The sequence below is a fragment of the Parviterribacter multiflagellatus genome (assembly GCF_056863265.1).
The window spans coordinates 1-224,827 of sequence record NZ_JBXPIZ010000003.1 but is presented as its reverse complement, the minus strand read 5'-3'; the positions used below and the strand labels follow the sequence as shown (position 1 = coordinate 224,827).

196 protein-coding genes and 3 pseudogenes (1 of these 199 cut by a window edge) are annotated in these 224,827 nt (G+C 75.7%); 87 read left to right on the top strand and 112 right to left on the bottom strand.

The genetic code is table 11. The annotated features are described in order from the left end of the window. From AC1UE5_RS07875 to dinB, 6 genes are all read left to right on the top strand, one after another. Positions 1-833: the 3' portion of a calcium-binding protein gene (locus AC1UE5_RS07875; RefSeq protein WP_482921876.1), read on the top strand. 607 nt of this gene lie to the left of the window's left edge; only the last 833 of its 1,440 coding nucleotides appear in the window; its start codon lies off the left edge, out of view; its stop codon occupies positions 831-833. A gap of 78 nt (positions 834-911) precedes the next feature. Beyond that, on the top strand, positions 912-1,118 hold the full coding sequence (locus tag AC1UE5_RS07870; protein WP_482921874.1) for a hypothetical protein: 207 nt from the start codon (positions 912-914) through the stop codon (positions 1,116-1,118). A gap of 98 nt (positions 1,119-1,216) precedes the next feature. Beyond that, positions 1,217-1,438 (top strand): hypothetical protein, encoded by a 222-nt coding sequence (locus AC1UE5_RS07865; RefSeq protein WP_482921872.1) that lies wholly within the window; start codon positions 1,217-1,219, stop codon positions 1,436-1,438. Between the two features lie 164 nt (positions 1,439-1,602). Beyond that, complete coding sequence (locus AC1UE5_RS07860; RefSeq protein ID WP_482921870.1) at positions 1,603-4,371, top strand: coiled-coil domain-containing protein; 2,769 nt, start codon at positions 1,603-1,605, stop codon at positions 4,369-4,371. Positions 4,372-4,575: 204 nt separating this feature from the next. Beyond that, positions 4,576-5,022 (top strand): hypothetical protein, encoded by a 447-nt coding sequence (locus AC1UE5_RS07855; RefSeq protein WP_482921868.1) that lies wholly within the window; start codon positions 4,576-4,578, stop codon positions 5,020-5,022. Positions 5,023-5,061: 39 nt separating this feature from the next. Continuing rightward, positions 5,062-6,153 carry a DNA polymerase IV gene (gene dinB / locus AC1UE5_RS07850; protein WP_482921866.1) on the top strand — a complete coding sequence of 364 codons (1,092 nt, stop codon included), beginning with the start codon at positions 5,062-5,064 and terminating at the stop codon, positions 6,151-6,153. Here the strand turns inward: dinB and AC1UE5_RS07845 are convergent. The 6 genes from AC1UE5_RS07845 to AC1UE5_RS07820 form a co-directional block, all read right to left on the bottom strand. After that, positions 6,095-6,538, bottom strand: coding sequence for a YkvA family protein (locus AC1UE5_RS07845; RefSeq protein ID WP_482921864.1), 444 nt, complete (start codon positions 6,536-6,538; stop codon positions 6,095-6,097). The two genes, dinB and AC1UE5_RS07845, sit on opposite strands and share 59 nt — an antisense overlap. Then, positions 6,535-7,110 (bottom strand): isochorismatase family protein, encoded by a 576-nt coding sequence (locus tag AC1UE5_RS07840; protein WP_482921862.1) that lies wholly within the window; start codon positions 7,108-7,110, stop codon positions 6,535-6,537. Before AC1UE5_RS07840 ends, AC1UE5_RS07845 begins: the two co-directional genes overlap by 4 nt. Continuing rightward, on the bottom strand, positions 7,110-8,540 hold the full coding sequence (locus AC1UE5_RS07835) for a fenitrothion hydrolase (RefSeq protein ID WP_482921860.1): 1,431 nt from the start codon (positions 8,538-8,540) through the stop codon (positions 7,110-7,112). The genes AC1UE5_RS07840 and AC1UE5_RS07835 overlap by 1 nt, the downstream gene beginning before the upstream one ends. 81 nt (positions 8,541-8,621) lie before the next feature. Further along, a complete protein-coding gene (locus AC1UE5_RS07830; RefSeq protein WP_482921858.1) occupies positions 8,622-9,221 on the bottom strand; it encodes a hypothetical protein in 600 nt (199 codons plus the stop codon). A gap of 13 nt (positions 9,222-9,234) precedes the next feature. Then, entirely contained in the window at positions 9,235-10,386 is a 1,152-nt protein-coding gene (locus AC1UE5_RS07825) for an MFS transporter (RefSeq protein WP_482922431.1), read from the bottom strand. Between the two features lie 124 nt (positions 10,387-10,510). Then, positions 10,511-11,809, bottom strand: a complete 1,299-nt coding sequence (locus AC1UE5_RS07820; protein WP_482921856.1) for a sensor domain-containing diguanylate cyclase — start codon at positions 11,807-11,809, stop codon at positions 10,511-10,513. A gap of 99 nt (positions 11,810-11,908) precedes the next feature. Between AC1UE5_RS07820 and AC1UE5_RS07815 the strand changes: the two genes are divergently transcribed. Further along, positions 11,909-13,225, top strand: a complete 1,317-nt coding sequence (locus tag AC1UE5_RS07815) for a TetR/AcrR family transcriptional regulator (RefSeq protein WP_482921854.1) — start codon at positions 11,909-11,911, stop codon at positions 13,223-13,225. Here the strand turns inward: AC1UE5_RS07815 and AC1UE5_RS07810 are convergent. The 8 genes from AC1UE5_RS07810 to AC1UE5_RS07775 all read right to left on the bottom strand — a co-directional run bounded on the left by AC1UE5_RS07810 (position 13,222) and on the right by AC1UE5_RS07775 (position 22,115). Continuing rightward, positions 13,222-15,090, bottom strand: coding sequence for a hypothetical protein (locus AC1UE5_RS07810; RefSeq protein ID WP_482921852.1), 1,869 nt, complete (start codon positions 15,088-15,090; stop codon positions 13,222-13,224). The genes AC1UE5_RS07815 and AC1UE5_RS07810 overlap by 4 nt on opposite strands. Continuing rightward, on the bottom strand, positions 15,090-15,995 hold the full coding sequence (locus AC1UE5_RS07805; RefSeq protein ID WP_482921850.1) for a short-chain dehydrogenase/reductase: 906 nt from the start codon (positions 15,993-15,995) through the stop codon (positions 15,090-15,092). The genes AC1UE5_RS07810 and AC1UE5_RS07805 overlap by 1 nt, the downstream gene beginning before the upstream one ends. A gap of 172 nt (positions 15,996-16,167) precedes the next feature. Continuing rightward, entirely contained in the window at positions 16,168-17,115 is a 948-nt protein-coding gene (locus AC1UE5_RS07800; protein WP_482921848.1) for a Crp/Fnr family transcriptional regulator, read from the bottom strand. Positions 17,116-17,231: 116 nt separating this feature from the next. Beyond that, on the bottom strand, positions 17,232-17,585 hold the full coding sequence (locus tag AC1UE5_RS07795) for a Na-translocating system protein MpsC family protein (RefSeq protein WP_482921846.1): 354 nt from the start codon (positions 17,583-17,585) through the stop codon (positions 17,232-17,234). Between the two features lie 59 nt (positions 17,586-17,644). Beyond that, positions 17,645-18,982 carry an MFS transporter gene (locus AC1UE5_RS07790; protein WP_482921844.1) on the bottom strand — a complete coding sequence of 446 codons (1,338 nt, stop codon included), beginning with the start codon at positions 18,980-18,982 and terminating at the stop codon, positions 17,645-17,647. 80 nt (positions 18,983-19,062) lie between these two features. Next, positions 19,063-20,106 carry an anthranilate phosphoribosyltransferase gene (locus AC1UE5_RS07785; protein WP_482921842.1) on the bottom strand — a complete coding sequence of 348 codons (1,044 nt, stop codon included), beginning with the start codon at positions 20,104-20,106 and terminating at the stop codon, positions 19,063-19,065. Further along, a complete protein-coding gene (locus AC1UE5_RS07780) occupies positions 20,103-20,807 on the bottom strand; it encodes a winged helix-turn-helix transcriptional regulator (RefSeq protein WP_482921840.1) in 705 nt (234 codons plus the stop codon). Before AC1UE5_RS07780 ends, AC1UE5_RS07785 begins: the two co-directional genes overlap by 4 nt. Positions 20,808-20,813: 6 nt before the next feature. After that, on the bottom strand, positions 20,814-22,115 hold the full coding sequence (locus AC1UE5_RS07775; RefSeq protein ID WP_482921838.1) for a glutamine synthetase family protein: 1,302 nt from the start codon (positions 22,113-22,115) through the stop codon (positions 20,814-20,816). Positions 22,116-22,260: 145 nt separating this feature from the next. Between AC1UE5_RS07775 and AC1UE5_RS07770 the strand changes: the two genes are divergently transcribed. Genes AC1UE5_RS07770 through nirD form a run of 3 tightly spaced genes read left to right on the top strand, consistent with a single transcriptional unit; the run spans position 22,261 to position 28,609 of the window. After that, on the top strand, positions 22,261-25,842 hold the full coding sequence (locus AC1UE5_RS07770) for a molybdopterin-dependent oxidoreductase (protein WP_482921836.1): 3,582 nt from the start codon (positions 22,261-22,263) through the stop codon (positions 25,840-25,842). Continuing rightward, a complete protein-coding gene (gene nirB / locus AC1UE5_RS07765) occupies positions 25,839-28,265 on the top strand; it encodes a nitrite reductase large subunit NirB (RefSeq protein ID WP_482921834.1) in 2,427 nt (808 codons plus the stop codon). The genes AC1UE5_RS07770 and nirB overlap by 4 nt, the downstream gene beginning before the upstream one ends. Beyond that, on the top strand, positions 28,262-28,609 hold the full coding sequence (nirD, locus tag AC1UE5_RS07760; protein WP_482921832.1) for a nitrite reductase small subunit NirD: 348 nt from the start codon (positions 28,262-28,264) through the stop codon (positions 28,607-28,609). The genes nirB and nirD overlap by 4 nt, the downstream gene beginning before the upstream one ends. On the opposite strand, the gene AC1UE5_RS07755 is transcribed toward nirD, so the two are convergent. Next, positions 28,606-29,040 carry a cupin domain-containing protein gene (locus tag AC1UE5_RS07755; RefSeq protein ID WP_482921830.1) on the bottom strand — a complete coding sequence of 145 codons (435 nt, stop codon included), beginning with the start codon at positions 29,038-29,040 and terminating at the stop codon, positions 28,606-28,608. The genes nirD and AC1UE5_RS07755 overlap by 4 nt on opposite strands. Before the next feature lie 52 nt (positions 29,041-29,092). On the opposite strand from AC1UE5_RS07755, the gene AC1UE5_RS07750 reads away from it, so the two are divergent. Genes AC1UE5_RS07750 through AC1UE5_RS07740 form a run of 3 tightly spaced genes read left to right on the top strand, consistent with a single transcriptional unit; the run spans position 29,093 to position 32,153 of the window. Beyond that, complete coding sequence (locus AC1UE5_RS07750) at positions 29,093-29,593, top strand: RNA polymerase sigma factor (protein ID WP_482921828.1); 501 nt, start codon at positions 29,093-29,095, stop codon at positions 29,591-29,593. After that, positions 29,590-30,303 carry a hypothetical protein gene (locus tag AC1UE5_RS07745; protein ID WP_482921826.1) on the top strand — a complete coding sequence of 238 codons (714 nt, stop codon included), beginning with the start codon at positions 29,590-29,592 and terminating at the stop codon, positions 30,301-30,303. Before AC1UE5_RS07750 ends, AC1UE5_RS07745 begins: the two co-directional genes overlap by 4 nt. Then, a complete protein-coding gene (locus tag AC1UE5_RS07740; RefSeq protein ID WP_482921824.1) occupies positions 30,300-32,153 on the top strand; it encodes a hypothetical protein in 1,854 nt (617 codons plus the stop codon). The genes AC1UE5_RS07745 and AC1UE5_RS07740 overlap by 4 nt, the downstream gene beginning before the upstream one ends. A gap of 28 nt (positions 32,154-32,181) precedes the next feature. Here the strand turns inward: AC1UE5_RS07740 and AC1UE5_RS07735 are convergent, their stop codons facing one another. The 3 genes from AC1UE5_RS07735 to AC1UE5_RS07725 form a co-directional block, all read right to left on the bottom strand. Beyond that, positions 32,182-33,174, bottom strand: a complete 993-nt coding sequence (locus AC1UE5_RS07735) for an HD domain-containing phosphohydrolase (RefSeq protein WP_482921822.1) — start codon at positions 33,172-33,174, stop codon at positions 32,182-32,184. A 76-nt stretch (positions 33,175-33,250) separates the two neighbouring features. Further along, positions 33,251-33,598: an ArsR/SmtB family transcription factor gene (locus tag AC1UE5_RS07730; RefSeq protein ID WP_482921820.1), complete on the bottom strand. Its 348-nt coding sequence runs from the start codon at positions 33,596-33,598 to the stop codon at positions 33,251-33,253. Between the two features lie 31 nt (positions 33,599-33,629). After that, positions 33,630-35,768, bottom strand: coding sequence for an MMPL family transporter (locus tag AC1UE5_RS07725; RefSeq protein ID WP_482921818.1), 2,139 nt, complete (start codon positions 35,766-35,768; stop codon positions 33,630-33,632). 77 nt (positions 35,769-35,845) lie between these two features. Between AC1UE5_RS07725 and AC1UE5_RS07720 the strand changes: the two genes are divergently transcribed. From AC1UE5_RS07720 to AC1UE5_RS07690, 7 genes are all read left to right on the top strand, one after another. Continuing rightward, a complete protein-coding gene (locus AC1UE5_RS07720) occupies positions 35,846-36,199 on the top strand; it encodes a YidH family protein (protein ID WP_482921816.1) in 354 nt (117 codons plus the stop codon). Next, positions 36,183-36,449 carry a DUF202 domain-containing protein gene (locus AC1UE5_RS07715; protein WP_482921814.1) on the top strand — a complete coding sequence of 89 codons (267 nt, stop codon included), beginning with the start codon at positions 36,183-36,185 and terminating at the stop codon, positions 36,447-36,449. Before AC1UE5_RS07720 ends, AC1UE5_RS07715 begins: the two co-directional genes overlap by 17 nt. 64 nt (positions 36,450-36,513) lie before the next feature. After that, a complete protein-coding gene (locus tag AC1UE5_RS07710; RefSeq protein ID WP_482921812.1) occupies positions 36,514-37,425 on the top strand; it encodes a glycine betaine ABC transporter substrate-binding protein in 912 nt (303 codons plus the stop codon). After that, a complete protein-coding gene (locus AC1UE5_RS07705; RefSeq protein ID WP_482921810.1) occupies positions 37,422-38,780 on the top strand; it encodes a S8 family peptidase in 1,359 nt (452 codons plus the stop codon). The genes AC1UE5_RS07710 and AC1UE5_RS07705 overlap by 4 nt, the downstream gene beginning before the upstream one ends. Further along, positions 38,777-39,610: a substrate-binding domain-containing protein gene (locus tag AC1UE5_RS07700; RefSeq protein WP_482921808.1), complete on the top strand. Its 834-nt coding sequence runs from the start codon at positions 38,777-38,779 to the stop codon at positions 39,608-39,610. Before AC1UE5_RS07705 ends, AC1UE5_RS07700 begins: the two co-directional genes overlap by 4 nt. A gap of 85 nt (positions 39,611-39,695) precedes the next feature. Beyond that, positions 39,696-40,181 (top strand): DUF1269 domain-containing protein, encoded by a 486-nt coding sequence (locus tag AC1UE5_RS07695; RefSeq protein WP_482921806.1) that lies wholly within the window; start codon positions 39,696-39,698, stop codon positions 40,179-40,181. Between the two features lie 161 nt (positions 40,182-40,342). Then, entirely contained in the window at positions 40,343-41,050 is a 708-nt protein-coding gene (locus AC1UE5_RS07690; protein ID WP_482921804.1) for a ZIP family metal transporter, read from the top strand. On the opposite strand, the gene AC1UE5_RS07685 is transcribed toward AC1UE5_RS07690, so the two are convergent. Next, on the bottom strand, positions 40,938-41,423 hold the full coding sequence (locus AC1UE5_RS07685) for an STAS domain-containing protein (protein WP_482922429.1): 486 nt from the start codon (positions 41,421-41,423) through the stop codon (positions 40,938-40,940). The genes AC1UE5_RS07690 and AC1UE5_RS07685 overlap by 113 nt on opposite strands. A gap of 129 nt (positions 41,424-41,552) precedes the next feature. Next, positions 41,553-42,547 (bottom strand): annotated as a pseudogene (locus AC1UE5_RS07680) (SulP family inorganic anion transporter); the annotation flags it as partial. A gap of 170 nt (positions 42,548-42,717) precedes the next feature. Between AC1UE5_RS07680 and AC1UE5_RS07675 the strand changes: the two are divergent. Genes AC1UE5_RS07675 through AC1UE5_RS07655 form a run of 5 tightly spaced genes read left to right on the top strand, consistent with a single transcriptional unit; the run spans position 42,718 to position 49,196 of the window. Beyond that, positions 42,718-43,146, top strand: a complete 429-nt coding sequence (locus AC1UE5_RS07675; protein WP_482921802.1) for a DUF7144 family membrane protein — start codon at positions 42,718-42,720, stop codon at positions 43,144-43,146. A gap of 35 nt (positions 43,147-43,181) precedes the next feature. Continuing rightward, positions 43,182-43,841 carry a GAP family protein gene (locus AC1UE5_RS07670; protein ID WP_482921800.1) on the top strand — a complete coding sequence of 220 codons (660 nt, stop codon included), beginning with the start codon at positions 43,182-43,184 and terminating at the stop codon, positions 43,839-43,841. Positions 43,842-43,898: 57 nt separating this feature from the next. After that, positions 43,899-46,220, top strand: a complete 2,322-nt coding sequence (locus AC1UE5_RS07665; RefSeq protein ID WP_482921798.1) for an arylsulfatase — start codon at positions 43,899-43,901, stop codon at positions 46,218-46,220. Then, positions 46,220-46,672, top strand: a complete 453-nt coding sequence (locus AC1UE5_RS07660) for a hypothetical protein (protein WP_482921796.1) — start codon at positions 46,220-46,222, stop codon at positions 46,670-46,672. The genes AC1UE5_RS07665 and AC1UE5_RS07660 overlap by 1 nt, the downstream gene beginning before the upstream one ends. Continuing rightward, positions 46,665-49,196: a hypothetical protein gene (locus AC1UE5_RS07655; protein ID WP_482921794.1), complete on the top strand. Its 2,532-nt coding sequence runs from the start codon at positions 46,665-46,667 to the stop codon at positions 49,194-49,196. Before AC1UE5_RS07660 ends, AC1UE5_RS07655 begins: the two co-directional genes overlap by 8 nt. Before the next feature lie 5 nt (positions 49,197-49,201). Here AC1UE5_RS07655 and AC1UE5_RS07650 read toward each other — a convergent pair whose 3' ends face one another. After that, positions 49,202-50,188, bottom strand: a complete 987-nt coding sequence (locus tag AC1UE5_RS07650; protein WP_482921792.1) for a DUF389 domain-containing protein — start codon at positions 50,186-50,188, stop codon at positions 49,202-49,204. Between the two features lie 114 nt (positions 50,189-50,302). Here AC1UE5_RS07650 and AC1UE5_RS07645 point away from each other — a divergent pair, with 114 nt between their 5' ends. Then, a complete protein-coding gene (locus tag AC1UE5_RS07645) occupies positions 50,303-52,654 on the top strand; it encodes a sulfatase-like hydrolase/transferase (RefSeq protein ID WP_482921790.1) in 2,352 nt (783 codons plus the stop codon). Here the strand turns inward: AC1UE5_RS07645 and AC1UE5_RS07640 are convergent. The 5 genes from AC1UE5_RS07640 to AC1UE5_RS07620 are packed head-to-tail and all read right to left on the bottom strand — an operon-like array spanning position 52,651 to position 58,731. Continuing rightward, positions 52,651-53,523 carry a formylglycine-generating enzyme family protein gene (locus AC1UE5_RS07640; protein ID WP_482922427.1) on the bottom strand — a complete coding sequence of 291 codons (873 nt, stop codon included), beginning with the start codon at positions 53,521-53,523 and terminating at the stop codon, positions 52,651-52,653. The two genes, AC1UE5_RS07645 and AC1UE5_RS07640, sit on opposite strands and share 4 nt — an antisense overlap. Positions 53,524-53,528: 5 nt before the next feature. Beyond that, the gene (locus tag AC1UE5_RS07635) at positions 53,529-55,262 is read right to left on the bottom strand and encodes a SulP family inorganic anion transporter (RefSeq protein WP_482921788.1); all 1,734 of its coding nucleotides are present in this window, start codon (positions 55,260-55,262) and stop codon (positions 53,529-53,531) included. Continuing rightward, positions 55,259-55,936, bottom strand: a complete 678-nt coding sequence (locus AC1UE5_RS07630; protein ID WP_482921786.1) for a GAP family protein — start codon at positions 55,934-55,936, stop codon at positions 55,259-55,261. The genes AC1UE5_RS07635 and AC1UE5_RS07630 overlap by 4 nt, the downstream gene beginning before the upstream one ends. A 36-nt stretch (positions 55,937-55,972) precedes the next feature. Next, complete coding sequence (locus AC1UE5_RS07625) at positions 55,973-57,748, bottom strand: SulP family inorganic anion transporter (protein ID WP_482921784.1); 1,776 nt, start codon at positions 57,746-57,748, stop codon at positions 55,973-55,975. Between the two features lie 56 nt (positions 57,749-57,804). Further along, on the bottom strand, positions 57,805-58,731 hold the full coding sequence (locus AC1UE5_RS07620; RefSeq protein WP_482921782.1) for a DUF5996 family protein: 927 nt from the start codon (positions 58,729-58,731) through the stop codon (positions 57,805-57,807). A 131-nt stretch (positions 58,732-58,862) separates the two neighbouring features. On the opposite strand from AC1UE5_RS07620, the pseudogene AC1UE5_RS07615 reads away from it, so the two are divergent. Then, positions 58,863-59,858 (top strand): annotated as a pseudogene (locus tag AC1UE5_RS07615) (GGDEF domain-containing protein); the annotation flags it as partial. A gap of 17 nt (positions 59,859-59,875) precedes the next feature. On the opposite strand, the gene AC1UE5_RS07610 reads toward AC1UE5_RS07615, so the two are convergent. The 6 genes from AC1UE5_RS07610 to AC1UE5_RS07585 form a co-directional block, all read right to left on the bottom strand. Next, positions 59,876-60,097 (bottom strand): DUF8691 family protein, encoded by a 222-nt coding sequence (locus AC1UE5_RS07610; protein ID WP_482921780.1) that lies wholly within the window; start codon positions 60,095-60,097, stop codon positions 59,876-59,878. Between the two features lie 61 nt (positions 60,098-60,158). Next, entirely contained in the window at positions 60,159-62,660 is a 2,502-nt protein-coding gene (locus tag AC1UE5_RS07605; protein ID WP_482921778.1) for a winged helix-turn-helix domain-containing protein, read from the bottom strand. A 64-nt stretch (positions 62,661-62,724) separates the two neighbouring features. Continuing rightward, complete coding sequence (locus tag AC1UE5_RS07600) at positions 62,725-64,998, bottom strand: winged helix-turn-helix domain-containing protein (protein ID WP_482921776.1); 2,274 nt, start codon at positions 64,996-64,998, stop codon at positions 62,725-62,727. A gap of 85 nt (positions 64,999-65,083) precedes the next feature. Continuing rightward, a complete protein-coding gene (locus tag AC1UE5_RS07595) occupies positions 65,084-65,968 on the bottom strand; it encodes a PrsW family intramembrane metalloprotease (protein ID WP_482921774.1) in 885 nt (294 codons plus the stop codon). A gap of 32 nt (positions 65,969-66,000) precedes the next feature. Further along, complete coding sequence (locus AC1UE5_RS07590; RefSeq protein ID WP_482921772.1) at positions 66,001-66,813, bottom strand: YhjD/YihY/BrkB family envelope integrity protein; 813 nt, start codon at positions 66,811-66,813, stop codon at positions 66,001-66,003. Continuing rightward, positions 66,768-67,862, bottom strand: a complete 1,095-nt coding sequence (locus AC1UE5_RS07585) for a hypothetical protein (RefSeq protein WP_482921770.1) — start codon at positions 67,860-67,862, stop codon at positions 66,768-66,770. Before AC1UE5_RS07585 ends, AC1UE5_RS07590 begins: the two co-directional genes overlap by 46 nt. A gap of 113 nt (positions 67,863-67,975) precedes the next feature. Between AC1UE5_RS07585 and AC1UE5_RS07580 the strand changes: the two genes are divergently transcribed. Then, positions 67,976-69,385: a cytochrome P450 gene (locus tag AC1UE5_RS07580; RefSeq protein WP_482921768.1), complete on the top strand. Its 1,410-nt coding sequence runs from the start codon at positions 67,976-67,978 to the stop codon at positions 69,383-69,385. A 63-nt stretch (positions 69,386-69,448) separates the two neighbouring features. Continuing rightward, positions 69,449-69,817, top strand: coding sequence for a hypothetical protein (locus AC1UE5_RS07575; RefSeq protein WP_482921766.1), 369 nt, complete (start codon positions 69,449-69,451; stop codon positions 69,815-69,817). On the opposite strand, the gene AC1UE5_RS07570 is transcribed toward AC1UE5_RS07575, so the two are convergent. Both AC1UE5_RS07570 and AC1UE5_RS07565 read right to left on the bottom strand, forming a co-directional pair. Beyond that, positions 69,805-70,059 (bottom strand): DUF2630 family protein, encoded by a 255-nt coding sequence (locus AC1UE5_RS07570; protein WP_482921764.1) that lies wholly within the window; start codon positions 70,057-70,059, stop codon positions 69,805-69,807. The genes AC1UE5_RS07575 and AC1UE5_RS07570 overlap by 13 nt on opposite strands. 11 nt (positions 70,060-70,070) lie before the next feature. Next, positions 70,071-72,764 (bottom strand): ATP-binding protein, encoded by a 2,694-nt coding sequence (locus AC1UE5_RS07565; protein WP_482921762.1) that lies wholly within the window; start codon positions 72,762-72,764, stop codon positions 70,071-70,073. A gap of 130 nt (positions 72,765-72,894) precedes the next feature. Here AC1UE5_RS07565 and AC1UE5_RS07560 point away from each other — a divergent pair, with 130 nt between their 5' ends. Together AC1UE5_RS07560 and AC1UE5_RS07555 are read left to right on the top strand one after the other, a co-directional pair. Beyond that, positions 72,895-73,251: a response regulator gene (locus tag AC1UE5_RS07560; protein ID WP_482921760.1), complete on the top strand. Its 357-nt coding sequence runs from the start codon at positions 72,895-72,897 to the stop codon at positions 73,249-73,251. 26 nt (positions 73,252-73,277) lie between these two features. Continuing rightward, a complete protein-coding gene (locus tag AC1UE5_RS07555) occupies positions 73,278-73,940 on the top strand; it encodes a response regulator transcription factor (protein WP_482921758.1) in 663 nt (220 codons plus the stop codon). On the opposite strand, the gene AC1UE5_RS07550 is transcribed toward AC1UE5_RS07555, so the two are convergent. Further along, entirely contained in the window at positions 73,873-75,033 is a 1,161-nt protein-coding gene (locus tag AC1UE5_RS07550) for an ATP-binding protein (protein ID WP_482921756.1), read from the bottom strand. The two genes, AC1UE5_RS07555 and AC1UE5_RS07550, sit on opposite strands and share 68 nt — an antisense overlap. 52 nt (positions 75,034-75,085) lie before the next feature. Here AC1UE5_RS07550 and AC1UE5_RS07545 point away from each other — a divergent pair, with 52 nt between their 5' ends. The 5 genes from AC1UE5_RS07545 to AC1UE5_RS07525 all read left to right on the top strand — a co-directional run bounded on the left by AC1UE5_RS07545 (position 75,086) and on the right by AC1UE5_RS07525 (position 78,334). After that, positions 75,086-75,664, top strand: coding sequence for a TetR/AcrR family transcriptional regulator (locus tag AC1UE5_RS07545; protein WP_482921754.1), 579 nt, complete (start codon positions 75,086-75,088; stop codon positions 75,662-75,664). An 82-nt stretch (positions 75,665-75,746) separates the two neighbouring features. Further along, a complete protein-coding gene (locus AC1UE5_RS07540; RefSeq protein ID WP_482921752.1) occupies positions 75,747-76,223 on the top strand; it encodes a Dps family protein in 477 nt (158 codons plus the stop codon). Positions 76,224-76,226: 3 nt separating this feature from the next. Next, complete coding sequence (locus AC1UE5_RS07535; protein ID WP_482921750.1) at positions 76,227-77,069, top strand: sigma-70 family RNA polymerase sigma factor; 843 nt, start codon at positions 76,227-76,229, stop codon at positions 77,067-77,069. Positions 77,070-77,102: 33 nt separating this feature from the next. Beyond that, the gene (locus AC1UE5_RS07530; RefSeq protein WP_482921748.1) at positions 77,103-77,951 is read left to right on the top strand and encodes an alpha/beta fold hydrolase; all 849 of its coding nucleotides are present in this window, start codon (positions 77,103-77,105) and stop codon (positions 77,949-77,951) included. A 125-nt stretch (positions 77,952-78,076) separates the two neighbouring features. Further along, entirely contained in the window at positions 78,077-78,334 is a 258-nt protein-coding gene (locus tag AC1UE5_RS07525) for a helix-turn-helix domain-containing protein (RefSeq protein WP_482921746.1), read from the top strand. Here the strand turns inward: AC1UE5_RS07525 and AC1UE5_RS07520 are convergent, their stop codons facing one another. Next, positions 78,335-79,720 (bottom strand): NAD(P)/FAD-dependent oxidoreductase, encoded by a 1,386-nt coding sequence (locus AC1UE5_RS07520; RefSeq protein WP_482921744.1) that lies wholly within the window; start codon positions 79,718-79,720, stop codon positions 78,335-78,337. It abuts the gene before it with no gap. Between the two features lie 49 nt (positions 79,721-79,769). Beyond that, positions 79,770-81,008 carry an MFS transporter gene (locus AC1UE5_RS07515; RefSeq protein WP_482921742.1) on the bottom strand — a complete coding sequence of 413 codons (1,239 nt, stop codon included), beginning with the start codon at positions 81,006-81,008 and terminating at the stop codon, positions 79,770-79,772. Between the two features lie 179 nt (positions 81,009-81,187). Here AC1UE5_RS07515 and AC1UE5_RS07510 point away from each other — a divergent pair, with 179 nt between their 5' ends. Genes AC1UE5_RS07510 through AC1UE5_RS07465 form a run of 10 tightly spaced genes read left to right on the top strand, consistent with a single transcriptional unit; the run spans position 81,188 to position 93,565 of the window. Continuing rightward, the gene (locus tag AC1UE5_RS07510) at positions 81,188-82,903 is read left to right on the top strand and encodes a carbamoyltransferase family protein (protein ID WP_482921740.1); all 1,716 of its coding nucleotides are present in this window, start codon (positions 81,188-81,190) and stop codon (positions 82,901-82,903) included. Beyond that, entirely contained in the window at positions 82,900-84,426 is a 1,527-nt protein-coding gene (locus AC1UE5_RS07505; RefSeq protein ID WP_482921738.1) for an HAD-IIIA family hydrolase, read from the top strand. Before AC1UE5_RS07510 ends, AC1UE5_RS07505 begins: the two co-directional genes overlap by 4 nt. Next, positions 84,423-85,448, top strand: coding sequence for a glycosyltransferase family 9 protein (locus AC1UE5_RS07500; protein WP_482921736.1), 1,026 nt, complete (start codon positions 84,423-84,425; stop codon positions 85,446-85,448). Before AC1UE5_RS07505 ends, AC1UE5_RS07500 begins: the two co-directional genes overlap by 4 nt. Beyond that, positions 85,445-86,395 (top strand): glycosyltransferase, encoded by a 951-nt coding sequence (locus AC1UE5_RS07495; RefSeq protein WP_482921734.1) that lies wholly within the window; start codon positions 85,445-85,447, stop codon positions 86,393-86,395. Before AC1UE5_RS07500 ends, AC1UE5_RS07495 begins: the two co-directional genes overlap by 4 nt. Then, on the top strand, positions 86,392-88,236 hold the full coding sequence (locus AC1UE5_RS07490) for a glycosyltransferase (protein WP_482921732.1): 1,845 nt from the start codon (positions 86,392-86,394) through the stop codon (positions 88,234-88,236). The genes AC1UE5_RS07495 and AC1UE5_RS07490 overlap by 4 nt, the downstream gene beginning before the upstream one ends. Beyond that, positions 88,233-89,642, top strand: a complete 1,410-nt coding sequence (locus AC1UE5_RS07485) for a PfkB family carbohydrate kinase (protein ID WP_482921730.1) — start codon at positions 88,233-88,235, stop codon at positions 89,640-89,642. The genes AC1UE5_RS07490 and AC1UE5_RS07485 overlap by 4 nt, the downstream gene beginning before the upstream one ends. Further along, a complete protein-coding gene (locus tag AC1UE5_RS07480) occupies positions 89,632-90,324 on the top strand; it encodes an SDR family oxidoreductase (protein ID WP_482921728.1) in 693 nt (230 codons plus the stop codon). The genes AC1UE5_RS07485 and AC1UE5_RS07480 overlap by 11 nt, the downstream gene beginning before the upstream one ends. Beyond that, positions 90,321-91,271, top strand: coding sequence for a glycosyltransferase family 9 protein (locus AC1UE5_RS07475; RefSeq protein ID WP_482921726.1), 951 nt, complete (start codon positions 90,321-90,323; stop codon positions 91,269-91,271). The genes AC1UE5_RS07480 and AC1UE5_RS07475 overlap by 4 nt, the downstream gene beginning before the upstream one ends. Continuing rightward, positions 91,268-92,119: a glycosyltransferase family 2 protein gene (locus tag AC1UE5_RS07470; RefSeq protein WP_482921724.1), complete on the top strand. Its 852-nt coding sequence runs from the start codon at positions 91,268-91,270 to the stop codon at positions 92,117-92,119. Before AC1UE5_RS07475 ends, AC1UE5_RS07470 begins: the two co-directional genes overlap by 4 nt. Before the next feature lie 57 nt (positions 92,120-92,176). Further along, complete coding sequence (locus tag AC1UE5_RS07465; protein WP_482921722.1) at positions 92,177-93,565, top strand: FAD-dependent oxidoreductase; 1,389 nt, start codon at positions 92,177-92,179, stop codon at positions 93,563-93,565. Between the two features lie 128 nt (positions 93,566-93,693). Here AC1UE5_RS07465 and AC1UE5_RS07460 read toward each other — a convergent pair whose 3' ends face one another. The 3 genes from AC1UE5_RS07460 to AC1UE5_RS07450 form a co-directional block, all read right to left on the bottom strand. Beyond that, the gene (locus tag AC1UE5_RS07460) at positions 93,694-95,664 is read right to left on the bottom strand and encodes a hypothetical protein (protein WP_482921720.1); all 1,971 of its coding nucleotides are present in this window, start codon (positions 95,662-95,664) and stop codon (positions 93,694-93,696) included. Between the two features lie 155 nt (positions 95,665-95,819). Further along, entirely contained in the window at positions 95,820-97,055 is a 1,236-nt protein-coding gene (locus AC1UE5_RS07455; protein ID WP_482921718.1) for an RNA polymerase sigma factor, read from the bottom strand. Continuing rightward, a complete protein-coding gene (locus AC1UE5_RS07450; protein WP_482921716.1) occupies positions 97,052-97,309 on the bottom strand; it encodes an SH3 domain-containing protein in 258 nt (85 codons plus the stop codon). The genes AC1UE5_RS07455 and AC1UE5_RS07450 overlap by 4 nt, the downstream gene beginning before the upstream one ends. Positions 97,310-97,428: 119 nt before the next feature. Between AC1UE5_RS07450 and AC1UE5_RS07445 the strand changes: the two genes are divergently transcribed. Next, the gene (locus AC1UE5_RS07445; RefSeq protein ID WP_482921714.1) at positions 97,429-98,286 is read left to right on the top strand and encodes a hypothetical protein; all 858 of its coding nucleotides are present in this window, start codon (positions 97,429-97,431) and stop codon (positions 98,284-98,286) included. A gap of 3 nt (positions 98,287-98,289) precedes the next feature. Here AC1UE5_RS07445 and AC1UE5_RS07440 read toward each other — a convergent pair whose 3' ends face one another. The 6 genes from AC1UE5_RS07440 to AC1UE5_RS07415 are packed head-to-tail and all read right to left on the bottom strand — an operon-like array spanning position 98,290 to position 103,741. After that, the gene (locus AC1UE5_RS07440; protein WP_482921712.1) at positions 98,290-99,093 is read right to left on the bottom strand and encodes an ABC transporter permease; all 804 of its coding nucleotides are present in this window, start codon (positions 99,091-99,093) and stop codon (positions 98,290-98,292) included. Next, entirely contained in the window at positions 99,090-100,076 is a 987-nt protein-coding gene (locus tag AC1UE5_RS07435) for an ATP-binding cassette domain-containing protein (protein ID WP_482921710.1), read from the bottom strand. The genes AC1UE5_RS07440 and AC1UE5_RS07435 overlap by 4 nt, the downstream gene beginning before the upstream one ends. Beyond that, on the bottom strand, positions 100,069-100,926 hold the full coding sequence (locus tag AC1UE5_RS07430; protein ID WP_482921708.1) for a DUF4097 family beta strand repeat-containing protein: 858 nt from the start codon (positions 100,924-100,926) through the stop codon (positions 100,069-100,071). The genes AC1UE5_RS07435 and AC1UE5_RS07430 overlap by 8 nt, the downstream gene beginning before the upstream one ends. Positions 100,927-100,986: 60 nt before the next feature. Beyond that, positions 100,987-101,520, bottom strand: coding sequence for a hypothetical protein (locus AC1UE5_RS07425; protein ID WP_482921706.1), 534 nt, complete (start codon positions 101,518-101,520; stop codon positions 100,987-100,989). A gap of 48 nt (positions 101,521-101,568) precedes the next feature. After that, positions 101,569-102,531, bottom strand: coding sequence for a zinc-dependent alcohol dehydrogenase family protein (locus tag AC1UE5_RS07420; RefSeq protein ID WP_482921704.1), 963 nt, complete (start codon positions 102,529-102,531; stop codon positions 101,569-101,571). A 46-nt stretch (positions 102,532-102,577) separates the two neighbouring features. Continuing rightward, on the bottom strand, positions 102,578-103,741 hold the full coding sequence (locus AC1UE5_RS07415) for an acyl-CoA dehydrogenase family protein (RefSeq protein WP_482921702.1): 1,164 nt from the start codon (positions 103,739-103,741) through the stop codon (positions 102,578-102,580). Between the two features lie 89 nt (positions 103,742-103,830). Between AC1UE5_RS07415 and AC1UE5_RS07410 the strand changes: the two genes are divergently transcribed. After that, positions 103,831-105,699, top strand: coding sequence for a PAS domain S-box protein (locus tag AC1UE5_RS07410; RefSeq protein WP_482921700.1), 1,869 nt, complete (start codon positions 103,831-103,833; stop codon positions 105,697-105,699). On the opposite strand, the gene AC1UE5_RS07405 is transcribed toward AC1UE5_RS07410, so the two are convergent. The 3 genes from AC1UE5_RS07405 to AC1UE5_RS07395 all read right to left on the bottom strand — a co-directional run bounded on the left by AC1UE5_RS07405 (position 105,683) and on the right by AC1UE5_RS07395 (position 109,365). Continuing rightward, positions 105,683-106,876 (bottom strand): M28 family peptidase, encoded by a 1,194-nt coding sequence (locus tag AC1UE5_RS07405; protein WP_482921698.1) that lies wholly within the window; start codon positions 106,874-106,876, stop codon positions 105,683-105,685. The genes AC1UE5_RS07410 and AC1UE5_RS07405 overlap by 17 nt on opposite strands. A gap of 43 nt (positions 106,877-106,919) precedes the next feature. Further along, positions 106,920-107,732 carry a universal stress protein gene (locus AC1UE5_RS07400; protein WP_482921696.1) on the bottom strand — a complete coding sequence of 271 codons (813 nt, stop codon included), beginning with the start codon at positions 107,730-107,732 and terminating at the stop codon, positions 106,920-106,922. 202 nt (positions 107,733-107,934) lie between these two features. Continuing rightward, on the bottom strand, positions 107,935-109,365 hold the full coding sequence (locus tag AC1UE5_RS07395) for a TolB family protein (protein WP_482921694.1): 1,431 nt from the start codon (positions 109,363-109,365) through the stop codon (positions 107,935-107,937). Positions 109,366-109,463: 98 nt separating this feature from the next. Here AC1UE5_RS07395 and AC1UE5_RS07390 point away from each other — a divergent pair, with 98 nt between their 5' ends. Next, positions 109,464-110,243, top strand: coding sequence for a siderophore-interacting protein (locus AC1UE5_RS07390; RefSeq protein WP_482921692.1), 780 nt, complete (start codon positions 109,464-109,466; stop codon positions 110,241-110,243). 27 nt (positions 110,244-110,270) lie between these two features. Here AC1UE5_RS07390 and AC1UE5_RS07385 read toward each other — a convergent pair whose 3' ends face one another. The 3 genes from AC1UE5_RS07385 to AC1UE5_RS07375 are packed head-to-tail and all read right to left on the bottom strand — an operon-like array spanning position 110,271 to position 111,946. Further along, positions 110,271-111,032 (bottom strand): CYTH domain-containing protein, encoded by a 762-nt coding sequence (locus AC1UE5_RS07385; RefSeq protein WP_482921690.1) that lies wholly within the window; start codon positions 111,030-111,032, stop codon positions 110,271-110,273. An 8-nt stretch (positions 111,033-111,040) separates the two neighbouring features. Beyond that, entirely contained in the window at positions 111,041-111,439 is a 399-nt protein-coding gene (locus AC1UE5_RS07380; RefSeq protein ID WP_482921688.1) for a response regulator transcription factor, read from the bottom strand. A 9-nt stretch (positions 111,440-111,448) separates the two neighbouring features. Continuing rightward, positions 111,449-111,946 carry a DUF1269 domain-containing protein gene (locus tag AC1UE5_RS07375; protein ID WP_482921686.1) on the bottom strand — a complete coding sequence of 166 codons (498 nt, stop codon included), beginning with the start codon at positions 111,944-111,946 and terminating at the stop codon, positions 111,449-111,451. Between the two features lie 161 nt (positions 111,947-112,107). Between AC1UE5_RS07375 and AC1UE5_RS07370 the strand changes: the two genes are divergently transcribed. The 6 genes from AC1UE5_RS07370 to AC1UE5_RS07345 are packed head-to-tail and all read left to right on the top strand — an operon-like array spanning position 112,108 to position 117,616. Next, entirely contained in the window at positions 112,108-112,605 is a 498-nt protein-coding gene (locus AC1UE5_RS07370) for a hypothetical protein (RefSeq protein WP_482921684.1), read from the top strand. Continuing rightward, positions 112,602-113,120: an RDD family protein gene (locus tag AC1UE5_RS07365; protein ID WP_482921682.1), complete on the top strand. Its 519-nt coding sequence runs from the start codon at positions 112,602-112,604 to the stop codon at positions 113,118-113,120. The genes AC1UE5_RS07370 and AC1UE5_RS07365 overlap by 4 nt, the downstream gene beginning before the upstream one ends. 15 nt (positions 113,121-113,135) lie before the next feature. Further along, positions 113,136-113,390 carry a PLD nuclease N-terminal domain-containing protein gene (locus tag AC1UE5_RS07360; RefSeq protein WP_482921680.1) on the top strand — a complete coding sequence of 85 codons (255 nt, stop codon included), beginning with the start codon at positions 113,136-113,138 and terminating at the stop codon, positions 113,388-113,390. A 6-nt stretch (positions 113,391-113,396) separates the two neighbouring features. Then, positions 113,397-115,064, top strand: a complete 1,668-nt coding sequence (locus AC1UE5_RS07355; RefSeq protein WP_482921678.1) for an MFS transporter — start codon at positions 113,397-113,399, stop codon at positions 115,062-115,064. Between the two features lie 9 nt (positions 115,065-115,073). After that, positions 115,074-116,915: a histidine kinase gene (locus tag AC1UE5_RS07350; RefSeq protein ID WP_482921676.1), complete on the top strand. Its 1,842-nt coding sequence runs from the start codon at positions 115,074-115,076 to the stop codon at positions 116,913-116,915. Next, a complete protein-coding gene (locus tag AC1UE5_RS07345) occupies positions 116,912-117,616 on the top strand; it encodes a response regulator transcription factor (protein WP_482921674.1) in 705 nt (234 codons plus the stop codon). Before AC1UE5_RS07350 ends, AC1UE5_RS07345 begins: the two co-directional genes overlap by 4 nt. A 35-nt stretch (positions 117,617-117,651) precedes the next feature. Here the strand turns inward: AC1UE5_RS07345 and AC1UE5_RS07340 are convergent, their stop codons facing one another. Further along, positions 117,652-117,933, bottom strand: a complete 282-nt coding sequence (locus AC1UE5_RS07340; protein WP_482921672.1) for an SHOCT domain-containing protein — start codon at positions 117,931-117,933, stop codon at positions 117,652-117,654. A gap of 16 nt (positions 117,934-117,949) precedes the next feature. Then, positions 117,950-118,405 carry a DUF6325 family protein gene (locus AC1UE5_RS07335; protein ID WP_482921670.1) on the bottom strand — a complete coding sequence of 152 codons (456 nt, stop codon included), beginning with the start codon at positions 118,403-118,405 and terminating at the stop codon, positions 117,950-117,952. A gap of 184 nt (positions 118,406-118,589) precedes the next feature. Between AC1UE5_RS07335 and AC1UE5_RS07330 the strand changes: the two genes are divergently transcribed. Beyond that, positions 118,590-120,614 (top strand): winged helix-turn-helix domain-containing protein, encoded by a 2,025-nt coding sequence (locus AC1UE5_RS07330; RefSeq protein WP_482921668.1) that lies wholly within the window; start codon positions 118,590-118,592, stop codon positions 120,612-120,614. On the opposite strand, the gene AC1UE5_RS07325 is transcribed toward AC1UE5_RS07330, so the two are convergent. Together AC1UE5_RS07325 and AC1UE5_RS07320 are read right to left on the bottom strand one after the other, a co-directional pair. Continuing rightward, positions 120,567-121,091, bottom strand: a complete 525-nt coding sequence (locus AC1UE5_RS07325) for a hypothetical protein (RefSeq protein ID WP_482921666.1) — start codon at positions 121,089-121,091, stop codon at positions 120,567-120,569. The two genes, AC1UE5_RS07330 and AC1UE5_RS07325, sit on opposite strands and share 48 nt — an antisense overlap. A gap of 15 nt (positions 121,092-121,106) precedes the next feature. Continuing rightward, entirely contained in the window at positions 121,107-121,535 is a 429-nt protein-coding gene (locus tag AC1UE5_RS07320; RefSeq protein ID WP_482921664.1) for a DUF7144 family membrane protein, read from the bottom strand. A gap of 141 nt (positions 121,536-121,676) precedes the next feature. Between AC1UE5_RS07320 and AC1UE5_RS07315 the strand changes: the two genes are divergently transcribed. Further along, complete coding sequence (locus AC1UE5_RS07315) at positions 121,677-122,192, top strand: hypothetical protein (RefSeq protein ID WP_482921662.1); 516 nt, start codon at positions 121,677-121,679, stop codon at positions 122,190-122,192. 111 nt (positions 122,193-122,303) lie between these two features. Here AC1UE5_RS07315 and AC1UE5_RS07310 read toward each other — a convergent pair whose 3' ends face one another. Continuing rightward, complete coding sequence (locus AC1UE5_RS07310) at positions 122,304-124,424, bottom strand: MMPL family transporter (protein ID WP_482921660.1); 2,121 nt, start codon at positions 124,422-124,424, stop codon at positions 122,304-122,306. Between the two features lie 55 nt (positions 124,425-124,479). Then, the gene (locus tag AC1UE5_RS07305) at positions 124,480-125,514 is read right to left on the bottom strand and encodes a medium chain dehydrogenase/reductase family protein (protein ID WP_482921658.1); all 1,035 of its coding nucleotides are present in this window, start codon (positions 125,512-125,514) and stop codon (positions 124,480-124,482) included. 114 nt (positions 125,515-125,628) lie between these two features. Here AC1UE5_RS07305 and AC1UE5_RS07300 point away from each other — a divergent pair, with 114 nt between their 5' ends. From AC1UE5_RS07300 to AC1UE5_RS07290, 3 genes are all read left to right on the top strand, one after another. Then, complete coding sequence (locus AC1UE5_RS07300; protein WP_482921656.1) at positions 125,629-126,339, top strand: TetR/AcrR family transcriptional regulator; 711 nt, start codon at positions 125,629-125,631, stop codon at positions 126,337-126,339. A 1-nt stretch (position 126,340) separates the two neighbouring features. Then, complete coding sequence (locus tag AC1UE5_RS07295; RefSeq protein WP_482921654.1) at positions 126,341-127,102, top strand: VIT1/CCC1 transporter family protein; 762 nt, start codon at positions 126,341-126,343, stop codon at positions 127,100-127,102. A 96-nt stretch (positions 127,103-127,198) separates the two neighbouring features. Beyond that, the gene (locus AC1UE5_RS07290; protein ID WP_482921652.1) at positions 127,199-128,113 is read left to right on the top strand and encodes a universal stress protein; all 915 of its coding nucleotides are present in this window, start codon (positions 127,199-127,201) and stop codon (positions 128,111-128,113) included. A 49-nt stretch (positions 128,114-128,162) separates the two neighbouring features. Here AC1UE5_RS07290 and AC1UE5_RS07285 read toward each other — a convergent pair whose 3' ends face one another. Both AC1UE5_RS07285 and AC1UE5_RS07280 read right to left on the bottom strand, forming a co-directional pair. Beyond that, positions 128,163-129,533 (bottom strand): NAD-dependent succinate-semialdehyde dehydrogenase, encoded by a 1,371-nt coding sequence (locus AC1UE5_RS07285; protein ID WP_482921650.1) that lies wholly within the window; start codon positions 129,531-129,533, stop codon positions 128,163-128,165. A 111-nt stretch (positions 129,534-129,644) separates the two neighbouring features. Beyond that, positions 129,645-131,132 carry a gamma-glutamyltransferase gene (locus AC1UE5_RS07280; protein ID WP_482921648.1) on the bottom strand — a complete coding sequence of 496 codons (1,488 nt, stop codon included), beginning with the start codon at positions 131,130-131,132 and terminating at the stop codon, positions 129,645-129,647. Between the two features lie 130 nt (positions 131,133-131,262). Here AC1UE5_RS07280 and AC1UE5_RS07275 point away from each other — a divergent pair, with 130 nt between their 5' ends. Then, a complete protein-coding gene (locus AC1UE5_RS07275; RefSeq protein ID WP_482921646.1) occupies positions 131,263-131,811 on the top strand; it encodes a DUF1269 domain-containing protein in 549 nt (182 codons plus the stop codon). A gap of 8 nt (positions 131,812-131,819) precedes the next feature. Further along, positions 131,820-132,320, top strand: coding sequence for a hypothetical protein (locus AC1UE5_RS07270; protein ID WP_482921644.1), 501 nt, complete (start codon positions 131,820-131,822; stop codon positions 132,318-132,320). A 9-nt stretch (positions 132,321-132,329) separates the two neighbouring features. Here AC1UE5_RS07270 and AC1UE5_RS07265 read toward each other — a convergent pair whose 3' ends face one another. Continuing rightward, a complete protein-coding gene (locus tag AC1UE5_RS07265; RefSeq protein WP_482921642.1) occupies positions 132,330-133,613 on the bottom strand; it encodes an aminotransferase family protein in 1,284 nt (427 codons plus the stop codon). Positions 133,614-133,753: 140 nt separating this feature from the next. Here AC1UE5_RS07265 and AC1UE5_RS07260 point away from each other — a divergent pair, with 140 nt between their 5' ends. Further along, a complete protein-coding gene (locus AC1UE5_RS07260) occupies positions 133,754-135,802 on the top strand; it encodes a putative bifunctional diguanylate cyclase/phosphodiesterase (RefSeq protein WP_482921640.1) in 2,049 nt (682 codons plus the stop codon). Here the strand turns inward: AC1UE5_RS07260 and AC1UE5_RS07255 are convergent. Further along, the gene (locus AC1UE5_RS07255) at positions 135,727-136,155 is read right to left on the bottom strand and encodes a Na-translocating system protein MpsC family protein (RefSeq protein ID WP_482921638.1); all 429 of its coding nucleotides are present in this window, start codon (positions 136,153-136,155) and stop codon (positions 135,727-135,729) included. The genes AC1UE5_RS07260 and AC1UE5_RS07255 overlap by 76 nt on opposite strands. 298 nt (positions 136,156-136,453) lie before the next feature. Here AC1UE5_RS07255 and AC1UE5_RS07250 point away from each other — a divergent pair, with 298 nt between their 5' ends. The 14 genes from AC1UE5_RS07250 (at position 136,454) to AC1UE5_RS07185 (ending at position 150,766) form a co-directional block, all read left to right on the top strand. After that, on the top strand, positions 136,454-136,864 hold the full coding sequence (locus AC1UE5_RS07250) for an ATP-binding protein (protein ID WP_482921636.1): 411 nt from the start codon (positions 136,454-136,456) through the stop codon (positions 136,862-136,864). Between the two features lie 92 nt (positions 136,865-136,956). Beyond that, entirely contained in the window at positions 136,957-137,100 is a 144-nt protein-coding gene (locus AC1UE5_RS07245) for a hypothetical protein (RefSeq protein ID WP_482921634.1), read from the top strand. Continuing rightward, on the top strand, positions 137,097-137,762 hold the full coding sequence (locus tag AC1UE5_RS07240; RefSeq protein WP_482921632.1) for a hypothetical protein: 666 nt from the start codon (positions 137,097-137,099) through the stop codon (positions 137,760-137,762). The genes AC1UE5_RS07245 and AC1UE5_RS07240 overlap by 4 nt, the downstream gene beginning before the upstream one ends. A gap of 163 nt (positions 137,763-137,925) precedes the next feature. Continuing rightward, entirely contained in the window at positions 137,926-138,642 is a 717-nt protein-coding gene (locus AC1UE5_RS07235) for an MIP/aquaporin family protein (protein WP_482921630.1), read from the top strand. A 13-nt stretch (positions 138,643-138,655) separates the two neighbouring features. Next, complete coding sequence (gene dhaK, locus AC1UE5_RS07230; RefSeq protein WP_482921628.1) at positions 138,656-139,678, top strand: dihydroxyacetone kinase subunit DhaK; 1,023 nt, start codon at positions 138,656-138,658, stop codon at positions 139,676-139,678. Beyond that, entirely contained in the window at positions 139,675-140,322 is a 648-nt protein-coding gene (gene dhaL / locus AC1UE5_RS07225; protein WP_482921626.1) for a dihydroxyacetone kinase subunit DhaL, read from the top strand. The genes dhaK and dhaL overlap by 4 nt, the downstream gene beginning before the upstream one ends. An 18-nt stretch (positions 140,323-140,340) precedes the next feature. Beyond that, positions 140,341-141,846, top strand: a complete 1,506-nt coding sequence (glpK, locus tag AC1UE5_RS07220) for a glycerol kinase GlpK (protein ID WP_482921624.1) — start codon at positions 140,341-140,343, stop codon at positions 141,844-141,846. 71 nt (positions 141,847-141,917) lie between these two features. Beyond that, entirely contained in the window at positions 141,918-142,115 is a 198-nt protein-coding gene (locus AC1UE5_RS07215; RefSeq protein WP_482921622.1) for a hypothetical protein, read from the top strand. A gap of 49 nt (positions 142,116-142,164) precedes the next feature. Continuing rightward, a complete protein-coding gene (gene glpA, locus AC1UE5_RS07210) occupies positions 142,165-143,769 on the top strand; it encodes an anaerobic glycerol-3-phosphate dehydrogenase subunit GlpA (RefSeq protein ID WP_482921620.1) in 1,605 nt (534 codons plus the stop codon). Then, positions 143,766-145,061 carry an anaerobic glycerol-3-phosphate dehydrogenase subunit GlpB gene (glpB, locus tag AC1UE5_RS07205; RefSeq protein ID WP_482921618.1) on the top strand — a complete coding sequence of 432 codons (1,296 nt, stop codon included), beginning with the start codon at positions 143,766-143,768 and terminating at the stop codon, positions 145,059-145,061. Before glpA ends, glpB begins: the two co-directional genes overlap by 4 nt. A gap of 2 nt (positions 145,062-145,063) precedes the next feature. Continuing rightward, positions 145,064-146,317, top strand: a complete 1,254-nt coding sequence (locus tag AC1UE5_RS07200; protein WP_482921616.1) for an anaerobic glycerol-3-phosphate dehydrogenase subunit C — start codon at positions 145,064-145,066, stop codon at positions 146,315-146,317. A gap of 10 nt (positions 146,318-146,327) precedes the next feature. Continuing rightward, complete coding sequence (ptsP, locus tag AC1UE5_RS07195) at positions 146,328-148,841, top strand: phosphoenolpyruvate--protein phosphotransferase (RefSeq protein ID WP_482921614.1); 2,514 nt, start codon at positions 146,328-146,330, stop codon at positions 148,839-148,841. Continuing rightward, positions 148,838-149,476: a CDP-diacylglycerol--glycerol-3-phosphate 3-phosphatidyltransferase gene (gene pgsA, locus AC1UE5_RS07190; RefSeq protein WP_482921612.1), complete on the top strand. Its 639-nt coding sequence runs from the start codon at positions 148,838-148,840 to the stop codon at positions 149,474-149,476. Before ptsP ends, pgsA begins: the two co-directional genes overlap by 4 nt. Before the next feature lie 3 nt (positions 149,477-149,479). Beyond that, on the top strand, positions 149,480-150,766 hold the full coding sequence (locus AC1UE5_RS07185) for an NAD-dependent epimerase/dehydratase family protein (protein ID WP_482921610.1): 1,287 nt from the start codon (positions 149,480-149,482) through the stop codon (positions 150,764-150,766). A 47-nt stretch (positions 150,767-150,813) separates the two neighbouring features. Here the strand turns inward: AC1UE5_RS07185 and AC1UE5_RS07180 are convergent, their stop codons facing one another. Continuing rightward, entirely contained in the window at positions 150,814-153,504 is a 2,691-nt protein-coding gene (locus tag AC1UE5_RS07180; protein ID WP_482921608.1) for a beta-glucosidase H, read from the bottom strand. A 137-nt stretch (positions 153,505-153,641) separates the two neighbouring features. Next, on the bottom strand, positions 153,642-155,027 hold the full coding sequence (locus tag AC1UE5_RS07175; protein WP_482921606.1) for a rhodanese-like domain-containing protein: 1,386 nt from the start codon (positions 155,025-155,027) through the stop codon (positions 153,642-153,644). Positions 155,028-155,072: 45 nt separating this feature from the next. Between AC1UE5_RS07175 and AC1UE5_RS07170 the strand changes: the two genes are divergently transcribed. Beyond that, entirely contained in the window at positions 155,073-155,894 is an 822-nt protein-coding gene (locus AC1UE5_RS07170; protein ID WP_482921604.1) for a lytic transglycosylase domain-containing protein, read from the top strand. Here the strand turns inward: AC1UE5_RS07170 and AC1UE5_RS07165 are convergent. Beyond that, a complete protein-coding gene (locus tag AC1UE5_RS07165) occupies positions 155,891-156,736 on the bottom strand; it encodes an EamA family transporter (protein WP_482921602.1) in 846 nt (281 codons plus the stop codon). The genes AC1UE5_RS07170 and AC1UE5_RS07165 overlap by 4 nt on opposite strands. A gap of 56 nt (positions 156,737-156,792) precedes the next feature. On the opposite strand from AC1UE5_RS07165, the gene AC1UE5_RS07160 reads away from it, so the two are divergent. Then, positions 156,793-157,716, top strand: a complete 924-nt coding sequence (locus AC1UE5_RS07160; RefSeq protein ID WP_482921600.1) for an exodeoxyribonuclease III — start codon at positions 156,793-156,795, stop codon at positions 157,714-157,716. On the opposite strand, the gene ligD is transcribed toward AC1UE5_RS07160, so the two are convergent. The 8 genes from ligD to AC1UE5_RS07120 are packed head-to-tail and all read right to left on the bottom strand — an operon-like array spanning position 157,713 to position 168,411. Beyond that, on the bottom strand, positions 157,713-158,768 hold the full coding sequence (gene ligD, locus AC1UE5_RS07155; protein ID WP_482921598.1) for a non-homologous end-joining DNA ligase: 1,056 nt from the start codon (positions 158,766-158,768) through the stop codon (positions 157,713-157,715). The genes AC1UE5_RS07160 and ligD overlap by 4 nt on opposite strands. A 58-nt stretch (positions 158,769-158,826) precedes the next feature. Beyond that, positions 158,827-159,669 carry a MetQ/NlpA family ABC transporter substrate-binding protein gene (locus AC1UE5_RS07150; RefSeq protein ID WP_482921596.1) on the bottom strand — a complete coding sequence of 281 codons (843 nt, stop codon included), beginning with the start codon at positions 159,667-159,669 and terminating at the stop codon, positions 158,827-158,829. A gap of 23 nt (positions 159,670-159,692) precedes the next feature. Further along, positions 159,693-160,346: a methionine ABC transporter permease gene (locus AC1UE5_RS07145; protein ID WP_482921594.1), complete on the bottom strand. Its 654-nt coding sequence runs from the start codon at positions 160,344-160,346 to the stop codon at positions 159,693-159,695. Further along, positions 160,343-161,419 (bottom strand): methionine ABC transporter ATP-binding protein, encoded by a 1,077-nt coding sequence (locus AC1UE5_RS07140; protein WP_482921592.1) that lies wholly within the window; start codon positions 161,417-161,419, stop codon positions 160,343-160,345. The genes AC1UE5_RS07145 and AC1UE5_RS07140 overlap by 4 nt, the downstream gene beginning before the upstream one ends. Positions 161,420-161,479: 60 nt before the next feature. Then, the gene (locus tag AC1UE5_RS07135; RefSeq protein WP_482921590.1) at positions 161,480-162,571 is read right to left on the bottom strand and encodes a hypothetical protein; all 1,092 of its coding nucleotides are present in this window, start codon (positions 162,569-162,571) and stop codon (positions 161,480-161,482) included. Continuing rightward, positions 162,526-165,972 carry a thiol reductant ABC exporter subunit CydD gene (gene cydD / locus AC1UE5_RS07130; RefSeq protein ID WP_482921588.1) on the bottom strand — a complete coding sequence of 1,149 codons (3,447 nt, stop codon included), beginning with the start codon at positions 165,970-165,972 and terminating at the stop codon, positions 162,526-162,528. The genes AC1UE5_RS07135 and cydD overlap by 46 nt, the downstream gene beginning before the upstream one ends. Beyond that, a complete protein-coding gene (locus AC1UE5_RS07125; protein WP_482921586.1) occupies positions 165,969-166,982 on the bottom strand; it encodes a cytochrome d ubiquinol oxidase subunit II in 1,014 nt (337 codons plus the stop codon). Before AC1UE5_RS07125 ends, cydD begins: the two co-directional genes overlap by 4 nt. Before the next feature lies 1 nt (position 166,983). Beyond that, positions 166,984-168,411 carry a cytochrome ubiquinol oxidase subunit I gene (locus AC1UE5_RS07120; protein ID WP_482921584.1) on the bottom strand — a complete coding sequence of 476 codons (1,428 nt, stop codon included), beginning with the start codon at positions 168,409-168,411 and terminating at the stop codon, positions 166,984-166,986. 106 nt (positions 168,412-168,517) lie between these two features. Between AC1UE5_RS07120 and AC1UE5_RS07115 the strand changes: the two genes are divergently transcribed. Both AC1UE5_RS07115 and AC1UE5_RS07110 read left to right on the top strand, forming a co-directional pair. Further along, positions 168,518-169,669 carry a histidine kinase dimerization/phosphoacceptor domain -containing protein gene (locus AC1UE5_RS07115; protein ID WP_482921582.1) on the top strand — a complete coding sequence of 384 codons (1,152 nt, stop codon included), beginning with the start codon at positions 168,518-168,520 and terminating at the stop codon, positions 169,667-169,669. Continuing rightward, positions 169,650-170,243 (top strand): ANTAR domain-containing response regulator, encoded by a 594-nt coding sequence (locus AC1UE5_RS07110; RefSeq protein WP_482921580.1) that lies wholly within the window; start codon positions 169,650-169,652, stop codon positions 170,241-170,243. Before AC1UE5_RS07115 ends, AC1UE5_RS07110 begins: the two co-directional genes overlap by 20 nt. On the opposite strand, the gene AC1UE5_RS07105 is transcribed toward AC1UE5_RS07110, so the two are convergent. The 3 genes and pseudogenes from AC1UE5_RS07105 to AC1UE5_RS07095 all read right to left on the bottom strand — a co-directional run. After that, on the bottom strand, positions 170,222-170,779 hold the full coding sequence (locus AC1UE5_RS07105; RefSeq protein WP_482921578.1) for a hypothetical protein: 558 nt from the start codon (positions 170,777-170,779) through the stop codon (positions 170,222-170,224). The genes AC1UE5_RS07110 and AC1UE5_RS07105 overlap by 22 nt on opposite strands. 17 nt (positions 170,780-170,796) lie before the next feature. After that, positions 170,797-171,069: a trypsin-like serine protease gene (locus AC1UE5_RS07100; RefSeq protein WP_482921576.1), complete on the bottom strand. Its 273-nt coding sequence runs from the start codon at positions 171,067-171,069 to the stop codon at positions 170,797-170,799. Next, positions 171,066-171,506 (bottom strand): annotated as a pseudogene (locus AC1UE5_RS07095) (LysR substrate-binding domain-containing protein); the annotation flags it as partial. The pseudogene AC1UE5_RS07095 and the gene AC1UE5_RS07100, both read right to left, overlap by 4 nt. 124 nt (positions 171,507-171,630) lie before the next feature. Here AC1UE5_RS07095 and AC1UE5_RS07090 point away from each other — a divergent pair. Next, entirely contained in the window at positions 171,631-172,947 is a 1,317-nt protein-coding gene (locus AC1UE5_RS07090) for an FAD-binding oxidoreductase (RefSeq protein WP_482921574.1), read from the top strand. 16 nt (positions 172,948-172,963) lie between these two features. Here the strand turns inward: AC1UE5_RS07090 and AC1UE5_RS07085 are convergent, their stop codons facing one another. The 11 genes from AC1UE5_RS07085 to AC1UE5_RS07035 all read right to left on the bottom strand — a co-directional run bounded on the left by AC1UE5_RS07085 (position 172,964) and on the right by AC1UE5_RS07035 (position 184,330). After that, on the bottom strand, positions 172,964-173,698 hold the full coding sequence (locus tag AC1UE5_RS07085; RefSeq protein ID WP_482921572.1) for a creatininase family protein: 735 nt from the start codon (positions 173,696-173,698) through the stop codon (positions 172,964-172,966). After that, positions 173,695-174,336, bottom strand: coding sequence for a bifunctional 4-hydroxy-2-oxoglutarate aldolase/2-dehydro-3-deoxy-phosphogluconate aldolase (locus tag AC1UE5_RS07080; RefSeq protein ID WP_482921570.1), 642 nt, complete (start codon positions 174,334-174,336; stop codon positions 173,695-173,697). The genes AC1UE5_RS07085 and AC1UE5_RS07080 overlap by 4 nt, the downstream gene beginning before the upstream one ends. After that, on the bottom strand, positions 174,333-175,457 hold the full coding sequence (locus AC1UE5_RS07075) for a Gfo/Idh/MocA family protein (protein WP_482921569.1): 1,125 nt from the start codon (positions 175,455-175,457) through the stop codon (positions 174,333-174,335). Before AC1UE5_RS07075 ends, AC1UE5_RS07080 begins: the two co-directional genes overlap by 4 nt. Further along, positions 175,457-176,404, bottom strand: a complete 948-nt coding sequence (locus AC1UE5_RS07070) for a phosphotriesterase family protein (RefSeq protein WP_482921568.1) — start codon at positions 176,402-176,404, stop codon at positions 175,457-175,459. The genes AC1UE5_RS07075 and AC1UE5_RS07070 overlap by 1 nt, the downstream gene beginning before the upstream one ends. Next, complete coding sequence (locus tag AC1UE5_RS07065; RefSeq protein WP_482921567.1) at positions 176,401-177,882, bottom strand: xylulokinase; 1,482 nt, start codon at positions 177,880-177,882, stop codon at positions 176,401-176,403. The genes AC1UE5_RS07070 and AC1UE5_RS07065 overlap by 4 nt, the downstream gene beginning before the upstream one ends. Next, positions 177,879-178,709 carry a GntR family transcriptional regulator gene (locus AC1UE5_RS07060; RefSeq protein WP_482921566.1) on the bottom strand — a complete coding sequence of 277 codons (831 nt, stop codon included), beginning with the start codon at positions 178,707-178,709 and terminating at the stop codon, positions 177,879-177,881. Before AC1UE5_RS07060 ends, AC1UE5_RS07065 begins: the two co-directional genes overlap by 4 nt. Beyond that, entirely contained in the window at positions 178,709-179,695 is a 987-nt protein-coding gene (locus AC1UE5_RS07055; RefSeq protein ID WP_482921565.1) for an ABC transporter permease, read from the bottom strand. Before AC1UE5_RS07055 ends, AC1UE5_RS07060 begins: the two co-directional genes overlap by 1 nt. Continuing rightward, positions 179,692-180,699, bottom strand: coding sequence for an ABC transporter permease (locus tag AC1UE5_RS07050; RefSeq protein WP_482921564.1), 1,008 nt, complete (start codon positions 180,697-180,699; stop codon positions 179,692-179,694). The genes AC1UE5_RS07055 and AC1UE5_RS07050 overlap by 4 nt, the downstream gene beginning before the upstream one ends. Continuing rightward, positions 180,696-182,201, bottom strand: a complete 1,506-nt coding sequence (locus tag AC1UE5_RS07045; protein WP_482921563.1) for a sugar ABC transporter ATP-binding protein — start codon at positions 182,199-182,201, stop codon at positions 180,696-180,698. Before AC1UE5_RS07045 ends, AC1UE5_RS07050 begins: the two co-directional genes overlap by 4 nt. Positions 182,202-182,205: 4 nt before the next feature. Then, positions 182,206-183,276 (bottom strand): ABC transporter substrate-binding protein, encoded by a 1,071-nt coding sequence (locus tag AC1UE5_RS07040; protein WP_482921562.1) that lies wholly within the window; start codon positions 183,274-183,276, stop codon positions 182,206-182,208. Positions 183,277-183,415: 139 nt separating this feature from the next. Next, a complete protein-coding gene (locus tag AC1UE5_RS07035) occupies positions 183,416-184,330 on the bottom strand; it encodes a LysR family transcriptional regulator (RefSeq protein ID WP_482921561.1) in 915 nt (304 codons plus the stop codon). 99 nt (positions 184,331-184,429) lie between these two features. Between AC1UE5_RS07035 and AC1UE5_RS07030 the strand changes: the two genes are divergently transcribed. Beyond that, positions 184,430-185,548 (top strand): histone deacetylase-like amidohydrolase, encoded by a 1,119-nt coding sequence (locus AC1UE5_RS07030; protein WP_482921560.1) that lies wholly within the window; start codon positions 184,430-184,432, stop codon positions 185,546-185,548. Between the two features lie 41 nt (positions 185,549-185,589). Here the strand turns inward: AC1UE5_RS07030 and AC1UE5_RS07025 are convergent, their stop codons facing one another. From AC1UE5_RS07025 to AC1UE5_RS06965, 13 genes are all read right to left on the bottom strand, one after another. Continuing rightward, complete coding sequence (locus AC1UE5_RS07025; RefSeq protein ID WP_482921559.1) at positions 185,590-187,437, bottom strand: amidohydrolase; 1,848 nt, start codon at positions 187,435-187,437, stop codon at positions 185,590-185,592. A gap of 96 nt (positions 187,438-187,533) precedes the next feature. Then, on the bottom strand, positions 187,534-188,553 hold the full coding sequence (locus tag AC1UE5_RS07020; RefSeq protein WP_482921558.1) for a helix-turn-helix transcriptional regulator: 1,020 nt from the start codon (positions 188,551-188,553) through the stop codon (positions 187,534-187,536). A gap of 1 nt (position 188,554) precedes the next feature. Then, positions 188,555-190,102, bottom strand: coding sequence for an APC family permease (locus tag AC1UE5_RS07015; protein ID WP_482921557.1), 1,548 nt, complete (start codon positions 190,100-190,102; stop codon positions 188,555-188,557). Continuing rightward, the gene (locus tag AC1UE5_RS07010; protein WP_482921556.1) at positions 190,062-191,378 is read right to left on the bottom strand and encodes an ArgE/DapE family deacylase; all 1,317 of its coding nucleotides are present in this window, start codon (positions 191,376-191,378) and stop codon (positions 190,062-190,064) included. Before AC1UE5_RS07010 ends, AC1UE5_RS07015 begins: the two co-directional genes overlap by 41 nt. Next, the gene (locus tag AC1UE5_RS07005) at positions 191,375-192,844 is read right to left on the bottom strand and encodes an aldehyde dehydrogenase (RefSeq protein ID WP_482921555.1); all 1,470 of its coding nucleotides are present in this window, start codon (positions 192,842-192,844) and stop codon (positions 191,375-191,377) included. Before AC1UE5_RS07005 ends, AC1UE5_RS07010 begins: the two co-directional genes overlap by 4 nt. Next, positions 192,841-193,641 (bottom strand): acetoacetate decarboxylase family protein, encoded by an 801-nt coding sequence (locus tag AC1UE5_RS07000; protein WP_482921554.1) that lies wholly within the window; start codon positions 193,639-193,641, stop codon positions 192,841-192,843. The genes AC1UE5_RS07005 and AC1UE5_RS07000 overlap by 4 nt, the downstream gene beginning before the upstream one ends. An 18-nt stretch (positions 193,642-193,659) precedes the next feature. Further along, the gene (locus AC1UE5_RS06995; protein ID WP_482921553.1) at positions 193,660-194,595 is read right to left on the bottom strand and encodes a VOC family protein; all 936 of its coding nucleotides are present in this window, start codon (positions 194,593-194,595) and stop codon (positions 193,660-193,662) included. Further along, positions 194,592-195,818 (bottom strand): cytochrome P450, encoded by a 1,227-nt coding sequence (locus AC1UE5_RS06990; protein WP_482921552.1) that lies wholly within the window; start codon positions 195,816-195,818, stop codon positions 194,592-194,594. Before AC1UE5_RS06990 ends, AC1UE5_RS06995 begins: the two co-directional genes overlap by 4 nt. A gap of 17 nt (positions 195,819-195,835) precedes the next feature. Continuing rightward, entirely contained in the window at positions 195,836-197,176 is a 1,341-nt protein-coding gene (locus tag AC1UE5_RS06985) for a glutamine synthetase family protein (RefSeq protein WP_482921551.1), read from the bottom strand. Further along, a complete protein-coding gene (locus AC1UE5_RS06980; RefSeq protein ID WP_482921550.1) occupies positions 197,176-197,886 on the bottom strand; it encodes a type 1 glutamine amidotransferase in 711 nt (236 codons plus the stop codon). Before AC1UE5_RS06980 ends, AC1UE5_RS06985 begins: the two co-directional genes overlap by 1 nt. After that, positions 197,883-199,139, bottom strand: coding sequence for an NAD(P)/FAD-dependent oxidoreductase (locus tag AC1UE5_RS06975; protein ID WP_482921549.1), 1,257 nt, complete (start codon positions 199,137-199,139; stop codon positions 197,883-197,885). Before AC1UE5_RS06975 ends, AC1UE5_RS06980 begins: the two co-directional genes overlap by 4 nt. A gap of 3 nt (positions 199,140-199,142) precedes the next feature. After that, the gene (locus AC1UE5_RS06970; RefSeq protein WP_482922425.1) at positions 199,143-199,331 is read right to left on the bottom strand and encodes a ferredoxin; all 189 of its coding nucleotides are present in this window, start codon (positions 199,329-199,331) and stop codon (positions 199,143-199,145) included. Between the two features lie 5 nt (positions 199,332-199,336). Next, positions 199,337-200,200 (bottom strand): fumarylacetoacetate hydrolase family protein, encoded by an 864-nt coding sequence (locus AC1UE5_RS06965; protein WP_482921548.1) that lies wholly within the window; start codon positions 200,198-200,200, stop codon positions 199,337-199,339. Between the two features lie 53 nt (positions 200,201-200,253). Here AC1UE5_RS06965 and AC1UE5_RS06960 point away from each other — a divergent pair, with 53 nt between their 5' ends. Further along, the gene (locus AC1UE5_RS06960) at positions 200,254-200,946 is read left to right on the top strand and encodes a GntR family transcriptional regulator (RefSeq protein WP_482921547.1); all 693 of its coding nucleotides are present in this window, start codon (positions 200,254-200,256) and stop codon (positions 200,944-200,946) included. 119 nt (positions 200,947-201,065) lie between these two features. Here the strand turns inward: AC1UE5_RS06960 and AC1UE5_RS06955 are convergent, their stop codons facing one another. From AC1UE5_RS06955 to AC1UE5_RS06945, 3 genes are all read right to left on the bottom strand, one after another. Continuing rightward, positions 201,066-202,676: a peptidase associated/transthyretin-like domain-containing protein gene (locus AC1UE5_RS06955; protein WP_482921546.1), complete on the bottom strand. Its 1,611-nt coding sequence runs from the start codon at positions 202,674-202,676 to the stop codon at positions 201,066-201,068. Further along, positions 202,673-204,280: a hypothetical protein gene (locus tag AC1UE5_RS06950; RefSeq protein WP_482921544.1), complete on the bottom strand. Its 1,608-nt coding sequence runs from the start codon at positions 204,278-204,280 to the stop codon at positions 202,673-202,675. Before AC1UE5_RS06950 ends, AC1UE5_RS06955 begins: the two co-directional genes overlap by 4 nt. Positions 204,281-204,365: 85 nt before the next feature. Further along, positions 204,366-207,245 carry a helix-turn-helix transcriptional regulator gene (locus AC1UE5_RS06945; RefSeq protein WP_482921542.1) on the bottom strand — a complete coding sequence of 960 codons (2,880 nt, stop codon included), beginning with the start codon at positions 207,243-207,245 and terminating at the stop codon, positions 204,366-204,368. A 138-nt stretch (positions 207,246-207,383) separates the two neighbouring features. Here AC1UE5_RS06945 and AC1UE5_RS06940 point away from each other — a divergent pair, with 138 nt between their 5' ends. Beyond that, on the top strand, positions 207,384-208,376 hold the full coding sequence (locus AC1UE5_RS06940) for a LysR family transcriptional regulator (RefSeq protein ID WP_482921540.1): 993 nt from the start codon (positions 207,384-207,386) through the stop codon (positions 208,374-208,376). Positions 208,377-208,465: 89 nt separating this feature from the next. Next, entirely contained in the window at positions 208,466-209,425 is a 960-nt protein-coding gene (locus AC1UE5_RS06935) for a LysR family transcriptional regulator (protein WP_482921538.1), read from the top strand. A gap of 9 nt (positions 209,426-209,434) precedes the next feature. On the opposite strand, the gene AC1UE5_RS06930 is transcribed toward AC1UE5_RS06935, so the two are convergent. From AC1UE5_RS06930 to AC1UE5_RS06890, 9 genes are read right to left on the bottom strand one after another with little or no spacing between them, the layout of a single operon-like run. Continuing rightward, entirely contained in the window at positions 209,435-210,211 is a 777-nt protein-coding gene (locus AC1UE5_RS06930; protein WP_482921536.1) for a CpaE/TadZ family protein, read from the bottom strand. Positions 210,212-210,219: 8 nt separating this feature from the next. Beyond that, complete coding sequence (locus AC1UE5_RS06925; RefSeq protein WP_482921534.1) at positions 210,220-210,777, bottom strand: hypothetical protein; 558 nt, start codon at positions 210,775-210,777, stop codon at positions 210,220-210,222. After that, positions 210,759-211,352, bottom strand: a complete 594-nt coding sequence (locus AC1UE5_RS06920) for a hypothetical protein (RefSeq protein WP_482921532.1) — start codon at positions 211,350-211,352, stop codon at positions 210,759-210,761. Before AC1UE5_RS06920 ends, AC1UE5_RS06925 begins: the two co-directional genes overlap by 19 nt. Next, positions 211,331-212,548: a peptidoglycan DD-metalloendopeptidase family protein gene (locus tag AC1UE5_RS06915; RefSeq protein WP_482921530.1), complete on the bottom strand. Its 1,218-nt coding sequence runs from the start codon at positions 212,546-212,548 to the stop codon at positions 211,331-211,333. Before AC1UE5_RS06915 ends, AC1UE5_RS06920 begins: the two co-directional genes overlap by 22 nt. Positions 212,549-212,554: 6 nt before the next feature. Continuing rightward, positions 212,555-215,269, bottom strand: a complete 2,715-nt coding sequence (locus tag AC1UE5_RS06910) for a VirB4 family type IV secretion system protein (RefSeq protein WP_482921528.1) — start codon at positions 215,267-215,269, stop codon at positions 212,555-212,557. After that, positions 215,260-215,643: a hypothetical protein gene (locus AC1UE5_RS06905; RefSeq protein ID WP_482921526.1), complete on the bottom strand. Its 384-nt coding sequence runs from the start codon at positions 215,641-215,643 to the stop codon at positions 215,260-215,262. The genes AC1UE5_RS06910 and AC1UE5_RS06905 overlap by 10 nt, the downstream gene beginning before the upstream one ends. Continuing rightward, a complete protein-coding gene (locus AC1UE5_RS06900) occupies positions 215,640-217,349 on the bottom strand; it encodes a hypothetical protein (protein ID WP_482921524.1) in 1,710 nt (569 codons plus the stop codon). Before AC1UE5_RS06900 ends, AC1UE5_RS06905 begins: the two co-directional genes overlap by 4 nt. Positions 217,350-217,351: 2 nt before the next feature. Continuing rightward, complete coding sequence (locus AC1UE5_RS06895) at positions 217,352-217,690, bottom strand: hypothetical protein (RefSeq protein WP_482921522.1); 339 nt, start codon at positions 217,688-217,690, stop codon at positions 217,352-217,354. After that, positions 217,666-219,594 (bottom strand): hypothetical protein, encoded by a 1,929-nt coding sequence (locus AC1UE5_RS06890; RefSeq protein ID WP_482921520.1) that lies wholly within the window; start codon positions 219,592-219,594, stop codon positions 217,666-217,668. The genes AC1UE5_RS06895 and AC1UE5_RS06890 overlap by 25 nt, the downstream gene beginning before the upstream one ends. A gap of 113 nt (positions 219,595-219,707) precedes the next feature. Here AC1UE5_RS06890 and AC1UE5_RS06885 point away from each other — a divergent pair, with 113 nt between their 5' ends. Continuing rightward, a complete protein-coding gene (locus AC1UE5_RS06885) occupies positions 219,708-223,523 on the top strand; it encodes a hypothetical protein (RefSeq protein WP_482921518.1) in 3,816 nt (1,271 codons plus the stop codon). Positions 223,524-224,827: the final 1,304 nt, after the last annotated feature.

The window sequence follows — 224,827 nt, the reverse complement described above, 5'->3', positions numbered from 1 at the left end:
AGGCCAACGACGGCGTCCCGGGCGAGGGCGACGACGTGCGCGTGGAGAACCTGACCGTCCAGGGCGGCGGCGCGACGTTCGTGGGCGACGACGGCCCGAACGTGCTCGGCACCGAGATCGGGACGGGCGGCAACCGCTTCGAGGGCCGCGGCGGCAACGACGTGCTGGGCGGCGGCCAGGGCCCCGACGAGCTGCTCGGCGGCGACGGCGACGACAAGCTGACGGGCGAGGACGGCGACGACCTGCTCGACGGCGGCGCGGGGCGGGACACGTTCATCGGCGACCGGCAGAACTTCGCGCACCTGGAGGGCGTGGGGAACGACACGATCCGCGCGCGCGACGGCGTGGCGGACTCGATCAACTGCGGGCCGGGCGGCGACGTGGCGGAGGTCGACCAGCTCGACGTGCTGCCGACCGACGCCTTCAGCGCCTGCGAGTCGGTCGACCGGGGCGCCGTCGGCGCTGGCGGGCCGGCGGTGGCGCCGGGCCGCGCACCGGGTGGCGGCGACGGGAGCGCGAAGCCGGTCAAGCCCGCGCCGCGCGGCCTCGGTCTCTCGGTCCGCCGCAGCGGCTCGTCGAAGGTCGTCGCCCGCGGCAGGCTGACCCTCCCGGCGGGCGTGGCGAAGTCGGCCTGCCGCGGCGCGAAGGTGACGCTGCGCGTGCTGCGCGGCAAGAAGGTCGTCGGCCGCGCCACGGCGTCCGTGTCCCGCTCCTGCACGTACCACGCGACGGTCAGGCTCCGCCGCGGCGGGCGCGGGAGGCTCTCGGTCGTCGCGTCGTACGGCGGCAGCGCCCGGCTCGGGTCGGCGCGGCAGACGGTCGTGGTGCGCTAGCGCCAGCACCCCGGACGAGCGTTGGATGGGCAGGCGATCCTGCTGCAGCTCCGGGCCGGCTCGGCCGACCGGACGAGCATGGATCGCCTCGTCCGCCTCTCCGCTCCCGCGCGCTGCTCCGCGTGCGGTGAGGAGCTGGCCGCTGGCGCCAGCGCGTGGCGGGTCGACGCGACGGGCGGCGCCTGGTGCCGCCCGTGCCGCGAGGACCCGTCGGGCCGCCGGCCGGTCGCCGTCCGCCCGGTCCAGCGGTCGCCCATCGCGGCGGCCGGCCGGCGCCTGCGCTGATCCGCGCGCTGTCCTGCGCACTTCCGCGCGTCTTCCTGCGCTGAATCGGCGCAGTTCACGTGCAGAGACGGCACAGGTCGTCGCGCAGGATCCGGTCCATGCCCCATCGCATCGACCACGCCACCGCCGAGCGCCAGTTCCGCGCGCTGCTCGAACGCCACGACCTGCCCCAGCCCGACGAGGTCGCGCACTGGCGCGACGCGCTCGTGCTCGGGTGGTGGGACACGAAAGCGGTCGTCGTGATCGACCTGGAGGAGGTCGACGAGCACCTCGCGATCGCCGACCGCGAGCAGGCCGCCGGCTACCTCGCGACCGCCTAGCCAGCACCGTGGACGCATGTTGCAGGCACGCCACCTTGCATCAGTCGGCACGAACCGGTTATAGGTCCCTAGAGCCCACCCGGGGAGGCTGTCTCCGGGGGCTCTCGAACTTCCGCGTGACGGCCCGGCTCCGTGCCGCCACGCCCGGAGAGGACGAGGTGAGCATGGCGCGTGAGCAGGGCGGCGAGCCCGAGACCGAGATCCGCGAGGACGAGGCCGTCGAGCTGACGGCAGAGGCGGAGCCGGACGCGGTCGCCCCTGAGGCGCCCGAGGAGCCGGACGTCGAGCGGCGGCTGGCGGACCTGCGCGACAGCCTGGCCGCGGCCCGCACCGACAGCGAGCACGAGCGGACGCAGCGTGCGCGGTTGGAGGAGCGCCTGGCGGCGGTCACCACCGAGCGCGACGACCAGATCGCGCGCATCGCCGCGACCGAGCAGGAGCTGGCCCGTGCGCGGGCGTCGATCGACCGGTTCGAGGCGGAGCTGGACGCGGCGCGCGCCGCGGTCGACACGCTGCGGGCCGACGAGCAGGCGTCCGGCCGCGCACGGGAGGAGCTGCGATCGCAGCTCGACGCCGCGCACGCCGAGACGGTCGCCGCGGTCCAGGAGGGCGACCGCGCGAGGGCGGAGGTCCAGCGGCTGCAGGGCTCGCTCGACGCGGAGGTCGCGCGGTACGCCGAGCTGCAGGCCGTGCTCAACGAGGAGCGCGAGCGGCGGCGGGCGGGCGACGCGCGCATCGCGGCGCTCGAGCAGGAGGTCGCCGCGGCGGCCGAGGCGCGCACCGCCGGCGACCACGAGCGGGAGGAGCTGCGCGTGCAGGCCGAGCGCCAGCTCTCTGAGGCGCGGCTGGAGACCGAGCGCGAGAGCCAGGCGCGCGCGGCAGCCGAGCACGCGGCCGAGCAGGCCGGCGGTGAGGTCACGCGGCTGCGCGCGGCGCTGGAGGCCGAGGGGGAGCGGGCAGCGGAGCTGCAGACCGCGATCGACGCCGCGCACGAGCGGCGCGGCGAGCTGGAGAGCCGCGTCTCCGAGCTCGACCACGACGTGGCCCTGGCCGTCCAGCGGGCCGAGGCGGGCGACGAGGCGGCCGAGGCGCTGCGCGAGCGCATCTCCGTGCTGGAGGAGCAGCTCCAGGCGGTGACCGAGGCGCGCGTCGCGGGCGACCGCGAGCGCGAGGAGCTGCGGGTCGAGGCGCAGCAGCAGATCGTGGAGTCGCGGCGCGAGCTCGAGCGCGAGCTGCGGGCCCGGATGGAGGCCCAGCAGGCGGCCGACGGCGCCCGGGCGGAGGCCGACCTGCGGCGGCGCGACCTGGCCATCGCCGACGACCGCATCAGCGAGCTGGAGCGGGCGACCGCCGACGCGGCGGCCGAGCTCGACAAGCTCCACGCGGCGCTGACCGCACGCGAGCAGGAGCTGGCCGCCGCCCAGGCGGCGGTGAGCGGGCTGCAGCGCGACGTCCAGGCCGCGCGTTCGCGGGCGGCGGAGCTGGAGCTCGCGTCGACCGAGCAGGCGGCCGAGCACGCGGCCCAGCGCGAGGAGCTGGAGGCGCGGCTGGCGGCGCAGCGCGAGGACCTCGAGGCGCGGATGAAGGCCGAGCGGGCGGAGCTGCACACGCGGCTCGTCTCGCAGCGCGAGGAGGCCGAGCGGCTGCTCGCGTCCGAGCGGGAGCGCAGCACGCGCGAGCGCGACGACCTGGCCGCGACGCTGGAGGCCGAGCGCGTCGAGCACGCGTCGGCCGTCGAGGCGCTGCGCGCGAGCCACGCGGAGGCGTTCGCGTCCGAGCGCGCCGAGCACGGCCGGACGCTGGAGGCCGAGCGCGCCCAGCACGCGGCGGCGCTGGAGAGCGCGCGCGAGCAGCACGCGCGCGGCCGCGCGGTGGAGATCGAGCAGCGGCGGCGGGCGGTCGACGCGGCGAAGGCCGAGCGCGAGGAGCTGGTCGTGCGGCTGCGCGCCGAGCGGGAGGCGGCGGTGGCGGCGCTCCGGGCGGAGCACGCCACCGCGCTGGAGCACATCCGCGCCGACCACGAGCGGGCGCTCGAGCAGGTGGCGGCCGCCGGCGGCGCGGCGCTCGACCGGGCCCAGCAGCCGTACGAGGCCGCGGTGGCGGAGGCGCGCGAGCAGGTCGCGGCGGCCGAGCGCGAGGCGCGCGCGGCGGTCGCGCGCGTCGAGGAGCAGCTCGCGGCGGTGACGTCGAACCTGGAGGCCGAGCGGGTCCGGCGCGCCGAGGCCGAGGCCGAGCAGCGGCGGCTGGCGGCGCTCGACGCGCGGCGGACCGACGACCTGGCGGCCATTAGCCGCCGGATGATGGAGGCGTTCGAGCAGCAGATGCGGCGGGTGCTGGAGGCCGAGCGCGAGGCGCGCGCGGCCGAGCAGCGCCGGCTCGCCGAGCTGCAGGAGCAGGTCGACGAGCGCAACGCGGAGATCGCGGCGGGCGAGGCGCGGCTCGCGGACGTCAAGCGGCTGCTCGCCGAGGTCCGCGTCGAGAGCGAGGACGAGCGGCAGCGGCGCGAGGCGCTGGGGGCGCGGTTCCGCGCGCTGCTGACCGAGACGCGCGGCTCGCTGCCGTCCGGCGCCGCCGGCGCGGACGTCGACCTGGAGGACGAGCCGGTCGCGGTCGCGCAGGCGGAGGAGGACGAGCCCGCCGCGCGCGGCGGCGCCGACGATGACGACGACACGGCGGGCGGCAGCCCGGTCGCGGCCGAGGCGGACGCCGACGCCGGCACGGAGGCCGGCGCCGAGGTCCACGCGGAGGCCGACGACGAGGACGCCGCGATGGCCGACGCGGTGCACGAGCCGGACGCCGAGGTCGTCTACTTCGCCGACGACGACGCCGACGACGAGGCGGCCGCGGAGGCCACCGCCCCCGGCCGCGCGGGCAAGCGCCGCTTCCGCCGCCGCTCCAACGGCGGTCACCCCACCGCGCCCCGCACCACCTGACGACCGCATGCCCGGTCGCTCACCCGCCCCGTCCGGGGGCGGGTGAGCGAGGGGCGATGTGACAGGTCCGAGAACCGGTGCATGGCCGCACGCGGCTCGGGGGAAGACGCAGGCGGAGCGCGCGGCCGTCGGGGCGTCGGCCGCGCGCCTCCCTTACCTCAGAGGTCGTAGATCGTCGGCCGGGCGTGCGGAACAGTCCGGTGCATGAGCCAGATCACCACCGCCGCCGTCGCCACCGACGGCCCCGCCACCCGCTCCACCGTCGCCGCCCCGCGCCGCTCGCTGCTCCGCGTCGCGCTGAAGCTCGACGCGCTCGTCACCGGTGCGAACGGCGCCGCGTACCTCGCGCTCGCCGGGCCGCTGGGCGACCTGCTCGGCCACTCCCCCGCGCTGCTCCGCGGCCTGGGCGCGTTCCTCGTGGTCTTCGCCGCCGCGGTGTGGGCGACCGGCGCCCGCGAGCGGATCTCCCGCCCGGCCGTCCTCGCGATCGTCGCCGGCAACGCGGTGTGGGCGGTCGGCTCGATCGTCGCCGCGATCGCCGGCTGGGGCACGCCGGAGACCGTCGGGACGGTGTGGACGGTGCTCCAGGCGATCACCGTCGCGGCGTTCGCCGAGCTGCAGCTCACGGGCCTGCGGCGCGCCGCGAAGTGAGCCTCGTTGCCGCCGGTGCTCATGCGAACATGTGTTCGCATGAGCGCCGCGACCACGATCCTCCACGCGGACGTCGACGCGTTCTTCGCATCGGTCGCCCAACGAAACGATCCGGCGCTCCGCGGCAAGCCGGTGGTCGTCGGGTCGTGGGTCGTGATGGCGGCCTCGTACGAGGCGCGCGCGTACGGCGTGCGCGGCGGGATGAGCGCGTCGCGGGCGCGCCGCCTGTGCCCGCAGATGGTCACCGTCGAGCCGTCGTTCCCCGCCTACGTCGATGCCAGCAAGGCCGTCTTCGAGGTCTTCCGGCGGCTCACGCCCGCCGTCGAGCCGGGGTCGATGGAGGAGGCGTTCCTCGACCTGCGCGGCGCGCGCCCGGGCGCGCCGCCGCCGGACGAGGCGGCGGCCGAGCTGCGCCGCGTCGTACGGGAGGAGGCCGGGCTGCCGCTGTCGGTCGGCGTCGCCCGGACAAAGATCCTCGCCAAGCTCGCGAGCCGGGCGGCCAAGCCCGACGGGCTGCGGATCGTGGAGCCCGAGGACGAGCTCGCGTTCCTCCACCCGCTGGCCGTCGACAAGCTGTGGGGCGTCGGGCCGTCGACCGCGGCGAAGCTCCGCGAGTACGGGCTCGAGACGGTCGGCCAGGTCGCGCAGCTCGAGGAGGAGCAGCTCGTGCACATCCTCGGCCGGGCGGCCGGCCGGTACGTCTGCGCGGTCGCCCGCAACCGCGATCCCCGGCCGGTGCGGGCCCGGCGGGGCCGGCGGTCGTACGGCGCGCAGCGGGCGCTCGGCCGCGCCCGGGCGCGCGACGCGGCGGCGCTGGACGAGGCGATCGCCGGGCTGGTCGAGAAGCTCGTGCGGCGGATGGGCCGCCACGGCCGCGGCGGGCGGACGGTCGTGCTGCGGCTGCGGTTCGGCGACTACACGCGGGCGACGCGGTCGCGCACGCTCGCGCGCGTGACGGCGGAGCCGGAGGAGCTGCTCGCGGCGGCGCGGCTCCTGCTGGCGGCGGCGATGCCGGCGATCGAGCAGCGCGGCATCACGCTCGTGGGCCTGACGGTGACGAACCTCGCGACGGTCACCGGCGCCGAGCAGCTCGCCCTGCCGCTGGGCGACGACGACGAGGCTTCGGCGTGACGAGCCGCACCAGCCGGTCGCGCGTCTCGGCGGGCCCGGGCCAGTGCTCGGCGACCAGGTCGGGGCCCGCCGCGCGGAGCACCGCCCGGAGCACGAGCACCACCACGAGGACGTCGTCCAGCTGCCCGGCGACCGGGACGACGTCCGGCACGAGGTCGAACGGGAGCGCGAGGTACGCGACCACCGCCGCGAGCAGCAGCTTGTGGCGCCGCGGCACGCGCGGGTCGCCGAGCAGCCGCCGCAGCAGCACGACGCAGTCGGGCACGACCCGCACGAACGCCCGCGCCTCCCCCTTGCGCCCCGCCGCGACCAGCCAGAGGACGAAGCCGCCGTAGAGCAAGAGCGCCACCGCGGCCGCGACCGCCAGCCACGCCCACGCGCTCATGGGAGGGGCGCGCCGGGCCCGAGGAGGTCGGCGGTGGCGACGACGGTGGCGAACTCGCCGTGGAGGTTCGTCGCAGTCGCGCGGGCGAGCTCCTCCGCGCGCATGACCGTCCCGTCCGGGCCGGCGCGGTCGAACGTGTGCGTGGCGTCGAGGGCGAAGAGCACCGTGTGACCGAGGTTGCCCCCGACGCGCGCGGTCGTCTCGCAGCAGTGGTTCGTCGTGATGCCGCAGACCACCAGGCCGTCGAGCTCCCGCGCGCGCAGCCACGCGTCGAGGTCCGGCGTGCCGTGGAAGGACGAGTTCACCGACTTCGTGACGAGCAGGTCCGGCTCCCCCGCCACCACGTCCTTGAACGCGTTGCCGGGGGCGTCCGGGCGGAGCGTGGAGCCGGGCTCGACCGAGTCGTGCCGGACGAAGACGACCGGCCGCGCGGCGGCACGCCACGCCGCGATCAGCGCGGCGACGTTCGCCTCGCACGCCGGGTTGTCGCGGCGGCCCCACGCCGGGTCGTCGAACGCGCGCTGCACGTCGACGACCACGAGCGCGAGCCGGTCGAGGTCCGGAAGCTCCATCACGCTCCCGACAACAGCCAGAGGGCGAGCGTGGTGAACCCGACCATCACGCCGAGCAGCCAGTACTGCGAGCGCACCGCCTTGCGCGGGGTCGAGAACGCGACGAGCGCCCGGTCGTGCGCGAGGATCAGGCCCGCGACGTGGCCCGCCACGACGAAGAGCACCTGCAGGTACCAGATCGTCGTCGCGGACACGAAGTCGTAGTTGATCACCCAGTCGCCCGTCCCGAACAGGTCGTCGCCGCGGCCGAGCGGGTCGGACGCGATGAAGCCCATCGCCTGCCCCTCGAAGAGCAGGAAGCTGACGTAGTGCGCGCCGACGTAGGCGACCGCGATCGGCACCAGCGTGTGCGCGAACGAGCGCGCGTACTCGGTCACCGAGCGAGACGGGTCGATGTCCTGCGCGCCCTTGATGCCGGCGAGGTAGAAGCCGCCGACGAACAGGACGCAGAGGGTCATCGAGAGCGCCTTCACGAGCGTGGACGGGTCGTCGCCTGCGATGTCCGCGTAGATGGTCCCGGCGCCGAACCCGTCGAACGTCACGACGCCGATCATCACCGCGAGGAGCGCGACCGAGCCCGGCCCGGCGCTCCACTGCGGCAAACCGGAGAGGAACGGGCGCAGCGCGAGCCGCCCCTCCGGCGTGCGGCCGACCGGTGACATCCGCGCCAGCAGGCTGAAGTAAACGCCGAACCCCTCGCCGCGCGCGCACCACGCCTCGACGCCGTAGAGCGCCATCCCGACGAAGGTGAACGCGGTGTAGATCACGGTCGCGGTCGCGGTGACGCTCGGGTCGCTCCCGTTCTCGTTCACGAGCTCCATCCACCCGAAGAGGAAGAGCCCGAGCGCGGCGGGCCAGTAGCCGAGCCGCTCCGGGTAGGCCAGCGGCTCCGGGCCGCCCGGTATGACGCGCCCGACGACCCACCCGACGGCGCGGCCGATCGCCCGCCACGGGTTGAACGCGCGGAAGACGTCGCCGAACAGGACCGTCAGAGGCACGAGTCCGACCCAGAAGATCACGTACACGAGGCGCGGCGCGAAGTTCACCGCGACGACCTGCGAGCCCTCGTACCCGGCGTAGATCACCAGCGCGAGGAGGCCGACGCCGATCGCGCCGCAGACGATCTCGACCACGCGCGACGACAGCACGGCGGAGAGGCCGCGCGGGAACGGGCGGAAGCGCTCGTGCTGCAGGCGCGCCCGCGGCCACAGCGTCGCGAGCGCGACGAACGAGACGACGAGCACCGCGACCGCCGCCCACACGAACAGCCACTCGGGCACGGGGAGGTCGTCGCGGCCGCTGAGGGCGTGCGCCGAGGCGGGCGCGGGCGCGGCGAGCGCGGCGGCGGCGAACGCGCCGAGGGCCAGCGGGACCGCGGCGCGGCGCGCGGCGGTACGGGACGGCGGGGGCAGGACGGATCGGCAGGACAACGGAAGCGGGCTCCTCGCGGGCACGGACGATGACGGACGGCGCGCGGGAAGGGCTCCGCGCGCTCGGATGGCGGTGGTGCGTCAGGCGGTCGCGAGGAGCGGCGGGCCGCGCGGGCGGCGGCGCGCGGCGGGCGCGGCGGGACGGTGCGGCCCGGGCGGGAAGGCGGCGGAGACGGGCGCGGCGGGGCAGGCCGGCGGACGGACGACCGCGCGCAGGCGGACGCGCTCGCCGGCGCGGCCGACGAGGCGGACGGTCCACGCGAGCACGGTCCCGAGCACCATGGCGAGCGGCGCGGCGACCCAGCCGCCGTTCCCCACGACGCCCTCCAGCCCGGCGGGATGGCCCGGGTTGAGCGCACCCTCGATCAGCTCCTGGCCGGTGAAGATCGCCAGCAGCGCCACGGCGAACGCGGCGGCGAGCGCCCGGCGGCGCAGGCGGATCTCGCACGCACCCGCCCCGCCGCCGCCGCGCGCGACGGTCGCGACGACCTGGCCGACCGCGAAGGCGAGGAGGACGCCGAGCGCCGGCTCGAGGAAGGCGAGGTAGCCGTGGCCGGTCGCGTGGAGCGCGCCGCCGGCCTGCTCCCCGTAGGCGAGCAGGTACCGCAGCTGGTGCACGCCGAACGCCCCCGCCGAGAGCAGCGCGCCGAACCGGACGACCAGGGAGAGCCGCTGGGGCATGCGGCGACGCACACTAGTCGTCCGCCACGCCCGAGGGCGTGAGCGAACGCACCGTCGCGGCCGGCGACCGACGCGCGAGCAGCAGCGCGATCACGCCGTAGAGCGCGGCGAGCGCGACGAACAGCGCGGCGTGGCTCGCGCCCGCGGACGCGCCGAGCGCGTACGCGGCGAAGACGCCGATGGTGAGGAGCTCGGTCGCGAGGCCGGCGAACGACGTGACGGTGGAGCGCGCGGCGCCGTCGATCGCGTCCTGCAGGCGGGCGTCGACGACCACGGTCAGCGCCTGGAACGCGAGGAACGCCAGCGCGAGGAGGGCGAACCCGGCGACGGTGCCCGACGCCGCGCCCACCGCGAGAGCGACCGCGCCGGCGAGCAGCAGCGCCGCCTGCCGCCGGTCGGACCAACCGACCACGCGGCCGGCGAGCAGGCCGCCCGCGGTGAGGCCGAGGTAGACGGCGAGGAAGAGCAGCGGGACGTCGGCGGCGGGCGCGCCGAGCTCGACCGCGAGCAGCGGCACGTACTCGTCGAGCGCGCCCCAGACCGCGGTGACGAGCGGGACGAGGACGACCGCGCGGCGCACGTGCGGGTGGACGCGCAGCTCGCGCACGCCGGCGCGGAGGATCGCGCGCGGGGAGACGTCGGCCGCGGCGGCGAGGTCGGTCGTGTGGGCGGAGCGGTGCTCCGGCAGGGTCGTGGCGATCACGGCGCAGGCGAGGCAGGCCAGCACGCTCGCCGCGCCGACCGCGCCGTAGCCGCCGAGCGCGAAGACCGGCGCGGCGAGACCGATCGCGAGCGTCGCGGCGACCGTCTCGCACGCCGCGACGCGGCCGCTGACGCGCGCGTAGCGGCCGGCCGCGCCGAGCCGCTCCAGCTCCTCGTACGCGAGCGCCTCGAACGCGCCCGAGCGCAGCGCGCCCTGCGCGCCCCACAGCACGAACCCGAGCGCGAACGCCCAGAACGACGGGACGAGCACCCACAGGCCGAAGCCTGCGCCCGCGAGCAGCGGCGCGACGACGAGCAGCGCGCGCCGCGAGATCGCGTCCGCCCACACGCCCGACGGCACCTCGAGCACCACGTTCGTCGCCGACCAGATCGCGAGCAGCGCCGAGATCTCCGCGGTCGACAGGCCCGCGTCCGCGAACAGCAGCGCGTAGACCGGGTACAGCAGGATCAGCTCGCCCGCGAGCGCGTACGCGCACAGGCGGAGCGTCAGAGCGTCAGCGCTGGATCAACGAGGAGGGCGGAACATCGGACGGGGATGCTGCCCGATCGCCCGGACTCGCGCAACCTCAGGCCGCGACGACGGTGCCGTCGCGGCCCGCCGCCTTGGCCGCGTACAGCGCGCGGTCGGCGCGCAGCATCACCGCGCGCGTCGTCTCGTCGCGGTGGATCGCCGCGACGCCCGCGGACGCGGTGACGCGGACCGGCCAGTCGCCGTCCGCGACCGCGCGCACCGCCGCGACCAGCTCCTCCCCGATGCGCTGCGCGTCGGCCGCGCCCGCCCCGTCGAGCAGCACCGCGAACTCGTCGCCGCCGAGCCGCGCGACCACGTCGCTCGTGCGCAGCCCGCGCTGGATCGCGCGCCCCGCCTCGACGAGGAAGCGATCGCCCTCCGCGTGGCCGGCGCGGTCGTTGAGCGCCTTGAAGCGGTCGAGGTCGAGCATCACGATCGCGCCCCGGCGCTCCTGGTCGACCGTCCGCTCCAGCGCGTCGTCGAACGAGCGCCGGTTCGGCAGGCCGGTGAGCGCGTCGCGCTCGGCGAGGTCGCGTAGCCGCCGCTCCAGCTCGCGCTGCTGCGTGACGTCCTGGACCTGGCTGACGAAGTGCAGCGGCTTGCCGTCCGGGCCGCGGACGAGCGACACCGAGAGCGACACCCAGATCTCGCGCCCGGACGCGTGGATGTAGCGCTTGTCGAGCTCGTACGCCGAGATCTCGCCGGCCAGGCACTGGCGCACGAGCTCGAGGTCGCCCGCGAGGTCGTCGGGGTGCGTCAGCTCCTGGAACGACGCGCGGACCAGCTCGTCGCGGCGCCGCCCGACCAGCGCGCAGAACGCGAGGTTCACCTTCAGCAGCCGGCCGTCGAGCCCGACGACGGCCATGCCGATCGGCGCGCCGTCGAAGGCGGTGGAGAACAGCCGCGTCGCCTGGTCGAGCCGCGCGGACGCCTCGCGCTCGGCGGTCACGTCGGAGAAGCTCATGATCACGTCGTACGGCGGCGGCCCCTCGGGCTCGAGCGCGCGCGTGCTGATGCGCAGCCAGCGCAGCGCGCCGTCGGGCTGGTGGAACCCGAGCACCGTGCCGCGGACGTCGCGGCCGGTCCGGCGCGTGACCTCGGCGGGCACGTCCTCCTCGGCGACCGGCCGGTGGCGCACGTCGACGGCGCCCCAGCGCACGTCGACGAGGTCGCAGCGGGCCACGCCCGGGTGGAGGTCGCCGACGATGGCCCGCGCGGCGGAGTTCGCGTACACGTACTCGCCGTCGGCCTGGATGGCGCAGATCGCCTCCGGCACGAGCTCGAGCGTCGCGTCGGGACTCGCGCCGGCGTGGCGGAGCCAGGAGTCCGTCGCGGGTGTCAGCGTGCGCTCCATCACGCGATCCCTCGGCGTTTGAACACATCGGCTTGATGAACATCGTTAACTTTGGCGCGTTGGCGCTCATCCAACGCCGTCTGCGAGGCTTCGAGGCGGATGTCGACCCGTTCTCCCCGCACTCCGCGGCGCCCGGCCGCGGAGCGGCGCCAGCAGCTGCTCGACGCGGCGCTCGAGGTGCTGGCGGAGGAGGGGTTCGACGCGATCACGGTCGAGGCGATCGCGCGCCGCGCGGGCCTGACGCGACCGGTCGTCTACGACCAGTTCGGCGACCTCGACGGGCTGCTGCTCGCGCTGGTCGACCGCGAGGAGGCGGCCGCGCTCGCGCCGCTGCTCGCGATCGTCGGCGACGCCCCCGCCGACGACGTCTCCCCGGACGCGTTCCTCGTCGAGGCGGTCCGCCGGTTCCTCGCCGCGGTGCAGGCGGCGCCGACGACGTGGCGGCTCGTGCTCATGCCGCGCGACGGCGGCTCCCCCGACCTGCGCGCGCGGGTCCAGCGCAGCCGCCGGATGGTCACCGGCCGCGTCGCGGCGCTGCTGACGTGGGGGATCGAGCGGCGCGGCGGCCCGGACGGGCTCGACGTCGAGGTGCTCGCGCGGCTGCTCGTCGCGGCCGGCGAGGACGCGGCGCGGCTCGTGATCGCGCACCCCGAGACGTACACGCCGGAGCGGCTGGCGGAGGCGGCGCGGGCGCTCGTCGCGCTGGTGCCGCCGCACGCGGTCCTGCCGCCCGCGGCGCAGGCGGCGACGGCACAGGGGCCGGTCGCGGCGCGCGAGGCGCCGGCGGAGGCGCCCGCCCCGGACCCGGCCCGGCGCCGCGTGCCCATGGCCGAGCGCCGTCAGCAGCTCCTCGACCACGCCCTCGCGCTGCTCGCCGAGGAGGGGTTCGACGCGCTGACCGTCGAGGCGATCGCCCGCCGCGCGGACGTCTCGCGCGTGATCGTCTACCGCGCCTACGCGAACCTCCAGGTGCTGCTCCTGGCGCTGCTCGAGCGCGAGAACCGCCGCATCCGGACGCAGCTCGAGGAACTCGTCCCGCAGGACCCCGGCGACCGCACCCCGCGCGAGCTGCTCGACGAGGCGCTGACCGGGTTCCTCGCCGTGGTCACCGGCGACCCGCAGACGTGGCGCGTCGCGCTCCAGCGCCCCGAGAGCGCGCCCAAGGCGCTCCAGCTCATCGTCGCCCGCCGCCGCGCGGACCTGGCGAGCCGCCTGCGCCCGCTCGTCGCGTGGGGCGCCCGGCAGCTCGACGCGCCCGCGGGGACGCTCGACGCCGAGCTCCTCTCCCGCCTGCTGCTGACGGCGGGCGAGGAGCTCGGGCGGATCGCATTGACCGAGCCCGAGCTGCCCCCGGCACGCCTGGTCGACAGCGTGACCCGCGTGCTCGCCGCGCTCCCCTGGCGCGACGCGGCCTAGCCGCGCGCCCCCGCGAGCGGCCGCAGCACGCGGTCGGGGCCCTTGACGAGCCGCCCCCGCGGTGGGTTGACGGTCGGCGCCTGCCCGGCCATCCGGCCGAGGCGGACGCACACGAACCCGAGGAACGCGAGGATCACGAGGTTGAGGCTGAGCACGAGGATCGTCGCCGGCTTCCACGCCCACATCGGCGCGTCCTCCTTGCGCTCGAGCTGCATCAGCCTCGTGTCCGGGACCATCTCCCGCGCGACCTGCGGGCGCTGCGGGTAGCCCGCGAAGTCGATCGCCGGGTCGGCCGGGAAGCGGACCGGGACCGACAGCATCGTGCGGCCGCTGTGGACGCGGACCATCGTCTTCCAGCGGCCGTCGAGCGGCACCGGCTCGGTCGTCCGCCACGTGCCGTCGGCGGCGCGCTCCAGGTGGTTGGCGTAGCGCCCGCCGCCCTGCCAGCCCATCGCGTAGACCCACTGCGCGTCGTCGGTCACCGACGGGTCGGAGAACCGGACGGCGAGGTCGCCGACCTGCTGCGGCTCGTCGTGGTTCGGCGTCGCGCCATGGCGGACGTCGGTGATCGTCATCGTCGCGGTGACCTGCTTCTCCTCGGTCGTCGCGGCGTTGAACGCGAGCCCGATCACGGTGACCGACGCGAGCGCCATCGCGATCTTCGGCGTGGCGGTCTTCGCGAGCGTGCCGGTGAGCGCCTGCGCCATCAGCGCGCCGATCGTGCCGCCCGCGACGCCCGCCGCGAGCGCGACCGGGATCGCCTCGGGCAGGAGCGTGCTCTCCCACGGCAGCGGCATCGCGACGTGCGACCACGCGTACTCGGCCGCGAAGCCGACCGTTCCGACCACCGCGCCGGCCAGCGCGCCGAAGCGGAGCGGGTCGCGCGGATCGCGGCGGACCGCGAGCGCCTCGATCAGCAGCGCCTCGGCGACGAAGAGCGGCGTCGACGGCATCGTCACGCCGAGCGGGCCGCCGATGCTCAGGCTCATGAACGCCTGGACGGGGAGCCACCAGGCGAGCGCGAAGAGCGCGCCGCCGCGACCGGCGAGGACGCGCGCGAGGACGAGCGCCTGCGCGGCGCCGAAGGTCAGCAGCAGCGGCTGCCAGATCTGGCGGTACTGCGGGACGCCCCAGTTGAACTCGTGCGTCGCGGCGGCCCACAGGTAGAGGCAGACCGCGGCGAGCAGCGCGGGGAGCGGGCGGCGGAGGAGGCCGCGGCCGCGGAACGGGTCGCGCCCGGACGCCCGCGCGCCCTCCACCAGCAGGAGCACGCCGCCCACGCCGGCGGTCAGCGTGCCACCGATGATCATCGTGTGGGTCGGGCCCCAGAGCGTCACGTCCTGGCCGAAGATGCGGTGCCACAGGTCGTCGAGCGGGAAGGCGAGCATCCCGAACGACGCGCCCGCGAGCAGCAGCACGCCGGCCGCGGGCACCGGCCCGAAGCCGGGGACGCGGAGCGCTACGGAGGAGGTCTTGCGCGGGTCGTCCGGCGCGAGGCCGATCGCGAGCACGCCCATGAGGAACGCGCCGAACAGGCCGAGCAGGAGCGGGTAGTGCGCGGCCGTGCCGAGCGGCCCCTCGTCGCGGCCGACGTCGATGTGCAGGCCGATGTCCCACGTCGCGCCGAGGATCGTGATCGTCGCGCAGACGACCGCGCCGGCGCCGGGGAGCGCCGACCAGCCGGGCAGGCCGATCGTGCGCTCGGTGGCCGCCTCGAACCGGCGCAGCGCGTGGGCGCGGCCGCGGCGGTAGTTGAAGATCGTCGCGATGACGAGCAGCGCGACGACGGACGTGCCGACGCCGACGATCGCCAGCTCCCCCATCGGGGCGCCGCCGCCGGACTCCGCGAGGACGGTGGTGGGCATCACGCGACCTCGGCGGGCTCGCGGTCCTCGGCGCGGCGGGCGACGCCGAGCAGCGGGTCCTGCGCGGCGAGGCTGCCGGTCGCCGGGTCGGCCTGCGCGATCGCCGCCGCGGTGCGCTTGTCGGCCATCGCGCGCTGCTCGAACAGCGGCTGGATGAGCCCGCGCAGCGCGAGCGCGCCGCCGACGTACTTCGGCGCCCACACGCGCGCCTTGCGCTTGAGCACGGCCTGCTCGATCGCCGTGCCCGCGTGGCCGACGGGGACGGTCTCGCGGACGAACTTCGGCATGAGCCGCTCCATCGTCTTCGTCGACTCGTGCTCGAACGACGCGCGCACGAGGTCGGTCTCGATGAAGCCGAAGTACGCGCAGCCGACGCGCGTGCCGCTCGGGCGCAGCTCCTGCCGCAGCGCGTTGGTGAGGGCCTCGGTCCCGGCCTTCGACGCGGCGTAGGCGCCCATCAGCGGCGCGTGCGACGCGGCGGCCAGCGAGGCGACGTTGAGCAGGTAGCCCTTGCGCGGGACGACGTACGGCGCGGCCGCCCGGACGGTGTGGAGGACGCCGTGGAGGTTCACCTGGAGCTCGCGCTCGAGCTGCTCGATCGGCGCGGTGGTGAGCGCCCCGACGAAGTGCAGCCCGGCGTTGGCGACGGCGACGTCGAGGTGGCCGAACCGCTCGACGGTCGCGCGGGTCGCCCGCTCCAGCGCGTCCGGGTCGGTCACGTCCGCCTCGAACGCGGCGGCGCGGTCCTCACCCAGCTTCGCGGCCAGCGCCTCGAGCCGCTCGGGCTCCAGCCCCACCAGCGCGACGTTCGCGCCGCGCGCGTGCAGCCGCTCGGCGGCGTCGGCGCCGATGCCACGCGCCGCGCCGGTGATCAGCACGGTCCGTCCCTCGATCTCCCAGCTCATGCCGGCGATGTTACAGACGCGTAGCTACGTCCGCGTTACAAGCTGTCGGCCCTCCCCGCAGGAGAGGCCCATCGCGCTGCCCTGGCCGACGCCGATGCAGATGGTCGCGAGGGCGTAGGTGGCGGGACGGGCGGCGCTGGAGCGCGCCGCCGCGTGGCCACACCGCGCGCCGTCAGCGGTGCTGCAGGGGTTCGCCGCCGAGCTCGGCGGCTGAGGGCCGCATCGTCTGCGCCCGCAGGCGCTGCGCCCTCGCGAGGCCGCGCGCCTCCGCGGCGCGCCCTCGCGCCTCCGCGGCCCGGCGACGCGCGTCCTCGGCCGCCACGGCGTCCGCGGCGTGCCGCGGGACCACGCCGAGCGACGCGGTGACGAACCGGTCCGGTGCCGACGCGGTGGCCGCCAGCTCCTGGCTCTCGGGCGCCAGCAGCCAGCCGTCGTCGTGCCGCTCGACGACGCCGCGCTCGGCGAGCTCGGTGAGCGCGAGCGTCACCGTCGGGCGCTGGGCGCCGACGAGCGAGCCGATCGCCCCGTGCGTGAGCGTCAGGGGCACGAGCACCCCCTCGTGCGTGACCCGGCCCCATCGCTCCGCCAGCAGCCAGAGGAAGGCGACGATCCGCGTGTCCACGCGCGGGAGCTGGCTGATCGACTGGTGCACGAGCGCGCGGTCGGCCCAGGTCGCGGCCCGCTCGACCATCCGCGCGGTGAGCCACGGCCACCGGCGCGCGGCGGCGAGGAAGCGCTCGTCGAGCACCACGAGCCGCGTCGTCGCCGCCACGCGGCAGACGCACGCGGCGGACGCCCCGCTCGGCTCCCCCGGGGCGAGCGGCAGCACGTCGCCTGGCCCGATCAGCTGCGTGGTGACCCGCCCGCCGAGCAGCGACTCGCGGGCGATCATGCCGTCCAGGACCAGGCCGGCGAACGGGCCCATCGCGCGCGCGGCGAGCAGCGCGGCCGGATCCCACATGCCCGGGGACAGCAGGGCGATCGGCGTGACCGTCAGCCGGGTCGCCTCGGCCAGCTCGTCGGGCGGGATGCCGCGGCCGAGATCCGGGTCGGCCTCCAGCAGCCGCACGCCCACGCGGGCAGGGCTGGCAGGCACGTCGATGGGTGCGGTCGCGGTCACGGGCGTTTCCTCCAGAAGGACGTGTCTGGGGAGTCACCCAGCGCCCGTTCAGGATCGCCGCTGCCTCACCGTTCGACACGATCGAGAGCGCGCAGTGACACGCCGATGACCGTCAGTCAGAGGATACTGCTCTCGTCCAGCACGAAGACCTCGAGGATGATGTCCGGGTCGAACATGACCTGCGACTGGTAGTTGGCGACCTTGCGCCCGGTGACCTGCTCGACGGTCGCGGTGAGTAGGTCGGCCATCTCGTTCTCGTAGACCTGGCGGAAGTGCCGCACGACCTCGTGGTGCCCGCGATCGATCAGCGTCCGCTCGGCGGTCGTCATCCCACCGCGCATGACGACGAAGAGCAGGTCGTCGACGAGGTACGACTTCGCGCGCGTCGGGCCCTTGCCGAACTGCTCCTTCTGCACCCGGACGACCTCGTCCGAGAGCCGCGAGAGCATCGTGGCCTCGTGCTCGCTCACCCCACTCCCCGTACCCGCGCGCCGTCACGTCACACGTGGGGCGCGCGGGACGCAGCAGGTCAGGCCTCCGCGAGCGCGGCGCGCGGCGTCGCCGCCGCGGGCGCCGGCGTGGGCGCGTTCTCGACGCCCGAGCGCAGGTAGACGATCACCGTGATCGACAGGCAGACCACGTAGTAGGCGAGGAAGCCGTACAGCGCCAGCTCCGGCCCGCCCGTCGCGCCGATCGACTCCTTGAACGCCTGCGGGATGAAGAACGAGCCGTAGGCCGCGACCGCGCTCGAGAAGCCGAGCACCGCCGCCGTCTCGCGCAGCGCCCGCGGCCGGTCGTCCGGGTACATCGCGGCGAACACCTTCGGGACGATGCGGAACACCGAGCCGTTCGCCATGCCGGCCAGGACGAACAGCACCAGGAAGCAGCCGAGGAAGAACGCGAACGAGCCCGCGTTGAGCGCCGCGATCAGGCCGGGGACGACGAGCGACATGCCCGCGAACACCGCGACCGTGACCCGCGCCCCGCCGACGCGGTCCGCCAGCCAGCCGCCGAACGGCCGCGAGATCGAGCCGACGAGCGGCCCGAGGAACGCGTAAGTGAGCGGGTCGTAGCCCGGGAACTCGCCCTTGATCAGCAGCGGCATCGCGGCGCTGTAGCCGATGAAGGAGCCGAACGCGCCGATGTAGAGCATCGTCAGCAGCCACGTCTGGCGGTGCTTCACCACGACGGCCTGGTCGGCGAACGTCGACTTGAGCCCCGCGAGGTTGTCCATGTACCGCCACGCGCCGTACGCGGCGAGCAGGATGAACGGCATGTAGACCAGGCCCGCGTACTCGAGGTGGAGCGCCGCGCCGCCGCCGATGACGATCACGACCGGCACCATCTTCTGCGCGACCGCGACGCCGATGTTGCCGCCGGCCGCGTTGAGCCCGAGCGCCGCGCCCTTCTTGGACTGCGGGTAGAAGTACGAGATGTTCGCCATCGACGACGCGAAGTTGCCGCCGCCCAGGCCCGCCGTCGCCGCCGCGAGCAGCAGCGCCCAGTAGGGCGTCGTCGGGTCGGTGACCATCCAGGCCAGCAGCGCGGTCGGGATGAGGAGGAGCAGGGCGCTCACGATCGTCCAGTTGCGGCCACCGAAGCGGGCAGGGGCGAACGTGTACGGGAAGCGCATCGTCGCGCCGACGAGGCCCGGGATCGACACGAGCCAGAAGAGCTGGCTGGTCGAGAGCGAGAAACCGACGTCGTTGAGCTTGACCGCGACGACCGACCACAGCTGCCAGATCGAGAAGCCGAGGAACTCGGCGAAGATCGACCAGCTCAGGTTGCGGCGTGCGACCTGCTTGCCGCCCGACTCCCAGAAGTCCGTGTCGTCCGGTTCCCAGTGGGTGATCGTCGCTGAAGGCATGTCCGGATCCTCCGCACGCGCCGTCTCCGCACCGTGTCGCTTCTGTTTCGGCTGTGTCACGGGCCCCGACGGGCTGTGTTTCAGCCGAGCAGCGCGTCCAGCGTCGCGGTGGCCCGGCCGTCGTCGAGCACGCCCGCGGCCGAGCGCAGGGCCGCGGCGGGCTCCGGCGCGACGCCCGACGCGATCAGGCGGACGGCGGCGGACAGGATCACGGCCTGGCGGGCGGCGCCGTCGTCCTCCCCCGCGAGCACCGCGCGGGTCAGCTCGGCGGTCGCGACCGGGTCGCAGTCGCCGCGCAGGACGAGGCCGAGCTGCTCGGGCAGCTCCAGCGGCCCGCCGCGCAGCGCCGTCGCGGTCGGGCGGCCGGGCCGCAGGATGTCCGAGCCCTCGATGCCGCGCATCGCGATCGCCTCCTCGGCGCCCAGCCGGTCGAGCGCGCCGAGCAGCTTGCCCGCGTAGCCGCCGTGCGTGTGCCCGACGACGAACCGCTTCGCGCCGAACCAGTCGACGAGCTTCTCGGCGCTGTGGATCGGGCCGCGCAGGCCGACCTCGTCGCGCACCGCGGCCAGCGCCTCCCACCCCGGGAGCGCCTCGCCGACGTGCACGACGCTCACCCCCGCGCGCGCGAGCATCGCCGCGGACTCCTCGACCGCCGGCCGCAGCGGGCCGCCGAGCGCGTGGAGGACGTCGACCGCGGTCACGCCGTGCTTGGGACCGAGCCGGATGCCGCACGCGGTGACGACCGACGCGCCCGCGGCCGCGGCGCAGATCGACGCGGCGAGGCCCAGCGGCGGCGCGTCCGCGATCCCGTCGAACGCGCCCGCGGAGACGACGAGGTGCGCCGCCCGGGACGGCGGCGCGGGCAGCTCCACGGCGCGGTCGCGCAGCGCGGCGCCGACGCCCGCCAGCTCCTCGGCCGCCTCGCCCTTCACGCGCAGCCCGATGAGGAACGCGCCCGCCTGCGCGGGTGTGACCTCGCCGTCGAGCAGCGCGCCCGTCGCCTCGCGCGCCTCCTCGAAGGTGAGGTCGCGCGAGCCCCGCGGCCCGGTGGCGACCGCCTTGATGACCGTGCGGAAGCCCGTGTAGCCGGCCTTCCCGCGGGTCGGGGGCGTGCTGGTGGTCATGCGTCCTCCCTCCGTGATGCGTCGAAGCGGTAGCCCACGCTCCGCACCGTCGTGATGCGCGCGGCGTGCTCGGCGCCGAGCTTGGCCCGCACGCGCCGCACGTGGACGTCGACCGTCCGCGCGCCGCCGTAGTAGTCGAAGCCCCACACCCGGCTGAGCAGCGCCTCGCGCGAGAACACGCGGCCCGGGTGGGTGACGAGGAACTTGAGGAGCTCGTACTCCTGGTACGTGAAGTCGACGGGCCGGCCGCCGATCGACACCTGGTACGTCGCGAGGTTGACCTCGAGCGTCCCCACGCGCACGACGTCGTCGTCGGGGACCCCGCGCACGCGCCGCCGCGCGCGGGCGATGCGGGCCCGAAGCTCCGCCGGACGGAGCGGGAGCACGATCAGCTCGTGGCCCTCGTGGACGGTGGCGCCCGAGTCGAGCTCATCGTCGTCCACGGCGACCACGAGCGGCACGTCCCCCAGGTCCTCGTCGCCCTCCAGGCGCGCGCACACGTCCGGATCGCCCAGCACGAGCGCCACGTCCGGCGGGCGCGCCGGGCCGCCGCCGTCGCCCTCGGGCCGCAGCGTCCCGTTCGCCGCGACCTTGCGCGGCGCGAAGCCCAGCTCGGCGAGGATGCGCGAGGCCTCGCGGGCGGCCTGCTCCGAGGCCGGCCCCGCGCTCTGCGGCTCGATGTAGATCCAGGCCTCGCCCATGCGCGTCTACAGCAGCCGGAGGTACCGCCGGTGCTCCCAGGGGCTGATCGAGCCGTGGTAGTGGTCCCACTCCAGGCGCTTGTTGCGGACGACGAGGTCGACGAGCCGGTCGCCGAGCGTGTCGCGGGCCAGCTCGGACGCCTCGAACAGGTCGGTGGCGCGCCGCAGGTCGAGCGGCAGCTCGGGCGTCTCGTCCTCGTCGTCCTCGGGCGGCAGCTGGTAGCCGCGCTCGATGCCGCGCAGGCCTGCCGCCAGCACCAGCGCGATCGTCAGGTACGGGTTGGCGCCCGGGTCGGGGGAGCGCAGCTCGATCCGCGTCGCCGTCTCCCGCTCGGGCCGCGTGGCCGGGACGCGGACGAGCCCTTCGCCGCCGGCGCGGGTCCACTGCACGCGGGTGGGTGCCTCGAACCCGTGCGCGAGCCGCTTGTACGAGTTCACCCACTGGTTGGTGAGGAGCGTCAGCTCGGGCGCGTGCGCGAGGACGCCCGCGAGGAACTGGCTGCCACGTTCGGAGAGCGGGCGGTCGCCGCCGGGGTGGTGGAGCAGGTTGCGGTCCCCGTCGAAGAGCGACAGGTGCAGGTGCATCCCGCTGCCCGCGTGACCCTCGAGCGGCTTGGGCATGAACGTGGCGAAGAGGTTCGACTCCGCCGCGACCTCCTTCACCGCCAGCCGGAAGGTCGTGATCGCGTCGGCCATCGAGAGCGCGTCGGTGTGCGCGAGCTGGATCTCGTGCTGCGACGGGCCGACCTCGTGGTGCGACGCCTTCACGGGGATGCCGAGCTGCTCGAGGTGGTCGATCGTGCGGCGGCGGAAGTCGCTGCCCTCGTCGAGCGGCGTGAGGTCGAAGTAGCCGCCGTGGTCGAGCGGGACGGGCGGGGAGTCGGGGGTGCGGGTCGTGTCCTCCGGGAACAGGAAGAACTCGATCTCCGCGCCGACCTGCGCCGTCCAGCCGAGGTCGGCGACCGCGGCGAGGACGCGCTGGAGGGCGGTTCTGCTGTCGGCCGCGAAGGGCTGCCCCTGCGGCTCGCGGATGGTGCAGAACATCCGCCCGGTCGGGACGTCGCGCCACGGCAGCAGCGCGAAGCTCGTCGCGTCGGGGAAGGCGATCACGTCGCGCTCGCGGACGCGCGCGTCGGCCTCCAGCGCGGAGCCGTCGATGCCCACGCCGTCGTTGAGCGCGGCGTCGACCTCGGAGGCCGGGATGGCGAGTGACTTCAGGACGCCGAGGCAGTCGACGAACCACAACCGGACGAACCGGACGCCGCGCTCCTCGACGGTGCGCAGCACGTATGCGTCATGCGGACCCATGAGTAGGTCACGACGCTAGGTGCGGGAGGGCGATCCATCATTCGCCCCGGGGTCGGAACTGATTCGCCCCGGTGTCGAGCGCCGTTCATCAGCTCGAAACAGTTCCGTCGATCTCGGGAAACCGCGCCCGGCCAGAGTCTCCGCCGTGGCCGCCGAGCAGCTGACCCTGTGCCCCTACTGCGGGACCGGCTGCGGGCTGTCCGTGACCGTGTCCGAGGGCCGCGTCGCCACCGTGCGCGGGGACGCCCGCCATCCGGTCAACCGCGGGCGGACGTGCCGCAAGCCGACGGAGCTGGGAAGCGCCGTCCACGCGGCGGACCGCGCGGTCACGCCGCTCCTGCGCACCTCGCGGTCGCTCCCGTTCGAGGCGGTGTCGTGGGACCGCGCGCTCGGCGACGTGGCCGCGCGACTGCGCGCGATCATCGACGAGTCCGGCCCCGACGCCGTCGCGTTCTACATCTCCGGCCAGCTGCTGACCGAGGACTACTACGCCGTCAACAAGCTGGCGAAGGGCTTCCTGGGGACGAACAACGTCGACTCCAACTCGCGCCTGTGCATGTCGAGCGCGGTCGCGGGCTACACGGGCGCGTTCGGGAGCGACGGGCCGCCGCCGGCGTACGCGGACCTCGAGCACGCCGACTGCCTGCTCCTTCTCGGCTCCAACACCGCGGCCTGCCACCCGATCGTGTGGAGCCGCATCCGCGACCGGCAGGCGGCGGGCGCGCGGGTGATCGTCGTCGACCCGCGGCGGACCCCGACCGCCGCCGCGGCCGACCTCCACCTGCCAGTTCGGCCGGGTACCGACCTGCCGCTGCTCAACGCGATGCTGTGGGTGCTGGAGCGCGATGGGCTGATCGACGAGGCGTTCGTCGAGCGGCACACGAGCGGGTTCGCCTCGGCCATGGAGGTCGCGCGCGAGTGGCCGGTGGAGCGGGCCGCGGAGGTCTGCGGCGTGCCGGCGGCGGACATCGAGCGCGCGGCCGAGCTGTTCGGCGCCGCGGGCGCCGCGATGACGCTGTGGTCGATGGGCGCGAACCAGTCGACCGTCGGGACGCTCAAGAACCGCGCGCTCATCAACCTCTGCCTGGCGACCGGCAACCTCGGCCGCCCGGGCGCGGGGCCGCTGTCGCTGACGGGGCAGCCGAACGCGATGGGCGGCCGCGAGGTCGGCGGGCTCGCGCATCTGCTCCCCGGCTACCGCAAGGTCGTCGACGCCGAGGACCGCGCGGCGATGGAGGCGCACTGGGGCCTGCCGGCGGGGACGCTGCGCGACACGCCCGGCTACACCGCCACCGAGATGGTCGACGCGCTGCTCGACGGGCGCGTGCGCGCGGTGCTGGTCGCGGCGACGAACCCGATCGTCTCGCTCCCCGACGGCGCGCGGGTGCGGGAGGCGTTCGAGCGCGCAGAGCTCGTCGTGGTGCAGGACGCGCACCACCCCACCGAGACGAGCGCGCTGGCGCACGCGGTGCTTCCGGCGGCGGCGTGGCCGGAGAAGGAGGGCTCGATGACGTCGTCGGAGCGGCGCGTCGGGCTCGTCCGCAAGCTGCTCCAGCCGCCGGGCGAGGCCCGGCCGGACTGGGAGATCTACGCCGGCCTGGCGCGCGCGCTGGGCTTCGGCGACGCGTTCGCGTGGGGCTCCGCTGCGGAGGTCTACGACGAGTGGGCCCGGTGCACGGCCGGCAGGCCGTGCGACGTCACCGGGCTGTCCCATGAGCGACTGCGGCGCGAGGGGTCGGTCCAGTGGCCGGCTCCCGCGTCGCCGTTCGACGGCTTCGCCGAACCGGGCCCGCCCGCGCCCGTGCGCCTCTACACCGACCTTCGTCCGCCGACGCCGGATCGGCGCTCGCAGTTCGCGCCGACCCCGCACGCCGACGTCGCCGACCCGCCCGACGCCGACCACCCGCTCCTCCTGACCACGGGCCGCCTGGCGGACCAGTGGCACACGATGTCGCGGACCGGCAAGTCGCGCGCGCTGCGGGCTGCGGCAGGCGTTCCCACGGTGACCGTGCACCCCGAGGACGCGGCGGCGGCGGGGCTCCGGGCGGGCGACCAGGTCGTGCTGCGCTCGCGGTGCGGCGAGGTGCGGGTCGAGGCCGTCGTGGAGGACTCGGTGCCGCGCGGGGTCGCGTTCACCCCCTTCCACTTCGGCGCGCTGCACGCGCCGCCCGGCGCGGGCCAGACCAACGCCCTCGCCCACGCCTCGGTCGACCCGGTCTCGAAGCAGCCGGAGTTGAAGGCGATCGCGGTCTCCGTGCAGCGAACGACGAGTTCGACTCGGAATGCGGGTCGAAAGCGTCGTTCGTCGCGGCTGGTGGTCGTCGGAACCGGGATGGCGGGGCTCGCGACGGTCGAGGCGGTGCTCGAAAGGGATCCGGCGTGGCAGGTCACGATGCTCGGCGAGGAGCCCGGGCCGGTCTACAACCGCATCCTGCTCTCCAAGCTGCTGGCCGGCGAGTGCGGGCCGGGCGAGCTGGAGGTCAAGCCGCTGTCCTGGTACGCCGACCGCGGCGTCGACCTGCGCGGCGGCTCGCCCGCGACCGCGATCGACACCGCGCGCCGGGTGGTCACCGACGTGAGCGGCGCCGAGCACCAGTACGACGCGCTCGTGATCGCGACCGGCTCGCGGCCGTTCGTGCCGCCGATCGCGGGCTCGGAGCTCCCCCACGTCGGCGTCTTCCGCACCCGTGCGGACGTCGCGGCGCTGACCGGCACGCCGGTGGCCGGGCGCCGCGCGGTCGTGCTCGGCGGCGGTCTGCTGGGGCTCGAGGCCGCGGCCGGGCTGCAGGCGCGGGGCGCGCGGGTGACGGTGGTGGAGCCGGCGCCGCGCCTCATGGGCCGCCAGCTCGACGCGACGGCCGCGCGCATCCTCGCGCGGGCACTGCGCGGGCGCGGGATGATCGTCCACACCGGCGTGCTGCCCGAGACCATCGAGCCCGAGCGCGTGCGGCTGGCCGACGGCGAGGAGGTCGCCGCGGACCTCGTCGTCGTCGCGGCCGGCGTCCGGCCCGAGGTCGATCTGGCGCGGGGCGCGGGCCTGCCGGTCGAGCGCGGCATCGTCGTCGACGACACGCTCCGCGCGGGCGCCGCCGACGTCTTCGCGGTCGGCGAGTGCGCCGAGCACCGCGGCATGGTCTACGGCCTGTGGGCGCCGCTGGCCGAGCAGGCGCGGGTGGCGGGCGCGACGATCGCGGGCGACCCCGCGGCGTTCCGTCCTCAGACCGTCGCGACCGTCCTGAAGGTCGCCGGCATCGACGTCTACGCGGGCGGGATCGCGGACGCCGACGAGGACGCCGGCCAGGACGAGATCGTCACGCGCGACACGCGCACCGGCGTCTACCGCAAGCTCGTGCTCGACGGCGACCGGCTCGCAGGCGCGCTGCTGATCGGCGACGTGGGCGACGCGCGCCGCTGCACCGCGGCGCTCAAGTCGGGCGAGGCGGCCGACCCCGCGCTCCTCGCCGGTCCCTCCTCCTCCGACCCCGCCGCGCTCGACCCCGACGCGACGGTCTGCTCCTGCAACGCCGTGACGGCCGGGGAGATCGACCGCGCGATCACGGCGGGCGGCCTGACGACGCTCGCGCAGGTGGCCAACGCGACCCGCGCGTCGACCGGCTGCGGCGGGTGCTCGAACGAGGTCCGTGCGCTGATCGAAAGCCACCGTTCATCGGCCCGAAACACAACGGAACACGACGGGAAACCGGCCGCGGCCACGATGGCGCCATGACGGTTTCGGAGAACGGAAGCAGCGCCCGGGGCGTCGTCGTCGTCGGCGGCGGGATCGCGGGCCTGGCGGTCTGCGAGGCGCTGCGCGACCGCGACGCGCTCACGCCGATCACGCTCGTGTGCGGCGAGTCGCAGCTGCCCTACGACCGCGTCCGGCTCTCCGAGATCCTCGTCTCCGGCGCGTCGTGCGAGTCGCTCCAGCTGCGGCCGCAGGAGTGGTTCGACGACCACCACGTCACCGCGCTGCTCGGCCGCTGGGTCGAGGCGGTCGACGCCGACGCCCACACGGTCACGCTCGACGGCGGCGAGACGCTCCCCTACACGCAGCTCGTCCTCGCGACCGGCTCGAACGCGCTGATGCCGCCGCTGCCCGGCATCGACCTCGACCACGTCCACCCGTTCCGCGGCCCCGAGGACTGCGACAACATCCGCGAGGCGGCCGCACGCATCGGCGACGGCGGCCGCGCGGCGGTGATCGGCGGCGGCCTGCTCGGGCTGGAGGCCGCGCGCGGCATCGCGTCGCAGGGCTGCCCCGTGACGGTCGTCCACCTGATGGACCGGCTGATGGAGCGCCAGCTCGACGCGGGCTCGGCCGGGATGCTCCAGGACGCGCTGGGGATGGACGTCGAGCTCAACCGCTCCACGAGCGAGATCACCACCGGCGGCCTGGTCTTCGCCGACGGCGACACGCTCGACGCGCAGCTCGTCGTGGTCTCGATCGGCATCAAGAGCGAGACGACGCTCGGCCGCGCCGCGGGGTGCGAGGTCGGGCGCGGCATCGTCGTCGACGACGCGCTGCGCACGAGCCTCCCCGACGTCTTCGCGGTCGGCGAGTGCGCCGAGCACCGCGGCATCGTGTGGGGCCTCGTCGCGCCGATCCTCGAGCAGGCGCGCGCGTGCGCCGCGGCGATCGCGGGGGACCTGGAAGCCGCCTACCGCGGCTCCATCCCGGCGACGAAGCTCAAGGTCGCGGGCATCGACCTCTACACGGTCGGCGACGCCGAGGGCGACGCGCAGGCCGTCACCGCGGACGCGACCGCCGGCGTCTACCGCAAGCTCGTGCTGAAGGAGGGCCGCGCGGCCGGCGCGATCCTGCTCGGCGACCTGCGCGGCGCCGAGGCGCTGGCGGCGCTGGTCCGCAAGGGCGCCGACGTACCCGACCCGCTCGACGCGCTCGTCACCTCGCTGGAGGCCGGGCCGGCGGAGATGGCGGACGACACGCAGGTCTGCAACTGCAACGGCGTCTGCAAGGGCGACATCATGCGCGCCGTCACCGACGACGGGGCCAAGACGCCGCGCGAGGCGATGGCGATGACGCGCGCGGGCCTGGGCTGCGGCTCCTGCAAGCCGCTGGTGGTGGACATCGTCGCGCTGGCGGCCGGCGGCGAGGTCGTCGACGAGCCCGCCTACCTGTGCCCGTGCAAGAAGCAGACGCGCGAGCAGCTCGCGGCCGAGATCCGCGAGAACGGCTACGAGTCGGTCACCCAGGTGTCCGAGGCGTGCGGCACCGGCCGCGACTGCGGCGCGTGCAAGCCGGCGCTCGCCTACCTGGTCTCCGAGGTCAACGCGAACCGCCACCGCGAGGAGCGCCACGCCCGGTACATCAACGACCGCGTGCACGGCAACATCCAGAAGGACGGCACGTTCAGCGTCGTCCCGCGGATGGCCGGCGGCGTCACGACGCCCTCCGAGCTGCGCCGCATCGCGGACGTGGCGGAGAAGTACGAGATCCCGCTCGTGAAGGTGACCGGCGGCCAGCGGATCGACCTCCTCGGCGTCCGCAAGGAGGACCTGCCGAAGGTCTGGGAGGACCTCGGGATGCCGTCCGGCTACGCCTACGCCAAGGCGGTGCGCACGGTGAAGACGTGCGTCGGCGCGGACTTCTGCCGCTTCGGCCTGGCCGACTCGATGGGACTGGGCGTCGAGATGGAGAAGGCGTGGGAGGGCCTGCACACGCCCGCGAAGGTCAAGGGCGGCGTGTCGGGCTGCGCGCGCAACTGCGCCGAGGCGACGATCAAGGACATCGGCCTGGTGGCGGTCGGCGACGACAAGTGGCAGATCCGGATCGGCGGCGCGGCGGGCGGCAACGTCCGCGAGGCCGACGTCCTCTGCACGGTCGACTCGCGCCGCGAGGCGCTGCGCGTCTGCACGACGTTCCTCCAGCTGTACCGCGAGGAGGCGGACTACAAGGAGCGCACCTACGACTGGGTGCCGAAGGTCGGCCTCGACTACATCCGCGAGCGCGTCCTGGAGGACGAGGCGTCCGCGGAGGCGCTGCGCGAGCGGTTCCGTCTCGCGAAGGCCGCGACCGTCGACCCGTGGCTCGAGCGCGCCGAGCCGTACCACCCGAACCAGTTCACCGACCTCGACGGGGACGAGCCCGACCTCGCGCCCGTCGGACCGCCTGCCGGAGGCCACGCATGAACCTCACGTTCGCCTGCCACGTCGACGACGTCCCGCCCGGCGAGGGCCGCGCGGTGACGCTCGACGGCCGCCGCATCGCGGTCTTCCGCACCGCCGCCGGCTGGTTCGCGATCGACCACGCCTGCCCCCACGCGGGCGGCCCGCTCGCCGACGGCATCGCGGCGGACTGCTCGGTCATCTGCCCGCTGCACGAGCGGCGCTTCGCCCTGGACACCGGCGCGCCGATCGGCCACGACGGGCCGCCGGTCGCCGCACACCGGGTCGAGGTCCGCGAGGACGGGCGCGTGCTGGTCGAGCTCGCGCCCGTCCCTGTCGCGGAGCCCGCGGTGCCGGTCGCCGCTTAGCGCGTCTCCCGCTCCTGCTTGGCGTCGGGCGACGCCTCCCAGAAGACCTTGATGAGGTGCGAGTCGTCGTGCTCGATCTTGCGGGAGATCGCCCACAGCTCCACCGGCTCGTCGCCCTCGTTGCGGTGCGAGCGCGGGGTCTGCGGCGCGACGCGAGCGACCGAGCCGGCGCGCACGGTCTGGATGGTGTCGCCGAACCGCATCGTCAGCGTCCCGCGCGCGACGACGTAGAGCTCCTCGACGTCGTCGTGCGTGTGGCCGGTGCCCTGCTCGAAGTCCGAGTGGGGCGGGATGCGGATCAGCGTGATCGCGAGCTGCTCGCTGCCGAGCGCCGGCGTCAGGCGCCGGAACTCGCCCGGCACGGTGGTGTCGGCGTAGCTGTCCTCGACGTCGTCCGCGTGGACGACGGTGAAGTCGTCGTCGGGGGCCATCCGACGACGCTACCCGGTCACAGCATCCGCGCTCGCGTCACTACAGAGGTGGATGGACCTCGATGCCCTCTACCGGAGCGACGCGAAGGCGATGCTCACGTACTTCGTGCGCCGCACGTACGACGCGGAGCTCGCCGTCGACCTCGTGGCGGAGACGTTCGCGCGGGCGCTCGAGCAGCGCCACCGCTGCCACGGCGAGGCGCGCCCGTGGGTGTGGGGCATCGCGCGGGTCGTGCTGCTGGAGACGCTGCGCAAGGGGCGCACGGAGCTCAAGGCGCTGCGACGGGTCGGCATCGAGCCTGCCTCGCTGACCGAGGAGGAGCGGCGCCGCGTCGAGGACCTCAGCGAGCTGGAGGAGCTCCGCGGGCTGGTCGGCGAGGCGCTGACCCGGCTGGCGGAGGACCAGCGCGAGGCGGTCCGGCTGCGCGTGGTCGACGAGCTCGACTACCCGGACGTCGCCGCGCGGCTGGGCGTGAGCGAGCAGGCCGCGCGAGCGCGCGTGTCGCGCGGGCTGCGGGCGCTGGCTGCCGCGCTGGACGGAGCGGGCGCATGAGCGGCGGCGCGGACCGGACGCCCGACGAGCTGCTCGACGAGCTCGGCACGAAGCTGCGCGCGGCGCGGGTAGCGCTCGACGGGCACGGCGGTGGCGCGGCCGCGGCGGCGGCCCGGCGGCGGCGCGGGCTCCGGCGGCTGCTGCGGCTCTCCGTCGCGGTGGTCGCGGCGAGCGCGCTGGTCGGCACGACCGCGGTCGCCACGAACCAGATCTGGGCGCCGGCGCCCCCGGCTGCGCTCGACCACGGCGCCGACGCCGGGACGCCGGTGTGGGTCACCACGGCGGAGGGCGGCGCGCTGCGCGTCAGCGCCCGGCCGTGCGCCGGGGCAGCGTGGCCGGCGCTGTCCGTGCGCGTGCCGAGCGGCGGCGCAGGCCGCAGCTGCGACGCGGCGCGCCTGGCCGTGCCGCGGGTGGAGCGCCACCTCGACGCGGCCCGCGACCGGACGCTGCTCTACGCCGCCCTGCCCGCGACCGCCGCGCGGCTGGTCGTGCGGACGCGGGCGCTGGAGGGCGCCGCTGACCGCGCGGCGGCGGTGTCCGTCCCGGCCACGGCGGCGCCCGCCGAGGCGACCGAGCGCGCGGGGCTCCCGGACGGCCTGCGCTACGCGGTCGCGGCCGTCCCGGGCCTCCGCGACCTCGCGTCCGCCGAGGTGATCGACGCGGACGGCGCGCGGGTGCTGAGCTGCGGCGCGGACGGAGCGTGCCGGTGAGCCGCCGGGTCGTCCTCGTCGCGCTCGCGCTGCTGTGCGTGGGCGGCGGCGTCGGCGTCGCGCTGGCTCTCGCGGCGCCGGACGAGGAGACCACGCGCGTACGCACGACGACCGTGCCCGTCTTCGGCTTCACGCCCGTCTTCCGCATCCCGCGGTGCGTGCGGGTCGAGCGCGTCGAGCACGCCGAGCTCGCGCGCGGGCCCGCTCCCGTGGCGCTGACCGCGCGGCTCGGCCTGCTCCGCCGTCCCGCGACGCCGGCCGACGCGCTCGGCGACGACGCGCTCGCGCTGCTGCGCACACTGCCCTTGAGCGGCATCCACCTCGACGCGGCGCGCCACCTGCCGGACGCCCCCGGCAGCAAGGAGCGGTGGGCCATCCCGATCGCGGACACGCGGCCGTCGACGCGCCTGGACCGGCGCTGCCTGGCCGAGCTGGGCCCGAAGCGGCGCGCGTCGGTGCTCGAGCGCTACGCCCGGCTGCGCGCCCGGCCCGCCGACCCCGGCCTGCTCGTGCTCACCCGCGGCGGTGAGCAGTACTTCGGCATGGTCGCGCTCAGCCGCATCCTGCGGGGAGGCGGGTTCGCCGAGCGGCCGTGCCTCGGCCCGCGCGGCGAGCTCCTCGGCCTCGACGGGTTCATCCCGGACGGTGTGAGCGAGATCCACGCCGCGTTCGCCGGCGGGCGGCGCGTCGACGCGACCGTGCAGGACAACACGGCGCGGATCGTGCTCCCGCGCTCCGAGCGGGGCGCGCTGCGCGAGCTCGTCTACCTCGACCCGGGCGGGAAGGTCGAGCGGCACGTCGCCTTCCGCCGCGCCGGCGTGTACGCGGGCGTGTGCGGGCCGCGGCCGCAGATCGCCGCCGGCAGCCCGGTCGCGCCGGCGCCGGCGAGGTCGCCGCAGGGCGGCGTCGTCGAGCAGCGCACGGTCGAGGCGTTCATCATGGACGCGCCCGCGCTCCAGTCGGTCGTCCGCCCGCCGGTGCCTCGCGCGCGGTGCGTCGCCGTCGGCACGCCGCTCCCGCGCACGGCTCCCGCCGCGCCCGGCATCCGCCCCGACGGCGCGACGCAGCAGTGCGCCGTGCCCGGCCACGTGCGGGCCCAGACGTTCGTCGCGGGGCTGGCGCGGCGCGACGACGGCACGGTCGTGCTGAGCGGGTTCGCGGCGTCGCGCGTGCGGTGGATCCAGGTCAAGGGCATCTGGCCGCGGCTGACCTCGACCGCCCGCCCTGGCCCGAGCGGCGCGTTCTTCCTCGCGATCGGCCGCCCGCACCCCGACGGGCTCACCGTGGGCGTCCGGGCGGCGGTGCACGCGAACCCGACGATCTACACCCCCTGGCGCAAGCTGAGGCTCGCGCCCGGCCGGGCGCCCGGCCCGCACGTGATGCCGGAGAGCGTCAAGGCGTTCGGGGTCTTCGCGCGGCCGCGGACGCTGGCCGACGCGTTCCCCGTCCGGTTCGACGTCCTCGGCCGGCGGGGCGACCACGGCGCGCTCGCCGGGAAGGTCGACCTGCGCGGCGCCCGGCGCGTCGCGCGCAGCGACGTGTGGGTCGTCCCGGGCCGCCAGACCGTCTGCGTGATCGTGCGGCCGTCGCTGACCACCGCGTCGGTGTCGTGCGGGCCGGCCGCGGCCGCGGCGCGCGGGCAGCTGCGGCCGGCGTGGGGGAGCGAGGTTCTCGCCCACCTCCTGCCCGACGGCGTCACCGGCGTCGAGGCGGACTACCGCGGCCGCCGCGGCGGTCCGGTGCCCGTGCGCGACAACGTCGCCCTGATCCCGCGGCGCGGGGACGCCGACCCGGTCGCGCTGCGCTGGATCGCGGCCGACGGCACGCCGCAGCGCGCGACCTTCCGGTGACCGTCAGCCGCGCGCGGCGCGGCGGCGCTCAGGTCACCAGCGGGGCGAGGCAGCCGAGGATCGCGGGGTCGAAATGACGCCCGTCCTCCTCGTGCATCGTCTCCAGCGCCTCGTCGACCGACCAGGCGGGGCGGTAGACGCGGTCGCTGGTGAGCGCGTCGAAGACGTCCGCGACCGCGACGATGCGACCCGCGAGCGGGATGTCCTCGCCGCGCAGGCGGCGCGGGTAGCCGCTGCCGTCGAAGCGCTCGTGATGCGTCCACGCGATCGTCGCGGCGAGGTCGAGCAGGCGGCCGCCCGAGCCGGTCAGGAGCCGGTGGCCGAGCTCGGCGTGGCGCTCCATCTCGGCCCGCTCGACCGGCGTCAGCCGGCCCGGCTTGCGGAGGATCGCGTCGGCGATCCCGATCTTCCCCACGTCGTGCATCGGCGCCGCGAGCCGCAGCTGCTCGATCTCCGGCTCGGGCAGCCCGATCGCGCTCCCCAGCCGCGCGCTGAGGTCGCCGATCCGCTCGATGTGGCCGCCGGTCTCGTCGTCGCGCAGCTCCACCGCGCGCATGAGGCGCTTGATCGTCTCGCTCGTGCGCTCGCGGACGAGCAGCTCGAGGTGCTCCCGGTGGCGCCGGTTCTCCCGCTCCAGCGCCTGCCGGTGCAGCACGCCGCGGACGCTGATCACGAGCTCGTTCGGGCTGAACGGCTTGACGAGGTAGCCGTACGCGCCGTGCTCGACCGCGGCGTGCGCGACGTCCGGGTCGTCCGCGCCGCTCATCATCAGCACGGCGACGTCCGGATCCAGCGCGCGCAGCTCCCGCACGAGGTCGACGCCCGAGCCACCGGGCATCTGCACGTCGCACACCACCAGCGGCGGGCGCTCCGCCCGGAAGAGCGCGAGCGCCGCGGCCGGCCCGTCCGCGTCCGAGCACGCGTGACCGGCGCGCTCGAGGATGCGCCGGACGACCGCGCGCATCGGCTCGTCGTCGTCGACGACCAGCGCGGCGAGACGTGGGGATCCGGGCTCCGTCACCGTCAACCGGCCTCGATCATGGCACGAAGCTCGCACGGTCTACGCGCCGGGAACCGGAGCGCGGACGGATGACCGACTAGCCGAGGGCTTCGGCGAGCTCCGCCACCTGGCGGCGCAGCCCGCCGCAGACCAGGTCGCACAGCTCGAACACGATCGGGTCGACGATCTCGTAGTACGCCGACGTGCCGCGCTTGGTGCGCGAGACGATGCCCGCCTGCAGCAGGACGCCGAGGTGCTTGGAGACGTTCTGCTGCGACGCGCCGACCCGCTCCTGCAGCTCGCCGACCGGGAGCGGCCCGTCGCGGAGCTGCTCCAGCAGCCGGATGCGCATCGGCTCGCCCAGCACGCGGAAGCGCTGGGCGACGATCTCCACGACGGGGTCGGGGAGCGGGTGCAGGTCGTCGGCGGGCGACGCGGCGCTCACAGCTCCACTGTACCGCCGTCCGGTTGTGCTCTCACGCGTGGCCGAAGCGCACGTCCGGCAGCACGCGCGCGAGCAGCCGCGGCCGCCACCACGCCCGCTCCCCCAGCAGCCGCAGCAGCACCGGCACGAGCAGCAGGCGGACGAGGGCGGCGTCGAGCAGGACCGCCAGGCCGAGGACGAGCCCCATCTCCTTCGGCGGCAACGGGCCGCTGAGCGCGAACGTGAAGAACACCGCGACCATCACCGCGGCCGCCGCGAACACCACGCGGCCCGAGTGGGCGAGACCGCCCACCATCGCCGCCTTGGCGCCCTCGCCGCGGTCCCAGTGCTCCTTGGCGCTGGAGAGCAGGAAGACCGAGTAGTCCATCGAGATCGCGAAGACCATCGCGAAGAAGAACACCGGCGCCCACGCGTCGAGGAAGCCCTGCGACGTGAAGCCGAGCAGGCCGGAGAGGTGGCCGTCCTGGAAGATCAGCTTCGCCGCGCCGAACGCCGCGCCGGTCGCCAGCAGGTTGGTGAGCACCCCGAGCGCCGCGGCCACCGGGGCCTGCAGCGCCACGAGGAGGAGCAGGAAGCCCAGCGCGACCACGACCGCGATGACCAGGGCGGTGCGGCTGGAGAGCGCGCGCTCGAGGTCGTGGTTCTCGGCCGCCGCGCCGCCGACCTGCGTCGCGGCCGGCAGCGCGTCGCGCAGCCGCTCGATCGTCGCGCCGGTCGCGGGGTCGGACGGGTCGCTGCGCGGGATCGCGTGGAGGAGCACGCGGCCGCCCCCACCCGGGTGCGGCGGGAGGACCTGGGCGATGCCGGGGTCGCGCTGCGCGACGGCGGCGGCAGCCTGAGCCTCGTCGCGCGGGGCGACGAGCTGGAGCGGCCCGGTCGCGCCCGGCCCGAACGCCTGCTGGACCGCGGCGTAGCCCTGGCGCGAGCCGTCCTCCTCGGGCACGACCGCGATCGACGGCATGCCGGTGTCGAGGTGGAGCACGGGCACGGTCAGCGCGACGAGGACGGCCAGCGCCGCGAGGCCGTACGGGACCGGCCGGCGCCACAGCCGCTCGCCCCATGCCGCGAACCGCCGCGAACGGTGTTCGCCGGAGTGCGCCCACGGCAGCGCGAGGCGGTCGATCCGCGCGCCGAGCTTGGTCAGCACCGCGGGCAGCAGCGTCAGCGAGGCGGCGAGGACGAACGCGACCGCGACCATGATCCCGACCGCGACGGAGCGGAAGGCGGGGCTCGGGACGAGCAGCACGGCGCTGAGCGAGACGAGCACGGTCGCGCCGCTGAGCAGGACGGCCTTGCCGGCGGTGTCCATCGTCTGCGCGACCGCCTCGACCGGGGCGGACCCGCCGCGGCTCGCGAGCGCCGCGCGGAAGCGGTAGACGACGAACAGCGCGTAGTCGACGCCCAGCGCGAGCGCGAACATCAGCGCGAAGTTCATGGCCCAGATCGAGATGCCGGCGATCTTCGTGCCGAGGTAGATCGAGCCCATCGCCGCGACGAGGCCGGCGATCGTCAGCATCAGCGGCAGGCCGGCGGCGACGAGCGACCCGAACGCGATCACGAGGATCGCGAGCGTGACGGGCCACGACAGCAGCTCGGAGCGGAGCATCGCCTCCTTGTTGGCGGCGTTGAAGTCCGACCACATGCCCGCCGCGCCGGTGAGGTGGACGTCGACCCCGTGCCGCTCGCCGACGGCGGCCAGGCCGCCGGTGAGCTCGCCCGCGGCGCGGACCATCGCGTCGGCGTCGGCGGCCGCGCCCGCCTGCACGACGGCGGTGTGGCCGTCGCGCGCGATCGTCGTGCCGGGCCGCGGCGGGACGACGGCGCCGACCGCGTCGCTGCGCTCGAGCGTCCGCTGCACGTCCGCGAGCGCCGCCGCGAACGCGGGGTCGGCGGTCGTGCGCTGCGGGTCGTGGACGACGACCATCAGCCCGTAGCTGCCGAGGCCGCCGAAGTCCTCGTCGATCAGCGTGCGCGCGTCGACCGACTCCGAGCCCGTCGCCTCCCAGCCCGCACCGGACAGCGCGTGCTCAGCCTTCGGCGCAAGCGCCCCGAGCCCGACGCCGAGGACGAGCCAGACGAGCACGACCGCGCGGACGTGCGTCGCGGTCCAGCGGCCGAGCCGCCCCAGGGGGCCGAGACGGAGGTGGTTCGAGGCGGAGGCGGCAGGCATGCGGCCGACAGTAACACAACTGTGTAGTTGTACATCGGTGCATGGCAGGTTCGTGACGGGCGCGGTACCGTGCCCGCGTGGCGCCGACCGACGAAGGCGAGGAGCCCGATCCCCGGTTCACGCTCGCCAACGAGCGGACGTTCCTCGCCTGGAACCGGACGGCCCTGGCGCTGATCGGCGGCGGGGTCGCGATCGGGCAGCTGGTGGAGTTCGAGTCGACGGTCGCGCGCCTGGTGTGCGCGCTGACGCCGATGCTGCTCGGCGTCGCGCTGGCGGTGGCGAGCCTGCGCCGGCACGCGGCGGTGCAGCGGGCGATGCGGACGGGCGCGCCGCTGCCGCGCTCGGAGACGAACGTCGTGCTCGCGATCGGCGTCGCCGCGCTGGCCGTGATCGCGGCGACGGTGGTCATCGTCGATGCCGCCGCGGGCTGACGAGCTGCGCGACGCGCGCGAGCGCACCGCGTTCGCGTGGCAGCGCGCGGGCCTGGCGTACCTCATGTACGCCGGCCTCGCGCTCGCGCTCGCGGCGCACCGCGACGAGCTCGTCCTCGGCGCGATCGTCGCCGCGGCGCTGGCCGCGCTCGGCCTCCTCGTCGGCCGTCAGCAGCGCGTCGAGGTGACGCTCGCCGCGACGGTCGCCACCGCGGTGCTCGCGGCGCTGCTCGTCGTCAACGGCAGCTGACGGCAGCGCGGTCATCCGATGTGGGTGATGTGGGCGTCACCCGGAGCCGCGCGAGTGTGCGGGCATGCGGCGAGTGGTAGGGCTCGTGACGACGGCGACGCTGGTGGCAGGGACGGCGGGAGCGGCGACCGCGGTCGCGCAGGCGCCACCCGCGCAGGTGCGCCTGGCGGCGCCGGCCGACTGCCTGCGCAACCCGGGCTGCGGCGAGGGGCTGCGGCGCGTGTACCGGCTGGACGTCGGCGCCGCGTTCGTGTCGCTCGCGTCGGCCGACGCGGGGGTCACGGCGCTGGACGACGGCATCGCGGAGGTCGCGGTCGCGTTCACGTCCGACCCGCAGCTGTCCCGGCCGGACATCCGCGCGCTGCGCGACGACAAGGACATGCTCGGCAGCGACCACGTCGTGCCCGTCGTGCGGACGCGGGCCCTCGACCGGCTGAGCCGCCGGCGCGCCGCGGCGCTGCGCCGGCAGGTCAACGCGGTCAGCGAGCGGATCACGACGCTCGCGCTGCGCTCGCTCAACCAGCAGATCGCGGACGGGCGGCTGGCCGAGCCGGTCGGCGGCGAGTTCGTCGACCGCAACGGGCTCGGCGGCGCAGGAGCGGCGAGCGGGCGCGTGATCCGGGTCGGCTACCAGGGCTTCTCGGAGAACGCCGTGCTCGCCCACGTCTACGCGCAGGCGCTGCGCGCCGAGGGGTTCCGCACCCGCGTGCTCCCTGTCGGCGGGCTGCGCAACGCGGCGCTCGGCGCACTGGCGAACGGGCGGGTCGACCTCGTGCCCGAGTACGCGGGCTCGCTGCACCGGGCGCTCGGCGGCCAGGGCACGCTGCGCAGCGCGCTGCGCCGTCGCGGCCTGCGCCCGCTCGCCCAGGCGCCCGGCGAGAACCGAAACGTCTTCGTCGTCCGGCGCGACGTCGCCGCGCTGCTGAACGTCACCAAGCTCTCCGATCTCGGCCGCTACTGGCCGGCCGCGCCGTGAGGACCCGCGCATCGGCATCGCTCGTCCTCACCGCGGTCGTCGCGGCCGCGGCAGCCGCCCCGGCGTCCGGCCAGCGTGCGCCCCGCGACCCGCTGCTGGGCGAGCAGTGGGCGATGAGCCCGCAGGCGATCGCCGACCTCCCCGCCGCGTGGACGCGCTCGCAGGGCGCAGGCGTCGTCGTCGCGGTCATCGACACCGGCGCGAACCTCCAGCACGCCGACCTCGCGCCCAACATCTGGACGAACTTCCGCGAGACGCCGGGCAACCGCAAGGACGACGACGGCAACGGCTACATCGACGACGTCCACGGCGTCGACCTGATGGCCGGGCCCACCGACAACACGCCCGAGGACGGCCAGGGCCACGGCACGCACGTCGCGGGCATCATCGCCGGCGCGGCGAACAACCGGGGCATCGTCGGCGTCGCGTTCCGCGCGAAGCTGATGATCGTCAAGGTGATCGGCAACGACGGCTCGGGCAGGACGTCCGCGGTCGCCGAGGGCATCCGCTACGCGGCGGCCAACGGGGCGCGGATCATCAACCTCAGCCTCGGCGGCCCGAACGAGGACGCCGCGCTGGAGGCGGCGGTCGACGCGGCGGCCGCGGCCAACGCGCTCGTCGTCGCGGCGGCCGGCAACGACGGCACGAACAACGACGTCAAGCCGGTCTACCCGGCGGCGATCGCGGCGCCGAACGTCATCGCGGTCGCCGCGACGGCGCCGACGCAGGGCAGGGAGCTCGCGACGATCTCGAACTTCGGCCGCCACACGGTCTCGCTGGCCGCGCCAGGCGAGCAGATCGTGTCCGCGTCGCGCACCGGCCGCTACGAGGTCCGCACCGGCACGTCGATGGCGACGCCGTACGTCGCGGGCGTCGCCGCGCTCATGGCCAGCGTCCGGCGCGACCTGCCCGCCGAGCAGCTGCGGGCGCAGATCCTGCAGTCCGCGTCGCGCACGTCGCTGCCGGTGAGCGCCGGGTACCTCGACGCGGACGCCGCGGTGCGCAGCGTCGGCGCCGCCTCGACCTACGACCTCGGCCAGCGTCCCCAGCTGCAGGTTCTCGAGCCCACGGCGACCGCGAGCGAGCTGACGCTCCAGATCGCCGCCACCGGCGCCACCGACGCGATCGCGCGCTACCGCATCACGCTCCGCCAGCGGCGCCTCGCCGACGTCCGCCCCGGCGCGCTGCCGCTCAGCGTCCGCGTGCGAGCGAGCCGGGCCGCGGGCCGGAGCGTCCGCGTCAGCGCACTCGACCGCCGCGGCCGCACGCTGGCCACCGCGAGCGCGCGCGTCGCCCGCGCCGCGACGAGCAAGCCCGACACGAGCGCCGGCCCGCCGGTCGGCACGCAGCGATGAGCCGCCGCCACACCCTGCTCGGGGTGGCGATCCTCGTCGCCACGCTCGCCCCCGCGCTGCTGCCCGGGGACGCGACGGCGCAGCGCGCGCCGCGCGAGCAGACGCTGACGATGAGCGGCTCGTCGACGATGCTCCCGCTGGTCGCCGACCTCGTCTACTACTACCGGCGCTCGGTCGCGACGCCGCCGCGCGTGACGATCCGCGGCGGCGGCTCCCAGACCGGCGCGGACGACGCGCTGCGCGGGATCGTCGACGCGGGGATGGTGAGCCGTGACAAGCAGGACGACGACGGCGCCGAGCTGGTGTTCACGCCGGTCGCCTACAGCGGCATCTGCCTGGTGACCAACACCGCCAACCGGCTCCCGGGGCTGACGCGCGCCCAGGTCCAGGGGCTCGTCTCGTCCGCGCTGACCGACTGGAGCCAGCTGCCCGGCGCCGGCGTGCAGGGCCCGATCGCGGCGGCCGGTCTCGCGCTGGGGACCGGCGGGCGCACCACGTTCCTCTCCACGTTCGTCGACGGCCTGACCGACGTCACGTACGTCCCGCGCTCGTTCGCGACCGCCAGCGCGACCCGCAGCTTCCTCCTCGCCACGCCGACCGCGTGGGGCTACATCGACTTCGCGTTCGCGGGCGGCCTCCACGCGGTCCCCTACGAAGGCGTCCCGTGCACGCGCGCGACGATCGCGAGCGGCGCCTACCCGGGCCGTCGCCCGCTCCACCTCGCCACGCGCGGGCGGCCGCGCGGCGCGGTCGCGCAGTTCCTGCGTTGGATCCGCACGAGCCCGACCGCGCGGCAGGTCATCACGACCCGCTACGTCCCGGCGCGCTAGCGCCGTCCTTCACCCGCCGGAGGTGAGGGACGATCACCCTCGCGCCCGCGACGCTCGCCGCACATCCCGACCAGGAGGACCGGCCATGAGCGATCTCATCGCGATCGCGTACTCGGATCTGACCACCGCGCAGCGCGTCGCCGCGAACGTGGGCGAGCTGCAGAAGGCGCACGACATCGAGCTCGACGACCTGGTGGTCGTCGAACGCCGCGACGACGGCAAGATCAAGCTCCACCAGCCCTCGCTCGCCGGCGTGGGCGCGGCCAGCGGCGCGCTGTGGGGCGGCCTGATCGGCCTCATCTTCCTGGTCCCGCTGTTCGGCATGGCGATCGGCGCCGCGGCCGGGGCCGCGGGCGGCGCGCTGAGCGACTACGGCGTGGACGACAAGTTCATGAAGGAGCTGGGCGACGGCCTCGTCCCCGGCTCGGCCGCCGTCGTCGCGCTCGTCCGCAAGCTCCCGCCGGACCGCGTGCTGGAGAACCTCCGCGAGCAGGGCACGATCATCCGCACCTCGCTCGACAACGAGGCCGAGGAGCGCCTGGCGGGCGCGCTCGCCTCCGCCGGCCGCTGACCGCGCGGTTCGCGGCCGTGGACGCCGACGCGCCGGTCCAGCTCATCGTCTACCGCTTCCCACCGGAGGCGACGGACGAGGGTGCGGCGACCGGCGCGATCGAGCGCCGGCGCCCGAGGTCTGCGAGGAGGCGCGCGAAGAAGCCATAGCCTCCCGGGCGCATGCTCGGCGAGGCGGTCCTGTGGGGTGCGGTGGCGGCGTCGTCGCTCGTGGTCGGCGCGCTGCTGGGGCTCGCGCGCGTGTGGCCGGAGCGGGCGGTCGGGCTCGTGCTCGCGTTCGGCGCGGGCGCGCTGATCAGCGCGGTGAGCTTCGACCTCGCGCAGGAGGGCGCCGAGGCGGGCGACCCGGGCTACCTCGGGCTCGGCCTGGCCGCCGGCGCGCTGACGTACTTCACGCTCGACCGGGTGGTGGAGCGGCGGTTCGGCGGCGACGGCGGGAGCGCCGGCCCGGCGCTCGCGCTCGGCGCGTTCCTCGACGGCATCCCCGAGCAGGCCGTGCTGGGCATCGGCATCGCCGCCGGGCAGGGCGTCAGCGTCGGGCTGCTCGTCGCGATCTTCGTCTCCAACCTGCCCGAGGCGATCGGCTCGGCGAGCGCGATGCGCAAGGCGGGCGCGACGCCCGGCCGCGTGCGCGCGCTGTGGCTCGCGGTCGCGGTGGTGTGCACGGTCGCGACCGTCGCGGGCTACGCGCTCGCGGACGTCTCGTCGGGCAACCTCGTCGCGCTGATCGACGGGTTCGCGGCGGGCGCGCTGCTCGTCATGCTCGTGGACTCGATGGTCCCAGAGGCTCGGCGCCAGGGCGGCCTCGCGGCCGGCCTGGTGACGGTGCTCGGGTTCGCGCTCGCGGCGGCGCTGTCGGGGATCGCCTGAGCGCGTCGGCGACGGTCGGCTCCACCCGCATCCGCGCGGGCAGCCCGGCCCGCTCGAGCATCGCCGCCGCGGCCGGACGGGCGTTGGCGAGCCGCAGCTCGGTCTCGCGCCGGGCCAGCGCGCCGTGCAGCTCGGCCAGCGTGTCGAGCGTCTCGACGTCCAGGTCGCCGCAGCTGCCGAGGTCGAGCACGACGAGCGCGGGCCGGCGCTCCTCCACCTGCGCGACGATCCGGTCGCGGACGGACACGACGTTGGCGTACAGCAGCGGCGCCTCGCTGCGCACGACGAGCGCGTCGCCCTCGACGTGGCCCGAGAGCGTCGGGCGCGCGAGGCGCTTGATGACGTAGACGAGCGACAGCCCGGCGGCGAGCACGAGCCCTTCGAGCACGCCGAGGAGCAGCACGCCGGCCAGCGCGCAGCCAGCGAACGCCGCGGCGCTGCGGCGCAGGTACGCGATGCGGCGCAGGCCGCGCACGTCGAGGAACGTCGTGATCGCGACGATGACGATCGCCGCCAGCGCGGCCTGCGGCAGGTCGGTGAAGAGCGGCGACAGGAACGCGCCCGTGAGCAGCACGAGCGCGGCGGCGACGATCGACGCCAGCTGCGACCTGCCGCCCGCGCGATCGGCGGCCGCGGTCTGGCTCGCCCCGCCGGACTGCACGAACCCGGACGACAGGCCGGCGAGCAGGTTCGACGCGCCCAGCCCGACCAGGTCCCGGTTGGGGTCGGTGTCGTAGCCGTCGCGGGCGGCCAGGCCGCGCGCCACGCCGACGCCCTCGGTCGTGAGCAGCATGATCCCGAGCGCGGGCGCGACGAGGCTCGCGACGTCCGAGCCGTCGAAGGACGGCACCGCGAGGTCGGGGCGTCCGGGATCTCCCCCACGACCGCGACGCCGTGCGACGACAGGTCGAGCGCGGCGGAGACGCCGATCGCGAGCGCCAGCACGAGGAGCGTCACCGGGAACGCGGGCGCCAGCGCGCGGCCGGCGACCAGCAGCGCGACGCTCCCCGCACCGACCGCCATCGTCGCCCAGTGCACGTCGTCGAGCGCCCGCGCGAGGTCGGCGAGCTGCGCGAGCACGTCGCCGTCGCCGGGCTCGACGCCGAGCAGGCTCGGCGCCTGCGCGACCGCGATCGTGATGCCGAGCCCGAAGAGGAACCCGATCATCACCGGGCTGGAGACGAGGTCGGAGATCGCGCCGAGCCGCAGCCACCCGGCGAGCACGAGCACGACGGCGGTGACGAGCGCGAGCGCGGCCGACAGCTCCGCGAACCGCTGCGCGTCGCCGCTCGCCAGCGTGCCGACGGCCGCGGCGGACACGGCCGACGTCGCGGTCGTCGCGCTGACGACGAGCGAGCGCGAGGTGCCGATGAGCGCGTACGCGAGCATCGCGCCCGGCGCCGCCATGAGCCCCGCCTCCGGCGGCAGCCCGGCGATCTGCGCGTACGCGACGGCCTGCGGCGTGACGACGCTCCAGACGACCAGGCCGGCCAGCACGTCGGGCCCCAACCAGGCGCGCTGGTAGCCGCGGAGCCAGGCGGGGAGGACGCGCACGCCGCCACGATCCCCACGCGCCCGCCCCGCCGCAATCACCCTCGCGGGTGATCGGCGGTCGTCCGGTCCTGCGGGATCGTCGCCCGGTCGGAATCATCTGAGAGGAGCAGTTGATGGCTACGTACGACCGTCCGCCGACGGTTCCCCCCACGCCCCCGGAGGACGTCTCGGGGTGGGCCATCGGAGGCATCACCTTCGCGACCTGCATCCTCGGGATGCTCGGCGTGTTCCAGATCGTCGCCGGGCTCACCGCGATCTTCGACGACGAGTTCTTCGTCGTCACGGCGAACTACACGTTCGACCTCGACACGTCCGCGTGGGGCTGGGTGCACCTCGTCATCGGCATCGCGATGCTGGCGACCGCCGTCGGGCTCTTCTCGGGCTCGAGCTGGGCGGGCGTCGCGGCGGTGTGCTTCGCGACGCTGAGCGCGGTCGTGAACTTCTTCTTCATCCCGTACTACCCCTTCTGGTCGATCCTCGTGATCGCGCTGGACGTCTGGGTCATCTGGGCGATCACGCGCCCCGGGGCCCTGAAGGCCTGACCACCACGCAAGCCCGCCGCGGCGGACGAGCCGACGTGCTGCCCCAGCTCATCGCCGCGGCGGTGGTCGGAGCCCTCTCGCCCGCCGCGGCGCTCGCGGCGATCATGCTGCTCGGCTCGAACCGGCCGGTGGCGAACACGCTCGCGTGCCTCACCGGGTGGATCGTCGTGCTGGTGCTGATCGCGGCGCTCCTCCTCGCGATCCTCGGCGACAACGCCAGCACGTCGGGGACGTCGGCCAAGTCGGCGGTCGGGCTGGTCGTCGGCCTGCTGCTCCTCGGCGTCGCGCTGCGCACGTTCGTGTTCGCCGGAGCCCAGCACCCGGTCCTGCGGGAGCCTGGCTGGATGCGGCGGGTCGAGCACCTCAGCCCCGCCGGCGCGTTCGCTTTCGGGATGGTCCTCATCGCGGTCTCGCCGGCCGACGTCGCGGCGTACTTCAGCGCCGTGCAGGCGCTGCTCGGGTGGGAGGCCGCCGACGGCTCGCGCATCCTCGTGCTCGTCCTGCTCATCGCGGGGATCAGCAGCTGCATCGTGCTCCCGCTGCTCGTCTACCTGGCGCTCCCGCGCCGCGCGGACGCGGTCCTGGCCGCGGGCAAGGCGTGGATCGTCGCCCACCAGCGCGCGGTCAACGGCGGCTCGGCGGGCCTGTTCGGGCTGCTGCTGATCGGCAACGCGATCGCGTCGCTGCCGGGCTGACGGTTCACCCCGACCGGGTGACGGGGCATCACCCGAAGCGGACCTAGCGTCGCGGCAATGGCGAGACCGTTCGAAGGCACCATCGACCTCGACATCCGCGACTCGGTTCCTGACTGGACGCCGTACGTCGCCGAGAAGGCGCCCGAAGGCGCGCCGAACGTCCTGATCATCCTCTACGACGACACGGGCCTGGCCGCGTGGGAGCCGTTCGGCGGGCGCATCGAGATGCCGACGCTCAAGCGGCTCTCCGACAACGGCCTGCGGTACACGCAGTGGCACACGACGGCGCTGTGCGGACCCACACGCTCGTGCATCCTCACCGGCCGCAACCACCACCAGAACGGCTTCGCGACGATCGCCGAGAGCGCGACCGGCTTCCCCGGCAACAACACCCACATCCCGATGGAGAACGCGTTCTGCGCACAGGTGCTGCGGGACGCGGGCTGGAGCACGTTCTGGGTCGGCAAGAACCACAACGTGCCGGTCGACGAGTTCGACCAGGGCTCGACCAAGCGCAACTGGCCGCTCGCGCGCGGGTTCGACCGCTTCTACGGCTTCATCGGCGGCGAGACGAACCAGTGGTATCCCGACCTGGCCGAGGACAACCACTACATCGACCAGCCGTACCAGCCCGAGGCGGGCTACCACCTCTCCAAGGACCTGGCCGACAGGGCGATCGGGATGATCCGGGACAGCAAGCAGTCCCAACCTGACAAGCCCTGGTACATGTTCTACTGCCCCGGCGCGAACCACGCCCCGCACCACGCGCCGCCGGAGTGGATCGAGAAGTACCGCGGGAAGTTCGACGACGGCTACGAGGCGTACCGCGAGTGGGTGCTGGAGCGGATGATCGCGCAGGGCGTCCTGCCGGCCGGGACGGACCTGACCGAGCTCAACCCGATGACCGAGGGGACGACGTCGCCGAACGACGCCGTCCGCCCGTGGGAGACGCTGTCGGACGAGGAGAAGCGCCTGTTCTCGCGGATGGCCGAGGTCTACGCGGGGTTCTCCGAGTACACCGACCACGAGGTCGGGCGGGTGATCGACCACCTCGAGGAGACCGGCCAGCTCGACAACACGCTGATCTTCTACGCCGCGGACAACGGCGCGTCGGGCGAGGGCTCGCCGAACGGCTCGGTCAACGAGAACCGGTTCTTCAACAGCTGGCCGGACACCGCCGAGGAGAACCTCGCGATGCTCGACAAGCTGGGCTCGGCGGACACGTACAACCACTACCCGACCGGGTGGGCGGTGGCCTTCTCGACGCCGTTCCGGATGTTCAAGCGCTACTCGTACCAGGGCGGCGTGTGCGACCCGCTGGTGGTCCACTGGCCGAAGGGCATCCGCGCGCGCGGCGAGGTCCGCCACCAGTACCACCACGCGATCGACCTCGTGCCGACGATCCTCGAGGCCTGCGGCGTGCAGATGCCTGACACGGTGCTCGGCTACGAGCAGACGCCGCTGCCGGGCGCGTCGATGCTCTACTCGTTCGACGCGCCGGACGCGCCGACCGCGCGGGTGACGCAGTACTACGAGATGCTCGGGACGCGGGCGCTGTGGCACGAGGGATGGAAGGTCGTGGCCGAGCACGGGCCGATGCCGTCGAACATCGGCAACTTCGACCAGGACCGCTGGCAGCTCTTCCACACCGACGCCGACCGCGCGGAGGCGCACGACCTGGCGGCCGAGCACCCCGAGAAGGTCAAGGAGCTCGTCGACCTGTGGTTCGCGGAGGCCGGCAAGTACGACGTGCTGCCGCTGTGCGACCTCGGCATCCTCGACTACCTCAAGTACGAGTTCCAGGCGCCCGTGCCGCCGTCCGGGACGTACACGTACTTCCCGGGCACGGTCCCGGTGCCCGAGCGCAGCGCGGCGTCGACGCACGGGCGCTCGTTCAAGATCCTCGCCGACATCACGGTGGAGATGGGCGCGAAGGGCGTGATCGCCGCGCAGGGCTCGCGGTTCGGCGGCTACGCGCTGTTCGTCGAGGACGGCACGCTCCACTACGTCAACAACTTCATCGGCATCCCGCCCGAGCAGCACGTGAGCGCCGACGGCATCACGCCGGGGCGGCACGTGCTCGGGGTCGAGTTCGTCAAGGAGCGGACCGGCGACCGCGGCGAGTCGCACGGGACGATGCGGCTGTGGATCGACGAGGAGGTCGTCGCGGAGACCGCGATGCGGACCCAGAGCGGCCACTACTCGCTGTGCGGCGAGGGCCTGTGCATCGGGCGCGACGGCGGCGACGCCGTCTCGCAGCGGTACCGGGCGCAGACCGAGTTCGCCGGCGGGACGATCCACGAGGTCGTCTTCGACGTCGCCGACGACGCGTACATCGACCGCGAGCGGCACCTCGCCGCCGCCATGGCCCGCGACTGATGTCGACCTCGCCTCCGCCGCCCGGCGACCCGCCCGCGTCGGCCCCGCCGCCGCCGTCGAAGCACCGCCCGCGCGGGCTGGTCGCCCTGTGCGCGGTGCTCGCCGTCGCGGCCGTGGGCTGCTTCGTGTGGGCGCTGACGGCGAGCGCGGACGACGACGGCGACGGGGGGACGACGACGGTGGTGCAGACCGTGGAGAGCGCGCCGCCCGCAGCCGCGTCCACGGACGACGACGGCTCGACCGACGCGGCCATCGATGCGCTGCAGCAGGAGGTCGACACGCTCCAGCGGCAGCTCGACGAGGCGGTCGACGCACTCGGGCAGCAGGGCGAGGACGCCAAGGCCGAGGCGCAGGACAAGCTCGACGACCTGCGCTCGGACCTGGAGGGCCTCGCGTCCGACGTGCGCGAGCAGGTCGAGCCGGGCACGGCGACGACGCCGGACGGTGGCTGAGCGGCGGCGGCTCGGCGTGGTGGCGGGGACGGTGCTGGCGGGGCTCGCGGCCCTTCCCGGCGCCGCTCCCGCCGATGTGCTGTTCGACGAGAGCTTCCGCGGGCCGACGGCGAGCGAGCCCTTCGCGGTCCGCGGCTCGACCGGGTGGCGCCCCTGCCTGACGGCGTCGGTGGCGACCACCCAGGCGCCCATCCCCGGCTGCGCGGCCGGGAGCCCTTCGGTCGATCCCGGCGGCGACGCGCCCGGCACGGGCGCGCTGCGGCTCACCGACAACGGGACGCACCGCGCGGGATCGGTCATCCATACCGAGCCGCTGCCGCTCACCGCAGGCGTCCGGCTGACGTTCGACGCGTTCGCCTACCGCGGGCAGCGCGTGCCCGGGTTCGGCGCCGCCGACGGCATCGCGATCTTCCTCGCCGACGGGACCGAGGAGCACGCGCCCGGCGCGTTCGGGGGCAGCCTCGGCTACGCGCAGTCCAACGACGACTTCGACTCACCGGCGTCGGCGCCGGCCACGATCCCCGGCGTGCCCGGCGGCTACGTCGGGTTGGGCATCGACGAGTTCGGCAACTTCGCCAACGACCGCGAGGCGCGCGGGGCGGGGTGCGCCACGCGGGCCGACCGCAACCTGCACGCGCAGTCGCTGGCGGTGCGGGGTCCGGGGACGCCGGGCAGCGACTGGCTCGAGGGCTACTGCCTGCTGACGCCCGCGCTGTCGGTCGGCGCGCTCGACGCCCCGGACGCCGTGGACCGCGACGCGCCGGGCGTCGGGAACCGGTTCGCGCTCGAGGTCGACCCGCCGCGCCGGCCCGGCGCGCGCATCCGGCTGGCGGTCGACCTGGACCGCGACGGGACGGTCGACGGCCGGCTGGACGAGCCGCTGCCGCCCGACCCGCCGGAGACGTTCGTGTTCGGGCTCGCGTCGTCGACCGGCGACGGGACGAACATCCACGAGCTGCAGAACCTCCGCATCGAGAGCGTGCTGCCGCTGCCGCGCTGGACCCTCGCCAAGGCCCACGAGGGGGAGCTGGCGGCGGGCGCGCGCGGGACGTTCGTCCTCCGGGCCGGGGTGGCCACCGGCGGCGGGCCGGCGACGCTCCCGGTGCTGCTCGAGGACGCGCTGCCGCCGGGCGTGCGGGTGGCCGGCGAGCCGCGCGGCACGGGCTGGGCATGCGACGAGACGGTCGTCGGAACGCGCGCGGTGCGGTGCACGTACGCGATCGACGCGCCGGTGCCGGCGGGGACGGCGCTGCCGCCGGTGCAGATCCCGGTCGACGTCGCCCCGGACGCGCGTGGGGAGCTGGTGAACGTGGCGACGCTCGCCGGGGACGAGCTGCCCGAGCCGCTGCGGGCGGAGGACCCGTTCACCGTCTCGCGCGAGGCCGACCTGCGCGTGCGCAAGGTGACGCGTGACGGGACGAGCCACGCGATCGTGGTGTCGAACCGCGGGCCGGCGGACGCGGACGCCGTGACGCTCGTCGACGAGCCCGGGCCCGGGCTGTGGCTCGTGCGGGCGGAGCCGAGCGCGGGGCGGTGCACGGTCGCGCCGCGCCGGATGACGTGCACGCTCGGGACCCTGCGCGCGGGCGCGGCGGCGCAGGTCGTCGTGACCGCCGAGCCGGTGGCGGGCGCGCAGGAGCTGGCGAACACCGCGCGCGCGGAGAGCGAGACGCCGGACCCGCACCCGGCGGACAACGCGGACACCACGACGACGCCCGTGCCGGCCGTGACGGCCCCCTCGACGGAGCCCTCCCCGTCCGCGGCCGCGCGCATCGTGCTGACGAAGGCCGCGACGCCGACGGCGGTGCGCGTCGGGCGGGTGGTCGAGTACGTCGTCCGGGCGGAGAACCGCGGCGGCGCGGCAGCGCGGCGGGTGCTCCTCGTCGATGCGGCCTCGCTCCCCGCGCGCGTGCTGTCCGCGCGCCCGTCGGCGGGGACGTGCACGGTCCGCGACCGCCTGGTGCTGTGCCGTGTCGGCGACCTCGCGCCGGGCACCGCGGTCGAGGTCCGCGTGCGCGCGCGGGTGCTGCGGGCGGGGACGTCCGCGAACGTCGCGGCGGCGGTCGCGGAGGGTGCGCTCCCCGCGACGGCGCGCGCCAGGGTCCGCGTGCGCGGCGGGGCCGCCCTCCAGCTGCGGAAGTCCAGCGCGCGCCGCGTCTACGAGCTCGGCGAGGTCGTGCGCTTCCGCCTGCGGCTGCGCCACGCCGGCGACACCGCCGCCGAGGCCGTCCGGGTCTGCGACACGCTCCCCACTGAGCTGCGCCTCGTCCGCGCACCGGGCGCCGCGCGCAGCGGCCCGCGCCGCGTCTGCTGGGCGCTCCCCGGCCTCGGTCCGGGCGCCGAGCGCACGTTCACGCTCGACGCCCGCACCACGGCCGCGACGCCGCGCGCCCGCAACCGCGCCACGGCCGAGGCGGCCAACACCGGCCGGGTCTTCGCCGCCCGCGCGGTCGCAGTCGTCGATCCCTGCCCGCCGGCGGCGGCCGCCGCCGCGCCCCCGCCCCGCGCCCGCGCCGCCTGCTGACGCCGTCAGGGGACCGCGCCGACGTCCCGGCGGTCCCCCGCGACGCGGTTGACCCGGACGGGCGTGCCCGACGGGACCTCGCCGCGCAGCCGCTGCGGCAGCTCGGCGTCGCGGTCGGGCTCGCCGCGGCCCTCCACCACGACCACGAGCGTGTCGCCCTCGAACCGGACGCCCGCGACTCGCTCGCCGCCGTCGTGGGCCCAGGCGCGCGCCACGTCCGTCGCGCGCTGCGTCCACAGCGTCTGCTGCACCGTCCGCGCCGTCACCGCCGCGAGCGCCGCGACGACGATGACGCCGGTCACCGCGAGCACCGCGACGACGCGCCCGCGGCGCAGGTGCGGCACCGCCTCGCGCGTGCGGATCGCGCGCAGGCCGGCGAACACGGCGACGCCGACGACGACGATCGCCAGCACGTTCGTCGCGAACAGGAGGAACGCGCCGAGCGCGCCGTCCCAGTCGTCCTCGACCGCGGTGACGCCGACCACGGCCAGCGGCGGGACGAGCGAGATCGCGATGGCGACGCCGGGCAGGATGTCGCCGATGTCGCGCCGCGCGACGGCGAACGCGCCCGCGGCCCCCGTCGCGGTGGCGGCGAGCAGGTCGACGAGCGTCGGCGCGACCCGGCCGGTGATCTGGCTGTTGTCCCGCGGCTCGACCAGCACCGGCAGGAGCCACGCGAGCCCGGCCGCGAGCAGGACGACGACCACGATCGCGGCCGCCAGCACGCCCGCGGAGCGCAGCAGCGGCTGGGCCTCGGCCTCGGCGATCGCCACGGCGACGCCCTGGATCGGGGTCGCGAGCGGGGCGATGATCATCGCCCCGATCACCGTCGCGGTGGAGTCCCCGACGATCCCCGCCGTCGCGATCGTCGTCGCGAGCACCAGCAGGAGCCAGAAGCGCCCCCGCTTGAGCGCGACGTCGCCGGTGTGGAGGTAGACGGCGTCGCAGATCTCGTCGTGGGAGCGCAGGTCGCCGGCGAGCAGGTCACGCATGCGCGGGACCGTGCCCGCGCGCCGGGTGGTCGCGCCTCACCCCGCCGAGTGAGGGGCGCTCACCCTCGCCGCGGGCACCATCCGCCTGGCACACGAACGACGGGGAGCGTTGGCATGCCGCAGCCGCAGTGGAACGGGAAGGTCGCGACCGACATCCGCGACGCGCAGCCGGACTGGACGCCGTTCCTGCAGCCGCGCGCGCCCGCGGGGGCGCCGAACGTCCTGATGATCGTCTGGGACGACGTCGGGTACGGGGCGATGGACGTGTTCGGCGGGCCGATCGAGACGCCGGCGATGCGGCGGATCGCCGACAGCGGGCTGCGCTACTCGAACTTCCACACGACGGCGCTGTGCTCGCCGACGCGCTCGAGCCTGCTCAACGGCCGCAACGCGACCTCGAACAACATGGCGTGCATCACCGAGGCGTCGGCCGGCTTCCCCGGCTTCTCGGCGCGCATCCCGTTCGAGAACGGCACGATCGCCGAGGTCCTCAACGAGCGCGGCTGGAACACGTATGCGGTCGGCAAGTGGCATCTGACGCCGGGCGACGAGATCGACCTCTCGGCGTGGAAGGGCCGCTGGCCGCTCGGCCGCGGGTTCGAGCGGTTCTACGGGTTCCTCGGCGGCGAGACGAACCAGTGGTATCCGGACCTCGTCTACGACAACCACCCGATCGACCAGCCCGCCCAGCCGGAGGACGGCTACCACCTGTCCGCCGACCTGGCCGACCGCGCGATCGAGTTCGTCCGCGACGCGAAGGCCGTCGCCCCCGACAAGCCGTGGTTCATGTACTTCTGCCCGGGCGCCGGGCACGCGCCGCACCACGTCTTCCGCGAGTGGTCGGACCGGTACGAGGGGAGGTTCGACGAGGGATACGAGGCGATCCGCCCGGCGATCCTCGCCCGGCAGAAGGAGCTCGGGCTGCTGCCAGGCGACACCGAGCTGTCGCCGATCAACCCGCACGGCGAGCCGGACGCGACCGGGCCGGACGGGCAGCCGTGGCCCCAGCTCGACCACGTGCGGCCGTGGGACTCGCTGAACGACGACGAGCGGCGCCTGTTCGCGCGGATGGCCGAGGTCTACGCCGGGTTCCTCTCGTACACCGACGCGCAGATCGGCCGCCTGATCGACGACCTCGAGGCGTCCGGCCAGCTGGAGAACACGATCGTCGTCGTGGTGTCCGACAACGGCGCGAGCGGCGAGGGCGGGCCGAACGGCTCGTTCAACGAGAACAAGTTCTTCAACAACGTCCCGGACAGCGTCGAGGCGAACCTGGAGCGCCTGGACGAGCTCGGCGGCCCGCGCTCGTACAACCACTACTGCACGGGCTGGGCGTGGGCGTTCGACACGCCGTTCCCGTACTGGAAGCGGTTCGCCGGCTACGAGGGCGGCGTCGCCGACCCGCTCATCGTGTCGTGGCCCAAGGGCATCGCGGCGCGCGGCGAGGTGCGCGACCAGTACGTCCATGCGGTCGACGTCGTGCCGACGCTCTACGACCTGCTCGACATCGAGCCGCCCGACGTGCTGAAGGGCTTCACGCAGAGCCCGATCGAGGGCGAGAGCTTCGCCGCGTCGATCACCGACACGGCGGCGCCCGGGCGCGCGTCGCAGTTCTACTCGATGCTCGGGATGCGGGCGCTCTACCACGAGGGCTGGCTGGCGACGACGCTCCACCCGCCGCTGTCGGGGTGGAGCGACTTCGAGCGCGACCGGTGGGAGCTGTACGACCTGCGCACCGACCGCACGCAGCTGCGCGACCTCGCCGCGCAGGAGCCCGAGCGGCTGGAGGCGATGAAGGGCCTGTGGTTCTACAACGCGGGCGTCTACCACGGCCTGCCGCTCGACGACCGCAGCGCGCGCGAGATCCTCACCTCGCCGCGGCCGCAGCCGAGCGAGCCGCGCGACCGGTACGTCTACTACCCGGGCACGGCGGAGATCCCTGAGAGCGTCGCGGTCAACGTCCGGCGCCGCTCGTACACGATCGCCGCGGGCGTCCGGATCGACACGCCGGAGGCCGCGGGCGTGCTGTTCGCCCACGGCGGCACCGCCGGCGGCCACGCGCTCTACGTCCGGGAGGGCTGCCTGCACTACGTCTACAACTGGCTCGGCGAGCGGCTGCAGACCGTGAGCGCGCCGGATCCGCTCGCGGTCGGCGCCCACGTGCTGACGGCGGAGTTCACGAAGACGGGCGACGACCCCGACACGCAGAGCGCCGTGGGGACGCTGCGGCTCTACGTCGACACCGAGGAGGTCGCGTCGGAGGAGATCGTCACGCAGCCGGGCACCTTCTCGCTGACGGGCGACGGCCTGTGCATCGGGCGCGACAGCGGCTCCCCGGTCGACCCCGCCTACCGCGCGCCGTTCGCGTTCGCAGGCGGGGCGATCGAGCGCGTCGTGATCGACGTCAGCGGCGGGCACTACGTCGACCACGAGAAGGAGGTCCTGGCCTACCTCGCACGCGACTAGCCCGCGCGGACCACGCAGCGGAAGCCGATGTGGGTCGTGGAGGTGTCGACCGCCTCGCCCTGGCGGGCGGCGGGGCGGTAGCGCAGGCAGTAGTTCGGCGCGCACAGGTGCGAGCCGCCCTTGATGACCCGGCGGGGGATCGCGCCGGGCGCCGGGGGCGGCGCGCAGCACGGCTTGGGAGCCGGGTCGGCGTGGCGGCGGCGGAAGAGGTCGGCCGTCCACTCCCACACGTTGCCGGTCATGTCGTAGAGGCCGAACCCGTTGGGCGGGAACGCGCCGGCCGGCGACGTGCCCTCGTAGCCGTTCGCGCGCCGGTTGTCCCAGGGGAACTCGCCCTGCCAGTGGTTGGCCATCAGCCGGCCGCCGGGGCGCTCGTCGTCACCCCACGCGAACAGCGCACCGTCGAGCCCGCCGCGGGCCGCGCGCTCCCACTCGGCCTCGGTCGGCAGCGCCTTGCCGGCCCAGGTCGCGTACGCCGCCGCGTCCTCCCACGCCACCTGGGTGACCGGGTGGCGGTCGAGGCCGGCGACCGAGGAGCCCGGTCCGCGCGGCGTGCGCCACGTCGCGCCCGGGACGTACCGCCACCACGCGCGCACGTCGTCCAGGGACACCCTCCCGGGAGGCTTGACGAACACCAGCGACCCGGGGACCAGCAGGGCCGGATCGACGTCCGGGTACACCGACCGGTCGAGCGGGCGCTCGGCCACCGTGACGTAGCCCGTCTCCGCCACGAAGCGGCGGAACTGCCGGACGGTCACGGGGTGGCGGTCGATCCAGAACCCCTCCACCTCGACCTCGTGCACCGGCCGTTCCTCGGGGTAGAAGCGGTCGCTGCCCATCGCGAACCGCCCCGCGGGGATCCATGCCATGTCCTTCACCGGCCCGCCTCCTCCTCCGCGTGGGTGGATCGCGCCGCCGCAGGCGCGTCGTCGTCGCCGGCGACCGCCTCCACCGCGTCCTCGACGCTCGTGAAGCGGCGCGTGATGCGGGGGTCGGCCGCGGCGCGGCGCACGAGGTCGCGCACCTCGCCCACCTGCCGCGCCACGACGAGCCGCACGCCGCGGCGCTCGAGGTCGTCGGCCAGCTCGGTCAGGACCCCCGCGGCGGTCACGTCCACGAACGGCATCGTCTCGGCGTCGAGCACGATCGCGTGCACGTCCTCCCGCGCCGCGGCCCGTCGGATCCGCGCGCGGACCGCGTCGGCGTTGGCGAAGAAGAGCCCGCCGTCGACCCGCAGCACGACCACGCCCGGCACCTCGACGTTCTCCGGGTGGCGCGCGACGTCGCCCCACTGGCCGCTCGCGCCCGGCACGCGCCCGAGCTCCGCCACGTGCGGCCGCGACGCGCGGTAGAGGAGGAGCAGCAGCGACACGCCGATGCCGATGAAGAGCCCGGGCAGCGTGTCGAAGACGAGCACGCCGAGCATCGCCGCGACGGCCGCCACGAAGTCCGGCCGCGCCGCCACGCGCCCCGGCCCGGCCGCCGCGCGGAAGAGGCGCCGCAGCGCGTCCACGTCGACCAGCTCGACCACCGCCGCGATCACGATCGCCGCCAGCGTCGCCTCGGGCAGCTGCTCGAACAGCCCGGTCAGCAGCACCAGCGTCGCCACGGTCAGCGCCGCGACGACGAGCCCCGACACCTGCGTCTTCGCGCCCGCCCCGCCGTTCACCGCCGTCTTGGACAGCGACCCGTTCACCACCATCCCGCTGGCGAGCCCGGCGCCCACGTTCGCCGCGCCGAGGCCGACGAGCTCGCGGTTCGCGCTCACGTCGTAGTGCGCCTTCGCCGCGTACGTCTTCGCCGCGCCCAGGCCTTCCGCGAACCCGACGAGCATCACCGCGATCCCGCCCGCCGCCAGCGCGCCGTAGTCCGCCGCGTCGGCGTCCGGCAGCCCGACCGACGGGAGCCCGGACGCGATCGAGCCGACGATGTCGACGCCGTGCTCGTCGAGCGACAGGGCCGCGACCGCGCCGACCCCGAGCGCCACCGCCACGAGCGAGGCCGGCACCACCGGCGCGTACCGCTTGAGCAGCAGCACGACCGCGAGCGAGCCGGCGCCGACCCACAGCGTCGCGGCGTCGATCGCGTCGAGCTCGCCGACCAGGTCCCACGCCTTCTCGAAGAAGCTCCCGTCGCCGCCGTCCACCCCGAGCAGCTTCGGCACCTGGCCGATGATGATCGTGAGCGCCAGGCCGATGATGAAGCCCTTCAGCACCGGCTCTGAGATGAACGCGGCGAGGAACCCGAGCCGCGCCAGCCCCGCCAGCAGCGCGGCCGCGCCGGCGCACAGCGCGAGCACCGCCGTGAGCGCGGTGAAGTCGCCCCGTGTCGCGACGTCCGCGACGGTCGCCGCCGACAGCGCCGCGGTCGCCGACATCGGGCCGACGACGAGGTGGCGCGACGATCCGAACGCCGCGTAGAGCAGCAGCGCGGCCGGCGCCGCGTAGAGGCCGACGACCGGCGAGACGCCGGCGATCGACGCGTACGCGAGCGATTCGGGGACGAGCACCGCCCACACGGTCAGGCCGGCCACGACGTCGGAGCGCAGCCAGCCGCGCCGGTAGCCGCGCAGCGAGGGGAAGAGCAGGCCGCCGGGCACGCCGCTCATGCCGTCAGGGCCGCGATCCCGTCCCCCACGAGCTTCGCGCCGATGACCAGCACGAGCACCGCCATGATCGCCGCGTTGTTCGCGGCCATCCACCCCTTCAGGTCGGTGAGCACGTGGGTCGCGCGGTCGCCCATCGCGAAGAAGATCGCGACCGGCAGCCCCGGCCCGAGCGTCCCGAGCAGGACGAACACGCCGAGCGCGACCGCCGCGTCGCCGCCGGTCGCGCCGGTCTGCGCGATCGCCGCCGCGGCGCCGACGGTCAGCAGGAGGTTCTTCGGGTTCACGCCCGACAGCACGGCGCCCATCCCGGTCGCCTTGGCCGGCGTGAAGCGGTCGATCGTCGCCATCCACTTCGGCAGCTCCGCCTCCTCCCCGGCCTGCGGCCGGCCGCGCCACTGCCGCACCGCGATCAGCAGGAGCAGCACCCCGAGGACGATCTTCAGCCAGCTCGCCCACGTCGCCGGCCCGCCGTCGTCGTGCGCGTCGGCGCCGGTCGACGCGAGCAGGACGATCGTCCCCACCACCGTCAGCCCGGCGAGCCAGCCGACGAGGAACGCGGGCCCGTTCGTGCGGGCGCGCGGCGTTCCGAGCATCAGCACCACGGCGATGATCGGCACCGGGCTGAGCGCGACGCCGACGCCCAGCGACAGGACCTGCCCGATGGCCTCTCCCATGCGCAGCACGGTGTCCGGCGCGCGGGTGAGCGGGCATCACCTCGCGGGGTGAGGGACCGGTGACGGCGCGTCGCCGCGCGCCCGGCGCACCGCGTCGCGCACCGTGCCGTGCACGTGGTCCTCCCCCAGCGTGGCGAGCACGCCGCCGCGCGCGAGCTTGTCGAGCAGCCCCGCCTTGGCACGTGCCACCCGGACGTCCACGCCGGCGCCGCGGAGCGCCTGCACCAGCCGGTCGAGCGCGTCGAGCCCGGCCGTGTCGACGTGGGCGATCGCCTCCGCGTCCAGCACGAGCGCCCGCGGCTGCCCGGGCGCCGCCGCGAGCGCCTCGTGGACGCGGCCGCGGACGTAGCCGGCGTTGGCGAAGAAGAGCCGGTCGTCGAGCCGGTAGACGACGACGCCCGGCGTGACCGTCGCGTGCGGGTGCACGGCGACGTCCACGTACCGGCCCTGCCGCTCCGACCACCCGAGCACCGCGTCGTGCGGCCGCGCGCTGCGCCGGACGACGTCGAAGATCGCCAGCGCGACCGCGACGAGCACCGCCTCCAGCACGCCGACGACGATCACGCCGACCGCGGTGGTGAGCGCGAGCGCGGCCTCGACCCGGTCGGCCGTCCACAGCGCGCGCCACGCCGCCGGGTCGACCAGGCCGGCGGCCGCGACGACGATCGCGGCGCCGAGCACCGCGCTGGGGAGCTCGGCGATCGGGCCGGTGAGGACGAGCAGCACGACGAGCACCGCGACCGCCGCGACGAGCGCCGCGATCTGGCTCCGCCCGCCCATCGCGTCGTTGACCGCGGTCCGCGAGCCGCTCGCGCCGATCGGCATCCCCTGCGACAGGCCGGCCGCGGCGTTCGCCGCGCCCATCCCGAGCAGCTCCTGCCCGACGTCGACGTGCTCGGAGCGCGCGCCCGCGTACGAGCGCGCGGTGAGCACCTCGTCCGCGAACGCCACGAGGAAGATCCCGGCCGCGGCGGGCAGCAGCGCGAGGGCGTCGCCGGTGGAGACGTCGGGCAGGCCGAGCGCGGGGAGCCCGGCCTCGATGTCGCCGACCACGCGGACGCCGTGGGAGGCGAGGTCGAGCAGGTCGGAGAGCACGATGCCGGCGACGACGGCGACGAGCGCGGCCGGGATCGCGGGGCCGACGCGGCGGAGGACGAGGAGCAGCGCCACGGTCCCGGCGCCGAGCGCGAGCGTCGCCGCGTGCACGTCGCCGAGCTCCCGCGCGATCTCCTCCAGCTGGGGGATCGCGTTCGTCGCGTCGACGTCCAGCCCGAGGAGCTTGGGCAGCTGCGAGACGACGATGACGAGCGCGACCCCGTGGATGTAGCCCACGAGCACGGGGCGCGAGAAGTAGTCCGCGATCCACCCGATCCGCACGACGCGCGCAAGGACGAACAGCGCACCGACCGCGAGCGCGAGCAGCGCCGCGAGCGCGCCGGCCTCGGCGCTTCCCGCCTCCGCCCGCGGCAGCACCGCGGCGGCGACCAGCGCCGCGAGCGTCCCCTCCGGCCCCACGACGAGCGGCCGCGACGACCCCAGCAGCGCGTACCCGACCGCCGGCAGCAGCAGCGCGTACAGGCCGACGACCGGGCTGAGCCCCGCCAGCTCCGCGTACGCCATCCCCGACGGCACCGCCAGCGCCGCCACGGTGAGCCCCGCCGCCACGTCCCCGCGCGCGGCGCCCTTCCCGTATCCGCGCCCCGGCCGCACGTCCCGGCTGAGCGGCACCGCCCGCTCCAGCAGCGGCGCCTCCTCCCGCCCCCGGAACGCCTCCCCGCCCGCGTACGCCTCGCTCGCCGGCACGTCCCGCATGCGCGCCACGGTGCCCGGCGGGCGGGTGAGCGCCCCTCACCCGCGCGGGCGACCGGCTAGCGGATCGGGGGCGGGGTGCCGTGCGCGGAGGCGGGGAGCGCCGGGTCCCAGTCGCAGACCTCGCAGGCGTGGCGGAAGGCGGAGCGGACGAAGGCGAGCGCGGCCGCGTGAGGATCGCCGGTCGCGCGGGCGGCCTCGTGGTCGAGGAGGAACTCGCCGAGCGTGCCGTCCCAGCGGGCGGCGGCCGGCTCGAGCGTGCCCTCGGCGAAGCGGTCGGGCGCCGGGTGCGCGTAGGCGTAGAACGCGGGCTGCGGGTGGCGCGCGTCGCCGGGCCACCAGCCGACCGCGACCTCCTGCGAGTCCATCGCGTTGCGCATGATGAAGTCGTTCGACGGCGGCGCCGCGTGCTCGCCCGAGAAGAGGCTCACGGCGAGGTCGAACGAGCCCCACCACGCGTTGACCGGCGTCGACCGGCCGCGGTACGGCGCGCGGTACGCCGCCAGCACGAGCGCCGCGCGGGTCGCGGCGGCGAAGTACGGCCCGACCTGCGCCGGCTCGTACGTCGCGTGCTCGTCGTCCTCGTCGAGCGGCACCGTCCACGTCACCTCCTGCGGCGTCGGGTCGATCGTCACGTCGCCGGCGACCGCGCGCACCGCCGCGACCAGCTCCCGCGTCACCTCGCCCACCGGGCGGTGCGGCGTGAGCGGGATGCGCGCCGTGACGCCGCGCGCGCTGTGCTCGACGACCGCCTCGTGCGCGTGGAGGTCGAGCGCGACGACGACCGCGCCGGAGCCGTCCGGGGCGGGCAGTGGGTACGTCTCCCACCCGCGCGCGGTCAGGCGCAGCGCGGCGTGCTGGAGCTGCGGCTCGGGCGGCGCGAGCGCGACCGCGAGCTTGCCGAGCACCTGCGTGTGGGCGTGGAGCGTGTCGCACGTCGCGCGCCACGCGTCGTAGGGCGGGAGCGCGGGCCAGCTGGAGGGCATGCCGGCCACGCTACAACGGGCGTCACGCCGCGCCGGCCGGGGTGCGGAGGGGCGCTGCGCCACGTCGCCGGCGGACCGTCAAGCGGGCGCGGCCGGCCGTCGATCACCTCCTCGTGGACCGCCCTGCGCCGATGCCCGACCGCCCGCCGCTGCGGCGCTGGCCGTGGCTGCTCGCGCTCGCGGCGATCGGCGCCGTCCTCGTCGCCAGCGGCGTGTGGTTCGCGGCGCGGGAGGACGACGCGCGCGACGCGCGTGCTGCGGCGCTCGTGCTCGAGAACGAGCTGAGCGCCACGCGCGACTTCGGCACGGTGCTGCAGGGCAAGGTCGCCGAGGAGGACGTGCCGGGGCTGCTCCCGTTCGTCCAGGCCCGCGTCGGCCGCGCGCGCGAGCAGGCGCGCGTGCTGGTCGCGGTGTCCGGCGGCGACGCCGACGTCCGCGCGCTCGCCGACGCGCTGGCCCGGGCCGAGCGGGCCATGCGCGCGTACGCGCGGGACCGGTCGACGCTCGCGGGGATGGCGATCTGGCTCCACCTCGACCGCATCGCGACGCTCGCGCCCACGGTCGTCGCCGCGCAGGAGGACCGCTCCTCCGCCCTGGCGTGGCAGGCGCGCGCCGGCCAGCTCGTCCTCTTCGCCGCCGCGCTCGTCCTCGTGCTCGTCCTGCTGTCGTCGGCTCGGCGCGCGCTGCTCGCCCGCGCCGACGAGCACGCCGCGCACCTGCGCGACCTCGCCCTCCACGACGCCCTGACCGGCCTGCCGAACCGCCGCTCCTTCGAGCAGGACGCCGCGACGACCGCCGGCCCGGCCACCGTCGTCCTCTGCGACCTCGACGGCTTCAAGCGCTACAACGACCGCCACGGCCACGCCGCCGGCGACGCGCTCCTCGTCCGCGCGGGCGAGGCGCTGGCCGAGGCCGTCGGCGCCCGCGGCCGCGTCTACCGGCTCGGCGGCGACGAGCTCTGCGCCCTCGTCGACGCTCCCGACCCCGCGCTCGGCCGGCAGCTCGAGCGGGCGATCGCCGACCGCCTCGGCGCCTCCGGCGTGACCGGGAGCGCCGGCACCGCGCTCGTCCCGGCAGAAGCCGCCGACGTCACGGCCGGGCTGCGTCTGGCGGACGAGCGCATGTACGCGGCGAAGGCGCTCCGTCACGCCGCCGAGCCGCCGGACGGGAGCTTGCGCACCTCGACCAGCTCGAGCCCCAGCGCGGCGATCCGGTCGAGCAGCGCGTGCAGCTCGGCCTGGTCGGTGAGCGGCCCGTAGAGCACGGTCTCGACCCGCTGCACGTCGCTCTCCATCGGCCCGAAGGACTCGAGCACGGCGTCGCTGACGCGCCCGCGGATCCGGATCTCGTACGCGGAGCCGCCCATCACCACAGGAGGGTCGGACGGCGCCGGGTGACCTGGCATCACCCGGCGGGGTGAGGATCCTTCACAGCAGGCCGAGCTGCTGCGCGCGGACGACCGCCGCCCGCCGCGACGACACGCCCAGCTTGCGGTAGATCGAGCGCGTGTGGGTCTTGACGGTGTTGACCGAGACGTACAGCTCGGCCCCCATCTCGGTCGAGGACATGAGCGTCGGCAGCAGCCGCAGGACCTGCCGCTCGCGCTCGCTCAGCTCCTCGTCCAGCTCCGCGGAGCCGGGCCCCTGCGCGCGCACGAACCGGCCGAGCAGCTCGCCCGCCGCCGGCGCGTGGGGGCTGGGCGACTCGGCGTGGTGGGCGAGCTGCCGCCGGATGGTGGCCCCGCGGGCGAGGAAGGGCTGCCACACGCCCTCGGACCCGGCCAGCTCCAGCGCCGCCTCCAGCCCGCGCTCGGCGAGCCGCGGCTGCCCGACGGCCTGCCGCGCCGCGGCGGCGATCAGCTGCGCGTGGATGCGCTCGACCAGGTGCATGCCGGACAGCGGGTCGAGCAGCGGGTCGGCGCGCCGCGCGGCGGAGAGCGCGTCCCCGCCGACCAGCCGCGCGAGCGCCTCGTCGAGCGGCCGCGCGTGCGGGTCGTCGGAGCTGACCGGCCGCGGTCCGAGCGCAGCCAGCCAGCTCCCCAGGAGCGGCGCCTCGACGGCCTCATCGGCGACCGATCGGAGCAGCTTCGCCCCTTCGCCGCGGTCACCTCCGGCGACGTGCAGGTGCCCGCGCACGCCGCGGAGGGCCGCTGCCGCGACGGCGTCCCGCGCGGTGTGCGCGGCCGACGTCCCGACGTCCAGGAAGCCGTGCGCGCTCGTCGGCTCGTCGCGCAGGAAGGCGACGGCCGCGAGCGTCGCGTACGCCCACGCGGCGGCCGCGCGGGCTCCACGGTGGGCGTCGAGCAGCGCGACGGCGGCGTGCGCGTCGGCCTCCGCCCGCCCGATCCGTCCATCGAGGAGCGCCACCGCCGCCGACCGCGCGAGCGCATCGACGAGCGGGCGGTGGTGGCCGAGCTCCCGGGCTAGCACGATCGCCCCGTCGAGCGTGGCCTCCGCCGCCGCCCGCTCTCCCGCCGCGAACTCGGTCATCCCGACGTGGAACCGGGTCAGCAGCCGGAGCTGGTCGTCCAGGCGCCAGCGGGTCCGCCCGCCGTCGCCCGGCCGTTCGAGGATCGCCGCCGCGGCCCGGGCGCCGTCCGCGTCGCCCTCTGCGCGGGCCTGGAGGAGCGCGGCCATCGCCCCGACGAGCGAGGGCCCGCAGTCGACGCGGGCGAGGGCGCGAAGCGCATCCGCCGGCTCACCCGCGTCGAGGCAGGCCGCCGCGGCCGCGACCACCACGCGGCCGTCCGGCGGCAGCTGCCCGTCGGCGTCGACGAGCGTGCCGCGCGGCGGCGGGTCGAGGAGGAGGTCCACCCACCGGTCGCCGAGCAGGCGCGCGACCTGCCCGGGGTCGCGCGCGGCGACGAGGTGGCGGACCGCCTCGGATCCGTGCCCGGCCTCGACGAGCCACTCGGCCGCGCGCGCGTGCAGCGCGCGGACGGCCTCGGGCCCGCGCTGGGCCAGGCGGGAGCGCAGCAGCTCGAGCAGCAGCGCGTGGTAGCGGAACCAGTGGCCGTGGCCGTCGAGGGGGACGATCAGGCAGCCGCTGCGCTCCAGGTCGCGGAGCCGCTCCTCGCCGTCGTCGCGCCCGGTCAGCGCGTCGGCCAGCGGCCCGGTGACGCGGTCGACGACGCTCGTGCACACGAGCAGCTCGCGCGCGTCGTCGTCGAGCGCCTCCAGCAGCTCGCCCACGAGGTAGTCCGCGACGGCCCAGTCGTCGCCGGCGAACTCGGCGAGGAACCGCTCCGGGTCCTCCCCGCGCCGCAGCGCGAGCGCCGCCAGGCGCAGGCCGGCCGCCCACCCCTCGGTGCGGGCGACCAGCCTGGCCGTCTGCTCGTCCTGGAGCTCCAGGCCTGCCGCACGCAGGAGCGCGCCGGCCTCTACGGGGGTGAACGCGAGGTCGCGCGCCCGGATCTCCGCCACCTCGCCCGCGACACGTCGGCGCGGCAGCCCGAGCGCGGGTTCGGCCCGCCCGGCGACGACGAGGTGGATCGCGAACGGCAGGCAGTCGACGAGCGTCGCCACCGCGTCGGCCGCCAGCGCGCCGCCGTGGTCGAGGTCGTCGAGCACGAGTGTCGGCGCCGGCGCGCCCCCGGCGACCGCGTCGCCGACGGCGCGCACGACGCCGGACGCCGCGCCGGCGGGACGAGCGCGCGCGACGTCGATGCCCGTGGCGCTCAGCGCGGCCGCGACGTCCCGCCACAGCCTGCTCGGGTCCGCATGGGCCCTCCTGACGGTGAGCCAGGCGGCGCCGGAACGGCGCGCGAAGGCGCTGAGCAGCATCGTCTTGCCGGTCCCTGCCGGGCCGGTGACGACGGTGAGCGGCATCGCCGCGACCACCTCGTCCAGTCGACGATCGAGGCGCTCCCGCACGACCTCGAGCGGCCGGTCCGCACCGGCCGGCCCAGGCGACGACGGAAGGGCGCTCATGGCCCTGTCCTCCCACGGGGCATGCGCTCACAGGCTTTCGGACACGCGGGTGACCCCGCATCACCTACGGCGCGGTTTCACCTAGGTGAGCCCGGGACTCGCCCGCGCGCGCCACCCGCACCGCGTCGGCGCGCGAGCTGACGCCCAGCTTCCGGTAGATCGCCTTGACGTGGGTGTGGACGGTGTTGAACGAGACGTAGAGCGCGTCGGCGATCTCCCGCTCGGAGCGGCCGCTGTCGAGCATCCGCAGGACCGTGCGCTCGCGCTGGCTGAGGTCCTGCGGGCGCGGCGCGTCGTCCTGCGCCCCGCGCAGCCGCCGGCGCAGCTCGTCGACCTGCCGTGCGAGCGCGCCCGGCTCGGCGCACGTCTCCAGCGTCGCGTCGGCCTCGGCGACCGCGACCTCCGCGCCGTCGAGGTCGCGCGCGCTCAGCCGCACCTGCGCGAGCGCGATGAGCCCGTCGAGCACCTCCAGCGGCTGGCCGCCCTCCTTGCGCACGCGCACCGCGCGCTCCAGCCGCCCGAGCGCGTCCGCCGTCCGCCCGTGCGCCTCCAGCGCCAGCCCCATCGCCACGTCGACGTGCGGCGCGCTCGTGCGGAACTCCGTGGCGGCGTCGGCGGCGTCGGCCAGCTCGGCCAGCCGCAGCTGCTCGTCGCGGCGCTCGTGCCGGCCCTCGATCTGCGACAGCAGCGCGTAGGCGGCGGCGACGATGTCGTGCAGCTCCCACTGCTGCGCGAGCTCCAGCGCCTCGCGGCCCCACGCGGTCGCCTCGTCCAGCGCGTCGAGCTGGAAGAGCGCGCGGCCGAGCAGGAAGCAGCTCACCGGCCGCCACACGGAGTCCACGCCCTCCAGCTCGACGGCGCGGCGGGCCGAACGCGCGGCGGTGACGGCACGCCCCCAGGGGAAGCAGGCCTGCAGGACGTTGAACGCCGACTCGACCGAGCTGAGCCCGTCGGGGAGCGGCCCCTCCGCGCGGTCGGCCAGCGCGCGCACCTCGCGCAGCGCGCGGGCCGCCGGCTCGCGGTGGCCCGACATCGAGGCCAGCCACGCCTGGACGAGCAGCAGGCGCGCGCAGCCGCGGACGGTCTCGCGCGGGATGAGCGACAGCCACCCCTGCACGACGGCGACGCCGCCCTCCTCCCCGGCCAGGTACCAGTAGGCCGCGATCAGCTCCGCCGCGGCCAGGTGCTCCTCGGCCGCGGCCAGGTGGCCGATCGCCGGGCCGATCAGCTCCCGGTCGCGGTGCCAGGCGCCGGCTCGCAGGTGCAGCGCGCGCAGCTCGTCGGGGTGCAGCTCCTCCAGCTCGGCGCGCAGCAGGTCGCGCAGGAGCGGGTGCAGCTGGTACCAGCGGCGGCGGTCGTCCAGCGGGCGCAGGAGCAGCTGGCGGCGGAGCAGGTCCTCCAGCAGCGCGGTCGAGCCCTCCCGGTCGAGCAGCGCGTCGCACAGCGGCCCGGAGAGGCGGTCGACGAGCGAGATGCGCCGCAGCAGCTCGCGTTCGGGCCGGGTGTGCGCGGCCAGGACCTCCTCGCGCAGGAAGTCCGCGACGAGGCGGCTCGTCCCGCCGAACCCCGCGACGAGCGATGCGCGGTCGCCCGGGCCCTGCAGCGTGGTGGCCGCGAGCCGCAGCACCGCGGGCCACCCCTCGGTGCGCGACATGAGGACGCGCGCCTCGTCGGGCAGCAGCTCCTCGTCGCCTGCGGCTTGGGCGAGGAACTCGGCGCCCTCCTCCTCGGTCAGCCGCAGCTCGTCGGTCCCCAGCTCGGCGAGCTCCCCGCGGGCGCGCAGGGCGGCGAGCGGGAGCGGCGGCTGCGTGCGGCCGCTGAGGACGAGCTGCAGCTCGTGCGGGCCGTGCTCGACCAGCCAGGCGAGGCCGGCCAGCGCCTCGGTGCCGCGAAGCGCGTGGACGTCGTCGAGCACGAGCACCGCCGGCTCGCCGCCGACCAGGTCGTTGACGAGCGCGGCGAGCAGGCCGTCGAGGTCGCCGGGGGCCTCGGCCAGCCGCTGCGCCGCGCCGTCGAGCGTGTCGGGAGCCGCGAGCCGGAGCGCCTCGACCACGTGCCGCCACAGCGCGGCGGGCTCGACGTCGTGCTCGTCGAGCGTCACCCACGCGAACGGGCGGCGCACCTGCTCCTCGGCGCGCCACGCGGCGAGCAGCGTCGTCTTGCCGAACCCTGCCGGCGCCGCGAGCAGCGTCAGGCGCCGGTCGGCACCGCGCTGGAGCGCCTCCACGAGGCGCGGGCGGGAGAGGTGGTCCGGGGCAGGAGGAGGCGCACGGAGCTTGGTCGCCAGCACCGCAGGCGCACCCGTCGTCCCACTCCTCCCCGTCTCCGCTTGCTCCACCAGGCCGACTCCCCTACGACCACTGTGCGGAAGCAACCCTAGAGGAGGTTCTTCTACAAGAAACCAGTCTGTTGCGTAGTTGGCACTACCGGGTCAGGCGTGTCCTCCTGTAGCCCCGCCGCAGGACCCACAGCCCGAGCACCGCGACCGCGATCTGGATCGCGTTCTGCAGCGCGCCGTACAGCCAGGGCGAGACCTCCGACGGATCGGGGAGCACGCCGGTCTCGAGCGCCACCGCCTGCATCGACGTGCCGTCGAGCAGCACGGCGATCGCGAGCGCCGCTGCGGAGGACGCGTCCCACAGCGCGTGGAGCGTCACCGCCACGAGGAAGACGCCGGCCAGCAGCCACGAGGGGCGCAGCCGGTCGCCGCGGCGGACCGCGCCGGCGAACAGCGCGCCGCCGACCGCACCGGTCCACGCGCCATGGAGGAACGGCGCCTCCAGCCCGCGCAGCAGCTCGTTGCGCACGAGCGCGGTGAAGTCGAACTGCCCGTCGCCCATCGCCGCGTTCAGCGCGTAGCCCGCGCTCTCGAACGCCGCGAACCCGAACCCGACGGTCGCCCCGAGCAGGATGCCGTCGCGGGGCTCCAGGCGCGGGAGCCGCAGGGCCGCGCCCACCACGAGCAGGAGCTTGATCGTCTCCTCGATCACCGCGACCCACAGCGCCTCGATCGAGCGCCCCGGCAGGAGCCACGTCTCCATCGCCCCGGCGGCGACCAGCCCCGCCGTCCCCGCGACGACGAACGTCCGCGCGAGGAACGGGACGCTGAGCTGCGTGTGCTGGCGCCGCTCCCACCACCACTCGACGGCGACGACCGGCACGAGGAACGCGCCGAGCAGGATCACCGACGGCAGCAGGATCACGTCGTCGGTCGCCGCGAACGCCGCGACCGCGCAGCCCCACAGCGCGAGCCCGATCGCCAGCGTGGCCTTCCAGGCTCCTCGCTCTCCGACCAGCTGCGCACGCATCGCGGTGAGCGTGCCACGCCCGGCCGCGCCGCTCACCCGGGGCGGCGCAGGCGCTCGGAGATCTGCGCGCCACCGGTCGCGGCGAGCACCAGCGCGAACCCGGCCCCGACGAGCCACGTCAGCAGCGCGAAGGCCACGCCGATGATCCCGAACTGGTCGGCCGACGTCTCGACGGTGTGCGGCAGCCAGATGAGCCCGGCCCCGCCGTAGATCGTCATCGCGGTGCCGGTGAGCACGGCGGTCGGGACGAGCGCGTTCCAGTGGAGCCGCCTCCCGAGCAGGAGGTACGGCGTGCCGAGCCACAGCACCGACGCCAGCGCGAGCGACAGCACCGGCGTGCCGATGCTCGGGCCGCTGCCGGCGATCAGCGGCCGCACGGCGAGGTAGATCGCGACGAACACGAGCCACGCCAGGCCGTACGGCGTGCCGCGCATGCCGAGCTTCGGCAACCCGTGCGCCAGCTCGTACAGCCGCTGCATCGCGCGCGTGAACGAGAGCGCCGAGACGATGAGCAGCGCGACGCTGAGGAACGTGACGCTGCTCTCGACCGTGCCGGCGGGGGCGAACGCCTGCTCGACGCTCGCCGCCGACGCGCCGCTCAGCTCGAACCGCCGGATCAGCGTGTCCGCGAAGTCGCTGCTGTCGCGCCCGGGGACGATCGTCGCGTAGACGATCAGCAGCGGGAAGAGCGCGGTGAACGCCTGCCCGCCGAGCGCGGCCGCGCGGTCCACGCCCTGGATCTGGAGGAACCGCGTCGCCCAGTCCGTGAGGAACCGGACGGGCGCCCCGATGACCCCGGTCAGGAGCCGGCCGCCAGGACCTGATGCCGCAGCGCCGCGACCCATGCGAGGAGGAGGACGAGGACGAGGAGAGCGCCGGCGATCGTGCGCAGCGCCGGCAGGGGCGCCCACGCGACCAGCACCGCGAACGCGGCGACAGCGACGCCGTACGCGACGGCGGGCTCCTCGCGCAGGACCGGCGCCAGGCGCGTGCGGAGGACGGTCGCGCGGCGGCCCTGCGTCGAGAGCCAGCCGGCGAGCGCGACGAGCAGCCCGAGCACGGTCAGCCCGATCCCGCTGGTGCGCAGGAGGTCGGTGAGGATGTCGAACGCGTGCTGCGCGGCGATGCCGGTGCTGCCCGGCTGGGCGAGCGCGTCGACGACGACGCCGCCGAGCAGGCGCCGGGTCACCAGCACGAGCACGCCGGTGAGCGCGATCAGCAGCCCGACGGTCACCACCGTGCGCGCGCCGCGGCCCGGGGGCGCGCGCCAGACCGCGACCGCGTAGAGGACGAGCGCGAGCACCGGCAGGATCCAGGCGAGGACCTGGAGCAGGCGCGCGGCGGTCTGCGCCTGCTCGACCTCGTCGCTCGACAGGATCTCCAGCCGCGCGGCGGTGGGCGGGAGCGTCAGGCCGATCCGCTCGCCGACGCCGAGGCGCTCGCGCAGGCGGTCGGCGATCGGCTGCAGGTTCAGCGTGACCGTCCCGCCCTCGCGCCGGATGATCTCGTTGCCCGCCTCCTCGTCGGTGAGGAGCTTGACGAGCTTCTCGTGCGACAGGCGGTTCGCCTCGCGCCACAGGTCCTGCACCTGCTGCGTCTCGAGCAGCCGCTCGGTGAACCCGGGCGCGCGGTCGCGCACGAAGCCGGCGGCGACGGGGGCCAGCGGCTGCGCGACGGCGGGTAGGCGCGCCTGCAGCCGGTCCTCGACGTCGGCCGACGCGACGGCCTGGTCGGCGATGTACGCGGCGAGCGCGGTGCGGACCTCGTCGTCGTCGAGCAGCGCGACGCTCATGTCCGTCCACACGTCGGTCTGCAGCGCGACGCGGTCGGCGTACACGGCGACGGCGCCCACGAGCAGGCAGAGGGTCGCGAGCGTGAGGGCGAGCCGGCGCACGACGGCCACGCTCGTCCGCGCGCGGGTGAGCGCGCCTCACCCCGGCGTGTGACCCGCTCTGTGACGTCCGCCACAACACGATGACATCGATCCATGACACCGTGTCTGACGTCATGTGCGCTGCCACGCTGTCCCCCGACGCCGCCGCGCCGCTCGCGGCGCCGCCGTCGCCCGCCGGTCCGCTGGAGGACGGGCTCCAGCTGCCGCTCCCGCCGGCCATCGGCCTCCCCCGCACGCTGCAGGCGCTGCGGTTCAACCAGCGGCAGATCCAGCTGATGTTCAAGGCACGGCGGGAGCTGGGCGAGGTCTTCCGGATGGAGGGCACGATCCCGGGCGGCGTGGCGATCACGTCGCACCCCGACCACGTCAAGTCGCTCTTCACCGCGAAGGCGGAGCTCGCCCCGTCGATCACCGGCGAGTCGCCGTTGCGGCCGGTCGTCGGGCCGAACAGCGTGCTCACCGCGATCGGCCCGCGGCACATGCGCCAGCGCAAGCTGCTGCTGCCGTCGTTCCACGGCGAGGCGATCGCGCAGTACGTCGCGATGATCGAGGACGTCACCGAGCGCGAGATCTCGGCGTGGCCGGTCGGGGAGCCGATCGCGCTCGCGCCGCGCATGCAGGCGATCACGCTCGACGTGATCATGGCCGGCATCTTCGGCATCGGCGGCCAGCCGGCGAAGGGCACCGACGAGCGCCGGCTGCGCGAGGCCGTCCGCCACATCATGAACGCGTCGACGCACCCGCTCGCGCAGGTGACGGAGCTGCTGACGATCGGGCAGATGGAGGCGAAGGGCCCGCTGAAGGTCGTGCTCGACATCGTCGACCGGCCGCTGTTCGCGATCATCCGCGCGCGCCGCGAGGCCGCCGACCGCGGCGAGCGGCGCGACATCCTCTCGCTGCTGATCGACGCCCGGACCGAGGACGGCGAGGCGCTCACCGACCAGGAGCTGCGCGACGAGCTGCTCACGCTCGTGCTCGCCGGCCACGAGACGACGGCCAACCAGCTGGCGTGGGCGTGGGAGCGGCTGGTCCGCTTCCCGGACGCGCAGGCGCGGCTGGTCGAGACGGTGCGCGGGGGCGACGACGACGCCGCGAAGGCCGTGGTGGAGCAGACGATCCACGAGGCGATGCGCTCGCGCCCGGTCATCCCCATCATCGGCCGCCGGGTGACGGTGCCGTGGCGGCTGGGCGACTACGCCGTGCCCGCCGGGTCGGGCGTGTCGATGAGCATCCTGCTCCTGCACCACCGCGAGGACCTGTACCCCGAGCCGTTCGCGTTCCGCCCCGAGCGGTGGGAGGATCGCAAGCCCGGGACGTACGAGTGGATCCCGTTCGGCGGCGGCATCCGGCGGTGCCTCGGCGCGTCGCTGGCGATGGCGGAGATGCGGGTCGTGCTGGGCGAGATGGCGCGGCGGCTGGACCTCGACGCCGACGTGCCGGAGGCCGAGCACGCGGCGCACCGCAACGTGACGATGATCCCGAGCCGCGGTGGCCGGGTCGTCGTGCGCGCGCGCCGCGCGTGAGGTCTCGAGATCGCGCGAACGCGTGATGCGGCGGCCGCCGGCCGGTGGGACGGTCGCCGCACCATGCGCCACCACGACGACCTCGGCCGGCGGCTGCAGACGCTGCTGACCGGCACCCTGGAGTGCGCCTCGACGCTCGAGCGCGCGAACCTCGACACGGCCGCCGCCGCGCTGCGCCACCCCGCGGACGCGCTCGCGGCGCGGATGGACGCGCTCGGCGTGACGCCGCCCGCGACCGCCCCGGCGCCCGCGGCCGAGCCGGAGCCGCTGCCCGCGCTCCTCGCGCGCCTGGACGCGTTCGCGACGGTCTCCCGCGACCAGCTCGGCCCGCTCGGCGAGCGCGACCGCGCGAGCCAGGACGTCGCGATCGTCCTGACCGCGACGCTCGACCGCGAGCGCTGGTCGCTGCGCGACGTCCTCTACTGGCGGTAGCTCTCGACCACCGCGGCGTCGCGGACCTGCGCGCCGTCGGGGTCGGCGCCGGCGGCGCGGCGGGCGCGGCGCTGGCGCAGGAGGTCCCAGCACTGGTCGAGGTCGACCTTGATGGCCTGGAGGCGCTCGCGGTCGGCGCCGAGGGCGGCGTCGTCCTTCGCGTCGTCCTGCTCGCGGTGCTGGAGCTGGTGCTCCTCGTGGATGAGGCGCTCGATGCGGTCGAGGAGGGAGTCGTCGGTCATGGCGGGGAACCTCAGATCGTCGCGTGGTCGTGGGCGAGGTGGGCCAGCTGCACGCGCGAGTTGATGCCGAGCTTGGCGAACGCGTGGCGCAGGTGGGTGCTGACGGTGTGCGGGGAGACGAAGAGCTGCTCGGCCGCCTCGCGGTTCGTCGCGCCGGCCGCGATCAGGCGCGCGACCTGGCGCTCGGAGTCGGTGAGCGCGTCCCAGCCGGTTGCGGCGGCGGCGCGCGGCGCGGCGGCCCGGCGGCGGCGGACGCCCAGCGCGCGCAGGCGCCGGCGGACGCGCGCGGCGTCGTGCTCGGCGCCCGCGGCCACGAGCACCGTGAGCGCCTCGTCGAGCGCCGCGACGGCCTCGGCCTGCTCGCCGGCCTCGCCCGCGACCGCGCCGAGGTCCTCCAGCGCGGAGGCGAGCGCCAGCACGCGGGGCGAGCGGCGGAAGACGGCGACCGCGTCGTGCAGGTGCGTCCGCGCGAGCCCCAGGCTCCCCGACGCGGCGACGACCAGCCCCGCGGCATGGGCGGCGGCGCCGTCGAGCGTGGCGATGCCCGGGTTCGCGGCGGCGCGCGTGGCGACGTCCTCGGCCAGCTCCGCCGCGCGGACGGCGCCCGCGGCGTCCGCGGCCTGCAGGGCGGCGCGGACCGCGCGCGGCACGTCGGCGGGATCGTGCAGGCCGGTCGGGCGCTGGACGGCCGCCGGGAGCGCGTCACCGGTGACGTGCTCGCCGACCCGTGCGGCGACGAACCGCGCGACCGCGACGCCCAGGCTGCCCGTGTCGGCCTCGGCGTGCATGGTCAGCAGCGCCTCGGCCTCGGCGCGCGCGTCGCCCAGGCGACCGGCGTCGAGCAGCAGCAGGGACCGCGCCATCGTCCAGACGCGCAGCTCCCACTGGCGCCCGTCGCGGCTGGCGGCGTCGTTGCGGCGGGTGGCGTCGGCGAGCGCCTCGTCGACCCCGTCGCGCAGCCCGACGACCACGTCACGCCAGAGCTCGGGGATCGTCAGCGCCCGCGCGCCGGGCCCGCCGCGCTCGGCGGCCGCGACGGCCTGCTCGAGCCGCTCCAGCGCCTCGTCCCAGCGGTCGGCGCGGAAGGCCAGGAGCCCGAGCTCGGTCAGCGCGAGCACCTCCGCGGCGCCGTGGCCGGCGTCGCGCGCGACCGCCAGCGCCTCGTCCGCCGCCCGCGCGGCGTGCGCCATGTCGCCGCGCAGCCCGGTGGCGCGGGCGAGGATGGCGAGCAGCTCGGCACGCGTGGACGCCGCGACGCCCGCGAGCTCCAGGCCGCGCCGGCACTCGGCCTCGGCCGCGGCGACGTCGTGCAGCCCGAGCAGCTGCGCAAGGCCCGCCCGCACGCGCGCCTCCTCGTCCGGCGCGATGTGGCCGGTGAGCGCGCGGTCGGCGACGGCACGCGCCTCGTCGTGGCGCCCGACCTCGGCCAGCAGCGGGATCGTCTCCGCCGCGAGCGCCCCGAGGAGCCCGTCGTGCGGCCCGGCCAGCGAGATCGCGCGTACGCCTAGCTCGGCGGCCGCGCCCGGCGAGGTCGTCGCCAGCTCGCGCGCGGCGGCGCGCAGGACGTCGATCGTCGCGCGGTCGGCGGGCAGCGTCGCGACGAGCAGGTGGCGCGCGGCCTCGGCCGCGGTTCCCCCGCCCGCCAGCAGCGCCCCGGCGACCTGGCGGTGCAGCGCGTCGCGGACGGGCTTGGGGAGCGCGGCGTAGACGCCCTCGCGCAGCAGGTCGTGGCGGAACGCGAGCTCGTCGCCGTGCTCCGTGAGCAGGCCCGCCTGGAGCGCCTCGCGCAGCGGCGCGACGAGCGTGTGGGCCTGGCGGTCGAGCAGCTCGGCGAGCCGCAGCGCCGAGAAGCGCGGCCCGAGCACCGAGGCCAGCTCCACCGCCTCGCGCGCCGCGTCGCCGAGCCGCGCCAGCCGCGCGCCCATCGACTCGGCCACACGCGCCGGCAGCTCCACCGGGCCGTCGAGCCGCGCCTCGCCGTCCGCGACGACGACGCGCTCCTCCTCGGCCAGGCCGCGCAGCAGCTCGACGAGCAGGAACGGGTTGCCGCCCGCGCGCGCGGCCAGCTCCAGCACGCGCTCGTCGGGCGTCCCGCCCAGCACGTCGCCCGCCACGGCGGCGACCGCGTCCGGCTCCAGCGCGCCCAGCGACAGCACGTCGGCGGTCTCCAACGCGGCGGCGAGGCCGGCGTCGGGCCGCGCGGCCAGCAGCCACACGACGGGCCAGCCGGCGAGGCGCGGGATCAGCGTCCGCAGCGCCCAGCTCGTGGCGGGATCGGCCCACTGGAGGTCGTCGAGCGCGACGAGCAGCGGCCCGTCGAGCGCCGCGCGCTCCAGCGCGCCGTGCAGCTCCTCCAGCAGCCAGAAGCGGCCGTCGGGCGCGCCGGCGAGCTCGCGCAGCGCGGACGGGTCGAGCAGCCGCTCCTCGGCGCCGACGACCGCGCTCAGCAGCGGCCCGAGCGGCGTGCCCTCGTCGAGGTCGTGGGCGCTCGCGGTGAGCCGCCGGGCGCCCGCGCGGCGCGCCATCTCCAGCGCCTCGGCGACGATGCGGCTCTTGCCGATCCCGGCCGGGCCCTCGACGACCACGACGGCGCCGTGCCCCGCGGCGGCGGCGGCGAGACGCTCCCCGAGGAGCTCCAGCTCGGCGTCCCGGCCGCGCAGCCGGGGCTGGGTGGGGCGCGGCGGGTTGAGGGTCTGCATCGGCATGCCCGGCAGACTCGCGGCACGGCGCCCTTCCGGACATGCCCACGCACCCCCGGAGCACCCGCGAGATCCCCGACCCCGACGTAGGGGTAGCCCTACCTCCTGTTGCCGAACCGTTGCGATCCTTGAACCCATGCCGCTGTCCGTCCTCCTCATCGACGACGACCCCACGTTCCGCGCTCTGGCGCGGCGCGTCCTGAGCCGCGGGGGGCTCGACGTCGTGGGCGAGGCGGAGACCGCGGCGCAGGGTGCTGCGGCCGCGAGCGAGCTGCGGCCCGACGCGATGCTCGTCGACGTCGGCCTCCCCGACGGCGACGGGACGGCGCTGGCCGCGGAGCTGGCGGCGCTGCCCTGGAGCCCGCGCGTCGTGCTCACCTCGGTCGACGCCGACGCGACGAGCGACGAGGCGGCGCGCCGCAGCGGGATCCGCGGGTTCGTGCCCAAGCACGACCTGCCGGGCACGGGGCTCGATCTCCTCCTCGACGACTAGCGCGCGCACGCTAGGTTGACCGCCCGATGACGGCGATCAGCGTGGTGCTCGGCGAGGACGACGTCCTCCTACGTGAGGGGATCGCCCAGCTGCTCACCGCTGAGGGCTTTGAGGTGCTGGCCAAGGCCGGCGATGCGGAGGACTTCCTGCGCAAGGCACTTGCGCACCGCCCGGACGCGGTCGTGGTCGACGTGCAGATGCCGCCGGGCATGGGCGACGACGGGCTGCTCGCCGCGCTCGAGCTGCGCCAGCAACGGCCCGAGGTCGGCGTGCTCGTGCTCTCGCAGCACTACGAGGAGCGGTTCGCGCTCGACCTGATCGGCGACAAGCCCGAGGGCGTCGGCTACCTGCTCAAGGAGCGCGTCGGCGACGTCGAGGCGTTCACCGACGCCGTCCGCCGCGTCGCCCAGGGCGGCAGCGCGCTCGACCCCGAGGTCGTCGGGCGGATGCTCGGCCGGCGGCGCACGTCGCAGGGCCCGCTCGACGAGCTGAGCAAGCGCGAGCGCGAGGTGCTCGCCGTGATGGCCGAGGGCAAGTCGAACGCGGGGATCGCGGAGGCGCTGGTGGTCACCGAGGCCGCCGTCGAGAAGCACGTGACGGCGATCTTCTCCAAGCTGCAGATCAGGCCGCAGGCCGGCGATCACCGGCGGGTGCTGGCGGTCCTGACGTACCTGCGGAACGCGCGGTAGCGGCCGCGTCGCCGTCCGCCGCCGCCTCGTGCCCGGCCTCCGGTGGCGGGAGCGGGATGCGCGCGGCGACCCGCGTTCCCCCGCCCTCGCGCGGCGCGACGCTCAGCAGGCCGCCGACGACCTCCAGGCGGTCGCTCAGCCCGGTCAGCCCGTGCCCGTCGCCGCGGGCGCCACCGACGCCGTCATCGCACACCGCCACCCGCAGGACGCCGTCCTCGACCGTCGCGGTGACCTCTGCGCGCGTCGCGTGCGCGTGCTTCGCGACGTTCGTCAGCGCCTCGGCGACGACGAAGTACGCGGTCGCCTCGATGTCGCCGGGGAGCCGGCCCTCGGGCACGTCGACGTCGACCGCGATCGGCATGCGGTCGGCCAGCGCCTCGACGCCCGCGAGCAGGCCGCCGCGGGCCAGGACGGAGGGGATGATCCCGTGCGCCAGCTCGCGCAGCTCGGCGATCGCGCTCTCCGCGTGGCCGAGCGCCTCCTCGAGCATCGCGCGCGCCTCCGCGTCGTCCTGCCCGTTGCCGAACGCGCGGCGGGCGAGCTTGAGCGTCACGACCGTGTGGACGAGCCGTTGCTGCGCGCCGTCGTGCAGGTCGCGCACGACGCGCTTGCGCTCGGCGTCACCCGCGGCGACGACGCGGGCGCGCGACGCCTGGACCTCCTCGAGCCGGATGCGCTCGACGTCGCGCTGGCGCAGCTCGGCCTCCAGCCGCAGGCGGGCCTCGGCGTCGTCCGCGCGCAGGCGCGCGTTGTCGGCGATCACCGCGGCGACGATCGAGGTGACGAGCATGATCACGATCGCGACCAGGTCGTCGGCCTCCGCGCCGGTGAAGCCCGCGCTGGGGCTCGTGTGGAAGACGAACAGCGCGAACGCGCTGCCGAACGAGGTGAAGAGCCCGAGCCGCAGCCCCCACGTCGCGGCGACGATGAGGACGCCGAGCACGTAGAGCACGCCGCTGGAGACGCCGGGGTCGATCTCCTGCAGCGGGTAGATCACCACGGTGACCGCGGCGACGATGATCAGCGCGGCGGCGACGCCGGCGGTCGTGGAGCGCCCGAGGGTGGGCGAGGCGGTGGTCGGCGGGGCTTCCATGCGCGTCGGCATCCCACCCTGCCACATGGCCCCGTGAGTACGATCACGGAACGTGGGTTCCGGAGCCTCTCCTCTCGCCGGCGAGCCCTGGGCCGACCTCCCCGGGACGGCCAAGCGGGAGCGCCTGCTGGCCGCCGCCGAGCGGGTCTTCGCCGAGCACGGCCTCGACGCGCCGATGCCCGCCGTCGCGCGGGCCGCGGGCGCGGGCGTGGGGTCGCTCTACCGCCAGTTCGCGTCGAAGGAGGAGCTGATCCTGGCGCTCGCGGAGACGCACCTCGCACGCATCCAGGCGCTGCTCGCGCGTGCGCTGGAGGAGGCGGACGCCGGCCCGGCGCTCGAGCGCCTGCTGTGGGCGGTTCTCGGCGAGAGCGCGGCCGACGACGTGACGGCGCGGGCGCTGCGCCTCGCGACCTCCACCGACGACTCCCCGCTCCACGCCGCGCGCGAGGAGGTCCGCCGCACGCTCGACGTCCTCCTCGCCCGTGCGGTCGAGCAGGGCACCATCCGCCCCGACGCCAGCCGCCGCGACGTCGTCCTCGTGGTCACCGCGGCGCGCGCGGTGCGCGAGGTCGAGCCCGACGCGTGGCGCCGGATGGTCGAGCTCGCGCTCGACGGCCTGCGCGCCGGGTGAGGGAGGGCCCGGCGCGGGCCCGCGGGACGGATCACACGAACGTGCGATGCGGGGGTGAGGCGCCGCGGCGAGAGTGCCTGCCATGCCGACCGTCGCCCCCTTCCCCACCTTCACCGACACCGACACCGGCGCGCGGCTCCAGCGGCTGCTCGTCGCGACGCTCGATCTGCAGCTGAGCGTCAAGCAGGCCCACTGGAACCTCGCGGGCGCCGGGTTCCGCCCGATCCACCTGCAGCTCGACGAGATCTCCGACGGGCTGCGCGACCACGCGGACGAGCTGGCCGAGCGCGCCGTCACCGTCGGCACGCAGCCGGACGGGCGCAGCGCGACGGTCGCGGGCGACACGCCGCTCCCGCAGCTCCCCGCCGGGCGCCTCGACGTGCCGGACGCGGTCGGCGCGATCGCCGACGGGCTCGACGGGCTCGCCGCCCTCGCGCGGGCCGAGCTGACGCCGCTCGGCAACGCCGACCCGGCCTCCCAGGACGACGTGATCGCGCTGATCAAGTTCGTCGAGAAGGAGCGCTGGATGCTCCGCGCGTGGCTGGGCCAGGAGGGCTGAGCGATGAGCAGTCCGCACACCTTCACCGACACGAACGACAGCCTCGCGCTGCTCCTCAACGCCAGCCGCCGCTGGCCGCTGCTCACCGCGCAGGAGGAGATCGCGCTGGCCAAGCGCATCGAGCGCGGCGACCTCGTCGCCCGCGAGCGCCTCATCAACTCCAACATCCGCCTCGTCGTGTCGATCGCGCGGCGCTACCTCGGCCAGGGCCACCCGATGGCGGACCTGGTCCAGGACGGGATGCTCGGGCTGATCCGCGCGACGGAGAAGTTCGACTGGCGCCGCGGCTTCCGCTTCTCGACCTACGCCTCGCTGTGGATCCGCCAGTCGATCCAGCGCGGCGTGGAGAACACGGGCCGCACGGTCCGGGTCCCGGTGTACCTCTCGCAGCGCGTGCGCAAGATCGTGCGCGCCGAACGGGAGCTCGCGCTGGAGCTCGGCCGCGACCCGAGCGTCGAGGAGATCGCCGCCGCCACCGAGCTGTCCGTCGAGGACGTGCTCACCGCGCGCGCGGCGGACCGGCCGCCGGCGTCGCTCGATCGCCCCGTCGGCGACGACGGCGACACCACGATGGGCGCGCTCCTGCCGGCCGGCGAGGCCTCCCCGGAGGAGGTCACGACCGATCGCTGGCAGGAGCGCGCCATCGCCGAGGCGGTCGCGTCGCTGCCCGACAACGAGCGCCGCGTGATCGAGCTGCGCTTCGGCACCACCGGCGACGAGCACACGCTCGCCCGCGCGGGACGCGAGATCGGCCTGTCGGCCGAGCGCACCCGCCAGATCGAGGAGCGCGCGCTCCGCCGCCTCGCGTCGAGCAGCTCGCTGCGGCAGCTCGTCGAGGCCGCCTGACCCCTTCACCCACCCCGGAACCCAAGGACCCGAATGCCCTTCATCACGACCCCCGACGACGTCCAGATCTTCTACAAGGACTGGGGTCCCCGCGACGGCCAGCCGGTCGTCCTCAGCCACGGCTGGCCGCTCAGCTCCGACAGCTGGGAGTCCGCGCAGCTGCACCTGGCGACCAACGGCTTCCGCGCGATCGCCCACGACCGCCGCGGGCACGGCCGCTCGGAGCAGGTCTGGGACGGCAACGACATGGACCACTACGCCGACGACCTCGCGGCGCTGATCGAGCAGCTCGACCTCCGCGACGTCATCCTCGTCGGCTTCTCGACCGGCGGCGGCGAGGTGGCGCGCTACGTCGGCCGCCACGGCACCGACCGCGTGGCGAAGGTCGCGCTCGTGTCCGCGGTCCCGCCGTTCATGCTCAAGACCGACGACAACCCGGGCGGCGTCCCGCTCGAGGTCTTCGACGGCATCCGCGCGGACTCGCTCAAGGATCGCGCGCAGCTCTACCGCGACTTCGCGGAGGGCCCGTTCTTCGGCAACAACCGCCCGGGCTCCACCGTGTCGCAGGGCGCGCGCGACGAGTTCGTCCGCGAGGGCATGGCCGCGGGCGCGAAGAACACGTACGACTCGATCGCCGCGTTCAGCGCCACCGACATGCGCCCGGACCTCGCGAAGTTCGACGTCCCGACGCTCGTCATCCACGGCGACGACGACCAGGTCGTCCCGTACGAGGTCGGCGGCAAGGCGTCCGCGGCGCTTGTCGCGGGGGCGGAGCTGAAGACGTACGCGGGCGCGCCGCACGGCCTGTCCGAGACGCACAAGGAGCGGCTCCACGCCGACCTCCTCGCGTTCGCGCGCGCGGCGGTCCCGGCGGCGGCGTAGCGCTTCGGCGGGAGGCGCGCACGCCGCGTGGCCTCCCGCCGGCATCGACGGTCTGGCGATGTGGACGAGTCAGGGGACTTATAGTCCGTCGTCTTATACGTACCGGTCCGTCACCGTCCCGCGCCGTGGCGGTGCGCTCCTCCGAGCACGAAGCGCTCGGTCGGGCGCTGCGCGACCTCCGCGCCGAGCGCGGCATGGCGCAGATGGAGCTCGCGCTCGAATCGGGGCTCGACCGGACGTACGTCGGCGGGATCGAGCGCGGCGAGCGGAACCCGAGCTACACGAGCCTGCGGCGGATCGCCGCGGTGCTCGACGTCCCGGTGTCGACGTGGCTCGCGCGCGCGGAGGAGATCGAGCGCGGCCGGCGCGGCGGAGCGGGCTGACTAGCGGCCGGCGAGCAACGACGCGGCCTTGGCCAGGCGCGAGGTGCGCTCCAGACCCGCGCGCTCGCGCCGGTCCGCCGCGCGGTAGAGCCCGTAGACGAGGTGCGCGCCGATGAAGCGCAGCGGCTCGGGCTCCCACTTGCGGGCCGTCCGGCCGACCCACGGCAGCAGCGTGCGCGGGGTCTGGCGGCCGAGGACCAGGTCGGCGAGCGTGCGGCCCGCGAGGTTCGCGGTCGCGACCCCGTTGCCGACGTAGCCGCCCGCGATGCCGACGCGCGTGTCGTGGTCGACCCGCACCATCGGCGACCAGTCGCGCGGGACGCCGAGGACGCCGCACCACGCGTGCTCCACCGCGGCGCCCGCGGCCGCCGGGAACATGTCGTGGAGGATCCCGACGAGCTGGGCGATCGTGCGCTCCTGCGTCACGCCGTTCACGTCCGTCCGCGACCCGAACCGGTAGGGCACGCCACGGCCGCCGAGCGCGATCCGCCCGTCCGCCGTCCGCTGCGCGTACATGTACGCGTGCGCGCCGTCGCCGAGCAGCTCGCACCCCTCCCAGCCGATCTGCCGCCACGCCGCGTCGCTCAGCGGCTCGGTGACGACCATCGCCGAGTTGAGCGGGATCCAGTCGCGGCGGTGGCCGGCGAGCGTGCGCGTGAAGCCCTCCAGGCAGATGAGGACGTGGCCGGCGGTGACGTCGCCGCGGGCGGTCCGCGCGATGCCGGGATCGACCTGCGTGACCTCGGTCCCCTCGTAGATGCGCACGCCGAGCCGCTCGACCGCCGCCGCCAGGCCCTGGACGAGCTTGGCCGGCTGCACCCGCGCGCAGTGCGGGCTGAAGAGCGCGCCGGTCGCGTCCGCCACGCGCACGCGCTCTGCCAGCGCCGCGGCGTCGAGCTCGACCACGTCGGGCGCGGTCAGCCCCCAGCGGGCGTCCTCGTCGCGCTCGTGCTCCAGGCGCGCCTGCTGCGCCGGCCCGCGGGCGACGTGGAGGACGCCGCTCTTGACGATGTCCGCGTCGATCTCCTCGCGCGCGCACACGTCGATCACCTCGTCGACGGTGTCCTGCATCGTCCGCTGGAGCGCGATGACCGCGTCGCGGCCCTTCGCCGCGGCGAGCTTCTCGCGCGAGGCCGAGAACGCGGACGAGAGCCAGCCGCCGTTGCGGCCCGAGGCGCCGAAGCCGGCGAACTCGCGCTCCAGCACCACGACGTCGAGCTCGGGGCGCTGCGTCTTGAGGTAGTACGCGGCCCATAGGCCGGTGAACCCGCCGCCGACGATGGCCACGTCAGCGGTGCGGGGGCCGTCGAGCGCCGGGCGGCGCCCCGGGGTCGAGGTGCTGGCGTACCAGTACGAGATGTCGCCGTTGCGGCGCGCTGCGCTCATCTCAGGAAGGAGTAGCGGGCGGCGGCGAACGGCGTCACGGGCGAGGCGTCTAGTGGTGGGCGGTGGCGACGCGACACGTTGTCGCCACGCGGAGGTTCCCGCCCCAGCCGCCGGCGAGGACCGCGGCGCCGAGGAACGCGGCGCCGGCGACAGCGAACGACGCGGTCGGCTCCAGCGCGCCCGCGATCGCCCCCGCGATGGTCGAGCCGAGCGCGATGCCGGCGGTGATGGCCGACGTCTCCCACGTGAACGCCTCGGTCAGCGTCTCGGGCGCGGCGACGTCGGCCATCAGCCCGTAGAGGACGCCGAACAGCGGGGCGACGGCCGCGCCCGCGAGGACCAGGCCGGCACCGAGCAGCCACAGGTCGGTCGCGGCGACGAGCGCCAGCGACGTGATGCCGAGGACGGTGAGGAACGCGAGCGCCGCGCGGGTCTGGTCGAGGCCCGCGCCGCGGCGCGCCCACACGAGGCCGCCGGCGAAGCTGCCGACGCCCCAGAGCGCGAAGAGGATGCCCGCGCTGCCGGACGCGTGCTCCTCCTCGGCCCCGGTGACGATGCCGATCTCGGTCGCGCCGAACGCGATGCCCATCAGCGCCGAGATGACGAGCAGCACGCGGATGCTGGGGTCGGCGAGCGGGCTGCGGGCGGGGGCCGGGGTGGGGTTCGCCTCGGTCGTGACCTGCGAGGTGCCGGCCGCGCCGCCGAGCCGGCGGGTCTCCGGCAGGGCGGCGAAGACGAGCGCGGTGCCGCCGAGCAGGGCGCCGGTGACGACGAGCGCGGACGCGGGGGTGCTCGCGGTCGCCACGGCGATCAGCAGCAGCGGGCCGGACATGAACGCGAGCTCCTGCAGCGAGGCGTCGAGCGTCACGAGCGCGCCGAACCGCGGCTTGTCGAGCATGCGCCGCCAGAGCACCCGGACGCACGAGCCGACCGGCGGCTGCGTGGCGCCGATCGCCAGGGCGACGAGGAGGAAGAGGGGCGCGGGGGTGCTCTCGGGGAGCAGCGCGAAGGCCGTGGTGCACGCCATCACGGCCAGGCCGGACCAGACGAGGACCGGCGCCTGGCCGGTGCGGTCGATGAGGCGCCCGAGCGCCGGGGAGCCGAACGCCATACCCAGCGCGCACGCGCCGCTGCACGCGCCGGCGAGCGCGTAGGAGTGGTCCAGGTCGCGGACCTCGAGGACGAGCAGGAGGCCGATCGCGGAGAGCGGGACGCGTGCGAGCAGCGCGAGGAGGAGCGTCCGGAGAACGCCCTGCGCGCGCACGAGGTCCAGCGTGTCGACCCTCACCACCAGAGCATCGGCGGTACAGATGTACCGGTCCACGGTCGTTCCGTCTCGGAGCTCGCGCTTCGAGACGACGAGATGTCCGGTCGGCGTGTGCCGGGGTCAGGCGCCAACTGCCGGTGACGACCGTTCATTCCCAACACGAACCGCTCGACCGCAGGAGAAGTGGATAGCGCGGCGTCGTGCGTGTCCTGGGCATCAACTCCGTCTTCCACGACCCCGCCGCGGCGCTCGTCGTCGACGGGCAGATCGTCGCCGCGGCCGAGGAGGAGCGGTTCAGCCGGCGCAAGCACGGCAAGGAGCCGGTCCCGTTCTCGACCTGGGAGATGCCGACGCAGTCGGCCCGCTGGTGCCTCGAGCACGCGGGACTGACGCCGGCCGACCTCGACGCGGTCGCGTACTCCTACGACCCGGCGCTCGCGCCCGACCCCGGCGACGACATCACCGCGGACGGGTGGGAGGACCTGCGGACGCTCTACGTGCGGCGCGCGCCGCTGTTCCTGGCGTCTTCCCTGCCGGGGCTCGACCCAGCCGACGTCCGGTTCGTTCCCCACCACGTCGCGCACGCCGCGTCCGCGTACCTCGCGGCGCCGGGTGGGGCGGCGTCGTGCGCGACGCTGTGCGTGGACGGGCGGGGCGAGTCGTTCTCGCACCTCGCCGGGCACGTCCGGGACGGGCGGCTCGAGATCCTCGCGCGCCAGCGGCTGCCGCACTCGCTCGGGCTGCTGTACGAGGAGCTGACCGCGCACCTCGGCTTCCGCCGGTCGTCGGACGAGTACAAGGTGATGGCGCTGGCGTCGTACGGGACGCCGCGGTGGCTGGACGCGTTCCGGGAGCTCATGCGGACGGACGGGTCGGGCGGGTTCGTGACCGAGCCGGTCGCGTGGTCGTCGTTCGCGCCGGAGGCGGACGGGCGCGCGCTGGACGACGCGCACGCGGACCTGGCGTCGACGGTGCAGACGCGGCTGGAGGAGGTGCTGCTGGAGCTGTGCGCGTGGCTGCACGAGCGGACCGGCGAGCGCCTGCTGACCCTGTCGGGCGGGGTCGCGCTGAACTGCGTGGCGAACTCGCGGCTGTGGCGCGAGTCGCCGTTCGACGAGGTGTGGGTGCAGCCGGCGTCCGGCGATGCGGGGACGGCGCTCGGCGCGGCGCTCTACGTCGCGACCGAAGGCGGCGACGCGGTGCGGCCGATGACGACCGCCGCGCTGGGACGCAGCTGGTCTGACCAGGAGCTCGCCGCGTGGCTCGACACGGCGGGCGTCGTGTACGAGCAGCCGGACGACATCGCCGAGGCGGTCGCGGAGGCGCTGGCGGACGACGCGGTCGTCGCGTGGTTCCAGGGCGCGAGCGAGTACGGCCCGCGCGCGCTCGGCCACCGCTCGCTGATGGCCGACCCGCGCCGCAAGGAGAACCTGGAGCGGCTCAACGACGTCAAGGGCCGCGAGCAGTTCCGCCCGGTCGCGCCGATGGTGCTCGCCGAGCGGGCGGCGGAGATCTTCTGCGACGGGCCGATCCCGTCGCCGCACATGCTCTTCACGCACGGCGTGCGCGACGGGTGGGCGGAGCGGATCCCGGCCGTCGTCCACGTCGACGGCACCGCGCGCATCCAGACCGTCGACCGCGCCGAGGAGCCCCTCGTCGCCCGCGTGCTGGAGGCCTTCGCGGAGCGCACCGGCGTGCCGGTCGTGGTCAACACGTCGCTCAACACCGCGGGCCGGCCGATGGTCGACGACCCGCGGGACGCGCTCGAGTGCTTCGGCTCCGCGCCGGTCGACGTGCTCGCCATCGGCCCGTACCTCGTCCGCCGGCCGCGCCGCACGCCGCGCTTCTCGCGCGTCGCCATACCCACGCGCGCTGGCGCCTCCCCCGCACCCCCGTCCCCCGAGCGCCCCGCGTGACGTACGACGTGGTCATCCCGACGGTCGGGCGCCCGTCGCTGCAGCGGCTGCTGCGGTCGCTGCGCGCGGCGAGCGGGCCGCCGCCGGCGCGGATCATCGTCGTCGACGACCGTCCGCAGCCGGCGCAGCCGCTCGAGGTGCCCGCCGGCGTCGAGGTGCTCGCCGGCGCGGCCGCCGGGCCGGCCGCCGCGCGCAACGTGGGGTGGCGCGCGGCGACCGCCGAGTGGGTCGCGTTCCTCGACGACGACGTCGAGGTGCGCGCGGACTGGTCCGGCAAGCTGACCAGCGACCTCGACCGATCGGTCGGTATCGCGTCGCAGGGCCGGATCGTGGTGCCCGTCCCGGGCGACCGGCGGCTGACCGACTGGGAGCGGAACGTCCAGGGCCTGGAGGGCGCGGCGTGGGCGACCGCCGACATGGCCTACCGCCGCGACGCGCTCGAGCGGCTCGGCGGGTTCGACGAGCGCTTCCCACGCGCGTACCGCGAGGACGCGGATCTCGCCGTCCGCGCGCAGGCCGCCGGGCTCGACCTGGCGCGCGGGGAGCGCGTGGTCGTGCACCCGGTCGGGCCGGCGCGGTGGGACACCAGCGTGCGGCTCCAGCGCGGGAACGCCGACGACGCGCTGATGCGCGCGCTCCACGGGCCGGACTGGCGCGAGCGTGCGCAGGCCCCGCGCGGCCGCCTGCGCGCGAACGCCGCGACGACCGCCCTCGGCCTCGCCGCGCTGACCTTCACCGCCGCCGGCCGGCCCCGCGCGTCCGCCCTCGCCACCGCGGGGTGGCTTGCCGCGACCGCCGACTTCGCCCGCCGCCGCATCGCGCCCGGGCCCCGGACGCGCGACGAGGTCGCCCGGATGGTCGCGACGAGCGTCCTGATCCCGCCCGCCGCGACCTGGCACCGCGCCCGCGGCGAGCTCCGCGTCCGCCGCTCCCGCCCCGCGCCGCTCGCGCCGCGCGCCGCCTCCCCGCCCGCGCGCGCAGCCGCACCCTCGCCCGCTCCCCCGCGCGCGGTCCTCCTCGACCGCGACGGGACGCTCGTCGTGGATGTGCCGTACAACGGCGATCCGGCGAAGGTCCAGCTCGTGCCCGGCGCGCGGGAGGCCGTCGCGCGGCTGCGGGCGGCGGGGATCGCCCTCGCGGTCGTGTCGAACCAGAGCGGGATCGGGCGCGGACTGCTGACGGCGGAGCAGGTCGCGGCGGTCAACGCGCGCGTGGACCGGCTGCTCGACGGGGCGGTCGGGTCGTGGCACGTCTGCCCGCACGCGCCGGACGAGGGGTGCGACTGCCGCAAGCCGCAGCCGGGGCTCGTGCTGCGCGCCGCAGCGACGCTCGGCGTCGCGCCGCAGCAGTGCGCGGTGATCGGCGACATCGGCGCCGACGTCGACGCCGCCCGCGCGGCCGGCGCGCGACCCGTGCTCGTGCCCACGCCGGTCACGCGCCACGAGGAGGTCGCCGCCGCGCCCGAGGTCGCGCCCGACCTCCTGACCGCCGTCGACCTCCTGCTCGCCGGAGGCCGCGCATGAGGCACGTCCTCGTCGCCCGCATGGACAACGACGGCGACGTCCTGCTCTCCGGCCCCGCGACCCGCGCGTTCGCCGCGGGCGCCGACCGGGTCACCTACCTCTGCGGCCCCCGCGGACGCGCCGCCGCGCACCTCCTCCCCGGCGTCGACGAGGTCCTCACCCACCACTGCCCGTGGATCGACGCGCATCCGCACCCCGTCGACCCGGCCGCGATCGACGCGCTCACCGCGGACATCCGCGCGCGGGAGCCCGACGTCGCCGCGATCCTCACCTCGTTCCACCAGAGCCCGCTCCCTCTCGCGCTGCTCCTCCGCCTCGCGGGCGTCCCCCGCATCGGCGCGACGAGCGTCGACTACCCCGGCTCGCTCCTCGACGTCCGCCACCGCATCAGCGACGACGTCCACGAGGTGGAGCGCTCGCTCTCCCTCGCGGCCGCGCTCGGCTTCTCCCTCCCGCCCGGCGACGGCGGCGCGCTGCGCATCACGACGCCCCCGCCAGTCGACCACCTCGGGCTCCCCGACGCGTACGTCGTCGTCCACCCCGGCGCCTCGGTCACCGCCCGCGCGTGGGCCCCGCGTCGCAACGCGGCGCTGGTCGAGGCGCTGGCAGAGCAGCACTCCGTCGTCGTCACGGGCGCGCCGGGCGAGACCGCGCTCACAGCGCAGGTCGCGGGCGCGCACGCGCTCGACCTCGGCGGCGCGACGACCCTGCACGAGCTCGCCGGCGTCATCGCGGGCGCCCGCTGCATCGTCGTCGGCAACACCGGCCCCGCGCACCTGGCCGCCGCGGTCGGCACGCCGGTCGCCTCGCTCTACGCCCCGACCGTCCCCGCCGTCCGCTGGCGGCCGTACGGGGTGGCGCACGAGCTGCTCCACGTCGACGTCCCGTGCGCCGGCTGCCGCGCGCGCGACTGCCCCGTCCCCGGCCATCCGTGCCTGGAGGGCGTCCCCACCGAGCGCGTGGTCGCGGCCGTCGCCCGCCTGGCCGGCGCACCCCGCAGAGAGGAGGCCGTGGCCGCATGAGGATCCTGCTGTGGCACGTGCACGGCTCGTGGACGACCGCGTTCGTCCAGGGCGAGCACGAGTACGTCGTCCCCGTCCTGCCCGACCGCTCGGCCGACGGCCGGGGCCGCGCGCGGACGTGGGAGTGGCCGGCGAGCGTCACCGAGGCCACGCCCGAGGAGCTGCGCGAGACCGACTTCGACGTCGTGCTCCTCCAGCGGCCCCACGAGCTCACCGACCTGGCCGAGCGCTGGACCGGCCGCCGCCCGGGCGCCGACGTCCCGGCCGTCTACGTCGAGCACAACGCGCCGCAGGGCCGGATCAACGACCTGCAGCACCCGGCCGCCGGACGCGAGGACCTCCTGATCGCCCACGTCACGCACTTCAACGACCTCTTCTGGGACTGCGGCGCCGCGCCGACGACCGTCATCGAGCACGGCATCGTCGACCCCGGCCACCGCTACACCGGCGAGCTGCCGCGGCAGGCGGTCGTGATCAACGAGGCCCGACGCCGCGGGCGCGTCACGGGCACGGACCTGCTCCCCCGGCTCCGGAGTGCTGCTCCGGTCGACCTCTTCGGGATGGACGCGGGCGCGCTGGGCGGCTTCGAGGACGTCCCGCAGGCGCAGATGCACGACGAGCTGGCCCGGCGCCGCGTGTACACCCACCCGATCCGGTGGACGTCGCTCGGCCTCTCGCTGCTGGAGGCGATGCACCTCGGCATGCCGGTCGTGGCGCTCGCGACGACGGAGGCGATCGAGGCCGTCCCGGCGGGCGCGGGGGTGCTCTCCACCGACGTCGACACGCTCGTGCGTGCGATCCGGACGTACGTCGAGGAGCCCGACCGGGCGCGGGAGGACGGTGCGCGGGCGCGGGAGGCGGCGCTCGCCCGGTACGGGCTCGACCGGTTCCTGGCCGATTGGGACCGGACGCTGCACCAGGTCGCCACGAGGGAGGTGACGGCATGAGGATCGCGATGGTGTCCGAGCACGCCAGCCCGCTGGCCGTGCTCGGCGGAGAGGACGCGGGTGGGCAGAACGTGCACGTCGCCGCGTTGGCGGGAGCGCTCGCGCGCCGCGGCCACGAGGTGGTCGTGTACACCCGCCGCGACGACGCGCGCACGCCCGCGCGCGTGGAGCTGGAGCCGGGCGTCGTCGTGGAGCACGTCGACGCGGGGCCGCCGCGCGCGCTGCCCAAGGACGAGCTGCTCCCCCACATGGAGGCGTTCTCCGCCTACCTGCGCGACGCGTGGGCGCGCTGGCGGCCGGACGTCGTCCACGCGCACTTCTGGATGTCCGGCCACGCGACGCTCCCCGCCGCGCGGGCGTTCGGCATCCCGGTCGCGCAGACGTTCCACGCGCTCGGGGTCGTCAAGAAGCGCTACCAGGGCGACCTCGACACGAGCCCGTCGGGACGGCTCGAGATCGAGCGTGCGATCGTCCGCGGCGCCGACCGGATCGTCGCGACGTGCACCGACGAGGCGTTCGAGCTGATGCGGCTCGGCGCGGTGAGCGAGCGGGTGACGGTGATCCCGTGCGGGGTCGACCTGCGGCGCTTCACGCCGGACGGGCCGGCCGAGCCGCGGACGCCGGGGCTGCGGCGCATCGTCGGCGTGTCACGGCTCGTGCAGCGCAAGGGTGTGGGGAACCTCGTCCGCGCGCTGGCGGACGTCCCGGACGCGGAGCTGATCGTCGCCGGCGGGCCGGATCGCACCGGGCTGGCGGGCGACGCCGAGGCGCAGCGGCTGAACGGCATCGCGCGCGCCTCGGGGGTGGCGGACCGGGTGGAGCTGCGCGGCCGCGTCTCACGCGACGACCTGCCGGCGCTGCTGCGGTCGGCCGACGTCGTCGTGTGCGCGCCGTGGTACGAGCCGTTCGGGATCGTGCCGCTGGAGGCGATGGCGTGCGGCGTCCCGGTCGTCGCCTCGGCGGTCGGCGGGATGATCGACACCGTCGTGGACGGGATCACCGGCGTGCACGTGCCGCCGCGCGATCCGGACCGGCTGGCGGACGCGCTGCGCGCGCTGCTCGACGACGAGGACGCGCGGCGCGAGTACGGTGCCGCGGGCGCGTCGCGGGCGCGGCGGCTGTACGACTGGGAGCGGGTCGCCGCGGCGACGCTCGAGGTCTACCGGGAGCTGGCGTCGCCGGCGCGGCGGCGGGCTCCGGCGCGGCGGTTCGCACGGGCCGGCGCGGTGTCCGGTGGCGGCGCCGACCGGATCTCCGCACTGCGCGAGGGCCTGAGCGCGCTGGAGCGCGACATCGCGCGGCTGGACGCGTGGGGCGAGCGGCTGGCGGACCGGCTGGCGGCGGGCGCGCGGCTGCTGACGGTGGGGAACGGCGGGAGCGCCGCGGAGGCCCAGCACCTGACCGCCGAGCTGGTCGGGCGGTTCGTGGGCGAGCGGCGGCCGCTGTCGGCGATCTGCCTGCACGCCGACACGTCCTCGCTGACCGCGATCACCAACGACTACGGGCTCGACGAGGGGTTCGCGCGGCAGGTGCGCGCCCACGGGCGACCGGGCGACGTGCTGCTCGCGCTGTCGACGTCGGGGTGCTCGCGGAACGTGCTGGCGGCCGTGCGGGCCGCGCGCGAGTGCGGCCTGACCACGTGGGCGCTGACCGGGCCGGGGCCGAACCCGCTCGCGGAGCTGAGCGACGACGCGGTGTGCATGAGCGGCGCGGCCGGGACGGTGCAGGAGCTGCACCTGGTGGCGGTTCACGCGGTCTGCGAGGCGGTCGACCGGCGGATCGCGGCGCAGGGCGATGGAGCGGAGCGGCACGCCGTCCCGCCGCTGGGAGTGCACGCGTGAGCGGGGCGGAGCGCGTGGCGCCGCTGGTCGTCGTCGGGGACGCGCTGCTCGACCGGGACGTCGACGGCGTGGTCGAGCGCCTGGCGCCCGACGCGCCGGTGCCGGTCGTGGACGAGTCCGAGGTGCGCATGCGCCCGGGCGGCGCGGGGCTGGCGGCCGTGCTCGCCGCGAGCGACGGGCGCGACGTGACGCTGGTGACCGCGCTGGGCGCGGACGCGGCCGGGCGCGAGCTGCGGGGCGCGCTGGAGGCGTGCGGCGTGCGCGTGGTCGACCTCGGGCTGCGCGGCGCGACGCCGGAGAAGGTGCGCGTGCGGGCCGACGGGCGCTCGCTCCTGCGGCTGGACCGCGGTGGGCGCGGCGCGGCCTGCGGGCCGTTGACGGCCGAGGCGCGCGCGGCGATCGGCTGGGCGGAGGCGGTGCTCGTGGCGGACTACGGCCGCGGCGTCGCGGCCGCGGCGGACGTGCGCGAGGCGCTGACCGAGGCGGCGCGGTCGGTGCCGCTCGTGTGGGACCCGCACCCGCGCGGCCCGGTGCCCGTCGCCGGCGCGGCGCTCGCGACGCCGAACGCGGCGGAGGCGGAGGGGTTCGCGGGGGCGGTAGAGCAGCACTCCGGAGTGTCGGCAGGGCCGCCGGCGGCGGGCCACGCCGCGGCCCTCGCGGCCCGGTGGCGCGCGGCGCACGTCGTGGTCACGCGCGGCGCGCGCGGGGCCGTGCTCGCGACGGCAAACGGCGCGGTGGCGGAGGTGCCCGCGCAGCCCGCCGACGGCGGCGACCCGTGCGGCGCCGGGGACCGCTTCGCGTCTCGCGCGGCCGCGCTGCTCGCGGACGGCGCGGGCGCGCGGGAGGCGGTCGAGGGCGCGGTCGCGGCGGCCAGCGCGTTCGTCGCCGCCGGCGGCGCCGGCGCGGTGCGCGTGCCCGCCCCCGCCACCGGGAAACCCTCCGCCGCCCCCACCGACGCCGCGACCCTCGTCGCCCACGTCCGCGCGGCCGGCGGCACGGTCGTCGCCACCGGCGGGTGCTTCGACCTCCTCCACCCCGGTCACGTCCGCACCCTGGAGGCCGCCCGCGCGCTCGGCGACTGCCTCGTCGTGCTGCTCAACGACGACGAGTCCGTCCGCCGCCTCAAGGGCCCGGGCCGGCCGGTGGTCGGACAAGCGGACCGCGCGGACGTGCTGCGCGCGCTGCGGTGCGTCGACGCCGTCATCACCTTCTCCGAGGACACCCCGACCGTCGCGCTCGAGCGCCTGCGCCCCGACGTGTGGGCGAAGGGCGGCGACTACGCGGTCGAGGAGCTCCCGGAGGCCGAGGCCCTCGCGAGCTGGGGCGGGCGGATCGCGCTGCTCCCGTACCTCGAGGGCCGTTCCACCACCACGATCCTGCAGGAGGCCGCCATCCGTGCCGTCTGAGTCGCTCGGAACCGTCATCGTCACCGGCGCCGCGTCCGGGCTGGGCGCCGCCGTCGCCGAGGCCGTCGCGCGCGAGGGCGGGACGCCCGTGTCGCTCGACCTCAACCCGTCGGCCAACGGCTTCGAGCACGAGCAGGTCGACCTCTCCGACCCGCGCGCCGCCGAGACCGCCGTCCAGCGCGTGATCGAGCGCCACGACGACGTGCGCGGCGTCGTCACCGCCGCCGGCACCGACGCGTGCGGGAAGCTCGACGAGGTCGGGGGCGCGACGTGGGACCGCGTCGTCGCGGTCAACCTGCTCGGCACCGCCGCCGTCGCCCGCGCGGCGCTCCCCGCGCTCGAGCGCAACCGCGGCCGGGTCGTCACCGTCGCGTCCACGCTCGGCCTCCGCGCGCTGAGCGACGCCACCGCCTACTGCGCGTCGAAGTTCGGCGTCGTCGGGTTCTCGCGCGCGCTGGCCGTGGAGACGCAGGGCCGGATCGGCGTGACGATGCTCGTGCCGGGCGGCATGCAGACGGCGTTCTTCGACGACCGCCCCGAGCAGTACAAGCCCGGGCCGGACGCGCGCCTCAACCCGCCGTCCGAGGTCGCCGAGGCGGTGCTGTTCGCGCTCACGCGGCCGCCCGGCGTCGAGCTGCGCGAGCTCGTCGTCACGCCCGCGACCGAGCCCTCCTGGCCGTGAGCCGCCGGGTCGTCGTCCTGCGCGCGCTCGGTCTCGGCGACCTGCTGACCGGCGTGCCGGCGCTCCGCGCGGTCGCGGACGCGTTCCCGCCCGGCGCGCACGACCTGGTCCTGGCCGCACCCGCGGCGCTGCAGCCGCTGCTCGAGCTCGCCGACCTGCCGTTCCGCATCGTCGACCACGCCGGCCTGGAGCCGCTCCCCGCCGACCTGCACCGGCCGGCCGTCGCAGTCAACCTCCACGGGCGGGGACCGCAGAGCCACGCCCTGCTGGAGGCCCTCGCGCCCGAGCGGCTGATCGCGTTCGCGCGCCCAGGCGACGCCGCCGGGCCCAGCTGGCGGGAGGAGGAGCACGAGGTCGCGCGCTGGTGCCGGATGCTGGCCGAGCACGGCATCCCCGCCGACCCCTCGCGGCTCGACCTCCACCGACCGCCACTCCGGGGTGCTGCTCCGGGGGTCACGATCCTCCACCCCGGCGCCGCGAGCGAGGCGCGCCGGTGGCCGGCGCCGCGGTGGGTCGCCGTCGCGCGGGCCGAGCGCCAGGCCGGGCGCCGCGTCGTGCTGACGGGGAGCGCGGACGAGGCGCCGCTCGCCGCCGAGATCGCCGCCGCGGCCGGGGTCCCGCCCGAGTGCGTGTTCGCCGGGCGGACCGACCTGCGCGAGCTCGCCGCGCTCGTCGGCGGCGCCGCCCGCGTGGTGTGCGGGGACACCGGCGTCGCGCATCTCGCGACCGCGCTGCGGACGCCGTCGGTGGTGCTGTTCGGCCCCACGCCGCCGACGCTCTGGGGCCCGCCGCCCGCCCGGCCGATCCACCGTGTCCTGTGGGCCGGGCTGCGCGGCGACCCGCACGCGACCACGCCGCATGCGGGCCTGATGCGCATCCGGCCGGAGCACGTGCTCGACCAGCTCGGGGCGCTCGACCGCCACGAGCACGCGGCGGCGGTCGCGTGAGCGGCGCGCCGGTCGGCATCGCGATCGCGACGCGCGACCGCCGTGAGCTCCTGCTGGCGACGCTCGCGCACCTCACCACGCTCCCCGGCGCGCCGCCGATCGTCGTGGCTGACGATCGCTCCACCGACGGCACCGCGGCAGCGGTCAGCGACCACTTCCCGCAGGTCACCGTGATCGCAGCGCGCGGCCGCGGGGCGGCGGCGCGCAACGAGGCGGTCGCAGCGCTCGACACGCCGCTCGTCGCGTTCGCCGACGACGACTCCTGGTGGGCCCGCGACGCCCTCACCCGCGCCGCCGCCCACTTCGACCGCACGCCGCGGCTCGGCCTGCTCGCCGCGCGCGTGCTGGTCGGGCCGGAGCAGCGGCTGGACCCCGTCTGCGCCGCGATGCGCGTCAGCCCGCTGGGCGCCGCCCCCGAGCTGCCCGGCCCGCGGCTGCTCGGCTTCGTCGCCTGCGGCGCGGTCGTCCGCCGCGACGCGTTCCTCGGCGTCGGCGGGTTCCACCCGCGCTACGGCGTCGGCGGCGAGGAAGAGCTGCTCGCGCTCGACCTGCGCGCGGCGGGCTGGGCGCTCGCCTACGCCGACGACGTCGTCGCGCACCACCACCCGGCCGCCGGCCCGCGCCACGGCCGCACGCGCGTGCAGCACCGCAACGCGCTGTGGTCCGCGTGGCTCCGCCGCCCGGCCGGAGCGGCGCTCCGGGCCACCGCGGCGACCGCCCGCACCGACCCGCGGGCGACCGCCGCCGCCCTCGCCGGCCTGCCCTGGGCGCTGCGCGAGCGCCGCACGATCACCGACGCGGTCGAGGCCGAGGTGCAGCTCGTCGAGCGGGCTGCGGCGAAGTACTGAACGGCACGAGCAGGCTGGGCGGATGGCCCGGGCCGGTCGGGGGCGGATCATCGCTCCATGACCGCCGAGCACCTCACCGACCTTCCTCGCGACCGGCGGCTGCGCGTCCTGATCGCGGGGGGCGGCATCGCGGGCGTCGAGGCCCTCATGGCCCTGCGCGCCATCGCGGGCGACCGGGTCTCGATCGAGCTCATCGCCCCCAGCCCCGACCTCGTCGTGCGGCCGCTCGCGGTCGCCGCGCCGTTCGGGACCGAGGAGATCCGCCGCTTCGACCTGCGCGCGATCTGCGCCGAGCACGGAGCGCGGTACCGCCACGACGCCCTCTCCTACGTCGACGTCGTCGGCCACCGCGTCGAGACCGAGCGGTTCGCGACGCTCGAGTACGACGTGCTGGTCGTCGCCAGCGGGGCGCGGCGACGGCCCGCGCTGGAGGGCACGGTCACGTTCGACGGGCCCTCGGGCGTCGTCGCGCTGCGCCGCACGCTGGAGGAGCTGCGCGCCGGCGGGCTCCACCACATTGCGTTCGCCGTCCCCGACGGCGTCACGTGGCCGCTGCCGCTCTACGAGCTGGCGATCATGACCGCGGGCGTCGCGGCCGAGGCCGGCACGGGCGCCGAGATCACGCTCGTGACGCCGGAATCCGACCCGCTGGACATCTTCGGCCGGCCCGCGTCGGCGAAGGTCCACGAGCTGCTCGCGCACTCCGGAGTGCTGCTCCGTTCCCGCGCGCAGCCGTTCGCGGTCGCGATGGGGACGCTGCTGACGTCCGACGGCGCGCTGGCGGCGCAGCGGATCTTCACGCTGCCGGTGCTCGACGGCCCGCGTGTGCCCGGCCTGCCGCTGGACGCCGCCGGGTTCCTGCCGGTCGACGAGCACGGGGCGATCGTCGGCGTCGAGGACGTCTACGCCGCGGGCGACGGCACGAACCACCCGGTCAAGCAGGGCGGGCTCGCGGCGCAGCAGGCCGACGCGGTCGCGGACGCGATCGGCGCGCGGCTCGGGCTCGTCGACGACCCCGCGCCGTTCCGCCCGGTCCTCCGGGCGCAGCTGCTGACGGGCGCGCTCCCGTGGTACTTCCGCGCGGCGGAGGACCCCGACGCGGCGCTCCCGCCCGTGGCGGCGCAGGCGCCGCTGTGGTGGCCGCCCGCGAAGATCGCCGCGCGCCACCTCGGGCCGTACCTGACGACGCACGCCGAGCCCGCGCTGGGCGGCCGCGCGCTCCTCCACGACCGCAACGGGGCGACCGACGTCACGGTCGACGCGCAGCAGCGCGACGCGGCGCGGGAGGTCGCGCTGGTGTTCGCCGACGAGGACGCGGAGGCCGGCGACGCCCGCAGCGCGCTCCGCTGGCTCGACGCCGCCGAGAGCGCGTACGGGCTGCTGCCGCCCGACTACGTCGAGAAGCGGCGGCGCTGGACGGCGCAGCTCGAGCTCGCGCGCTCCTGAGCCGGCGCGCCGGGCGACCGTCTGCCGGCGAGCAACCCGGCCGCCGGCACGACGACCACCCCGCAGGAGGGCGTTCGGTGAGCTGTCATCGGATGACAGCTCACCGAGCTACCCGTCGCTCGTGTCGCTCAAGGCGCGTAGTCGTGGGAGTGGCAGGGCTTGCCACCGCACACGTCCACGACCCGCCCACCGGGCTTGAGGAACTCGGACTTCTGCAGCCGCGCCGCAGGCGTCGAGCGGACCGACTCGTGCGAGTCCTTGCCCTGCCGCGGCGGGGTGTTCGTCGCCGGCGGCTTGCCGTTGAAGCCCGGGCCGCTGTCCCAGTACGTGATCGCGCTGCCGTCGTAGGGGAACGAAGCGATCCGTTCCACGCCGTAGAGCGGCACCGCGTCGGTCCCGCGGCCCGGGTCGAAGATCGCGCGCGGGGTGCGGGCGCCGATCGTGCGGGCCTCGACCTCGGCCTGCCAGGTCGTGACCTGCCAGTCGCCGAACGCGACCTGCAGCAGGACGTCCTTCGCGGGCGTCTTGGGCAGCGGGTCGTCCGTCATGTGGTGCGCGTAGCCGTTGCCCTCGCCGCGGTCCCACAGCATCTGGATCATCGCGAGCGCGACCGCGCGGTCGGTCCCGTCCGGGTACGCCGGCTCGAGCACCTTGCCGTAGACGTCCCAGTTCGACGAGCGCTGCAGCAGCACCGAGAAGTTCATCCCGGGCACGCCGAGCACCGCCCGGCGGAAGTCGACCCCGAGCGCCGTCAGCGCGCCGCCCATGATGCCGCCCTGCGAGTTGCCGTCGTAGTAGAGCTCGCGCGTGTTCAGCAGGCCCGCGAACGCCGCGTGCGACGACAGCCCCTGCGGGTGGAGCATCAGCCGCCCGAGCATCTGGAAGTTCACGAAGCCCTGCTGCAGCCGGTCCGGGATCGTCGCGAAGTTCGACAGCTCCCCGAGCGACTTGATCGCGTTCGGGATGTCCTCGCCGGCCATGCCGCTCCACTCGGTGCCGCAGAAGACCATGTCGTGCTCGGACGCCATGTCGGCGATGTTCGCCGCGTTCAGCTCACGCAGCGAGCCGAGCAGGCCGTGCCCGTAGAGCGAGATCCGCGCGGGCGCGCTCGCCGCCACCCGCGGCACGACGCAGGCGAACTTCGCGTTCTGCGTGTTCCCCGGCCGCTGGACCGGCAGCGCGTCCTTGCCCGACGACGCGTAGTTGAGCCGCGAGCCGACCGCGCAGCCGGTCGTGTTCAGGTAGCACGGGACGGTGATCGTGCCGTCGACGCGCCGCAGCAACTTCGCGTTCTGCTCCGGCGTGAACTCGGTGATCTCGGTCACCGCGAACTGCGGCGCGCGGCCCTGCACGACGCCGTCGGTGAGGTTCGTGTCGCCGAGCTGGCGGAACGCGTCGTCGCGGATCGTCAGCGCGCGCTCGCTCAGGGATCGCTCGCTCGCGACCGTGAAGTCCCACGCCATCACGAGCTCGTCGCGGTCGATGCCCGCCTTCTCCAGCGGCCCGAACACCTGCCGGTACGACCGCGCGAGCCGGCCCTGGCCACGCTTCAGCCGGGCGAACGCGCGAGAGGCGCGCACCTTCGTGCCGAGATCGCGCAGGGCGACGACGTAGCGGCGGCCCTCCTCCCAGTTCTTCGCCGGGTGGATGAGGAGCGCGGGGTCGCGCTTGACCGAGTGGTCGAGCTCGGCCCACAGCAGCTGGCGCTCGCCGGTGCGCGCGTCGATCACGACGACCGACGCGTCCTTGGCGAGCGACTTGCGCAGGTCGGTGAGCGGCGGGAGCTGGGCCTCGTTGACGCCCTTGACCTTCGCGACGAGCGTCTGCCCCGGGGAGAACCCGTCGTTGCGGTTGTACTCGCGCGCGGCGATCCGCTTGCCGTCCTTGTTCGCCGGCATCGCGGCCTGCGGCAGCCGCACGCGCCGGCCCGTGTCGGTCTTCCGATCGGCGACCGTCAGCCGCGCGTCGTTCGGGAACGGCATCAGACACGGCTTCGACGTGTCGTACCCGTCGCACGACGTCGATCCGGCCGCCTGCGCGGCCTGCGGCAGGACGAGCGCCATCCCGGCGACCGCCACGGCCAGCTGCTTGACCCTCAACACTTCCCCCTCGTCTCTCCAACGACCCTACGCCCCCGAAAAGGCGCGGCGACCGTACCAGTTGCGCCGGGAGGGGCGGAAGGGGGGCGCGCGGCAGCGGCGGGCGGGAGAGGCGCGGCGGCCGCGGCGAGGGGCGGGCCAGACGGCGCGGCGCGTCAGCGCGGGCGCGGCGCCAGCGGGAGCGCGTCGAAGCGGCCTGACGGGCGGCAGAGCGCCGCGACGGTCACGCGGCGGTCGCCGGAGGCCGGGCGGCCGGCGACCACCACGCGGGCGGTGGCGCTCGCGCCGACGACGGTCGTGGGGGCGAAGCCGTGGGAGAGGCCGCCGCCGCCCGCCGGGACGAGGCCCGCGACGCGCATGCCGCGCGGGCAGGGCAGGTCGGCCTGGGCCGTCGCGCCGCCGCCGGGGATCGTCAGCGTGCCCGTCACGACCGCGGTCCGCGCGGGCACGGCTGCGCCGCGCGCGACGGCGCCGCCCGGCAGCGCGACGCCCTCCAGGCGCATCGGGGCCGGCTCCCCCGCGTGCCAGACGCGCGTCTCGAGCCCGTACACGCCACCGACCGCGACGGCCGCAGCCGCCGCGCCGGCGGTCACCTTGCCCGCGGAGAGCTTCGTGCCGCCGACGACGAGCGCGAGCGCACCGAGCGCGGCGGGCGCCGGCACGAGCGCGCCCAGCTGCCGTCGGCCCGCCTTCAGGCCCGTCCGGAACGCCCGGCAGTCCCGGCACAGCGCGACGTGGCGCAGCACGGGCATCGCCGGGCGGCGGCGCCGGTCGTGGGCGACGAGCAGGTCGTGGCGCACGTCGTCGCACCGCGCGTCCCGGGCGGCGGCCGTCCGGGCCAGGTTCTCGCGCGCGCGATGCACGAGGTTCTTCGTCGCCTGGACGCTCACGCCCAGCTCCCGCGCGAGCTCCACGTGCGTCAGCCCGTCCAGCTCCCGCCGCACGAGCGCGTGGCGCTGCGTGGCGGGCAGCCGCGCGACGTCCTCCAGCGCGGTGAGCGTCGCGTCGCGCCGGACGGTCGCGTCGTGCGGCGACGCCCCGAGCGACGGCGGCTCCTCGCCCGGATGGAGCAGGTGGAGCGCGACCGAGTCGGTGTGCCGCCCGAGCTCGTCGAGGCAGCAGTTGCGCACGACGCGGAAGAGGTACGCGCGCGCCTGCACGTGCCGGTCGTCGCGGCGCAGCGCGCGGTAGGCGCGCATCAGCGCCTCCTGCACGACGTCCTCGGCGAGGCCCGGCTGCGTCCGCACGATGCCGCGCGCGTACCGCAGCAGCGCGGCCCGGTGGCGCTCGCACAGCTCGCCGAACGCCCGCTCGTCCCCTGCCCGGAACGCCGTGACGAGCTCGGTGTCCGTCAGCCGCGCGTACGGCCGGGGCGTGGGCGACGCGCTCACGACGGGTCCTCCGAGCACAGGTAGCGGCTGCGGATCCACCCTCGCGTCCCGAACCGCGCGCCCACCGGGAGCCAGCCCCGGTGGCGCGCCCGGCGCGGCAGCACGGTGAGCAAATCCCCGCGGTGCACCACCCCGACGATCGCCCGTCCGGGCGCGTCGTACAGGCCCGCCCGGCTCGCGCAGACCTCGACCGTCCGGGCGGCCTCCGCACGCGCGGCGCCGCCGGTGAGCAGGCACGCGCAGGAGAGCAGCACGACGCCCCGAACGTAGACAGACACACCCATGTCAACCGGTATGTGCGCAGAAGGTCCCGCCTCTTTGCGGCGACGCCCAAGGTGCGGGACCTTCCGGGCGCCCGCCGGTCGTTCGCAGCATGACCCTGCCGCGCCGCACCCCACGCCGCGCCGCCGCGCTCGCCGGCGCCGCGCTCGCCGTCGCCCTCGCCGCCGTCGCGCCGCCTGCCGCGACCGCCGAGGACCCCGTCTACGACCCCGCGCTCTACGACGCCGGCCTCCCCGACGGGGTCGTGGAGCACGGCGTGATCGACTTCCGCCTCACCGGCTCCCCCGTCGCGCAGCACAGCCGCACCGAGTACTGGGCCTCGAACGAGCGGTGGCGCACCGTCACGACCCACGTCCCGACCGGCCTGCTGATGAACGAGTCGTTCGGCACCGAGCACGGGCAGACGTGGTTCACGCTGCGGACCACCGCCATGCCGCCGCGCGGCGCCAAGCCGTCCGACGGGCCGTTCTGGTCGGACAAGCCGCCGACGATCCACACCACCAAGACCCGCGCGACGCCGCCCTACGCCGGCCACCCGGCGGCGTACAACCGCCAGCTGATCGAGAAGGGGATCGTCGTCCCCGTCGGGCCCGCCACCGTCGCGGGCGTGGCCGGCACCCGGTACGTCGTGCCGCCCGACATGAAGTCCACGAACATCGCCGAGCGCGGGCAGAAGTTCATCACCGACGTCCCGGGCGCCGGCATGGAGCTCATCCTGGAGAACGGGACGCTGGCGCCGCTCGCGCGCGAGATCACGCTCCCGGACAACGGCGAGTGGGGCGACTTTTCCCAGCGCGAGGAGCTGCTGAAGCGCGAACGCAGCGCCGACGACTCCGGCCTGCACGCGCGCCTGAGCCAGGCGGCCTACAAGGGCGCGCTCAAGGCCTGGCACGCGAAGGTCCGCAAGGCCAAGGCGCGCGCCAAGGCCAAGCGGGACCGCCGCGGCTGACGCTCACGCGCGCCGGTAGGTCCGGACGGCCAGCGGCACGAAGACCGCGAGCAGGCCGGCGAGCCAGGCCAGCGCGCCGAGCGCCGGGCCCGCCGCGTCGCCGCCGGTGACGGTCAGCGCGCGGGTGGCGTCGACGACCAGCGTCACCGGGTTGATCTCGGCGAACCAGGTCAGGGCCGCCGGCATCGAGTCGGCCGGGACGAAGGCCGACGAGATGAACGTCACCGGGAAGACCCACAGGAAGCCTGCCGACTGCACCGCCTCGGGGTCCTTGATCGCCAGGCCGACCCACGCGCTGATCCACGAGAAGACGTAGGAGAACGCGAGCACCAGCACGAAGGCGAGCAGCAGCTCGGCCGCGCTCCCCTCGGGCCGGAAGCCGACGGCGACGCCGACGGTCACCATCACGGCGAGCGTCAGGACGTTCACCGCGACGTCGGCCAGCGTGCGGCCGAGCAGCACCGCCGAGCGCGCCATCGGCAGCGAGCGCAGGCGGTCGACCATCCCGCCGGCGACGTCCTCGTTGAGCCCCATCCCCGTCATCAGCGCGCCGAGGATCGCGGTCTGCACGACGATGCCGGGGATCAGGAAGTCGACGTAGTCCAGGCCGCCGGTGTCGATCGCGCCGCCGAAGACGTAGCGGAACATCAGCAGCAGGATCACGGGCTGCACGAACGCCAGGACGACGAGCATCGGCCGGCGCACGGTCTTGCGCAGCTGCCGCGCGGCCATCACGCGGGTGTCGGCGAACGTCTCGGCGAGCGAGACCCGCTCGGGCTCGATCGCGGGTGCGATTGCGGTGGTCATGCGGCCAGCTCCAGGGCGGGGTCGGTGGCGGTCGGGTCGTCGTCGGCGCGGCGGCCGGTGATGGTCAGGAAGACGTCGTCGAGGCTCGGCTGCTGGACCTCGATCGCGGCGATGGCGAGGGCACCGGCGTCGAGCCGGCGCACGGCCTCGGCGGACGCGTCGGCCGACGGGACGGCGACGCGGACCTCGCCCGCCGCCTCGTCCACGAGCGGCTCCTCGCCCGAGGCCAGCGGCGCGAGCGCGGCGGCCGCCTCCCGCACGCGGGTGCGGTCGGCCACCCGGACCACGAGGAGCTCGCTGCCGACGGTCGCCTTCAGCTCGGCCGGCGTGCCGTCGGCCACGATGCGGCCGCGGTCGACGACCGCGACCCGCTGCGCGAGCCGGTCGGCCTCCTCGAGGTACTGCGTCGTCAGGAGCACGGTCGTGCCCTCGGCGCGCAGCTCGTCGACGGTCTGCCACAGCTCCTGGCGCGTGCGCGGGTCCAGGCCGGTCGTCGGCTCGTCGAGGAGCAGGAGCGGCGGGCGCCCGACGAGGCTCGCGCCGAGGTCGAGCCGGCGGCGCATGCCGCCCGAGTAGGTCGACACGCGGCGGTCGGCGACGTCGGTGAGCGAGAAGCGCTCGAGCACCTCGGCCGCGCGGCGGCGGGCCTCGCGCGCCGAGAGCCGGTACAGGCGCCCGACCATCTCCACGTTCTCGCGGCCCGTCAGCTCGCCGTCGACCGCCGAGAACTGCCCGGCCAGGCCGATGCGGCGGCGGACGGCGAGCGGCTGCGCGGCGATGTCGCGGCCGAAGACGCGCGCGGTGCCGGCCGACGGCTTCAGCAGCGTCGCCAGCACCCGCACGAGCGTCGTCTTGCCCGCGCCGTTCGGACCGAGCAGGCCGAAGACGATGCCGGCCGGGACCTGGAGGTCGAGGCCGTCGAGCGCCTGGACGTCGCCGTACGCGAGCCGCAGGCCCGCGGCGTCGATGGCGTGCTCAGACATGGGTGGTCCTCCGGATCGTGATGGTGCCGACGGCCGTGCGGGCACGGACGCGGACGGTCTCCTCACCGGCGGCGGGCGCGCCGCCGGCGTCCAGCTCGTTCTCCACGCGGCCGGCGCTCGCGCGCACGTCGAGCCACGCGGCGGTCCCCTCGGCGATGCCGATCTCGACGTCGCCGGCGCCGCTCTCGACGACCACCTCGCCGCGTGCGACGGCGCCGAGCCGGATGTCGCCGAACGCGGACTTCGCGGCCACGCCGGCGCCCGCGCGGTCGACCGCGATGGAGCCGTTCGCCGTCGTCAGGCGCAGGTCCCCCTCCGCGCTCGCGACCTCGATGTCGCCGTTGGCGTTCTTGATCCGCGCGCCGCGCTCGGCGGCGGTGAGCCGGATGTCGCCCGAGCCGGACTGCAGCTCGGCCTCGAGCGCCGCGCCGACGGTGATGTCGCCGAGGCCGGTCTTGGCGGTGAGCGCGCGGACCGTGTCGACCCGCAGGTGGCCGAGGCCGGTCTTCACGCGCGTGTCGCGGAGCTCACCCTCGGTGTCGACGTCGCCCCAGCCCGTGGAGGCGTCGACGGTGGACCCGGCGGGCAGCTCGACGGTGACGTCGACCGAGCCGCTGCGGCCGCGCGGGCCGATCGCCCGCAGGCCGGGGCGCTTGCCCTTGATGCGGAGGGTGCCGTCGGCGAAGTCGACCCGCGTGGCCTCGACGGCCTGCACGTCGGCGTGCTTGCCGGGGTCGCTCGGGCGGACGGTGACCGTGGTCTCGCCGGTCGCCGAGGCGACGAGCCGGACGCCGCCGACGCCGAGGTCGATGGCGGCGGAGATCGGGGTGGGGGTGGTGAACGTGGGCACGGGTGAACCTCCTGGGTCCAGGCGCTGCTGCGAAGGGATCGGATGTGGTGAGCGGGGCGGCTAGCGCGCCCAGCCGGTGAAGGAGTCGCCGCCGAGCGCGCCGCCGCGGGTGCGGGGGCGCGTCTGAGAGCGACCTGCCGCGCCCGGGCTCGCGACCGCGGCGGCGGCCGCCCGGACGAGCCAGGTGTTGACCGAGACGCGCGCGGCGGCCGCGGCGTCGTCGATCGCCGCCTTCAGGCTCTCCGGCACGCGGAGGCTGATGCGCGCGGTGGCGCCCTCGTCGGTGTCGCCCGCGCGGCCGATGTCCGCCTGCAGCGTCACCGTGACATCACCGGTGGCATCGTCGGCCGCCGGCGGCGGCGTCACGACGAACTCGGGCTGCCCGCCACGGAGCCGCAGCTCCACCGAGCCCGGCGCCGACTCGCGGGTGATCTCGTCCGCAGCGGCGGAGAGCGCGTCCAGCAGCGTGAGGCGGACGGCGGAGTCGAGCGGAGCGATCAGGCGCTCAGCGAGGGCCCGAGCCTCCTCACCCCCGGCGTCTGCGGCGACCAGCAGCTCGTTGCGGAGATGCTCGGCGTACGGCGTCAAGTCCATGACGCCATAGTGACATCACTTTGGCGTCACGTCAAGGGCAAAGTGGCGTCAGGCCGTGACGTCGACCACCGCGGCGCCCTCGATCCGCCCCGCGCGGAGGTCGTCGAGCGCGCGCCCGGCGTCCGCGAGCGCGTACGGCGTCACCTGCGTCACCACCGGGACGGCCGCGGCGAGCTTGAGGAGCTCGTGGCCGTCGGCGCGGGTGAGGTTCGCCACCGAGCGGATCACCCGCTCGCCCCACAGCGCGGCGTACGGGAAGGACGGGATGTCGCTCATGTGGATGCCGCCGCACACCACGACGCCGCCCTTGGCGACCGCCGCCAGCGCGCGCGGGACGAGCTCCCCCGCCGGCGCGAAGATCAGCGCGGCGTCGAGCGGCGCCGGCGGCGCGTCGGCCGACCCGCCGGCCCACACCGCGCCGAGCGACCGCGCGAAGTCCTGGGTCGCCGTGTCCCCCTCGCGGGTGAACGCGTAGACCTCGCGTCCTTCGTGCACCGCGATCTGGCAGACGATGTGCGCCGCCGCGCCGAAGCCGTAGAGGCCGACGCGCGCCGGGTCGGCGGCGAGCCGCAGCGTGCGGTGCCCGATCAGCCCGGCGCACAGCAGCGGCGCCACCTCGAGGTCGCCGAACCCGTCGGGGAGCGGGAGGCAGAACCGCTCGTCGGCGACGCACCGCTCCGCGAACCCGCCGTCGCGATCCAGGCCGGTGAACTCCGCGTGGTCGCACAGGTTCTCCCGTCCGCTCGTGCAGTAGCGGCACGTCCCGTCGGTCCACCCCAGCCACGGCACGCCGACGCGCCGGCCGTCGTCCACGCGCTCGGCGACGATCTGGTGGCCGAGCACGAGCGGCCACCGCGGCGGGGTCAGCTCGCCGTCGGCGATGTGCAGGTCGGTGCGGCAGACCCCGCACGCGCGCACCCGCAGGAGCACCTCGCCGGCGCCCGCGACCGGGTCGTCCAGCTCGGCGAGCCGGAGCGCCTGGCCCGGCCCGTCCAGCACCATCGCGCGCATGGGCCGATCATGACCGCTGGTCCCGGTGCGCGCGAGCGCGCGGCAGTCACACGCGCACGTCGCCCAGCCCGAGGTCGCGCCCGATGATCTCCTTCATGATCTCGTTCGAGCCCGCCCAGATCTTCGTCACGCGCGCGTCCATCCAGGCGTGCGCGACCTCGTACTCCTCCATGTAGCCGTAGCCGCCGTGGAGCTGGACGCAGGCGTCGATCACCTGGTTCTGCACCTCGGCGCTCCACCACTTCGCCTTCGCCGCGTCGACCGCCGACAGCTGGCCGACCGCGTGCGCCGCCAGGCACTGGTCGACGAACGCCTGCGTCACGTCCAGGCGCGTCTGGAGGTCGGCCGCGAGGAAGCGCGAGCTCTGGAACGTGCCGACCGGCCGCCCGAACGCCTTGCGCGTGCGGATGTACTCCAGCGTCGTGTCGAACGCCGTGCGCGCGTGCGCGGTGTTGGAGATCGCCGAGCCCAGCCGCTCCTGCGCGAGGTGCTCCATCATGTGGTGGAACCCGCGGTCGAGCTCGCCGATGAGCTGGTCCTCGGTCACGCGCACGTCCTCGAAGAACAGCTCCGCCGTGTCCGCCTCGTGCTGGCCGACCTTGTGGAGCTTGCGCCCGCGCGTGAAGCCCTCCATCCCCTCCTCGACCGCGAAGAGCGAGATGCCGCGCCCGCGCGGGTCGGTCGCCGTCCGCGCCGCGACGATGACCATCTCCGCGTGCGCGCCGTTCGTGATGAACGTCTTGGAGCCGTTGATGACCCACTCGTCGCCGTCGCGCTTGGCCGTCGTCTTCAGCCCCTGCAGGTCCGAGCCCGCCTCCGGCTCGGTCATCCCGATCGCCGTGACCATCTCGCCCGTGACGAACTTCGGCAGCCACCGCTCCTTCTGCTCGTCGGTCGTCAGCCGCGTCAAGTACGGCGCGCACACGTCGGCGTGGATCGTGAACGACGACGCGTAGGCCATCCCGGCGCGCGAGAGCTCCTCGTTGAAGATCGCGTTGAAGCGGAAGTCGACGTCGCTGCCGCCGTACTCCTCAGGGATCGCGACGCCGAGGAACCCGCCCTCGCCGGCCCGCAGCCACAGCTCCTTGGGGATGCGGCGCGTCTCGCGGATCTCCTCGCGCCGCGGCAGGATCTCGCGGTCGACGAACGCGGCGGCGGACTCGCGGAAGAGCTTGTGGTCGTCGTCGAAGACGGTGCGCGGGAGGGCCATGGCGCGGGAGCGTACGGCTCCGGACCCGGCGCTGCGGCTGAACGGCGGTCACCGTGTCGCGCGGTGCGCGGCGGGTAGATGGACGGAGGATGCAGGAAGCTCGCCGCCCGGATGCCACAGCGGGACCGCCCGGACGGCGCCACTCCCCGGCGACGACGGTCGAGGAGATCATCGAATGCGCCCCGGACGCGGTCGTGGCGATGGACGCCGACGGGCGCATCAGCCACTGGAACCGCCGGGCGCACGAGCTGTTCGGATGGGCGGCCGACGAAGCCGTGGGGCGCCCCGTGCGCGACGTGCTGGTCCCCGAACCCGACCGGCCCGCGCACGACGCGGGCCTCGAGCGCGTGCTCGGCGGCGCGGAGCCGCGCCTCCTCGGCGATCCGGTGCAGGTCGAGGCGCTGCACCGCAGCGGCGCGACGTTCCCCGTCGAGCTGACGATCTCCCGCGTCGACTCGGGCGAGGAGGCCGGGTTCGTCGCGTTCATCCGCGACGTCCGCGCGGTGCGCCAGGCGGAGAGCGACCTCCGCGAGGCGCGCGACACGTTCCGCCTCGCGTTCACGGCGTCCCCGATGGGGATCGCGATGGCCGCGGTCGAGGACTTCGCGTGGCTGGAGGTCAACCCGGCGTTCTGCGCGATGCTCGGCTACACGGAGGAGGAGCTGCGGCAGCGGAACTTCGTCGAGCTGACGCATCCCGACGAGCACGCGCGCACGATCTCCAACGCCCAGCGCCTGCGCCGCGGCGACACGTCGGTGGTGCGCGTCGAGCGCCGGTTCCTGCGCAAGGACGGGACGACGCTGTGGGCCGACGTCACCGTCCTGCTGCTGCGCGACGCGAGCGGCGCGCCGCGCTGCTACCTCGGCCAGATCCTCGACATCACCGAGCGCAAGACGGCCGAGGAGGCGGTGCGCACGTCCGAGCGGCGGCTCGCCGACGCGCAGGTCGTCGGGCACGTCGGCTCCTGGGAGCACGACGCGGAGCTCGGCCAGGTCGTGTGGAGCGACGAGCTGCACCGGATCTTCGGCCTCGAGGGCCGGCCCGCGCCCCAGACGAGCGCGGCGTTCCTCGACCTCGTCCACCCCGACGACCGCGAGGAGGTCGACCAGGCCATCCGCGAGGTCCCCGGCGCGCACGACTACCGGATCGTGCGCCCCGACGGCGAGATCCGCTGGGTGCACGGGCGGCGGCGCGCGATCGGCGGGCCGGGCGAGCCGCGCCGCATCGCCGGGATCATCCAGGACATCACCGAGCGCAAGCGGATCGAGGAGGAGCTGCGCCGCTCGAACGCCGCGCTCGAGCACTACGCCCACGCGGCGTCGCACGACCTCGCCAGCCCGCTGACGACGATCAGCGGGTTCGCCGCCGTCCTGCGGATGCGCCATGCGGACGCGCTGCCGGCGGAGGCGCTCTCGTACCTCGACGCGATCGAGCGCGGGACCGAGCGGATGCGGGCGATGCTCGACGCGATGCTCGAGTACGCGCGTGCGCAGAGCGGCGAGCGGGACGTGGAGGACGCCGACCTGGCGGCGATCGCCGAGGACGTGGTCGCGGACCTGCGCGGGACGATCGCGGACACGCGGGCGCAGGTCGCGGTGGAGTCGCTGCCGACCGTCCGCGGCGAGCGCGCGCTGCTGCGTCAGCTCCTGCTCAACCTGCTCGGCAACGCGCTGAAGTACACGCGTCCGGGCGAGCCGCCGGAGGTCCGCGTGACCGCCGAGCGCGTGGAGGGCTCGCGCTGGCAGATCGCCGTCGCCGATCGCGGCATCGGCATCCCGCCCGACCAGGCCGAGCAGGCGTTCGCGATGTTCACCCGCCTGCCGTCCGGGGCCGCCTACCCCGGCACCGGGATGGGCCTCGCGCTGTGCCTGAAGGTCGTCGAGCGCCACGACGGGCGCATCTGGATCGCCCCGACGCCCGGCGGCGGGACGACGGTGCTGTTCACGCTGCCGGGCTGAGCTCGTCCGCGAGGCCGAGCACGAGCCGCACCGCGCGCGCGACCGTCGGGTAGACGAGGTTCTCCGGCGTGTCGCTCATCAGGTGGTAGTTGCTGAGCACCTTGGTGCGCGGGTCCCACGACGCGAGCGTCGCCGTCGGGAAGCTGGCGCGGCTGGGGACGACCGCGTCGGTCGAGGCGCGGGAGCGCAGGCCGCGGCGCAGCGGCGCGCCCTGTGCGGCGGCGATGCGCGCGAGCCGGTCGCGCAGGGACGGGTCGCAGTAGGGCTCCATCCGGAACGGGCCCTCGGCCTCGACCATCAGCAGCTCGGGCGAGCCGATCGTGTCGAGGTTGACGACCCACGTCCGCGCGGGATCGAGGCCGGCCATCCGCTGCCCGACGAAGTCGTAGATGCCGCCCTGGAGGATCTCCTCCGCGCCGCAGGACGCGAGCAGCACGCGCACGCCCGGGACGGGGCGGGCGGCGAGCGCCTCGGCGAGCGCGACGAGCGCCGCGCACGCGCTGAGGTTGTCGTTGGCGCCGGGAACGATCGGGCTGCGGGCGATGTCGACCCCGAGGACGAGGCTGAAGACGCCGAGCGCGCCGCCGGTCACCGTGAGGCGGCGGCTGCGCACGGCCGCGCCCAGCGCGCTCAGCGCGGGCGGCCCCGCGACCGGCAGCCACAGCGGCGGGGACGTGTCGATGCGGGCGAGCAGCCCGGGCGCGAGGCGGGCGAGCGCCTCCTGGCCGGACTGGTCGAAGACCATGCCCGTGGGCGCGGCGTCGTGGTGGGCGAGGACGACGAGCGTGCGGTCGCCGTCGCCGATCTGCGCGACGACGTTCGTGGTCTCCTGCTCGCGGGTGGCGAGGCGCCGCCACAGCCGGGTGCCGTTGGAGACGTCGTCGACGATCGCGGCCGCCGCGAGCGTGCCCAGCGCGGCCGAGCGCCAGCGCCACCGGCCGCGCAGCGCCTGGACGGCAGCGACGACGCCCGCGAGCCCGAGCGGGAGCAGCGCCCCCGGGTAGCCCGCGCGGAACCGCGCGGCGTCGATCGCGACGTCCGCGCCCGGGTGCGCGCGCCGCAGCCGCTCCGCGAGCCACTCCGCCGCCTGGCGCTCGCCGTCCGTCCCGGCCCGCCGCTCGAGCGGCGCGAGCGCCTCGACGACCTCCCGCAGCGTCTCCTCCGCGACCTCGTACATCCGTACAGCTTCGCGGATCCGCGCCGCGGGAGGGCGCGCGGGGCTAGGAGCGGACGACCAGGACCGGGCGCTCGACGTGGTGGAGCGTCGCCATCGCGACCGAGCCGAGGAGCATCTCGCGGACCGCGGAGCGGCCGCGGGAGCCGACGACGACGACCGCCGCGCCGCGCTGGTCGGCGACGGCTTTGAGCGCGTCGGCCACCGCGCGACCGCCGGTGCGGACGCCCTCGGACGGCACGGTCACGACGTCCTCGCCGGCGGGCGCGTCGACCTCGCCGTCCGGGCCCACCACGACCACGAGCCGGGGCCGCTCCGGGAACAGCTCGCGCGCCGCCGCGAGTGCGCGATCGGCGCCCTCGGAGCCGTCGTACGCGACGACCACCGGCGCGTCGTCCGCGGGCGCGGGCGTGTCGTCGGGGACCACGAGCACCGGCGACGGGCTGTAGTGGACGACCATGTCCGAGACGCTGCCGAGCACCGCGCGCACGCCGCTCAGGCCGCGTGCGCCGACGACGACCGCGGCCGGGTGGCGGTCGTTGGCGACGCCGGCCAGCTCGACCGCGTCGCCGCCGAACCCGCGGACGGTGAGCGGCTCGGCCACCCAGCCGTGCTCGGCCGCGAGGGCGGCGCCCTGCGCCGCGCGCTCCTCGGCCGCGAGCCGGCCGCGCTCCTCGATGACCTCGGTCAGCTCGCCCAGCGTGGGCACGCCGGTCACGTCGCCGCGCGCGCCCGCGGGGCTCCACGTCGTCGCCACGGTTGCGGCGCGCCCGGCGAGCAGCCGCGCCCCGACCTCGATCGCGGTCGCCGCGCCCGAGGAGCCGTCGTAGCCGATCAGCACCGGCTTGTGGTCTGCCATGCGCCCACCCTAGTGGGACACCCACGTCACGCTCAGGCGCGCGCACCTTCCTCGCCCCGTGCCCGGCGCGGGGACGCCGAGGAGCGGGCCGGAAGGTGGGTCAGGCGTCGTCGACGCCGGCGCCGAGCCGGCGCACGCACGCGAACAGCGCCGCGCGGAGGTCCTCGCGCTGCCCTCGAAGCTCTCAGCGCCCCCGGCGCCCCTACCGCCGCCGCGCGACCTTCGCCGCGCTCAGCCGCGCCGCCAGCCGCTGCGCGACCGTCTTGCCCGCCGCGTTGGCCAGCGCAGTCCGGACGTGGACGTCGAGCGCTCGCGTCCGCACCCGCCGCGCGTCCGCGCGGGACAGCCGCAGCACGACCGTCACGTTGCCCGCCTGCGCGGCGATCGTCTTGACCGCCAGCGTGCGCGGCTTCGTGCCCCGCGTCGCCAGCTCGACCGCGCCCGCGCACGGCCCGGGCCGGCACACGAGGCTCACCCGCACGTCGCGCTTGGCGTCGACGCGCAGGGCGGTGGAGCGGAGCGCGAGGAGCGGCGTCGGCGCGCTTGACGAGCGCACGACCGTCGCACCCGGCGCGCCCGCGGGGCCCGCCGGCCCTGGTCCACCTGCCGGCCCTTGCGGCCCCGCCGGCCCCGACGGGGGCGGCGGCGCGACGGCCTGCCAGTCGGGGTGGTCGCTCGGCCCGGCGTGGATGCGCTGCGCGGCGCCGCCCGCGGCCGGCATGACGTAGAGGCCGTCCGCACGCGCGAACACGACCTGCGTCCCGTCCGGCGAGAAGACCGGCGCGTACCCGTCGGGCGTGAGCTGCTGCGTGCCGGTGCCGTCGGCGTTCACCGTCCAGATGCCCGCGGGCGCCGGGGTCGCGCCCGGCCGGCCGGTCGCGTAGATCAGCCGCCGCCCGTCCGGCGCCCAGTCGAGGTCCTGGGCGGCGTGCGTCGGCACGTCGAGCACCTCAGGCGTGGCGCCCGGGTGGTCGGGGTCGATCGTGAGGATCGTCGGCAGCGACCACGTCGTGCCGCCGTCGTCGGACGTGCGCTGCAGGAAGGCGACACGCGTCCCGTCGGGCGACCACATCGGCTCGCTGGTCGACACCAGCGCCGGACCGTCCACGTCGTCCTCCACGAGCGGGCGGGTGAAGCCGTGCGCCGCGACGAGCGTGATGCCGGGCGGCTCGCTGCCGCCCGGGCCGTCGTCCTGCGCGATGACGTACGCGTCGCCGTCCGGCGCCCAGCTCGGCACGCTCGCGAACACGAACGCGTTGCGCTCGGCCACCGTCCGCACGCCCTCCATCGTCTGCGCGTACGTGCCGTTGCCGACGACCCGCGTGGCGAAGACCGACAGCGGCGCGGAGAGGATGTCGAGCCGCTCGGTGTCGAACGCCAGCGTCTGCCCGTCGGGGGTCCAGCGGGCGCTCGTCGCGCCGTAGAACATGCTCGTCACCGGCCGCTTGCCGCTGCCGTCGGCGGCGATCGTCCACACCTCCTGCCCGCACGCGGGCGCGTTGGGGCGGTCCTGCGGACACGCGGTGAAGGCGATCAGCCCGTTCGCGCCGGGCGTCGTGGCGCCGGCGGCGGGCGGCAGGGCAAGGGCGAGGAGCAGCAGGGCGACCCCTGCCGCGACGGGACGGGCAGGCATGGCGCGACGCTAGCCCCGGCGAGGCCCGTGGATCAAGAAGGGGAGGCTGCGTGCGAGCTTCGGGGCGACCGTGGTTAGGCCGTCCTAAGCTCGAAGGCATGCCTCCCCGCGTTCCCCGCCGCGCCACCGTGGTGGCGACCGAGCGCCTGACGCCGCACATGGTGCGGCTCGTGCTCGGCGGCCCGGGCTTCGACACGTTCGAGGCCGGCGAGTTCACCGACCACTACGTCAAGCTCCGCCTCCCCGACGCTGACGGCGAGATCCGCACGCGGACGTACACCGTGCGCCACTGGGATCCCGAGCGCCGGGAGATCACCGTCGACTTCGTCGTGCACGGCGACACCGGCGTGGCCGGGCCGTGGGCGCTGAAGGCGCAGCCCGGCGACGAGCTCGACCTCCTCGGGCCGGGCGGCGCGTACACGCCCGACCCGGAGGCCGACTGGCATCTGCTCGCGGGAGACGCCGCGGTCATCCCCGCGATCTCCGCCGCGCTCCCCCGCATCCCGGCCGGCGTGCCGGTGCAGGTCGTCATCGAGGTCGACGGCCCCGAGGAGGAGCAGCCGCTCGAGACGCCCGGCGACCTGCGCCTCACGTGGCTGCACCGCACGAAGGGCCCGGGCGAGGAGCCCGAGCTGCTCGTCGACGCCGTCCGCGCGCTGCCGCAGCTCGAGGGCCGCGGCCACATCTTCCTCCACGGCGAGGCGACCTCGGTCCGCAACGTCCGCCGCCACCTCGTCGCCGAGCGCGGGCTCGACCCCGCCGACCAGTCGATCTCCGGCTACTGGAAGCTCAAGCGCACCGAGGAGGGCTGGCGCGAGGACAAGCCCGCGTGGCGCGAGCAGGTCGAGGCGGACGACGCGCTCGCCGGCCGCGCCTGACGGCGTCCGGCGGGCCGCGCGCGGGGCCTATGGGACGAGCGCGGCCGACAGCTGCTGCAGCGCGCGGCGGGTCTTCGTCTCCTGCTCGCCGCCGAGCTCGACCCCGCGCCCGGCCAGGTAGGCGCGGGTGCGCGCGGCGACGTCGAACGTCTCCGCGGGCGGGCACTTGGTCGACAGCTCCAGCACGCGCGACTCGTCGGGGTAGAGCCACAGCTCGGCGACCATCCGGCGGCGGCCCAGCTCGCGCGGCGCGAAGCGCAGCTTGAGCACGAAGATCGGGCCGAGCACGGTGAGGTCGTCGAGCCCGAGGCCCTCCGGGGCGCGGCTCGCGTACAGCCGGCGCTGCTCCTTCGTGAAGAGCTTGCGCAGCGGGCGCCCGGCGTCGACCGTCCGCTTGATGTCCGCCGACGGAACCGCCTTGAGCGTCGCCGAGCAGGTGAAGCCGCCGGGCATCGCGTCGACCTCGACGCTGAACCCCTCCCGCGCGCGCAGCTCGGGCGGCAGGTCCGCGGGCGCGACCGGCCGCAGCTTCACCACCGCGTCGTCCCCCTTGCGCTGGATGCGGCGCAGGCGGACGACGAGGCCGTGCTCGTACACCGTCAGGTCGGGGGTGTCGAGGAAGCGCACCTGGCGGATCTGCGCGTCGAGCGGGTCGAGGTCGAGCGCGCGCAGCGCGTGCCGGTGCGTCTCGGCCGGGATCGTGAGCTTGAGCTCGACGCTGTCGGCGTCGTCGAGCAGCGGCAGCAGCTCCTGCAGCTGCGTGTCGGACAGGCGGGTCGTGACGGCCATGGAGCACCTCAGGGAGCGGTCGACGCGCCGGCGCCGCCGTGGGCGTGCCAGACGCGGGCGAGGGAGATCGGTGACAGGTCCTGCTTGCGCAGACAGGCCGCTGCGTCGCCGTCGCGCAGCGCGTCGGGCGACGGCGCGATCGACACGAGCACGACGACCGTGTCCGGCTCGGCCCGGCGCAGCCGCCGGGACGTCTCCAGCCCGTCCATCCCCGGCATGCGGACGTCGAGCAGGACGAGGTCGGGGTGCAGCGCGCCGGCGAGCGCCAGCGCCTCCTCCCCCGACGCGGCCTCGCCGACCTGCTCGAACCCCGGCGTGGCCGCGATGAGCTCGCGGACGGCGCGCCGGAAGACGTCCTGGTCGTCGACCGCGAGCACGGTCACCGGGCCGTCCGCCGGGGTGGGCATGGCATCCGCTCAGGTCGCGGCGCCCGCCGGGGTCAGCGCCTCCTGCAGGCGCGCCTCGGCCTCGTCGGACAGCGACGAGTGCAGGACGGTGCCGCCGTACTGGCCGATGCGCGGCAGGACCTTGTCCGGCGTCGAGTCGCGCACGAGCACGATCACCGCGGCCCCGCCGGCCGGCAGGTTCTCGGCCAGGTCCTTCATGAACCTGTCGTTCACCCCGACGTCGGTGAACGCGCCGACCGCGCCGCCGGACGCGGCGCCGACCGCCATCCCGAGGAACGGCGCGAGGAAGAGCAAGCCGATCAGACCGCCCCACAGCGCGCCGCCCGCGGCACCGGCCGCGGCGGGCTTGACCGACTGGTGCAGCTTGACCTTCCCGTCCGGGCGGCGCTCGGCGATCACGGCGTCCTCGAGCGTGAGCGCGTGCTCGGTGCTGAGCCCGCGCAGCTCGGTCAGCATCTTCTGGGCCGTGCCGACGTCGTCGTACGCCACGGCGATGAGGTTGCTCAAGACGTCCTCCTGGTTCGCGACTCCGGGTCTCGGCACACGCTCGCGAGCGGCCGTGCGCCCGGCAAGGTGACGCCCCTGCCCATCGCCGGGATGCGCGCCCCACCCCGCCACGGGGGTGCACCGGCTTGCCGCGCCCCGCCGCTGACGCGACAGTCGTCGTCGTGCTCCCGTTCGACCGTCCCCCGCTCGCGACGATCGTCGATCCGTTCGGGCTCGCGCCGCGCGCGGCGCGCACCGGCGGCCGGCTGGCGCTGTCGGCCGCTGACGCCGCCGCGGCCGCCGCGATCCGTGCGGGGCTCGTGGACCGGGTCGCCGACGAGCTGGTCCGCCGCGGGCTGATCGAGCGCATCGCGGACGAGCTGGTCGACCGCGGGGCGGTCGAGCACGTGGTCGACAAGCTGCTGACGACGCCGCTGCCGGAGCGCCTCGTCGCGCAGGTGCTGGCCAGCGACGAGCTGTGGCTCGTGGTCGAGGAGATCGCGCAGAGCCCCGCCGTCACGGAGGCGATCTCCCACCAGAGCGCGGGGTTCGCCGACCAGGTCGCGCAGGACGTCGGGGAGCGCACGCGCCGCGCGGACGCTCGGCTGGAGCGGGCCGCGCGCCGCCTCCTGCGCCGCCCGCCGGTCGTCATCACGCCCGCCGCCCCGCAGGCTCCGTGACGCTCGCGGCCGCGCCGGTCGGAGCCGCGCGGGCCGGCTACGTCGGACTCGTGACCCGCGCGCTCGCGTTCGCGCTCGACGCCGCGCTGATCAACGGCCTGGCGCTCCTCGTCGCGGCCGTGGTGGGGCTGACGTTCTCGGTGGTGTCGATCCCGGAGGAGCTGCAGACGATCGGGATCGCCCTCGGTGGCGCCCTGTACGTGCTGTGGAGCGTCGGCTACTTCGTGACGTTCTGGTCGGCGAACGGCCAGACACCCGGCAACCGCGTCCTGCGCATCCGCGTCGCGGCCGCGAGCGGCGAGCCGCTCCTCCCGCGCCGCGCGCTGCTGCGCTTCGCCGGCCTGACGCTGGCGGCGCTCCCGCTGTTCGCCGGCTTCCTCCTCGTCCTCGTCGACGACCGGCGGCGCGGCCTGCACGACCGACTGGCGCGGACGGTCGTGGTCGACGCGCCGGCCAAGGGTGCAGGCATCACCGGCGGACACCGGCACGCGCCATTGCCGGGTGCGCCGGGCTAGACGGACGATCAGGCCATGAGCGTGATCACCTGGCTGCTCGCCGTGTGCTGGATCGTCCTGTGGGTCGCGGTCGTCGTCGACGTCGTCCGGCGGCCGTACAGCACCGGGCGCAAGGCGGCGTGGATCCTGATCGCGCTGATCTTCCCGCTCCTCGGGCCGCTGCTCTACGGCGTCCTGCGCAAGCCCACGCGGACCGAGACCGAGCAGCGCTTCACCGCGCAGCGCGAGATGGGGCGCCACTCCCCGTACGACCGCACCGGGACCCGGTAGCGCGCGATGGCGGGGCCGCGCGGGTGGGCGCCGCTCGCGATCCTGGCCTCCGCGCAGTTCGTGATGGTGCTCGACAGCAGCGTCATGAACGTGTCGATCTCGCAGATCGTCGCGGACCTCGACACGACCATCCAGGGCGTGCAGCTCGCGATCACCGCCTACACGCTGGTGATGGCGGCGTTCATGCTGGCGGGCGCGAAGCTCGGGGACATCCTCGGCAGGGAGCGCGCGTTCGCGATCGGCCTGGCGATCTACGGCGCCGGCTCGCTGACGACCGCGGTCAGCCCCAGCCTGCCGGTGCTGCTCATCGGCTGGTCGCTGATCGAGGGGATCGGCGCGGCGCTCGTCGTCCCGGCGATCGTGTCGCTCATCGCGGGGACGTACCAGGGCGACCAGCGCGCGATCGCGTTCGGCGTCGTCGGCGGCGTCGCGGGCGCGGCGATCGCGTGCGGCCCGCTGATCGGCGGGTGGGTGACGACCGAGCTGAGCTGGCGCTACGTCTTCGCCGGCGAGGTCGTGATCGTCGCGATCGTGCTGCTCCTGCGCGGCCGCCTCGCGCAGGCGCCCCGGGCGGCCGGCGCGGCGCCGAAGCTCGACGTCGTCGGCATGCTCCTGTCGTCGGCCGGCCTGGCGCTCATCGTGTTCGGGATCCTCAAGTCGAGCTCGTGGGGCTGGTTCCGCCCGAGCGGCGCGCTCACGATCGGCGGCGAGGAGATCACGCCCCTCGGGTTCTCGATGGTCCCGTACCTGCTGCTCGCCGGCGCCGGCCTGCTGTGGGCGTTCAGCGACTGGGAGGAGCGGCGCGAGCGCGCCGGCCGCGACGTGCTGCTCGACCGCGCCCTGCTGCGCATCGGGCACCTGCGCGGCGGCCTGACCACGCTGATGATGCAGCAGCTGATCCTGCTCGGGACGTTCTTCGTGCTGCCGGTCTACCTCCAGGTCGTGCTCGGCCTCGACGCGTTCGAGACGGGCAAGAAGCTCTTCCCGATGTCGCTGACGATGTTCCTCGCGGCGATGGCGGCGCCGCGGCTGCTCTCCGGCGTCTCCCCGCGCCGGGTCGCGCAGGCGGGGCTGCTCGCGCTCGTCGCCGCGTCGGTGCTGCTGCTGGCCTCGATCGACGTGCAGCTGGAGTCCGGCGAGTTCGCGGCGGCGCTGGCGCTGTTCGGGGTCGGCGCCGGCCTCCTGCTCTCGCAGCTCGGCAACGTGATCATGTCGGCGGTCGCGCCGGAGCAGACGAACGAGGCCGGCGGGCTGCAGGGCACCGCGCAGAACCTCGGCGCGTCGCTCGGCACCGCGCTCGTGGGCGCGATCCTCATCGCCGCGCTGAGCAACGGGTTCGTCGACCGCGTCGAGCAGAACGAGGCGATCCCCGCGTCCGCGCGGACCGAGCTCGCGCAGAAGGCCGAAGCGGGCATCCCGATCGTCCCGGTCGACGACGTCGAGCAGGCCGCGACGAAGGCCGGGCTCTCCGCCGACCAGGCACGGGAGGTCGCCGGCGACTACGGCGACGCGCAGCTCGACGGCCTGCGCGACGCGATGGGCGCGGTCGCGTTCTTCGCGCTGATCTCGCTGTGGTTCACGCGCCGGCTTCCCGGGACGGCGGCCAACGCGCCGGTTCCCAGCGAGGCGATGCACCGGAATCGCCCTCGTGACATGGCGTACGAGGGGCTGTAGCGTCGCTCCATGGGAGTCGCCCTGCCCGCACCCACACGGGAGGTGCGGTTGCTCCGCACGCGCCGGTTCTGGGGCACGTACGCGATGGCGGCCGCCCTCGCTGCGGCGCTGACCGCGGCGGCGATGACGGCGGCCTGGACCGGCGGTGACCCCGTCGCCTCCGTGGTGCGCGCGCTCGTGCCGAGCATCCCGATGGCCGTCGGCGCGTACGCGTGGACCGTGGGCGCACGGCCGCGGTTCGGGGCGCTGCTGTTCGCCGCGGGCGCCGCGTGGTTCCTCACGACGCTCGCCGAGGCGGACGACGCCGGGGTCTACACGGCCGGGCGCGTGGCGGGCTGGCTCGCGCCGATCGCGTTCATCTGGCTGCTGCTCGCGTTCCCGTCCGGGCGCCTGGAGGCGGCGGCGGACCGCGCGATCGTGGCCGCGATGGCGCTCGTCGTCGCGGTGCTCTTCCTGCCGCGGCTGGTGCTCGCCGAGGACTTCGAGGCGCCGAGCGTCTTCACGAGCTGCACCCAGGACTGCCCGGGCAACGCGCTCTTCGCGCTCGACGCCGAGCCGGCGTACGTGGACGGCGTCCTGCGCCCCGCGGGGTGGGTCGCCCTGCTGCTCGTGGTCCTCGCCACGACGGCCCGCGTGCACCGCCGGCACCACGTGGCGTGGCGGCACACCCGGCGGGCGGTGGCGCCGGTGGTCGGCGTGCTCCCCCTCGCCGTCGTCGTGGCGGGCGCCGCGGCCGCCTCGCGCCTGGCCGGTGGCGGGGTCGAGCTCAACCGGGCGCTCGCGTGGGCGCAGGCGCTCGCGCTGCCGTTCGTCGCGCTGGCGTTCCTCGCCGGCCTGCTGCGCCAGCGGCTCTTCGTCGCCCGCGCGCTCGAGCGGCTCGCGCTCTGCCTGCGGTCGATGCCGAGCGCCCGCGCGCTGCGCCGCGGGCTGGCCGACGCGTTCGCCGACCCGCGCCTCGACGTCGTGTTCGCGTCGGGCGACCCGGCCCGCCCGTGGCGCGACGCCGCGGGCCGGACGACGGGCGTCCCAGGCCCCGCCGACCCGCGCGCGCTGACCGAGGTGCGCCACGAGGGCCGACTGGTCGCGGCGGTGGTGCACGACGCGGAGCTGCTCGCCGACCCCGAGCTGCTCGCGGCGGGCACCGCGATGGCCGCCGTCGCCCTCGACAACCAGCGGCTGGCGGCCGAGAGCGAGGCCGCGACGCGTGAGCTGCGCCGCTCCCGCGCCCGCCTGGCCGCGACGGCCGAGGAGGAGCGCCGGCGCATCGAGCGCGACCTGCACGACGGCGCGCAGCAGCGGCTCGTGGCGCTGCGGATCGAGCTCGGGCTCGCCGAGGACCTCGTCCGCCGCGCGCCCGCGGACGCCGCCGCGCGCCTCCACGCGCTGGCCGGCGAGGTCGACGCGGCGCTCGACGAGGTGCGCGCGCTCGCCCATGGCGTCCACCCGCCGATCCTCGCCGACCGCGGGCTGGAGGAGGCGATCCGGGCCGCGACCGCGCCGATGCGGCTGCCGGTGCGGCTCACCGCACGCGACGTGGGCCGCTACCCGGCGGAGACCGAGAGCGCCGTCTACTTCTGCGTGCTGGAGGCGCTCCAGAACGTGCTCAAGCACGCCCGCGGCGCGCGGCGGGCGACGATCCGGCTCGACGGGAGCCCGGGCAGCCTGCGGTTCACGATCAGCGACGACGGCGCCGGCGTGCCGGGCGGCCAGATCCTTCCCGGCGGCGGCCTGACGAACATGCGCGACCGGCTCGCCGCGGTCGGCGGGACGGTCGACGTGGCGTCGGTCCCACGCGTCGGGACGGTCGTGCGCGGCGAGGTGCCGCGCGCCACGCCCAAGGAGACCGCGTGAGCGCGCCGGCCCCGGTGCCGCAGCGGCCCGCGCTCCGCGTCGTCGTGGCCGACGACAGCTACCTCGCCCGCGAGGCGGTGGCGCGCATCCTCGACGAGGCCGACGGCATCGAGGTCGCCGCCACGTGCGCCGACCGCGACGCGGTGCTGCGGGCGGTCGAGGCCGACCCGCCCGACGTCGTGGTGACCGACATCCGCATGCCGCCGGCCGGCTCCGACGAGGGGCTGCAGATCGCCGCGGCGCTGCGCGACTCGCACCCGCACGTCGGGGTCGTCGTGCTCAGCCAGTACACCGAGCCGCGCTACGGCCTGGCCCTCCTCGAGCACGGCTCGGACGGGCGCGCGTACCTGCTCAAGGAGCGCATCAGCCACCGCGGCCAGCTCGTCGCCGCGATCGAGGCGGTCGCCGACGGCGGCTCGATGATGGACGCGAAGATCGTCGAGACGCTGATCGCCGCGCGACGCCGCGTCGAGGACTCGCCGCTGGCGGAGCTGACGCCGCGCGAGCTGGAGATCCTCTCGTTCATCGCCCGCGGGCTGAGCAACCAGGCGATCGCGGACGCGCTCTACCTGACCAAGCGCGCGGTGGAGAAGCACATCAACGCGATCTTCCTCAAGCTCGGGCTCTCGGACGCGCTCGACGTGAGCCGGCGGGTGAAGGCCGCGCTCATCTACCTCGCCGAGCACGACGGCGGGGCGTAGAGCGCGGCCCGTGCCCTCCGCGGCACCGCCGCCGGCTACGTCCCCAGCAGCCGCGCCTTCGCCGCGGCGAACTCCGCGTCGTCCAGAGCGCCCTGCTCGTGCAGGCGCGCCAGCTCGCCCAGCCGCTCGACCGGGTCCGGCGAGGGCGGCGGGGCGGCGTAGGCCTGCTCGGGCGGCGGGTACCCCTGCGGTGGGTACGCGGCCTGCTCCTCCTCGCCCCAGCGCCGCGCCTGCCGGCGCGAGACGCGGTTGCTGACCGACGTCGCCGTTCCGGCGATGACGGCGGTGCGGGCGACCCCGCGCAGCAGTCCAGGCATCTGGCTCCTCCTCAGGTCAGGTGGTCGCGGCCTCGATCGCGTCGAGCGACGCGATCAGCGACTGGACGGGGATGCGGCCGCTGGCGACGAGCTCGCCGCCCGAGCGCCGCACGGCCGACGCGAACGGCGCGGCCCAGGTGTTCTCCCAGACGAGCACCGCGGCGGCGGTCCCGGGCTCCAGCGCCGCGGCGGCCTCGTCGAGGTCCTCCTGGCTGAGGATGCCCGAGACGACGCCCTCCAGCGCCGCGAAGCCGCTGTTCGCGCCGAACGCGCCGACGTCGAGCGCGCCCACCGTCCCGTCCTCGTCCTTGGCCATCACGGCGAGATCGATGATGCGGACGATGCCGCGCTCCTCCAGCTCCAGCAGCATCGGCAGCGCCTCGCCGTTCGGCTGGCGATCGGGCCACTCGACGACGATGTAGTCGATCGGGCCCAGCTCGTCGGGTAGGGCTCCTGCGTCTGGTCCGCTCACGTCCGGGCTCCTCTCCTCGGGGGACGACGGGGTCGCGGCCGACGCTAGATCCGCCCGCGACGCCCGTCATCGCCCGCTTCGGGTGACGCCGGTGCGCACGCGCGCGGGGTCGTGCCGTCCTCCGCGCAGACGCGGGCACGCCTCCTTGCCGGTGCGCGCGCGGGGCGAAGACGCTTGGAGGGCGATGAGCGCCGCGACCGCCCTGCCCGCCGTCTCGCCTCTCCCCGCGCCCGGTTCGCGGCTGGTCCCCCGCCCGCGGCTCGTCCGGCCGTTCGTCGCCGGCCGGCCGCGGGTCGCGCTCGTCCTCGCGCCCGCCGGCTACGGCAAGACGCGGCTGGTCGAGCAGTGGTGCGCGCACGACCCGCGCCCCGTCCGCGCACGGCTGGACGAGCTGGCGCCGGCGCGGCCCGGACTGCTCGTCGTCGACGCCTCCGGGGCGTGGCCGCCGCCGGAGCAGGTCGACGCGCTCGTGCGCCGCGTGCCCGCCGGGTCGACGCTCGTGCTCGCGGGGCGCTCGCGGCCGCCGCTGCGGCTCGGCCGGCTGCGGGCCGAGGAGGACGTGCTGGCGCTCGGGGCGGCCGACCTGGCCCTGACGGCGGCCGAGGTCGCCGCCGTGCTGCGGCTCGACGGGGTGCTGCTCGACCACGCGCGCGTGCTGCGGCTGCGCACGCTGACCGAGGGGTGGCCCGCGGCGGTGCGGCTGTGCGCGCGGCTCGTGCGCCGGGCGCGTGACCCGGCGGCGGCGCTCGACGCGCTCCGGGCCGACGACGAGGAGCTGGCAGGCTACGTGCGCGAGGAGGTGCTCGCGGGGCTGCACGCGGACGACCAGGCGTTCCTGCGCTCGGTCAGCGTGCTGTCGTCGCTCGACGCGCGCACCTGCGACGCGCTGCTCGGGACGCCGGGCTCCGGGACGCGGCTGCGGCGGCTGGCGGCGGCGAACGCGCTCGTGCTCCCCGAGGATCGCGCCGCGCGCAGCTTCCGCCTGCACCCGCTGCTGGCCGCGACGCTGCGCGCCGACCTGCGCGCGACCGAGCCGGGGCTCGAGCGGCGGCTGCACGCGCGCGCGGCGCGGTGGTTCGGCTCGCTCCACGACGACGAGCGCGCGCTCGAGCACGCCGTGGCCGGGCACGAGGCGGCGCGGGCCGCGCGGCTGCTGGCCAGCGTGGCGCTGACGCACCTGGGGACCGGGCGGACGGCGCCCGTCGCGCGGCGGCTCGACGGGCTGGGGGAGCGCGACGTCGCGGCGCGCCCCGAGCTGGCCGCGCTCGCCGCGTGGTGCCGCGTCGTCGCGGGCGACCTGGACGGCGCCGAGCGCTGGCTGCCCGCGGCCGCGGCGGCGGGGAGCGGCCCGTCCGCGTGGTTGCTGCGGGCCGCGCTGGGCCGGGGCGACCTGACCGCGATGCGCGACGACGCCGAGCGGGCGCTGGCCGAGCTGGAGCGGCCTGGCGTGCCGCGAGCGGCGGCGTGCCTGCTGGCCGGCGTGGCCCGGACGCTCGCGGGGGAGGCGGAGGGTGGCCGGGCGCTGCTGGCCGAGGGCGTCCGCGCGGCGGGGGCGGCGGGGCCGCTCGTACGCGGGGCGTGCCTGGCGGTCGAGGCGCTCACGGACGTCGCGGACGGGGCGCTCGACGCCGCCGCCGCGAAGGCCTCGCGGGCGCGGGCGCTGTGCGGCCCCGACGCGGGCCCGCGCCACGGCGGCACCGCGCTGACGCTCGCCGTCGCCGCGCTGGTGACCGCGCGCACGGGCGACGTCGAGCGCGCCCGCGAGGACGTCGACGAGGCCCGCGCGGCCCTGCGCGCGATGCACGGCCCGCCGCCGTGGTACGCGGCGTGCGTCACGCTCGCCGCCGCGCTCGCGCACCTGCGCCTGAGCGACGGGCGAACGGCGCGGGTGCTGCTGCGCGAGGCGTCGCTCCACGCGGGCGAGCTGCCTGACGCCGTCGCGCTGCGCGCCTGGCTCGACGGTGCGTGGGCGGCGGTGGACGCGTTCGCGCTCGACGCGGTCTCCACCCCGTCGCCGCTCACGCTCGCCGAGCTGCGGATCCTGCGGTTCCTCCCGACCCACCTGTCCGTCCGCGAGATCGCCGCCCGCCTGCACGTCACGAGCAACACGGTCAAGACGCAGACGCAGTCGGTCTACCGCAAGCTCGGCGTCGCGTCGCGCTCAGCGGCCGTCGACCGCGCGCGGGAGGTCGGCCTCGTCGATCCCTGAGCGGTCGCCGGGGCCGGCGCCGCCGAGGGCGACGAGGCGGTCGAGGAGCGCGAGCGTCCGTGCGTGCAGCGCGTCGTCGTCGTCCGCGACCACCTGCCGCGCGACCATGCGGCCGACCCGGTAGCCCGAGAGGAACCCGAGCCGCTGCCCGAGCCGGACGGTGACGGGCCAGCCGTCGCCGACCGGCGCGAGCTCGTCGCGGATCCAGCGCCGCCGCTGCCGCTCGACCGCGCGCGTCCCGCGCGTGCCCACGCACGCGGCGGCGACGCCGAGCAGCCGCTGGCGCCGGTCGTCGTCGAGGCCGTCGTTGTAGCCGCGCACCACCGCCGCGATGCTCCGCGAGACCGAGCGCGGGTGGTCGGTGAACGGCTCGCCCGCCAGCATCGACGCGAGCTCCATCGCGCACACGCCGCCCGGGCCCGGGAGCGCGTGGCAGCCGGCCGAGAGCCGGACGTTCTGGTGGCTGACGACCTCCACGGCTCCTCCTCTCGCTCAGCCGCGCACCCCGCGGCCGCCGTGGGCGATCAGCCCGTAGATGACGAGCAGGTCCATCGCGAACAGCGCCATCGCGAGGAACGGGAAGGCGGGCAGCCAGAGCAGCACGACGCACGCGTTGCCCGCCGCGATGGCCACGCCGGCCCAGCGGGCGAGCTCCGAGCCGTTCCAGACGCCGAACGCGGTGATGAACTGGATGGCGCCGATGAAGCACAGGATCCAGCCCCACGTGTTGAGGTCGCCGAACACGTACTGGACGTCGCCGACGTAGACGCGGGAGTCGGAGATCGCGCCGATCCCGTAGATCAGGTTGAGGACGCCGAGGATCGCGAGGATGACGCCCGCGTAGGTGACCCAGCCGGAGCGCTCCTCTGTCTTCACCGCGGCGCGCGACAGGGGCGGCGCGCCGCTCGTCATGTCAGCCATCGCTCCTCCAAGAGCTCGTGGTTGGCCGGCCCCGCCGCCGGTGGGCGGGGTCACTGCGGACGCTACGCGCGCGCCTCGCACCCGCCATCGCCCGGATCGGGTGAGGTCGCGACGGGGTGGCGCGTTCGATGCTGTGCGGTGATGGCGGCGACTCCGGTGAGCGGCCTGCGACGCGCGGTCGAGGAGCACCTCGGCTCGCGCGACGTGACCCGCGTGATCTACGGCTCGATCGTCGGCCTGGCGCTGGTCGTCGCGCTCGAGGCGCACCCGCCGACCCCGGCCCAGGCCGCGGCGACGCTGATCGGCGCGGCGGTCGCGGTGGGCCTCGCGGAGATCTACAGCGAGGCGGTGGGCGCCGAGGCGCGTACGCGCCGCCGCGTCGGCGCCCGCGAGCTGCGCCGCTTCGCCACCGAGGCCGTCGCGGTCACCGCCGGCGCGGCCTTCCCGGCGGTCTACTTCCTGCTGGCCGCCGCCGGCGCGCTGGAGCGCGACACCGCCTACACGCTCGCCAAGTGGTCGGGCCTCGCGCTCATCTGCGCCTACGGCCTCCTGGCCGCGCGCCTCGCGGGCTCTGGCTGGCCGCGCGCGGTCGCGCAGGCCACGGCGGTCGGCGCGATCGGCGGCCTGCTCATCGCGCTCAAGGCCATCGCCCACTGACGCCGGCGCGGATCCGGACGAGCATCGCCGCGAACCGCGAGGCCGTCGTTCGGGAACGACCGAAGGCCGCATGCCCGGCGGGCATGCGGCCTCCAGCGGGGAGGCGCCGGATCAGGCGGGGACCTGCGGGCGCTCCCCCGCCTGCGCGCGCACCCCGGCGCGGGCACCTGCGCCGGGCGTCCACCAGGCACGCTCGCCCAGCAACCGCATCAACGCCGGGACCAGGACCATCCGGACGATCGTCGCGTCGATCAGGATCGCCGAGGCCAGCCCGATGCCGATCAGCTTCAGCATCACGTCGGGGCTCAGCGCGAAGGCGCCGAACACCGAGACCATGATCGCCGCAGCGGCCACGATCACGCGCGCCGTCCGGGCGACGCCGGCCGTGACCGCCGCGGCCGCGTCACCGAGCCGCTCGCGCTCCTCCTTGATGCGGGAGACGAGGAACACCTCGTAGTCCATCGAGAGCCCGAACAGGACGGCGAACATCATCACCGGGATGAACGGCGGCACCGGCACGTCGGAGTCGATGCCGACCAGCTGCCCGGCCCAGCCGCCATCGGCCACCAGCGCCACGACGCCGTACGCCGCGACGATCGAGAAGACCGTCATGACGCTGGCCTTCAGCGCGATGATCGGGGCGCGGAACGCCGCGAGCAGCAGCGCGAACGACAGCAGCACGACCGCGCCGATGAACAGCGGCAGGCGGCGGGCGGTGACGTCGGACTGGTCGACGCTGGCGGCGGTCTGACCGCCGAGGGCGACCGGGACGTCGGCGCGGGCGAGGGCCCCGTCGCGCAGCCGGTCGACGAGCTCCTTCGTCGCCGGCGACTCCGGCGCATCCTTGGGCGTGATCACGAGCAGCGCGGTGTCGCGGGCCTCGTTCCACTGCGGCGGGGCGACGGCGGCGACCTCGCGGTCCCGCCGGACGGTGGCCGCGAGCCGCTCGACCGCGTCGCGGTCACGGGTGTCGGCCACGGCGATCAGCGGGCCGTTCGCGCCCGGGCCGAAGCCCTCCTCGACCATCGTGTACGCCTGACGCGTCGTCGAGTCCGCCGCGTCGTTGCCGGCGTCGGGGAAGCCGAAGCGGATGCCGGTGAGCGGCGCGGTCAGCACGACGAGCGCGGCGAGCGAGACGGCGACCATCGCCAGCGGGCGGCGGGTGACGAAGCGGGCCCACCGCGCCGCGGGCGCCCTGTGCGGCACGGCGACCGGGCGGCCGAAGCGGAGGACCTGCCGGCGGTCGATCCGCCGGCCGAGGAGGCCCGTGATCGCGGGCAGCAGGGTCAGGGTCGCGGCCATCACGAGCAGCACCGCCAGGCTCGACGCGAGCGCGACGCCGTACAGGTACGGCAGCCGCATGAGGAACAGGCCGGCGAGCGAGACGACGACGGTGGCACCTGCGGTCACGACCGAGTGGCCGGCGGTGCGCATGGCCTCGACGTTGGCGGCGCGCGGCTCCTTGCCGGCGGCCAACGCGCTGCGGTAGCGGGTGAGGATCAGCAGCGCGTAGTCGATGCCGACGCCGATGCCGATCATCAGCGACACCTGCAGCGACCAGTCAGGGGTGTCGAGGACGCCGGCGAGCACGCCGCCGAACAGCACCGCGACCGCGACGCCGAAGAGCGCGACGAGGAGCGGCAGGCCCGCCGCGACGACGGTGCCGAACGTGAGCAGGAGGACGACCGCGGCGACCGCGATGCCGACGAGCTCGGCGGTCATGGCCGGCTCGGCCTTCAGGCCGGGGACCGTGCCGCCCATCGCGACCTGCAGCCCGTCGCCGGTCGCCTCGCGGGCCAGCTCGGCGAGGTGCTCGCCGTCGCTCGCGGCCATCGCGCTCGAAGGACGGTCGAGCGCGAGCCGGACGACCGCGGTCCGGCCGTCGGGCGCGACCTGCGCCTCGCGAGCAGCGGCGCCGGGCACGACGCCCGGGACGTCGCCCGCCGCGTCGAGGAGGTGGTCGATCCGGGCGGTGACGGCGGGATCGGTCGCGTCGCCGTCGGCCTTCCAGACGACGTCGACCTGGTCGCCCGAGCGACCGCCGAAGCGCTCGTCGAGCAGCTCGGACGCCGCCTCGGAGTCCGAGCCGGGGGTGTTGTAGTCGGCGACGAAGCTGCCGCCGAAGGCGCTCATCGCGCCGATCGCGACGACGAGGATGGCGGCCCACGCGAGCAGCGTGCGGCGCGGGTGGACGAAGGCGGCGTCGGCGACGCGCCCGAGGGTCTCGGTCATGGGAGGTGCTCCGGTTCAGGGGGTTGTTGGTGGGTGTGTGAGAGCGAGGCGCCGGTCAGGCGGCGTCGGCGAGGAGGAGGACCTTGCCGGTGTGGCCGCCGCGCTCTGCGAAGCGCAGGGCCTCGGCGGCGTCGACGAGCGGGAAGCGGCCCGCGATCTGGGCGGTCAGCCGCCCGTCGCGCAGGAGCTCGAGCAGCGTCACCAGGTCCGCGCGGACCTGCGCGCGGTGGCGGTCCGGGCGGAGCTTGCGGCCGGCCCAGAGGTTGAAGAACCCGGCGCGGCGCCCGTTGGGCAGCATGTTCCACAGCGTGAGGCGGGCGAGCAGCGTCAGGACGGGGAGCCGCGGGTTGCCAGGCCGGTCCTTCGTCGCGGCGGTGCCGTAGCTGACGAGCGTCCCGCCGCGGGCGAGCATCCGCCACGAATCGCGGATGCCGGGGCCGCCGACGTGGTCGAAGACCGCCGCCACGCCGTCCGGCGCCAGCTCACGCACGCGCGCGAGGACGTCCTCGGTGCGGTAGTCGACGGGGGTCGCGCCGAGCGCCCGGACGCTCGCCTGCTGCGCCGTGCCGGCGACGCCGATGACGTGCGCGCCCGCCGCGCGGGCGAGCTGCACCAGCAGCGTCCCGACCCCGCCGGCCGCGCCGTGCACGACGACGGTGTCACCGGCCTGGACCTTCGCGCTGCGGTGGAGCATCCGGTAGGCCGTGAGGCCGTTGACCACGAGCGTCTCGGCGTCCGCGGGATCGACGCCCGCGGGGACCGGCACGAGGTCGGCGGCGTCGAGGACGACGCGCTCGGCCCACGCGCCCGTCTTGGTGAGCGCGGCGACGCGGGTGCCGGGGCGCAGGCTCGCATCGACCTCCGCGCCGGTCCGCTCGACCGTCCCGACGAGGTCGTAGCCGGGGACGAAGGGGAACCGCGGCTGGTCGTAGTACTTGCCGCGCCGCATCTGCTGCTCGGCGAACGAGACGCCGGTGGCCTCGACGCGCACGACCGCCTCGCGGGCGCCGGGGGCGCGCAGCGCGCGCCGGACGGGGCGCAGCGTCTCGGGCTCGCCGATGCCCGGCAGTTCGATCTGGAGGGTCTGCATGTCGCTCACGTGCTCCTTGGATGGCGCGAAAGAGTGTGTCTCTCTCGCTTTCGTTAGAGACTGTAACACGAGCTATCGCACATCACAAGCGCACCGAATCGTTACGCTGTCGTCATGACCGACCCGCCCCTCTCCCGCCGCGAGCGCCTGCGCCTCCAGACGCTCGACGAGATCAAGCAGCACGCGGTCGACCAGGTCGCCGCGGGCGGGCCGGCGGCGCTCTCGCTCAGCGCGATCGCGAAGGCGATGGGCATGTCGGGGCCTGCGCTCTACCGCTACTTCGCGTCGCGCGAGCAGCTCCTGGCCGCGCTGGTCACCGACGGCTACGCGGAGCTCGCGACCGTCGTCCAGGCCGCGGCGGCGGAGTCGGGGCGCCGCCGCCCGGCTGGGCGCCTCACGCACGTCCTCGGCGCCTACCGCGCATGGGCGCTGGCGAACCCGTACCGGTACGAGCTGCTGTTCAGCGTCCGGCCGCCCGGCTACGCGGGAGACCCGAGCGAGGCGATCGCGGCGATCGAGCCGGCGATGCAGGTGCTGCTGGAGCTCATCGGCGCGCTTGCCGCGGAGGCGCGCCAGGCCGGAGCCCCCGACCCCGCCGGCGCCCTGGAGGAGCAGCTTCGCCGCTGGGCCGCCGCGCGGGACGCGAGCGCCGGGGCCGGCGCGCGCCCGCCGGCGGTGCTGCTCCTCGGCGTGCTCACGTGGACGCGCGTCCACGGCATCGTGATGCTCGAGCTCGCGGGCGTGCTCGGCGACATGGCGCTCGACCCCGCCCTGCTGGTGCAGACCGAGCTCGACGCGATCGTGGCCGCGGCGACCGGGGGCTGAGATGAGCGCCCCGGGGAAGCCGTCCGACCGCCTGCGGGCCGAGCACACGCCCGGCGCGATCCGCGCGCGGCTCGGGCGGCGGCCGCGGGAGAGCCACCTCGGGGACCTCGTGTACGGCGGGGTCGACGGGAGCGTCACGACGTTCGCCGTCGTCGCCGGGGTCGAGGGGGCGCAGCTGAGCGCGAGCGTCGTGGTGATCCTCGGCCTGGCCAACCTCCTCGCGGACGGCTTCAGCATGGCCGTCGGCAACTACCTCAGCACGCGGGCGGAGGCGCAGGAGCGCGAGCGCGCGCGGCGCGACGAGGAGCGGCACGTCGCGCTCGTGCCCGAAGGCGAGCGCGAGGAGATCCGCCAGATCTTCGCCGCGAAGGGCTTCGCCGGCGACGAGCTCGAGCGTGTCGTCGACGTCATCACCGCCGACCGCGAGCGGTGGGTCGACACGATGATGGTCGACGAGCTGGGCTACGGCGCGGCGCCGCGCGAGCCGGCCCGCGCGGCGCTCGCGACGTTCGGCTCGTTCGTCGCGATCGGCTTCCTGCCGCTCGCCGCGTACGTCCTCGACGCGCTGCTCGACGGCGAGATCCCCGGGCTGTTCGCGTGGAGCGCCGCGCTGACGGCGGTCGCGATGGCGCTCGTCGGAACGCTGAAGGCGCGCGTCGTCGGCGGCTCGCGGCTGCGCTCAGCCGCGGAGACGCTGGCGATCGGCGGCACCGCGGCGCTCGTCGCCTACGCCGTCGGCGTGCTGCTGCGCGGCGTCGGCTGAGCGCCGCGGGCGACTACGGACGAGCGCGCGCAGCCCGCACGGATGCCGCCGGCTCGCGACGGGCGTAGCGTCGGTCCTGGACCGAAGGAGGCGAGCATGACTGGCACCTACATCGCCGGCTACGACGGCACCCCACAAGGGCGCGCCGCCGTGGACTTCGCGGAGGCGCTCGCGGGCCCGGCAGGCGCGCGGGTCGTCGCCGCCTCCGTGTATCGCGCCGCCCCGCACGTCATCGGCAAGGGCGTCGCCCCGCACGTCGAGGACGAGCTGAACGCCGAGGCGGGCGCCGAGCGGCGGCGCCTGCTCGCCGCGGTGACCGACCCGGGCGTCGAGCGGGTCGTCGTCGGCGCCGACTCGGCGCCGCGCGGCCTGCACGAGCTGGCCGAGGAGCGGGACGCCGCGCTGCTCGTCGTCGGGCGCACGCACCGGCACTGGCCCACGCGGCTCGCCCCGGGCTCCACCGCCGAGCGGCTCGTCCACGGCGCGCCGTGCCCGGTCGCCTCGGTGCCCGCGCACTGGCGGGGCCCGATCGCGGTCGTCGGCGTCGCGTTCGACGGCGGCGAGGAGTCGTGGGTCGCCGTCCGCCACGCGACCGACCTCGCGCGTGCGCTGCACGCGCGGCTGCTCGTGCTGAGCGTGTTCGAGCCGGTGCTCACCGGCTACGGCGAGGCGCCGATCCCGGCGTCGGATCAGCTCAACCACGACCTGCGCCGCCGCCGCGAGCGCGCGCTCGACGAGCTCGTCGCCGGCCTGCCCGCCGAGGTCGAGCCCGAGAGCCGGCTCGTCAACGGCACGGCGGGCTCCGGTCTGGAGGTGCTCGCGCGCGAGGTCGACGTGCTGGTCGTCGGCTCGCGCGGCTACGGCCCGCTGCGCGCGGTGCTCGCCGGCAGCACGTCGCGGCACGTGCTCGACCACGCGCCGTGCCCGGTGATCGTCGTGCCCCGCGGGGTCGACGCGCCGGCCGCGGCAGGCCCGCGCGCGCCCCTCTCCGTGGCGCCGGCCGGCTCGTGAGGACCGGCGGGAGCCCCGCACGCGGGGCTCCCGCCGCTCAACGGTGGTGCTAGCCGCCGACGCGGACCAGCTTCTTGTTGACGAACTCGTCCATGCCGAAGCGGCCGAGCTCGCGGCCGAAGCCGGACGCCTTGACGCCGCCGAACGGCAGCTCGACGCCCTCGGCGCCGACCGCGTTGATGAAGACCATGCCGGCCTCGATCTGGTCGGCGACGCGGAGCGCCTGGTCCTGGTCGGTCGTGAAGACGTACGAGCCGAGGCCGTACGGGGTGTCGTTGGCGAGCGTGACGGCCTCGGCCTCGTCGCGCACCTTGTACACCTGCGCGACCGGGCCGAAGAACTCCTCGGTGTAGGCCGGGTTGTCCTTCGTGATGTTCGTGATGACGGCCGTCTTGAAGAAGTTGCCGTCACGGCCGCCGCCGGCGACGAGCTGCGCGCCGTTGTCGAGCGCCTGCTTGACCTGCGCCTCCAGGCGGTCGGCCGCGGCGGTCGACGACAGCGGGCCGACGGTGACGCCCTCCTTGGTCGGGTCGTCCGGCTCGATCGCCGTCAGCGCCTTGGAGAACTTGTCGACGAACGCGTCGTAGTGCTCGTCGAGCACGATGAAGCGCTTGGCGGCGTTGCACGCCTGGCCGGAGTTCTCCAGCCGCCCGCCGACCGCGGCCTCGACGACCGCGTCGAGGTCGTCGGCCTTCAGGACGATGAAGGGATCCGAGCCGCCGAGCTCGAGCACGACCTTCTTGAGGTGGCGGCCGGCGATCTCCGCGACGGCGGCGCCCGCCCGGCCGGAGCCGGTCAGCGACACGCCCTGCACGCGCGGGTCGCCGATGACCCACTCGATCTGCTCGTTGGTCGCGTAGATGTTGATGTAGGCGTCCTTCGGGACGCCGGCCTCGTGGAAGATCTTCTCCATCGCCGCCGCCGACTCGGGGCACTGCGGCGCGTGCTTGAGCAGGATCGTGTTGCCCGCGGCCAGGTTCGGGCCGGCGAAGCGGGCCACCTGGTAGTAGGGGTAGTTCCACGGCATGATGCCGAGGAGCAGACCGACCGACGAGCGGCGGATGAACGCCGAGCCCTCGCCCTCGAGGAGGTCGATCGACTCGTCCGCCATGAGCTTCTCGGCGTTGTCGGCGTAGTACTGGTAGATCGCGGCGCTGAACTCGACCTCGCCGACCGCCTGCTCGATCGGCTTGCCCATCTCGCGGACGATGATCTCGCCCAGCTCCTGCTTGCGCTCCTCGTGCAGCTCGGCCACGCGGGCGATGACCTTCGCGCGGTCGGCGACGGACGTCTCGCGCCCCCAGCCCTTGTGGGCGGCGGCCGCGCGCTCGATGGCCGCCTTCAGGTCGCCGTCGCTGATCGTGTCGTAGGTCTTCAGCGTCTCCCCGGTGGCCGGGTCGATGACCGCGTACTGGCTCATGCTCCTCCTCGCGTCTGCTGTGTGCGCACGTCGCTCCACAGTGTCGCGGGCCGGGTGCGCGGTGGCCAACTACAGGATGTCTGGTCTGGCGCGGGCCGGTACTACAAGTCGTCAGGGGGCCAGGCCGTCGGCGCGCGGGTCGCTGCCCGCCGCGCCGTGCCACACGACCTGCGCGTGGCCGAGCTCCTCGCTGTGGCGCGGGACCGTCCGCGCGTGCGGGAGCGTGGCGGCGCAGTCCTCCTCCGCGCGCACGGTCGTCGCCGGCTCCCCTTCCTCCATCGCGCCGACGGCGAACCGGGGCGCGGCCACCGCCTCCTGCGCGGTCGCGCCGGCCAGCAGGCGGAGGAGCACCTGGACGTGGATCTGCGCCTGGACCTTGCCGCCCATCGTGCCGAGCGCGCCGAGCAGCACGCCGTCGCGCTCGACGAGGACGGGCATCAGCGTGTGCATCGGCCGCCGGCCGGGCCGCAGCTCGTTCGGGTGGCCGGGCGCGAGGGAGAACGCGGAGCCGCGGTTGTGGAGCACGATGCCGGTGTCCGGCTCGAGGAGCTGCGCGCCGAAGCCGTGGTAGACGGACTGGATGAGCGAGACCGCGCCGCCCGCGCCGTCGGTCGCCGCGATGGCGATCGTGTCCCCGCTCGGGCGGGGCGCGGGCGTGACGTCGCCGGCCGCGGCGGTGGCGTGCGCCGCGCGGGCGATCGCGTCGGGGCCGAGCCAGGCGTCGCGGTCCCAGCCGGCGCCGTGCGGGTCGCCCAGCTCCCGCTCGCGCTGCGCGTTGCCGGCGGCGAAGATCGCGGCGGTGGTCGCGGCGTCGGCGCCGAGCGGGTCGGCGGGCTGCGCGTGGTCGAGCGCGAGCAGCGCCTGCGCGAGCAGGACGCCGGAGGAGTTGGGCCCGGCGGTGAGGAGCTCGTGGCCGCCGCCGAACGGGACGCGGAGCGGCTCCTCCATCGACGGCGTGAACGCCGCGAGGTCGGCGGCGGTGATCGCGCTGCCCAGCGCGGCGAGCCCGGCGGCGAACCGGTCGGCCAGCGGGCCCTCGTGCAGCGCGCGGGACCCGTCGGCGGCGAGGGCGTCGAGGGTCGCGGCGAGCGCGGGCTGGCGGAGCGTGTCGCCGGGGCCGAGGCCGGCGAAGACGCCGCGCAGGCCGGGGTCGGTGGCGACCCCGGCCGTCTCGGCGATCGCGGCGGCGAGCTTCGCGGTGACGGCGACGCCCTCGCGCGCGCAGGTGATCGCGTCGGCCAGGTGCGCCGCCCACGGCCGCCGCGCGCCGAGCACGTGCAGCGCGCCCCAGCCGGGGACGAGCCCCGGCACGGTGACCGCGTCGGGGCCGTGCACCGGCATCCGCCCGTCGGGCGCGGCCGCGCGGACGCGCTCCACGTCGATCCCCGCCGGCGCGGGACCGCTCGCGTTGACCACGACCGACGTCCCGTCCGGCCGCCGCACGAGCGCGATGAGGTCCCCGCCCAGCGCGCAGTTGTGCGGGTAGACGACCGTGAGCACCGCCGCGGCGGCCAGCGCCGCGTCGACGGCCGACCCGCCGCCGGCGAGCACCCGCTCCCCGGCCGCGGTGGCGAGGTGGTGCGGCGTCGCGATCGGCATCGCCCGCACGGTATCCCGCCTCACCGCCGACCGCACGCCACGCCACGCCATCCGCGAGGATGGCCCGGGCGGGAAGGGGTCACGCGAATGGGTGATGTGGCGGGCGGCGGGGCGGCGGACGGTGCAGCGCATGACGACGACCACCGACACGCAGCAGCAGCCCGCGCCGGCCGAGGTGCCGCCGGCGGAGCGCAACGCCACCATCGCCGTGTACGCCACGCAGGGCGACGCCGAGGCGGCCGTGCGCCGGCTCGAGCAGAGCGGGTTCGACATGACGAAGCTCTCGCTCCTCGCGCGCGGCCTCGACGAGGAGCGCCACATCGTCGGCACCGACACGAAGGCGCGCCGCACCGGCCGGTGGGCGGCGTTCGGCACGGCGTGGGGCGCGCTGCTCGGCGCGCTCGTGTGGGTGCCCGGGGTCGGCCACGTCGCGGTCGGCGGGTACCTCCTCTGGCTCGTCACCACCGGCGCCGTCGGCGCGGCGGGCGGCGCGATCGGCGGCGCGCTCACGAGCGTCGGCATCCCGCCGGAGGGCGTGCTCGTCTACGAGACCGACCTGCGCGCGGACAAGTGGCTGCTCGTCGCGCACGGCCTGGAGGCCGAGGTCGACCGCGCGCGCGAGCTGCTCGGCACGACCGGCGCCGAGCGGATCGACACGCACACCGCCGACGCCGCCTGAGCCGCGCCATGGTCGCGAAGCTGGCCGTCGCCGCCGCGCTCGTCCTCGCCGCCGCGGGCGTGGGCGTCCCGATCCTCGTCGCCCACCACGACCACGAGCGCGCGTCCACCGCGGAGCGCACGCCCGGCGACGCGGTGACCACGGTGCGGGACCTGCTCGACGCCGCGCTCGTCCGCCGCGACGGCCAGGACGCGTGCGTCTACCTCACGCAGCCAGAGCGGGAGCGGGTCGGCCGCGCCGCCGGGCCCGGCACGCTGTGCCGCGAGGCGGTCGACGCCGGAGCGCTCGCGTTCGGGGCCGCCTCGCTCCCGCGCAGCCCGCGCCAGCTCCGCGACCTGCCGGCGCACGTCGCGCCGGACGAGAACGGGTACCGGGTCGTCGTGCGGATCGGCTCCGCCGACGTCCCGTTCGTCCTCGTCCCCGCGAGCCCGTTCCAGCGCGACGAGTTCGGTGCACCGGACGCCGCCTGGCGGATCGACCAGGGCACCGTCGCGCTGCTGCGCCAGTAGCAGCCGGCCTCAGGCGCGCGTGGCGGCCGCCGCGCGCGCCTCGACGGCGGCCAGGCCCGCGGCCATCGCCTCGCCGAGCTGCGCGATCTCGTCCTCGGTCGTCACCAGCGGGGGCGACGCCGCGAGGCCGCGCCCGAGCGCCCGGACGAGCACGCCGCGCTCGCGCACCGCGCGCTGCCACGCGCCGACCGCGCCCGGGTCGGCGGCGAGTACGTCCTCGGCCAGCTCCGCCGCCGCGAGGAAGCCGACGCCGCCGCGCACCTCCTTGACCAGCGGGCTGTCGGCCAGCGGCGCGAGCGCGTCGAGCAGCGGCTGCTCCAGCGTCCGCCCGCGCTCGATCAGCCCATCGCGCTCGTAGAGGTCGAGCGCGGTGATCGCCGCCGCGCACGCGGTCGGGTGCCCGGCGTACGTCGCGCCGTGGCGGAAGACCGGCGCGCCCGGCCCGGCGGTGAAGAACGGCTCGGCCACGTGCGGGGCGACCACGACCGCGCCGAGCGGCTGCGTCCCGCCGGTGATGCCCTTCGCGACCGTGATGAGGTCCGGCTTGACGGGCCAGCGGTCGATCCCGAACCACGTGCCGAGCCGGCCGAAGCCCGCGATCACGCAGTCGGCGACGAACAGCACGCCGTGCCGCTCGCACACCGCCGCGACCGCCTCGATGTAGCCCGGCGTCGGCGGGAAGACGCCGCCCGCGCCGATCACCGGCTCGCAGAAGAACGCGGCGACGCGCTCGGCGCCGATCCGCTCGATCTCGGCCTCCAGCGCCTCCGCGGAGTCCCACGCGACCACCGACGCGTCCGGCACCATCGCGCCGAACCCGGCCGCGTTGGCGGGGATGCCCGCGATGCCGGTGCCGATCCCGTGGGTGCCGTGGTATCCGTGCGTGCGGCTGATGAGGTGGACGCGCTCGGGCCGGCCGTGCTGCGCGTGGAACGCGCGCGCGATCTTGGCCGCGGTGTCCACCGCGTCGCCGCCGCCGGAGCCGAGGAAGATCTTCGAGCCGGGCTGCGGCGCGAGGTCGCTGAGCCGCTCGGCCAGCTCCAGCGCCGGCCGGTTGGAGAACTCGCCGAACGTCGAGTACGCGTCGAGCGTGCGCAGCTGCCGCGCGACGGCGTCGGCGATCTCCGGCCGGCCGTGGCCGAGGTTCGCGTACCACAGCGCCGCCGACCCATCCAGGTAGCGGCGGCCCTCCTCGTCCCACACCCACGCGCCCTCCCCGCCCGCGAGGACGAACGGGTCCTGGGCGACGGCGCCCATGTCAGCGAACGGGTGCCACAACGCGTGCTCGCTCATCGCTGCGACGGTAGCCCTTCCGGCCAAGTCCGTCAGGCGCACGATCGCCGTGGCGGTTGGCCACCGCGGCCAACCGCCCGAGATCTCCCACGAACCGGCGGCGTCTTGCCTGCCGCGCCGCGGTGGGTAAGGACGCGACCATGGCCGGGTCACGCCACGAGCAGCGCGCGCCCGCGCGCTCCGCCGAGGAGATCCTGGAGCAGATGGGCGACGGCTTCGTCGCCCTCGACGAGCGCTGGCACTACACCTACGTCAACCGCCGCGTCGGGGAGCTGATCGGCGTCGACCGCGAAGCGCTGATCGGCCGCCACATCTGGACCGTGTTCCCCGAGATGGTCGGCTCGGCGCTGTACCACGCGGCGTCGCGTGCGATGCGCGAGCAGGAGCCGATGACGATCGAGGACTGGTACCCGCCGACCGAGGACGGCCACTGCTTCGAGGTCAACCTCCAGCCGACCCCGACGGGGCTGGCGATGTTCTTCCGCGACATCACCGAGCACCGGCGCGCGCGAGAGGAGCTGGCGCGCAGCGAGGAGCGCTACCGGCTGCTCGCGCACGCGTTCAGCAACACGGTCTGGCGCGGTGACGCCGACGGCCGCGTCATCGAGGCGCCCGACTGGCACGGGCTGACCGGCCTCCACGTGCCCCCGGAGCGGTGGCCGGAGGTCGTGCACCCCGACGACGCCGACCGGGTCGTGCGGGTGTGGCTGGACGCGCGCCGCAAGGGCACCGGCTTCGACATGACCTTCCGCGTCGCGCACGCCGACGGCGACTGGCGCCACGTGCGCGCCCGCGGCATCCCGGTGCGCCCGGGCGGCGAGCCGCACGAGTGGATCGGCGTCATCACCGACGTGACCGACAGCGTGCGCGGCGCCGAGGCCCTCCGCCGCGCGGCGCTGGAGGACCCCCTGACCGGGCTGCCGAACCGGACGCTCTTCCTCGAGCGCCTCGTCGCCGCCACCCGCCGCCGCATCCCGCACACCGCGGTCATCTACGTCGACCTCGACCGCTTCAAGTCGGTCAACGACCGCTTCGGGCACGGCGCGGGCGACCGCCTCCTGCGGGGCGTCGCGCGGCGGCTCTGCCACGCGGTCCGCCCGAGCGACGTCGTCAGCCGGCTCAGCGGCGACGAGTTCGCGGTCCTGTGCGACGACCTGCCGAGCGCGCAGATGGCGGTGACGATCGCCCAGCGCATCGCCGCCGCGATCGGCGAGCCGCTGGAGGACGACGAGCGCGTGCGCGTGACGGCGTCGATCGGCGTGGCGCTGGTCGAGAACACCGGCGCCGACGAGCACGAGGACGCCGAAGCCGTGCTCCGCGCCGCCGACGCGGCGATGTACCACGCCAAGTCGCGCGGCGGCAACGCGGTCGAGGTGCTGGAGGATCGGCTGCGCGCGTGGCTGCAGCAGCGGGCGCTGGCCGACCGCGAGCTGCAGCTCGGCCTCCACGACGGCGGCCTGCGCCTGCACTTCCAGCCGATCGTCGCGCTGGACCGCTCGCGCCGCGTCACCGTCGAGGCGCTGCTGCGCTGGCAGCGGCCCGGGGGCCCGGCCATCGCGGCGCCCGAGGTGATCGCCGCCGCCGAGCAGAACGGGCTGATCTGGGAGCTGGGCCGCGGCGTGCTGGTCGAGGCGTGCCGGCAGGCGGCGGCGTGGAACGCGGCGGGCTCGGGCGTGCGCGTGTCGGTGAACGTCTCTGCCCGCCAGCTCGCGCGCAGCGACGAGCTGCTCGCCGACGTCGAGCACGCGCTGGCGCGGACCGGCCTGCACCCGGGCCTGCTCACGCTGGAGATCACCGAGACGGTGCTGATGGAGAACATGGCCGAGGGCGAGGACGCCGTCGGGCTGCTGCGCGACGCGGGTGTGCGGGTCGCGATCGACGACTTCGGCGTCGGCTACTCGTCGCTCTCCTACCTCCACCGGCTCCCGGTCGACGCGGTCAAGCTCGACCGCTCGTTCGTCGCCGGGCTGCCGTACGACCCCGGCAGCGCGCGGATCGTCGAGGCCGTCGTCGGGCTGGCGCGCGCCTTCGACCTCGTGGTCATCGCGGAGGGGATCGAGACGCCCGAACAGCTCGCCGCCGTCCGCGACGCCGGCTGCCACGCCGCGCAGGGCTACGGGCTGTCGCGGCCGGCGCCGCCCGAGATGCTCGGCGAGCGCGTCAGCGCGGCGGTCGCCGCCGTCGTCTGACGGTCGCCGAGCAGGAACACCTCCGCGGCGATCGCCGGCGCGCAGTTCGTCGCGTGCATCGCCGCCAGCACCGAGCGCCCGGTGGTGGTCGCGACGATGCGCGTCATGTCCGGCTCGAGCACCTCGTGCATCAGCGTCCGCGCGCGGACGACCTCGTCGTCGTGCCCGTGCGCGATCAGCACCTGCTCGGCCGCGGTGTGGCCGTCCTCCAGCAGCACCACGAGCGCGTCGGCCCCCGCCCAGTGGGCGCGGGTGCGCCGCGGCCCGCGGCCCCACCGGTCGCTCACCAGGTGCGCGATCGCCGCGCCGATCTCGGTCAGCTCCGCCCGGATCTCCTCTGCCGTACGTGCCATCTGGCGCCCCCAGTCAGGAGCGCCGACACGTCTGGACACCGCTCGTGCTCCTTGTTACGTTCCAACACAGGGTCAGTGGGACCAGCGCCCCGGACCTTCCCGTCGCGGACGTCGCGCCGCGGGCGTCGGGAGCGCCCGCCGAAGCCGGTGCCGCCGAGCTCCGTCACGCCCGAGGGGGAGGGATCCATGTCACGCCTCATCAGCCGGCCCACCGCAGGAGGGTGCCCGCCGAGCGGCGCCGTGCCACGTGCTGGCACGTTCCTGGCAGAACCCTGCGCGCGTCGGGGAGGGTCGGACGATGCCGCTGCGTGAGCCGCCCTGGCTGCCGACGTTCGAGTACGCCTGGCCGGCCGGCGTCGACCTCGTCGGCGTCGCGCGCCGCGCGGTCGTCGGCCACCTGCGGCGCGGGGGCGTCGACGGGCAGACGCTCGGCGACATCGAGCTGGCCGTCGGCGAGGCGCTGAGCAACGTCGCGCTCCACGCGTACGACCCGGGCGGACCCGGGGTGATGCGCGTCCGGGTGACGGCCGACGGGGACGAGACGATCCAGGTCGACGTGTCCGACGACGGGCGCGGGCTCGGGACGGGCGGGGGGACCGGCCTGGGCCTCGGCCTGCCGGTCATGTCGGCGCTCGCGAGCCGCATCGAGCTCGACAGCACGCCCGGCCGCGGCGCCTGCGTGCGGATGTGGTTCGAGCGGAGCGCGTGACGCCACCAGGAGTACGCTCCGTGTGTCGATCGCCACCAGCGCGACGCGCCGAACCGGGAATGGACGCCCGCGCAGCCGGGCACCCCGCCGCCATGCAGATGGAACACGCATCCCGCCGCATCATCGCCCAGCCGCTGCCGGCTGCCGCCCCGCCGCAGGAGCGCCTACCCGCGCCCGTGCCCGTGGCGGCGCCCGACGCCGACACCCCGCGCGCGGAGGTCGCCGCCACCACGTGACCGAGACCCCGCTGGTCGCCGCGCCGCTGTACGGGCTGCGGAGCTGGAGGTCGGTCGCGGGCGCCGACGGCGAGCGCCTCGCTGCGGTGCACCAGACGACGGCGTGGCCGCCCGGCGGCGTCGCGCTCGGCGCCGTGTGCGGCCGCGACCCCTCCCACGAGGCTCCGCTCCCCGACTGCGAGTGCGGCGTCCACGCGTGGCACCCGCGGCGCGCGTCGGCGCGCCGCATCCTGGCGATCCAGGCCGAGATCCCCGGCGTCGTCGAGGCGACGGGCGCGGTCGAGGTCCACCACGAGGGCTTCCGCGCGGCGAGCGCGCGGCCCTACGCGCTCTTCCTCCTCCCCGGCCGCAACGCCCACCTGGTCCACCGCCTGGGTGCCGCCTACGGCGTCCCGGTCGTGCCGGTCGACGGGCCCGACGGGGTGCTCGCCTGGTGCCAGGAGCACCGCCTGGGACTCGGGCCCGACGTCGTCGACGACCTGATCGGCGACGCCGACGCGCGCCGCCTCGCCCGCCGGCGCAAGCGCCGCAACGACCGCCTGCGCGTCGCGCTCGCGGTCGCCCTCTCCGCCGGCCTGCTCGCCGGCGGCCTGGCCGTCGCCGACGACGGCCCCGGGCCGCACGAGCGCTTCGGGCGCACCGGCACGCTCACCGCGCCGTAGCGTTGCGAGCCGAGCGCCTCCGCGCCAGGTCTTGCGCAACCAGCCCGGCCCGACGGTCGGCCCGGTTTCCGGCACACCAACGCACCTTGTAGCAGAAGTTGCATTCTCCGGTTCCCGCTGTGTAGGTTCCGGCTCAAGGCCCGTCGGACGATCGGAGGAGCGGGTGAGCATCTTCGGCGCAGAGGTGATCGGGACAGCGATCCTGATCTTGTTCGGTGGTGGGGTGGTTGCGGGGGTCCTCCTCTCCCAGTCGAAAGCCGAGAACTCCGGCTGGATCGTCATCACCTTCGGGTGGGGCATGGGCGTGGCGATGGCGGTGTTCGCCGTCGGCCAGTACTCCGGCGCGCACCTGAACCCGGCGGTGACGCTCGGCTTCGCGACCATCGGGGACACCGCGTGGGGCGACGTCCCGAAGTACATGGGCGGCCAGTTCGTGGGCGCCTTCATCGGCGCCGTCCTCGTGTGGGCGGCGTACAGCAACCACTGGCGCGCGACGGAGGACCCGGGGCTGAAGCTCGCGGTCTTCTCGACGGCGCCGGCGATCCGCAACCCGGTCGCCAACTGCGTCACCGAGATCGTCGGCACGTTCATCCTCGTGTTCGGCGTCCTCGCGATCTTCGCGAACCCCGACACCGCGGGCACGAACCTCGGCGGCCTCATCGTGGGCCTGCTCGTGTTCGCGATCGGCCTGTCGCTCGGTGGGCCGACCGGCTACGCGATCAACCCCGCGCGTGACCTCGCGCCACGTGTCGCGCACTTCCTGCTGCCGATCCCCGGCAAGGGGCCGTCGGACTGGAGCTACGCGTGGATCCCCGTCGTGGCGCCGCTCGTCGGCGGCGTGCTCGGGGCGCTGGCGTTCGAAGCGTTCTACCCCGGCTGACGAGGGAGGAGGGATGGCCACCCGAGTCGCGCGGAGCAAGAAGCTCATCAACGCGCCTGACGCCGTGGTGCGCGAGGCCCTGGAGGGCATGGAGCTCGCGTACTGGGACCGCGTGCGGGTCTCGTACGACCCCGTCTACGTCGTGCGCGCCGACGCGCCCGTGCGGGGCAAGGTCGGGGTGATCTCCGGCGGCGGCTCCGGTCACGAGCCGATGCACGGCGGGTTCGTCGGACCCGGGATGCTCGACGGCGCGTGCCCGGGCGAGGTCTTCACCTCGCCCACGCCGGATCAGATGCTGGCGGCGACGAAGGCCGTCGACGGCGGCGCCGGCGTGCTGCACATCGTCAAGAACTACACCGGCGACGTCATGAACTTCGAGATGGCGGCCGAGATGGCCGCCGCCGAGGGGAGCGACGTCGAGGCGGTGGTGATCAACGACGACGTGGCGGTCGAGGACAGCCTCTACACCGCCGGGCGGCGCGGCGTCGGCGCCACGGTGCTGGCGGAGAAGCTGTGCGGGGCGGCGGCCGAGGAGGGCCGCTCGCTGGCCGACGTCGCCGCGCTGTGCCGGCGCGTCAACGCCGAGGCGCGCTCGATGGGCATGGCGCTGACACCGTGCGTGACGCCCGCGTCGGGGCAGCCGAGCTTCGAGCTCGCGGCGGACGAGATGGAGATCGGCATCGGCATCCACGGGGAGCCGGGCCGCTACCGGGAGCCGCTCGGGCCCGCGCACGACGTCGTCGAGCGGCTGGCGACCGCGGTCGTGGACGACCTGCCGTTCCGCGGCGGGGACAAGGTCCTCGCGTTCGTCAACGGCATGGGCGGCACGCCGCTCGTGGAGCTGCTGATCGTCTACCGCGAGCTGCACCGGTTCCTCGAGCAGCGCGGCATCACGGTCACGCGGCGGCTGATCGGCAACTACATCACCTCGCTGGAGATGGCGGGCTGCTCGATCACGTTGCTGCGGCTCGACAGCGAGCTGACGGCGCTGTGGGACGCGCCCGTCGACACGCCGGCGCTGCGGTGGGGCGCGTGACGCCGGCCACCGCGACGATCGACCACGCGGCGATCCTGACCTGGGTCCGCAGGTTCGCCGCGGAGGTCGCAGACCACCGCGAGGAGCTGGTCCGGCTCGACACCGCGATCGGCGACGGCGACCACGGGACGAACATGGACCGCGGGATGCGCAAGGCGGTCGAGGGGCTCGACGAGGACGGCGCGGACATCGGCGTCGCGCTCAAGGGCGTCGGGATGGCGCTCGTGTCGAGCGTCGGCGGCGCCGCCGGGCCGCTCTACGGGACGCTCTTCCTGCAGATGGGGAGCGTCGCCGCCGGGACCGACGCGCTCGACACGGAGCGGTTGGCGGACGCGGTGGAGGCCGGGCTGGCGGGCGTGCAGAAGCGCGGCCGCGCCGAGCCGGGCGAGAAGACGATGGTCGACGCGCTCGCGCCGGCCGCCGCCGCGCTGCGCGCAGCGGCCGAGGAGGGCCTCGACCCCGCGGAGGCGGCGCGCCGGGCGGCCGCCGCGGCCGAGGACGGGATGAAGGCGACGGTGCCGATGGAGGCGCGGAAGGGGCGGGCGAGCTACCTCGGCCCCCGCAGCATCGGCCACCAGGACCCGGGAGCGACGTCGACGTACCTGCTGCTCCGCAGCGCGGCCGAGGCGTTCGCGAGCATCTGAGCGAGGGAGGAGAGAGGCATGGCGAAGTACGCAGCGGCGCTCGACCAGGGGACGACGAGCACCCGGTGCATGGTGTTCGACCACGGCGGGCGGATCGTCAGCGTGGCGCAGAAGGAGCACGAGCAGATCTACCCGAAGCCCGGGTGGGTCGAGCACGACGCGCGCGAGATCTGGGCGCGGTGCCAGGAGGTCATCGACGAGGCCGTGCGCTCCGCCGGCGCGGGTCCGGGGGACATCGCCGCGCTCGGCGTGACCAACCAGCGCGAGACCGCCGTGGTGTGGGACCGCACGACCGGCGAGCCCGTGCACAACGCGATCGTCTGGCAGGACACGCGCACCGACAGGCTCGTCGACGAGCTGTCGCGCAGCGGCGGGCAGGACCGGTTCCGCAACCAGACCGGCCTCCCGCTCGCCACGTACTTCTCGGGGCCGAAGGTGCGGTGGCTGATCGACAACGTCGCCGACCTCGGGGCCAAGGCGGAGTCCGGGGACCTCCTGTTCGGCAACATCGACACCTGGTGCATCTGGAACCTGACGGGCGGCCCGAACGGCGGGCTGCACATCACCGACGTCTCGAACGCCAGCCGCACGCTGCTGATGGACCTGCAGACGCTGGACTGGGACGACGGCATCCTGTCGGCGATCGGCGTGCCGCGGGCGATGCTGCCGGAGATCCGGCCGTCGAGCGCGGTGTACGGCGAGGTCGCGACGGGCGCGCTGCGCGGCGTCCCGCTGGCGGGCGACCTGGGCGACCAGCAGGCGGCGACGTTCGGCCAGACGTGCTTCTCGCCCGGCGAGGCGAAGAACACGTACGGCACCGGCAACTTCCTGCTGCTCAACACCGGCACCGAGCCGGTGCCGTCGAAGTCCGGCCTGATCACGACGTGCGGCTACAAGATCGGCGACCAGGACACCGTGTACTGCCTGGAGGGCTCGATCGCGATCACGGGGGCGCTCGTGCAGTGGCTGCGCGACAACCTCAAGATGATCAAGGCCGCTCCCGAGGTCGAGGAGCTCGCGGCGTCGGTCGAGGACAACGGCGGCTGCTACATCGTGCCGGCGTTCTCCGGCCTCTTCGCGCCGTACTGGAAGTCGAACGCGCGCGGCGTCGTCGCGGGCCTGACGCGGTACGTCACCGCAGGCCACATCGCGCGGGCGACGCTCGAGGCGACGGCGTACCAGAGCCGCGAGGTCGTCGAGGCGATGGAGGCCGACTCCGGCGTCAAGCTCGAGTCGCTGAAGGTCGACGGCGGCATGGTCGCCAACGACCTGCTGATGCAGTTCCAGGCCGACCTGCTCGGCGTGCCGGTCATCCGGCCGGAGGTGGCGGAGACGACGTCGCTCGGCGCCGCGTACGCCGCCGGGCTCGCCACCGGGTTCTGGGGCGAGGTCGAGGACCTGCGCGAGAACTGGGCCGAGGACAAGCGCTGGGAGCCGTCGATGGACGCGGCCACGCGCGACGACTACTACCGCTACTGGAAGAAGGCGGTGACGCGGACGTTCGACTGGTTCGAGGCCGAGTAGAAGGCTCGATTCCGACATCCCGGCGCGGTCACGGCGTCCCCCCGCTCGGACGGCGGGTAGCCCTGGACCTTGTGACCGCGCTGAAGACGATCACCCGACACGACCATGACCGGACGGGCGCCCGCCCTCCCCTCACCCACGCCGAGCACCCCGCGCAACCCGGGGTGGCGCTGTGCGGCGTCAAGCTCACCGGCCGGCGCAGACCCGCCGGCGCCGAGCGGTGCGTGGTCTGCCTGGACCTCACGCGCCGGCCGTTCGCCGCACGCTGACCGGTGCGCCGCGCGCCCACGGGGCGCGAAGGCGTAGGAGGGCCGGCGCGTGGCCCCGCTCCACACCGACGTCCTCGTCGTCGGCGGCGGCGCGACCGGCGCCGGCGTCGCCTGGGACGCGGCGCTGCGTGGGTTCGACGTCGTGCTCGTCGAGCGCGCCGACCTGGCGGAGGGCACGAGCGGGCGGTTCCACGGGCTGCTGCACTCCGGCGCGCGCTACGCGGTCAAGGACCCGCTGGCCGCAGAGGAGTGCGTCGCCGAGAACGCGATCCTGCGCCGGGTCCTCCCCAACTGCATCGAGGACACCGGCGGGCTGTTCGTCACCACGCCGCGCGACGACCCCGCGTACGGCGACACGCTGGTGCAGGGCTGCCGCGCGACCGGCGTGCCGATCGACGAGGTGAGCGTCCGCAGCGCGCTGCGCGCCGAGCCGCTCCTCAACCGGGGCATCCGGCGCGCGTTCGTGGTGGAGGACGCGTCGATCGACGCGTGGAAGACCGTGCGGACGCTGACGCGCGGCGCGGCCGAGCACGGCGCGCGCATCCTCACCTACCACCGCGTCGTGGCGCTCCACGGCGCGCGCTCCGGGGCCGTCACCGGCGCGCGGCTGCGCAACGAGCTGACCGGCGACGAGGTCGACATCGCCGCCCGCTTCACGCTGAACGCATCGGGCGCGTGGGCGGCGCAGATCGTGCGGATGGCGGGGATCGAGGGCATCGGCGTGATCCCCGGCAAGGGGATCATGATCGCGATGAACCACCGGCTGGTGAACACGGTGGTCAACCGGTGCGAGCTGCCGTCGGACGGCGACATCCTCGTCCCGATCCGGACGGTGAGCGTGATGGGGACGACCGACATCCGCGCGGCCGACCCGGACCGCATCCCGGTCACGCAGGACGAGGTCGACCTGATGCTCGACGACGGCGAGCTGCTCGTGCCCGGGCTGCGCTCGGCGCGGGCGCTGCGGGTGTGGGCGGGGGCGCGGCCGCTGCTTGCCGACGAGCGCGCCGGCGACGGCAACGCGGACACCCGCGACCTGAGCCGCACGCACGCGGTCGTCGACCACCGTGCGCGCGACGGCGTCGACGGGCTGCTGACGATGTCGGGCGGCAAGCTGACGACGCTGCGGCTGATGGCCGAGGACCTGGTCGACGCGATGTGCGCGCAGCTCGGCGAAGAGCGACCGTGCACGACCGCGGAGGTCGCGCCGCCCGAGGCCGAGGGCCGCGGGCACTACCGGCTGGGCTCACGCCTGCGCCGACGCGAGGAGCGGCTGCAGGCCGAGGAGCTGGTCTGCGAGTGCGAGCTGATCGGGCGGTCGCGGCTGGAGGAGGTCATGCGCGAGCGCGGGACCGTCAACCTCGACGACATCCGGCGCGGGCTGCGGCTCGGGATGGGCCCGTGCCAGGGCGGTTTCTGCATCTACCGCGCGACCGGCATCCTGCACGCGGTCGACCGGCTCGACGGCGCCGAGGCGTCCGCCGCGCTGCTGCGCTTCCTGCAGGAGCGGTGGAAGGGCGTGTGGCCGGTGCTGTACGGCGACCAGCTCCGGCAGGCGCGGCTCGACGACTGGATCTTCCAGGGGCTGCTCGACGTGGAGCACCTCCCAGAGGCGGGCGCCGTGGCGCCCGCGGCGGAGCCCGTGCCGACATGAACCGCTACGACGCGATCGTGATCGGCGCGGGCCTCGCCGGGCTGACGGCCGCCGTGCGGCTCGCGGAGGGCGGCGCGTCGGTGCTCGTGCTCGCCAAGGGCGTGGGCGCGACGCACCTGTCGCCGTGCACGATCGACGTGCTCGGCTACGCGCCGGAGCGGGTCGAGTCGCCGCGCGCGGCGCTGCCGGCGTTCGTGGCCGAGCATCCGGCGCACCCGTACGGGCTGATCGGGGTCGAGGGCGTCGCGGACGCCTGCGCCTGGCTGGTGGGCTGCGTGGCGGACGGGCCGCTCGCGCCCTACGCGTACCGCGGGTCGATCGACGCGAACCTCCTGCTGCCGACGGCGCTCGGGGTGCCGCGGCCGTCGGCGTTCGTGCCCGAGACGATGGCCGACGGGGACCTGGGGCGCGACGAGCCGGTGTGCGTCGTCGGGTTCACCGCGCTGAAGGACTTCCACCCGCTGCTGCTGGCCGACAACCTGCAGCGCATCGGGGTGCGCGCGCGGGGCGTCGAGCTCGACCTCGCGCCCGAGGGCCGCCACGACGCGAACGCGCTCGGGTACGGGCGCGCGCTGGACGACACGGTCTTCCGCGCGCGGGTGGTGGCGGCGCTGGCGGGGCGGCTCGCGGGCTCCGAGCGGGTCGCGTTCCCCGCCGTGCTGGGGCTGCGCGACCCGCACGCGGTGTGGGCCGACATCGCCGACCGGCTCGGGCACCCCGTGTTCGAGGTGCCGACGCTGCCGCCGTCGCTGCCGGGGATGCGCGTCTTCGCGACCCTGCGCGAGCTGCTGCGGCGGGCCGGCGGGCGGATGGTGCTCAACGCCGTCGTCGTGGGCGCGGCGCGCGACGGGACGCGCGTGGACGGGGTGCGCGTGCGGATCGGCCTGCGGGAGACGATCCACCGCGCGCGCTGGTTCGTGCTCGCGTCAGGCGGGTTCGCGGCCGGCGGCGTGGCGCTCGACGCGCACTGGGTCGCGCGCGAGACGGCGCTCGGGCTGCCGGTGACGGGGGCGCCGGCGCGCGGCGCGCCGCGGTTCCTCCCGGAGTACTTCGGCGACCACCCGATCGCGGCGGCGGGCGTGCGCGCGGGGCCGGACCTGCGTCCGGTCGGCGAGCACGGCGAGCGGCTGCTCGACAACGTCCTCGTCGCGGGCGCGACGCTGGCGGGCGCGGAGCCGTGGCGGGAGAAGTCGGGCGACGGGCTGAGCGTCGCGACGGGCCACCGGGCGGCGGGGCTGATCCTCGACGAGGCGCTCCGGACCCCGGCGGCGGTGATGGCATCGGGAGGGTGACGGTGGCGCTGGGGGCCGAGCACGACGTCCTGGGGGAGCTGATGCGCGGCTCGCTCGACCACTGCGTCAAGTGCACGATCTGCGAGACGTTCTGCCCCGTCTCGAACGTCACGCCGCTCTTCCCCGGGCCGAAGTACGTGGGGCCGCAGGCGGAGCGCTTCCGGGTGCCGGGCGAGGAGAGCCCGGACGCGTCGCTCGACTACTGCTCGGGCTGCGGGATCTGCACGCAGGTGTGCCCGCAAGGCGTGCACATCGCGGAGATCAACACCCAGGCGCGGGCGGCGCTGCGCGAGCGGACCGGGGTGCCGCTGCGCGACCGGGTGCTCGCGCGGCCGCACGTGACGGGGCGGCTGGCGCGGCCCGTGGCGCCGGTCGCCAACTGGACGCTCCGCAACCGGCTCGCGCGCCTGGCCGCCGAGCGCACCCTGGGCATCGCCCGGGCCGCCGCGCTCCCGACCATCGCCGGCCGCACCTTCCAGGCGTGGGCGCGGGGCCACACGTCGCCGCCGGGCGCGCGGCGGGTCGCCTACTTCCACGGGTGCGGGGCGAACTGGTACGAGCCCGAGTCGGCGCAGCACGCGGTCGCGGTGCTCGAGCACGCCGGGTGCGAGGTCGAGGTGCCGCGCGGGCAGCAGTGCTGCGGGCTGCCGCTCCAGTCGAACGGGCAGTTCCCGGCGGCGCGGCGGACCGTGCGGGCGCTGGCGCGGCGGCTGGCGCCGGCGGCGCGGGCCGGGCTCGACATCGTGGGGACATCGACGAGCTGCACGTTGATGCTCAAGCGCGAGGCGCGGGAGATCCTCGCGCTGGAGGACGACGCGGAGCTGCGGCTGGTCAGCGAGCGCGTCTACGACGTGTGCGAGTACCTCGTCGCGTTGATGGACCGCGGGGAGCTGGACGCGGGGGCGTTCGCGCCGCTGCCGCTGACCGTGACGTACCACGCGCCGTGCCAGCAGCAGGGGCACGGCGTCGGCAAGCCGGCGCTGGACCTGCTCGAGCTGGTGCCCGACCTGCGGGTGATCGAGAACGACGCGAGGTGCTGCGGGGTCGCCGGGACGTACGGGCTCAAGCGCGAGAAGCACGCGATCGCGATGGACGTCGGAGCGGGGCTGTTCGCGCAGATCGCCGACGCGGCGCCCGACCTCGCGGTCTGCGACTCGGAGACGTGCCGGTGGCACATCGAGCAGGCGACCGGCGTCCGCTGCGTGCACCCGCTGGAGGTGCTCTACATGGCGCTCCCCGCGGCACCCGCACCATGAGGAGCGCGGCGTGGTCGGGCTCGTGATCGTGTCGCACAGCGCGGCCCTCGCGGCGGGCGTGGTCGAGCTGGCGCGCCAGATGGCCGGCGACGCCGTCGCGATCGAGGCCGCAGGCGGGATGGGCGACGACGGAGGGATCGGCACGGACGTCGCGCTCGTCTCGGCGGCGATCGACCGCGCGGCAGGTCCCGACGGGGTCCTGGTGCTCATGGACCTCGGCAGCGCGCTGATGAGCGCGGAGATGGCCGTGGAGATGGCGGGCGACGCAGTGCGCGTCGTGCTGAGCGAGGCGCCGCTGGTCGAGGGCGCGGTCGCCGCGGCGGCGCTCGCCGGCGCCGGCGCGTCGCTCGACGAGGTCGCCGCCGAGGCGCGCACCGCCCTCACCGCGAAGACCGCGCAGCTCGCCCCCGCCGGGGGCGGCGGCGCGGAGAGGGGCAGCGGCGCGGGTGGCTTGGACCGCGGGGGCCGCGACGCCGGTCCCTCCGCGCGGCTGCCGGTCGCGATCCCGCTCGGCCTCCACGCGCGGCCGGCGGCACGGGTGGTCGAGGCGGTCGGCCGGTTCGCGGCGCAGGTGACGGTGGCGGACGAGACGACCGGGCGCGGACCGGTCGACGCGCGCTCGCTGTCCGCGCTGCTGACGCTCGGCGCGCGCCACGGCCACACGCTCCTCGCGCGCGCCACTGGCCCCGACGCCGCGGCGGCCCTCGCCGCGCTGGAGGCGCTGGCCGCCGAGGGGTTCGGCGACGAGCCCACCCCCGCCGCGCCCGCCCCCGCCGCCCCTTCCCCCTCTGCGCGCGGCGACGACGGCGCGCGTGCCCCCTCGCCCCCGCCGGCCGGGGCGACGCTGCGGGGGCTCGCGGTGGTGCCGGGCGTGGCGATCGGGCCGGCGCGGCCGCTCGTCCAGCCGGCCGCGCGTCCATCCGCGGACGCGGGCGAGCCGGCTGAGGAGGAGCGGCGGCTCGCCGCCGCGCTGCAGGCGGCGCGGAAGGAGGTCGCCGCGGCGCGCGATCTCGTGGCCGGGCGGACGAGCGGCGGCGAGGCCGCGATCCTCGACGCGCACCTGCTCCTGCTCGCGGACACCGCGCTCCTCGCCCGCGCGCGCGGGGACATCGCCGCGGGACACGGCGCGGCGATGGCGTGGGACGCGGCGGTGCGGGCGGTCGCGGACGACCTGCGCGCGGTCGACGACCCGTACCTGCGCGAGAGGGCCGCGGACCTCGACGACGTCGGCACGCGCGTCCTCGCGCACCTCACCGGTGCGCCCACCACCGCGACGCCGACCGAGCCGGGCATCCTCGTCGCCGCCGACCTCGCGCCCGGCCAGGTCGCCGCGCTCGACCGCGACACGACCACCGGCATCGCGCTCGCCCGGGGCGGCGCCACGTCGCACGCCGCGATCCTCGCCCGCGCGCTCGGCATCCCGACCACCGCCGGGCTCGGCGACGCGCTGCTCGCCATCCCGCCCGGCACGACGCTCGTCCTCGACGGCGCGCACGGCACGGTGGAGGTCGACCCCGACCCCACCACCCTCGCCGCGCGGGAGGAGGCCCGCCGCACCGCCGCCGCCCGCCACGAGCGCGCCCGCGCCGCCGCCCACGCGCCCGCCACCACGCGCGACGGCGCCACGCTCACCGTCGCCGCCAACCTCGGCGCGATCGCGGGGGCCGCCCAGGCGGTCCGGCTCGGCGCGGACGGCGTCGGCCTGCTGCGGACCGAGTTCCTCTACCTCGGCCGCGACGCGGCGCCGACCGAGGAGGAGCAGCGCGCCGCGCTGGAGGAGATCGCGACCGCGCTCGACGGCCGCTCGCTCGTCGTCCGCACGCTCGACGCGGGCGCCGACAAGCCGCTCCCCTACCTCCGCCAGCCGCACGAGGACAACCCGTTCCTGGGCGTCCGCGGCCTGCGGCTCGGGCTCCAGCGCCCCGACATCCTGCGCACCCAGCTGCGCGCGATCCTCGCCACCGCCGCGCGCCACCCGCTGCAGGTCATGTTCCCGATGGTCGCGACGCTCGCCGAGCTGCGGGACGCCCGCGGGATGGTGGAGGAGGTGCGGGCGGAGCTGGGGGCGCCGGAGATCCAGGTCGGCGTGATGGTGGAGGTCCCCGCGCTCGCGCTCCAGGCCGGCCGGTTCGCCGCCGAGGCCGACTTCCTCTCGGTCGGCACGAACGACCTGACGCAGTACACGATGGCCGCCGAGCGCGGCAACGACGCGGTCGGGGCGCTGCTCGGCGGCGTGCAGCCCGCGGTCCTGAAGCTCATCGCCGCCGTCACCGAGGCGGCCGCCGCGCACGGCCGCTGGGTCGGTGTCTGCGGCGAGCTGGCCGGCGACCCCGCCGCTGCCGTGCTGCTCGCGGGGCTGGGGGTCGAGGAGCTGAGCGTCGCGCCCCCGCTCGTCCCCGACGTCAAGGACGCGCTGCGCCACACGTCGCTGGCCGATGCGCAGGAGCTGGCCCGCCGCGCGCTCGACCTCGACGACGCCGCCGCCGTCGCCGACCTCCTGGCGCGAGGAGCGGTCGCCGCATGACCCGGCCGGCGGTGGAGGCGAAGGTGCCCGCGCGGGCAGCCGCGGAGGTGCAGGTGGCGGCCGGCCGCCGGCGCCTGCACGACGCGCGCGTGGTCGCCATCGGCACCGGGCTGCGCATCGCGCTGACGCCGGTGATCATGCTCCTCGTCACGCTCGACGAGGACACCGGCGATCTCGCCACCGCCGCCTGCGTCCTGTTCGCCGTCGCCGCGCTCACCGACTGGGTCGACGGCCGCCTCGCCCGCCGTTGGGGCGTCACGTCGAAGCTCGGCTCGTTCCTCGACACCACCGCGGACAAGCTGCTCGTCACCGGTGTCCTCGTCGCCCTCGTCGCGGTCGACCGCGCGTCGCCCTGGATCGCGGCGCTCATCATCGGCCGCGAGATCCTCATCCTCGGCCTCCGCGGGGTCGTCGCGGCGGACGGAGCGACGCTCCGTCCCTCGCTGCTGGCGAAGGTCAAGACGTCGGTGCAGTTCCTCGCGATCGCGCTGGCGATCGTGCGCCCCGGCGACCCGCTCGCCGGCCTGTACCTCGACGAGTGGGCGATGCTCGCCGCCGCGGCGCTCACGGTCGCGTCGGCGGTCGACTACCTCGGCCGCTTCGGCGGCGTGCTCACCCTGCGGACGGGGCGGTAGCCCGTGGCCCGCGCGTTCGTCACCGGCGGGAGCGGCCTGATCGGCGGCGCGCTGATCGACCGCCTGGTCGCGCGCGGGGACGCCGTCGTGGCCGCCGTGCGCTCGGACGCGGCCGCGCGGAAGGTCGCCGCCCGCGGCGCCCGCCCGGCGCGGGCCGAGCTCCTCGACGAGGCGCAGCTCGCCGCCGCGATGACCGGGAGCGACGTCGTCTTCCACGTCGCCGGCCTGAACACGCTCCTCCCCGCCGACCCGCAGGGGATGGTCGACGCCAACGTCCGCGCCCCGGCCGCGGTCGTCCGCGCCGCCGCGCGCGCCGAGGTCCCGCGCGTCGTCCACACCTCGTCCGCGGCGACGCTGGGGGAGCGCGAGAACACCGTCGGCGCCGAGGACTCCCCGCACCGCGGCACGTTCCTCTCCCCCTACGAGCGCACGAAGCACGACGGCGAGGTCGCGGCCTTCGCCGCCGCCCGCGCGAGCGGCATCGAGCTCGTCGCGGTCAACCCGTCGTCCGTGCAGGGCCCCGGCCGCGCCGGCGGCACCGCGCGCATCCTGCTCGCCTACGTCGACGGCCGGCTGCCGGTCTTCATCGACACGCGGATGAGCCTCGTGGACATCGACGACTGCGTCACCGGCCACCTCCTCGCCGCCGAGCGCGGGCGGCCCGGCGAGCGCTACGTGCTCAACGGAGCGACGCTCCGGTCCGACGAGGCGATCGCGCTCGTGGAGGAGCTGACCGGCGCCCGCCACCGCGTCCGCACGCTGCCGCCGCGCGTCGCGCTCGCCGCCGCCGCCGCGATCGAGCGCGCGTGCGCCCTCGCGGGCCGCCGGCCGCCCGTCTCGCGCGCGATGGTCCGCACGATGCTGCACGGGCACGCCTACGACGGCAGCCGCGCGACGCGCGAGCTCGGCCTGCGCTACACGCCGATCCGCGACACGCTCGAGCGCACGATCGCCTGGGCCGTCGCCGCCGGCCACGTCCGCCGCCCGCTGCCCCGCCCGCCCGGCGCGGCGATCCGCCCCGCGGCGCCCCGCAGAGGGGTAGTGTCGAGCCAGGAACCCAACGCGGGAGCGTTCACCATGGACCATCCAGAGCGCGAGCACCCCGACTACGCGCGCGGGGAGCGCACGAAGCCCGAGGACGAGCGGGAACCCGACTTCGCTCGCGGCGCACGCACCGAGCCGGAGGAGGACGCCGGCCCCGACTTCGCCCGCGGCGAGCGGACCCGGCCCCCGGAGGAGGCCGGCCCCGACTTCGCCCGCGGCGCGCGCACCGAGCAGGACGACGACTGAGCGCGAGGCCCGCCGGCGACCGCGAGGTCGCCGGCGGGCCGCAGCGCCTACCGCGTCGCCGCCCGCGCGCGGACCGCCCGCGCGGCGATGCTCGACGGCCGCACCTCGATGACGCCCGCCAGCGCGGCGTCCTCGGACGAGCCGCCGACGTACACCGGCACCCGCCCGCTCGGCGTGACCCAGTGCTGCGCGCCGGTGTCCCAGTAGGACAGCTCGCGCCGCGGCACGGTGATCGTCACCTCGCGCCGCTCGCCCGGCGCCAGCGCGACCTTCGCCCAGCCGACGAGCTTGCGATCCGGCGTCGCCACGCTGCGCTCCGGCAGCCGGCCGATGTAGGCCTGCGCCACCTCCGCGCCCGGCACGTCGCCGACGTTGCGCAGGCGGAACGTCAGGGCGATGTCGCCCTGCGGGTCGAGCCGGTCCGCCACCCGCAGCCGCCGGTAGCGGAACTCCGTGTAGGAGAGCCCGTGCCCGAACGCGTACTGCGGCTGGAGGTTCCGCTCGCGGAACCCGCGGTACCCGACGAAGATGTCCTCCGAGTGCGCGGCCACCCCGCCGACGCCCGGGAACTGCTCCGGCGTGTTGACCGGCTGGCGCTGCTCGTCGACCGGGATCGTCGCGACGAGCTTGCCGGACGGGTTGACCGCCCCGAACAGGACGTCCGCGATCGCGTTGCCCTGCTCCTGCCCCGGGTACCAGGCCTGGAGGATCGCCGGGACGTCCTCCTCCCAGGTCGCGGTCTTGGACGGCGCGCCCGTCTCGACCACGACGACCGTGTTGGGGTTCGCCCGCGAGACCCGCCGGATCAGCTGGTCCTGCTCACGCGGCAGGTCGAGGTGCGGCCGGTCGCCGCCCTCGGTCTCGTAGTCGCGCACGACGACGACCGCCGCGTCCGCGTTCCGCGCCTCGGCCACGGCGTCGCGCATCATCGGCGACAGGACGTCCTCGGCGTGCTCCCACGTGAAGCGCACCTGGCCACCCTGGTACTGGTTCGGCGCCTCGGCGGCGTACTCGATCCGCACCGTGTGCGGCTCGCCCGCCGTCAGCTCGCGCGTGAACCGCTCGGTCGACAGCGCGCCGGTGTGCGTCGCGACGAGCTCGCCGTCGAACCACAGCCGCGCGTCCCCGCGGGCGGTCAGGCCCAGCGTGTAGCTCGCCGTCTGCGGCGCGGTGAACGTGCCGCTCCAGCGGGCCGACAGGTCGCCCAGCAGCGCGAAGTTGCCGACCGGCGTCCGCGCCTTCGGCGACGCGGCGTTGAACCCCGGGAAGTTCGTGAAGCCGAAGTTCACGTTGACCGTCGGATCGACCTGCGCCAGCGCGGGCGCGCCCGAGAACGTCGTGTTCGGGAAGTACTCCGCCCGCAGACCCCGCTCACCGGGGGCGCCGTCGGTCGGCCGCAAGGTCGAGGACGGGACGGGCGCCGGCCCCGGGAGCAGGTCGCCCTCGGAGATGCCGTCCACGCCCTGCGCGTACCGCACCGCGATCCGCGACCCCGCCCGTGCGCGGATGCCCTCGAGCGGGCTGACCGCGTACGTCGGGCGCACGACCGAGGAGCCGCCGCCGGTGGCCGACGCGTTGTCGGCGTCCGGCCCGATCACGGCCAGCGACCGCAGCCGCCGGCTCGGCTCCAGCGGCAGCGTGTTGCGCCGGTTCTTGAGCAGCACCATCCCTGCCGACGCGACCTCGCGCGCGAGCTGCCCGTGGGCGCGCTCGTCGAAGCCCGTCGTCGTCGGCCGGTTCTCGAACAGCCCGAGCCCGACCATCGGCCGCAGGATGCGGCGCGCCATGTCGTCGAGCCGCGCCTGCGGGACCTCGCCGGCCTCGACCGCGGCGAGCAGCCGCTCGCCGAAGTTCGCCGACCCCGGCCCCTGGTCGCCCGGCTGCTCCTGGTCCAGGCCGTTGAGCGCGGCCCGCACGGTGCTGGGCGTCGCGTTGTAGTCGCTCATGACGAAGCCGCGGAAGCCGTAGTCGCCCTTCAGCAGCGTGTTCATCAGCGGGTGCTCGCACGCGAACACCGTGTTGACCTTGTTGAACGCGCACATCGCGGCGCCGGGCCGCGCCTCGCGGATGCCGATCTCGAACGGCTTGCCGTAGATCTCGCGCAGCGCCCGGTCGCTCACCCGCGCGTCGATGGTGAACCGCTCGGTCTCCTGGTCGTAGACCACGAAGTGCTTGATCGTCGCCATCACCGGGCGGCTCTGCACCCCCTGGATGAGCGCGGCGGCGGCGCGGCCGTTGAGCAGCGGGTCCTCCCCGAACCCCTCGAACGCGCGGCCCCACTGCGCGGTGCGCGCGATGTCGACCGACGGCGCGAGCCACGTGTTGTGGCCTGTCGCGTGCGCCTCGTCGCCGACCATCTGGCCGACCCGCCGCAGCAGGTCGGTGTCCCAGGTGGCGCCGAGCGCGGTGCCAGACGGGAGCTGCGTCGCGCGCTGGCCGTTCACCGCCGGGTTGGCGACGCGCACGCCCACCGGCCCGTCCGCCATCGTGAGCGCCGGGATGTCCAGCCGCTCGATCGGGTTGTTGTAGAACCCGTAGAGGTTGTTGATCCGGCCTGTCGCCAGGTCGATCTTCTCCTCGGTCGTCAGCTGCTCGAGCAGCTGTGTCACCCGTGCCTCCACGGCGGGCGACTCGTCCCACGGCTGCTGCGCGGCCGCAGGCGGCGGCGCGGCGAGCGCGAGCACGGCGGCGCTCCAGGCGCACGCGTGAGCGACGCCCTTCGGCGTGATGCCCCTCATGACCCTCCCTACCTCTCTGGCCACCGCGAACGCATCGCGGCGGCGACCCCTACCTCAGAGGCGGAGGCTCCCACCGGCGTGACCACCCGGCGACGCCCACCGTTGGAACCCCACCGCCGGTGCGAGGACGTGGCGCGCTAGCCGCTCTCGACCGGCCAGCCCTCGCGCCGCCACAGCGGCACGCCGCCGTCGACGACGTGGATGACGTCGTCGGCGCCGAGGCGCTGGAGCAGGCTGGCGCCGACGGCCGAGCGCTGGCCCGAGCCGCAGATGACCGCGATCGGCCGATCGGGGTCGAGCGCGGCCGGGATGCCGTCGAGGTCGTGGTAGGGCTCGAAGACCGAGCCGGGGATGTGGCCGGCGTCCCACTCCGAGCGCTCGCGCACGTCGAGGATCTGCAGGCCGTCGCGGCCGCCGTCCCACCGCCGGTGCAGCTCGGGGACGGTCATGCGCGGGATGTGGTCGACGGGCAGACGCTCCTCCCGCCACGACGTCATCCCGCCGTGCAGGTAGCCGGCGAGGTTCGTGAGCCCGACGGCCGCCGCGAGCGTCGCGGCCTCCAGCGCGTCCTCGTCGTCGCGCCCGACGAGGACGATCGGCTGCTCGGGGCGGGCGAGCCACGCCAGCTTGGAGCCGAAGCCCGCGCGCCGCGCCGTGATGCACACCGCGCCGGGGATGTGCGCCTCGTCGAACTGCAGCTCGGTGCGCGTGTCGACGACGAGCGCGCCGTCGGCCAGCGCCTGCTGGACCTGGCGCGGGGCGAGCGGGTGCGCGTCGGCCGAGTCGCGCACGAGCGGCCCCCGGTTGAGTGCGACGATGTTGCGGAAGTTCGGCGGCTGCGGCCCGAGCGTCGCGGTCGTGCGCGCGACGAACTCGTCCTCGTCGTCGACCTGCAGCAGCGGCTGGCCCGCGCGCTCGAACCCGATCGTCGAGCTGACCTTCAGGTCCATCCCCGGGCCGCCGCACAGCGAGCCGCCCAGGTGGCCGGGCCACACCTCGGTCGTGTCGGGGAGCGTGAGCAGCGCTCCGCCGAGCGAGCGGAAGATCCCGCGCGCGCCCTCCTCCTTGTCGACCGCCAGGTCGGGCCGCGCGATGTCGCCGACGAAGAGCGAGTCGCCGGTGAGCACCGCCCACGGCGTCTGGGAGCGGCCGGTGTCGATCAGCGCGAAGGCCGTGTGCTCGGGGCGATGGCCGGGGGTGTGGATCGCGCGCACGCGCAGCGCGCCGAGCGCGAGCTCCCACCCGTCGTCGAACGGCTCGTGCTCGTAGTCCGGCGCGGCGTCGCGGTGGATGTGGATCGTCGCGCCGGTCGCCGCGACGAGCCGGCCGTGGCCCGAGACGTGGTCGGCGTGGTTGTGCGTCTCCAGGACGTGCTCGATGCGGACGCCGAGGTAGCGCGCGAGGCGCAGGTACTCGTCGATGTCGAGCCGCGGGTCGACGACTGCCGCCACCCCCGCGTCCTCGTCGCCGATGAGGTACGACGCGCACCCGAGGTCGTCGTGGGTGATCTGGCGGAAGATCATGCTCCGACGATCGCAGCCTCAGCGCCCGTGTGCCACCCTGCGGCCGTGAGTTCCTGGATCCGCTCCGCCCTCCTGGCGACGATGCTGCTCGTGTCGGCGGCGCCGTCCTCCGCAGCCGCGGGCGAGCCGCTCCCCGCGCTGGACGAGCGCGTCCCGACCGGGCCGCAGACGCTCGCGACGACGCTGCGGGAGACGTCCGCGCGGCTCGCGGACGAGGTCGACGCGTGGCGCCGCGCGGAGAACGCCGGCACGACCGCGCCGCCGCTCGCCGTGACGCGGCTCGCCACGTACGAGGCGCGCATCGTCGCGGCGCTCGCGGCCCGGCCGCGGACCAGCGGCGCGGTGCTCGACCGCCTCCCGCGCGCGCTGGCCTCCCGCATCGCGCCCGAGGTGCGGGCGCTGCGCGACCTGCGCCGCCTCCACGCGATCTCCCACCGCCGGCCCGGCCCGCCGCCGAAGCTCCGCCTCGGCGAGCCCGAGCCGGCGGCGACGCTGCTGCGCCACTACCGCGACGCGCAGCGCCGGTTCGGCGTCGGCTGGCACGTGCTGGCGGCGGTCAACTACGTCGAGTCGCGGTTCGGGCGGCTGCGCAACGCGTCGATCTCCGGCGCGCGCGGGCCGATGCAGTTCATGCCTGCGACGTGGCGCCAGTACGGGCTCGGCGGCGACGTCCGCGACCCGCGCGACGCGATCATGGGCGCGGCGAACTACCTGCGCGCGTCGGGCGCGCCGGACTACCGCCGCGCGCTCTACGCGTACAACCCGTCGGACCTCTACGTCCGCACCGTCCGCCTCTACGCGCGCCGGATCGCGAGCGACCCGCGCGGCTACCTCGCGCTCTACGCGCGCGAGGTCGTCCGCGACTAGGCCGCGGCCACGCCCAGCACGCCGGCGAGCGTCAGCCCGATGCCGGCGAGCTGCCCGCGCGAGATGCGCTCCATGAGCACCACGCGCGCGGCCACGACCGTCACCACCGGGTCGGCCGACGAGATCACCGCCACCAGCGCGACGTCGGCACCGGCCATCGCGGCGGTCAGCGCGAGATCGCCGATGCTGAGGGCGGCGCCGACGCCGAGGAGCCCGCGCCACGCGTCGCGGCCCGGCAGAGCGGGGTGCGTCGCGCGGTCGCGGACGACGACGGGGAGCGCGGCGAGCGCCGACCCGACCGTGACCAGCCCGGCGATCCACAGCGGGTGCGCTGCCTCGCCGCCGACGGCGACGTCGACCGACACGAAGTAGCCGCCGAACGCGACGGCCGCGGCGACGGCGAGCAGCACCGCGAAGGCGGGGGTGTGCGCGCCGTCCCGGTCGGACGCGCGGCCGAGCATCGTGACGCCGACGACGAGCACGAGCGTCGCGGCGATGCCGAGCACGGCGGCCCGCTCGCCCGACGCGACTCCGACGGTGACCGGCAGCAGCACGCCGCCGGCGGCGATCGGGGCCAGGACGCTGGCCGGCCCGCGGGCAAGGGCGGCGTAGTACGCGATCACCCCGGCGCCGGCGACCAGGCCGGCGCCGACCGCGAGCAGGGAGGGACCGATCGCGGGCGGGCCGGCCACGAGCACCGCGGCGCCGAGCAGCACGACCGTGGCGACGACGTGCGCCCAGAAGGCGATCACCGCGGGCCCGACGCGCCGCACGATCGCGGCGGTGGTGACGTCGCTGGTCGCGTACCCGAAGGCCGCGACGGCAGCCAGCGCTTCGCTCATCCGACTCAGCTCCCCTCGTCGTCTACGAACCATCATACCAAGTTTGATGGTTACTCATGCACCGTCGCCGTAGGGTTCACGCCGTGCGCATCGCGACGTGGAACGTGAACTCGGCCAAGCAGCGCGTGCCCCGGCTGCTCCCCTGGCTGGACGAGCGGCGGCCGGACGTCGTCGCCCTCCAGGAGACGAAGCTCACCGACGACGCGTTCGACGCGCTCCTGCGCGAGCCGCTGGCCGAGCGCGGCTACGAGGTCGCCGCGTACGGCGAGGGCGCGTGGAACGGCGTGGCGATCCTCTCGCGCGTCGGCCTGGAGGACGTCGCGCGCGGGCTCGGCGACGACGCGCCCGGGTTCCCCCACCCCGAGGCGCGCGCGGTGGCCGCGACGTGCGGCGGGCTGCGGATCGTGTCGGTGTACGTCCCGAACGGCCGCGCGGTCGACTCCGACCACTACGCGTACAAGCTGGAGTGGCTGCGGGCGCTGAAGCGGACGGTGGAGAGCGGCGACCCGGCGACCACCGTCGTGCTCGGCGACATCAACATCGCGCCGGCCGACGCGGACGTGTTCGACCCCGAGCAGTACGAGGGCCACACGCACGTGACGCCGGCCGAGCGCGCGGCCCTGGCGGACGTCCAGTCGGCCGGGCTGCACGACGTCGTCCGCGACCGGTGGCCCGACGAGGAGCGCCTGTTCACCTACTGGGACTACCGCGCCGGCATGTTCCACCAGGACCTGGGGATGCGGATCGACCTCATCCTCGCCGGTGACGCGGTGGCGTCGCGGGTCGAGGCGGCGTGGGTCGACCGCAAGGCGCGCAAGGGCAAGGGCCCGAGCGACCACGCGCCGGTGATCGTGGACCTCGACGAGGCGCCCGACGGCGACATCGGCCCGGTCGTGCCGCCGGCCTCCTCCCCCGCGCCGCTCAAGGGCGCGAAGAAGCTCCCGCAGGGCCCGCCCGGCGAGTCGGGCGACGCCGGCTAGTCCTTCTTGCGGTCCGTGTCCCGGGAGGGCTGCACGCGCTTGGGCTCGCCCGGCATCTTGGGGTAGTCGGGCGGGTACGGCATGTCGCCCTGCTCGTCGGCCTCGTACAGCTCCAGCAGCGGCTCCAGCGAGTGGTGCACGTCGTCGATCGCCGCGTGCAGGTCGCCGCGCTCGGCGAACCGCGCCGGCACCGTCGTCACGTTGAACGTCTCCGGCTGGATCTCCGGCAGCTCGTCCCACTCCACCGGCGTCGAGACCGGCGCGCCCGGCTTGGGGCGGATCGAGTAGGCCGACGCGATCGTGCGGTCGCGGGCGTTCTGGTTGTAGTCGACGAAGATGCGCTCGCCGCGCTCCTCCTTCCACCACTTGGTCGTCACCTCGCCGGGCAGCCGCCGCTCGAGCTCGCGCCCGAACGCGATCGCCGCGTGGCGCACGTCGGTGAACGTCCACCTGGGCTCGATCCGCACGTAGATGTGGATGCCGCGCCCGCCCGACGTCTTGGGGAAGCCGACGTAGCCGAGGTCGGCGAGCAGCTCCCGCGCGGTGCCCGCCACGCGCACCGCGTCGGCGAAGTCGGTGCCGGGCTGGGGGTCGAGGTCGATGCGCAGCTCGTCCGGGTGGTCGACGTCGGCGCGGCGGACCGGCCATGGGTGGAAGGTGATCGTGCCCATGTGCGCGCACCACGCGATCACGGCCAGCTCGGTCGGGCAGATCTCGTCGGCGAACCGCCCGGAGGGGAACGCGATGCGCGCGGTCTCCAGGTAGTCCGGCGCGCCCTTGGGCACGCGCTTCTGGAAGAACGCGTCGCCGCCGCCCCGCTCGCGCGTCGACACGACGATGTTCTCGTTGACGCCCTTCGGCCACCGCTCGAGCGTCGTGGGCCGCTCGCGCAGCGCGCGCAGGATGCCGTCGCCGACGGCGACGTAGTACTCGGCGACCTGCAGCTTCGTGATGTCGGGCGTGCGGTCGGTGGCGGGGAAGATCACCCGGTCGGGGCTCGACACGCGCACCTCGCGCCCGCCGGCGTCGACGAAGGCCTCGGACGGGCTCATGCCCGTCACTTCTACACCGCGGGCCGGGAGCCTTCCTCCCGGCCCGCCGCGCGCAGGACTAGAAGGCCGGGAGTACGGCCCCCTGGTACTTCTCCTCGATGAACTGCTTGACCTCGGGCGAGGTGAGCAGCTCGGCGAGCTTCTTGACCCGGGGGTCGTCCTTGCCCTTGCCGAGCGTCACGAGGAGGTTGGCGTTCGGGTTGCCCTTGGCCTCCTCCAGCGCGAGCGCGTCCTGCGCGGGCTTCAGGTCGTTCTCCAGCGCGTAGTTGCCGTTGATGACCGCGAGGTCGACGTCGTCGAGCGCGCGCGCCGTCTGGGCCGCGTCGACCTCCTCGAACTCCAGGTTCTTCGGGTTGTCGGCGATGTCGCGGACGGTCGCGTTCTCGGTCGCGCCGTCCTTCAGCGTGATGAGCTGGTTGGCGACCAGGAGCTGGAGCGCGCGGTTCTCGTTCGTCGCGTCGTTGGGGATCGCGACCTTCGCGTCGTTCGGGACCTTGGCGAGGTCGTCGTGCTTGCGCGAGTAGATGCCGAGCGGCTCGATGTGCACGCCGACGATGCTCACGAGGTCGATGCCGCGGGCCTTCGCCTGGTCCTTCAGGTAGGCCGGCGTCTGGAAGTAGTTGGCGTCCAGCTGGCCGTCGTTGAGCGCGGTGTTCGGCAGGACGTAGTCGGAGAACTCCTTCACCTCGAGCTTCAGGCCGGCCTTGGGCGCGAGGTCCTTGGCGATGAAGTTGAGGATCTCGGCGTGCGGGACCGGCGAGACGCCGACGCGCAGCGGCTCGTCGGACGAGGCGTTCGCGCCGGTGGCGCCGGCGGAGGAGTCGGAGTCATCGTCCCCGCAGGCGGCGGCGAAGAGGGCGAGCGGGACGAGGGTCAGGAGGAGCAGCGCGATGCGTCGCATCGGGACCTTTCTTGGTGTGGGGACTACTGGTGGGAGAGGCGCCGGGACAGCCGGTCGCCCACGAACTGCAGGACCTGGACCACCACCACGAGGACCACCACGACCGCGACGGTGACGTCCGTCTCGTATCGCTGGTAGCCGTAGCGGATGGCCACGTCACCGAGTCCGCCACCGCCGACGGCGCCAGCCATGGCCGAGTAGCCGATGACGCCGATGGTGGTGATCGTCACGCCGCTGACCAACGACGCGACCGCTTCGGGGATCAGGACCTTCGTGACGACCTGCGGGCGGGTCGCGCCGGCCGCGAGCGCGGCCTCCACGAGCCCGACCGGCACCTCGCGCAGGGAGGTCTCCACGATCCGTGCGAAGAACGGGATGGTCGCGACGGCGAGCGGCACGATGGCCGCCGTGGTGCCGATCGTCGTGCCGACGATCGCCCGCGTGAACGGGATGATCGCGACCAAGAGGATGATGAAGGGGATCGAGCGCCCGACGTTCACGACGAACGCGAGCACCTGGTTGACGACGGGCTGCTGGAGCGGCTGGCCCTTGTCGGTGAGCAGGAGGAGCACGCCGAGCAGCAGCCCGAGCGGCACGGTGACGAGCATCGCGACGCCGACCATCGTCAGCGTCTCGAGCGTCGCCTGCCAGACGAGGTCGACGGTCTCGTCGTTCACGCCGCCACCGCCTCGGGGTGCGCGCCGGCGGCCGCCAGCGCGTCGCGCGTGCGGGCCCGTGCGGCGTCGTCGCCCCGCAGCTCCACGCGCAGGCGCGCGACCGGCCGCCCGCCGACCGTCTCGTACGACGCGGCGACGACGCGCGCGGTGACGCCGTCGACCTCGAGCGCGTCGTGGACCGGGCTGCCCTGCGCGCCGCGCGGGTCGATCGCCGCGCGCGCGAGGTCGTCGACCGCGACGACGTCGAGCAGCTCCTGCGCCACGTCCTCGTCCGCGTGCGGCGGCAGGCTCGGGAGCAGCAGCCGGCCGAGCGGCGAGCGCGGGCGGCCGACGACGTCGCCGAGCGGTCCGCCGTCCTCCACCCGCCCGCCGCGCAGGAGCACCGCCGAGTCGCAGATGCGCTGCACGACCGACAGCTGGTGGGTGATGAGGAGGATCGTCAGCCCGAGCCGCGCGTTGAGGTCGCGCAGCAGGTCGAGGATCTGCGCCGTGGTGTCGTCGTCGAGCGCCGAGGTCGCCTCGTCGGAGAGCAGCACCGACGGCTCGCCGGCCAGCGCGCGGGCGATCCCGACGCGCTGCTTCTGGCCGCCCGACAGCTGGGCCGGGTAGGCGCCGGCCGCGTCGCCGAGCCCGACCAGGTCGAGCAGCTCCTGCGCGCGCCGCTGGCGCTCGGCGCGCCCCGTGCCCGCGACCTCCAGCGGCAGGGCGACGTTGGCCGCCGCGGTCCGCGAGCTCAGCAGGTTGAAGTGCTGGAAGATCATCCCGATCTTGCGCCGCCGCGCCCGCAGCGCCGCGGCCTTGGCGGGGAGCGGCTCCCCCTCGACGACGACCTCGCCGCTGGTGGGCCGCTCCAGCCCGTTGACCAGGCGGATGAGCGTGCTCTTGCCGGCGCCGCTGTGGCCGAGCACGCCGAACACCTCGCCGCGTCGTACCGTGAGATCCACGTCGTCGAGCGCGCGCACCTCGCGCCCGCCGCGCGCGTAGACCTTCGTCACGCCGCGCAGCTCGACCGCCGCGCCGCCGCTCAGCTCGCGTGCGGTGTCATCGCGCTGACCAATCTCCGCAATTCCCATCTGAATTGCTCAAAATAGCGCGCCGCAGTGGCACCACTGCGCCCGGTGGGGCCACGCGCGCTACCGCTTGAAGCCGGCCATCTGCCGCTGCACGACGGCGTAGGCCGGGCGCGCGCTGCCGTCGCGCCGGACGAGGCCGGAGTCGAAGCGGCCGGCGCAGTCGTCGCTGGTGAAGTTGTAGACGTAGAGGCGGCGCACGTCGGCCGCGAAGCGGCGGGTGAGGGTGAACATGAAGTCGACCGCGCGCGCCTGCCGCTCCTCCGCGGCCTGCGGGCGGCGCGGGTCGCAGGGGAACGACGTGCCGAACTTCGCCACCCCGCCGGTCTCCGTCAGCCAGAACTGCGCCCTGCGGTTCTGCGCCTTGACCGTGTCGATGATGAGCCGCGTCCCGCTGTCGCGACCGCGGTTGGTGTCCGAGTAGTTGTGGATGCCGACGAACTTGGCCAGCGAGCGGCGCCGGCCGAGCGCCGCGTAGAAGCGCTGGACGTAGCGGTCGACGCCCTTCTGGTCGAGCACGTCGAGGGCGAGGATCGTGCACCGCTTGCACATCTTGCGCAGCGCGAGGAAGTACTCCGCCGCGCGCCGCGGGCGGTTCCACGTCGGCTGCGAGGCGTGGTTGGCCTCGTTCATCGCGCCCCAGGTGCGCACGCCGAGCGGCCGGTAGCGGGCGATCAGCGCGCCGACCTTCGCGCGGTACTGCGCCATGGTCGGGAGCGGGGCCTGCTTGAGGTTCGTCAGGTCGCTGGACGAGACGTGCATCAGCACCTGCTGCTTCAGCGCGGCGGCGCGCTGCACCCAGGCGTCGGCGACGGCGAGCTCGCCCGGCCGGTCGATCGCGTCCCACTTGATGAAGTACCGGACCTTCTTGACCTGCAGGCCGGCGAAGAGCGGGCTGTCGAACATCGCGACGTTCTGGTCGCCGATGCCGACGGCGACGTTGGTCAGGCTCTGCGAGCTGGCGGTGGTGGTCGGGGCCGGCGCGCTCGGGTCGGGCAGGTCGGGCGAGGGCGCGGTCAGGTCGTCGGGGCTCGCGCCGCCGGTCTTCAACGGCGCGGTGCCGACCTCGACGGGCGCGGTGCTCTGCGCGGTCGCGGCGGCGGACGGGATCAGCAGGCAGGCGAGGGCGAGAGCGAGGAGGACGAGCGCACGCATCGTCGTTCGTCGTTCCGGGCCGAGCGCGCGGATCCTCCCCCTGGGCGGGTCGTGGCACGGCCGTCGCGCAGCTCGACGACGGCGTCGAAGCGGTCGAGGCCGGTGGGGTCGTGGGTGATGACGATCAGCGTGCGGCCCGCGGTGGCGCGCAGGACGTCGTCGAGGACGGCCCGCGCGGTGGCGGGGTCGAGCATCGCGGTCGGCTCGTCGAGGATGAGGACGGGCGCGTTGGAGAGCAGCGCGCGGGCGAGGCCGATGCGCTGACGCTGGCCGCCGGAGACCGCGATCCCGTCCTCCCCGACGAGCGTGTCGAGGCCGTGCGGGAGCCGTGCGAGCCACGTGCCCAAGCCGGCCTGGTGCAGCGCCGCGGCGACCTCGGCGTCGGTGGCGTCGGCGCGCCCGATGCGGACGTTGGCGGCGATCGTGCCCGCGAGCAGGTGCGCGTCCTGGCCGGAGAGCCGGATGCGCCGCCGCACCTCGGCGGCCGGGAGGTCGCGCAGGTCGGTCCCGCCGAGCGTGATCGCGCCCTCGTCGGGGTCGGCGAGCCGCGCGAGGAGGTCGGCCAGCGTCGACTTCCCCGCCCCCGACGGCCCGGTGATCGCGACGCGCGCGCCGGGGGCGACGGTGAGGTCGAGGCGGTCGAGCACGACCGGCGTCCCCGGCCCGCCGGGGCGGTGGGTGACGCCGCGCACGCGCAGCTCCTCCGCCGCCGGCGTCCCTCCGCGCGAGGAGGGGTGCCGTGGGTCGTCGAGGAGCGGCGGCCCGGCGGTCGCCTCCTCCAGCCGGGTGGCGGCGGCGCGCACGGCGGTGTGGCGGAGGGCGGCCTCCGGCAGCGCGCCGGGGGCCTCGAACGCGCCCGCGGCGAGCAGGACGAGCGCCCCGAGCCACACCGGCGCGAGGTCGCCGGCCGCCGCGGCGTCGGCGCCGAGGACGAGGACAGAGAGGAGCGTCGCGCCGGCGGTGAGCGCGGAGGCAGACGCGCCGAGGGCGGCGGCGCGCGCCTGGCCGCGGTCGACGCGCGCGAGAGCGCGGCCGGCGCGGTCGAGCCGGGCGAGGCGGTCCGGGCCGCGGCCGGCGACGGCGAGCGGCGCGCCCAGCTCGAGCGCCTCCGCCAGCTCCCCCGCGAACCGCGCCCGGGCCGGCCCCTGGCGGAGCGTCACGCGGCGGGCGAGCGCGTGGGTGGCGGCGGGCACGGCGACGACCGCGATGGCCAGGCCGCCGGCCAGCACGAGCCCGGCGACGGGGAGGATCACCAGCCCCGCCGCGACGACGCCGGCCGACGCCACGCCCGCGACCGCCGCCGGAAGCACCACGCGCAGCTCGCGGTGCTGGAGCTCGTCGACGTCGCTCGTGAAGCGCGTGAGGAGGTCGGACGTGCCCGGCAGGCCCGGCCGCCCGACCCGCGCGGCCAGCCGCGCGAAGAACGCGACCCGCACCTCCGCCAGCCGCCGCAGCGCCGCGTCGTGGGCGGCGAGCCGCTCGTAGTAGCGCGCGATCGCCCGCGTCAGCCCGAGCGCCCGCACGACGACGATCGCCGCCAGCAGCGCGAGCACCGGCGGCTGCTCGGCCGCGCGCGTCACCAGCCACCCGCTCGTCGCGAGCACCGCGAGCCCCGCCAGCGACCCGAGCACCCCGAGCCCGGCCGCCGCGCCGAGCCCCCACCGGCGCCCGCGCGCCGCCGCCGGCGCGGGCGCGTCTCCGGCGGCGATCGACGGATCTGTTGCGGTATGCGCAACAGATCCGTCGATCGTCTCGGCGGGTCGGAGATGGAGGACCGTGTGGCAGGCCGCGGCAAGGTCCGGATCGTGGGTCGCGACGACGAGCGTGCGGCCCTGCGCCGCCTCGAGGATCCCCTCCGTCACGCGGCGGGCGGCGTCGGCGTCGAGGTGGGCGGTCGGCTCGTCGAGCAGGAGGAGCGGCGTGTCCGCGGCGAGCGCGGCCGCCAGCGCGAGGCGCTGCTGCTGGCCGCGGGAGAGCGGGCGGCCGCCGGCGCCGACCGGCGTGCCGAGCCCGTCGGCGAGGCTCGCGACGACCCCGTCCGCGTCGGCCTGGCGCAGCGCGCGGGCCAGCCGCTCGTCGCTCGCGTCCGGGGCGTGGAGGCGCAGCGCCTCGCCGAGCGTGCCGGCGGGGAGGAGCGGGCGCTGGTCGAGCCACGTGACGCGCTCCCACCACGCGTCCCGCGCGACGTCGGCCAGCGCGCGGCCGCCGACCGTCACTGTTCCCCGGTCGGGGTCCTGCGCCCGCGCGAGCACGCGCAGGAGCGTCGACTTGCCGACGCCCGACGGCCCGACGAGCGCGACGCTCGTCCCGGCGGGCACGTCGAGGTCGAGCGCGCGGAGCGGATCGGGCCGGCCGTGGCTCCCGCGCACCGTGACGCCGCGCAGCGCGAGGTCACCGGCGGGCACGGCCGCGGGGGCCGGCGCGACGTCCGCGAACGGCGCCGGCTCGTCGAGGAACGCGAGCAGGCGCCGCACCGCGTGCGCGCCGTCCTCCGCCGCGTGGAACCGCGCGCCGGCCGCGCGCAGCGGCGCGTACACCTCGGGCGCCAGCAGCAGGACGAACAGGCCGGTGGACAGGTCGGTGTGCCCCTCCGCGAGCTGCACGCCGATCACCGCGGCGGCGATCGCGGTGCCGAGCATCGCCAGCAGCTCCAGGACGAGCGCGCTGAGGAACGCGACCCGCAGCGCCGCGAGCGACTCGTCGCGGTACCGCTCCCCCACCGCGCGCAGCGCCTCGGCCTGCGCCTGCTCGCGCCCGTGCGCGCGGAGCGTCGGCAGCCCGCGGACGACCTCGAGGAAGTGCGCGCCGAGCACGGCGAGCGCGCGCTGGCGCTCGCGCGCGTGGTCGGCGGAGCGCTGCCCGACGAGCACCATGAACACGACGACGATCGGGAGCGTGACCCCGAGCAGCGCGCCGACGACCGGCTCGCGCGTCGCGATCACGCCGACGACGCCGAGCGGGACCGCCGCCGCGAGCGCCAGCTGCGGCACGGCCCGCGCGTAGTACTCGGCGAGCGCGTCGAGGCCCTGCGTCGCCGCGGTCGCCAGGTCGCCGCGACGGGCGCCGGTGAGGTCCGGCGCACGACCCGCGAGAGCACGCTGGGCGACCCGCGCGCGCAGCGTTCCCAGCGCGACTTCCGCGGCACGGCGGCCGAGCAGCTCGACCACGCCCGCGAGCAGCGCGCGCCCGGCGACGACCAGCGCCAGCGCGAGCACCGCGGAGCCCGCCGCCGCACGCCCGTCGAACGCGGCGGCGTCGACGACGCTCGCCACGACCCACGCCTGCACGACGAGCAGCGCCGCGGCGACGAGCCCCGCCGCGGACGCGCCCGCCAGCGCGAGCCGCGCCCGCGGCGCGACCGCGAGCAGGCGGCGGTGGACGGCGCGCGGGTCGTCGCTCATCGCAGCTCCTGCAGCGCCCGCCGCGCGAGCCGGCCGAGGCCGCCGTACGCGAACGTCTGGGCCGCGAGGATCGCCGGGAGCACCACCACGGCGACGACCGTCATCAGCGTGAGCGTGTAGTCGCCCGCCGCCTCGGCCCGGAGGTCGATCCCGCCCTCGCCCGCGATGGCGAACGGCCCGACCGCCGCGAGCAGCGCCAGCGGCACCAGCGCCGCCGCGACGCCGGCCGACCACAGCGCTGCGCGGGGCCGCGCGGCGCGCGCGGCGACCACCAGCGCGAGGAGCGCCGCGGCGATGACGGCGACGAGGACGACGGCGCCGGGCGTCAGCGCCGCCTCCGGCGCCGCGCCCGCGGCGAGCACCCCGCCCGCCGCCACCGCGACCACCGCCGCGACCGGCGCCGTGCGCCGCAGGACGATCGACGCGTTGGTCCCGGTATGCGGGACCGAGACGTCGATCGTGTCGGCGGGGAGCCGGTGCGCGAGGTAGGCCGCCCCCGCCGCGCGGCAGACGAGCGCGAGCGCGATGCCCGCGAGCAGCGTCCGCGGCGAGAGCACGTCCGCGCCGCCGGCGGCGAGCGAGCCGTCGACCGCCGCCGCCCACGCGACGCCCCAGCCGACCGCGGTCGCCCAGGCGGACGCGACGATCGCGCGCTCCCACCACCGCGCCGCGCGCTTCCCCGCATGGCCGACGAGCTCGATGCCGGCGTGGCGGACGATCAGCGCGACGAGGATCACGACGAGCGGCACGTACAGGCCGCTCGCCCACGCCGCGTACCACCCGGGGAACGCGCCGAAGGTGCCCGCGACCGCGATCACGAGCCAGACGTCGTTCGCCTGCCAGGTCGGGCCGATCGCGCGCAGCACCGCGGCGCGCCCCTCACCGTCGCCGCCGACACGGCGGACGAGCATCGACACGCCGAGGTCGGCGCCGCCGAACCCCAGGTACAGCGCCCACACGACGCCGAGCAGCAACGCCCACAGGGCGGGAAGGCCTTCGAGTCCGAACATGTCAGTACCCCAGGGCGAGGTCGCCGGTCGTGGACGAGCCGCCGGGCCGTGGGACCGCGGAGGCCGGGGCGCTGCCGGGCAGCCCGTGCGCCAGCTCACGCCGCAGCACCCGGCCCGCCGCGAGGAAGATCACCGCGTAGACCGCGAGGAACGCGCCGAGCGACGCCCCGACGGACAACGCGCTCACGTCGGAGGCCGCGGCGTCGGTCCTCAGGAGCCCCTCGACGACCCACGGCTGGCGCCCGCCCTCACGCAGGATCCACCCGCCGGCCTGCGCGACGAACGGGATCGCGATCCCGAACGGCGCCACCCGCAGGAACCACCACGAGCCGTCCAGCCGATCGCGCGCCGCCAGCCAGCAGCCCCAGGCCATCAGCGCGATCAGCGCCATGCCGCTGCCGACCATCAGCCGGAAGCTCCAGTACATGAGCCCCACGACCGGCGTGTAGTCGCCCGGCCCGTACCGCGCCTCCGCCTCGCGCTGGAGGTCGTCGATCCCCCGCACCTCCGAGCTGAACGACAGGTCGTTGAGGAACGACAGCGCCGCCGGCACGCGGACGTCGAACCCGGGCGGCCCCGGGTCGGTCGACAGCCCGCCGATCGCGAACAGCGACAGCCCGGCCGGCGCCTCCGTCTCGTACAGCGCCTCGGCCGCCGCCATCTTCATCGGCTGCTGCTCGAGCGCGAGCACGCCCTGGAAGTGGCCGACGCCTGCGGCGCCGAGGCCCGCGACGAGCCCGATCACGACCGCCATCCGCGCGACCGCGCCGAACGCCGCGACCTCCCGGCCGCGCGCCAGGTGCACCGCCGCGATGCCGAGCACGACGACCGCGCCGGTGAGCAGCGACGACAGGAGGACGTGCGCCGTCGTGAGCCCCACGTTCCAGTTGAAGAGCACCGCGACGACGTCGGTCAGCTGCGCCCGGCCGCCGACCAGCTCGTAGCCGACCGGGTGCTGCATCCACGTGTTCGCCACGAGGATCGCGTAGGCCGAGAGCATCGTCGCCAGCGCGACGATCCACAGGCACGCGAGGTGGACGCGCGGCCGCAGCCGGCCCCACCCGAAGATCCACAGGCCGAGGAAGACCGACTCGACGAAGAACGCGGCGAGCCCTTCGAGCGCGAGCGGCGCGCCGAACACGTCGCCCACGTACCGCGAGAAGCCCGCCCAGTTCATCCCGAACTGGAAGGTCTGGATGATGCCGGTGACGACGCCGACGGCGAACACGATCACCATCGCGCGGCCGTAGTACTTCGTCAGCCGCAGCCAGCGCTCGTCGCCCGTCCGGTGCCACCGCGTCTGCATCACCGCGACGAACGTGACGAGGCCGATCGAGACGCCGACGACCGCGAAGTGCAGCAGCGTCGTCAGCGCGAACTGCCAACGAGCCAGGTCCAACGAGGTCGCTGCGAGGATGCTGCCGGTCATGGGGTGTCCACCTCCGTCCGTGCCCCGCGCAGGGGCGATCAACAGGACGGGCGAACACGGCCCATGGCCACCGGTCGTGAGTGGCCTGCCGCCTAGTCTAGTCCACGTGACCACCCAGGCCGCGCCCCGGCTGACCCCGACCGATCGCGTCGCGCTTGGCGAGGCGCTGCGCGCGGGGACCGTGCTCGGCTGGACGTCGGTCGCGGCGGTGACGATCGCGCTCGTCGTCGGCGTGCCGATCAACGACTCCGGGCTCGTCGCCGCGTTCACCGCGCTGGCCGCGATCGCCCACCTCGTCATGGCCCGCCTGCCGTGGGACACGCTCCTGCCGACGCCGCGCGGGCAGCTGCTGATCGAGCTGTGGGCCGGCGCGGTGCTGGCCAGCGTCTGCGGTCTCGTGCTCATCGCGGGCGGCCGCTCCCGGCTCGACCTCCTGCTCCTCCTCGTCGTCCCCTTCCTCGCGATCTCCCACGACGACGACCCGCGCGCGCTCGCGGCGTGGATGGCCGTCGCCGCGATCGCGTTCGGCGCGTCGGTCGGCCTCGCCCCCGACCCGCTGCCGCTGGCCGAGGCGCTCCTCCACCTCGTCGTCCTCGCCGGCTCGACGTTGATCGGGCTCCAGCTCGCGCGGGCCGTGCGCCGCCACGCGACCGCGCGCGCCGAGGCCGCGCGGCGGGCGGAGCTGGAGGGCGCGATGCTCGCCGAGGCGCACCACCGCGTGAAGAACTCGCTCCAGGTCGTGTCGGACCTCCTGCTGCTCGGCCGCCCCGCCGATGCCGAGGGCGCCGCCGCGCTCGACCGCGCCGCGGAGCGCATCCGCTCGATCGCCGCCGTGCACGAGGTGCTCGCCGCGCGCCGCGGCGGCCGCGTCCCGGCCGGGGACCTGCTGGAGGGCGTCGTCGCCGCGGTCGGCGACGGGGACGTCCGCGTGCAGGCCGAGCCGGTCGAGCTGCCGTTCGCGCAGGCCCAGCACCTCGGCGTCGTGGTGAACGAGCTCGTCACCAACGCCCATCAGCACGGCCGGCCGCCCGTGCGCGTCACCCTGACCGCCGGGCCGCCGGTGACGCTGACCGTGGAGGACGCCGGCGGCGGGCCAGCGCCGGACGCGCTCGCGGGCGGCGACGGCGGCGGGCTCGGGCTGACGCTCGTCCGCCAGGTCGTCGCGACCGGCCTGCACGGCACGCTCGACCGCACCGCGCAGGGTGCGCTGCGCATCACCTTCGACCCCGCCGCCGCGGATGCGCATCCTCGTCGCTGAGGACGATCCGATCATCGCCCTCGGCCTCGCGCGCCGGCTGGGCGCGCTGGGCCACGAGGTCGTCGGGCCGGCGCCGACGGTGGCCGAGGCGCTCGCGCTCGCCCGGGCCGACGGCGCGCCCGCCGACCTCTACCTCTTCGACGTCGACCTCGCCGACGGCGACGGCCTCGACCTCGCCCGCGAGCTGAGCGAGAACGGCCCGCGCCGCCCGGTCGTCGTGCTCACCGGCCTCGACCGCCCCGAGATCCTCGACCGCTCGATCGAGGCCGGCGCGCTCGCCCACCTCACCAAGCCGGTCGACGACCGCCAGCTCGAGGCCGCGCTCCGTCTCGCCGCCGCCCGCAGCGCCGAGCTCGAGGCGCTGCGCGCGGAGGTCGACTCGACGCGGCAGGCGCTGGCCGACCGCAAGGTGATCGAGCAGGCCAAGGGCATCCTCATCACCGCCCTCGGCCTCACCGAGCCCGAGGCGTTCGGCCGCATCCAGGCGACGGCGCGCCAGCGCAACCTGCGCCTCGTCGACGTCGCCCGGAGCGTGGTGGAGCAGCGCGCGCTCTACGAGCGCGGCCGCGGCTGATCCTCCAGGTCGGGCGGCGGGCCGGGGAGCGGCATGCCGCCTTCGCCTGCCCGCACGACGACGACCCGATCGGCGCCGTAGCGCGCGAGCTGCTGCTGAGCCCACGCCTCCATCTCCGGCGTGGCGACCGGGCTCAACGTGATCACTACGCGCGGGCACCCGGGCGTCTCGACGAGCGCCCCGCCCGTGACGGCGATCTCCTCGATCCACTCGACCGGCCGGAAGCCGAGGATCCGCCTCTGCACCCGCTGACGCCGCTCGGCGCTGAACTTGGGCGCGGTCCGCTGCACACGCGTGTACCCCTCCGCCTTCATCCGGAGCACGATGTGCCGCGCCCGCCGCTCGCCCTCCGCGGTGGTGACCTTCACGACCAACCCGGTCGGCCGCCCGCCGCGCACTTCGATCAGCGCGCACCCGAACGCCCGCGTGCCGATGTCCTGCTCGATCGCCGGCCCCACCCACCCGGCAGTCGTCGGGAGCTCCGCCGCCGCCGGCGGGGCAGCACCGCCGAGCACCGCCGCAGACGCAAGTGCCAACACCCGAACTCGCATGGTCATCCCATGGTCGCCACGGTCACGCCGATGCGCGCCTGGATCTGCCAGACCTCGCCGTAGGTCATGGTCGGGTTGGCGGACCCGCACGGCCAGCCTGCCGCGACGATGCCGTACGCGGCGTAGTCGCTGACGAAGGGCCCACCGCTGTCTCCTGGGTTGGCGCACGCGTTCGTCCGAGTGAACCCGTATTCATGCGCTGGATCGTTGACTATGCGCAACGTTCGTGCACGCTGGTTGTTGCCCGCGGTAACACGCCACAACCTGATCTTCATGAACCCGCGGGCGGACTGGGTGGCCAGCGCGTCAGCGCGCGAGCGTCGCGGGGAGGCGTACGTTGACGCGCTTGGCGGCGTTCGCCGAACGCGTGCACCAGCGGCTCACGCGCGGCGCGGCGGTGCACCAGCGCCATCGTCGCCGGCGGCGCGCCGACGAGCGGGACGAAGCGCACGCCGGGCCAGCCGTAGTAGCGGCTGATCAGCGTCCAGAAGTCGCGCCACGTCTCCGACACCGCAGCGGAGTGGCTGACGAACGTCTCGCCCACGAGATCGGCCGGGCTCAGCGCGCTACGGCGCGCGAGCGGATGCGACTCGGCGAGCACGACGACGCGCGGCTCCTCGCGCAGCGGGACGACCTCCAGCCCCGCGAGCTGCTCGTCGTCGTACGGCAGGTAGACGAACGTGACATCGGCCTGCGCCTCGGCGATGCTCGCCCGGAGCGTCGTCGAGCAGCGCGCGCTCTACGAGCGCGGCCGCGACCGATGAGTTCCGCGGGCCGGTTCGGTCTGGGGAGGTGCCAGCACCTGGCCCGACCCACGAACCGCACCGGAGCCCGCCATGCCCGCCGCGAACACCACACCGAAGCACCAGGGGAGCAACGCCGCGACCACGCTGGAGCGCGCCCTGCGCGCCGCCTTCCGCGGCCCGGTCCACCGCCCCGGCACCGGCGGCTACGACCGCGAGCGCGCGACGTTCGGCGGCGGGCTCGACGCGCACCCGCTGCTCGTGGCCGAGGCGCTGTCCGCCGCGGACGTCCGGGCGGCGATCGTCGCCGCGCGCGAGCACGGCGTCCCGTTCGCGGTCCAGTCGACCGGCCACGGGACGCAGGTGCCGTGCGACGGCGGCCTGCTGGTCAAGACCGGCGGGCTCGGCGGCGTCCTCGTCGATCCTGCCCGCCGCATCGCGCGGGTCGGCGCCGGGGTGACCTGGGGCGAGGTCGTCGCGGCCGCCGAGCCGTTCGGCCTCGCGCCGCTCGCGGGCTCGCACAAGAGCGTCGGCGTCGCCGGCTTCACGCTCGGCGGTGGCGTCGGCTGGCTGTCGCGGCGGTTCGGGCTCGCGGCCGACAGCCTCGTCGCCGCGGACGTCGTGACCGCCGACGGCCGCCTCCTGCGCGTCGACGCCGACCGCCACCCGGACCTCCTGTGGGCGCTGCGCGGCGGCGGCGGGAACTTCGCCGTCGTCACCGCCCTCGAGGTGCGGCTCCACCCGGTGGCGGCCGTGGTCGCCGGCACCGTGGCGTTCGCACCGGAGCGGGCGGCCGACGTCCTGGCCGCGTTCCGCGACGGCGCCGCCGAGCGCCCCGACGCCCTCACCGCCACCGTCGTCGTCGGCCGCGACGAGGTCCTCGTCCGCGCGATGCACGCCGGCGGCGACGAGGAGGCGGCGCGCCGCGCCCTGGCCGGGCTGCTCGCTGCGGGCGGGTCGCCGCTGCGCTCCGACCTGCGGGTGAGCGCCTACGGCGCGGCGGAGGTCGGCGCGACCGCCCCGCGCGCGTTCGAGCTGCTCGCGGACCTGCCGGTCGACGCGATCGTCGCCGCCGCCCACGCGCCCGGCGCCACCGCCGTCGAGGTCCGCCAGTGGGGCGGCGCGATGGCGGCGGCCGGCCCGGACGCGGGCCCGGCCGGCCACCGCGACGTGCCGTTCTCGGTCGCGATCGACGGCACCGAGGAGGTCGCCGACCGCCTGCGGCCGTACGCGACGGGCGGCACGTTCCTGAACTTCCTGCGCGACCAGTCGCGGACCCACGCCGCGTACACGCGCACCGACCTGGAGTGGCTGCGCGCGGTCAAGCAGGCGTGGGACCCCGAGAACGTCCTCGGCCGCACGCACAACATCGCGCCGTACGCGGCCTCCGCCGGGGCGGTTGCCGCGTAGGCGCGCGCCGCCGCCGCTAGGCGTCCCTCCCGCGTGCGACCGCGATCAGGTCGACCATCTGCCGCACGGTCGCGTCGATCACCGCGCGGCCCTTCTCGGCGCTCGCCAGCGTGGGGTCGCCGAACACGGGCGACTCCGGGGAGACCTCGGTCCACCGCGTCGGCGTGACGTCGAAGTCCGCCGGCAGGTCGGGGTAGTTCGCCTTCGCGCGGGCGAGGTCCACGTGCTCGGGCGCGAGGTGGAGCATGTACGACGTCTCCAGCTCGCACGCGTGGAAGTACGTCGCGTGCACGCGCGGCGCCTCCAGCACCTCCGCCGCCACCGCGTTCGCGCCCGGGTACGTGAGCGTCAGCGTCTTCAGGCCGTGCTCGTCGAGCAGCCGCCGCGCCGCCGCCTTCATCGCGTCGAGGTTGCCCATGTGGCCGTTGACGATCGCCAGCAGCCCGGCGCCCTGCGCGGCCAGGCTCGCGCCGATGTCGACGAGCACCGCGACGAGCGTCTCGGTCCCCAGGCTGATCGTGCCCGGGTAGTCGCTCGTCGACCACACCTGGCCGTAGGGCAGGACCGGCAGCACGACGGAGTCGTCGACCCACTCCGCCACGCGGTCGGCCAGCGCCTCGGCGAGGAGGTTGTCGGTCGACAGCGGGAGGTGGTCGCCGTGGTTCTCCACCGCGCCGATCGGCAGCAGCACGACGGGGCGCCGGGCGAGGACGTCGCGGGCCTCGTCGGAGCGCAGCGTGTCGAACCTCATGCCACCAGGCTCCCACGCGCCTGCGCGAGCGCCGCCGCGAACCGCGCCGCGCGCTCCCGCACCTCGGCCGGCGGGGCGCCCGCCGGGCTCAGCTCGCCGCCGGCCGCCACCGCGACCGCGCCCGCCGCCAGCCAGTCGCCGACGTTGTCGGCCGACACGCCGCCGGTCGGCAGGAAGGCCAGGTCGGGGAACGGTCCCCGCAGCGCCTTCAGCAGGCCAGGCCCGCCGAGCGAGCCGGGGAAGAGCTTGACGACGTGGACGCCCAGCCGCCGCGCGCGCATCACCTCGGTCGGCGTGATCGCCCCGGCCATGACGAGCGCGCCGGTCGCCAGCATCGCCGGCACGAGGTCGTCGTCCAGGCCGGGCGAGACGAGGAACCGCGCGCCCGCCGCAGCGGCCTCCTCGGCCTGCGCGGCGTCGAGCAGCGTGCCCGCGCCGAGCAGCGCGTCGGGGTGGCGGCGGCGCAGCTCGCGCAGCACGCCGGGGACGTCGGGCGTCGAGTACGTCACCTCGATGCCCGGCACCCCGCCGGCCAGCAGCGCCTCGGCCGCCTCGACGGCTGCGTCGGGCGAGGGCGCGCGGAGGACGCCGACGACGCCGGCGGCGCGGACGGCCGCGAGGGTCTCCTCCGCGCTCACGCCGCCACCTCCTGGCCCAGCGCGACGGTCGTCCCGGAGTCCGACGCGCGGTAGATCGCGTCGAGCACGCGCACCACGTCCGCGGCGACGCGCAGCCGCGACTGGGACGGCGGCGCGCCCTCCCGCAGCCGTGCGAGCAGCGCGTCGAGCTGGCGCTCGTAGGCGATGTCGGGGACGAGCGTCGGCTCGCCCTCGGCGGCCGTCGTCTCCCACGTCTGGCGCGTGACGCCCGCGGCGAGCGTCCCGTGCGGCTCGCGCAGGATCAGCTCGACCGTCGGCGCGAGCGGGCGCATGCACAGCGTCCCGTTCGTCCCCTGCAGCTCCAGCCACCAGTTCTCCACCCAGTCCGTCGCCTCCCACGCGGTGACGTCGAGCGTCGCCAGGAACGTCGGGTAGCGCAGCACCGCCGCCGCGACGTCCTCGTACATCAGCGCGCCGACGCGCGTCACGTCGCCCGGCGCGGGCGGGTCGAAGAGGTCGCGCTTGACGACGTCGGAGCGCACCTCCGCCCCCACCGGGAGCTTCGCGACCATGCCCGTCACCGCGTCCGGCGCGCCGAACGCGTCGATCAGCAGCTGGAGCATGTGGCAGCCCTCGGTGAAGAGCACGCCGCCGCGGTCGCCGGGCACGCTCTGCCACAGCTCGTCGCCGCAGCCGACCGGGCAGCCCGCGTTGAGCCGCGCGAGCGTCACCTGCCCGAGCGCGCCCGCCGCGAGCAGCTCGCGCGTGCGCGTCACCGCCGGCGAGTGCGCGAGCTGGTAGGCGACCTCGACGTGGACCGGATGCGCCGCCAGCCCGGCGACCAGCCGCTTCATCTCCGCCGCCGTCGGGGCGCCCGGCTTCTCCAGCAGCATCGCCCGCACGCGCGGCGCCGCCGCCAGCGCGAGGTCGGGCATCTCGCTGTCGAGCGCCTCGCTCACCAGCAGGTCGACCCCGCGGTCGAGCAGCGCGTCGAGCGTCGGCGCCTGCCACAGCCCGGTGCGCGCCGCGAACTCCGCGCCGAGCGCCGCGTCCGCGTCGTAGACGCCGACGACCTCGACGTCCGGCGCCGCCTCGAGCAGCGCGTGGCGCACGAAGACGTGCGGGTGCCGGATGCCGGCGATGGCCGCGCGCAGCGCCATCAGTACGGCTCCGTGAAGTCGAAGTAGCGGCGCGGGTTCTCGACCAGCAGCGTCTGCACGATCACGTCGATCTGCGCCTCGTCGCGGCCCCGCTCGGCCAGCTCGCTGCGCAGCCGCGGGATCCACTTGTCGAGGACGAACCGCAGCCCGGGCCCGCGCTCGTACGCGTGCAGGTCGCTCTTGCGGGCGAGGTCGCCGCCGACGAGCAGCTGGCTCAGGTGGCCCGCGTCGATCAGCGCGATGAGCGTGTCGACGCGGTCGCTCTCCGGCCCGTACTTGACCTTCGACAGCTGGTCCCAGCAGAGGAAGACGCCGGTCTGCGCGACCTGCCGGTGCAGCCACGGGTCGGGGTTGCGCGTCAGGTGCGCGATCCCGACGCGGCGCAGGTCGACGCCCTCCTGGCGGAAGATCTCGATCTGCTCGAGCGCCATCGTCCCTGCCTCGGTGTGCGTGTGGAGCGGCGCGCCGGTGCGCCGGTGCGCGCGGGCGGCGGCGCGGAGCACGCGCTCCTCGGCCTCGGAGATCTGGTTGTAGCCCGTGCCGGCCTTGATGACGCCGCCGCGCACGCCGGTGTCGCCGATGCCGCTCGTGACCTCGCCGACCATCAGCTCCTCGTACCGCGCGATCGGCCAGTCGCCGGCGCGGTCCTCGAACCACAGGCCCTTGTTGAACCCGGCCGTCGCGATGATGTGCACGCCGGTCGCCTTCGCGATGTCGCGCAGCGCGCCCGCGTCGCGGCCGTAGTCCCACGCGGTGGCCTCGTACATCGAGCGCCCGCCCGCGGCCTGGAACATGCGGGTCTCGGCGAGCGCCGCGTCGCGGTCGAGGATGACGAGGTCGGGGTCGCGCTCGGCCATCCACTGCGGCGGCGTCGCGATCAGGTGCTCGTGGGCGTAGGTGACGCCCAGCTCCTCGGGGGCGATGTCGCCGAGCACGGTGCGGATCATGGGGTGGTCCTTCCGGGGTTCTTCGGGGCCGGCGCGTGGCCGGCGTAGTCGATGGCCAGCGCGCGGGCGGCGGCGTAGCGCGCGCGGCGCGCACGCCAGGCGGGCGCGTGCCCCGCACGCGGCGTCCAGCGGCGGGGCGGCGCGGCGTCGGTGGTGGGGAGGTCGGTGCCCAGGCCGAGCACGGCGCGCGCCAGCAGCGCGGCGCCGAGGGCGGACACCTCGGGCGTGGCTGTCGCCTCGACCGGGCGGCCGAGGACGTCGGCCATGGTCTGGACCCAGGCGTCGACGTTCGTGCCGCCGCCGGTCACGCGGATGCGCTCGATGCTCGCGCCGTCGAGCAGCTCGACGAGGCTCGCCAGCTCGCACGCGATCGCCTCGAACAGCGCGCCCGCCAGGTCCTGGCCGCGCGTGTGCGGGCCGAGGCCGAGCAGCGCCCCGCGCAGCGCGGGCACGAAGTCCGGCGAGCCGGAGCCCGCGAGCTGCGGGACGAACACGAGCGGGTCGTCCGGGTCGGGGTCGATCGCCGCGGGGAGGTCGAGCGTCCCGCCGCACACGCGCCGCAGCCAGTCGAGCGCGAGCCCGCCGGTGAGCAGCGACGCCAGCGCGTAGCCCCCGTGCGGCGCGGGGAGCGGGTGGACGCTGAGCCGCCCCACGGCCGTGGGCGGCGGCGGGGTCGTGCCGAGCGGCGCGATGAACGTCACCGAGGTGCCGAGCGACACCGCGATCGTCCGCGGCTCGACCGCTCCGGCGCCCAGCGCCGCGGTCGCCATGTCGGCGGCGCCGACGGCCACCGGCGTGCCGGGCCGCAGCCCGGTCGCCGCGGCGGCCGCGGGCGTCACCGTCCCGCCGATCGCGTCGGAGGCCAGGAGGGGCGGGAAGGCGCTGCGCGGCAGGCCCAGGCGCGCGATCAGGTCGTCGTGCCACGTGCCGGCGTGGACGTCGCACAGCAGCGCGTTGCCCGCGTCGGTCACGTCGGTGGCCAGCACGCCGGTCAGCCGCGCGCGCAGCACGTCCTTGGCGCTCAGCCACGCCGCGCACCCGCGCAGGACGTCCGGCTCGTGCTCGTTCAGCCAGAGCAGCGACGCGAGCGAGAAGACGCTGGCCGGGACGTTGCCCGACCGCGCCTCGATCTCCGCCCGCAGCTCCGGGTCGAGCGCGGCGAGCTGCTCGGCCCCGCGCGCGTCGGCCAGCAGCGGCGCGGGCCGCAGCGCCCGGCCCTCGGCGTCGACCACCGCGACCGAGCTCATGTTGCCCGACAGCCCGACGGCCGCCACCTGGGTCAGGTCGGTGCGCAGCCCGCCGAGCGCGGCGAGCGTCGCCGCCCACCACGTCTCGGGGTCGGCCTCGACGGCGCCCGGCGTCGGGAGCAGCGCGTTGGGCGCGCTGGCGATCTCCACCACCGCGCCCGCGCCGTCCAGGACCAGGGCCTTGACGCTCGACGTTCCGACGTCGAGCCCGAGGGTGAGGTCGCCGCTCACGCCAGCGGGGCCTTCAGCGCCAGGCCGCCGGTCGTCGCCGGGGCCCCGCCGGGGAGCAGCGTCACGCGCACGCTGTACGCGTCCGCCCGCATGGTGCTCAGCACGAACTCCACCGCCTGGCCGTCGCTCAGGTACGCCGTGCGGCGCGAGCACAGCAGCGCGCTCCCGACCGGGATGCGCAGCTGCTCGGCCATCGCGTCGCCCGCGACCGTCGCGGTGTACTCCTCCTGCGCCCAGCTCGGCCGGCCGGCCACGCCGTAGCGGTCTTCCAGGAAGCCGTACAGCGAGCCGGCCGACACCGCCTCCGGATCCAGGTCCGGGTACCGGTCCGTGCGCAGCGCCGAGACGATGTGCACGACCGGGCTGTCGTCGGCGAGCACGGTGCGGTCGATCAGCCACACCTCGTCGCCCGTGTCGAGCCCGAGCGCGGCGGCCGCGTCGGCCGACGGCGCGGTGCGCACGCAGCGCTCGATCCGCTCCCACGTCGTGTGGCCGGCCTGCCGCAGGTCCTCGGTGAACGACGGCAGCGTGCCCTGGTCGAGCGAGCGCGTGAACGCGCCCGGCGGCGGGCTGGCCTTGAACGTGCCGCGGCCCTGGATGCGGGTGACGAGCTCGCGGTGCTCGAGCTCGCGCAGCGCCTGCACGGCCGTCCCGCGGCTGATGCCGATCCGCTTGCTGATCTCGGTCTCCGACGGCAGCCGGGTCCCGATCTCGACGTCGCGCAGCAGCGCCTCCAGCTGATCGGCGATCTGCCGGTAGATCGGCACGCCGCTGGCGGGGTCGGTCGGCGCCAGCGCCGCGACGGACAGGGTCTCGCGATCCGGCATCAGCGGCCCCGCTGGCCGGCGAGCCGGCGGTTGAGGAGCATCATCACCACGAGCACCACACCTTGCACGATGTACTGCGCGGCCGATGGAACGTCGAGCGTGTCGAGGATCGTCGCGAGGAACACGAGCACGCAGACGCCCGCGAACGCCCCGGCCAGCCGGCCGATCCCGCCCGCGAACGCGACGCCGCCGATCACCGCCGCGGCGATCGCCTGGAGCGTGTAGCTGCTGCCCGCGCTCACCGACGGCGAGCCCGTGTACGCGGTCAGGGCGACGCCCGCGAGCGCCGCGCACGTCGCGCCGAGCACGTACGCGCCGACCGTGTAGCGGTCCACCGCCACGCCCGCCAGCCGCGCCGCACGCGGGTTGGCGCCGGCCGCGTAGAACCGGCGGCCGAAGCTCGTCCGGTAGAGCCCGAAGCCGACGAGCGCCCACACCGCGAGCCACAGCACGAGCGACCACGGGACGACCGTGCCGAGGACGTGCGCGTCCGCCGCCTCCTGCAGCCCGGGCGCGATGCCGCCCTTGGGCTGGCCCTGCGTGTAGACGTAGTAGCCGCCCTGGACCATCGTCCCGACGGCGAGCGTCGCGAGCAGCGGCGGGAGCGCGGCGCGCGCGACCAGCAGGCCGTTGACGAGCCCGACGCCCGCGCCCGCCAGCAGCGCCACGACGATGCCCGTGACGAGCCGCCCGTCCTGCCCCTGCATGACGGCGGCCGACACGACGCTCGCCAGGTTCATGACCGGCCCGACCGAGAGGTCGAGCCCGCCGCGCAGCAGCACGACGGTGGCGCCGATCGCGGCGATGCCGAGCGCCGTGTTCTGGCCGAGGATCGTGAGCAGCCGCCGGGGCTCGTAGCCGCCGGGCGTCGTGATCGCGAAGACCGCGATCAGCGCGAGCGCGAGGCCGAAGCTGACGAGCAGCTCGCGGCGCCGGGTCAGGCGCTCCAGCGCGGCCGCGCGGGCCGGGAGGGCGAGCGTGCTCATGCCGTCGCCCCCTTGCCCTGGCGGCGCAGCAGCGCCGGGCGGCTGCCGCCCGCGTGGTAGGCCCACAGCGTCACGACGAGGATCGCGCCCTTGGCGATCAGCTGCCAGTAGCTCGACACGCCGCTGAGGTTGAGCAGGTTGTCGATCAGCGCGAGCAGCACGACGGCGGGGACGACCGCGAGCACCGAGCCGCGGCCGCCGGTGACCGCGATGCCGCCGATCACCGCGGCGGTGATCGAGTCGAGCGCGTACGGCTCGCCGACGAGCGCGTCGCCGGAGTAGATGCGGGCGACGAGCGCCAGGCCCGCCACCGCGGCGCACAGGCCGCAGACGGCGTACGCGGCGAGCAGCGCGCGGCGCCACGGCAGGCGCATGCGCTGGACGTGGCGCGGCTCCTCGCCGAGCGCGTAGAGCAGCCGGCCCCAGCGCGTCTCGGAGGTCATCGCCCACAGCAGCGCGACGATGCCGAGCGCGACGAGGAACGTGAGCGGGACCGTGTTGCCGAACACGGTGGTGAGCGGCGTGAGCAGCGGCTCGGGCACGAGGCCGCCCGGCTCCTCGAGCACGAGCAGCGCGACGCCCTTGAAGACGGCCATCGTCGCGAGCGTCATGACGAGCGGGTTGACGCCGAGCAGGACGCCGCCGCCGTTGATGAGCCCGCCGGCCAGGCCGACGAGCAGCAGCACGACGACGAGCAGCGCCGGCTCGGTGATCGTCGCGCCGGACGCGGCGACGACGGTGGCGAGCCCGATCATCGAGCCGACCGACAGGTCGATGCCGGCGGTCAGGACGACGATCGCCTGGCCCGCGGCGACGATCAGCAGCGGCGCCATCGCGAAGAGCAGCGACTGGACGTTGGTCGTCGTGCGGAACGCCGCGGACGAGGCCGCGGCGACCACGACGACGACGGCGGCGATCGCGCAGATCGCGGCGGCCGTTCGCAGGCCGCCGAGGGTCGTCGTGCCGAGCACGGCGCCCCGCGGTGGGGTGGCGGCGACGCTCATGGGCGCCCGCCGGCTGCGAGGGTCATGATCTCCTCCTGGGAGGCCCCGGCGCCGACGGTGCCGACGACCCTCCCTTCGTACATCACGTGGATCGCGTCGGCGAGGCCGATCAGCTCGAGCATGTCGGTCGACACGAGCAGCACGGCGACGCCGCGGTCCGCCAACTCGGCGAGCAGGCCGTAGATCTCGGCACGCGCGCCGACGTCGACGCCACGCGTCGGGTCGTCCAGGACGAGCACCTTGAGGCCCTCGAGCAGCAGCCAGCGGCCGAACAGCACCTTCTGCTGGTTGCCGCCCGACAGCTCGACGACCGGCTGGTCGAGCGACGCGTAGCGCAGGTTCAGGCGCTCGACGACGGGCCGCATCGTGTCCGCCTCCTGCCGCGCGCGGACGAGCCGCCCGCGGTGGACGCGGTGGGCCGCCGCGACAGTGAGGTTCTCGGCGATCGAGAGCGGCAGCATCAGGCCCGCCAGCCGCCGGTCCGGCGGCACGAACGCGACGCCGGCCGCGATCGCCTCGCGGGGCGAGCGCGCGTTCAGCACCTCGCCGTCCACGCGGACCTCGCCGGCGGCCGGGCGCCGGACGCCCGCCACGAGCTCGGCGACCTCGTGCTGGCCGTGGCCCTCCAGGCCCGCGATGCCGACGATGCGCCCGGCCTCGACGTGCAGGCTGACGTCGTGGACGCCCTCGCCGCTGACCCCGTCGAGCGTGAGGCCGCCGCCCGGCCGCGCGCCGCCGGGGCGCCCGTCGCGGTCGGGGTAGAGATCCTCGAGCTCGCGCCCGACCATCGCGGTGACGACCGACTGCTCGGTGAACGACGACGCGGGGCCGCCGGCCACGAGCTGCCCGCCGCGCATGACGACGATCTCGTCGGCGAAGCGGAAGACCTCCTCCAGCCGGTGCGAGACGAAGATCACCGACGTGCCGCCGGCGCGGAGCCGGTCGACGATCGCGGCGAGCAGGTCGACCTGGCTCGGCTCGAGCGACGAGGTCGGCTCGTCGAGGATGAGCACCGACGGCTCGGCGGCCGCCGCCCGCGCGATCTCGACGAGCTGCTGCTCGGCGATCGTCAGGTCGGCGACCTTGCGGTCCGGGTCGAGGTCGACGCCGAGCGCGGCGAGCGCCGCGGCCGCCTGAGCCCGCAGCGCGCGGTTGTCGATCCGCCGCGAGCGCTTGCGCGGCTCCCGCCCGAGGCAGACGTTCTCCGCCACGGTCAGGTTGCCGAACAGGCTGAGCTCCTGGTGGACGACCGCGACCGTCGCGCCGTGCGCGCCGCCGCTGTCGAGCGTGATCGTCCCCTCGTCGGGCGACAGCTCGCCGGCGATCATCGCCATCAGCGTGCTCTTGCCGGCGCCGTTCTCGCCGACGAGCGAGAGCGTGCGGCCGGCGCCGAGCGCCAGCGACACGCCGCCGACGGCCACCGTCGCGCCGAAGCGCTTGGTGACCGCGTCGACGACGAGGCGCGACGCTCCCGGCGTGGGGTCGGGAGCGGCCGCGGCCATCGGCTCAGCGAGCGAAGAGCTTGCTGACCTGCTCATCGCTGAGCTTGGTGTCGACCCAGAAGCTGTCCGGGAGGTCGGGACGGACGAACTCGCCCAGCTTCGCCGCGGTGATCGGCTCGGGGTTGATGATGTCGTCCTTCTTGACCGGCTTGCCCTCGAGCGCGTTGAGCGCCTGCGTGAGCGCCTCGGCCGAGACCCAGGTCGGGTTGACGACGGCGATCGAGTCGAACTTCGTGTCGCCGGCCTCGCCGAGCTTCTGCCACTCCTTCAGCAGGCCGTTGGAGTTCTCGCCGCTCATCGGGACGAGCTCCTTCTTGGCGGCCTTGAAGGCCTGGATGGCGCCGAGGGTCATCGCGCCGCCCTGCGACCAGATGCCGTCGACCTCGGGGTGCGCGGCGAGCATGTTCGACACCGCGGTCTTGGCCTTGGCGGTGTCCCACGCGGCGTCCGCGTCGGCGACGATCTTGATCCCCGGGTACTTCTTGAACGCCTCCTTCGCGCCCTTGAAGCGGTTCGTGTTGGTCGAGTAGCCCGGGAGGCCGTTGAGGACGTAGATGTTGCCCTTGCCGCCGAGCTTCTCCGCGAGCCACTCGGCGCCGGTGCGGCCGAACACGACGTCGTCGGCGCGGACGATCGACGTGTAGGCGTCGGTGTTCGCCTCGGCCGCGACGAGGATGACCGGGATGCCGGCCGCCTCGGCCTGCTTGATCACCGGCACCGTCGCCGACGGCGAGATCGGCGTCATGATGATCGCGTCGACCTTGCGGGCGATCATCGTCTGGATGTTCGAGATCTGCTTCTGGACCTGGTTGTCCGACTCGGTGTAGACGACGTCCTCGATCTTGCTCGAGTTGCGCGTCACCGCCGCCTTGAACTCCTCCGCCATCTGCGCGGACCAGCTGTTCCCGACCCAGTAGATGTCGTAGCCGATCGTGAACTTGCCGTCCTTCTCGGCGGCGGGCGCGGCGTCGCTGGACGACGACGCGGAGCTGCCGCAGGCCGCGAGCGCGAGGGCGCTGACACCAACGGCGAGCAGGGCGAGCAGGCGGCGCGCGCCGCCCGTGGAGCGTGGCATGGCTGGGAGTTCCTCCTCCTGGAAAGGGCAGCCCGGGGTGGGCAGGCGGAGGAGTATTCAGATGCCCGGTTGACTAGTCAAGTAGCCAACTCGTCGAAAGGCACTTGGACGCTCGGTCCAACGTGGCCACGCGGCCGCGTCAGGCGGTCGGAGCGGCGGGCACCGCGCCCGCGACGCGCTTGGCGACCGCGACGAACGCGTGCACCAGCGGCTCACGCGCGGCGCGGCGGTGCACCAGCGCCATCGTCGCCGGCGGCGCGCCGACGAGCGGAACGAAGCGGACGCCCGGCCAGCCGTAGTAGCGGCTGATCAGCGCGGGGGCAGTGTCGATGCCCTCGCCGCGAGTGATGAGCACCAGCCAGTCCTCCATCGTGTCCGCGGCGCGCTCGTGCACCCGCGGGCGCGCGCCGAACTGCTCGGTCAGCGTCCAGAAGTCGCGCCACGTCTCCGACACCGCAGCGGAGTGGCTGACGAACGTCTCGCCCACGAGATCGGCCGGGCTCAGCGCGCTACGGCGCGCGAGCGGATGCGACTCGGCGAGCACCACGACGCGCGGCTCCTCACGCAGCGGGACAACCTCCAGCCCCGCCAGCTCCTCGTCGTCGTACGGCAGGTAGACGAACGTGACATCGGCCTGCGCCTCGGCGATGCTCGCCCGCACCTGCGCGAAGTCGTACGTGCGCACGTCGACGCGCGCCTCGGGCCGCTCGGCGGCGAGGGCGGTGAGCGCCTCGGTGAGCAGCTCGCCCGGCACGCCGCCGAGGCAGCCGACCGACAGCGCGTTGGCCTCCTGCCGCGCCAGCGCGCGGGCGCGTGCGAGCACGTGGTCGGCCCGGTCGAGCAGCTCGCGCGCGTCGGCGAGCATCGTCTCCCCCACCGCCGTGAGCGTCACACGGCGGGTCGAGCGGACGAAGAGCGGCGCGCCGATCTCCTGCTCCAGCGCCCGGATCTGCGCGCTCAGCGCGGACTGCGCCAGGTGCAGCCGCTCGGCCGCGCGCGTGAAGTGCAGCTCCTCCGCGACCGCGACGAAGTAGCGCAGCTGACGCAGATCCATCGGCCCATTATCGCGACACGCGAACAATCGATCGCGAAGTCGTGTTGGTCGGCGCGCGGGCCTCCACGACGATCGCAGTCCCCGATCGAGAGGAGAGCGATGAGCACGGGGTTCGTGTGGCACGAGCGCTACATGTGGCACAACACCGGGCGGGCCAGCGGCCCGTTCCTGTCCGACGCGTCCGGGTGGCTGGAGCCCGACTGGCGGCACACCGAGAACTCGGACACCAAGCGGCGCTTCCGCAACCTGCTCGACGTGAGCGGGCTGCTCGACCAGCTCGTCCGGATCGACCCGCGCGACGCGACGGTCGAGGAGATCACGCGGTTCCACACGTCCGAGCACGTCGAGCAGATCCGCGCGATGTCCGCCGGGATGGGCGGGGAGGGCGTGGACGGGACGACCGTGATCGGGAAGGGCTCGTACGAGGTCGCGCTGCTGTCGGCCGGCGGCGTGCTGGAGGCGGTCGACGCGGTGCTCGACGGGCGCGTCGACAACGTCTACGCGCTCGTGCGGCCGGCCGGGCACCACGCGCTGGCGGACGCGGCGATGGGCTTCTGCCTGTTCGGCAACGCGGCGATCGCCGCGCACCACGCGCGGCAGGTCCGCGGGCTGGAGCGGGTCGCGATCGTCGACTGGGACGTCCACCACGGCAACGGGACGCAGGCCGCGTTCTACGACGACCCGTCGGTGCTGACGATCTCGCTGCACCAGGACAACTGCTTCCCGCCCGACTCCGGACACGTCGAGGAGACCGGCGAGGGCGCGGGGCTCGGCTTCAACATCAACGTGCCGCTGCCGCCGGGCTCGGGCGACGGTGCGTACGCGGCGGCGTTCCAGCGCATCGTCGTGCCGGCGCTGGAGGCGTTCCGGCCGGAGCTGATCATCGTCGCGTCGGGGCTCGACGCGAGCGCGATGGACCCGCTCGGCCGGATGATGCTCTCCCCCGCCGGCTACGGCGAGCTGGCGCGGATCGTGGTGGAGACGGCGGAGCGGCTGTGCGGCGGCCGGCTCGTCGTCGAGCACGAGGGCGGCTACTCGGCCGAGCTCGTGCCGTTCTGCGGCCTGGCGATCGTCGAGGCGCTGTCGGGCATCGAGACCGAGGTGCGCGACACGATCCTCCAGGCGTTCCCCGCCGGCATGGGCCAGCAGGAGCTCCAGCCGCACCAGGAGGCGCTGATCGAGCGCGTGGCGGCGCAGGCGCTCGGCGCGCTCGCCTGAGCCTGGCCGCCGCCACCACGGACCGGCCTCGCCGGGTGCGCTCAGACGCGCCCGGCGAGGATCTCCTCGGTGAGCGTGCAGCAGCACCCGCCGCGGTGCAGGCACGCGCGCGCCCGGTCGTGGCCCGAGCGCGACAGGCCGGCGGCCGCCGCACGCGCCTGGGCGCTGTCGCGCCGGTCGTAGACGACCTTCCCGCCCGCGATCGTGGCCTGCACCTCGAGGTCGGTGAGCTTGGACGCGGGCGTCTCGCGGACGTCGCCTCCGAGCACGACGACGTCGGCGACGCGGCCCGGCTGGAGCGTGCCCTTCCAGCCCTCGGCGCGGTCCTGCCACGCGGGCGTGCTCGTGTAGGTGTGGAGCGCCTCGCGCAGCCCGATCCGCTCGGCCGTCCCGGCGACGCCGCCGAACTGGCCCCGCCGGAGCATCGCGCTGGAGATGCCCTGCAGCCAGTCGGGGTCGCTGACCGGCGCGTCCGACGCGCTGGACACGCGCACGCCCGCGTCGAGCGCGGTCCGGTACGGCCACTGGTAGTCCGTACGCTCCGGCCCGAGCACGCCGTCGAGCGTGCGGCCGAGGACGAACTTGATCATCGCGTTCATGTTCACGCCGATGTCGTTCTTGGCCATGGTCCGCAGCGTCGCCTTCGGCGCGAGGTCGCCGTGGATGACGTAGTGGCGCGGGTCGGCGCGACGGTGCGCGCGCATCGCCTTCAGGTAGGCGGCGACGACGGCGTCGATCGTCGCGTCGCCGGTGGCGTGCGTGCCGACCTGCATGCCCGCGCGGTGCGCGAGCGCGATGATGCCCTCGAGCGTCGCGAGCTGCTCGGCGGCGGTCGCGCCGTCGACGTTGAGGCTGCCGTTGGTGCCGTCGAGGTACGGCTCCTTCAGCCACGCGGTCTTCGCCGCGGTGGGGATGCCGTCGCCGAAGACCTTCAGGCCGGCGACGCGGAGCAGGCGCTCGTCGACCCCGCGCACGGGCCGGTACCGCTCGACCATCGTGCGCGCGCTGGCGACCGAGCGGCCCGCGGAGAGCAGGACCGTGAGGCGCATCGGCAGCCGGCCGTCGCGCGAGAGCTCGCCCATGAGCTTCAGGGTGTCGAGGCCGATGCCGGGGTCGGTGAGGCTCGTGATGCCGCGCGCGTTGAGCGCCTCGACGCCGGTGACGAGCCCCTGCCGGATCTCCGCCTCGCCGAACGGCGGGACGACCTGCTGCACGAGCCCCATCGCGCCCTCGCGCAGGACGCCGGTCGGCTCGCCCGCCGCGTCCTTCTCGATCACCCCGCCGGGCGGCGGGACGGTGTCGCGGGTGACGCCGGCGAGCGCGAGGACCTTCGTGTTGACCGCGACCGCGTGCGCGTCGAACGAGCGCAGGATGACCGGGTGCTCGCCGGAGACCGGGTCGAGGTCGGCGCGGGTCGGCGCGCGGCCGATCCGGTTGTCGTTCCACCCCGCGCCGCGCACCCACGCGGTGCCCGAGGTCGCCTGTGCCGCCGCCTCGCGCACCTTCGCCGCGAGCTCGGGGATCGTCCCGGTGTCGACGTCGACGCTGAGCGGCGGGAGGCTGAGCGCGTACGAGGAGACGTGCAGGTGCGAGTCGTTGATGCCCGGCAGCACCGTGCCGCCCTTGGCGTCGAGCACCTCGGTGCGGCTGGTGGCGAGCCTGCGCAGGTCGCGCGTGCGGCCGACGGCGAGGACCTTCCCGTCGCGGATCGCGACCGCCTCGGCGATCCGGTCGCGCCGGTCCATCGTGAGGACGCTCCCGTTGACGACGAGCAGGTCGGCGGAGCGCGCGCGGCCGGCGGCGACGGCGCTGCCCGCGGGGAGCAGCGTGGTCGCGCCGGCGACGGCGGCGCCCTTGAGGAACTGGCGGCGATCGGTGGTGTGCGGCATCGGCGGAACACTCCGCCGCCGCCGCGCCTCCGGCAATCGGTCACCTGACCGACCCCGCCGCACCCCACCCCGTGCCGCTCACCCCACCGCGGCCCCTCACCCCCGGCGCGGCGCCGATGGGCACGGGCCGAGGAGGAGGCCGTCGCGGGTCGCGCGGGCAGCGGCCTCGACGCGGCTGGCCACGCCGAGCTTGGCGAGGATGTGCTCGACGTGCGTGGCGACGGTGCGGCGGCTGATCGCGAGCTGCGCGGCGATGGCGGGGTTCGACCAGCCTGCGGCGAGCGCGGCCAGGACCTCCAGCTCGCGCAGCGACAGCGGGACGTCGGTCGGCTCCGCCGCGACCACGAGCCGCCCGCGCACGGCGCCGGCCCGCACGACGAGCACCCGCCACAGCACGCCGTCCTCGTGCCACAGGAACGCCTGCGCCCCGTGGTCGCGCGGGCGGCGCCGCCACGCCTCCGCGAGCACCGCCGCGCCCGGGCGCCACAGCGGGCACGGCGGGCGGCCGGGGAGCGGCGTGCATCCGCCGCCGGCCTCGATCTCCGCCGCGGCCAGGCCGGGCGGCAGCAGCGCGGACCCGGCGCGGGCGACGTCGGCGAGCTCGGCCAGCGCGCCGGCCATCACGGTCAGCAGCGCCATGGTCTCGGCGCTCGCCGGCTCCTCGCGGCGCATGCCGAGGTTGAGCACGCCGGTGTAGCGGCCGTCCGGCGCGAAGAGGCACGCCGTGACGCCCTCCGCGAACCCGGCCGGCTCCAGCACGTCGACCACGAGCGGGTTCGTCGCCGCGCCCGGCACGTCGCAGCGGCGGAGCGGGATGCGGCGCGCCCGCACGTAGCGGTAGCCCGGGTCGGCGAGCAGCGCGTCGGGCGCGTCCTCGCCGCCGCTCGCCGCGCCGGGCGGGAGGCCGAAGCCGGCGACGGGCCGGTGCCGGCCTGCGACCGGATCCCACGCCGCGAGCGCCATCGCGTCGCACGGCGCGACCGCGGCGACCGCCTCGAGCGCACCCGCCGCGTCGCCGCGCGCGGCCTGCCGGCCGACCTCGGCCACGGCCGTCAGCTGGCGACCGCGCACCGGGAGGACCTGGCGCTCCAGGTCCTCCCAGGGCAGCGTGCGCACGTCAGTCGGTGAGCTCGACCTGCGTCGGCTCGCCGATGTGGCGGTAGACATCCGGCCGCGAGCGCTTGAGCGCCGCGGCGACGATCGCGCCCAGCGCCGCAGCCGCGAAGAGCAGCAGCGGCAGCACGATCGCCATCGTGTCGGTCGGGGCGTCCTGCGAGCTCGTGATGAGCACGTTGAAGTTCAGGATCCCGAGCACGAGCACGACCCCGAGCGCGACGCCCGCGAGGACCGGCGCGGTCTTCGTGCGCCAGGAGCCGAGGTCGTGGTCGGGCCGCCGCGCGAAGTACGCGACGACGGCGAACGACGTGACGGTCATCAGGAGCACGACGCCGAGCGCGCCGAGGTTCGTCAGCCAGGTGAACAGCTTCAGCACCGGGTCGGCGTCCGCCAGCACGAAGACGAGCAGCACGGCGACGGCGAGGACGGTCTGCGCGATCGAGCCGACGATGGGCGCGCCCGTCGTCGGGTTGGTCCGGGCGAACGCCTTCGGGAACACGCCCTCACGCCCGAGCGCGAAGCCGTACCGCGCGACCGAGTTGTGGAACGCGATCAGCGCCGCGAAGAGGCTCGTGCAGAACAGCAGCTGCGCGCTGTCGCCCCAGAACGCCCCGAGCCGTTCGGTGCCGCTGCCGATCAGCACCGTCGTCGGGTCGGGCGCGGCGCCGTCGGGCGTCGTGAAGCCCGCCTCGACCAGGCCGTCCGGCGAGACCATCGTGTCCGGGCCGACCGCGTTGGCCAGCAGCCAGCTCGACAGCGCGTAGAAGATGCCGACCGCGGCGACCGCGATGAACGTCGCCCGCGCGACCGTCCGCTTCGGGTCCTTGACCTCCTCCGAGTAGATCGCCGCCGACTCGAAGCCCACGAACGACGCGATGCAGAACACCAGCGCGGCTCCCAGCGCGCCGTCGGTCGCGGCGCTCGGCGAGAAGCCGACGCCGGTCAGCCCCTCAGGCCCCGGGTCGGCGAGGATCGCGAAGTCGAAGATCGCGACGACGAGGACCTCGAGCACGAGCGCGACCCCGAGCACCTTCGCGTTGAGGTCGATCTGGAGCATGCCCAGCACGCCGATGATCGCGGCGGCGATGAAGCACCACCAGTACCAGTCCATGGTGATGCCGAGCTTGTCGGACATGAAGCCGGCGGTCGCGACGCCGAACAGCCCGTAGATGCCGATCTGCATCGCGTTGTACGAGATCAACGCGACGAACGCCGCGGCGACGCCGGGGATCTTCCCCAGACCACGCGCGACGTACGTGTAGAACGCGCCAGCGTCCGCGACGTGGTGGCTCATCGCCGCGTAGCCGACGGCGAAGACGCCGAGGATGATCGACAGCGGGATGAACAGGAACGGGATGCCCTGGTTGCCGGTGACCAGGTACGTCGCGGCCTGCCCGCCGGCGACCGCGGTCAGCGGCGCGGACGCGGCGACGATGAAGAAGACGAGGTGGCTCGTGCCGAGCGCTCGCCGGTGCAGCCCGCCGCCGGCAGCCTCGCCCGCCCCGGGGCTAGCGGCCGCTGTGGTGAGCGGATCGATGGTGGACGACATGGTTCTCCTCCTCCTTGGTCGGTCCGCACCAGTCGCGGACGAACAGCGCCAGGACCTGCGCGGTCTCGACCATCGAGCTGAGCGACACGCGCTCGTCGATGCCGTGGATGCGCTCCGCCCGAGGTCCGAAGCAGATCGCCGGCACGCCGTGCCGGACGAAGTGGCGGGCGTCGGTCGTCGCCGTCGTGGCGACGAGCGCGGGCCGCTCGCCGTGGAGCCGTGCGTAGGCGTCCGACAGGACCGTGACGACCGGCTCGTCGTCGCGGACCACGGAGCCCTCGCAGCGGAACCCGTCGTAGCGGACGGAGACCCGTCCGCCCGCGACGCGCGGGTCCGAGACGGCCGCGTGCGCGACCGTCTCCTCCACCCGGCGCTGCAGCGCGCCGGGGTCCTCACCGGGGAACAGCGCGAGCCGGCACGACAGCGTGCAGGTCGCCGCGACGGTCGACGTCCAGTCGCCGCCGCTCACCATCCCCGGGTTCAGGTTGATCGGGTGCGCGAACGTGTCGTAGGGCGGCGGCGGGTCGGCGTTCAGCTCCGCCTCCAGCGCGCGCAGCGCCTCCAGCACCGCGCCTGCCGCCTCGATCGCGTTGAAGCCCAGGTGGTCGGCGCGCGCGGCGTGCGCGGGCACGCCGGCGACGTCGACGTGGAACCACAGGACGCCGACCTGCGCGACCGTCAGGTGGTCCGGGTGCGGCTCGGTCAGCACGCACGCGTCGGCGGTGTGCCCGTCGAGCAGGAGCTGGAGCGCGCCGTTGCCCGTGCACTCCTCCTCGACGACCGCCTGGAGCTGGAGCGGCGCGCCGAGCGCGAAGCCCGCGCGGCGCAGCGCCCGCACCGCGCCGCACATCGCCGCCAAGCCGGCCTTCATGTCGCCGGCGCCGCGGCCGTAGAGCCAGTCGCCGTCACGGTGCGCCGTGAAGGGCGGGCGCGTCCACAGCTCCGCCGCCGCGGGCGGGACGACGTCGACGTGGCCGTTGAGGATGAGCGAGCGCGCCGAGGGATCGGCGACGGCGGGCGACCAGGTCGCGACGACGTTGCGCTTGCCCGAGACGTCCCACGAGAACGGCGACGCGCCCTCCGCCTCCCGCAGCCGCGCGGCGTCGAGCGGCACGTCCACCGGCTCCAGCCCGCAGTCGGCGAACGCGCCCGCCATCACCTCCTGCGCGGCGTCCTCGGCCCCGAGCGTGCTCGGCGCCTCGACCAGCCGGACGAGCAGGTCCTCCATCCACGCGGCCTCGGCGGCCACCGCTGCGAGGAGCCGCTCGTCGGTCACCGGACCGTGCCCTCCAGGATCTGGAGCGTCTTGAGGTCCGAGTAGAAGTCGAGCGCGTAGTCGCCGCCCTCACGGCCGATGCCCGACTTGCCCATCCCGCCGAACGGCGCGGTCAGGTCGCGGACGAGGAACGTGTTCACCCACACCGTCCCGCCGCGGACGGCGCGGCCGACGCGGTCCGCGCGACCCAGCGACGACGTGTAGACCAGCGCGCTCAGCCCGTAGTCGGTCGAGTTGGCGAGCGCGATCACCTCCTCCTCGGTGCGGAAGGTCTGGAGCGTCAGGACCGGCCCGAAGACCTCCTGCTGCACGATCTCCGCGTCGTTGGACGTGGGCTCGATGAGGGTCGGCTCGAAGAACAGCCCGTCGAGTCGCCGGCCGCCGCGGACGATCCGCTGCCCGCTGTCGCGCGCCCGCTCCACGAAGCCCTCCACGCGCGCGACGTGGTCGGGGTGGATCATCGGCGAGATCGTCGTGTCCGGCTCGCGCGGGTCGCCGAGCACGTGCGCGTCGGCCGCCGCGTGGAAGCGCTCGAGGAACGCGTCGCGGACCGACTCGTGGACGAGCAGCCGCGTGCCGCTCAGGCACACCTGGCCCGAGTCGTCGTACTGGCCCGCCGCCTTCGCCGCCGCCGCGTCGAGGTCGGCGTCCTCGAAGACGAGGAACGGGTTCTTGCCGCCCAGCTCGGCGGTGAACGGGACGATGTTCCGCGCCGCCGCGCCTCCGATGTGGCGCGCGGTCTCGGTCGAGCCGGTGAACGACACGCGGCGGATCAGCGGATGCGAGACGAGCGCGGCGCCCGCCTCCTCGCCGATGCCCTGCACGACGTTGAGGACGCCCGGCGGGAGCCCAGCCTCGGCGGCCAGCTCGGCCAGCAGCCCGGCGCTCAGCGGCGACCACTCCGCGGGCTTGAGCACCACCGTGCAGCCCGCCGCCAGCGCCGGCGAGATCTTCCAGGTAGAGAGCATGAACGGGGCGTTCCACGGGGTGATGACCGCGGCGGGCCCGGAAGGCATCCGCTGGATGCGGTTCCACGTCCCGCGCGAGCGCCAGTCGCGCTCCTCGTACGCCACCGCGAGGTCGGCGTAGTTGCGGAAGTTCAGCGCGCCGCGCGCGATCACCCGCGCGCGCAGGGAGCGCAGGAGCATCGCCATGTCCGCGCACTCGACCGCCGCGAGCCGCTCGACGTTCGCGTCGACGAGGTCGGCGAGCCGGTGCAGGTGCTCGGCGCGGCCCGCCGGCCCGAGCGCCGCCCAGGCCGGGAACGCGTCGTGCGCCGCGCGCACCGCCCGGTCGACCTCCTCGGCCCCCGCGCGCGAGACCTCCGCGAGCACGGACTGGTCGATGGGCGAGATCGACGTGAAGCGCTCCGCGGACGCCACCCACCGGCCGCCGATGAAGTGGTCGACCGGCACGTCCACGCCCGCGACGCGCGCGGCCCGCGCCTCCGTCGCCGTGGCGCTCACCGCAGCTCCTTCACGGTCGTCAGGTCGTCGATCGTGTAGGCGAACGTGAAGCGGAACCCGCGCCCGACCCGCAGCGGGGCGAGCGCGTGGTGCTCCTCCCCCGGCGCCGGGAACACGTCGAGCGTCGCGGGGCCCTCCCACACGTCGGAGATCGTGCGGTCGCGCGACACGGCGCGGACCAGCTCGTGCACGTGCGGCTCGTCGTGACGGCCCGCGGCCAGGCGCGGGAAGTGGCGGACGTTCACGAGCGGCGGGTCGTTGTGCTGCGGCCCGCTGTCGCTGACCCGCTCCAGCGTCACCGTCGCCTCCGCGATGCGGCGCCCGCGCGCGCTGCACGCCGCGGCGAACCGCGCGCCCGCGCGGATGCCCGGGTCGGCGGTCGTGTCGAGCCCGAACGTCCGCGTCATCCACACGTCGCCGAGCTTCTTGGGGAACCCCTGGATCCACCCCCGCGCGAGCGCGAAGTCCTGGTCGACCCAGATGAACGGGCACGTGGTGACCTCCTCGCCGTCGAGCAGGCCGTTGACCACGACGAAGAACTCCTTGTACTGCGAGCGCGCGGGGTCGACGAGCTCGTCGCCGCCGGCCGAGCACGACTGCCAGTCGACGAAGATCGCCGCGCAGCGCCCGGCGTCCGGGTGCGGCTCGACGCCCTCGGGGAGCAGCGCCGCGGCGGCGTCCGGATCGGCCCAGAAGTCGACGACGAGGAAGTCGCCGACGTAGCTCCACGGCGGTGCCGGGACGAGGCTCGCGGTGCCGGCGGGGGTGCGGGGGACGGTGTAGCCCTGCAGGGTCATGGTGCGGTGCCTCCGGGGTCAGGCCGAGATGGGGTCGTCGAGCGGCTGGCCGCGCATCTCGAGCGACTCGCGCTCGGACGCGACGGCGCGCTCGTCGAAGCGGAAGTAGGAGCGCGGCGGCAGCGGCCCCCAGGTGTTGGACGAGTAGCGGTCGTCGGGCCAGACCCGCACCTCGTGGTCGGGGCCGATCTTCTCCATGTCGCAGTACAGCTCGACGAAGCACGGCTCCTCGGTGATGCGCACGTAGGAGGCGATGTTGCCGCCGACCCCGTGGCGCGTCGGGCCCCAGCCGAGCCATCGCCCGTGGCGCCCGAGGTGGTCGAGCGCCGCGCGCATCTGGCCGATGTCGACGACGTCGAAGGCGAGGTGGTGGAAGTGCGAGCAGCCCTTGTCGACCAGCGCCATCTCGTGGTGCTCGTAGCCCAGCCGCAGCCACGCGCCGCCGTCGCCGAGCCAGTCGGTGAGCTGCATGCCGAGCGCCTCCTGGTACCAGGCGACCTGCTCGTGGATGCGGCCGGTCAGGAAGTTCACGTGGCCGAGCCGGCGCGGGTGGCCGACAGGCAGCGCGGCCGGCGCGGAGCGCGCGTGCGCGACCCACCGCGAGGGCGGGGCCGTGCACGGGAGGAGGTGGATCGCGTTGTCCTCCAGGTCGCGCACGACGAGGTGCGAGCCCTCGTCCACGGCCGCGACGCCGAGCGCGGCGAGGTGCGCGGCGGCGTCGTCGAGCGTGCAGCCCTTGGCCAGCTCGTACGCGACGTGCGCGAAGCCGACGTCCTCGCCCGGCGCGGCGCGCAGCAGCTCCAGCGCGAGCGGCTCGTCGTCGCACGCCAGCGCGGCGCGCGCGGCGTCCTGCTCCCGCACGGTCAGCCCGAACTGCGCGGCCCACCGCGCCGCCGCCTCCGCGACGTCGGCGACGTGCAGCGCGACGTGGTGGAGCCTGGCGAGCGCGATCATCGCGGCGTCACCCGCACCGGGAGGCGCTTGATGCCGTTGAAGAAGTTCGAGCGCAGCCGCTCCGGCGGGCCGACCAGCTCGATGTCGGCCGCGCGCTTGAGCAGCTCCTCGAACGCGATGCGCACCTCCATCTTCGCCAGGTGCGCGCCCATGCAGTGGTGGATGCCGCCGGGGCCGAACGCCATGTGGCGGTTCGGCGTGCGCGTCACGTCGAACGCGAACGGGTCCTCGAACACGGCCTCGTCGCGGTTGCCCGAGACGAACCACGTGATGACCTTGTCGCCCGCCTTCAGCTCCTTGCCGCCCAGCTCCGTGTCGTGGCGGACGGTGCGGCGGAAGTGGTGGACCGGCGTGGCCCACCGCAGCATCTCCTCCGCCGCGGACCTGCCCAGCTCGGCGTCCGCGCGCAGCCGCTCCATGTCCTCCGGGTGCTCGAGCAGGGCGAGCAGCCCGTGGGTGATCGTGTGGCGCGTCGTCTCGTTGCCCGCGGTGGCGAGCAGGACGAAGTAGACGTCGAACTCACGCTGCGTGAGCGGCTCGAACGCGAGCTGCGTGATGATGTCGTCGGTCGGGTGCTGGCGGCGCTCGGCGGCGAGGCGGCGCCCGAACTCGAACATCTCCAGCGCGACCGGGCTGGAGAACGGCAGCGACATGTGCGCCTCGTCGGGCTCGACGCGGTACTCGGGATCCTGGTTGCCGAGCAGGCGGTCGCCGAGGTCGATGATCGTGCGCCGCTCGGACTGCGGGATGCCCATGATCTCCGCGAAGACCTGCATGGGGATCTCCGACGAGACCTCGGCGACGAAGTCGAACTCGCGCTGCGGGAGCGCGCGGTCGAGCACCTGGTTGGTGACCGTGCGGACCTGCTCCTCCCACACGTGCACCGCGCGCGGGGTGAAGCGGCGCGCGATCAGCCCGCGCAGCTCGTCGTGGCGCGGCGGGTCCATGTCGATCATCGACTTGCGGGCCTCGACGTACTGCGGCTCGAGGTCCTCCAGCGACGTGCCGCCCAGCTCGGAGGAGTACGTCTCCCAGTCGCGATGGATCGCGCGGATGTCCTCGTAGCGGGTGATCGCCCAGTAGCCGCGGCCGCCGTCCGGCTCCTCGACCCAGTGGACCGGGTCCTCGCGCCGCAGCAGCGCGAACGTGTCGTGCGGGACGGCGTCGAGGAACGCGTCGTGGCTGAGGTCGATCGCGTCGAGGGTGGGGGTGGGGTTCGGCATTCGCGTTCGTCCTGGTCCTAGAGGTGGTGCAGGTACTCGGTGAGCTCCCACTCGGACACGAAGGCCCGGTGGCGCTCGATCTCGGTGCGCTTGATGGCGAGGAACGGCTCGGCGATCTCGCTCCCGATCGCGCCGAGCAGCACGTCGTCGGCCTCCAGCGCGTCGAGCGCGGCCTCCAGCGACTGCGGCAGGTGGGCGCCCGCCTCCTCGCCGGCGCGGTAGGCGTCGCCGTCCACGGCGGGCGGCGGCTCGGTCCGCTCGCGGACGCCGTGCAGGCCGGCCTGGAGGAGCACGGCGGTCGCGAGGTACGGGTTCGCGGCGCCATCGCCCACGCGGACCTCCAGCCGGGTCGCCGCGCCGCGCTCGGGCGGGATGCGGGCGAACGCGCTGCGGTTGTCCCAGCCCCAGTTGGCGTGGGTCGGCGCGAGCGAGTCGGGGACGATGCGGCGGAACGCGTTGATCGTCGGGTTGAGGAGCGCCATCAGCGCGGGCGCGTGGTGCATGACGCCGCCGAGGAAGTGGCGCATCAGCCCGCTGATGCCGTGGTCGGCGTCGGGGTCGTCGAACGCGTTGCGGCCCGCCGTGTCGAGCGACACGTGCAGGTGCAGGCCCGAGCCGCCCTGGTCGTTGAACGGCTTGCCCATGAACGTCGCGACGAGCCCGTGCAGGGCGGCGACGTCCTTGACCGCGGCCTTGAGGCGGAACGCGCGGTCGGCGGCGTCGAGCGCGGGACCGTGGTGGAGGTTGATCTCGTACTGGCTGTTCATGTACTCGTGGTTGGCCGCGTAGGCCCCGAGTCCCATGAGCGCCAGCTGCTCGGTGAGCGAGCGGATGAAGCCGCCCGGATCGACCTGCGGGCCGACCGTGTAGACCATGCTCGGGCGGTCGACGCGGCGGCGGACGCCGCCCGGGGCGCTGTCGTCGCGGTCGAGCAGGAAGAACTCGAGCTCCGGCCCGATCTGCGGCGTGAAGCCGAGCTCCTCGAACTCCGCGACGGTGCGGCGCACGAGGCCGCGCGGGTCCGCGATCTCCGGGCCGCCCGGGACCGGGCCGAGGTCGGCCAGGCACGCGGCGACGTCGGGCTCCCACGGCAGCGGGACGAGCGAGTCGAGGTCGGGCATCGCGACGAGGTCGGGGTAGCCGGCCTCGGCGCCGAGCACCGGCGTGTGGTTGAGGTCGGTCGCCATGACCGCCGCGCAGAAGCACAGGCCGTGCTTGGCGATGCGCGGGAACTCCGCCAGCGGGACGTCCTTGCCGCGCGCGACGCCGTGCAGGTCCGAGTACAGGACCCGCACCGTCGTGATGCGGGGGTCGTCGATGACGAGCTGGGTGGCCAGCTGCGTCTCCGGGTGCGCCATCAGTTGCTCCTCCCGTTGCGGGCTCCGTGCCAGAACCCGTCGAAGAACGTGCGTGCGTCGTCCGCGGCCGCACGCGCGTGCGCACGGCCTTCCTCCAGCAGCGCGACGCCGTCGGGGACGCCCTCTGCGACGAGCCGCTCGCGGTCCGCCTCCGCCCACCGCCGGACGATCTCGATCGTGCTCTCGGGGTGGAACTGCACGCCGAGGTGGCGGCCGTGACGGAACGCCTGCGGGCCGGCGGCGCTGCGTGCGATCTCGCGCGCGCCGGGCGGCGTCGTGAAGCGGTACCAGTGCCACTGCAGCCACGGCCCCTGCGGGATCGCTGTGCGGTCGTCGCTCTCGATCGTGTGCCAGCCCAGCTCGGGGCGCACCAGCCGGTGGATGTCGCCGCCGAGGACGGAGGCGAGCAGCTGGCCGCCGAAGCAGAGCCCGAGCACGGGGACGTCCCGCTCGACCGCGCGGGTGAGGGTCGCGCGACCGGCCACGACCGACGGCTCGGTCGCGTCCTCCGGGCTGTGCTTGGAGCCGAGGCACGCGACCATGGTGAAGGCGTCCGGCGCCGGGGTCGCGTCGGGCTGCTCGTCCACGCGGTGCGTCGTCGTCGCGAAGCCGCGCTCGTCGAGCCACGCGCCGAGGAGGCCGGCCGGCCCGAGGGGGCCGTACTGGAGGACGAGCGCCTTCGGCGCCCCGCCGTTGCCGCCGGCGCTCACGCCCGGACTCCCGCCGCGACCGCGCCGGCGGCCGGCGGCCCGAACGCCTTCGGGTCCTCCGCGACCGCCGCGAGCAGCGCGTCCGGCGCCGTGCCCGCGGCGACCTCGCGCCGGTACCACGGCAGCCGCCGCGCGCCGTTGAAGGCCAGCGCCGCGACGACCCTGCCGTCGCGCTCGCCGATCGCCACGAAGCGGTCGCCCTCCGGCGCCGCCTCGGCGATCCGCACGCGCTCGGCCAGCCGCGGGAGGCCGACGGCCTGGATCTTCACGCCGTGCTGGTCCGACCAGAAGGACGGCACCGCGACGTAGGGCCTGCGCTCCTCCGGCGCGACGACCGCGTTGCGCCCCGCGTGCGTGCCCTGCTCGGCCGCGTTCGTCCAGTGCTCGACCCGGATGCGCGCGCCGCCTGCCAGCGGGTGCGGCCATGCCGCGATGTCCCCCGCGCAGAAGACGTCGTCCGCGCCGACGGCCGCGAGCGTCGCGTCGCACACCACGCCGCCGTCGATCGTCAGGCCCGCGCCCGCGAGCCACTCGACGTTCGGCAGCGCGCCCAGCGCCACGACGACGACGTCGGCCGGCAGGCGCGTCCCGTCCTGCAGCTCCACCTCGCGCACGCGCGTGTCGCCGTGCAGCGCGCGGACGCCGGCGCCGAGCCGCAGCGCGACGCCGTGCTCGGCGTGCAGCGCCGCGCAGCGCGCGCCCAGCTCCTGGCCGAGCGCGGGCATCGGATGCGGCGCGACGTCGACCACGGTCACGTCCTCCAGCCCCATCGCGCGGGCCGACGCCGCGACCTCGCAGCCGATGAAGCCGGCGCCGAGGATGACGAGGCGCGCATCGAGGGCGAGCGCCTCGCGCAGCCGCACCGCGTCGTCGAGGTGGCGCAGCGTGTGGAGGCCGCCGAGCTCCGCGCCCGGGCCGCTCCACGGGCGCGCCCGGCAGCCGGTGGCGAGGATGAGCTTCTCGTACGGGACGCGGTCGCCGCCGGCCAGCTCGACGGTGCGCGTGCCGGTGTCGAGGCCGGTCGCCGCGGTCCCGAGCCGCCAGGTCACGTCGAGGTCGTCGGCCCCGAACGTGCACGCGGCGAGGTCGTCGTCGGTCGCGCCGAGCAGCTCCTTGGAGAGCGGCGGCCGCGTGTACGGCAGGTGCGGCTCGTCGCCGATGACGACGACCTCCCGCTCCCACCCCGCGCTGCGCGCCGCCTGCGCGGCCCGCAGCCCCGCGAGCGACGCACCGACGATGACGAGCCCGGCCACCGCTCAGCCCTCGAGCTTGATCGCGAGCATCGGGCAGACGTTCACGGCCTCCTCGAGCTCGCCGCGCTTGGCCTCGTCGACCTCCTCCTCCCACTTGAGGACGTCGTCGTCGCCCAGCTCGAAGACGTCCGGCGCGGCGAAGACGCACTCGCCGTGGCTCTGGCAGAGGTTCATGTCGACGTGGACCTTGATCGTGCTCATGCGGTGCTCCCGTGGACCATGCGCTCGGCCTCGTCCTCCGGGATGGCGAGCGCGACGTGCAGCGTGTTCGGCGAGACCTCGAGCTGGTCGCCCGGGCCCGAGAGGTCGACGTCCCACGCGACGACGTGGTTCGTCAGGCGGCCGAGGCCGCTGATCTCGACCTCGACCGTGTCGCCCGGCTCCATCGGCCGCGAGTTCGCGGGCGTGCCGGTGAGCACGACGTCGCCCGGCTCGAGCGTGATGAGGCGGCACAGGTCGGCGAGCTGGTACGCGACGGGGAAGAGCAGGTCGTCCGCCGTCGCCTCCTGCACGACCTCGCCGTTGAGGTACGTGCGGAGCGTGAAGTCGGTCGGGTCGAAGTCGCTCGCGGGCGTGAGCGCGGGCCCGAGCGGGAGGAAGCCGTCCTGGCCCTTGACGCGCAGCATCGAGCCGCGGTCGGCGTGGCGGAAGTCGTGCAGGCCGACGTCGTTGGCCGGCGCGTAGCCCGCCACGTGGTCGAGCACGCGGTCCTCCGGCACGCCGTGCATGCGCTCGCCGATGACGACCGCCAGCTCGCCCTCGTAGTTGAGGAACTTCGCGCCCTCGGGGCGGCGCAGCTCGCCCCGATGGCCGTTGAGCGTCGTCGGCGGCTTCATGAAGTACGACGGCTGCGGCGGGACGCGCGCGGCGTACTCCTCCACGCGGCTGCGGTACGTCAGGTGGACGGCGATGATCTTCGAGGGGCTGACGGGTGCGAGGAACCGCGCGTCGCTCTCGCTCACGCGCACGCCGTCACCGAAGACGACCTCTCCTCCGTCCAGGAGCGCCTCGACCGGACGGCCCTCCCGGAGCACCCGCACGGCCTTGCCGGCGTTGCTCATGGTGCGAATGTATCCATTCGACAGTCGCAGGTCAAGGCGGTAGTGTTCGGGCGGTGCCAGAGCCCACGACCAGGAGCGGCTACACCGTCACGCGGATCGAGGCGTCGTCGGTCGTGTCGCTCGCCTACGACCGCATCCGCGCGCTGATCCTCGACGGCGAGATCCCGCCGGGCACGCGCCTCGGGCAGGTCGACCTGGCCGAGCAGCTCGGCGTGTCGCGCACGCCCGTCCGCGAGGCGCTGCGCCGCCTGACCGGCGAGGGACTCGTGGAGTTCCGCGACCAGCGCGGGTTCCGCGTCGCCGCGCTCGCGCTCGACGCGGTCGTGCGGCGGCTGGAGGTGCGCGTGATCCTGGAGCCGGGCGCCGCGCGACTGGCCGCCGAGCGCCGGACCGACCAGGACCTCGCCGCGCTGCAGGCCTCGATCGACCGCGAGCGCGCCGCCACGACGGCGATCGACGTTCACGACGCCTCCCGCGAGTTCCACGTGGCGGTCGCCGCGGCGTCGCAGAACCACGAGCTCGTGCTGACGCTCGAGGGTCTGTGGCTGATCGAGGTCGGCCGGCGCCTGCTCGCCCGCCGCAGCGCGGTGCCGGACTGGCAGGAGTCCGACGCGGCCGAGCACGACGCGATCCTCGCCGCGATCGCCGCGCAGGACGGCGACCGCGCGGCCGCGCTGATGGAGGCGCACCTGCGCGACGCGCTGCGCCACTGGCAGCCCGAGCGCGACAAGCAGCAGTCCGCCTGACGGTCCTCTCCTGACCCCACGGCGGGCGATGCTCCCGCCGCCGGGGATGGCGAGCAACGGGGATTTCCGAACGACTCATCGCGCGACGCGATGAATCGCGCGGTGGGCGGCGGGGCGCGTCAGCCGCGGACGGTGAGCGAGCCGGAGGTGCCGGCGGCGTACGGGTAGGCGCCCTGCGCGGGCACGCGCAGGCGGACGCGGTGGCGCGCGCGGGAGGCGAACCGGGCGCTGAGGCGGACGCGGCCGTCCCGGCCGGTGCGGGCGGTGCGGAAGGTCTGCCAGCGCTTGCCGCGGCGCGCCTGCAGCTCGACGAGCAGGCCTCCGGCGGGGAGCGGCGCGCCGCGCACGCGGCCGCGCAGCCGCACCGTGCGGCCCTTGCGGCCGGTGCGCGACAGCGAGACCGCGGGGCGCACGTCGATCCGCCCGCGCACCCCGACGACGGGGCCGGCGGGGGTGTCGTGGATCGCCCACACGTCGCGCGACGCGCCGGACGGGAGCCGGAGCCGGAACGCGCCCTTGCCATCGGTCCGCACGCGGCGCAGCGCCGACGCGAGCCCGTCCGCGCCCGGCGCGCGGCCCGCGATGCAGACCTCCGCCCCGGCGACCGGCCTGCCCGCCGCGTCGCGGAGCGTCCCGCGCAGCGTCGGGCGCCGCCCGAGCGGCACGACGATCCGGCTCCCGCCCCGGCTGCGGCTCGTCCGGTGGAGCTTGGCGCTGATGCGCAGACCGGTCGCCGCCCCCGGCGTCGGCTGGCACGCCGGCGCCGGCGCCGCGGCGTTCGCGGTGGTGATCGTCGTCGCGCCGCTCGCCGTGCGGTTGCCCGCCGCGTCGACGAGCACGACCCGCACCTGGTGCGCGCCGTCGGGGAGCGCGGCGGTGTCGAGCTCCAGCGCCGCGCTCGTGCGCAGCGGGCACGGGACGGCGGACGGGTACGGCGGCGCGCAGCTCGGCCCGGCCGCGGTGCCGCGGGTCGACGCGACCTCCCGGCCGTCGACCTCCAGCACCACCGACGCGACGCCGCCGCCGCGGTCGGTCGCGAGCACGCTCACCGCCTGCCGCCCCGCCACGACGCGCGTCGGGTCGACCAGCCCGCCGGCGGGCGCGACCTCGAACGCGGGCGCGCTGTCGTCGGCCAGCTCGACCTCCGCGCGGAAGAGCGTGAGCTCGGCCGCCGGCGTGGCGGCCGGGCAATCGGGGTCGTCGTCCTTCCAGTAGCCGCACGAGAGGAAGAAGCCGAAGCCCGTGACCGGCCCGGGCGGCTTGCGGTCGAAGAGGTTCGCGGCGGCGTCCGGGTCGCTCGTGCTGCCGAGCGCCGTGCAGCCGCCGGGCGCGCTGTCACATGCGGGGCCCATCGCCTGCTCGGCCGTGCCGCGCCGCTCCAGCCCGCTGAAGTGGTAGCCGGCGTCCTTGCCCAGCCGCACCGCGCGCCACAGGCGGTAGCGGACGATCAGCGTGTCGGCCGGCGCGGAGAAGCGCAGGTGCGTCACGTCGTCCTTGACGTGCCCGGCGCCCGCCTTCAGCGCGAGCTTCACGCCGCCGCCGGGGCACGCCGAGCCGCTCCAGGACGAGGTCGAGGTGCTGAACGCCGAGAACGCGAGCGCGGTGCTGGCCGCGGCGCCGTCCGGCGTCCGGCACAGGTGCGCGGTGTACGTCCCGGCCTGGGCGGGGGCGGCCGCAGCGCCGAGCACCGCGGCGGCGAGGCCGGCGACGGCGGCGCGCGCCGCCCTCACCCGCGCACCCGGACGGTCGTGGTCATCGAGGCGCCGGTCGCGAACGGGAAGCCCTCCTGCGCCGGGACGCGCGCCCGGAGCCGGTAGCGGGTCGAGCCGCGCGTCCCGCGGAACCGGTAGCGCGCCGCGTAGCTGCCGTCGCGCGTGGTCCGGACCGTGCGGAACGTCCGCCACCGCTTGCCGCTGCGCACCTGCACCTGGACGAGGACGCCCCGCGCCGGCCGCGGCGTGCTGCGGACCGTCCCGCGCAGCCGCACGAGCCGGCCGTTGCGCACCCGACGCGGCGTCGCGCGCAGCGTGGCCTGCGACCGCACGTCGACGTACGCCCGCCCGGCGACCGCCGTCCCGCCCGTGCGCAGCACCGCCCACACCTCCCGCGAGCTGCCCGGCGGGATCGCGACCGTCCCACGGCCGTCGGCGTCGGTCGTGACGTTGGCGACCCGCGACGGCAGGCCGTCGAGCCCGCGCGTGCGCGTCGCGATGCAGAGCGGCGTGCCCGCGACCGGGCGCCCGTCGGGGCCGGTGAGGCGGACGCGCGCGGTGACCCCGCGCCCGCTGGCGACCGTCACGCGCGAGCGCGACTTGCCGCGGGCGCTGCTCGCCACCTGCACCTGGAGGCGCTGCGGGCTGTCGGCGCGCGGCTCCGGGCTGCAGTCGGCGGCGTGCGCGGCGGTCGAGAACCCGAGCTGCTCGGACGCGGTGACGGCGCCGCCCGCGTCGCGCACGAGCACGCGCGCGGTGTGCTGGCCGTCGGCGAGCGTCGCGGTGTCGACCGGGAGCGTGGCGGCGCCGCTGCGCGGGCACGGCACCGGCGTCGCGTACGGCGGCGCGCACCCGACCCCGAACGGAACGGTCGCGACGACGCGGCCGTCGACCTCGAGCTGCGCGTCGACCAGCCCGCCACCGGTGTCCTGCGCGAGCACCGTGAGGACCTGCACGCCGGTGAGCGACGTGCCCGAGTCGACGAGCGGCCCGGTCGGGCGCCCGGAGATCACCGGCGCGTGCGCGTCCTGGAGGTCGATCTCCGCGCGGTGGAGCGTCGTCTCGGCGGCGACCGGCGTGCTCGCCGGGCACGGCTCGGTTCCGCTGGTGAGGCCGCACGAGACGTAGAGGCCGAGCCCGTCGAGCGGCGGCGACGGCCTGCCGGTCACGAGGTTGCCCTCGGCGTACGGCGTCGCCGCGTTCCCCACCGCCGAGCAGCCGCGGTCGCCACGGCACGAGATCGGCCACGTCTCCCTGCTGCCGCGGCGCTCGACGACCGCGTGGAAGTAGAGCGTCCCCGGCGCGACGCGCGCGCTGCGCCACATCCGGTAGCCGGTGATCTGCGTCCCCTCCGGCGCGCTGAACATGACCTTGATCGAGTCGTCGACCGCGTGCGCGTAGCCGGGCTTGAGCGAGATCCAGAACCCGCCGCGCGGGCAGGTGTCGGCCCACGGGTCGACCGACGGCGCCCAGGCCGAGACCTTCCAGCTCGTGGTCGGCGCGTCGGCCCCGTCCGGCGTCGCGCAGGCGTGCACGGTGTACGTCCCGGCCTCCGCCGTCGCGGGGACCGCGGCGGCGGCCGCGATCCCGGCGAGCAGCAGGAGGCGCCTGAGGAGGGGCATCGCGGCCGATCCTCCCGCGCGCCTGCGGACTGCTCAATCGCGGGTCGTGAAGACGCCCTCGCCGATCGGTGATCGCGCGGCGGGATCAGGCGTCGTGGCCCGCGAGCACGCGCGCCACGCCCGCGCGCGTCGGCACGCCGAGCTTCACGAACACCCGCGAGAGGTGGCTCTCGACGGTCTTCGGGCTGAGGAAGAGCTGCGCGGCGATCTGCCGGTTCGTCAGGCCGCGCGCGACGAGGCCGGCGATCTCCCGCTCGCGCGGGCTGAGCGCCTCGGGGCCCTGGGAGGCGACCGGCGACGACGTCGCGCGGGTGCGCGGGACCCGCTCCCCCAGCCCTCGCAGCGTCAGCGCCGCCGCGTCGGCCGAGCGCGCGACGCCGCCCTCGCGCAGCACGTCGTGCGCGCGCCGCAGCACCGCGACGGCCTCCTTCGTGTCGCTGTCGCCGGGTCGCGCCAGCGCGCGGCCGTGGAGCACGAGCGCCCGCGCCGCGTCGAGCCGGCGGCCGACCGCGGCGTAGCCCGCGTGGGCGGCCTGCGCCGCCCGCGCGGCGGCGCACGTCTCGCCGCGGGCCAGCTCCAGCAACGCGCGGGCGCGCTCGACGTCCGCGCGCCGGCCGCGCAGGTCGCACGCCTGCGCCCACGCGGCGCCGCGCGCGATCCACGCCTCGGCCGCGTCGAGCCGGCCGAGCTCGATCTCCGCCTCCGCCAGCTGCGCCGACCAGAACGGGCGCCAGCTCGGCCCGAGCCGCTCCAGGTGCTCGCCGGCGCCGGACGCGCCGAGGATCAGCTCCCGCGCGCGCTCCGGCGCGCCCGACCGCAGGTGCGCGAGCCCCAGGTAGCACGGCACGAGCGAGCCGAACATCGCCGCCGGCGCCTCCATCAGCGCCGCCCGCGCGTCCTCGCCGTCGCGGATCGCGTCCTCCAGCTCCTCCCGCGCGACCCCCAGCCAGCACCGCTCGCCCAGCGCCCACATCCGCGCCTGCGGGTCGTCGAGCGCGTGCGCGGACTCGACCGCCTCGGCGCTCGCGTCGGCCGACGCGTCCAGCTCGCCCAGCCACACGCGCGCGGTGCCGAGCCCGACCAGCGCCGGGACGATGAAGAACTCCTGCGTGGTTGCGCGCGCCACAGCGAGGAGCCGTGCGGCGTGGCGCGCGGCGACGCCGTACCGCTCGAGCACGACGCTCGCGTAGTTGAGGACGACGAGCGCGTTGAGGTTGACCGCCAGCTCGTCGTCGGACGCGGCCTCGGCCAGCCGCTCGGCCTCGTCGAGCGCGGCCCGCGCGGCGGCGGGTGATCCGCCCTCCTGCTCGGCCAGCGCGAGCTGCGCGGCGGCATCGATCCGCAGCGCCACGTCGCCGGCCTCGCGCGCGCCGTCCATCGCGGCCCGCGCACCCTGCCCCATCGAGCGCCACTCCGACGCGTGCCAGTGGACCCAGCCGAGCTGGAGGCGCAGGAGCGTCGCCGCGCGCGCGTCGCTCGCGCGGGTCAGCGCCGCCCGCAGCAGCGCCCGCGCCTCGGGCGCGCGGCCAAGCATCACCTCCACCCGTGCGAGCTGCGCGACGAGGTCGACGCGCTCGGCGGTCGCGGTGCGCGGCAGGCTCGCGAGCGCCTCGACGAGCGTCGTCCGCGCCTCCGCGCCGTGGCCGGCGGTGACGAGCGCGACGGCGCGCGCGACGAGCAGGTCCAGCCGCGCGGCGGACGCGGTCTCGGCGGGCAGCAGGCGCAGCGCGGCGCCGTACCAGCGCGCCGCGGTCCCGGGCGCCCGCGCGCTGCTGGCGCGCGCGGCCTCGACGAGCACGAGCACCGCGTCCTCGTCGCCGGGCCGCGCCGAGCGCTCGAGGTGCTGCGCGCGGGCGGTGGCCGGCGCGTCCCGGAGCGCCAGCGCGGCGGCGGCACGGCCGTGCGCGGCCAGGCACCACGCCTCGCCCGCCCACTCGCGCACGACGGTCCGCACGATCGGGTGGCGGAACGCGAAGCGGCTGGGCTCGTCGGTCGTGCGCACGACGTCGCGCTGCAGCAGCTCCTGCACCGCCTCCATCCCGGTGCGCCCGTCGAGCGGCGCGACCTCGAGCGCCAGTTGCAGGTCGAACGGGTCGCCGACGACCGCCGCCGCGCGCACGAGCTGCTGCGCGGCGGGCGGCAGCCGGCTCAGCTCCCCCGCGATCGCGACGTGCAGCGCGGGCGGCGGGCCGGGGCCGTCGTGCGCGGCGCCGGCCAGCGCCTGGAGGTAGAACGGGTTGCCGCCGCCCTGGCGCAGGATCTCGAAGCGCCGGCGCGGCTCGACCCCCGCGAGCATCCGCTCGGCGTCCTCCTTGCCCAGCGGCTGGAGCGCGAGCTGGAGCAGCCGCCCCTCGCTCACTGCCGGCGCCAGCGCACGCAGCAGCGCGGCCGGCTCCTGCCCCGCGCGGAACGCGAGCGCCAGGCCCACCCCCGCGGGCGGGCGGCGCAGCAGGTAGGCGACGAGCTCCAGCGACGCGTCGTCGGCCCAGTGCAGGTCGTCGAGGACGAGCACCGCGCGCTGCTCGGCCGCGAGCTGCTCCAGCAGCGCCCCGATGGCCGCATGGAGGCGGTAGCGCTCGACCCCGAGCGTCGCGGGCACCGCCTCGGCGTGCGGTGCGAGCGCGGGGAAGAGCTGGGCCAGCTCGGCCAGGCGGTCGGGCCGCAGGCGGCTGAGCGCGAGCGGGTCGAGCGCGTCGACCTCGTGCTCCAGCGCCGCGACCGTGAGCGCGAACGGCATCGCGCGCTCGAACTCGGTGGCGCTCCCGGAGAGGACCCGCAGGCCGCCGTTGGCTGCCAACGTCGTCAGCTCGGTCAGCAGCCGCGTCTTGCCGATCCCGGCCTCGCCGGTGACCACGAGCGCGTCGACCCCCGCCTTGCCGGCGACGAACCGCTCGACCATCCCACGCTCTGCGTCCCGCCCGATGAGGGCGGTGGTTCCTGGTGCCTGCGGGGTACCTGTGGTCATGGTCGGTCGCGCACGGACAGGGGCGACCGGCCGCCGAGCACCCCTGCTGCCCTTAAGGGTGCACTCAACGGATGACGTACGCAACTCGGGGGATCTCTCCGATGGTGGACGGGGGCGCGCGGTGCCAGCCTCGCCCGCATGCCTGAGACCTGGGTGGGGGTGGAGCTGCGGCATCTGGCCGCGCTCACGGCGGTGCACGAGGAACGGACCTTCCGCGGTGCGGCAGAGCGCTTGGGCTACGTCCAGTCGGCGGTCAGCCAGCAGATCGCGCAGCTCGAGGCCCTGGTGGGCGCCAGGCTCGTCGACCGCTCGCGCGGCAACGCGCCGCCGGTCAAGCTCACCGAGGCCGGGCACCTGCTGCTCGACCACGCGCGCCGCATCCTCGGCCAGCTCGACGCCGCGCAGGCCGACCTGCGGACGCTCGCGGCCGGGGAGACCCAGACGCTGCGCGTCGGCGCGGTGCAGAGCGTGGCGACCCGCCTCCTGCCGCCGGCGCTGCTCGCGCTCGGGCGCAGCCACCCGTCGCTCGTCGTGGCGATCGAGGAGGCGAGCAGCGACCGCGCGCACGTCGCGAGCGTCGAGCGCGGCGACGTCGACGCCGCCTTCGGGGAGCTCCCGCTGGCCGACGGCGACTTCGAGGCGATCGAGGTGCTGCAGGACCCGTGCGTGCTGCTCGTGCGCGCCGACGACCCGCTGGTGGCCGAGGGGCGCGCACCGACCCTGGACGACCTCGCGGAGCTGCCGCTCGTGGGCATCCAGGGGTGGGCGCGGCTGGAGCTGATCGAGGCGACGCTGCGCAGCGCGGGGCACGACCCGCGCTTCGCGATGCGCGTCGACACCAACGCCACCGTGCAGGCGCTCGTCGGCGCCGGCGTCGGCCGCGCGATCCTGCCGCGGCTGGCCGTCAACGAGAGCGACCCGGCGGTCGTGGCGCTCGACCTCACCGGCGTCGTCGCGCCGCGCCGGCTCGCGCTGTACTGGCACGTCGGGCGGCGGCAACTGACCGCGCTCGACCCGCTGCGCCGGGCGGTGCTGAGCGCCGCGCGCGCGGTGCGGGCCGAGTACCGGCAGGCCGACGCGGCGGGCGCCGCGGACGTGCCGGAGGCCGCCGTGCCGGCCGCTGTTCTCTGACGCTGATCGCACCCCTCACGGGTTGACGTTGGGGCGGCGCGGCGCGTCGGACAGACTCCGCGGCCGAGGCATCCGATGAGCGATCGAGCGTGAGCGCACCGCATCGCAGCGGCCGCGGGGAGGCGGTCGAGCTGCGGCACCTTACGGCCCTCGCCGCCCTGGCCGGCGAGGGCTCCCTCCGGCGCGCGGCGCGGCGGCTGGGCGCGTCCCCGGCCACCGTCCGCCGGGCGATCGCCCAGCTCGAGGCCGCGCTCTCCCAGCAGCTCGTGCACCTCGACCGGCGCGGCGTGCGGCTGACCGGCGCGGGGCGGCTGCTGGCCGAGCACGCCGCCGCGATCGACGCGGCGATGCGGGAGGCGCGCGACGACCTCGACGCGCTGGCGGCGGGCGAGACCGGCGCGCTGCGGATCGGCGCGCTCGCGGGCGCGCCCGCGCGGCTGCTGTGCCCGCTGGTCGAGGCGCTGCGCCCGCGGCGGCCGCGGCTGGCCACGCAGGCCGTCGAGCTGGCCGCCGAGGCGCCGGCGCTGGAGGCGCTGGCCGCCGGCGAGGTGGACGTCCTGATCGCCGAGCTGCCGCTGCCGCCCGGACCGCACGACCACTGCGCGCTGCTCGAGGACCCCTACGTGCTGCTCGTGCCGTCGGGCTCGCCGCTGGCCGAACGCGTGGTGCCGGTCCGGGCGGACGATCTCGACGGGCTGGAGCTGGTGGCGCCGGGCGCGACGGCGACGCGGGAGCGGTTCCTCGCGCGGCTGCGGGACGTCGGCGTGACGCCACGCGTGGCGGTGCTGGCCGACGAGGCGAGCACGGTCCACGCGATCGTCCGCACCGGCCTCGCCGCCGCGGTCCTCCCCCGGCTCGCCGTCGACCCCGCCGCACCCGGCACGGTCGCGGTCGACCTCGGCCACCTGCTGCCGCCGAGCACGGTCGCGCTGGTGTGGCGCGACGGCGACGGCCGCGTCCCGGCGATCGTCGGCGCGCGCGAGGCGGCGCGGGCGCTGGCGGCCGACGTGCGCGCGGCGCGCGCGGGCCTCGACGCGCTGGCGCCCTGAGCGCCGAGCTCAGACGGGAACGGCGATCGCCGCCAGGAGCGCGTCGACCGCCTCCCACGTGCGGCGGTCGCCGGGCGTGGCGGCGCCGTCCGCGAGGCCCGCGTCGGCGGGCACGAAGACGAGGCGCTCGCACCGCTCCGCCGCCGCGTCGCGCAGCGCGCGGCCCGCCGTGCGGCGGCCGGCGTCGCGGCCCGCGACCACCGCGAGCAGCTCGGTCGCCGCCGACGGGGCGGGCGCCGGGCCGTCCGGCGCGAGCATCGCCGCGACGTGCTCGCCGACGCGCGGGCCGGCGGGCACGGTCCACACGACGTGGGTCGCCCGCGCGAGCACCGCGCCGGCGCCGGCGCCGCGCAGCACGCCGCAGTCCACCACGGTCAGCGCGTGACCGGCGCGGCCGCTCTCCAAGGCGGCGCCGAGCGCGTCGTCGTTCACATCGGGCGGCGCGACCGGCGGCGTGGCGATCAGCCGCAGGCCGCTGGGCAGCGTCGCGAAGGGCATCCCGGCCGCGGGCGTGTCGTCGCCGCCCGCCGCCGCCAGCGCGAGGCGGCCGAGCGAGCGCGCCGACGCCGTCCCGGCCAGCGCCGCCAGTCCGCCCGAGGCCGCGTCGAGCTCGGCGAGCAGGATCGGCGCGCGCGTGCCCTCCGCGGCACGGGTCGCGAGCAGCCAGGCGAGCGTCGTCGTGCCCGCGCCGCCGGCCAGGCCGCAGACGGCCACGAGCGGGCCGGCGGGCCGGGCGAACAGCGGGTCGGCCGCGGGTGGCGGCACGTTCTCCGGGGTGGCGGTCACGGCAGACATCATCCCACCGGCGAGAGGTAGGCCTCGAGCAGCGCCGCGACGGCCAGCGCCGCCAGCGCCGTCCCGCCCAGCGCCACGCCCTGACGCGCGGTCACCTGCCGTCGCCGCGCGTGCAGGTAGAGCGCGAGCGCCGCGGAGAACGCGAGCAGCTCGACCGGCCCGTGCGGCAGCGCCGCGCGCACCATCCGCTCCCCGTACGCGCCGAACGCCGCCCCGATCACCGCGACGTTGAGCACCACGACGCCCGCGACCGCGACGTCCGCCGCCCGCGCCGCGCGGCGCCACCACCGCCCCGGCGGCGGGCCGGTCGTCAGCCACGGCCACTGCGCGACGAAGCAGCCCGCGAGCGCGATCAGCATCACGCGCAGGTTCGCCGTGAAGATCGCGGCCGCCTCGCCGAGCGTCTGCGGCAGGTCGTCGAACGTGAACCCGAGCCAGTCGCGCGCCGCCCCGCGGAACGCCGCGGCCGTCAACAGCGCGACGGCCAGGACCGCCGCCGCGGCCGCCGCGTAGACCGCGCCGGTCAGCCGGGCCGCCGTCACTGCTGGCCCTCCCACGCCGACACCGCCCAGCCGCCGCGCACCTCGGTCACCTCGGCCAGGTAGACCGTGTACGTCTTGCCGCCCGGCTTGGGCGTCCCGTCCACGTACTCCTGCTGGCGGACGATGACGAGCGCCGGCCGCGTGTCGCCCTTGCGCGGCTTGAGCACCACGCCCTCGACGCGGCCCTTGAACCCGGGCCGCGTGCGCTCCAGCGTGTCGGTGTCGAGCGGCTCCTCCGACTGCGCGTCGAGCTCGGCTCGCAGCCTGCCCGTGCTCAGCGGCGTCAGCCGCCCGCGCTGGTTGGCCACGTCGCGCCAGTCCCAGTTGGACCAGCGCCGCCCGAACTCCTCCAGCACCGCGGTCGGCGAGGCGCCCGGGTCCTCGACCTCGGCCTGCGCGGGCACCGTCGCCAGCTCGTCGGCGGGCGGCGGCACGGTCGCGGTCGGCGTGGTCTCCGCCGCCGGCGTGGTCTGGACCGGTGCGGTCGCCGTCCGCTCGCGCTCGGCGTCGCGCTGGTAGGGGTCCTCGCACCCGGCGAGGGCCAGCGGGACGATCAGCAGGGTCAGGGTCAGACGGATTGACGAGCGCATGCCTGTGAGGTGTCGAGGCCGATGTAGGGCGCCGGGCACGCGAAGCGGTAGCGCCCCGTGGTCGGCGAGGGTGTGCGCGACTTGATCTCGAAGTGGAGGTGAGGGCCGGTCGACCGGCCGGTCGACCCGACGCTCGCGATGCGCTGGCCGGCGGTCACGCGGTCGCCGCGCGAGACGCGGACGCTGCCGGTCTGCAGGTGCGCGTAGCACGACAGGACGTCGAGGTCGGCGTGGTCGATGCAGACGTAGTTGCCGTAGCCGGTCGACACGTTGCCGGGCAGCTGGACGAGCGACACGGTCCCGCCGTGGATCGCGTAGACCGGCTGGCCGGCGACGAGCGCGAGGTCGAGGCCGGTGTGCGGCGTCGCGTGGAGCCGGTCGACGGAGCCGAACCGCGTCGAGATCCGCCAGCCGCGCGCGACCGGGAACGCCGAGCTCTCGCCCACCGACGTCGGCGGCGCGCCGGGCAGCTCGGGCGGCACCTGCGTCTCGATCCCCGCCGCCTCCCACCGCCGCGCGCGCGGGAGGACGTCGCAGTACGTGTTGATGCCGCCGCAGTTGTTGACGTGCTGGCAGGCGCCGATGTAGCGGCAGACCGCATTGAACGTGCCGTCCGAGTAGAGGTTCGTGTCCGCGCCGTCGCCCTTGAGCTTGTGCGCGGCGGCGACGATCGCGTCGAAGTCGTCGTACGGGCTCGGGTGGGGCGAGACCTGGAACGGGTAGTCGGCGGGCCGCTGGTCCTCGACCTGCTTGTACGCGTTCTTGTGGCCGTCCCAGGTGCGGTCCTTGACGTTGAACTGCATCGGCCCGGCACAGCAGCCGAACGCGTTGACGCCGCTGTGGATGCCGGGCGCGTTGCCGTGGCTGAACGAGCTCTCCTGCTTGTGGATCGAGGCGAGCAGGTACCAGTTGACCCCGAACTCCGTGGCGGCGGTCTTGTAGATCCCCTGGTACTTGGCGATCATCGCCGCGTCCGCGCCCGGCGGCACCCCGCCCTGCGCCCCGTTCCCCCCGCCGTTCATCCACTCGGTCGCGGCCTGGCCGATCATGAGGATCACGATCAGCGGCGTGAGGATGATGAGCATCGCCGAGATGAGCGCGGCGAGCGCCCCGGCGAGCAGCTGCGGCCAGCGGTCCTTCGCCTCGACGGCGACCGCGATCGCGAGCTTGATGGTGGCGGGGTTGACCGCGGCCACGGCGCCCTACTGCGGCAGCGGGACGGCCCCGTCGAGGTCGGCGAAGCCGGTCGGGCGGCGGCGGTCGTCGCCGTGGCCGGCGAGGTCGGCGATCGCGCGCCAGACGTCGCCCTCGTGCTCGGCGATCTTCTGGTCGCGCAGCGGCGCGTCGCGCACCGGGTCCGACGTGAACGCCCACATCTCCATCGGCCCCACGCGGAGCGAGACCTGGCCGCGGCCGCGCGTGCCGTTGACCCAGAAGGCCTGGCTGTAGGCGCCCTTGACCGTCTTCAGGCGCGAGATCAGCTCGACCTCCGAGTCCGACAGGCCGAGTGCACGCTGGACGAAGTCCAGCTCCTCGCGGTGCTGCGAGAGGAAGATCTGGATCGTCGAGTTGCGCAGCAGCGCGAGGCCGTACTCGTTGTCGAAGTCCGACAGCTGCTGCGTCGCGACGAGCATCGTCAGCCCGAGGTGGCGCGAGCGCCGCGCGAGGTCGTTCGCGTAGCCGCCGAGCGCCGGGTTGGAGACGACCGACCAGAACTCGTCGCCGAGCATGATGCTGCGCCCCGCGAAGAGCGGCGCGTCGGCGCGGGCCGCCAGCTCGCGGTGCTCGTCGCGGTGGCGCTCGACCGTCCGGGTGATGAACTCGAGCACGGTGAAGATCACCGGCTTGAGCACCGCCTCGGGGCACCGCTTGGTGTCGAACACGAGCAGCGGCGAGTCGGGCACGTGCGTCGACGGCTGGTCGGCGATGTGCGCGTACGCGCCGTTGTCGCAGTACTCCGACAGCCGCTCGGCGAGGTTGCGCAGCGTGAAGGCCATCTCGGCCGAGCCGCCCGCCTGCTCGGCCGCCGCGCGCTCCTCCAGCTCGAGCTTGAGGAGCGACTCGCGCGGCGGGACGCCGAGCGCCGCCGCCTTCTCGTAGACGCCGCGGATCGCGCCGCCGAGCTGCGCGCGCTCGAGCGTCGTCAGGCCCTCCTCCATCATCGTCTGGTGGAGGCCGATGAGGAACGCGACCTTCTCGCGCGTCGCGCCGACGTCGGGGTCGACGTCCCACGGGTTGAGGTGGAACTCCGAGTCGTCGGCGCCGATGTCGATGTGCTGGGCGCCCTCGACGAGCTGCGTCAGCACGCGGTAGTGACCGGCGCGGTCGATCGCGAACCCGCGCGCGCCGTGGGCGATCGCGCGGGCGAGCAGCGTGTTGCACAGCATCGTCTTGCCGGCGCCCGAGCGGCCGGTGACGAGGCACAGGTGGTTGGCGTGCGAGCGGTCGTACGGGTTCCACTTCTCCAGCGTCCGCCCCGGGTCGGTGTAAGCGAACGGGATGCCGGTCGGCGAGCCGACCGCGACGCCCAGCAGCGGCGTCGAGTCGCCGACGTTGCGTGTGACGTACTTGCGCCCGCGCCCGGCGACGTCGCGCCCGAGCGGGAGCGTCGACTGCCACAGGTCGGCCTGCTGGTACTTGCCGTGGTCGACGCGGCAGTCCGACGCGCTGGAGAGGTGCTCGGCCGCCTGGTTGACCGCCTCGGCCAGCAGCGCCGCGTCGGGCTCGGGGCCGCGGACGCGGATCGCCTGGTAGATCGAGACGCGGAAGATCGAGGCGCGCTCGTGGCCGCTCATCTCGGCCAGCAGCTGCTCGTGCTCGTTCTCGGCGAAGTAGCGGTCGAAGTCCGGCACGCGGCCCTTCGACTCGGCTTCGCGGTTGACCGCGAACGTCCGCCGGTAGCGCATCTTCAGCCGCTGGCGCTCGCGCCGGCGGTCGAGCGCGTGGACGAACACCGACATCGCGAACGGCTGCCGGCAGGTCATCATCGCCAGCATCAGCCAGCCGAAGTACGTGCCGTCGGCGGTCGTGGCCGCGTAGATCGTCTGCTCCAGGTCGCGCTCGACGATCGCGTGGCCGGGGTCGGACGCGAAGTCGATCGCCGACCGCGCGAGCCGCTCGCGCAGCCGCTCGGCCGCGGCCCGCGCGGCGTCCTCGTCACGCGGGCGGTCGAGCGCGGTGAGCACGCCCTCGCGCGGTGCGCGCAGGCCGCGGTCGGCGCTCGTCGGGTTCATCCGCCCGTGCAGGAGGTCGGCGACCTCCTGGCCGTCGAGCAGCCGGTTGGGGATGCTCATCGCGTCCAGCTCGGAGCGGATCGCGTCCACGTGGCCGAGCGCCTGCCGCACGACGCGCTTGTGCGCGGCGACGTCGCGGTGCAGCTCGGCGGCCGGGCGCCGGTCGCGCTGGCGCCGCACCTCGTCGATGATCGCCCGCGCGCTGACCGGGCCCTTCGGCTCGTACGGAATGACGACGTAGGCGTTGAACTCGACCGCGGCCTGGTCGTCGGCGTGGAGGCGGATCGACTCCTCCATCGCGCCGTACAGGCGCCAGCGGTCGCGGGCGCGCGGGTCGATCGGCGCGTCCGCGGACGGCGGCGGGCCGGCCCACGTCTCGACCTCCCGGCGCGACGCGGCGAGCAGCTCGTCGAGGTTGATCGGGCGCGCCTGGACGTAGAACTGGAGCGTCTGCTCGGGGCGCAGCCGCGCGACGAGGTGGCAGAACCCGTTCGCCGCCTTCTCGCGGTCCTCCGCCGACAGGATCAGCGGGTTGTGCGGCGCGACGTGCAGGAGGTGCAGGAGCGCGCCGTCGGCGGTGACGACCAGGCCGCTCGGGTCGATCGCCTCGACCGCGAGCAGGTCGCCCGCGCCGCGCAGCTCGGTCGCGGCCTCGCGCCGCTTGTCGGCGGTCCTCAGCCCCACAGCGCGGTCGGGTCGAGGTCGGGCAGCTCGTCGCGCAGGCGCTCGCGGGCGTCGACGGGCTCGGGATCGAGGCGGTAGCCGACCGCCGCGCTGCCGGGCCCGGGCGCGTAGCGGTCGTCGCCGCGCCGCCAGCGGGCCATGCTGCGGACGCGCAGGCCGAGGTCGAAGTCGGTCTGCGACGAGAGGAACGCGATCAGGATCGGGATGCCGCCGATGTAGATCGCGGTGAAGAGCGAGAGGTACGGGCTCAGCGGGCTGAGGTACATCCCCCACACCACGCCGAGCGCGATGCCGGTGATGACGCCGGCCCACTGCATCAGCGTGAGCTCGGCGATGCGGAGCTTGGCCTCGAGGTGCTTGTACGCGGGGTTCACGGGGTCCTGGGTCCGGGGGTCGCGTTGGGTCCGGGCGTCGCGCGCGGGCCGCCTCCGTTGCCCCCGTTGCCGCCGTTGTTCGGAGGCGGCGGGGGCGGGGGCGGGGGCGAGGTGGTGCCCTGGTTGACGCGCGACTGGTAGTCGGCGATGCCGGCGGAGGCGGAGTTGAGCGAGGCGGCGGCGAGCGTGAAGTACTGGCGCGCCGCGTCGCCGTCGCCGGAGTTGTGCGCGTGCGCGGCGGCCTGGCTGGCCTCCCACCGCAGCGTCCCGCCAGCGTGCGCGCTCGCCATCCGGGCGGCCTCCTGCGAGCCGAGCCGCTCCATCGCGCCTCGCACCATGTCGGCGTTCGGGCGCACGTTGTCGGGCACGCTCTCGGCCATCCGCTTGGCCATCGCGGCGGTCATCCGGCCCGCGCCGTTCTGGCCGCCGCCGTTCGGGCCGCCGCCGTTCGGGCCGCCGCCGTTGGGGCCGCCGCCCGGAGGCTGCTGGCCGTTCGGGGGCCGCTGCCCGCCGGGCGGCTGCTGGCCGCCGTTGCGCTGCTGGTTCTGCTGCTGGCCCGGGCGCTGCTGCTGCTGGCCGCGCTGGTTGCCACCGCCCGGCCTCTGCTGGCCGCGGTTCGGCGTGCCGCCGGTCGGGGCTCCGCGGCCGCCGCCACCGACGCCGCCCAGCAGCGCGCCCGCCGCCTGCCGCCCGCCGGCGACCGCGGCCACCGTCGTCGCCGTGCGCAGGATGCCCCGCCCGCCACCGCTCGGGAGCCCGATCATGGCGTACTTGGTCATCATGCTCGGGACCTTGATGCAGAGGAAGAGCATCGCGATCGCGCTCAGCGGCTGGACGATCGCCTGCGTGATGAAGCCGTCGTCGCCCTCGTAGTTGACGACGTCCGAGCTGAGCGAGATGAAGCAGCGGAAGAAGACGGCCCAGATGAACGGCCACAGCGTCAGCACCGCGAACACGCGTGTGACCGACGACGCGAGCCAGTCGTAGCCGGGGATCTGGCCGAGCACGATCGCCGGCGGCATCAGCACGTAGACCGCCGCCAGCCCGCAGACCAGGACGATCTTCATGATGAAGAGGCCGAGCAGCAGCACGGCCCCGGTGACCGTGATGATGATCCCGATGATCGGGACGATCGAGCCGCCGATGGCGCCGACGGTCACCGCCGAGGAGATGAGCGTCGACGCGCGGTCGAGCGTCTGCGGGTCGCTCAGCAGCGCGTGCGACGCGGAGTCGCCGACGAGCATGACGCTGTCGAAGACCCACGGCCACAGGACGATCGCGAGCGCCGCGCCGATGCAGCGGACGAACCCGTCCATCGGGGTGCTCGAGCCGCTGTCGGTGAGGCCGGCGAGCCAGAAGCGCAGGATCGACGCCGTCATCGCCAGCGCGAGCAGGGCGAACGCCATCGTGTCGAGCGTCCGGCGCAGCGACTGCACGTCGCTCTCCGCGAAGTCCGGGAGGTCGACGAGCCACCGCAGCGTCTCGCCGGTCATCTCGGCGAGGTCCTTGCCGAACAGCAGCTCCAGGAAGAAGTTGATCGCGTCCTCGACCCACCCCTGGAGCTTGTCGCCGATGCCCAGCGGGTCGAACGCGTGCGCCGGCTCGGGGACGGCGAGCGTCAGGACGAGCACGACCGCGAACGCGAGCGCGCAGGGGCGGACGAACGCCCCGGCCCTGCTCGCGATGCTGCGTGCCCGTCCCGACACGGTCAGGAGACGATGCCCTTGACCGACCCGAGCAGGGCCAGCACGCCGAGCGCGGTGAGCACGATCGGGAGGCCGCGGCGCGAGCCGAAGGCCATCGCGACGCCGCCGCCGACGACGGCGAGGGGGGTCACCGCGCCCGCCGCGACGAGCGCCGGGGTCAGCAGGCGGTTGCAGGTCTGGACGAAGCTGCCGAGGCCCTCGGCGTTCTCCTGGATCCCCGCCGCGCCGCGAACGAGCTGCGCGTAGGGGCCGCCGGTCTTCAGCAGCAGCCACGCGAGCAGCAGCGCCGTCGCCGAGGCGGCCAGGTAGGCCGGCGTCAGCCGGCGGAGGTCGAACTGCATGGGTCCATCGTCCTTTCAGTGGTCGTTGCCGGAAGTGCGAGGCGCACCGGCGCGCGCCCGCGCGCGCCGTTGTCCCAGTCGGCGGTGCCGTCGTCCGACGGCCGGAGCGCGAGCCGGTGTGCGAAGGCCGCCGCCACCGCCGGCGCGGCGGCGAGCGCCGCGGGGTCGTCCGCGGTGGCGACGACGAAGCACCGGCGGCCGCGGGCGCAGCGGACGGTGCGGGCGAGCCAGTCGGCCGCGGGCGGGGACGCGGCGAGCGCGGCGACGTCGCCCACCAGCGCGGCGCCGGGCGGCGCTGCGGCGGCGGTGCGGACGGCGTGCTCGGCGGCGGCCATGTGCGCGGCCGGGCCGGTGAGCGGCGGGAGCCCGGCGAGCGCGTCGGCGAGCGTCGCGAGCGCCTGCTCGTCGCGCGCGGCGACGGCGTCGGCGAGCGCGCCGGTGGTGGCGGTCGCGCCGGAGTGCTCGGCCGCGGCGAGGACCTCCGCGACGGCCGCGGCCAGCACGCGGCGGCCGGGGGCGTCGAGCGCATGGCCGGCCTGCGCGAGGCGCTGGCGGTGCAGGTCGACGAGGAACGCCGCGTCGCCGCCGACCGCCCACGGGTCGAGGTCCGCCGCGACCGGCGCCGCCGCCGTCGTGCGCAGCCCGCTGGCGGCGAGGCGGTCGAGCAGCGTGGCGGCCTCCTCGCGTGCGCGCGCGCCCGTGACCAAGAGCGCGGCGGTCGTCTGGGCCGGGTCGAACGGGTCGAGCCGCTGCAGCCGCGCGTCGTCGGCGTCGATCGCGAACGGCAGGCCGCGCGGGCACGAGCAGCCGCACGCGAAGACGGGGACCGTGTCGGCGAGCTGGTCGGCGCGGAACGGGTGCGTGCGCGCGGCGGCGTCGTCGGCCAACGGGAGCGTCGCGCTCCACAGCACGTCCTGGCGGAACTCGCCGCGGTGGACGCTCGCGCCCGCCGCCTCGCCGAGCGCGTCGGCGACGGCGTCGGCGGTCTCGGCCAGCGCCGACAGGCTCGCGTCCGGGCCGGGCTCCAGCACGGCGAGGTACACGGACGCGGCGATCCCGTCCGTGGCCGGCGCAGGCTCCTCCCCGCCCCGCCGCCGCCCGCGCCGCTCCGGCAGCGCGGGGCCGTGGACGTGCACGGCGAGCGCGAACGGCCGCCCCGCCGGGACGACGTCGAGCAGCCAGCCCGGGCGCGTCGTCGTGGGCGGCCCGGCCAGGTGCACGACCTGCTCGAGCCCGTCGCCCAGCGACACCCAGCGCGGCGAGACGTCGGGGGCGAGCAGCGCCAGGCGCTCCTCCAGGTCGGCGGCGGCGCGCTCGGCGTCCGCCTCCTGCCCCTCGGTCTCCGCGTCGCCCACGACCTCCAGCGGCCGGGGCTCCACCGTGTCCGGCGCCGCGCCGATCCGCCGCAGCAGCACCGCGGCGACGTCGGGGCCGTCGAGCAGGCGCGCCCGCAGGCCGGCCCGCCCGAGCGTCAGCCGCATCGCGTCCGCCTCGCGGAGGGACGTCGCCAGGGCCTCCCGGCTCCGGCGTCCCTCCGCGAGGACGCTCCCGGGCAGCGCCAAGAGGACGTCGAGGTGCAGCGGCGGCCGAGCCAGCTCCGGCGGGACCCCGTCCAGGCTCCCGGGCCGTCCCTCGACGTGGAGCTGGAGCGACGCCCCCGGCGCGAGGCCGGCGGCCAGCGTGGAGAGCACGCCCTGCAGCGCCCCCAGGTCGCCCGCCAGGAGGGATCGCGGGTCGACCGGGGTGAGGCGCAGCAGGCGCACGACGGCACCGTCCTCGCGGACGAGCGCCCCGGTCCGGTCCAGCGCACGGATGCTGAACCGGACCGCGGCGCCGCCCGGGACCGGCCGGACGCCGGACGGCCCCGCCGAGCGGCGGCGGAGGAATCGGGGACGGGCCGCCATCACGATGGACCGCAGGCTCCCCCACGCGTGTCGAGGTCGCCACCGCGACTGCCGATCGGCCCTATCAGGGCTTGCGATGTTCAGCGGCCTCGCGCGCGTCTAGGGTCGCGACGGTGTCCCGGACATCCGGCGTGATCGCCATCGTGACGGGCCTCCTGGCGCTCGTCGTCATGCTCGTCGTCTTCGATCCGATCGGCGAGCTCCAGCAGGTGCAGGGTGGGACGACCACCACCAGCACTCCCGGCGGAGCCCCGTCCTCCGCCCCCGTCGACGAGGACCAGGTGCAGGAGAAGGTGACGGAGGCGCTGATCGTCGGCGCCGCCCTCGCCACGCTCCTCACCGTCACCGCCGGCATCCCGGTCGCGCTGCTCGGCGCGGCGCGGATGCGCGTCCGCCGGCGGCGGCCGATGGTGCGGCACTGGATCCTCCCGTTCCGCTCCGACGAGGCCGACCACGAGGCGGTGCGGCGGCTGCTGGAGAGCTGGCACCAGCAGCTGCTCGAGCAGTGGTGGTGGCGGCCCGTGCGCGGCCAGGCGCCGGTGACGCTGGAGATCGTCACCGAGCCCGACGGGCAGGGCGGCCTGGAGGGGCGCATCGTCGTGGCGATGCCCGAGGCGCTCGTGGCGCCGCTCGCCGGCAGCCTGCGCGCCTGCTACCCGGACAGCCGGCTGCTGCCGCGCGAGGCGCCGCTCCCGCCGACGCCGTACGTGATGCGCCTGAAGAAGCGGTCGACGTTCATCCGCGCGCTGCGGGTGCCGGACGCCGAGCGGCGCAACGTCGCGGACGCGATCCTCACCCAGATGGCGGCGCTGGACGGCCCGGCGGTCGTCCAGCTCGCGCTCCTGCCCACGCCCGCGACGTTCGAGCGGTGGTCGCGCCGCCGGTTCCGCGGGGAGGAGCGCCGGCACGAGCGCCCGCGGGCGTACGACCAGGCGAACCCGGGGCTCCGCTCCGAGCTCGTCCGGGCCGAGCTGGAGGGCGGCCTGTCGATCCAGCACCGGCCGCTCTTCTTCACCGACATCCGGGTCGGCGCCAGCACGTACGCGGACTGCCGCGCGCTGTGCGGCGTGGTCAGCGGCGAGTCGGGCGCGGAGAACCGCCTGATCGAGTGGCCGATCGGCCGCGGCGGGAAGTCCAAGCGCTACCACGAGCGGCTCGCCCGGGCATGGGCGAACCCGCTCCCCGACCTGCACTGGGGCGTCCTCTCCTCCTCCGAGGTCGCGGCCCTGTGGCACCTGCCGAGCCCGGGTCTGACCGCGCTCCCGCTCCGGCGCTCGTCCGTGCCGCGCGTCGCCGCCGCCCCGGAGGTCAGCCGCGAGCCACGGCACGCGCTCGTCCGGGACGAGCGCGGGCCGGTCGGCATCCTGCCCCGCGACAAGTCCGACGGGCTCGGCCTGATCGGCGGGCAGAAGACGGGCAAGACGTCGGTGCTCTGCCAGACCGTCCGCGTCGACACGCTCGACGACGACTGCGCGGTGATCGTCCTGATGCCCAAGCCGGGCGACGCGCGGCTCGCGCTCTCGCTCGTCCCCGAGGGCCGCACCGTGCACTACCTGGACTTCGAGCGCCCGGAGTTCGGCATCAACCCGCTGCTCGCCCCCGGCGACGTCGGCATGGTCGCGGACAAGATCGTCGAGGCGTTCCGCGACGTGAACGAGGAGGGCGACATCAAGGGCTCCTCCGACCGGTTCCTGCGCCAGGCCGCTCAGGCGGCGATCGCGGCGAGCCGGGCGGGGGCGCTCGACGTCCCCCCGAACCTCTGGCACATGTACCGGATGCTGCTCCCGAGCGAGACGGCGTTCCGGGACCACGTCGTCGGCGCGATCTACGGGGACCCGCGCTTCACCGACACGGCGACGTTCTTCGGGCGCGACCTGCCGAACGACCTGCGCGACGCCACGGTCAACACGACGAGCAAGCTCGACGCGCCCCGCAACAAGATCCTGCGCCTGATGGTGGAGTCGCTGGACAAGGTCCTCCGGCACCCGGTCCAGCTCTCGATCGACGAGGTGATCCGCAAGCGCGAGGTGCTGATCGTCGACGGGAAGATGGGCACGTTCGGCTCGGACAACTGCCGGGTGATGATGCAGTTCATCCTCTCGATGCTCTACGGGGCGCTGCAGCGCCAGCAGCAGCTGCCGGAGGAGGAGCGGACGCGCGTCGCACTGAAGGTCGACGAGGCCCACCTGGTCATCAACGACTCGTTCGCCGACGCGCTCGCGACGCTGCGCTCGGCGGGCCTCGAGGTGGTCGCCGCCTGGCAGTACGGGGAGCAGATCCAGGACCCGAAGCTGCGCGCGGGCATGATGTCGCTGCTGCGGCAGCGGTGCATGTTCTCCATGGGCGAGTCGAAGGACGCCCGGGAGATGAGCGACATCGCGATGACGGTCTACACGGACCTCATCAAGGACGACGTCGAGTCGCGCTCCCGGGTGCGGCTGACGCCGGACGTGATCTTCAACCTGCCGAACCACCGGGCGCTGTGCTCGTGGATCGCGCAGGGGGCCCGCAGCCCCGCCTTCCTCGCGGAGACCGTCCCGCTGCAGGCGCGGGCAGAGGTCGTCGAGGCGCACCTGGCCAAGCAGGCCGAGCGCGGGTGCTACGTGCCGGAGCGGCTGGAGAACCCGCTGCCGGCGTTCGGCGAGGACGCCGAGGCGGCGCCCGCGACGCTCGAGCTCGTGGGGGCAACGGTGGAGGCCGGCGGGGACGACCGGCCGCCGTCGCCGGTGGACGAGACCGCGGTGAGCGCGTTCGACCCCACCACCCCGGTCTCGGAGGACGAGGCGCCGCCCCGGCCCCGGTCGATGCGTCCGGCGGGCGCGCCGGAGACGTACACCGAGCTCGACTTCGACACGGTCCGCGACCTGACGTGGGACGACGTCGCGGTCGTGCCGCCGGAGCAGCGCCACGAGCCCAGCCCGCGCGAGCTGCAGATCCTCGCCGCGCTGTGGCAGCACCGGCACATGCTCGGCGGCCAGATCCACCGCCGGTGGTGGCCCGACAGCTCGCTCCGGGCCTGCCAGCAGGGGCTTGCGCGGATGGCCAAGGCGGGGTGGATCCGGCGGCTGAAGCTGATGACGAGCGAGCGGGGCGCCCAGCCGCGCGTCTACTGCCTCACCCAGGAGGGGTTCGAGCTGGCCCAGCGGCACAGCGGGCCGCGCGGCCCGTACATCAACCCGGACACCGAGTGGCGCGAGCCGCCGAGCCGCGACCCCAACGCCGTCCTGCGCGACCTGCGGGTGAACGGCTGGGTCGCGGCGCTGCAGGCGCTGGCGCCGAAGGCGGTGCGGGCGTGGCGTGGGCCCGCCGCGAGCCGGCTCGTGGCACCGCGCCGCAAGGAGCGCGGGGAGTGGGTGCAGCAGGGGCCGGGCGACATCCCGGTCGGCGGCAACCGGCGGCTGCGCGACGCGCCGCTGGACCGGCTGCAGCCGGTCGCGCCGGGGGCGACGGTGGAGGTCCGGGTGAAGGCGGGTGACCAGCCGGTGCGGTTCGACCTCCTGGTGGAGCTCGACCGGTCGCGGGGCGCGGCGTACAACGAGGAGAAGCTGCGCCGGTACGACCTGCTCGTCGCCGGGTGGTTCCGGATGCTGCCGCGGTACCAGACGCTGGGCGTGCCGCCGGTCGTCGTCTTCGTGTGCGAGGACGAGCGCCAGGCGCGAGCCTACCTGCGCACCGCCGACAAGGTCGTGACGACGCGGCTGGCGGAGGCCGGGGTGCCGGAGGCCGAGTGGCCCTGCCCGACCCGGCGCCAGATGTTCTTCGTGGTGGAGCGTGACCTGCACGAGGGGTCGCTCGACGCGCTGGCCCTGCCGGAGCTGCCGCCGGAGGTGCGTGTGCGGCTCCACGGCAAGGAGGCGGCGAAGTGCCGGCCGCGGCGGGTGCAGCTCGTCGAGCGGCGCCTGCTGGACCTCGCCGGAGGGAGGAGCTAGAGATGACCGCCGACACCCGCCCGAGCCTCGCCGACGTCGCCGCCGCCGCGGGACGCCTGGAGACCATCGGGTTCTTCGCCCCCTGCCGCGACCGCCGCGCAGACGCGGTCGCCTCGGTCGCGGGCACCCTCGACGACCCGCAGCGCTTCACGAACCACCTCGCGACCTGCGTCGCCTGCGCGGGCGCGGTGGATGCCCTGGCCCGCGAGGCCGGCGTCCCCGGTGGTGCGGCGGCGCTGCCGTCCGCGTCGGCCCCGCGCCGCCGCACCCGCGCGCCCGCCGCATCCGCGCCGAAGGCCGCTCCGCAGACCGTGCCCGCGGCCGCGCCGGCCGTGCCGGTGCGCGACGAAGCCGCAGTGGCTGCGGCGGCCGAGGAGCTGGAGCGGGCCGGGTTCTTCTCGCCGTGCCCGGAGCGGCGCGACGCGGTGGTCGCCGCCGCGGGGCTGCCGGCGGCGCAGCGGGAAGCGGAGCTGCAGCGACACCTCGGGTCGTGCCTACGGTGCGCGGCGGCGCTCGCCGACCTCGAGCGTGCCGCCGCCGTGCCCGCGCCGCCCTCCCCCGCCCCGCACCGACCGGTCGCGGAGCCGCGCCGGGAGACGTCGCGGCGGATGCCGGCCGCGGGCCTCGCCGACCGCTTCCGCGCGCTCAACGACCGGATCGCGGAGCGCGCCGAGGCCCGGAGGCCGGCCGCGCAGCCGCGCCGAGAGCAGCGCGGCGGGGCGCGCCGGGAGACGCGGCGGATGCCGGGCGCGGGGATCGCCGACCGGCTGCGCGAGCTCAACGACCGGATCGCGGAGCGCGGCCAGACCCGGAGGCCGGCCGCGAAGCCGCGCCGGACGCCGCGCCCGTCGCGGGCCCGGGCGCGGCGCGCGCGGCTGGCCGGGGTGGCGCTGACGGCGCTCGCGCTGGCGGTCACCGCCGGGCTCGTCCTGACGACGCTCCAGGAGGACGAGGCCCCGAGCGTGCCCGTGCGCAGCACCGCGCAGGAGCAGCCGGCGGTGCCGGTGGACGACGGGGCGGCGATGACCGCGCGTGCCGACGGGGTCGCCGCGGACGGCGCCGGGAGCCTGCGTGGGGCGATCGTCGCGGCGCGCACCGAGGCACTCCGGAAGACCGCTGCGGAGGCGCGGGCGGCGCAGGACCGGCGGGTCGCCCGCCGCGTCGCGGCGCGCGAACGGGCACGGGCCCGGGCGCGCCGCCGGTCCGCGCGGCTGATGGCGCTCGCGGTGAGCACCGCGTCGCAGCCCAGCTCCAGCGCGAGCGTGGCGTCGGACGCGGTGCCGACGCCGGCGTCGAGGACGACC

What these genes read in the sequence shown, in the direction of transcription:
- AC1UE5_RS07590 (WP_482921772.1), bottom strand. Translation starts at nt 66,813, where the DNA reads ATGGGTCGCGGCGCTGCGGCATCAGGTCCTGGCGGCCGGCTCCTGACC.
- AC1UE5_RS07160 (WP_482921600.1), top strand. Translation starts at nt 156,793, where the DNA reads ATGCACCGTCGCCGTAGGGTTCACGCCGTGCGCATCGCGACGTGGAAC.
- AC1UE5_RS07540 (WP_482921752.1), top strand. Translation starts at nt 75,747, where the DNA reads ATGCCGACCGTCGCCCCCTTCCCCACCTTCACCGACACCGACACCGGC.
- AC1UE5_RS07725 (WP_482921818.1), bottom strand. Translation starts at nt 35,768, where the DNA reads ATGCCTGCCGCCTCCGCCTCGAACCACCTCCGTCTCGGCCCCCTGGGG.
- AC1UE5_RS07865 (WP_482921872.1), top strand. Translation starts at nt 1,217, where the DNA reads ATGCCCCATCGCATCGACCACGCCACCGCCGAGCGCCAGTTCCGCGCG.
- AC1UE5_RS07425 (WP_482921706.1), bottom strand. Translation starts at nt 101,520, where the DNA reads ATGGACTTGACGCCGTACGCCGAGCATCTCCGCAACGAGCTGCTGGTC.
- glpK (WP_482921624.1), top strand. Translation starts at nt 140,341, where the DNA reads ATGGCGAAGTACGCAGCGGCGCTCGACCAGGGGACGACGAGCACCCGG.
- AC1UE5_RS07030 (WP_482921560.1), top strand. Translation starts at nt 184,430, where the DNA reads ATGAGCACGGGGTTCGTGTGGCACGAGCGCTACATGTGGCACAACACC.
- AC1UE5_RS07405 (WP_482921698.1), bottom strand. Translation starts at nt 106,876, where the DNA reads ATGTACGAGGTCGCGGAGGAGACGCTGCGGGAGGTCGTCGAGGCGCTC.
- AC1UE5_RS07025 (WP_482921559.1), bottom strand. Translation starts at nt 187,437, where the DNA reads ATGCCGCACACCACCGATCGCCGCCAGTTCCTCAAGGGCGCCGCCGTC.
- AC1UE5_RS06950 (WP_482921544.1), bottom strand. Translation starts at nt 204,280, where the DNA reads ATGCCCCTCCTCAGGCGCCTCCTGCTGCTCGCCGGGATCGCGGCCGCC.
- AC1UE5_RS07360 (WP_482921680.1), top strand. Translation starts at nt 113,136, where the DNA reads ATGAGCGTGATCACCTGGCTGCTCGCCGTGTGCTGGATCGTCCTGTGG.
- AC1UE5_RS07805 (WP_482921850.1), bottom strand. Translation starts at nt 15,995, where the DNA reads ATGAGCTGGGAGATCGAGGGACGGACCGTGCTGATCACCGGCGCGGCG.
- AC1UE5_RS07245 (WP_482921634.1), top strand. Translation starts at nt 136,957, where the DNA reads ATGCAGATGGAACACGCATCCCGCCGCATCATCGCCCAGCCGCTGCCG.
- glpB (WP_482921618.1), top strand. Translation starts at nt 143,766, where the DNA reads ATGAACCGCTACGACGCGATCGTGATCGGCGCGGGCCTCGCCGGGCTG.
- AC1UE5_RS07140 (WP_482921592.1), bottom strand. Translation starts at nt 161,419, where the DNA reads ATGGGAATTGCGGAGATTGGTCAGCGCGATGACACCGCACGCGAGCTG.
- AC1UE5_RS07250 (WP_482921636.1), top strand. Translation starts at nt 136,454, where the DNA reads ATGCCGCTGCGTGAGCCGCCCTGGCTGCCGACGTTCGAGTACGCCTGG.
- AC1UE5_RS07630 (WP_482921786.1), bottom strand. Translation starts at nt 55,936, where the DNA reads ATGGGAGAGGCCATCGGGCAGGTCCTGTCGCTGGGCGTCGGCGTCGCG.
- AC1UE5_RS06940 (WP_482921540.1), top strand. Translation starts at nt 207,384, where the DNA reads ATGCCTGAGACCTGGGTGGGGGTGGAGCTGCGGCATCTGGCCGCGCTC.
- AC1UE5_RS07285 (WP_482921650.1), bottom strand. Translation starts at nt 129,533, where the DNA reads ATGAGCCAGTACGCGGTCATCGACCCGGCCACCGGGGAGACGCTGAAG.
- AC1UE5_RS07860 (WP_482921870.1), top strand. Translation starts at nt 1,603, where the DNA reads ATGGCGCGTGAGCAGGGCGGCGAGCCCGAGACCGAGATCCGCGAGGAC.
- AC1UE5_RS07175 (WP_482921606.1), bottom strand. Translation starts at nt 155,027, where the DNA reads ATGATCTTCCGCCAGATCACCCACGACGACCTCGGGTGCGCGTCGTAC.
- AC1UE5_RS06985 (WP_482921551.1), bottom strand. Translation starts at nt 197,176, where the DNA reads ATGGCGCACCCGGAGACGCAGCTGGCCACCCAGCTCGTCATCGACGAC.
- dhaK (WP_482921628.1), top strand. Translation starts at nt 138,656, where the DNA reads ATGGCCACCCGAGTCGCGCGGAGCAAGAAGCTCATCAACGCGCCTGAC.
- AC1UE5_RS07775 (WP_482921838.1), bottom strand. Translation starts at nt 22,115, where the DNA reads ATGGGTCCGCATGACGCATACGTGCTGCGCACCGTCGAGGAGCGCGGC.
- AC1UE5_RS07445 (WP_482921714.1), top strand. Translation starts at nt 97,429, where the DNA reads ATGACCCTGCCGCGCCGCACCCCACGCCGCGCCGCCGCGCTCGCCGGC.
- AC1UE5_RS07785 (WP_482921842.1), bottom strand. Translation starts at nt 20,106, where the DNA reads ATGACCACCAGCACGCCCCCGACCCGCGGGAAGGCCGGCTACACGGGC.
- AC1UE5_RS07625 (WP_482921784.1), bottom strand. Translation starts at nt 57,748, where the DNA reads ATGCGGGACGTGCCGGCGAGCGAGGCGTACGCGGGCGGGGAGGCGTTC.
- AC1UE5_RS07295 (WP_482921654.1), top strand. Translation starts at nt 126,341, where the DNA reads ATGAGCGCCCCGGGGAAGCCGTCCGACCGCCTGCGGGCCGAGCACACG.
- AC1UE5_RS07100 (WP_482921576.1), bottom strand. Translation starts at nt 171,069, where the DNA reads ATGAAGATCAGGTTGTGGCGTGTTACCGCGGGCAACAACCAGCGTGCA.
- AC1UE5_RS07700 (WP_482921808.1), top strand. Translation starts at nt 38,777, where the DNA reads ATGAGCCGCCGCCACACCCTGCTCGGGGTGGCGATCCTCGTCGCCACG.
- AC1UE5_RS07780 (WP_482921840.1), bottom strand. Translation starts at nt 20,807, where the DNA reads ATGGGCGAGGCCTGGATCTACATCGAGCCGCAGAGCGCGGGGCCGGCC.
- AC1UE5_RS07275 (WP_482921646.1), top strand. Translation starts at nt 131,263, where the DNA reads ATGACGACGACCACCGACACGCAGCAGCAGCCCGCGCCGGCCGAGGTG.
- AC1UE5_RS07855 (WP_482921868.1), top strand. Translation starts at nt 4,576, where the DNA reads ATGAGCCAGATCACCACCGCCGCCGTCGCCACCGACGGCCCCGCCACC.
- AC1UE5_RS07400 (WP_482921696.1), bottom strand. Translation starts at nt 107,732, where the DNA reads ATGGCAGACCACAAGCCGGTGCTGATCGGCTACGACGGCTCCTCGGGC.
- AC1UE5_RS07465 (WP_482921722.1), top strand. Translation starts at nt 92,177, where the DNA reads ATGACCGCCGAGCACCTCACCGACCTTCCTCGCGACCGGCGGCTGCGC.
- dinB (WP_482921866.1), top strand. Translation starts at nt 5,062, where the DNA reads ATGAGCGCCGCGACCACGATCCTCCACGCGGACGTCGACGCGTTCTTC.
- AC1UE5_RS07790 (WP_482921844.1), bottom strand. Translation starts at nt 18,982, where the DNA reads ATGCCTTCAGCGACGATCACCCACTGGGAACCGGACGACACGGACTTC.
- AC1UE5_RS07180 (WP_482921608.1), bottom strand. Translation starts at nt 153,504, where the DNA reads ATGAGGGGCATCACGCCGAAGGGCGTCGCTCACGCGTGCGCCTGGAGC.
- AC1UE5_RS07350 (WP_482921676.1), top strand. Translation starts at nt 115,074, where the DNA reads ATGGGAGTCGCCCTGCCCGCACCCACACGGGAGGTGCGGTTGCTCCGC.
- AC1UE5_RS07165 (WP_482921602.1), bottom strand. Translation starts at nt 156,736, where the DNA reads ATGAGCGAAGCGCTGGCTGCCGTCGCGGCCTTCGGGTACGCGACCAGC.
- AC1UE5_RS07255 (WP_482921638.1), bottom strand. Translation starts at nt 136,155, where the DNA reads ATGGCACGTACGGCAGAGGAGATCCGGGCGGAGCTGACCGAGATCGGC.
- AC1UE5_RS07090 (WP_482921574.1), top strand. Translation starts at nt 171,631, where the DNA reads ATGCCCGCCGCGAACACCACACCGAAGCACCAGGGGAGCAACGCCGCG.
- AC1UE5_RS07665 (WP_482921798.1), top strand. Translation starts at nt 43,899, where the DNA reads ATGGCGAGACCGTTCGAAGGCACCATCGACCTCGACATCCGCGACTCG.
- AC1UE5_RS07260 (WP_482921640.1), top strand. Translation starts at nt 133,754, where the DNA reads ATGGCCGGGTCACGCCACGAGCAGCGCGCGCCCGCGCGCTCCGCCGAG.
- AC1UE5_RS07575 (WP_482921766.1), top strand. Translation starts at nt 69,449, where the DNA reads ATGCGCCACCACGACGACCTCGGCCGGCGGCTGCAGACGCTGCTGACC.
- AC1UE5_RS07035 (WP_482921561.1), bottom strand. Translation starts at nt 184,330, where the DNA reads ATGGATCTGCGTCAGCTGCGCTACTTCGTCGCGGTCGCGGAGGAGCTG.
- AC1UE5_RS07535 (WP_482921750.1), top strand. Translation starts at nt 76,227, where the DNA reads ATGAGCAGTCCGCACACCTTCACCGACACGAACGACAGCCTCGCGCTG.
- AC1UE5_RS07830 (WP_482921858.1), bottom strand. Translation starts at nt 9,221, where the DNA reads ATGCCCCAGCGGCTCTCCCTGGTCGTCCGGTTCGGCGCGCTGCTCTCG.
- AC1UE5_RS07810 (WP_482921852.1), bottom strand. Translation starts at nt 15,090, where the DNA reads ATGCCCACCACCGTCCTCGCGGAGTCCGGCGGCGGCGCCCCGATGGGG.
- AC1UE5_RS07580 (WP_482921768.1), top strand. Translation starts at nt 67,976, where the DNA reads ATGTGCGCTGCCACGCTGTCCCCCGACGCCGCCGCGCCGCTCGCGGCG.
- AC1UE5_RS07555 (WP_482921758.1), top strand. Translation starts at nt 73,278, where the DNA reads ATGACGGCGATCAGCGTGGTGCTCGGCGAGGACGACGTCCTCCTACGT.
- AC1UE5_RS07840 (WP_482921862.1), bottom strand. Translation starts at nt 7,110, where the DNA reads ATGGAGCTTCCGGACCTCGACCGGCTCGCGCTCGTGGTCGTCGACGTG.
- AC1UE5_RS07435 (WP_482921710.1), bottom strand. Translation starts at nt 100,076, where the DNA reads ATGTCTGAGCACGCCATCGACGCCGCGGGCCTGCGGCTCGCGTACGGC.
- AC1UE5_RS07570 (WP_482921764.1), bottom strand. Translation starts at nt 70,059, where the DNA reads ATGACCGACGACTCCCTCCTCGACCGCATCGAGCGCCTCATCCACGAG.
- AC1UE5_RS06890 (WP_482921520.1), bottom strand. Translation starts at nt 219,594, where the DNA reads ATGGCGGCCCGTCCCCGATTCCTCCGCCGCCGCTCGGCGGGGCCGTCC.
- AC1UE5_RS07550 (WP_482921756.1), bottom strand. Translation starts at nt 75,033, where the DNA reads ATGGAAGCCCCGCCGACCACCGCCTCGCCCACCCTCGGGCGCTCCACG.
- AC1UE5_RS07305 (WP_482921658.1), bottom strand. Translation starts at nt 125,514, where the DNA reads ATGCAGACCCTCCAGATCGAACTGCCGGGCATCGGCGAGCCCGAGACG.
- AC1UE5_RS07045 (WP_482921563.1), bottom strand. Translation starts at nt 182,201, where the DNA reads ATGGCCGCGGCCGCTCCCGACCCCACGCCGGGAGCGTCGCGCCTCGTC.
- AC1UE5_RS07355 (WP_482921678.1), top strand. Translation starts at nt 113,397, where the DNA reads ATGGCGGGGCCGCGCGGGTGGGCGCCGCTCGCGATCCTGGCCTCCGCG.
- AC1UE5_RS07870 (WP_482921874.1), top strand. Translation starts at nt 912, where the DNA reads ATGGATCGCCTCGTCCGCCTCTCCGCTCCCGCGCGCTGCTCCGCGTGC.
- AC1UE5_RS07150 (WP_482921596.1), bottom strand. Translation starts at nt 159,669, where the DNA reads ATGCGACGCATCGCGCTGCTCCTCCTGACCCTCGTCCCGCTCGCCCTC.
- AC1UE5_RS07265 (WP_482921642.1), bottom strand. Translation starts at nt 133,613, where the DNA reads ATGAGCGAGCACGCGTTGTGGCACCCGTTCGCTGACATGGGCGCCGTC.
- nirD (WP_482921832.1), top strand. Translation starts at nt 28,262, where the DNA reads ATGAACCTCACGTTCGCCTGCCACGTCGACGACGTCCCGCCCGGCGAG.
- AC1UE5_RS07815 (WP_482921854.1), top strand. Translation starts at nt 11,909, where the DNA reads ATGTCGACCCGTTCTCCCCGCACTCCGCGGCGCCCGGCCGCGGAGCGG.
- AC1UE5_RS07340 (WP_482921672.1), bottom strand. Translation starts at nt 117,933, where the DNA reads ATGCCTGGACTGCTGCGCGGGGTCGCCCGCACCGCCGTCATCGCCGGA.
- AC1UE5_RS07605 (WP_482921778.1), bottom strand. Translation starts at nt 62,660, where the DNA reads ATGAGCGCCCTTCCGTCGTCGCCTGGGCCGGCCGGTGCGGACCGGCCG.
- AC1UE5_RS07070 (WP_482921568.1), bottom strand. Translation starts at nt 176,404, where the DNA reads ATGATCCGCACCGTGCTCGGCGACATCGCCCCCGAGGAGCTGGGCGTC.
- AC1UE5_RS07675 (WP_482921802.1), top strand. Translation starts at nt 42,718, where the DNA reads ATGGCTACGTACGACCGTCCGCCGACGGTTCCCCCCACGCCCCCGGAG.
- ligD (WP_482921598.1), bottom strand. Translation starts at nt 158,768, where the DNA reads ATGAGCCCGTCCGAGGCCTTCGTCGACGCCGGCGGGCGCGAGGTGCGC.
- AC1UE5_RS07135 (WP_482921590.1), bottom strand. Translation starts at nt 162,571, where the DNA reads ATGCGTGCGCTCGTCCTCCTCGCTCTCGCCCTCGCCTGCCTGCTGATC.
- AC1UE5_RS07315 (WP_482921662.1), top strand. Translation starts at nt 121,677, where the DNA reads ATGGCGGCGACTCCGGTGAGCGGCCTGCGACGCGCGGTCGAGGAGCAC.
- AC1UE5_RS07410 (WP_482921700.1), top strand. Translation starts at nt 103,831, where the DNA reads ATGCAGGAAGCTCGCCGCCCGGATGCCACAGCGGGACCGCCCGGACGG.
- AC1UE5_RS07755 (WP_482921830.1), bottom strand. Translation starts at nt 29,040, where the DNA reads ATGGCCCCCGACGACGACTTCACCGTCGTCCACGCGGACGACGTCGAG.
- AC1UE5_RS07000 (WP_482921554.1), bottom strand. Translation starts at nt 193,641, where the DNA reads ATGACCCTGCAGGGCTACACCGTCCCCCGCACCCCCGCCGGCACCGCG.
- AC1UE5_RS07015 (WP_482921557.1), bottom strand. Translation starts at nt 190,102, where the DNA reads ATGTCGTCCACCATCGATCCGCTCACCACAGCGGCCGCTAGCCCCGGG.
- AC1UE5_RS07380 (WP_482921688.1), bottom strand. Translation starts at nt 111,439, where the DNA reads ATGCCCACCCCGGCGGACGGCCCGGTGACCGTGCTCGCGGTCGACGAC.
- AC1UE5_RS06995 (WP_482921553.1), bottom strand. Translation starts at nt 194,595, where the DNA reads ATGATCGCGCTCGCCAGGCTCCACCACGTCGCGCTGCACGTCGCCGAC.
- AC1UE5_RS07715 (WP_482921814.1), top strand. Translation starts at nt 36,183, where the DNA reads ATGCCGCCGCGGGCTGACGAGCTGCGCGACGCGCGCGAGCGCACCGCG.
- AC1UE5_RS06990 (WP_482921552.1), bottom strand. Translation starts at nt 195,818, where the DNA reads ATGCCGAACCCCACCCCCACCCTCGACGCGATCGACCTCAGCCACGAC.
- AC1UE5_RS06920 (WP_482921532.1), bottom strand. Translation starts at nt 211,352, where the DNA reads ATGCGCTCGTCAATCCGTCTGACCCTGACCCTGCTGATCGTCCCGCTG.
- AC1UE5_RS07745 (WP_482921826.1), top strand. Translation starts at nt 29,590, where the DNA reads ATGAGCGGCGGCGCGGACCGGACGCCCGACGAGCTGCTCGACGAGCTC.
- AC1UE5_RS07565 (WP_482921762.1), bottom strand. Translation starts at nt 72,764, where the DNA reads ATGCCGATGCAGACCCTCAACCCGCCGCGCCCCACCCAGCCCCGGCTG.
- AC1UE5_RS07060 (WP_482921566.1), bottom strand. Translation starts at nt 178,709, where the DNA reads ATGCCGGATCGCGAGACCCTGTCCGTCGCGGCGCTGGCGCCGACCGAC.
- AC1UE5_RS07695 (WP_482921806.1), top strand. Translation starts at nt 39,696, where the DNA reads ATGAGCGATCTCATCGCGATCGCGTACTCGGATCTGACCACCGCGCAG.
- AC1UE5_RS07645 (WP_482921790.1), top strand. Translation starts at nt 50,303, where the DNA reads ATGCCGCAGCCGCAGTGGAACGGGAAGGTCGCGACCGACATCCGCGAC.
- AC1UE5_RS07280 (WP_482921648.1), bottom strand. Translation starts at nt 131,132, where the DNA reads ATGCCGATCGCGACGCCGCACCACCTCGCCACCGCGGCCGGGGAGCGG.
- AC1UE5_RS07620 (WP_482921782.1), bottom strand. Translation starts at nt 58,731, where the DNA reads ATGCCCTCCAGCTGGCCCGCGCTCCCGCCCTACGACGCGTGGCGCGCG.
- AC1UE5_RS07050 (WP_482921564.1), bottom strand. Translation starts at nt 180,699, where the DNA reads ATGAGCGTCGCCGCCACCCCACCGCGGGGCGCCGTGCTCGGCACGACG.
- cydD (WP_482921588.1), bottom strand. Translation starts at nt 165,972, where the DNA reads ATGAGCGACGACCCGCGCGCCGTCCACCGCCGCCTGCTCGCGGTCGCG.
- AC1UE5_RS07290 (WP_482921652.1), top strand. Translation starts at nt 127,199, where the DNA reads ATGACTGGCACCTACATCGCCGGCTACGACGGCACCCCACAAGGGCGC.
- AC1UE5_RS07500 (WP_482921736.1), top strand. Translation starts at nt 84,423, where the DNA reads ATGAGGCACGTCCTCGTCGCCCGCATGGACAACGACGGCGACGTCCTG.
- AC1UE5_RS07320 (WP_482921664.1), bottom strand. Translation starts at nt 121,535, where the DNA reads ATGGCTGACATGACGAGCGGCGCGCCGCCCCTGTCGCGCGCCGCGGTG.
- AC1UE5_RS07310 (WP_482921660.1), bottom strand. Translation starts at nt 124,424, where the DNA reads ATGACCGAGACCCTCGGGCGCGTCGCCGACGCCGCCTTCGTCCACCCG.
- AC1UE5_RS06945 (WP_482921542.1), bottom strand. Translation starts at nt 207,245, where the DNA reads ATGACCACAGGTACCCCGCAGGCACCAGGAACCACCGCCCTCATCGGG.
- AC1UE5_RS07440 (WP_482921712.1), bottom strand. Translation starts at nt 99,093, where the DNA reads ATGACCACCGCAATCGCACCCGCGATCGAGCCCGAGCGGGTCTCGCTC.
- AC1UE5_RS07490 (WP_482921732.1), top strand. Translation starts at nt 86,392, where the DNA reads ATGAGGATCGCGATGGTGTCCGAGCACGCCAGCCCGCTGGCCGTGCTC.
- AC1UE5_RS07660 (WP_482921796.1), top strand. Translation starts at nt 46,220, where the DNA reads ATGTCGACCTCGCCTCCGCCGCCCGGCGACCCGCCCGCGTCGGCCCCG.
- nirB (WP_482921834.1), top strand. Translation starts at nt 25,839, where the DNA reads ATGACGGTTTCGGAGAACGGAAGCAGCGCCCGGGGCGTCGTCGTCGTC.
- AC1UE5_RS07395 (WP_482921694.1), bottom strand. Translation starts at nt 109,365, where the DNA reads ATGCCTGCCCGTCCCGTCGCGGCAGGGGTCGCCCTGCTGCTCCTCGCC.
- AC1UE5_RS07635 (WP_482921788.1), bottom strand. Translation starts at nt 55,262, where the DNA reads ATGAGCGGCGTGCCCGGCGGCCTGCTCTTCCCCTCGCTGCGCGGCTAC.
- AC1UE5_RS06965 (WP_482921548.1), bottom strand. Translation starts at nt 200,200, where the DNA reads ATGAGCAACGCCGGCAAGGCCGTGCGGGTGCTCCGGGAGGGCCGTCCG.
- AC1UE5_RS07055 (WP_482921565.1), bottom strand. Translation starts at nt 179,695, where the DNA reads ATGAGCACGCTCGCCCTCCCGGCCCGCGCGGCCGCGCTGGAGCGCCTG.
- AC1UE5_RS07110 (WP_482921580.1), top strand. Translation starts at nt 169,650, where the DNA reads ATGCGCATCCTCGTCGCTGAGGACGATCCGATCATCGCCCTCGGCCTC.
- AC1UE5_RS07520 (WP_482921744.1), bottom strand. Translation starts at nt 79,720, where the DNA reads ATGAGCGCAGCGCGCCGCAACGGCGACATCTCGTACTGGTACGCCAGC.
- AC1UE5_RS07650 (WP_482921792.1), bottom strand. Translation starts at nt 50,188, where the DNA reads ATGCGTGACCTGCTCGCCGGCGACCTGCGCTCCCACGACGAGATCTGC.
- AC1UE5_RS07560 (WP_482921760.1), top strand. Translation starts at nt 72,895, where the DNA reads ATGCCGCTGTCCGTCCTCCTCATCGACGACGACCCCACGTTCCGCGCT.
- AC1UE5_RS07040 (WP_482921562.1), bottom strand. Translation starts at nt 183,276, where the DNA reads ATGCCACGCTCCACGGGCGGCGCGCGCCGCCTGCTCGCCCTGCTCGCC.
- AC1UE5_RS06895 (WP_482921522.1), bottom strand. Translation starts at nt 217,690, where the DNA reads ATGCAGTTCGACCTCCGCCGGCTGACGCCGGCCTACCTGGCCGCCTCG.
- AC1UE5_RS07690 (WP_482921804.1), top strand. Translation starts at nt 40,343, where the DNA reads ATGCTCGGCGAGGCGGTCCTGTGGGGTGCGGTGGCGGCGTCGTCGCTC.
- AC1UE5_RS07420 (WP_482921704.1), bottom strand. Translation starts at nt 102,531, where the DNA reads ATGCGCGCGATGGTGCTGGACGGGCCGGGCCAGGCGCTCCGGCTCGCC.
- AC1UE5_RS07125 (WP_482921586.1), bottom strand. Translation starts at nt 166,982, where the DNA reads ATGTTCGGACTCGAAGGCCTTCCCGCCCTGTGGGCGTTGCTGCTCGGC.
- AC1UE5_RS07415 (WP_482921702.1), bottom strand. Translation starts at nt 103,741, where the DNA reads ATGGCCCTCCCGCGCACCGTCTTCGACGACGACCACAAGCTCTTCCGC.
- AC1UE5_RS07750 (WP_482921828.1), top strand. Translation starts at nt 29,093, where the DNA reads ATGGACCTCGATGCCCTCTACCGGAGCGACGCGAAGGCGATGCTCACG.
- AC1UE5_RS07390 (WP_482921692.1), top strand. Translation starts at nt 109,464, where the DNA reads ATGCCTCCCCGCGTTCCCCGCCGCGCCACCGTGGTGGCGACCGAGCGC.
- AC1UE5_RS07640 (WP_482922427.1), bottom strand. Translation starts at nt 53,523, where the DNA reads ATGGCATGGATCCCCGCGGGGCGGTTCGCGATGGGCAGCGACCGCTTC.
- AC1UE5_RS07495 (WP_482921734.1), top strand. Translation starts at nt 85,445, where the DNA reads ATGAGGATCCTGCTGTGGCACGTGCACGGCTCGTGGACGACCGCGTTC.
- AC1UE5_RS07820 (WP_482921856.1), bottom strand. Translation starts at nt 11,809, where the DNA reads ATGGAGCGCACGCTGACACCCGCGACGGACTCCTGGCTCCGCCACGCC.
- AC1UE5_RS07085 (WP_482921572.1), bottom strand. Translation starts at nt 173,698, where the DNA reads ATGAGGTTCGACACGCTGCGCTCCGACGAGGCCCGCGACGTCCTCGCC.
- AC1UE5_RS07330 (WP_482921668.1), top strand. Translation starts at nt 118,590, where the DNA reads ATGAGCGCCGCGACCGCCCTGCCCGCCGTCTCGCCTCTCCCCGCGCCC.
- AC1UE5_RS07610 (WP_482921780.1), bottom strand. Translation starts at nt 60,097, where the DNA reads ATGGGCGGCTCCGCGTACGAGATCCGGATCCGCGGGCGCGTCAGCGAC.
- AC1UE5_RS07270 (WP_482921644.1), top strand. Translation starts at nt 131,820, where the DNA reads ATGGTCGCGAAGCTGGCCGTCGCCGCCGCGCTCGTCCTCGCCGCCGCG.
- pgsA (WP_482921612.1), top strand. Translation starts at nt 148,838, where the DNA reads ATGACCCGGCCGGCGGTGGAGGCGAAGGTGCCCGCGCGGGCAGCCGCG.
- AC1UE5_RS07530 (WP_482921748.1), top strand. Translation starts at nt 77,103, where the DNA reads ATGCCCTTCATCACGACCCCCGACGACGTCCAGATCTTCTACAAGGAC.
- AC1UE5_RS07845 (WP_482921864.1), bottom strand. Translation starts at nt 6,538, where the DNA reads ATGAGCGCGTGGGCGTGGCTGGCGGTCGCGGCCGCGGTGGCGCTCTTG.
- AC1UE5_RS07075 (WP_482921569.1), bottom strand. Translation starts at nt 175,457, where the DNA reads ATGGCGCTGCGCGCGGCCATCGCCGGCATCCGGCACCCGCACGTCTTC.
- AC1UE5_RS07385 (WP_482921690.1), bottom strand. Translation starts at nt 111,032, where the DNA reads ATGGCCGTCACGACCCGCCTGTCCGACACGCAGCTGCAGGAGCTGCTG.
- AC1UE5_RS07120 (WP_482921584.1), bottom strand. Translation starts at nt 168,411, where the DNA reads ATGACCGGCAGCATCCTCGCAGCGACCTCGTTGGACCTGGCTCGTTGG.
- AC1UE5_RS07710 (WP_482921812.1), top strand. Translation starts at nt 36,514, where the DNA reads ATGCGGCGAGTGGTAGGGCTCGTGACGACGGCGACGCTGGTGGCAGGG.
- AC1UE5_RS07300 (WP_482921656.1), top strand. Translation starts at nt 125,629, where the DNA reads ATGACCGACCCGCCCCTCTCCCGCCGCGAGCGCCTGCGCCTCCAGACG.
- AC1UE5_RS07595 (WP_482921774.1), bottom strand. Translation starts at nt 65,968, where the DNA reads ATGCGTGCGCAGCTGGTCGGAGAGCGAGGAGCCTGGAAGGCCACGCTG.